General features: G+C 72.7%; 203 protein-coding genes, 10 tRNA genes, 2 pseudogenes and 1 riboswitch (2 of these 216 cut by a window edge). Of the genes and pseudogenes, 116 read left to right on the plus strand and 99 right to left on the minus strand.

Annotated elements, in window-relative coordinates; genetic code table 11:
* Positions 1-499: the 5' portion of a Stk1 family PASTA domain-containing Ser/Thr kinase gene (locus tag ACFZAU_RS10350; protein WP_500551800.1), read on the minus strand. It extends 1,265 nt beyond the left edge of the window; 499 of the gene's 1,764 nt are visible here — the first part of the coding sequence; its start codon is at positions 497-499; the stop codon falls past the left edge of the window.
* A gap of 247 nt (positions 500-746) precedes the next feature.
* Here ACFZAU_RS10350 and ACFZAU_RS10355 point away from each other — a divergent pair, with 247 nt between their 5' ends.
* Positions 747-2,315 carry a protein kinase domain-containing protein gene (locus ACFZAU_RS10355; RefSeq protein ID WP_500551801.1) on the plus strand — a complete coding sequence of 523 codons (1,569 nt, stop codon included), beginning with the start codon at positions 747-749 and terminating at the stop codon, positions 2,313-2,315.
* Positions 2,316-2,370: 55 nt separating this feature from the next.
* Here the strand turns inward: ACFZAU_RS10355 and ACFZAU_RS10360 are convergent, their stop codons facing one another.
* The 3 genes from ACFZAU_RS10360 to ACFZAU_RS10370 form a co-directional block, all read right to left on the minus strand.
* A complete protein-coding gene (locus tag ACFZAU_RS10360) occupies positions 2,371-3,399 on the minus strand; it encodes a phosphotransferase (RefSeq protein WP_500460878.1) in 1,029 nt (342 codons plus the stop codon).
* Positions 3,396-3,764: a pyridoxamine 5'-phosphate oxidase family protein gene (locus ACFZAU_RS10365; protein ID WP_500551802.1), complete on the minus strand. Its 369-nt coding sequence runs from the start codon at positions 3,762-3,764 to the stop codon at positions 3,396-3,398. The genes ACFZAU_RS10360 and ACFZAU_RS10365 overlap by 4 nt, the downstream gene beginning before the upstream one ends.
* Before the next feature lie 91 nt (positions 3,765-3,855).
* The gene (locus ACFZAU_RS10370) at positions 3,856-4,674 is read right to left on the minus strand and encodes a carbon-nitrogen family hydrolase (RefSeq protein WP_500552076.1); all 819 of its coding nucleotides are present in this window, start codon (positions 4,672-4,674) and stop codon (positions 3,856-3,858) included.
* A gap of 132 nt (positions 4,675-4,806) precedes the next feature.
* On the opposite strand from ACFZAU_RS10370, the gene ACFZAU_RS10375 reads away from it, so the two are divergent.
* Complete coding sequence (locus tag ACFZAU_RS10375; protein WP_500551803.1) at positions 4,807-5,637, plus strand: maleylpyruvate isomerase family mycothiol-dependent enzyme; 831 nt, start codon at positions 4,807-4,809, stop codon at positions 5,635-5,637.
* A gap of 15 nt (positions 5,638-5,652) precedes the next feature.
* Here the strand turns inward: ACFZAU_RS10375 and ACFZAU_RS10380 are convergent, their stop codons facing one another.
* The 3 genes from ACFZAU_RS10380 to ACFZAU_RS10390 all read right to left on the minus strand — a co-directional run bounded on the left by ACFZAU_RS10380 (position 5,653) and on the right by ACFZAU_RS10390 (position 8,453).
* Positions 5,653-6,957: an MFS transporter gene (locus tag ACFZAU_RS10380; protein ID WP_500551804.1), complete on the minus strand. Its 1,305-nt coding sequence runs from the start codon at positions 6,955-6,957 to the stop codon at positions 5,653-5,655.
* The gene (locus ACFZAU_RS10385; protein ID WP_500551805.1) at positions 6,957-7,637 is read right to left on the minus strand and encodes a GntR family transcriptional regulator; all 681 of its coding nucleotides are present in this window, start codon (positions 7,635-7,637) and stop codon (positions 6,957-6,959) included. The genes ACFZAU_RS10380 and ACFZAU_RS10385 overlap by 1 nt, the downstream gene beginning before the upstream one ends.
* Before the next feature lie 102 nt (positions 7,638-7,739).
* Positions 7,740-8,453: a response regulator gene (locus tag ACFZAU_RS10390; RefSeq protein WP_500551806.1), complete on the minus strand. Its 714-nt coding sequence runs from the start codon at positions 8,451-8,453 to the stop codon at positions 7,740-7,742.
* A 308-nt stretch (positions 8,454-8,761) separates the two neighbouring features.
* Between ACFZAU_RS10390 and pdhA the strand changes: the two genes are divergently transcribed.
* From pdhA to ACFZAU_RS10410, 4 genes are all read left to right on the plus strand, one after another.
* Positions 8,762-9,913 (plus strand): pyruvate dehydrogenase (acetyl-transferring) E1 component subunit alpha, encoded by a 1,152-nt coding sequence (gene pdhA, locus ACFZAU_RS10395; RefSeq protein WP_500551807.1) that lies wholly within the window; start codon positions 8,762-8,764, stop codon positions 9,911-9,913.
* Positions 9,914-9,915: 2 nt separating this feature from the next.
* Positions 9,916-10,890 (plus strand): alpha-ketoacid dehydrogenase subunit beta, encoded by a 975-nt coding sequence (locus tag ACFZAU_RS10400; RefSeq protein ID WP_499604504.1) that lies wholly within the window; start codon positions 9,916-9,918, stop codon positions 10,888-10,890.
* 52 nt (positions 10,891-10,942) lie between these two features.
* Positions 10,943-12,367 carry a dihydrolipoamide acetyltransferase family protein gene (locus ACFZAU_RS10405; RefSeq protein WP_500552077.1) on the plus strand — a complete coding sequence of 475 codons (1,425 nt, stop codon included), beginning with the start codon at positions 10,943-10,945 and terminating at the stop codon, positions 12,365-12,367.
* A gap of 106 nt (positions 12,368-12,473) precedes the next feature.
* Positions 12,474-12,668 carry a hypothetical protein gene (locus tag ACFZAU_RS10410; RefSeq protein WP_406266671.1) on the plus strand — a complete coding sequence of 65 codons (195 nt, stop codon included), beginning with the start codon at positions 12,474-12,476 and terminating at the stop codon, positions 12,666-12,668.
* Positions 12,669-12,906: 238 nt separating this feature from the next.
* Here the strand turns inward: ACFZAU_RS10410 and ACFZAU_RS10415 are convergent, their stop codons facing one another.
* Positions 12,907-13,623 (minus strand): hypothetical protein, encoded by a 717-nt coding sequence (locus ACFZAU_RS10415; RefSeq protein ID WP_500551808.1) that lies wholly within the window; start codon positions 13,621-13,623, stop codon positions 12,907-12,909.
* Positions 13,624-13,695: 72 nt separating this feature from the next.
* On the opposite strand from ACFZAU_RS10415, the gene ACFZAU_RS10420 reads away from it, so the two are divergent.
* Positions 13,696-15,513 (plus strand): NHL domain-containing thioredoxin family protein, encoded by a 1,818-nt coding sequence (locus tag ACFZAU_RS10420; RefSeq protein ID WP_500551809.1) that lies wholly within the window; start codon positions 13,696-13,698, stop codon positions 15,511-15,513.
* 16 nt (positions 15,514-15,529) lie between these two features.
* Here ACFZAU_RS10420 and ACFZAU_RS10425 read toward each other — a convergent pair whose 3' ends face one another.
* The 4 genes from ACFZAU_RS10425 to ACFZAU_RS10440 all read right to left on the minus strand — a co-directional run bounded on the left by ACFZAU_RS10425 (position 15,530) and on the right by ACFZAU_RS10440 (position 20,286).
* Positions 15,530-15,751 carry a hypothetical protein gene (locus tag ACFZAU_RS10425; RefSeq protein WP_018559143.1) on the minus strand — a complete coding sequence of 74 codons (222 nt, stop codon included), beginning with the start codon at positions 15,749-15,751 and terminating at the stop codon, positions 15,530-15,532.
* Between the two features lie 133 nt (positions 15,752-15,884).
* Entirely contained in the window at positions 15,885-17,174 is a 1,290-nt protein-coding gene (locus ACFZAU_RS10430) for a M18 family aminopeptidase (RefSeq protein ID WP_500551810.1), read from the minus strand.
* Positions 17,175-17,269: 95 nt separating this feature from the next.
* Entirely contained in the window at positions 17,270-19,099 is a 1,830-nt protein-coding gene (locus ACFZAU_RS10435) for an acyl-CoA dehydrogenase (protein WP_500551811.1), read from the minus strand.
* 110 nt (positions 19,100-19,209) lie between these two features.
* The gene (locus tag ACFZAU_RS10440; protein ID WP_500551812.1) at positions 19,210-20,286 is read right to left on the minus strand and encodes an AI-2E family transporter; all 1,077 of its coding nucleotides are present in this window, start codon (positions 20,284-20,286) and stop codon (positions 19,210-19,212) included.
* Positions 20,287-20,422: 136 nt separating this feature from the next.
* Between ACFZAU_RS10440 and metG the strand changes: the two genes are divergently transcribed.
* The 4 genes from metG to ACFZAU_RS10460 all read left to right on the plus strand — a co-directional run bounded on the left by metG (position 20,423) and on the right by ACFZAU_RS10460 (position 23,428).
* Positions 20,423-22,153, plus strand: a complete 1,731-nt coding sequence (gene metG, locus ACFZAU_RS10445; RefSeq protein ID WP_500551813.1) for a methionine--tRNA ligase — start codon at positions 20,423-20,425, stop codon at positions 22,151-22,153.
* Complete coding sequence (locus ACFZAU_RS10450; protein ID WP_500551814.1) at positions 22,153-22,698, plus strand: hypothetical protein; 546 nt, start codon at positions 22,153-22,155, stop codon at positions 22,696-22,698. Before metG ends, ACFZAU_RS10450 begins: the two co-directional genes overlap by 1 nt.
* A 71-nt stretch (positions 22,699-22,769) precedes the next feature.
* On the plus strand, positions 22,770-23,036 hold the full coding sequence (locus tag ACFZAU_RS10455) for a hypothetical protein (protein WP_500551815.1): 267 nt from the start codon (positions 22,770-22,772) through the stop codon (positions 23,034-23,036).
* Positions 23,033-23,428, plus strand: coding sequence for a type II toxin-antitoxin system VapC family toxin (locus ACFZAU_RS10460; protein WP_500551816.1), 396 nt, complete (start codon positions 23,033-23,035; stop codon positions 23,426-23,428). The genes ACFZAU_RS10455 and ACFZAU_RS10460 overlap by 4 nt, the downstream gene beginning before the upstream one ends.
* A gap of 102 nt (positions 23,429-23,530) precedes the next feature.
* Here ACFZAU_RS10460 and aspS read toward each other — a convergent pair whose 3' ends face one another.
* The gene (aspS, locus tag ACFZAU_RS10465; protein WP_500551817.1) at positions 23,531-25,300 is read right to left on the minus strand and encodes an aspartate--tRNA ligase; all 1,770 of its coding nucleotides are present in this window, start codon (positions 25,298-25,300) and stop codon (positions 23,531-23,533) included.
* Between the two features lie 109 nt (positions 25,301-25,409).
* Here aspS and ACFZAU_RS10470 point away from each other — a divergent pair, with 109 nt between their 5' ends.
* From ACFZAU_RS10470 to ACFZAU_RS10485, 4 genes are all read left to right on the plus strand, one after another.
* Positions 25,410-27,506, plus strand: a complete 2,097-nt coding sequence (locus tag ACFZAU_RS10470; RefSeq protein ID WP_500551818.1) for an ATP-binding SpoIIE family protein phosphatase — start codon at positions 25,410-25,412, stop codon at positions 27,504-27,506.
* A 21-nt stretch (positions 27,507-27,527) separates the two neighbouring features.
* Positions 27,528-27,971, plus strand: coding sequence for an SseB family protein (locus ACFZAU_RS10475; RefSeq protein ID WP_500551819.1), 444 nt, complete (start codon positions 27,528-27,530; stop codon positions 27,969-27,971).
* Between the two features lie 104 nt (positions 27,972-28,075).
* Positions 28,076-29,029: a pirin family protein gene (locus ACFZAU_RS10480; RefSeq protein WP_500551820.1), complete on the plus strand. Its 954-nt coding sequence runs from the start codon at positions 28,076-28,078 to the stop codon at positions 29,027-29,029.
* Positions 29,030-29,260: 231 nt separating this feature from the next.
* Complete coding sequence (locus tag ACFZAU_RS10485; protein ID WP_499599398.1) at positions 29,261-29,500, plus strand: DUF397 domain-containing protein; 240 nt, start codon at positions 29,261-29,263, stop codon at positions 29,498-29,500.
* A gap of 22 nt (positions 29,501-29,522) precedes the next feature.
* Here ACFZAU_RS10485 and ACFZAU_RS10490 read toward each other — a convergent pair whose 3' ends face one another.
* Positions 29,523-30,008 (minus strand): ATP-binding protein, encoded by a 486-nt coding sequence (locus ACFZAU_RS10490; RefSeq protein WP_499599399.1) that lies wholly within the window; start codon positions 30,006-30,008, stop codon positions 29,523-29,525.
* A 193-nt stretch (positions 30,009-30,201) separates the two neighbouring features.
* On the opposite strand from ACFZAU_RS10490, the gene ACFZAU_RS10495 reads away from it, so the two are divergent.
* Together ACFZAU_RS10495 and ACFZAU_RS10500 are read left to right on the plus strand one after the other, a co-directional pair.
* Positions 30,202-31,071 (plus strand): Sco1979 family transcriptional regulator, encoded by an 870-nt coding sequence (locus ACFZAU_RS10495; RefSeq protein WP_500551821.1) that lies wholly within the window; start codon positions 30,202-30,204, stop codon positions 31,069-31,071.
* A 140-nt stretch (positions 31,072-31,211) separates the two neighbouring features.
* Entirely contained in the window at positions 31,212-31,559 is a 348-nt protein-coding gene (locus ACFZAU_RS10500; protein ID WP_500551822.1) for an STAS domain-containing protein, read from the plus strand.
* Between the two features lie 24 nt (positions 31,560-31,583).
* Here ACFZAU_RS10500 and ACFZAU_RS10505 read toward each other — a convergent pair whose 3' ends face one another.
* Complete coding sequence (locus ACFZAU_RS10505) at positions 31,584-32,006, minus strand: CBS domain-containing protein (protein ID WP_499599403.1); 423 nt, start codon at positions 32,004-32,006, stop codon at positions 31,584-31,586.
* Positions 32,007-32,126: 120 nt separating this feature from the next.
* On the opposite strand from ACFZAU_RS10505, the gene ACFZAU_RS10510 reads away from it, so the two are divergent.
* Positions 32,127-32,396: a DUF1876 domain-containing protein gene (locus ACFZAU_RS10510; protein WP_018559126.1), complete on the plus strand. Its 270-nt coding sequence runs from the start codon at positions 32,127-32,129 to the stop codon at positions 32,394-32,396.
* Between the two features lie 40 nt (positions 32,397-32,436).
* Here the strand turns inward: ACFZAU_RS10510 and ACFZAU_RS10515 are convergent, their stop codons facing one another.
* A complete protein-coding gene (locus ACFZAU_RS10515) occupies positions 32,437-33,621 on the minus strand; it encodes a magnesium and cobalt transport protein CorA (protein ID WP_500460902.1) in 1,185 nt (394 codons plus the stop codon).
* 541 nt (positions 33,622-34,162) lie between these two features.
* Between ACFZAU_RS10515 and ACFZAU_RS10520 the strand changes: the two genes are divergently transcribed.
* On the plus strand, positions 34,163-36,703 hold the full coding sequence (locus tag ACFZAU_RS10520; RefSeq protein WP_500551823.1) for a SpoIIE family protein phosphatase: 2,541 nt from the start codon (positions 34,163-34,165) through the stop codon (positions 36,701-36,703).
* A 245-nt stretch (positions 36,704-36,948) separates the two neighbouring features.
* Positions 36,949-38,595, plus strand: a complete 1,647-nt coding sequence (locus tag ACFZAU_RS10525; RefSeq protein ID WP_499599411.1) for a glycosyl hydrolase family 18 protein — start codon at positions 36,949-36,951, stop codon at positions 38,593-38,595.
* 75 nt (positions 38,596-38,670) lie between these two features.
* On the opposite strand, the gene ACFZAU_RS10530 is transcribed toward ACFZAU_RS10525, so the two are convergent.
* Positions 38,671-40,170 (minus strand): cellulose binding domain-containing protein, encoded by a 1,500-nt coding sequence (locus tag ACFZAU_RS10530; RefSeq protein WP_500551824.1) that lies wholly within the window; start codon positions 40,168-40,170, stop codon positions 38,671-38,673.
* 172 nt (positions 40,171-40,342) lie between these two features.
* A complete protein-coding gene (locus ACFZAU_RS10535; protein WP_500551825.1) occupies positions 40,343-40,873 on the minus strand; it encodes a YceI family protein in 531 nt (176 codons plus the stop codon).
* Positions 40,874-40,972: 99 nt separating this feature from the next.
* Here ACFZAU_RS10535 and ACFZAU_RS10540 point away from each other — a divergent pair, with 99 nt between their 5' ends.
* Complete coding sequence (locus ACFZAU_RS10540) at positions 40,973-41,479, plus strand: MarR family winged helix-turn-helix transcriptional regulator (protein WP_499599415.1); 507 nt, start codon at positions 40,973-40,975, stop codon at positions 41,477-41,479.
* A gap of 130 nt (positions 41,480-41,609) precedes the next feature.
* The gene (locus tag ACFZAU_RS10545) at positions 41,610-41,981 is read left to right on the plus strand and encodes a hypothetical protein (RefSeq protein ID WP_500551826.1); all 372 of its coding nucleotides are present in this window, start codon (positions 41,610-41,612) and stop codon (positions 41,979-41,981) included.
* 18 nt (positions 41,982-41,999) lie between these two features.
* On the opposite strand, the gene ACFZAU_RS10550 is transcribed toward ACFZAU_RS10545, so the two are convergent.
* From ACFZAU_RS10550 to ACFZAU_RS10570, 5 genes and pseudogenes are all read right to left on the minus strand, one after another.
* Positions 42,000-42,368: a hypothetical protein gene (locus ACFZAU_RS10550; RefSeq protein WP_500551827.1), complete on the minus strand. Its 369-nt coding sequence runs from the start codon at positions 42,366-42,368 to the stop codon at positions 42,000-42,002.
* A 285-nt stretch (positions 42,369-42,653) separates the two neighbouring features.
* The gene (locus tag ACFZAU_RS10555; protein ID WP_500551828.1) at positions 42,654-43,415 is read right to left on the minus strand and encodes an energy-coupling factor ABC transporter ATP-binding protein; all 762 of its coding nucleotides are present in this window, start codon (positions 43,413-43,415) and stop codon (positions 42,654-42,656) included.
* Positions 43,403-44,164 carry a cobalt ECF transporter T component CbiQ gene (cbiQ, locus tag ACFZAU_RS10560; RefSeq protein ID WP_500551829.1) on the minus strand — a complete coding sequence of 254 codons (762 nt, stop codon included), beginning with the start codon at positions 44,162-44,164 and terminating at the stop codon, positions 43,403-43,405. The genes ACFZAU_RS10555 and cbiQ overlap by 13 nt, the downstream gene beginning before the upstream one ends.
* A 2-nt stretch (positions 44,165-44,166) precedes the next feature.
* Positions 44,167-45,182, minus strand: a pseudogene (locus ACFZAU_RS10565) (energy-coupling factor ABC transporter permease).
* A 156-nt stretch (positions 45,183-45,338) separates the two neighbouring features.
* Positions 45,339-45,908 carry a histidine phosphatase family protein gene (locus ACFZAU_RS10570; protein ID WP_500551830.1) on the minus strand — a complete coding sequence of 190 codons (570 nt, stop codon included), beginning with the start codon at positions 45,906-45,908 and terminating at the stop codon, positions 45,339-45,341.
* A gap of 297 nt (positions 45,909-46,205) precedes the next feature.
* Here ACFZAU_RS10570 and ACFZAU_RS10575 point away from each other — a divergent pair, with 297 nt between their 5' ends.
* Together ACFZAU_RS10575 and ACFZAU_RS10580 are read left to right on the plus strand one after the other, a co-directional pair.
* The gene (locus tag ACFZAU_RS10575; RefSeq protein ID WP_500551831.1) at positions 46,206-46,427 is read left to right on the plus strand and encodes a CbtB domain-containing protein; all 222 of its coding nucleotides are present in this window, start codon (positions 46,206-46,208) and stop codon (positions 46,425-46,427) included.
* A gap of 16 nt (positions 46,428-46,443) precedes the next feature.
* Positions 46,444-47,223, plus strand: a complete 780-nt coding sequence (locus ACFZAU_RS10580; RefSeq protein ID WP_500551832.1) for a CbtA family protein — start codon at positions 46,444-46,446, stop codon at positions 47,221-47,223.
* Between the two features lie 60 nt (positions 47,224-47,283).
* Here ACFZAU_RS10580 and ACFZAU_RS10585 read toward each other — a convergent pair whose 3' ends face one another.
* The 8 genes from ACFZAU_RS10585 to ACFZAU_RS10620 form a co-directional block, all read right to left on the minus strand.
* Complete coding sequence (locus ACFZAU_RS10585; RefSeq protein WP_500551833.1) at positions 47,284-48,564, minus strand: Tm-1-like ATP-binding domain-containing protein; 1,281 nt, start codon at positions 48,562-48,564, stop codon at positions 47,284-47,286.
* A gap of 40 nt (positions 48,565-48,604) precedes the next feature.
* Positions 48,605-50,722, minus strand: a complete 2,118-nt coding sequence (locus ACFZAU_RS10590; RefSeq protein WP_500551834.1) for a SpoIIE family protein phosphatase — start codon at positions 50,720-50,722, stop codon at positions 48,605-48,607.
* A 433-nt stretch (positions 50,723-51,155) separates the two neighbouring features.
* Positions 51,156-51,923 carry a DUF4118 domain-containing protein gene (locus ACFZAU_RS10595; protein WP_500551835.1) on the minus strand — a complete coding sequence of 256 codons (768 nt, stop codon included), beginning with the start codon at positions 51,921-51,923 and terminating at the stop codon, positions 51,156-51,158.
* 41 nt (positions 51,924-51,964) lie between these two features.
* Complete coding sequence (locus tag ACFZAU_RS10600) at positions 51,965-52,501, minus strand: universal stress protein (RefSeq protein ID WP_500551836.1); 537 nt, start codon at positions 52,499-52,501, stop codon at positions 51,965-51,967.
* Positions 52,502-52,646: 145 nt separating this feature from the next.
* Positions 52,647-53,732, minus strand: coding sequence for an ABC transporter ATP-binding protein (locus ACFZAU_RS10605; RefSeq protein ID WP_500551837.1), 1,086 nt, complete (start codon positions 53,730-53,732; stop codon positions 52,647-52,649).
* A complete protein-coding gene (modB, locus tag ACFZAU_RS10610; protein WP_500551838.1) occupies positions 53,729-54,583 on the minus strand; it encodes a molybdate ABC transporter permease subunit in 855 nt (284 codons plus the stop codon). Before modB ends, ACFZAU_RS10605 begins: the two co-directional genes overlap by 4 nt.
* A complete protein-coding gene (gene modA, locus ACFZAU_RS10615; RefSeq protein ID WP_500551839.1) occupies positions 54,580-55,407 on the minus strand; it encodes a molybdate ABC transporter substrate-binding protein in 828 nt (275 codons plus the stop codon). Before modA ends, modB begins: the two co-directional genes overlap by 4 nt.
* A 29-nt stretch (positions 55,408-55,436) precedes the next feature.
* Positions 55,437-55,823 carry a TOBE domain-containing protein gene (locus ACFZAU_RS10620; protein ID WP_499599434.1) on the minus strand — a complete coding sequence of 129 codons (387 nt, stop codon included), beginning with the start codon at positions 55,821-55,823 and terminating at the stop codon, positions 55,437-55,439.
* Positions 55,824-55,962: 139 nt separating this feature from the next.
* On the opposite strand from ACFZAU_RS10620, the gene ACFZAU_RS10625 reads away from it, so the two are divergent.
* The 5 genes from ACFZAU_RS10625 (at position 55,963) to ACFZAU_RS10645 (ending at position 60,257) form a co-directional block, all read left to right on the plus strand.
* Positions 55,963-56,502, plus strand: a complete 540-nt coding sequence (locus ACFZAU_RS10625; protein ID WP_500551840.1) for a molybdopterin-dependent oxidoreductase — start codon at positions 55,963-55,965, stop codon at positions 56,500-56,502.
* Entirely contained in the window at positions 56,471-56,875 is a 405-nt protein-coding gene (locus ACFZAU_RS10630) for a pyrophosphohydrolase domain-containing protein (protein WP_500551841.1), read from the plus strand. The genes ACFZAU_RS10625 and ACFZAU_RS10630 overlap by 32 nt, the downstream gene beginning before the upstream one ends.
* 214 nt (positions 56,876-57,089) lie before the next feature.
* Positions 57,090-58,250: an NAD-dependent formate dehydrogenase gene (locus tag ACFZAU_RS10635; RefSeq protein WP_500551842.1), complete on the plus strand. Its 1,161-nt coding sequence runs from the start codon at positions 57,090-57,092 to the stop codon at positions 58,248-58,250.
* A 111-nt stretch (positions 58,251-58,361) separates the two neighbouring features.
* Positions 58,362-58,760 (plus strand): DnaJ family domain-containing protein, encoded by a 399-nt coding sequence (locus tag ACFZAU_RS10640; protein ID WP_500551843.1) that lies wholly within the window; start codon positions 58,362-58,364, stop codon positions 58,758-58,760.
* A 600-nt stretch (positions 58,761-59,360) separates the two neighbouring features.
* The gene (locus ACFZAU_RS10645; RefSeq protein WP_500464979.1) at positions 59,361-60,257 is read left to right on the plus strand and encodes a YhjD/YihY/BrkB family envelope integrity protein; all 897 of its coding nucleotides are present in this window, start codon (positions 59,361-59,363) and stop codon (positions 60,255-60,257) included.
* Here ACFZAU_RS10645 and ACFZAU_RS10650 read toward each other — a convergent pair.
* Both ACFZAU_RS10650 and ACFZAU_RS10655 read right to left on the minus strand, forming a co-directional pair.
* The gene (locus ACFZAU_RS10650) at positions 60,227-60,655 is read right to left on the minus strand and encodes a DUF7144 family membrane protein (protein WP_499599445.1); all 429 of its coding nucleotides are present in this window, start codon (positions 60,653-60,655) and stop codon (positions 60,227-60,229) included. The two genes, ACFZAU_RS10645 and ACFZAU_RS10650, sit on opposite strands and share 31 nt — an antisense overlap.
* 25 nt (positions 60,656-60,680) lie before the next feature.
* A complete protein-coding gene (locus ACFZAU_RS10655) occupies positions 60,681-61,166 on the minus strand; it encodes a hypothetical protein (RefSeq protein ID WP_500551844.1) in 486 nt (161 codons plus the stop codon).
* Between the two features lie 95 nt (positions 61,167-61,261).
* Here ACFZAU_RS10655 and ACFZAU_RS10660 point away from each other — a divergent pair, with 95 nt between their 5' ends.
* The 8 genes from ACFZAU_RS10660 to cobM all read left to right on the plus strand — a co-directional run bounded on the left by ACFZAU_RS10660 (position 61,262) and on the right by cobM (position 69,641).
* Positions 61,262-62,557 carry a hypothetical protein gene (locus ACFZAU_RS10660; protein WP_500551845.1) on the plus strand — a complete coding sequence of 432 codons (1,296 nt, stop codon included), beginning with the start codon at positions 61,262-61,264 and terminating at the stop codon, positions 62,555-62,557.
* A 117-nt stretch (positions 62,558-62,674) separates the two neighbouring features.
* Positions 62,675-64,489 (plus strand): APC family permease, encoded by a 1,815-nt coding sequence (locus ACFZAU_RS10665; RefSeq protein ID WP_500551846.1) that lies wholly within the window; start codon positions 62,675-62,677, stop codon positions 64,487-64,489.
* Positions 64,490-64,595: 106 nt separating this feature from the next.
* Entirely contained in the window at positions 64,596-65,324 is a 729-nt protein-coding gene (locus tag ACFZAU_RS10670; RefSeq protein ID WP_500551847.1) for a response regulator transcription factor, read from the plus strand.
* Positions 65,321-66,826 carry a sensor histidine kinase gene (locus ACFZAU_RS10675; RefSeq protein ID WP_500551848.1) on the plus strand — a complete coding sequence of 502 codons (1,506 nt, stop codon included), beginning with the start codon at positions 65,321-65,323 and terminating at the stop codon, positions 66,824-66,826. The genes ACFZAU_RS10670 and ACFZAU_RS10675 overlap by 4 nt, the downstream gene beginning before the upstream one ends.
* A 50-nt stretch (positions 66,827-66,876) precedes the next feature.
* Entirely contained in the window at positions 66,877-67,275 is a 399-nt protein-coding gene (locus ACFZAU_RS10680) for a hypothetical protein (protein ID WP_500551849.1), read from the plus strand.
* On the plus strand, positions 67,272-67,484 hold the full coding sequence (locus tag ACFZAU_RS10685; protein WP_500551850.1) for a hypothetical protein: 213 nt from the start codon (positions 67,272-67,274) through the stop codon (positions 67,482-67,484). The genes ACFZAU_RS10680 and ACFZAU_RS10685 overlap by 4 nt, the downstream gene beginning before the upstream one ends.
* A 151-nt stretch (positions 67,485-67,635) precedes the next feature.
* Complete coding sequence (gene cbiE, locus ACFZAU_RS10690; protein ID WP_500551851.1) at positions 67,636-68,874, plus strand: precorrin-6y C5,15-methyltransferase (decarboxylating) subunit CbiE; 1,239 nt, start codon at positions 67,636-67,638, stop codon at positions 68,872-68,874.
* Positions 68,871-69,641, plus strand: a complete 771-nt coding sequence (cobM, locus tag ACFZAU_RS10695; RefSeq protein ID WP_500551852.1) for a precorrin-4 C(11)-methyltransferase — start codon at positions 68,871-68,873, stop codon at positions 69,639-69,641. The genes cbiE and cobM overlap by 4 nt, the downstream gene beginning before the upstream one ends.
* Before the next feature lie 36 nt (positions 69,642-69,677).
* On the opposite strand, the gene ACFZAU_RS10700 is transcribed toward cobM, so the two are convergent.
* Positions 69,678-70,085 (minus strand): DUF3224 domain-containing protein, encoded by a 408-nt coding sequence (locus ACFZAU_RS10700; protein ID WP_500551853.1) that lies wholly within the window; start codon positions 70,083-70,085, stop codon positions 69,678-69,680.
* Between the two features lie 40 nt (positions 70,086-70,125).
* Positions 70,126-71,268 (minus strand): cobalt-precorrin-5B (C(1))-methyltransferase, encoded by a 1,143-nt coding sequence (locus ACFZAU_RS10705; protein WP_500551854.1) that lies wholly within the window; start codon positions 71,266-71,268, stop codon positions 70,126-70,128.
* Here ACFZAU_RS10705 and ACFZAU_RS10710 point away from each other — a divergent pair.
* Positions 71,248-72,006, plus strand: a complete 759-nt coding sequence (locus ACFZAU_RS10710; RefSeq protein ID WP_500551855.1) for a cobalt-precorrin-6A reductase — start codon at positions 71,248-71,250, stop codon at positions 72,004-72,006. The genes ACFZAU_RS10705 and ACFZAU_RS10710 overlap by 21 nt on opposite strands.
* Positions 72,007-72,022: 16 nt before the next feature.
* Here ACFZAU_RS10710 and ACFZAU_RS10715 read toward each other — a convergent pair whose 3' ends face one another.
* The gene (locus ACFZAU_RS10715) at positions 72,023-73,519 is read right to left on the minus strand and encodes a precorrin-2 C(20)-methyltransferase (RefSeq protein WP_500551856.1); all 1,497 of its coding nucleotides are present in this window, start codon (positions 73,517-73,519) and stop codon (positions 72,023-72,025) included.
* A 149-nt stretch (positions 73,520-73,668) separates the two neighbouring features.
* On the opposite strand from ACFZAU_RS10715, the gene ACFZAU_RS10720 reads away from it, so the two are divergent.
* Entirely contained in the window at positions 73,669-74,865 is a 1,197-nt protein-coding gene (locus ACFZAU_RS10720) for an RNA-guided endonuclease InsQ/TnpB family protein (RefSeq protein ID WP_500551857.1), read from the plus strand.
* A gap of 30 nt (positions 74,866-74,895) precedes the next feature.
* Here the strand turns inward: ACFZAU_RS10720 and ACFZAU_RS10725 are convergent, their stop codons facing one another.
* Positions 74,896-75,528: a precorrin-8X methylmutase gene (locus ACFZAU_RS10725; RefSeq protein WP_500464994.1), complete on the minus strand. Its 633-nt coding sequence runs from the start codon at positions 75,526-75,528 to the stop codon at positions 74,896-74,898.
* Positions 75,525-76,859: a precorrin-3B synthase gene (gene cobG / locus ACFZAU_RS10730; protein ID WP_500551858.1), complete on the minus strand. Its 1,335-nt coding sequence runs from the start codon at positions 76,857-76,859 to the stop codon at positions 75,525-75,527. Before cobG ends, ACFZAU_RS10725 begins: the two co-directional genes overlap by 4 nt.
* A gap of 496 nt (positions 76,860-77,355) precedes the next feature.
* A riboswitch (cobalamin riboswitch) is annotated at positions 77,356-77,440 on the plus strand.
* Positions 77,441-77,492: 52 nt separating this feature from the next.
* On the opposite strand from cobG, the gene cobN reads away from it, so the two are divergent.
* Positions 77,493-81,104, plus strand: a complete 3,612-nt coding sequence (gene cobN / locus ACFZAU_RS10735) for a cobaltochelatase subunit CobN (protein ID WP_500551859.1) — start codon at positions 77,493-77,495, stop codon at positions 81,102-81,104.
* A gap of 4 nt (positions 81,105-81,108) precedes the next feature.
* On the opposite strand, the gene ACFZAU_RS10740 is transcribed toward cobN, so the two are convergent.
* Complete coding sequence (locus ACFZAU_RS10740) at positions 81,109-81,840, minus strand: DUF4142 domain-containing protein (protein WP_499599471.1); 732 nt, start codon at positions 81,838-81,840, stop codon at positions 81,109-81,111.
* Between the two features lie 256 nt (positions 81,841-82,096).
* On the opposite strand from ACFZAU_RS10740, the gene ACFZAU_RS10745 reads away from it, so the two are divergent.
* The gene (locus tag ACFZAU_RS10745) at positions 82,097-82,561 is read left to right on the plus strand and encodes a DUF4442 domain-containing protein (protein WP_500551860.1); all 465 of its coding nucleotides are present in this window, start codon (positions 82,097-82,099) and stop codon (positions 82,559-82,561) included.
* A 114-nt stretch (positions 82,562-82,675) separates the two neighbouring features.
* On the plus strand, positions 82,676-84,205 hold the full coding sequence (locus tag ACFZAU_RS10750) for a PstS family phosphate ABC transporter substrate-binding protein (protein WP_500551861.1): 1,530 nt from the start codon (positions 82,676-82,678) through the stop codon (positions 84,203-84,205).
* Positions 84,206-84,209: 4 nt separating this feature from the next.
* On the opposite strand, the gene ACFZAU_RS10755 is transcribed toward ACFZAU_RS10750, so the two are convergent.
* Together ACFZAU_RS10755 and ACFZAU_RS10760 are read right to left on the minus strand one after the other, a co-directional pair.
* A complete protein-coding gene (locus ACFZAU_RS10755) occupies positions 84,210-84,434 on the minus strand; it encodes a hypothetical protein (protein ID WP_500551862.1) in 225 nt (74 codons plus the stop codon).
* An 11-nt stretch (positions 84,435-84,445) separates the two neighbouring features.
* Positions 84,446-84,910, minus strand: a complete 465-nt coding sequence (locus ACFZAU_RS10760; protein WP_500551863.1) for a hypothetical protein — start codon at positions 84,908-84,910, stop codon at positions 84,446-84,448.
* A 237-nt stretch (positions 84,911-85,147) separates the two neighbouring features.
* Here ACFZAU_RS10760 and ppk2 point away from each other — a divergent pair, with 237 nt between their 5' ends.
* Positions 85,148-86,044: a polyphosphate kinase 2 gene (ppk2, locus tag ACFZAU_RS10765; RefSeq protein WP_500551864.1), complete on the plus strand. Its 897-nt coding sequence runs from the start codon at positions 85,148-85,150 to the stop codon at positions 86,042-86,044.
* Between the two features lie 207 nt (positions 86,045-86,251).
* Here the strand turns inward: ppk2 and ACFZAU_RS10770 are convergent, their stop codons facing one another.
* Complete coding sequence (locus ACFZAU_RS10770) at positions 86,252-87,946, minus strand: Ig-like domain repeat protein (protein WP_500551865.1); 1,695 nt, start codon at positions 87,944-87,946, stop codon at positions 86,252-86,254.
* A gap of 256 nt (positions 87,947-88,202) precedes the next feature.
* Positions 88,203-88,682: a hypothetical protein gene (locus ACFZAU_RS10775; protein WP_500551866.1), complete on the minus strand. Its 480-nt coding sequence runs from the start codon at positions 88,680-88,682 to the stop codon at positions 88,203-88,205.
* A 367-nt stretch (positions 88,683-89,049) separates the two neighbouring features.
* Here ACFZAU_RS10775 and ACFZAU_RS10780 point away from each other — a divergent pair, with 367 nt between their 5' ends.
* From ACFZAU_RS10780 to ACFZAU_RS10800, 5 genes are all read left to right on the plus strand, one after another.
* Positions 89,050-89,856, plus strand: coding sequence for a MerR family transcriptional regulator (locus ACFZAU_RS10780; RefSeq protein WP_500551867.1), 807 nt, complete (start codon positions 89,050-89,052; stop codon positions 89,854-89,856).
* Positions 89,853-90,695: a hypothetical protein gene (locus ACFZAU_RS10785; RefSeq protein WP_500551868.1), complete on the plus strand. Its 843-nt coding sequence runs from the start codon at positions 89,853-89,855 to the stop codon at positions 90,693-90,695. The genes ACFZAU_RS10780 and ACFZAU_RS10785 overlap by 4 nt, the downstream gene beginning before the upstream one ends.
* A 349-nt stretch (positions 90,696-91,044) precedes the next feature.
* Positions 91,045-91,818, plus strand: coding sequence for a putative protein N(5)-glutamine methyltransferase (locus ACFZAU_RS10790; protein WP_500551869.1), 774 nt, complete (start codon positions 91,045-91,047; stop codon positions 91,816-91,818).
* Between the two features lie 400 nt (positions 91,819-92,218).
* Positions 92,219-92,680 carry a transglycosylase SLT domain-containing protein gene (locus tag ACFZAU_RS10795; RefSeq protein ID WP_499599484.1) on the plus strand — a complete coding sequence of 154 codons (462 nt, stop codon included), beginning with the start codon at positions 92,219-92,221 and terminating at the stop codon, positions 92,678-92,680.
* Positions 92,681-92,855: 175 nt separating this feature from the next.
* Positions 92,856-93,656 (plus strand): maleylpyruvate isomerase family mycothiol-dependent enzyme, encoded by an 801-nt coding sequence (locus ACFZAU_RS10800; RefSeq protein WP_500551870.1) that lies wholly within the window; start codon positions 92,856-92,858, stop codon positions 93,654-93,656.
* A gap of 36 nt (positions 93,657-93,692) precedes the next feature.
* Here ACFZAU_RS10800 and ACFZAU_RS10805 read toward each other — a convergent pair whose 3' ends face one another.
* Complete coding sequence (locus ACFZAU_RS10805; protein ID WP_500551871.1) at positions 93,693-94,640, minus strand: GlxA family transcriptional regulator; 948 nt, start codon at positions 94,638-94,640, stop codon at positions 93,693-93,695.
* Positions 94,641-94,709: 69 nt separating this feature from the next.
* On the opposite strand from ACFZAU_RS10805, the gene ACFZAU_RS10810 reads away from it, so the two are divergent.
* The gene (locus tag ACFZAU_RS10810) at positions 94,710-95,666 is read left to right on the plus strand and encodes an NADP-dependent oxidoreductase (RefSeq protein WP_500551872.1); all 957 of its coding nucleotides are present in this window, start codon (positions 94,710-94,712) and stop codon (positions 95,664-95,666) included.
* 26 nt (positions 95,667-95,692) lie between these two features.
* Here the strand turns inward: ACFZAU_RS10810 and ACFZAU_RS10815 are convergent.
* The 3 genes from ACFZAU_RS10815 to ACFZAU_RS10825 all read right to left on the minus strand — a co-directional run bounded on the left by ACFZAU_RS10815 (position 95,693) and on the right by ACFZAU_RS10825 (position 97,267).
* Positions 95,693-95,766, minus strand: a tRNA-Pro gene (locus ACFZAU_RS10815).
* An 11-nt stretch (positions 95,767-95,777) separates the two neighbouring features.
* A tRNA-Lys gene (locus ACFZAU_RS10820) sits at positions 95,778-95,849 on the minus strand.
* Positions 95,850-95,884: 35 nt separating this feature from the next.
* Positions 95,885-97,267 carry a hypothetical protein gene (locus tag ACFZAU_RS10825; RefSeq protein ID WP_500551873.1) on the minus strand — a complete coding sequence of 461 codons (1,383 nt, stop codon included), beginning with the start codon at positions 97,265-97,267 and terminating at the stop codon, positions 95,885-95,887.
* A gap of 101 nt (positions 97,268-97,368) precedes the next feature.
* On the opposite strand from ACFZAU_RS10825, the gene ACFZAU_RS10830 reads away from it, so the two are divergent.
* From ACFZAU_RS10830 to ACFZAU_RS10840, 3 genes are all read left to right on the plus strand, one after another.
* Positions 97,369-98,091 carry a Clp protease N-terminal domain-containing protein gene (locus ACFZAU_RS10830; RefSeq protein ID WP_500551874.1) on the plus strand — a complete coding sequence of 241 codons (723 nt, stop codon included), beginning with the start codon at positions 97,369-97,371 and terminating at the stop codon, positions 98,089-98,091.
* 104 nt (positions 98,092-98,195) lie between these two features.
* Complete coding sequence (locus tag ACFZAU_RS10835; protein WP_500552078.1) at positions 98,196-99,452, plus strand: SLC13 family permease; 1,257 nt, start codon at positions 98,196-98,198, stop codon at positions 99,450-99,452.
* Positions 99,452-99,952 (plus strand): universal stress protein, encoded by a 501-nt coding sequence (locus tag ACFZAU_RS10840; protein WP_500551875.1) that lies wholly within the window; start codon positions 99,452-99,454, stop codon positions 99,950-99,952. Before ACFZAU_RS10835 ends, ACFZAU_RS10840 begins: the two co-directional genes overlap by 1 nt.
* Before the next feature lie 15 nt (positions 99,953-99,967).
* Here ACFZAU_RS10840 and ACFZAU_RS10845 read toward each other — a convergent pair whose 3' ends face one another.
* The 9 genes from ACFZAU_RS10845 to ACFZAU_RS10885 all read right to left on the minus strand — a co-directional run bounded on the left by ACFZAU_RS10845 (position 99,968) and on the right by ACFZAU_RS10885 (position 110,826).
* The gene (locus ACFZAU_RS10845; protein WP_500551876.1) at positions 99,968-101,065 is read right to left on the minus strand and encodes a CU044_5270 family protein; all 1,098 of its coding nucleotides are present in this window, start codon (positions 101,063-101,065) and stop codon (positions 99,968-99,970) included.
* The gene (locus ACFZAU_RS10850; protein WP_500465013.1) at positions 101,062-101,691 is read right to left on the minus strand and encodes an RNA polymerase sigma factor; all 630 of its coding nucleotides are present in this window, start codon (positions 101,689-101,691) and stop codon (positions 101,062-101,064) included. The genes ACFZAU_RS10845 and ACFZAU_RS10850 overlap by 4 nt, the downstream gene beginning before the upstream one ends.
* 46 nt (positions 101,692-101,737) lie before the next feature.
* Positions 101,738-102,586, minus strand: a complete 849-nt coding sequence (locus ACFZAU_RS10855) for a class II glutamine amidotransferase (protein ID WP_500552079.1) — start codon at positions 102,584-102,586, stop codon at positions 101,738-101,740.
* A gap of 85 nt (positions 102,587-102,671) precedes the next feature.
* Positions 102,672-105,092 carry a SpoIIE family protein phosphatase gene (locus ACFZAU_RS10860; protein WP_500551877.1) on the minus strand — a complete coding sequence of 807 codons (2,421 nt, stop codon included), beginning with the start codon at positions 105,090-105,092 and terminating at the stop codon, positions 102,672-102,674.
* Between the two features lie 117 nt (positions 105,093-105,209).
* Entirely contained in the window at positions 105,210-105,737 is a 528-nt protein-coding gene (locus ACFZAU_RS10865) for a hypothetical protein (protein WP_500551878.1), read from the minus strand.
* Positions 105,734-107,203, minus strand: coding sequence for an ATP-binding protein (locus ACFZAU_RS10870; protein WP_500551879.1), 1,470 nt, complete (start codon positions 107,201-107,203; stop codon positions 105,734-105,736). The genes ACFZAU_RS10865 and ACFZAU_RS10870 overlap by 4 nt, the downstream gene beginning before the upstream one ends.
* Before the next feature lie 7 nt (positions 107,204-107,210).
* Entirely contained in the window at positions 107,211-107,891 is a 681-nt protein-coding gene (locus ACFZAU_RS10875) for a response regulator (protein ID WP_500551880.1), read from the minus strand.
* Positions 107,892-107,908: 17 nt separating this feature from the next.
* Positions 107,909-109,495, minus strand: coding sequence for a murein biosynthesis integral membrane protein MurJ (murJ, locus tag ACFZAU_RS10880; RefSeq protein ID WP_500552080.1), 1,587 nt, complete (start codon positions 109,493-109,495; stop codon positions 107,909-107,911).
* 128 nt (positions 109,496-109,623) lie between these two features.
* The gene (locus tag ACFZAU_RS10885; protein ID WP_500551881.1) at positions 109,624-110,826 is read right to left on the minus strand and encodes a lipid II:glycine glycyltransferase FemX; all 1,203 of its coding nucleotides are present in this window, start codon (positions 110,824-110,826) and stop codon (positions 109,624-109,626) included.
* Positions 110,827-111,038: 212 nt separating this feature from the next.
* On the opposite strand from ACFZAU_RS10885, the gene ACFZAU_RS10890 reads away from it, so the two are divergent.
* Positions 111,039-112,250, plus strand: a complete 1,212-nt coding sequence (locus tag ACFZAU_RS10890; protein ID WP_500551882.1) for a L,D-transpeptidase — start codon at positions 111,039-111,041, stop codon at positions 112,248-112,250.
* 97 nt (positions 112,251-112,347) lie between these two features.
* A complete protein-coding gene (locus ACFZAU_RS10895; protein ID WP_500551883.1) occupies positions 112,348-113,280 on the plus strand; it encodes an SDR family NAD(P)-dependent oxidoreductase in 933 nt (310 codons plus the stop codon).
* Between the two features lie 69 nt (positions 113,281-113,349).
* Here ACFZAU_RS10895 and ACFZAU_RS10900 read toward each other — a convergent pair whose 3' ends face one another.
* Positions 113,350-114,315, minus strand: coding sequence for a DUF1152 domain-containing protein (locus tag ACFZAU_RS10900; RefSeq protein WP_500551884.1), 966 nt, complete (start codon positions 114,313-114,315; stop codon positions 113,350-113,352).
* Between the two features lie 118 nt (positions 114,316-114,433).
* Between ACFZAU_RS10900 and ACFZAU_RS10905 the strand changes: the two genes are divergently transcribed.
* The 3 genes from ACFZAU_RS10905 (at position 114,434) to ACFZAU_RS10915 (ending at position 117,774) form a co-directional block, all read left to right on the plus strand.
* Entirely contained in the window at positions 114,434-115,291 is an 858-nt protein-coding gene (locus tag ACFZAU_RS10905; protein WP_500551885.1) for an alpha/beta fold hydrolase, read from the plus strand.
* A gap of 303 nt (positions 115,292-115,594) precedes the next feature.
* Positions 115,595-117,271, plus strand: a complete 1,677-nt coding sequence (locus ACFZAU_RS10910) for an LCP family protein (protein WP_500551886.1) — start codon at positions 115,595-115,597, stop codon at positions 117,269-117,271.
* Between the two features lie 92 nt (positions 117,272-117,363).
* A complete protein-coding gene (locus ACFZAU_RS10915; RefSeq protein ID WP_499599515.1) occupies positions 117,364-117,774 on the plus strand; it encodes an ester cyclase in 411 nt (136 codons plus the stop codon).
* A 22-nt stretch (positions 117,775-117,796) separates the two neighbouring features.
* Here ACFZAU_RS10915 and ACFZAU_RS10920 read toward each other — a convergent pair whose 3' ends face one another.
* Both ACFZAU_RS10920 and ACFZAU_RS10925 read right to left on the minus strand, forming a co-directional pair.
* Positions 117,797-119,440 carry a sensor histidine kinase gene (locus ACFZAU_RS10920; protein ID WP_500551887.1) on the minus strand — a complete coding sequence of 548 codons (1,644 nt, stop codon included), beginning with the start codon at positions 119,438-119,440 and terminating at the stop codon, positions 117,797-117,799.
* Positions 119,437-120,099, minus strand: coding sequence for a response regulator transcription factor (locus ACFZAU_RS10925; RefSeq protein ID WP_500551888.1), 663 nt, complete (start codon positions 120,097-120,099; stop codon positions 119,437-119,439). Before ACFZAU_RS10925 ends, ACFZAU_RS10920 begins: the two co-directional genes overlap by 4 nt.
* Positions 120,100-120,232: 133 nt before the next feature.
* Here ACFZAU_RS10925 and ACFZAU_RS10930 point away from each other — a divergent pair, with 133 nt between their 5' ends.
* Positions 120,233-120,871, plus strand: coding sequence for a PepSY domain-containing protein (locus ACFZAU_RS10930; RefSeq protein ID WP_500551889.1), 639 nt, complete (start codon positions 120,233-120,235; stop codon positions 120,869-120,871).
* Between the two features lie 56 nt (positions 120,872-120,927).
* On the opposite strand, the gene ACFZAU_RS10935 is transcribed toward ACFZAU_RS10930, so the two are convergent.
* The gene (locus ACFZAU_RS10935; protein ID WP_500551890.1) at positions 120,928-121,980 is read right to left on the minus strand and encodes an alpha/beta fold hydrolase; all 1,053 of its coding nucleotides are present in this window, start codon (positions 121,978-121,980) and stop codon (positions 120,928-120,930) included.
* 227 nt (positions 121,981-122,207) lie between these two features.
* Between ACFZAU_RS10935 and ACFZAU_RS10940 the strand changes: the two genes are divergently transcribed.
* From ACFZAU_RS10940 to ACFZAU_RS10975, 8 genes are all read left to right on the plus strand, one after another.
* Positions 122,208-122,432, plus strand: a complete 225-nt coding sequence (locus ACFZAU_RS10940) for a hypothetical protein (protein ID WP_499599522.1) — start codon at positions 122,208-122,210, stop codon at positions 122,430-122,432.
* Between the two features lie 95 nt (positions 122,433-122,527).
* A complete protein-coding gene (locus ACFZAU_RS10945) occupies positions 122,528-123,445 on the plus strand; it encodes a DUF4232 domain-containing protein (RefSeq protein ID WP_500551891.1) in 918 nt (305 codons plus the stop codon).
* A 293-nt stretch (positions 123,446-123,738) separates the two neighbouring features.
* Positions 123,739-124,185: a GntR family transcriptional regulator gene (locus ACFZAU_RS10950; RefSeq protein ID WP_499599526.1), complete on the plus strand. Its 447-nt coding sequence runs from the start codon at positions 123,739-123,741 to the stop codon at positions 124,183-124,185.
* A 13-nt stretch (positions 124,186-124,198) separates the two neighbouring features.
* Positions 124,199-125,155, plus strand: a complete 957-nt coding sequence (locus ACFZAU_RS10955; protein ID WP_500552081.1) for an ABC transporter ATP-binding protein — start codon at positions 124,199-124,201, stop codon at positions 125,153-125,155.
* Entirely contained in the window at positions 125,152-126,168 is a 1,017-nt protein-coding gene (locus ACFZAU_RS10960; protein ID WP_500551892.1) for an ABC-2 membrane transporter-related protein, read from the plus strand. Before ACFZAU_RS10955 ends, ACFZAU_RS10960 begins: the two co-directional genes overlap by 4 nt.
* 277 nt (positions 126,169-126,445) lie before the next feature.
* A complete protein-coding gene (locus ACFZAU_RS10965) occupies positions 126,446-126,889 on the plus strand; it encodes a hypothetical protein (protein WP_500551893.1) in 444 nt (147 codons plus the stop codon).
* Positions 126,890-127,014: 125 nt separating this feature from the next.
* The gene (locus tag ACFZAU_RS10970) at positions 127,015-128,241 is read left to right on the plus strand and encodes an FG-GAP-like repeat-containing protein (RefSeq protein ID WP_500551894.1); all 1,227 of its coding nucleotides are present in this window, start codon (positions 127,015-127,017) and stop codon (positions 128,239-128,241) included.
* Positions 128,242-128,651: 410 nt separating this feature from the next.
* Positions 128,652-130,895: an FG-GAP repeat domain-containing protein gene (locus ACFZAU_RS10975; RefSeq protein ID WP_500551895.1), complete on the plus strand. Its 2,244-nt coding sequence runs from the start codon at positions 128,652-128,654 to the stop codon at positions 130,893-130,895.
* Between the two features lie 176 nt (positions 130,896-131,071).
* On the opposite strand, the gene ACFZAU_RS10980 is transcribed toward ACFZAU_RS10975, so the two are convergent.
* The 3 genes from ACFZAU_RS10980 to ACFZAU_RS10990 all read right to left on the minus strand — a co-directional run bounded on the left by ACFZAU_RS10980 (position 131,072) and on the right by ACFZAU_RS10990 (position 133,437).
* On the minus strand, positions 131,072-132,409 hold the full coding sequence (locus tag ACFZAU_RS10980) for a tetratricopeptide repeat protein (protein ID WP_500551896.1): 1,338 nt from the start codon (positions 132,407-132,409) through the stop codon (positions 131,072-131,074).
* An 80-nt stretch (positions 132,410-132,489) separates the two neighbouring features.
* On the minus strand, positions 132,490-132,714 hold the full coding sequence (locus tag ACFZAU_RS10985; protein WP_500551897.1) for a hypothetical protein: 225 nt from the start codon (positions 132,712-132,714) through the stop codon (positions 132,490-132,492).
* Between the two features lie 195 nt (positions 132,715-132,909).
* The gene (locus tag ACFZAU_RS10990; RefSeq protein WP_500551898.1) at positions 132,910-133,437 is read right to left on the minus strand and encodes a DUF3592 domain-containing protein; all 528 of its coding nucleotides are present in this window, start codon (positions 133,435-133,437) and stop codon (positions 132,910-132,912) included.
* A gap of 1,422 nt (positions 133,438-134,859) precedes the next feature.
* On the opposite strand from ACFZAU_RS10990, the gene ACFZAU_RS10995 reads away from it, so the two are divergent.
* Together ACFZAU_RS10995 and ACFZAU_RS11000 are read left to right on the plus strand one after the other, a co-directional pair.
* Entirely contained in the window at positions 134,860-137,850 is a 2,991-nt protein-coding gene (locus tag ACFZAU_RS10995) for an FG-GAP-like repeat-containing protein (protein WP_500551899.1), read from the plus strand.
* Positions 137,851-138,333: 483 nt separating this feature from the next.
* Complete coding sequence (locus tag ACFZAU_RS11000; RefSeq protein WP_500551900.1) at positions 138,334-138,642, plus strand: hypothetical protein; 309 nt, start codon at positions 138,334-138,336, stop codon at positions 138,640-138,642.
* A 191-nt stretch (positions 138,643-138,833) separates the two neighbouring features.
* On the opposite strand, the gene ACFZAU_RS11005 is transcribed toward ACFZAU_RS11000, so the two are convergent.
* Both ACFZAU_RS11005 and ACFZAU_RS11010 read right to left on the minus strand, forming a co-directional pair.
* Positions 138,834-139,301: an SUKH-3 domain-containing protein gene (locus ACFZAU_RS11005; protein ID WP_500551901.1), complete on the minus strand. Its 468-nt coding sequence runs from the start codon at positions 139,299-139,301 to the stop codon at positions 138,834-138,836.
* Between the two features lie 1,352 nt (positions 139,302-140,653).
* A pseudogene (locus tag ACFZAU_RS11010) lies at positions 140,654-141,289 on the minus strand (transposase); the annotation flags it as partial.
* Positions 141,290-141,546: 257 nt separating this feature from the next.
* On the opposite strand from ACFZAU_RS11010, the gene ACFZAU_RS11015 reads away from it, so the two are divergent.
* Positions 141,547-143,769 carry an FG-GAP repeat domain-containing protein gene (locus ACFZAU_RS11015; RefSeq protein WP_500551902.1) on the plus strand — a complete coding sequence of 741 codons (2,223 nt, stop codon included), beginning with the start codon at positions 141,547-141,549 and terminating at the stop codon, positions 143,767-143,769.
* Positions 143,770-144,444: 675 nt separating this feature from the next.
* On the opposite strand, the gene ACFZAU_RS11020 is transcribed toward ACFZAU_RS11015, so the two are convergent.
* The 3 genes from ACFZAU_RS11020 to ACFZAU_RS11030 form a co-directional block, all read right to left on the minus strand.
* Complete coding sequence (locus ACFZAU_RS11020) at positions 144,445-144,705, minus strand: hypothetical protein (protein WP_500551903.1); 261 nt, start codon at positions 144,703-144,705, stop codon at positions 144,445-144,447.
* 69 nt (positions 144,706-144,774) lie between these two features.
* Positions 144,775-145,017, minus strand: coding sequence for a DUF5302 domain-containing protein (locus ACFZAU_RS11025; protein WP_500551904.1), 243 nt, complete (start codon positions 145,015-145,017; stop codon positions 144,775-144,777).
* A gap of 221 nt (positions 145,018-145,238) precedes the next feature.
* Positions 145,239-145,312, minus strand: a tRNA-Gly gene (locus ACFZAU_RS11030).
* A 503-nt stretch (positions 145,313-145,815) separates the two neighbouring features.
* Here ACFZAU_RS11030 and dcd point away from each other — a divergent pair.
* Together dcd and ACFZAU_RS11040 are read left to right on the plus strand one after the other, a co-directional pair.
* On the plus strand, positions 145,816-146,391 hold the full coding sequence (dcd, locus tag ACFZAU_RS11035; RefSeq protein WP_499599546.1) for a dCTP deaminase: 576 nt from the start codon (positions 145,816-145,818) through the stop codon (positions 146,389-146,391).
* A gap of 4 nt (positions 146,392-146,395) precedes the next feature.
* The gene (locus ACFZAU_RS11040) at positions 146,396-146,908 is read left to right on the plus strand and encodes a phosphoribosyltransferase (RefSeq protein WP_500551905.1); all 513 of its coding nucleotides are present in this window, start codon (positions 146,396-146,398) and stop codon (positions 146,906-146,908) included.
* A gap of 104 nt (positions 146,909-147,012) precedes the next feature.
* Here the strand turns inward: ACFZAU_RS11040 and ACFZAU_RS11045 are convergent, their stop codons facing one another.
* On the minus strand, positions 147,013-147,873 hold the full coding sequence (locus tag ACFZAU_RS11045) for a Yip1 family protein (protein WP_500551906.1): 861 nt from the start codon (positions 147,871-147,873) through the stop codon (positions 147,013-147,015).
* A 316-nt stretch (positions 147,874-148,189) separates the two neighbouring features.
* Here ACFZAU_RS11045 and ACFZAU_RS11050 point away from each other — a divergent pair, with 316 nt between their 5' ends.
* Positions 148,190-149,002: a thioredoxin domain-containing protein gene (locus tag ACFZAU_RS11050; RefSeq protein WP_500551907.1), complete on the plus strand. Its 813-nt coding sequence runs from the start codon at positions 148,190-148,192 to the stop codon at positions 149,000-149,002.
* Between the two features lie 119 nt (positions 149,003-149,121).
* Here ACFZAU_RS11050 and ACFZAU_RS11055 read toward each other — a convergent pair whose 3' ends face one another.
* A complete protein-coding gene (locus ACFZAU_RS11055; protein ID WP_500551908.1) occupies positions 149,122-151,389 on the minus strand; it encodes a (Fe-S)-binding protein in 2,268 nt (755 codons plus the stop codon).
* A 334-nt stretch (positions 151,390-151,723) separates the two neighbouring features.
* Between ACFZAU_RS11055 and dnaK the strand changes: the two genes are divergently transcribed.
* Genes dnaK through ACFZAU_RS11075 form a run of 4 tightly spaced genes read left to right on the plus strand, consistent with a single transcriptional unit; the run spans position 151,724 to position 155,920 of the window.
* A complete protein-coding gene (gene dnaK / locus ACFZAU_RS11060; protein WP_499599553.1) occupies positions 151,724-153,568 on the plus strand; it encodes a molecular chaperone DnaK in 1,845 nt (614 codons plus the stop codon).
* Positions 153,565-154,236, plus strand: coding sequence for a nucleotide exchange factor GrpE (grpE, locus tag ACFZAU_RS11065; RefSeq protein WP_500551909.1), 672 nt, complete (start codon positions 153,565-153,567; stop codon positions 154,234-154,236). The genes dnaK and grpE (ACFZAU_RS11065) overlap by 4 nt, the downstream gene beginning before the upstream one ends.
* A gap of 33 nt (positions 154,237-154,269) precedes the next feature.
* Positions 154,270-155,451, plus strand: coding sequence for a molecular chaperone DnaJ (gene dnaJ, locus ACFZAU_RS11070; protein WP_500551910.1), 1,182 nt, complete (start codon positions 154,270-154,272; stop codon positions 155,449-155,451).
* A gap of 4 nt (positions 155,452-155,455) precedes the next feature.
* On the plus strand, positions 155,456-155,920 hold the full coding sequence (locus tag ACFZAU_RS11075; RefSeq protein WP_361789985.1) for a heat shock protein transcriptional repressor HspR: 465 nt from the start codon (positions 155,456-155,458) through the stop codon (positions 155,918-155,920).
* 7 nt (positions 155,921-155,927) lie between these two features.
* Here the strand turns inward: ACFZAU_RS11075 and ACFZAU_RS11080 are convergent, their stop codons facing one another.
* From ACFZAU_RS11080 to ACFZAU_RS11090, 3 genes are read right to left on the minus strand one after another with little or no spacing between them, the layout of a single operon-like run.
* Complete coding sequence (locus ACFZAU_RS11080) at positions 155,928-156,473, minus strand: PIN domain-containing protein (protein ID WP_500551911.1); 546 nt, start codon at positions 156,471-156,473, stop codon at positions 155,928-155,930.
* Positions 156,470-157,627 carry an ImmA/IrrE family metallo-endopeptidase gene (locus tag ACFZAU_RS11085; RefSeq protein ID WP_500551912.1) on the minus strand — a complete coding sequence of 386 codons (1,158 nt, stop codon included), beginning with the start codon at positions 157,625-157,627 and terminating at the stop codon, positions 156,470-156,472. Before ACFZAU_RS11085 ends, ACFZAU_RS11080 begins: the two co-directional genes overlap by 4 nt.
* 59 nt (positions 157,628-157,686) lie before the next feature.
* On the minus strand, positions 157,687-159,708 hold the full coding sequence (locus ACFZAU_RS11090; RefSeq protein ID WP_500551913.1) for a PA14 domain-containing protein: 2,022 nt from the start codon (positions 159,706-159,708) through the stop codon (positions 157,687-157,689).
* Between the two features lie 167 nt (positions 159,709-159,875).
* Here ACFZAU_RS11090 and ACFZAU_RS11095 point away from each other — a divergent pair, with 167 nt between their 5' ends.
* A complete protein-coding gene (locus ACFZAU_RS11095) occupies positions 159,876-160,340 on the plus strand; it encodes a hypothetical protein (RefSeq protein ID WP_500551914.1) in 465 nt (154 codons plus the stop codon).
* On the opposite strand, the gene ACFZAU_RS11100 is transcribed toward ACFZAU_RS11095, so the two are convergent.
* The 5 genes from ACFZAU_RS11100 to ACFZAU_RS11120 form a co-directional block, all read right to left on the minus strand.
* Positions 160,298-160,594 carry an NIPSNAP family protein gene (locus tag ACFZAU_RS11100; RefSeq protein ID WP_500463930.1) on the minus strand — a complete coding sequence of 99 codons (297 nt, stop codon included), beginning with the start codon at positions 160,592-160,594 and terminating at the stop codon, positions 160,298-160,300. The genes ACFZAU_RS11095 and ACFZAU_RS11100 overlap by 43 nt on opposite strands.
* Positions 160,595-160,610: 16 nt before the next feature.
* A complete protein-coding gene (gene grpE, locus ACFZAU_RS11105) occupies positions 160,611-161,234 on the minus strand; it encodes a nucleotide exchange factor GrpE (RefSeq protein ID WP_500551915.1) in 624 nt (207 codons plus the stop codon).
* Complete coding sequence (locus tag ACFZAU_RS11110; protein ID WP_500551916.1) at positions 161,231-162,370, minus strand: tetratricopeptide repeat protein; 1,140 nt, start codon at positions 162,368-162,370, stop codon at positions 161,231-161,233. Before ACFZAU_RS11110 ends, grpE (ACFZAU_RS11105) begins: the two co-directional genes overlap by 4 nt.
* Positions 162,371-162,392: 22 nt before the next feature.
* A complete protein-coding gene (locus ACFZAU_RS11115; protein WP_499599571.1) occupies positions 162,393-163,988 on the minus strand; it encodes an Hsp70 family protein in 1,596 nt (531 codons plus the stop codon).
* Positions 163,989-164,168: 180 nt separating this feature from the next.
* The gene (locus ACFZAU_RS11120; protein ID WP_500551917.1) at positions 164,169-164,573 is read right to left on the minus strand and encodes a pyridoxamine 5'-phosphate oxidase family protein; all 405 of its coding nucleotides are present in this window, start codon (positions 164,571-164,573) and stop codon (positions 164,169-164,171) included.
* A gap of 171 nt (positions 164,574-164,744) precedes the next feature.
* Here ACFZAU_RS11120 and clpB point away from each other — a divergent pair, with 171 nt between their 5' ends.
* Both clpB and ACFZAU_RS11130 read left to right on the plus strand, forming a co-directional pair.
* Positions 164,745-167,342 (plus strand): ATP-dependent chaperone ClpB, encoded by a 2,598-nt coding sequence (gene clpB, locus ACFZAU_RS11125; protein ID WP_500551918.1) that lies wholly within the window; start codon positions 164,745-164,747, stop codon positions 167,340-167,342.
* Positions 167,343-167,448: 106 nt separating this feature from the next.
* A complete protein-coding gene (locus tag ACFZAU_RS11130; RefSeq protein ID WP_089222722.1) occupies positions 167,449-167,979 on the plus strand; it encodes a type III secretion system chaperone family protein in 531 nt (176 codons plus the stop codon).
* Positions 167,980-168,096: 117 nt separating this feature from the next.
* On the opposite strand, the gene ACFZAU_RS11135 is transcribed toward ACFZAU_RS11130, so the two are convergent.
* The 3 genes from ACFZAU_RS11135 to ACFZAU_RS11145 form a co-directional block, all read right to left on the minus strand.
* Complete coding sequence (locus ACFZAU_RS11135) at positions 168,097-169,260, minus strand: pyridoxal phosphate-dependent aminotransferase (protein WP_499599578.1); 1,164 nt, start codon at positions 169,258-169,260, stop codon at positions 168,097-168,099.
* Positions 169,261-169,513: 253 nt separating this feature from the next.
* On the minus strand, positions 169,514-169,963 hold the full coding sequence (locus ACFZAU_RS11140; protein ID WP_500551919.1) for a hypothetical protein: 450 nt from the start codon (positions 169,961-169,963) through the stop codon (positions 169,514-169,516).
* Positions 169,964-170,897: 934 nt separating this feature from the next.
* Positions 170,898-171,341, minus strand: coding sequence for an SCO4402 family protein (locus ACFZAU_RS11145; RefSeq protein WP_500551920.1), 444 nt, complete (start codon positions 171,339-171,341; stop codon positions 170,898-170,900).
* 514 nt (positions 171,342-171,855) lie between these two features.
* On the opposite strand from ACFZAU_RS11145, the gene ACFZAU_RS11150 reads away from it, so the two are divergent.
* From ACFZAU_RS11150 to ACFZAU_RS11215, 14 genes are all read left to right on the plus strand, one after another.
* Complete coding sequence (locus ACFZAU_RS11150) at positions 171,856-172,263, plus strand: tyrosine-type recombinase/integrase (protein WP_500552082.1); 408 nt, start codon at positions 171,856-171,858, stop codon at positions 172,261-172,263.
* Between the two features lie 560 nt (positions 172,264-172,823).
* Positions 172,824-173,366: a DUF2617 family protein gene (locus ACFZAU_RS11155; protein WP_500551921.1), complete on the plus strand. Its 543-nt coding sequence runs from the start codon at positions 172,824-172,826 to the stop codon at positions 173,364-173,366.
* A 109-nt stretch (positions 173,367-173,475) separates the two neighbouring features.
* Positions 173,476-175,044 carry a polyamine aminopropyltransferase gene (locus tag ACFZAU_RS11160; protein ID WP_500551922.1) on the plus strand — a complete coding sequence of 523 codons (1,569 nt, stop codon included), beginning with the start codon at positions 173,476-173,478 and terminating at the stop codon, positions 175,042-175,044.
* A gap of 119 nt (positions 175,045-175,163) precedes the next feature.
* Positions 175,164-176,042 (plus strand): SRPBCC domain-containing protein, encoded by an 879-nt coding sequence (locus ACFZAU_RS11165; RefSeq protein ID WP_500551923.1) that lies wholly within the window; start codon positions 175,164-175,166, stop codon positions 176,040-176,042.
* A gap of 10 nt (positions 176,043-176,052) precedes the next feature.
* Positions 176,053-176,883: an aldose epimerase family protein gene (locus ACFZAU_RS11170; RefSeq protein WP_499599594.1), complete on the plus strand. Its 831-nt coding sequence runs from the start codon at positions 176,053-176,055 to the stop codon at positions 176,881-176,883.
* A 10-nt stretch (positions 176,884-176,893) separates the two neighbouring features.
* Positions 176,894-177,433, plus strand: a complete 540-nt coding sequence (pyrE, locus tag ACFZAU_RS11175) for an orotate phosphoribosyltransferase (RefSeq protein WP_499599595.1) — start codon at positions 176,894-176,896, stop codon at positions 177,431-177,433.
* Between the two features lie 190 nt (positions 177,434-177,623).
* A complete protein-coding gene (gene fbaA, locus ACFZAU_RS11180) occupies positions 177,624-178,646 on the plus strand; it encodes a class II fructose-bisphosphate aldolase (protein WP_500551924.1) in 1,023 nt (340 codons plus the stop codon).
* 74 nt (positions 178,647-178,720) lie between these two features.
* On the plus strand, positions 178,721-179,134 hold the full coding sequence (locus tag ACFZAU_RS11185) for a DUF3151 domain-containing protein (RefSeq protein WP_500551925.1): 414 nt from the start codon (positions 178,721-178,723) through the stop codon (positions 179,132-179,134).
* Between the two features lie 209 nt (positions 179,135-179,343).
* Positions 179,344-180,177: a tryptophan 2,3-dioxygenase family protein gene (locus ACFZAU_RS11190; RefSeq protein WP_499599598.1), complete on the plus strand. Its 834-nt coding sequence runs from the start codon at positions 179,344-179,346 to the stop codon at positions 180,175-180,177.
* Positions 180,170-181,396 carry a kynureninase gene (gene kynU, locus ACFZAU_RS11195; protein ID WP_500551926.1) on the plus strand — a complete coding sequence of 409 codons (1,227 nt, stop codon included), beginning with the start codon at positions 180,170-180,172 and terminating at the stop codon, positions 181,394-181,396. The genes ACFZAU_RS11190 and kynU overlap by 8 nt, the downstream gene beginning before the upstream one ends.
* Positions 181,397-181,399: 3 nt before the next feature.
* Complete coding sequence (locus ACFZAU_RS11200) at positions 181,400-182,404, plus strand: alpha/beta hydrolase family protein (RefSeq protein WP_500551927.1); 1,005 nt, start codon at positions 181,400-181,402, stop codon at positions 182,402-182,404.
* A gap of 34 nt (positions 182,405-182,438) precedes the next feature.
* The gene (locus ACFZAU_RS11205; RefSeq protein WP_500551928.1) at positions 182,439-183,731 is read left to right on the plus strand and encodes a sensor histidine kinase; all 1,293 of its coding nucleotides are present in this window, start codon (positions 182,439-182,441) and stop codon (positions 183,729-183,731) included.
* The gene (locus ACFZAU_RS11210) at positions 183,728-184,432 is read left to right on the plus strand and encodes a response regulator (protein WP_500551929.1); all 705 of its coding nucleotides are present in this window, start codon (positions 183,728-183,730) and stop codon (positions 184,430-184,432) included. Before ACFZAU_RS11205 ends, ACFZAU_RS11210 begins: the two co-directional genes overlap by 4 nt.
* Before the next feature lie 24 nt (positions 184,433-184,456).
* The gene (locus tag ACFZAU_RS11215; protein ID WP_500551930.1) at positions 184,457-185,674 is read left to right on the plus strand and encodes a cytochrome P450; all 1,218 of its coding nucleotides are present in this window, start codon (positions 184,457-184,459) and stop codon (positions 185,672-185,674) included.
* Between the two features lie 52 nt (positions 185,675-185,726).
* On the opposite strand, the gene ACFZAU_RS11220 is transcribed toward ACFZAU_RS11215, so the two are convergent.
* Both ACFZAU_RS11220 and ACFZAU_RS11225 read right to left on the minus strand, forming a co-directional pair.
* Positions 185,727-187,310, minus strand: coding sequence for an ABC transporter permease (locus ACFZAU_RS11220; protein ID WP_500551931.1), 1,584 nt, complete (start codon positions 187,308-187,310; stop codon positions 185,727-185,729).
* Positions 187,307-188,245 (minus strand): ABC transporter ATP-binding protein, encoded by a 939-nt coding sequence (locus tag ACFZAU_RS11225; RefSeq protein ID WP_500551932.1) that lies wholly within the window; start codon positions 188,243-188,245, stop codon positions 187,307-187,309. The genes ACFZAU_RS11220 and ACFZAU_RS11225 overlap by 4 nt, the downstream gene beginning before the upstream one ends.
* A 101-nt stretch (positions 188,246-188,346) precedes the next feature.
* Here ACFZAU_RS11225 and ACFZAU_RS11230 point away from each other — a divergent pair, with 101 nt between their 5' ends.
* Positions 188,347-188,808 (plus strand): GbsR/MarR family transcriptional regulator, encoded by a 462-nt coding sequence (locus ACFZAU_RS11230; protein ID WP_499599609.1) that lies wholly within the window; start codon positions 188,347-188,349, stop codon positions 188,806-188,808.
* Between the two features lie 14 nt (positions 188,809-188,822).
* On the opposite strand, the gene ACFZAU_RS11235 is transcribed toward ACFZAU_RS11230, so the two are convergent.
* Positions 188,823-189,647, minus strand: coding sequence for a diacylglycerol kinase family protein (locus tag ACFZAU_RS11235; protein WP_500463905.1), 825 nt, complete (start codon positions 189,645-189,647; stop codon positions 188,823-188,825).
* 152 nt (positions 189,648-189,799) lie between these two features.
* On the opposite strand from ACFZAU_RS11235, the gene ACFZAU_RS11240 reads away from it, so the two are divergent.
* The 5 genes from ACFZAU_RS11240 to ACFZAU_RS11260 all read left to right on the plus strand — a co-directional run bounded on the left by ACFZAU_RS11240 (position 189,800) and on the right by ACFZAU_RS11260 (position 194,582).
* Entirely contained in the window at positions 189,800-191,083 is a 1,284-nt protein-coding gene (locus ACFZAU_RS11240; RefSeq protein WP_500463904.1) for an adenylosuccinate synthase, read from the plus strand.
* A 101-nt stretch (positions 191,084-191,184) separates the two neighbouring features.
* Positions 191,185-192,564 (plus strand): aspartate aminotransferase family protein, encoded by a 1,380-nt coding sequence (locus ACFZAU_RS11245; protein WP_500551933.1) that lies wholly within the window; start codon positions 191,185-191,187, stop codon positions 192,562-192,564.
* A 69-nt stretch (positions 192,565-192,633) separates the two neighbouring features.
* Positions 192,634-193,056 carry a hypothetical protein gene (locus tag ACFZAU_RS11250; protein ID WP_500551934.1) on the plus strand — a complete coding sequence of 141 codons (423 nt, stop codon included), beginning with the start codon at positions 192,634-192,636 and terminating at the stop codon, positions 193,054-193,056.
* 128 nt (positions 193,057-193,184) lie between these two features.
* Positions 193,185-193,871: a GntR family transcriptional regulator gene (locus tag ACFZAU_RS11255; RefSeq protein WP_499599616.1), complete on the plus strand. Its 687-nt coding sequence runs from the start codon at positions 193,185-193,187 to the stop codon at positions 193,869-193,871.
* A 57-nt stretch (positions 193,872-193,928) separates the two neighbouring features.
* Entirely contained in the window at positions 193,929-194,582 is a 654-nt protein-coding gene (locus ACFZAU_RS11260) for a putative DNA-mimic protein (protein ID WP_499599617.1), read from the plus strand.
* A gap of 36 nt (positions 194,583-194,618) precedes the next feature.
* Here the strand turns inward: ACFZAU_RS11260 and ACFZAU_RS11265 are convergent, their stop codons facing one another.
* Entirely contained in the window at positions 194,619-195,368 is a 750-nt protein-coding gene (locus ACFZAU_RS11265; protein ID WP_500551935.1) for an SLATT domain-containing protein, read from the minus strand.
* A 203-nt stretch (positions 195,369-195,571) separates the two neighbouring features.
* Between ACFZAU_RS11265 and purD the strand changes: the two genes are divergently transcribed.
* The 4 genes from purD to ACFZAU_RS11285 all read left to right on the plus strand — a co-directional run bounded on the left by purD (position 195,572) and on the right by ACFZAU_RS11285 (position 201,307).
* A complete protein-coding gene (purD, locus tag ACFZAU_RS11270; RefSeq protein WP_500463898.1) occupies positions 195,572-196,822 on the plus strand; it encodes a phosphoribosylamine--glycine ligase in 1,251 nt (416 codons plus the stop codon).
* Positions 196,823-197,011: 189 nt separating this feature from the next.
* Positions 197,012-198,691: a hypothetical protein gene (locus ACFZAU_RS11275; protein ID WP_500551936.1), complete on the plus strand. Its 1,680-nt coding sequence runs from the start codon at positions 197,012-197,014 to the stop codon at positions 198,689-198,691.
* Between the two features lie 95 nt (positions 198,692-198,786).
* Positions 198,787-200,343, plus strand: coding sequence for a N,N-dimethylformamidase beta subunit family domain-containing protein (locus ACFZAU_RS11280; RefSeq protein WP_500551937.1), 1,557 nt, complete (start codon positions 198,787-198,789; stop codon positions 200,341-200,343).
* Between the two features lie 67 nt (positions 200,344-200,410).
* Positions 200,411-201,307, plus strand: a complete 897-nt coding sequence (locus ACFZAU_RS11285) for a phosphoribosylaminoimidazolesuccinocarboxamide synthase (protein ID WP_500551938.1) — start codon at positions 200,411-200,413, stop codon at positions 201,305-201,307.
* Positions 201,308-201,490: 183 nt separating this feature from the next.
* Here the strand turns inward: ACFZAU_RS11285 and ACFZAU_RS11290 are convergent.
* The 4 genes from ACFZAU_RS11290 to ACFZAU_RS11305 form a co-directional block, all read right to left on the minus strand.
* Positions 201,491-201,563 (minus strand) — tRNA-Gly (locus ACFZAU_RS11290).
* A gap of 407 nt (positions 201,564-201,970) precedes the next feature.
* A tRNA-Gly gene (locus tag ACFZAU_RS11295) sits at positions 201,971-202,043 on the minus strand.
* A gap of 45 nt (positions 202,044-202,088) precedes the next feature.
* Positions 202,089-202,160, minus strand: a tRNA-Gly gene (locus tag ACFZAU_RS11300).
* A gap of 183 nt (positions 202,161-202,343) precedes the next feature.
* Positions 202,344-202,661, minus strand: coding sequence for an Lsr2 dimerization domain-containing protein (locus ACFZAU_RS11305; RefSeq protein ID WP_319138710.1), 318 nt, complete (start codon positions 202,659-202,661; stop codon positions 202,344-202,346).
* Positions 202,662-202,922: 261 nt separating this feature from the next.
* Here ACFZAU_RS11305 and purS point away from each other — a divergent pair, with 261 nt between their 5' ends.
* From purS to purM, 9 genes are all read left to right on the plus strand, one after another.
* The gene (purS, locus tag ACFZAU_RS11310; protein WP_499599628.1) at positions 202,923-203,168 is read left to right on the plus strand and encodes a phosphoribosylformylglycinamidine synthase subunit PurS; all 246 of its coding nucleotides are present in this window, start codon (positions 202,923-202,925) and stop codon (positions 203,166-203,168) included.
* Positions 203,165-203,848 carry a phosphoribosylformylglycinamidine synthase subunit PurQ gene (purQ, locus tag ACFZAU_RS11315; RefSeq protein ID WP_499599630.1) on the plus strand — a complete coding sequence of 228 codons (684 nt, stop codon included), beginning with the start codon at positions 203,165-203,167 and terminating at the stop codon, positions 203,846-203,848. Before purS ends, purQ begins: the two co-directional genes overlap by 4 nt.
* Complete coding sequence (gene purL / locus ACFZAU_RS11320) at positions 203,845-206,094, plus strand: phosphoribosylformylglycinamidine synthase subunit PurL (protein ID WP_500551939.1); 2,250 nt, start codon at positions 203,845-203,847, stop codon at positions 206,092-206,094. Before purQ ends, purL begins: the two co-directional genes overlap by 4 nt.
* A 139-nt stretch (positions 206,095-206,233) precedes the next feature.
* A complete protein-coding gene (locus ACFZAU_RS11325) occupies positions 206,234-207,076 on the plus strand; it encodes a hypothetical protein (RefSeq protein WP_500551940.1) in 843 nt (280 codons plus the stop codon).
* A 55-nt stretch (positions 207,077-207,131) separates the two neighbouring features.
* Entirely contained in the window at positions 207,132-207,335 is a 204-nt protein-coding gene (locus ACFZAU_RS11330; protein ID WP_018558397.1) for a DUF4177 domain-containing protein, read from the plus strand.
* 47 nt (positions 207,336-207,382) lie between these two features.
* Positions 207,383-208,180 carry a maleylpyruvate isomerase family mycothiol-dependent enzyme gene (locus ACFZAU_RS11335; protein WP_500551941.1) on the plus strand — a complete coding sequence of 266 codons (798 nt, stop codon included), beginning with the start codon at positions 207,383-207,385 and terminating at the stop codon, positions 208,178-208,180.
* Positions 208,181-208,209: 29 nt separating this feature from the next.
* Positions 208,210-209,871, plus strand: a complete 1,662-nt coding sequence (locus ACFZAU_RS11340; RefSeq protein ID WP_500551942.1) for a hypothetical protein — start codon at positions 208,210-208,212, stop codon at positions 209,869-209,871.
* Positions 209,872-209,999: 128 nt separating this feature from the next.
* Complete coding sequence (purF, locus tag ACFZAU_RS11345) at positions 210,000-211,517, plus strand: amidophosphoribosyltransferase (protein ID WP_500551943.1); 1,518 nt, start codon at positions 210,000-210,002, stop codon at positions 211,515-211,517.
* Between the two features lie 28 nt (positions 211,518-211,545).
* Positions 211,546-212,613, plus strand: coding sequence for a phosphoribosylformylglycinamidine cyclo-ligase (gene purM / locus ACFZAU_RS11350; RefSeq protein ID WP_500463889.1), 1,068 nt, complete (start codon positions 211,546-211,548; stop codon positions 212,611-212,613).
* Positions 212,614-212,693: 80 nt separating this feature from the next.
* Here purM and ACFZAU_RS11355 read toward each other — a convergent pair whose 3' ends face one another.
* Positions 212,694-213,062, minus strand: a complete 369-nt coding sequence (locus ACFZAU_RS11355; protein ID WP_499599638.1) for a DUF3073 domain-containing protein — start codon at positions 213,060-213,062, stop codon at positions 212,694-212,696.
* A 330-nt stretch (positions 213,063-213,392) separates the two neighbouring features.
* Positions 213,393-214,499, minus strand: a complete 1,107-nt coding sequence (locus tag ACFZAU_RS11360) for a Leu/Phe/Val dehydrogenase (protein WP_499599639.1) — start codon at positions 214,497-214,499, stop codon at positions 213,393-213,395.
* 173 nt (positions 214,500-214,672) lie between these two features.
* On the opposite strand from ACFZAU_RS11360, the gene ACFZAU_RS11365 reads away from it, so the two are divergent.
* Both ACFZAU_RS11365 and bldC read left to right on the plus strand, forming a co-directional pair.
* Positions 214,673-215,527 (plus strand): DUF8083 family protein, encoded by an 855-nt coding sequence (locus ACFZAU_RS11365; protein WP_499599640.1) that lies wholly within the window; start codon positions 214,673-214,675, stop codon positions 215,525-215,527.
* A gap of 486 nt (positions 215,528-216,013) precedes the next feature.
* Positions 216,014-216,220 (plus strand): developmental transcriptional regulator BldC, encoded by a 207-nt coding sequence (gene bldC / locus ACFZAU_RS11370; protein ID WP_003949541.1) that lies wholly within the window; start codon positions 216,014-216,016, stop codon positions 216,218-216,220.
* A gap of 263 nt (positions 216,221-216,483) precedes the next feature.
* Here bldC and ACFZAU_RS11375 read toward each other — a convergent pair whose 3' ends face one another.
* From ACFZAU_RS11375 to ACFZAU_RS11410, 8 genes are all read right to left on the minus strand, one after another.
* Positions 216,484-216,693: a DUF6274 family protein gene (locus ACFZAU_RS11375; RefSeq protein ID WP_499599642.1), complete on the minus strand. Its 210-nt coding sequence runs from the start codon at positions 216,691-216,693 to the stop codon at positions 216,484-216,486.
* Between the two features lie 151 nt (positions 216,694-216,844).
* Positions 216,845-216,919, minus strand: a tRNA-Asp gene (locus ACFZAU_RS11380).
* Between the two features lie 72 nt (positions 216,920-216,991).
* Complete coding sequence (gene hrpA, locus ACFZAU_RS11385; RefSeq protein ID WP_500551944.1) at positions 216,992-220,909, minus strand: ATP-dependent RNA helicase HrpA; 3,918 nt, start codon at positions 220,907-220,909, stop codon at positions 216,992-216,994.
* Positions 220,910-221,185: 276 nt separating this feature from the next.
* A tRNA-Phe gene (locus ACFZAU_RS11390) sits at positions 221,186-221,262 on the minus strand.
* A 4-nt stretch (positions 221,263-221,266) separates the two neighbouring features.
* Positions 221,267-221,341 (minus strand) — tRNA-Asp (locus ACFZAU_RS11395).
* A gap of 331 nt (positions 221,342-221,672) precedes the next feature.
* Positions 221,673-221,745, minus strand: a tRNA-Glu gene (locus ACFZAU_RS11400).
* An 83-nt stretch (positions 221,746-221,828) separates the two neighbouring features.
* On the minus strand, positions 221,829-223,415 hold the full coding sequence (locus ACFZAU_RS11405) for a metallophosphoesterase (protein ID WP_500551945.1): 1,587 nt from the start codon (positions 223,413-223,415) through the stop codon (positions 221,829-221,831).
* An 81-nt stretch (positions 223,416-223,496) separates the two neighbouring features.
* On the minus strand, positions 223,497-223,847 hold the full coding sequence (locus ACFZAU_RS11410; protein ID WP_499599646.1) for a metallopeptidase family protein: 351 nt from the start codon (positions 223,845-223,847) through the stop codon (positions 223,497-223,499).
* A gap of 299 nt (positions 223,848-224,146) precedes the next feature.
* Here ACFZAU_RS11410 and ACFZAU_RS11415 point away from each other — a divergent pair, with 299 nt between their 5' ends.
* On the plus strand, positions 224,147-224,659 hold the full coding sequence (locus ACFZAU_RS11415) for a hypothetical protein (protein WP_500551946.1): 513 nt from the start codon (positions 224,147-224,149) through the stop codon (positions 224,657-224,659).
* Between the two features lie 199 nt (positions 224,660-224,858).
* Positions 224,859-226,750: the 5' portion of a DEAD/DEAH box helicase gene (locus ACFZAU_RS11420; protein ID WP_500551947.1), read on the plus strand. It continues 184 nt past the right edge of the window; only the first 1,892 of its 2,076 coding nucleotides appear in the window; its start codon is at positions 224,859-224,861; its stop codon lies beyond the right edge, outside the window.

Genomic DNA, 226,750 nt, shown 5'->3' on the forward strand with positions numbered 1-226,750 from the left:
CCTTCACCACGCCGCGCTTGGTGAGCATCACGTTGCCGGGCTTGATGTCCCGGTGGACCAGGCCCATGCTGTGGCTCTCGGAGAGTGCCGCGAGCACGTCCGCGGTGATCTTCAGGGCCTTCTCGGTGGGCATCGCGCCGAACCGCGCGATGTCCTCGTCGAGCACCTCGCGCAGCGGCTTGCCCTCGACGTACTCCATGACGATGTACGGCACGAGCGCGCCGTCCGCGGTGTCCTCGCCGGAGTCGAAGACCGAGACGATGTTGGTGTGGTTGAGCTTGGCGACGGCCTGCGCCTCGCGGCGGAACCGCTCGCGGAAGGACTGCTCCCGGCCGAGGTCCGTGTGCAGCGTCTTGACGGCCACCGGGCGGTCCAGCACTGTGTCGTGTGCCAGGTGGACGGCGGCCATGCCGCCCTGTCCCAGCAGGTCCCGGAGTACGTAGCGACCGTTGCCGACCGAGCGCCCGGAATGAGTGCCCCGTGTGCCGTCCCCGCTCATCCGTACCCGTCCCCTTGACGTTCCCCCTGGGCGCACCGCGCGTACGCACAAGACAGTTGCCCCGATCCTGCCCGCCCAGTCTGCCCGACGGCCTGGACAGGTCAAGTTCGTTGACCTGTTCGTCACCGGATGCGTATGAATCCCTTCGCGGGGGTGGCGAGGGCGGCACGGGAGCGCGTCCGTCGCCGAACGCGGTAGCGTGGTGCGCTGGAGGACCCTGTACGGCGACGATCGACGGCGAGGACTGATGGCACAGACGACAGCCGCCGGGGGCCCTGACGAGCCCTCTGCCGACGGCCGGGGCGTGCCCGACTCGCCTGAGCAGTGGGGCGCCGGAGGCCTGGTCGGAGACGGCCGCTACCGGCTGACCGGGCGTCTCGGACGCGGCGGCATGGCCGAGGTCTTCGCGGCCGAGGACGTGCGCCTGGGGCGGACGGTGGCCGTCAAGCTGCTCCGTTCCGACCTCGCCGAGGACCCGGTCTCCAAGGCCCGTTTCACGCGTGAGGCGCAGTCGGTCGCCGGGCTCAACCACCATGCGGTGGTGGCGGTGTACGACTCGGGCGAGGACGTCACGCCGGGCGGTACCGTGCCGTACATCGTGATGGAGCTCGTCGAGGGCCGCACGATCCGCGACCTGCTGCTGGGGTCCGACGAGCCGCCGCCGGTCGACCAGGCGCTCATCATCGTCTCGGGCGTGCTGGAGGCGCTGGCCTACAGCCACGCGCACGGCATCGTCCACCGGGACATCAAGCCGGCGAACGTGATCATCACCAACACCGGCGCGGTGAAGGTGATGGACTTCGGCATCGCGCGGGCGCTGCACGGCGCCTCGACCACGATGACGCAGACCGGCATGGTCATGGGCACCCCGCAGTACCTGTCGCCGGAGCAGGCGCTCGGCAAGACGGTCGACACCCGCTCCGACCTGTACGCGACGGGCTGCCTGCTCTACGAACTCCTCGCGCTGCGGCCGCCGTTCACCGGCGAGACCCCGCTGTCGGTGGTCTACCAGCACGTCCAGGACGAGCCGCGGCCGCCCTCCGAGCTCAGCGACCGGGTGCCGCCGGAGCTGGACGGGCTGGTGCTGCACGCGCTCGCCAAGCACCCGGACGACCGCTTCCAGACCGCCGAGGAGATGCGCGGCGTCGTCCAGTACGCGCTGGGCATGCTCAACGAGCGCGGCGGCCACACCGGCACCTGGAACACCGGCTACGTGCCCGCGCCGCAGGCCGCCCCGACCGCGCCGATGGGCGTCCCCCCGCAGTACGGGCAGCAGAACGCGCACCACACCTCGGAGTTGCAGCCGCCCCTGCTGCTCGGGCCGCCCGGCGGTGACGGCGGCGACCACGGCTACGGCGGCGGGCGGCCCCCGCACGGCGGCGGGCGCTGGGTCAAGCCGGTGCTCTTCGTGGTCGCGGCGGTGCTCGCGGTCGCCCTCGGCATCTACTTCGCCGTCGCCAACACAGGCGACAAGAAGCCCCCGGCGGAGAAGGTGACGCCGACGCAGTCGCAGCCGGAGAAGCCGACCTCGCAGCCGACCCAGGACGACACCACGGGCGGTACGCAGGAGGGCACCGGAGGCGTCACCGAGAAGCCGTCCTACAACTCGTCCCCCACCTACACACGGCCGACCTCGGAGGCCCCCGTGACCTCGCAGGCGCCGACGAAGGAGCCGAGCGCCCCGGCCAGCTCCGCGCCACCGACGCCGACGCCGACCCCGACCGAGACCGCGGGCGGCACCGAGGGCACCTCGGGTGAGGCGTCCGGCGGTACGGCCGGCACCGAGGGCGCGGACGGCGGCGTCACGGGTAACTGACCGGCGATGACCGATGGCCGCCGGCGGCCGGTGACCACACCGCCGGCAGCCCGGGTCAGCCGGTGAAGGCCTCCAGCACGGCCTCGTACGCCGCGGTCCACCAGACGACCAGGGCGGACGAGGCCGGGAAGAGGGGGTCGGTCCTGCGGTCGTCGAGGACGTAGCGCCAGCGCAGCATCCAGAAGTCGTTGAGCCGCTCCCACCACACCCGGTGCACGGCGGCGGCCAGTTCGTCCTCCGCCACGCCCGCGGCGCCGCGGTAGGCCCGGGCGTACGCGCGGATCTTGTCGAGGTCCAGGGCGCCGCCGGGCTGCACGAAGAAGATCACGGCGGCCCGTACCGCCTCCTCGGCGCGCGGCTGCACGCCGAGCCGGTCCCAGTCGACGATGGCGACGGGTTCGTCCTCGCGGTAGAGCAGGTTGAGCGGGTGGAAGTCGCCGTGCACCCAGCCGGACACCGGGCCGGCGGCGTCGGGCGGGCGGCGGTGGGCGTGACGTTCCAGCAGGGCGCGGCGCTCCAGCAGCCGGTGCTCGGCCAGTTCGTCGAAGGTCTCGCGCGGCGCGCGGTCGCGCACCCGGCGCAGCAGCGCGGTGATCAGCGCGTAGGTCAGTTCGGGGTCGGCGCTGGCGTGCCGGCCCGGCTCGGGGGCGGGCTGCACCTGGGCCAGCGTCGTGTGCACGAGACCGAGCAGCGCGCCCAGGCGGCGGGAGTCGCCGGTGGTGAGTTCGCCGCCTTCGCGGTGCCGTCCCTCCACCCAGGGGTAGAGCGCGAAGCAGCGGCCGCCGACCACGGCGACGGTGCGGCCGTCGGCGTCCGGCACCGGCGGGGCGACGGGCAGGCCCACCTCGTCCAGCCGCTGGGTCGCCCGGTGCTGGCGGGCGATGACGGCGGAGTCCGCGGTGGCGCTGTCGACGTACAGCTTGAGGAAGTAGCGGCCGCGGGTGGTGGCCAGCCGGAATCCCCGGTTCAGTAGGCCCTGGGCAACGGGTTCGCAGGACAGCGGGGCGCCGGCGTCCGTGTATCGGCGCAGCAGGGTGTCCAGTGTCCCGGCGGAGGGCGGCGCCGTCGCCGAACTCCCGATCACCAGGCAGATGCTAGATCATTCCGGTGGTGGACTCGCGGGTCGAGCCGTACGTACACATGGCCCGGCTCCCGGCTTGTATCGTTTTGATGATCTGTGCCGAAGAGCGCCCGTTGTGCCGTCGAAGGGCGGAACGCGCGGGCCGTGCCGAGGAACTGCACCGCCCAGCCCGCTTCGAGGTCGTCCGCCTGGTAGGCCACGACCCTGCCGTCCACGCCCCACGAGCGGTCGGTGCGGATCAGCACGGAGCCGTCGTCGACGACGTGCCGGGCCACGGCGATGTACGGCAGGGCCCCCCGCGTCAGCGCCAGCCGCCCGTACCGAACCCTTCCCAGCAGCGCCAGCGCAGCGCGCCCCTCGAATTCCATGGGAACCACCCTGCCGGGCGGGGCCCCCGGCGGCGCAGAGCACTCAGCCCCCACCTCCGGGGTCGATGGTCCCTGATGGGGCCATACGGTCTCAACCGGCCGAATCGGGCACCGGTGCCGAATCCGGCGCCGGCACGCCCAGCACGCGGTCGCGCAGTACCGGGAAGTCCGCCCGGGTCTTGCCCACCAGGCCCGGGTCGAGGTCGGCGGTGAGGACCTCCTCGCCCGGTCCGGCCTCGGCGACGACGGCGCCCCAGGGGTCGACGACGACGCTGTGCCCGGCCAGCTCCACCCCGGCGTGGGTGCCCGCGGTGCCGCAGGCCACCACGTAGGCCTGCGACTCGATCGCCCGGGCCCGGGCCAGCAGCGTCCAGTGCTCACGGCGTCGCGCGGGCCAGCCGGCCGGGAGGACGACCAGGGTGGCGCCCGCGTCGACGAGCAGCCGGAACATCTCGGGGAAGCGCAGGTCGTAGCAGGTGGCCAGGCCCACGGGGACGCCCTGGACGTCGCTGGTGACGACGCGGTCGCCGGCGCTCATGAGCACGGCCTCGCCCCGGTCGAAGCCGAAGCGGTGGATCTTGCGGTAGGTCGCGCGCAGTTCGCCGTCGGGGGAGAAGAGCAGGGAGGTGTTGTACAGCGCGCCGCCGCCGGCGCGTTCGACGATCGACCCGGCGTGCAGCCAGACGCCCGCGTCGAGCGCGGCGGCGCTCATGACCTCGGCGGTGGGGCCCCGCAGCGGTTCGGCCTCTGGCTGGAAAAGATCGGCCGCGAAGGCCCCGACGGGCCACAGTTCGGGCAGGACGACCAGGTCCGAACCGGCTTGTGCGCGGACGAGCGACGCGACCCGTTCGCGCCGGGCGTCCACCGCCTCGCCGTGGTCGACGTCGATCTGGAGCAGGGAAACGCGCACAGTACCACCGCCCATGAGTTCGGCACGTTGTTGCGGGCCTACGATCGTCACACGAAAGCACTCCCGTGGTGTCACTGCGCAGCGTAATTTAAGGCGCACACCACGACCGCGCACCGACCGTCGAGGGGTCCCGTGACCGGCACCGTCCACAGCCAGATCCAGCCGTACATCGACGCCTGGACCCACTCCATAGAATCCATAGCCGAGTTGGTCCGCCCCGTTCCGGCGGGTGCCTGGAACCGGCCGACCGAGTGCCCGTACTGGTCCGTGCGCGACGTCGTCTCGCACGTGATCGCGTTCGAGTGCGAGCTGCTGGGCGATCCGCGGCCCATCCACACGCTCCCCAGCGACCTGCGGCACATGACCACGGAGCACGCCCGCTACGTCGAGGTGCCGGTCGACAAGCGGCGGCACCACACCGCTCCCGAGGTGGTCGGCGAGCTCGACTACACCATCATCCGCCGGTCGCGGCAGCTGCGGAACGAGACCCGTGGCGCGCAGGACACCGTCCGCGGCCCCATGGGCCGGGAGATGACCCTCGGGGAGCTGCTGAAGTGGCGGGTCTTCGACGTGTGGGTGCACGAGCAGGACCTGCGCCGGGCGCTGGGCGAGCCCGGCAACCTGGACTCGGCGGGCGCCGCCGTGGCCCGGGACCACATCCTGTCCGAGCTGCCGAAGGTCGTCGCCGAGCGCGCGGGCGCCCCGGCGGGTTCCGCCGTGGTGTTCGACGTCCACGGTGAGCTGGAGTTCATGCGGACGGTCCGGGTCGACCCCGAAGGCCACGGTTCGATCGACGGCAGCGTCTCGCTCGGCCCGGCGGTCACGCTGACCCTGGACTGGGAGACCTTCGTCCGGCTGACCTGCGGTCGCACGCGTGCGCACGCGGTGGAGGACCGGCTGAAGACGGAGGGCGACCAGTCGCTGGCCGACGCGATCCTGGCGAACATCGCCGTCACACAGTGACGCCCGGGGGAGCGTTCATGTCCCGGCGGGGACGTGGACGCTCTCGACGCGGCTGACGGCGATGCGCTGCCGCTCCAGCCGCGCGGCCCGGCCGCGCAGCCGCAGGATCTGCACCAGGCCGAACGCCTGGAGCACGAAGACGCTGCTCCAGGCCACCCGGTAGTCGTCGCCGCTCGCGTCCAGCAGGACGCCGATGGCCAGCAGCGCGGCCATCGAGGCGGTGAAGCCGCCGATGTTGACGATGCCGGAGGCGGTGCCGAAGCGCTCGGGCGGGTTCGCCGGGCGGGCGAAGTCGAAGCCGATCATCGACGCCGGGCCGCAGGTGCCCAGCACGACGCAGAGCAGCACGAGCAGCCACAGGGGGGCGTGGTCCGCGGGCCAGACCAGGACCACCGCCCACATCACCGCCGTCGCCCCGACGACGCCGAGGGTGAGCGGCATCCGGGCGCCGTGGTGGCGGCCGATGATCTGCCCGAAGAGCATCCCGAAGACCATGTTGGCGATCACGACCACCGTCAGCAGGGTGCCCGCGGTCTCGCGCGACAGCCCCTGGTCCTCGACCAGGTACGGCAGTCCCCACAGCAGCAGGAAGACCATCCCGGAGAACTGGGTGGTGAAGTGCGTCCACATGCCCAGCCGGGTGCCGGGCTCGCGCCAGGCGGCGGCGATCTGCCGCTTCACGTAACCGCGCCCGGGGTGCTCGGGGGGCGCCGGCTCGAAGCCCTCGGGGTGGTCCTTCATGAAGAGCAGCACCAGGACGAGGACGAGCGCGCCGCCCAGGGCCGTCCCGACGAAGGTGGGGGTCCAGCCCGCGGAGTGCAGCAGCCGCGCCAGCAGCACGGTGCTCAGGAGGTTGCCCGCCACGCCGAACAGCGCGGCACCCTGCGCGATCATGGGTCCGCGCCGGGCCGGGAACCAGCGCGAGCCGAGCCGCAGCACGCTGACGAAGGTCATGGCGTCGCCGCAGCCCAGCACCGCGCGGGCGGCGAGCGCCGGTCCGTACGCGTGCGAGAGGGCGAAGCCGAGCTGGCCCGCGGTGAACAGGACGATGCCGATGCTCAGCACCTTCTTGGTGCCGAGTCGGTCGACCATCAGGCCCACGGGTATCTGCATGCCCGCGTAGACCAGCACCTGAAGGATCGAGAAGGTGGACAGCGCCGAGGCGCCGATGTGGAAACGCTCCGCGGCGTCGATGCCGGCGACGCCGAGGCTGGTGCGGTGCACGACCGCGACCGTGTAGACGAGGGTGCCGATGCTCCAGACGGCGACGGCCCTGGTGCCGCCGGGCGGTTCACCGGTGGTGGTGGCACTCGTCGCCATCACTCCCCCCGGGCCAGGTGGCTCACCCAGCTGACGTGCCGTTCGACCAGCGTGGCCGCCGCGGCGGTGTCCCCGGCGCGCAACGCAGCGAGGATCTCGGTGTGTTCGGCGACGTTCTTGGCGATGCGGCCCGGTTCGGCGTGCATCGTCGCCACCCCCATGCGCAGTTGACGGTCCCTCAGCTGGTCGTACAGATGGGACAGGATGCGGTTGCCCGCGGCGCGCACGATCTCGGCGTGGAAGCAGCGGTCGGCCGCCGCGAAGGCGGCCAGGTCGCCCGTGGCGGCGTGGCCGCGCTGCTCGTCCAGCAGCTCCTCCAGGCGGGTCAGCAGCCGCTCGGGCGCGGGCGCAACCTTCGTTACCGCGTGGCGTTCCACCAGCAGCCGGGTCTCCACGACGTCCGCGATCTCCTGGGCGGACACCGGCAGCACCAGCGCGCCCTTCTTCGGGTAGAGCTTCAGCAGGCCCTCGGCCTCCAGGCGCAGCAGGGCCTCGCGGACGGGGGTGCGCGAGACGCCCACCGCCTCGGCCAGTTCGCCCTCGCTCAGGAGCGTGCCGCCCTCGTAGCGGCGGTCGAGCACCGCCCGCTTGACGTGCGTGTAGACCCGCTCGGCGGCGGGTGGCTGCTTGGCGGACGGCTCGGCGGTGGCGCCGGCGGTCGCGAGGGGGCTCCGGGTCATGATGCGCACATCATAGATACAAGGCGTATGCACGGGCAGTCCTTGTCCGGCATACGGACTGGTACGTGGGTCGCCGGGCGGGCCTCGTGCGGGGCCGGACGGTCAGGGCCCGGGTGGCCGGGATCCGGACGGCCCGGGGCCCGTCCCCGTCCCCGTGCCCGCCGGACCGCCGCTGCGCAGCCGTGCGACGTAGGCGGCGGCCTGGGTGCGCCGCTGCATGCCGAGCTTGGCGAGCAGCGAGGAGACGTAGTTCTTGACGGTCTTCTCCGCCAGGTGCAGCCGGTCGCCGATCTGCCGGTTGGTGAGGCCCTCGCCGATCAGGTCGAGGATCCGCTTCTCCTGGTCGGTCAGGTCGGAGAGGCGGTCCTCCTGGCGCTCTCCGCCGCCGCGCAGCCGCTCCAGGACGCGCGCGGTGGCGACCGGGTCCAGCAGCGACCGGCCCGCGGCGACGTCCCGGACCGCGCCGACCAGGTCGCTGGCCCGGATGTCCTTGAGCACGTAGCCGGAGGCGCCCGCCATGATCGCGTCGAAGAGCGCCTCGTCGTCCGCGTAGGAGGTGAGCATCAGGCAGGCGATCCCGGGCTGGGAGGAGCGGATCTCGCGGCACACCTCGACGCCGCTGCCGTCCGGCAGGCGCACGTCCAGCACCGCCACGTCGGGACGTACCGCCGGGATCCGGGCCAGTGCCTCGGCGGCCGTGCCGGCCTCGCCGACGACCTCGATCCCGTCCTCGGCGGAGAGGAGCTCGTGCACCCCGCGCCGGACGACTTCGTGGTCGTCCAGTAGGAAAACCGTAATGCCCGACTTTTCGGTCACAAGTTCAGCGTTGCACACGCGACCCGCGCCGACCTCTTACGAAGAATCGATCCTCGGGATACCGTGCCGTTGTCCCGGTGGCCTGCGAGAACGTCCATTTACTAGGAAATCCAAACAAAACCGCAGGTAGAACACCCTTCGCGCGAAAGCGGAAGGTGTGGGTAACGTTCACTTCGCAGGGCCTCCTGCCGGGTCACCAACACTCCCGGCTCGGCCGTGCCGCACACACCCCGTGCGCCGCGACGAGTCGGGCAGAGCCGCACTGGCCGCCGGCGGATCCCGGGGGCCGGACAGACGGAGGAGCAAGCGTGAGCGTGAAAAGCACTGCCGCGAAGCCCCGTACGCCCCGTACGGGCGCGCGCGGTGGAGCGAAGCGCCGTGAGGGCGAGCCGGAGCTGGTACAGCTCCTTACCCCCGAGGGCGAGCGCGTCCAGCACAGTGAGTACTCCATCGACCTGAGCCCCGAAGAGCTGCGCGGTCTGTACCGGGACATGGTCCTGACCCGCCGGTTCGACGCGGAGGCCACGTCCCTGCAGCGGCAGGGCGAGCTGGGTCTGTGGGCGTCCCTGCTGGGCCAGGAGGCCGCACAGATCGGCTCGGGGCGGGCCACCAGGCCGGACGACTACGTCTTCCCCACCTACCGCGAGCACGGCGTCGCCTGGTGCCGCGGGGTGGACCCGGTCAACCTGCTCGGGATGTTCCGCGGGGTGAACCACGGCGGCTGGGACCCGAACGAGAACAACTTCCAGCTGTACACGATCGTGATCGGCTCCCAGACGCTGCACGCGACCGGCTACGCGATGGGCATCACCAAGGACGGCGCCGACTCCGCCGTCATCGCCTACTTCGGCGACGGTGCCTCCAGCCAGGGCGACGTCGCGGAGGCCTTCACCTTCGCCGCCGTCTACAACGCCCCCGTGGTCTTCTTCTGCCAGAACAACCAGTGGGCGATCTCCGAGCCCACCGAGAAGCAGAGCCGCGTGCCGATCTACCAGCGCGCCGCCGGCTTCGGCTTCCCCGGCGTACGGGTCGACGGCAACGACGTCCTCGCGGTCCTCGCGGTCACCCGCGCCGCCCTGGAGCACGCCCGCTCCGGCCAGGGCCCGATGCTCGTCGAGGCCTTCACGTACCGCATGGGCGCCCACACCACCTCCGACGACCCCACCCGCTACCGCCTCGACGAGGAGCGCGAGCAGTGGGAGCACAAGGACCCGATCCTGCGGCTGCGGGCCTACCTGGAGAAGCAGGGCATCGCCGACGAGGCCTTCCTGGCCGAGGTCGAGGCGGAGAGCGTCGCGCTCGGCAAGCGGGTCCGCGAGGCCGTGCGCGCCATGCCCGACCCCGACCCGATGGCGATCTTCGAGAACATCTACGCCGACGGCCACGCCCTCGTCGACGAGGAGCGCGCCCAGTTCGCCGCCTATCAGGCGTCGTTCGCGGACAGCACGGAGGGTCACTGACCATGGCAACGATGACCATCGCCAAGGCCCTCAACGAGGCGCTGCGCAAGTCCCTGGAGACCGACCCCAAGGTCGTGCTCATGGGTGAGGACATCGGCAAGCTCGGCGGTGTCTTCCGGATCACCGACGGCCTGCACAAGGACTTCGGCGAGGAGCGGGTGATCGACACCCCGCTCGCGGAGTCCGGCATCGTCGGCACCGCGATCGGCCTGGCCCTGCGTGGCTACCGCCCCGTCGTGGAGATCCAGTTCGACGGCTTCGTCTTCCCCGCGTACGACCAGATCGTCACCCAGCTCGCGAAGATGCACGCGCGCGCCCTGGGCAAGATCAAGCTGCCCGTCGTCATCCGCATCCCCTACGGCGGCGGCATCGGCGCCGTGGAGCACCACAGCGAGTCGCCCGAGGCGTACTTCTCGCACACCGCCGGTCTCAAGGTCGTCTCCCCGTCGACCCCGCAGGACGCCTACTGGATGCTGCAGCAGGCGATCGACTCCGACGACCCGGTGATCTTCTTCGAGCCCAAGCGCCGCTACTGGGACAAGGGCGAGGTCGACACCGACGGCATCCCCGCGCCGCTGCACAAGGCCCGGACCGCCCTGGAGGGCACCGACCTCACCCTGGCCGCCTACGGCCCGATGGTGAAGGTCTGCCTGGAGGCCGCCGCCGCGGCCGCCGAGGAGGGCCGTAGCCTGGAGGTCGTGGACCTGCGGTCGCTCTCCCCGCTGGACTTCGACGCCGTCCAGGCGTCGGTGGAGAAGACCCGCCGCCTGGTGGTCGTGCACGAGGCGCCGGTGCAGCTCGGCATGGGCGCGGAGATCGCCGCCCGCATCACCGAGCGCTGCTTCTACCACCTCGAGGCCCCGGTGCTGCGGGTCGGCGGCTTCCACGCCCCGTACCCGCCGGCCCGGGTCGAGGAGGAGTACCTGCCCGGTCTGGACCGGGTGCTGGACGCCGTCGACCGCTCGATGGCGTTCTGAGGAGAGGGTTGTGACGACAGTGGCAGCACCGCAGCGCTTCCGTGAGTTCAAGATGCCGGACGTCGGCGAGGGACTCACCGAGGCCGAGATCCTCAAGTGGTTCGTCCAGCCCGGCGACACCGTCACCGACGGCCAGGTCGTCTGCGAGGTCGAGACCGCCAAGGCCGCGGTCGAGCTCCCGATCCCGTTCGACGGGGTGGTGCACGAGCTGCGCTTCCCCGAGGGCGAGACCGTCGACGTCGGCACGGTGATCATCACCGTCGACACCGGTGAGGGCGAGGAGCCCGCCGCGGCCGCCCCCGAGCCGGCCGCCGGGACCGCGGCCGCCGGGACCGCCCAGGCGCCCGCCGCGGAGCCCGAGCAGAAGCGGCAGCCCGTGCTGGTCGGCTACGGCGTCGCCGTCTCGTCGACCAAGCGCCGGCCGCGCAAGCAGCCCGCCGTGCCGGCGCAGTCCGGTGCGCAGCAGGCCGTCCAGGGCGAGCTCAACGGCCACGCCCCGGCCCCGGTCGCCGTGGCCCCGGTCGCCCCGGCGGCGGCCGCCACGGCGTTCGCACCCGCCGAGGTGCGTCCGCTGGCGAAGCCGCCGGTGCGCAAGCTCGCCAAGGACCTGGGCGTGGACCTGGCCTCGGTCACCCCGACCGGGCCGCAGGGCACGATCACCCGCGAGGACGTCCAGAACGCGGTGGCCCCCGCCGCCGCGCCGGCCGCCCCCGCACGGGTCACCGCCGTCGCGGAGGCGGCACCGGTCGCCGCCGCCCCGGCTCCCGCCGCGGGCGTGCTGGAGACCCGGGTACCGATCAAGGGCGTCCGCAAGGCCACGGCCGCGGCCATGGTCGCCAGCGCCTTCACCGCGCCGCACGTCACCGAGTTCGTCACCTTCGACATCACCCGGACCATGCGGCTCGTCCAGGAGCTGAAGACCGACCCGGCCTTCGCCGGGCTCAAGGTCAGCCCGCTGCTGCTGGTCGCCAAGGCCCTGCTGGTCGCGATCCGCCGCAACCCGGAGATCAACGCCGCCTGGGACGAGGCCAACCAGGAGATCGTCCACAAGGGTTACGTCAACCTGGGCATCGCCGCGGCCACCCCGCGCGGCCTGATCGTCCCCAACATCAAGGACGCCCAGGCCAAGACCCTGCCCGAACTGGCGTCCGCCCTCGGTGAGCTGGTCGCCACGGCCCGTGAGGGCAAGACCTCGCCGGCCGCCATGCAGGGCGGCACGATCACCATCACCAACGTCGGCGTCTTCGGCGTCGACACCGGCACGCCCATCCTCAACCCCGGGGAGTCCGCGATCCTCGCCTTCGGCGCGGTCAAGGACCTGCCCTGGGTCCACAAGGGCAAGGTCAAGCCCCGCCAGGTCACCACGCTCGCGCTCTCCTTCGACCACCGCCTGGTCGACGGCGAGCTCGGCTCCAAGTTCCTCGCCGACGTCGCGGCGGTCCTGGAGTACCCCAAGCGCCTGATCACCTGGGCCTGATCCGCCCTCGGACACGGCGACGGGAAGGGCCCGGACATTTGTGCGTCCGGGCCCTTCCCGCGCGTGTCGCCCCCACCCGGGCGGCGATATGTGACGTCATACGGCCATGGCGGTATCCATCTCCGTGGTCCTGCTCCTGATCGTGATCACGCTCATCCTGCTCCGGGCGAAGTCGCTGAAGGTCTCCCACGCGATCCTCTGCGTCCTCCTCGGCTTCTGCCTCGCCAGTTCCAGCCTCGCCCCCACCATCCATTCCGGCCTCGTCGCCACCACGGACGCCGTGAGCGACCTGCGCCCCTGACCTGCGGCGGCGCCGGCGGACGAGAGGGCCCGGGCGAGCGGCCGCCCGGGCCCTTCCGTCGTCGAGCCGGACCCCGGCCCGGCTACTGCGGGAACGCGGCCCGCAGCGGGATCACCCGGGCGGAGGCCAGCGGTGATGCCCTTCGTGCCGCCGGGCAGCAGCACGCCCGACGGGAGGTAGGCGCCCTCGGAGGCCAGGAGGTCGGCGTCGCCGTCCCGGTCGAGGTCGCGCAGGGGCGTCAGTCGCCGACCTGGTGTTCCACGCGGTGCCGGAGGTAGGCGTCCGGATGGGACCGGGCCGTGGCGACCGCCACGTCCACCACGGCGTGCAGCTCCGGCGGGTAGGCCGACCTCCGCAGCGGCAGGAGCGGCAGGATGCAGCGCCGCACGTCGATGGCCTCGTTGGCCACGAACTCGCGCAGGGCGGCCTCGTTCCACTCGGCCACCAGGACGGCCCGGTCGTCGCCGGGCGCCGTCCCGTCGAGGGCGGTCGGGTCCGCGGCCCGTACGAGGGGCATCCGCAGGGGCAGGGCCGTCCAGTACCAGGCCCGTGCGGCGCCCGCGCGCTCGCGGTCCGTGCCCGTGCGCAGGTGGCCGAGCAGCGCGAGCCGCACGCGGCGGTACCCGAAGACGTTCAGGGCGGGTTCGACGAACTGGCGGTTGAAACTCGGGTCCGGATCGTGGACGGCCGCCCTGAGCAGCGCGTCGAAGGACTCCTCGGAGAGGACCGTGCCCCTGCGGCAGGCCTCGCGCAGGGCGGTCCGGGCGCGAGGCCGCCAGGTCCGCAGGGGGTCGCCGTCCGGTCCGGGGGCGACGATGAGCCCGAGGCACCTGACCACCTCCGCCAGGCAGGCCTCGAACGCCTCCAGTCCGGCTTCCGTGCGTCCCGGCAGTGCCATGAAGACCCGCGGCTCCGCCGCTGCCGCCCCGCTGCCCGTCGTCCCGTTCCCGTCCACCCGTCGCTCCCCCGTCGCCGGCCGTCCCATGGGTGTGCTCCGGGGTTCCCGTCCGGATGGCACCCTTGAAGCATGAACGATTCTGCCCCCGCGTCCTCCACCACGCCCCGCCGTGCCCGTGTCCGCGCCCCCGAGTTGGTCGGCAAGGGCGGCTGGCTCAACACCGGTGGCAGGCAGCTGACCCTCGCCGACCTGCGAGGTAAGTGCGTTATCGTTGATTTTTGGACCTTCTGCTGCATCAACTGCCTGCACGTCCTGGACGAGTTGCGCGAGCTGGAGGAGAAGCACCGCGACACCGTGGTGATCGTCGGCGTCCACTCGCCGAAGTTCGTGCACGAGGCGGAGCACCGGTCGGTCGTGGACGCGGTGGAGCGGTACGGGGTGCACCACCCGGTGCTGGACGACCCGGAGCTCACGACGTGGAAGCAGTACGCCGTGCGGGCCTGGCCCACGCTGACCGTGATCGACCCGGAGGGGTACGTCGTCGCCCAGCACTCCGGTGAGGGCCACGCGCACGCGCTGGAGACGCTGGTCACCGAGCTGGAGGCGGAGCACGCGGCGAAGGGGACGCTGCGCCGCGGCGACGGGCCGTACGTGCCGCCGGAGCCGGTGGCCACGGACCTGCGGTTCCCGGGGAAGGCGCTGCGGCTGCCGTCGGGGAACCTGCTGGTGTCCGACTCGACCCGGCACCAGCTGGTGGAGATGGAGCCGGACGGCGAGACCGTCGTACGCCGCATCGGCGGCCCCGGGGAGTTCAACGAGCCCCAGGGCCTGGCGCTCCTGCCGGACGGCACCGTGGTCGTCGCGGACACCGTGAACCACCGGCTGCGGACGTTCGACCCGGCGAGCGGCGCCCTGGAGACGGTGGCCGGCACCGGGAAGCAGTGGTGGCAGGGGTCGGCGACCTCGGGCCCGGCGCTCGGGACCGACCTGTCCTCGCCGTGGGACCTGGCGTGGTGGGACGGCAGGGTGTGGATCGCCATGGCGGGCGTCCACCAGCTGTGGACGTACGACCCGGCGGACGGGACGGTCGCGGTGGCGGCCGGGACGACCAACGAGGGGCTGGTCGACGGGCCGGCGGAACAGGCGTGGTTCGCCCAGCCGTCGGGGCTGGCGGCGGCCGGGGAGCGGCTGTGGGTCGCGGACTCCGAGACCAGCGCGCTGCGCTGGGTCGAGCGGGCCGCGGAGGGCCCGGGGTACGCGGTGCGGACCGCCGTGGGCACGGGGCTGTTCGACTTCGGCCACCGCGACGGCCCGGCGGAGCAGGCACTGCTGCAGCACCCGCTGGGGGTGACCGCGCTGCCCGACGGGTCGGTCGCGGTCAGCGACACGTACAACCACGCGCTGCGCCGCTTCGACCCGGCGACCGGTGAGGTCACCACGCTCGCCACCGACCTGCGGGAGCCGTCGGGAGCGGTGCTGGACGGCGCGGAGATCGTGGTGGTGGAGTCCGCCCGCCACCGGCTGACGCGGCTGCGCCTGCCGGAGGAGGCGGTGCGGGTCGAGGGCGCGGCGCACCGTACGCAGCGGCCCGCGACGGACGTGGCGCCGGGGCCGCTGCGGCTGGACGTGGTGTTCTCCGCCCCGGCCGGCCAGAAGCTCGACGAGCGCTACGGCCCGTCGACGCGACTGCTGGTCAGCGCGACGCCGCCGGAGCTGCTGCTGGAGGGCGCGGGCAAGGGCACGGACCTCTTCCGCGACGTCGTCCTGAACGGGGACGTCGGCGAGGGGGTGCTCCACGTGTCGGCCATGGCCGCGTCCTGCGACGACGACCCGGACAACGAGTACCCGGCCTGCCACGTGCACCAGCAGGACTGGGGTGTCCCCGTCCGCCTGACGGCCGACGGGGACACCCGGCTCGCCCTGGTGCTCGCCGGGATGGACGCCTGACGCATCCGCACGTCCGTCACACGTGCGGGTAGTTGCGGGCGCGTTCGTCCATCACCGGCATCGGCTCCACGACCCGGCGCTTCTTGAAGATGCTGATGTACGCGGCCAGGCCGATGACGCCGACCGCCATCATGATCAGGCCGACCAGGTCGAGGTTGACCCCGGCCATGTGCCAGTCGGTCGCGAAGGTGAGGATGGCCCCCACCGCGATCAGGCCGATGCAACCACCGATGCCCATGATGTCCGCCTCCGAACGGGGTTGGCGCTACGGACTCGTAGGACTCGGGTACCCCGGTGCGGGCGACTCATGACCGCCGGACGCCGGTGAAGTCCGCTTCTTGCGGGCGGACTTCGCCGGCGGGGGCGCGGGCTCAGCCCTCCAGGAACGCCTTCAGGGCGCTGGCCAGCAGGAACGGGTCGTCGGCGCCGCACAGTTCGCGTGCGGAGTGCATCGAGAGGATCGGCACGCCGACGTCCACGGTCGCGATGCCGTGCCGGGCGGCGGTGATGGGGCCGATGGTGGTGCCGCAGGGCATGGCGTTGTTGGAGACGAAGGCCTGCCAGGGCACGCCCGCCCGCTCGCAGGCGGCGGCGAAGACGCCGCGGCCGGTGCCGTCGGTGGCGTAGCGCTGGCTGACGTTGACCTTGAGGATGGGGCCGCCGTTGGGCATCGGGCGGTGCGTCGGGTCGTGCTTCTCCGCGTAGTTGGGGTGGACGGCGTGGCCGGTGTCGGCGGAGGCGCACACCGTGCCGGCGAAGGCGCGGGCGCGGTCCTCGTAGCTGCCGCCGCGGGCGAAGACGGAACGCTCCAGGACGTTGCCGAGCAGCGGGCCGAGGGCGCCGGTGTCGGACTCGCTGCCGGTCTCCTCGTGGTCGAAGGCGGCCAGCACGGGGATGTACGGCAGGTCGGCCCCGGCGACGGCGGCCAGGGCGGCGGTGCCGGCGTGCACGGAGAGCAGGTTGTCGAGCCGGCCCGCGGCCAGGAACTCGCGGTCGCGGCCGAGGTAGGCGGGCGGCTGGACGTCGTGGGTCATCAGGTCCCAGCCGACGATGTCGGCGGCGGCCACCCCGCCCTCCTCCGCGAGGAAGGCGATCAGGGCGCCCTCCTCGACCTCGCCGAGGCCCCAGACGGGCTGCATGTGGCGCTGCTTGTCGAGTTTGAGGCCGTTGTCGTTGACACCGCGGTCCAGGTGGACGGCGAGTTGCGGCACCCGCAGCAGCGGCCGGTCGACGTGGACCAGGGCCGTCGTACTGTCGCGCAGCACCAGCCGGCCGGACACCCCCAGGTCGCGGTCGAGCCAGGTGTTGAGGAGGGCGCCGCCGTAGATCTCGACGGCGATCTGGCGCCACCCGAAGGAGCCGGAATCGGGACGCGGCTTGACGCGCAGGTTGGTGGAGTCGGTGTGCGCGCCGACCACCCGGAAAGGGGTGGCGGGCCCGGCACCCTCGGGCACGTACCAGGCGATGATCGCCCCGCCCCGCAGCACGTACCTGCCGCCCGCCTCGGCGCCCCACGCCTCGGTCTCGGCCACCTGCTGGAATCCAGCCTTCTCCAGGCGCTCGGCGGCGCTCGCGACCGCGTGGTACTGCGACGGGCTGGCGGTGAGGAACGCTGCGAGGTCGTCGGTGTGGCCGCGGCCGAAGTGGGGCTGAGGGTTCATGCTTCAAGCATAAGGACGCGCGGCGGCCCGCTCCCCGAGGGAGGAGCGGGCCGCCGTTGCCGTATCGGTCCCGGCCGGAACCGGTCAGGACCGGGTCAGAACGCCTCTTCGGGCAGGTCCATGATGTCGAGGCTGACGCCGTCGGCGACGGACCGCGCGACGGAGACCTGGGGCAGGATCTCGGCGGCGAAGTGCCTGGCCGCGGCGATCTTGCCGGTGTAGAAGGCGGTGTCCTTGGCGCCGGCGCCGGCGGCCAGCTTCGCGGCGGCGACGGCGGCGCCCTTGAGCAGGAGGTAGCCGACGACGACGTCGCCGGAGGCGAGCAGCAGGCGGGTGGTGTTGAGGCCGACCTTGTAGATGTTCTTGACGTCCTGCTCGGTGGCGGCGAGGTCGGTGAGCATCTTGCCGACGATGGCCTCCAGGTCGACGGCGGCCTTGGCGAGGTGCTCGCGGGCGGCGGCGAGCTCCTCGCCGCCGGTGGCCTCGGCGAGGAAGGTCTTGATCTCCTCGGAGAGGGCGGTGAGGGCGGCGCCCTGGTTGCGGACGATCTTCCGGAAGAAGTAGTCCTGGCCCTGGATCGCGGTGGTGCCCTCGTAGAGGGTGTCAATCTTGGCGTCGCGGATGTACTGCTCGATCGGGTACTCCTGCAGGAAGCCGGAGCCGCCGAAGATCTGCAGGGACTGGGCGAGCTGCTCGTAGCCCTTCTCGGAGCCGTAGCCCTTGACGATGGGCAGGAGCAGGTCGTTGAGGGCCTCGAGGTCCTTGGCCTCCTCGCCGGTCTCCTCGGCGGCGGCGATCGCGTCCTGGACGGAGGCGGTGTAGAGGACCAGGGCGCGCATGCCCTCGGCGTAGGCCTTCTGCGTCAGCAGGGAGCGGCGCACGTCGGGGTGGTGGGTGATGGTGACCTTCGGCGCGGACTTGTCCGTGAACTGCGCGAGGTCCGGGCCCTGCACGCGCTCCTTGGCGTACTCCAGCGCGTTGAGGTAGCCGGTGGAGAGGGTGGAGATCGCCTTCGTGCCGACCATCATGCGGGCGAACTCGATGATGCGGAACATCTGGCGGATGCCGTCGTGCTTGTCGCCGATCAGCCAGCCCTTGGCGGGGTGCTTGTCGCCGAAGGTCATCTCGCAGGTGTTGGAGGCCTTCAGGCCCATCTTGTGCTCGACGTTCGTGGCGTAGACGCCGTTGCGCTCGCCCAGCTCGCCGGTCTCGAAGTCGAAGAGGTACTTCGGGACGAGGAAGAGGGACAGGCCCTTGGTGCCGGCGCCGGCGCCCTCGGGGCGGGCGAGGACGTAGTGGAGGATGTTCTCCTCCATGTCGTGCTCGCCGGAGGTGATGAAGCGCTTCACGCCCTCGATGTGCCAGGAGCCGTCCTCCTGCTCGACGGCCTTGGTGCGGCCGGCGCCCACGTCCGAGCCGGCGTCCGGCTCGGTGAGGACCATGGTGGAGCCCCAGGTCTTCTCGACGGCGATCGAGGCGATCTTCTTCTGGACCTCGTTGCCCTCCTCGAAGAGGATGCGGGCGAAGGCCGGGCCGGAGGAGTACATCCACAGGGCCGGGTTGGAGCCGAGGATCAGTTCCGCGTACGACCAGATCAGGGACGGCGGGGCGGTGGTGCCGCCGATGCCCTCGGGCAGGCCGAGGCGCCAGTACTCCGAGGCCATGAAGGCCTTGTAGCTCTTCTTGAAGGAGTCCGGCACCGGGGCGGTGCTGGTCGCCGGGTCGAAGACCGGCGGGTTGCGGTCGGCGTCCGCGAAGGAGTCGGCGAGCTCGTTCTCCGCGAGGCGCGCGACCTCGCCCAGGATGTCCTTGGCGGTCTCGACGTCCATCTCGGCGAACGGGCCGGTCCCGTACAGCTTGTCGCGTCCGAGGACCTCGAAGAGGTTGAACTCGATGTCGCGAAGGTTTGACTTGTAGTGGCCCATGGCGACGGCTCCGTCGGGGTCGGTCGGACGGCGGGAAGGGTGCGCAGTCCTCGCAGCTTTATCACTTACCAGTCGGTAATGATGCTACCCGCGGGTAATAAAAACAACCCCTATCCGGCCGGACGTGACGGAGGGCCTTCGACTTCTGGAGGAACGTCCGGCTCCTGGCGCCGTAGTTCGTCCAGGGCCCCTACGGCGGCCGCCGTGATCGGCACCGCCAGCAGCATCCCGAGGATGCCCGCGAGGCTCGCCCCCGCGGTGATCGCCAGCAGCACGACGGCCGGGTGCATCTGCACCGTGCGACTCTGCACCATCGGCTGCAGCACGTGCCCCTCCAGCACCTGCACCGCCAGCACCACCCCCAGCGCCCAGACGCCGATCACCCACCCCCGGTCGGCGAGGGCGACGAGCACCGCCACCGCGCCCGAGATGAACGCCCCCAGGTACGGGATGTAGGCGCCGACGAAGACCAGCGCGGCCAGCCCCACCGCCCCCGGCACCCCCAGGATCAGCAGGCCGATGCCGATCAGCGTGGCGTCGATCAGCGCGATGACCGTCGTCCCCCGCATGAAGCCCTCGACGGCCCCGAAGGAGCGGCGCGCGATCCGCTCCAGCAGCGGCCCGGTGCGGCCGGGTGCGGCGTCGCGCAGCAGGCGGGGGAAGCGGGCGCCGTCGCGCAGGAAGAAGAAGGTGAGCAGCAGCGCCAGCACCGCGGTCGCGATCACCTGGCCAACGATGCTGATCCCGGACACCACGCCGGAGGCCGCGCGGGCCCCGTACTTGGTGGCGAAGGACTTGAGGCTGTCGATGGTGTCGTTCAGCGAGGTCCCCGTGGCGCCCAGGCGCGGCAGCACCTTGCGGGCCACGTCCTTGAGCGAGGCCACGATCTCGTCGCCGGTGTCCAGCAGGCTGTGCACCACGACGTACCCCGCGCCGGCCACGAACAGCACCAGCACCACGCAGGTCAGCGCCGCGGCCAGCGACCGCTGCACCCGTGCGGCCCGCAGCCTCCGGTGGAGCGGGCCCAGCAGGGCGCTGCCCAGCAGGGCCAGCAGGACGGGCGTGACCACCGCCGCGAAGGTGACGACGAGCCAGACGGCGAGCGCGCCCACCCCGGCCACCAGGAGCACGACGCCGCACCACGCGGCCGTCCGTCGCGCGGAGGCCGGCAGAAGGGGCGCGTCCACCCGTCCAGCGGATCACGGGGGGTCCGCTGTCCGCATGCCGGAAAAGGCGAACGGGTGGACCGTCGCGGTCGGATACGATATTGACGGTCCGTAGAGGAAATCCTCACCCACAGTAGCGACTTGGGAGCAGCCGGCAATGGCTCGACACCTCATCACCAGCGCCCTTCCGTACATCAACGGGATCAAGCACCTGGGCAACATGGTGGGGTCCATGCTCCCGGCCGACGTGTACTCCCGGTACCTGCGCCAGCGCGGCCACGAGGTCCTCTACATCTGCGCCACCGACGAGCACGGCACCCCGGCCGAGCTCGCCGCGCAGGAGGCCGGGCTCCCGGTCGCCGAGTTCTGCGCCCAGCAGCACGACGCGCAGAAGGCGGTCTACGACGGCTTCGCACTCTCCTTCGACTACTTCGGCCGCAGCTCCTCGCCGCAGAACCGGGAGATCACCCAGGCCATCGCCCGGGAGCTCAAAGAGAACGGCTTCATCGAGGAGCGCGCCATCCGCCAGGTCTACTCCCTGGACGACGAGCGCTTCCTGCCCGACCGCTACATCGTCGGCACCTGCCCGCACTGCGGCTACGACAAGGCCCGCGGCGACCAGTGCGAGAACTGCACCCGCGTCCTGGACCCGACCGACCTGATCGAGCCGCGCTCCGCGATCAGCGGCAGCAGCCGGCTGGAGGTCCGCGAGACCAAGCACCTCTTCCTGCTCCAGTCCAAGCTCTCCCACGAGGTCGAGGCCTGGGTCGACGAGCACGGCAAGGACTGGCCGACGCTCGCCTCCTCCATCGCCCGCAAGTGGCTGACCGAGGGCCTCCAGGACCGCGCGATCACCCGCGACCTGGACTGGGGCGTGCCGGTGCCGGCCGACACCTGGCCGGACCTGGCGGCCGAGGGCAAGGTCTTCTACGTCTGGTTCGACGCGCCGATCGAGTACATCGGCGCCACCAAGGAGTGGTCGGACGCCGCCGCCGCCGACGGCGAGCCGCGCGACTGGCGCTCCTGGTGGTACGACGTCGACACCGAGGTCCGCTACACCGAGTTCATGGCCAAGGACAACGTCCCCTTCCACACCGTGATGTTCCCGGCCACCCTGCTGGGCACCCGCGACAAGTGGAAGAAGGTCGACTTCGTCAAGGCCTTCAACTGGCTCACCTACTACGGGGGCAAGTTCTCCACCTCGCAGCGGCGCGGCATCTTCACCGACGCGGCCCTCGGGATCCTGCCCGCCGACTACTGGCGCTACTTCCTGATCGCGAACGCGCCCGAGTCCGACGACACCTCCTTCACCTGGGAGCACTTCGCGGCCTCCGTCAACAAGGACCTCGCCGACACCCTCGGCAACTTCGTCAACCGGGTGCTGTCCTTCTCCCGCAAGCGCTTCGGCGACGAGGTGCCCGCGGGCAGGGAGGCGGGGGAGGCCGAGCGGCGCCTGGGCGAGCAGATCGCGGAGCTCCTCGCCGAGTACGAGCGGCACATGGAGGACCTGCAGTTCCGCAAGGCCGCGCAGGCCCTGCGCGCCCTGTGGAGCGCCGGCAACTCCTACCTGGAGGAGAAGGCCCCCTGGCTGGAGATCAAGACGGACGCCGACGGCGCCGCCCTGACCCTGCGCACGGCCATGAACCTGATCCACCTCTACGCGGTCGTCTCCGAGCCCTTCATCCCGGCCACGGCCGCCGCGATGCGCGGTGCCTTCGCCCTGGCGGACGACACCGCGGTCTGGGTCACCCCCGAGGAGGCCCGCGCCCTGGCCGCCGTCCCGGCCGGGACGTCCTTCACCGTCCCGCCGGTGCTCTTCGCGAAGATCACCGAGGAGGACCTGGAGTCCTACCGCGAGCGCTTCGGCGGGGAGCCGGAGGCCGCCTGATGCCCACCGAGGCCAGGGACAGGTCCCCACTGGTGCTGATCCTGGCGGTGGGCCTGACCCTGGTCCTGCTGGTGGCCGGGGTGATCCTCGCCGTCTCGCTGACCGGCTCGGGCGACCGCCGCTCCGGCGCGGCCCCGGACGCGGACGGCGCGTGCCGCGGCAGCAACGTCACGCTGGAGGCGGCCGCCCGGCGCTTCGGCCTGCGGCTGCCGGACGACCGGCGGGACGTGCACTACCTCGCGCAGGGCGGCGGGCTGTCCGGCGCGCACGAGCTCGAACTGAGCTTCCGTACGACGGCCGACGGCCTGGAGGGGTTCCTCTCCGGTTCCGGTTTCGGCGCGCTCGGCCCCGACGTCCAGGCGCTGCGCGTGGGCGAGCCCCCCGCCGACCCCTGCCGCCGCGCCGCCGGTGGCCTGGCGAACGCCCGCTACGCCGGCGACCACGTCCCCGCGGCGGCGGCGCACGGCGCCTACAGCCGCGGCGTCGCCGTCGACGACAGCGACCCCGCCCACCCGGTCGTCGCCCTCGTCGCCCTGGACGGCTGAGCGGGCGGCCGCCCGACGTTCCGCCGTGCGCCTGCATGCACATGTGCATGCAGGCGTGCGACACTGTCCGTATGGTTGCTCTCCAGATCCGTGACGTTCCCGAGGAACTTCGCGACCGCCTTGCGGCCATAGCGGAGGAACGCGGCCAGTCGCTTCAGGCATACCTGTTCGACCTCGTGCGCGACGAGGTGCGACGCAGGGACAACCTGGCCGTCCTCGAGCGGTTCTCGCGGTCCGCGTACGGCACCCGGCTCGCCGAAGGCGACGTCATGGACGTGTCGCGTACGGCGAGGGCCGAGCGGGACGCGCAACTCGGTGTGCCGGGAGGCGACGAGTGATCGTCGTCGATGCCTCGGTCTTCGCCTTTTCGCTCCTGGACGAAGGCACGACCGGTGAGCGTTGCCGAAGCGCCCTGGCTGAGGACGACCGGTGGATCGCGCCACAGCACTGGACGATCGAAGTGATGTCCGTGATCCGGGGCAATCTGCTCAGCGGAAAGATCACGGCAGGTCATGCCGCGGACGCGGTGGAGGCACTCTGCGGGCTCGACCCCGTTGTCCCGATGACCCGCGTTCTGCTGCCCCGCGTCTGGGAACTCCGAGGCAACCTCACGGCGTACGACGCGGCGTACGTGGCCGCTGCGGAGGCGTACGGCTGCCCGCTCCTCACGACCGACGGGCGGATGGCCCGGGCTTCCGGCATCCGCTGCGCGGTCGAGGTCGTCGGCTGACGGGGACCGGACCGGCGGGGCGGCACGGGACGCGGGCGGACGCCGAGGGGCCCGGAACCGCATGGTTCCGGGCCCCTCGGCGTCACGACGTGGTGCGGGCCGTCAGGCCTTCTTCTCCGGGGGGAGCCGCAGCGCGAGGTGCAGCTCCTTCAGGCGGGCCTCGTCGACCTGGCTCGGGGCGCCCATGAGCAGGTCCTGGGCGTTCTGGTTGAGCGGGAAGGCGATGGTCTCGCGGATGTTGGGCTCGTCCGCGAGCAGCATGACCATGCGGTCGACGCCCGGGGCGATGCCGCCGTGCGGCGGGGCGCCGAAGTGGAAGGCGCGGAGCATGCCGCCGAACTCGTGCTCGACGGTGTCCCGGTCGTAGCCGGCGATCTCGAAGGCCTTGTACATGATCGCGGGCTCGTGGTTCCGGATGGCGCCGGAGGACAGCTCCACGCCGTTGCAGACGATGTCGTACTGCCAGGCCAGGATGTCCAGCGGGTCCTTGGTCTCCAGCGCCTCCAGGCCGCCCTGCGGCATGGAGAACGGGTTGTGGGAGAACTCGACCTGACCGGTGTCCTCGTTCTTCTCGAACATCGGGAAGTCGACGATCCAGCAGAAGCGGAAGACGTCCTCCTCGAACTGGCCGGCCCGCTTCGCGGCCTCGACCCGGACGGCGCCCATGATCTTGGAGACCTCGTCGAACTCGCCCGCGCCGAAGAAGATCGCGTGGCCCGGCTTGGCGTCGACGGCCGCGAGCAGCGCCTTGACGTCGTCCTCGGTGAGGAACTTGGCGATCGGGCCGGTGAGGGTGAGGTCGTCGCCGACCCGGACCCAGGCCAGGCCCTTGGCGCCCTGCTCGACGGCGTAGTCGCCGAGGTTGTCGAAGAACTTGCGCGGCTGCTCGGCGGTGTCCGGCACCGGCAGGGCGCGGACGTGCTTGCCGGCGAAGGCCTTGAAGCCGGAGTCGGCGAAGACCGCGGAGACGTCCACCAGTTCCAGGCGGGCACGCAGGTCGGGCTTGTCGTTGCCGTACTTGACCATCGACTCGCGGAACGGGATCCGCGGGAACGGGGAGGTCACGTGGCGGCCGCCGCCGAACTCCTCGAAGAGGTCGGTCATGACCTTCTCGATGACCTGGAAGACGTCCTCCTGTTCGACGAAGCTCATCTCGACGTCGAGCTGGTAGAACTCGCCGGGCGAGCGGTCGGCGCGGCTGTCCTCGTCGCGGAAGCAGGGCGCGATCTGGAAGTAGCGGTCGAAGCCCGCGATCATCAGCAGCTGTTTGAACTGCTGCGGGGCCTGCGGGAGCGCGTAGAAGGTACCGGGGTGCACGCGGGAGGGCACCAGGAAGTCGCGCGCGCCCTCGGGCGAGGTCGCGGACAGGATCGGGGTGGCCAGCTCGTTGAAGCCGAGCGCCGTCATCTCGCGGCGCAGGAAGCTGATGACCTGGGTGCGCAGCATGATGTTGCGGTGCATGCGGGCGCGGCGCAGGTCGAGGAAGCGGTTGGTGAGCCGCATCTCCTCGTTGGCGTTGTCCTCCGGGAAGACCGGGAACGGCAGCTGGTCGGCGGCGCCGAGCACCTCCAGCTCGGTGACCTCGACCTCGACCGCGCCGGTGGGCAGGTCGGGGTTGACGTTCTCCTCCGAACGGGCGACGACGCGGCCGTCGACGCGCAGCACGGACTCCTTGGACTGGTGGCTCAGCGCCTCGTACGCGGGCGTGCCCGGCCGGGCGACCAGCTGGACCACCCCGTAGTGGTCCCGGAGATCGACGAACAGGATGCCGCCCAGATCCCGGCGATTGTGCAGCCAACCACTCAGGCGCACTTCCGCGTCTACGTCGGTGGCGCGCAGCTCACCGCAGGTGTGGGACCGGTACCGATGCATCGTTCATCCAAGTCGTCTGAAATTCGGGGATGAGGCCTCCCCAGTCTACGGGGGTACGCGCGCCCGACCCCATTCGGATGAAAGCCTCGAAAAACCATAAACTATGCGAATGCGCATCGAGGACGTGCTGGCCTCGCTCGGCACGGGCGTCTGGCGCTGGGACAGCGCCACGGACATGGTGGAGCTCGACGCCGTGTGCGCCGGGCTGCTCGGACTTCCGCCCCGGCCGCAGAGGGTCCACTCAGGGGTGACCCGGGCCTGTTACCACGCCTCCGACTACGTGGACATGTCGGCGGCGGTCGCCCTGGCGGTGGCCGAGGGCACCTCCACCGAGTCTTCGCTGCGCGTGGTCCGCGAGGACGGACGGGTCGTCCGCACGGTCGTGATGCGCACCTTCGGGCTCCCCTCCGCGGACGGCCGGCCGCAGGAGATCGTCGGGACGCTGCAGGAGGCGCCCGCGGTACGCGCGATCAGCGGCACCCGGCCCACCGGGACGGCACCCGCCGCGCCCGCGGACTGGCGGCGGTCCCGCGAGGCCTTCCTGCTGGACGCGGGCCGGGCGCTGGCGGAGGCGGACAGCACCGAGGAGGTGCTCCGCGTCGCCGCCCACCTGTCCATGCCGGGGTTCTCCCCCGACCGCCTCGCCGTCTTCGGCGTCCAGGGTGACCGGCTCCGCGCCATCGGGTTCCATGGGCAGCAGCCCGGCGACGAGGTGCCCTTCCTGGACATGCCGCTCGGCACGGAGTACCCGGCGGCGGTCGTGGTGCGCACCGGCCGTGCGGTCTACCTGCCGAGCCCGCGGGCGTACGAGGAGCGCTTCCCGGCCACGTGGCCAATGGTGCGGGATTTCGGGCGGTCGTCCTGGGCGTATCTGCCGCTGGTCGCCGCGGGCCGCACGATCGGCGCGTGGATGGCTGCCTTCCGGGAACGCGTCGCCTTCACCGCGGACGAGCGGTCGGTGCTGACCACCGTCGCCCGGATGCTCGCCCAGGCGCTGTCGAGGGCGCATCTGCACGAGTCCGAACGGGAGCTGTCCGCGGGCCTGCAGCGCGCGATGCTGCCGGGACGGCGGCCGGCCGTCGAGGGGATGGCGCTGACCGCCCGCTACGTGCCGACCGGCGGCGGGCTGCAGGTGGGCGGCGACTGGTACGACGTGATCGACCTGCCGTCCGGGCGCACCGCGCTGGTCGTCGGGGACGTGCAGGGCCACGACGTGCGGGCGGCGGGGCTGATGGGGCAGTTGCGCATAGCGCTGCGCGCGTACGCCGCCGAGGGGCACCGCCCGGACGCGGTGTTGTCCCGGACCTCCCGTTTCCTGGCCGGGCTCACCCACTGCTCCGAGGAGAGCGAGGACAGCCGTTTCGCCACCTGCCTCTACATGGAGCTCGATCCGGCGAGCGGCACCTTGGACGTGGTACGGGCCGGCCATCTGGACCCGGTCGTGCGGCTGGCGGACGGTACGACGATCGTCCGGCGGACGGCCGGCGGGCTCCCGCTGGGGGTCGTGCCCGACTCCGACTACCCGACCACGCGGCTCACCCTGGAGCCCGGCGAGACGATGCTGATCTGCACGGACGGCCTGATCGAGACCGGGGGCCACGACCTGGACACCGGCTTCGGGCGGGTGCGCTCGGTGCTGGAGGACACGGTCGACGACGGGCTGGAGGCACTCGCCGACACGCTCGTGGAGGCGGTGCACGGGCCGGCCTCGCACCATCTGACCGGCCCGCTCGCCGACCGCCGCGAGGACGACATCGCGCTGCTGCTGGTGCGCCGCGACCCCGTCGGGACGCGGGGCGAGGTCCCGGTGCGGCGCAGTGCGCTCACCGTCGCCCAGACCGACGCCCGGCAGCTGCGGGCGGCCAGGGAGGAGGTCCGCGCGCTGCTGCACGACTGGACGTCCGGGGAACAGGTGGACGCGGCCGTGCTGCTGGTGTCGGAACTGGTCACCAACGTGCTGCTGCACACCGACGACGACGCGGTGCTGGGCGCGCAGCTGCTCGGCTTTCCGGGTGTCCGGCGGCTGCGGGTCGACGTGACCGACCGCAGCGACGACATGCCGCACCGCCGCACCCCGGGCGAGCTGGCGGCCTCCGGGCGCGGACTGCTGCTCCTGCAGGAGATGTCGGACGCCTGGGGCGTGGATCCGCTGGGCGAGGGCAAGGCGATCTGGTTCGAACTCCATGAGGCTCCCGTCCGGGCCTAGCGGCCCGATACGCTGTGTGCCGTGTACGGCTACGACCAGAACGGGATGGCAGGGGCGGCGCCGCCGATGGGCGGGGCCGCGATGGGTGCGAGCTACCCCGAGCCGTCACCGCCCTCGCTGGCGGACGCGGTCCGCGCCTTCACGACGGGCTCGATGTCGGCGGAGGACTTCCAGGCGGTCTTCGCCACGTCCAAGGTCTACTGCCCGCGCGGCGACAACCCCGGTTTCCTGGCGCTGCACGACACGCAGCAGCCGGTGATCCCCATGTTCTCCTCGCTGAAGCAGCTGCGCCGCTACGCCGGCAAGGAGTCCAAGTACTTCGTGATCATGGGCGCCGAGGTGCTGGACCTGCTGCCGACCGGCTACGGCTTCGTGCTGGACATGGAGGGCGAGCACCGGATGGTGTTCGACGCCAAGGCGGTCGAGCAGATGGTGGAGTTCACCATGCGGCGGATGTACGGCTGATCCCGCCGCACCCCACGGAAACCGGACAAAGGCCGGGGAACGGTTGCGGGAAGTTCAGCGTTCAACTATGTTGAACGTTGAACAATACGAGGAGGATCCAGGCCATGCCCGCAGTGACCGTCGAGAACCCGTTGACCCTGCCGCGCGTCCACGCCCCCGCCGACGCGGTACGGCGGCGTGCACTGCAGGTGACCACCGCCCCCAGCGGCTTCGAGGGGGAGGGCTTCCCCGTCCGCCGTGCCTTCGCGGGCATCGACTACAAGAACCTCGACCCGTTCATCATGATGGACCAGATGGGTGAGGTGGAGTACGCGCCCGGAGAGCCCAAGGGCACGCCCTGGCACCCGCACCGCGGCTTCGAGACCGTCACCTACATCATGGACGGCGCGTTCATCCACCAGGACTCCCACGGCGGCGGCGGCACCATCACCGACGGCGACACGCAGTGGATGACGGCCGGCAGCGGGCTGCTCCACATCGAGACCCCGCCCGAGGCGCTGGTCATGAGCGGCGGCCTGTTCCACGGTCTGCAGCTGTGGGTCAACCTGCCCGCCAAGGACAAGATGATCGCGCCGAAGTACCAGGACATCCGCCGCGGCAGCGTCAAGCTGCTGGCGTCGGAGGACGGCGGCGCGCTCATCCGGATCATCGCCGGCGACATCGACGGCCACGAGGGCCCGGGCGCCACGCACACCCCGATCACCATGCTGCACGTCTCGGTGAACCCCGGCGCGGAGCTCACGCTCCCCTGGCGCGCGGACTTCAACGCCCTCGCGTACGGCCTGGCCGGCCGCGGCACCGCGGGCCCGGAGGGCCGGCCCTTCCGCATGGGGCAGGCCGTCGTCTTCGGGCGCGGCGACTCCCTCACGATCCGCGCCGACGAGTCCCAGGAAACGCGCAGCCCGAACTTCGAGGTCGTCCTTCTGGGCGGGCTGCCGATCCGTGAGCCGATGATGCAGTACGGCCCGTTCGTGATGAACACACACGCCGAACTCGCCCAGGCCTTCGACGACTTCAAGGCGGGCCGGCTCGGCACCGTTCCCGCCGGTCAGGAGTGACGGCGGCCGCCGCGGGCGGCTCCGCATTAAACGGCCCCGGCCGGGAATCCGATTCCCGGACGGGGCCGTCGCATACGGTGGGAGCAATTCCGTCGGGCGGTTCGTTGGCCCTTCATTGGCCGCTGCATTCACCCTGAGTGACTGCACGTGCACTTGCACGTGCAGATGCACGTGACTACGTCTCTGGCTATCATCTCCCGTGTCCTGCACGGCACTTACCTGGAGAGAAGCATGCGCCACACGTACAACGGCATGGCCGCGTCCGATCTCCGCGGAGTGGTGTGGCAGAAGAGCCGGCACAGCAATGCGAACGGTCAGTGCGTGGAACTGGCCGCGCTTCCGGACGGCGACGTGGCGGTGCGCAATTCGCGTTTTCCGGACGGACCGGCGCTGATATACACGAAGGACGAGATCGAATCCCTCATCGTGGGGATGAAGAACGGGGAGTTCGATCACTTCGTGGCGAACTGACCCCGGTCGTCCCCGGCACGGTTCAACGGGACGTGCCGTCGTCCTGTCCGGGCATGCGGAAGAGGGCCCAGACGACCTTTCCCGTGCCGGTCAGGGGATGCCAGCCCCAGGTCTCGCTGAAGGACTCCACCAGGTGCAGCCCGCGTCCGGACTCGGCGACGAAGTCGGGGGCCTTGGCGACGGGTCCGTGGTTGCTCGGGTCACGGACCGCGCAGACTACGCGCGTTGACCATCTGACCAGGCTGAGCCTGACGCACCCGTGGGCCGCGTCCTCGGGCAGTGCGTAGCGCAGGGCGTTGGTCACCAGTTCGGAGGCGACGAGTTCGATGCCGTCCTGGAGCTCCTCGAGCTGCCAGGCGTGCAGCGTCGTCCGCGCGAATCTTCGTGCGTCACCGACCGCTTCGTACCGGGGCGGCAGCGGGCAGGAGGTGGCGCTCGACGACGAAAGGCGCTCCGGAACCAGCCCGTCCCATAAGGGCTGCACCCCGGCCGAGCTCTCAGTCCACATGCGCACCACCCGGTATCGGCACGTACGTCATCGTCCCGTACGGCCGGTGGCCGATGCAAGGGGCGGATGCACGTGCATTTGCATGACACGGGGCGGGTGGTGCGGAAGTGACGATCGAGCGTGACCGATCGAGTACTGAACGCAGCGCGAAGATGGCAGACTGCTGGATGCCACGGGGAGAAGGTAGGCGCAAATGACCACAGTGCAGTCAGGAAGCGGATCCATGGTGCGCCGCATCCTCCTGGGCTCGCAGCTGCGCAGGCTGCGCGAGGCGCAGGGCATCACCCGTGAGGCAGCCGGCTACTCCATCCGCGCGTCCGAGTCGAAGATCAGCCGCATGGAGCTCGGGCGCGTGAGCTTCAAGGAGCGCGACGTGGCCGATCTGCTCACCCTCTACGGCATCACCGACGACGCCGAGCGCACGGGGCTGCTCGGGCTGGTGCGGGAGGCCAACGTCGCCGGCTGGTGGCACGGCTTCGGCGACGTCCTGCCGCAGTGGTTCCAGACCTACGTGGGCCTGGAGGAGTCCGCCTCGGTCATCCGGTCCTTCGAGACGCAGTTCGTGCACGGACTGCTGCAGGCCGACGAATACACCCGCGCCGTCATCGAGCTGGGCCACCCGGACGCCCCCGCCGACGAGGTGGAACGCCGGCTGGACCTGCGGCACAAGCGCCAGAAGCTGCTCGGCTCGGAACTCGCCCCGGAGATCGTGGCGGTGATGGACGAGGCCGTCGTGCTGCGCAGGTTCGGCGGGCGTGAGGTGATGCGGGCCCAGGTCGCGCACCTGGCCGAGGTCTCGGAGCACCCCCACGTGACGGTGCAGTTGCTGCCGCTGGAGTTCACCGGGTACTCCGCCGGGGCCAGCGGTACCTTCACCCAGCTGACCTTCCCGGAGTCCGACGTGCCGGACGTCGTCTACGTGGAGCAGCTCACCGGGGCGATGTACATCGACAAGCGCGAGGAGGTCGACCAGTACCGCGTCGTCATGGCGAAGCTCCGCGCCGACTGCCTCTCCCCGGAGGCCACCAGGGACCGGCTGAACGCCGTCCTCCGCGACATCTGAGCGTGCCCGGCGGCACCCACCGGGTGCCGCGGCGGCCCCTCTGAACAGGGGTTTTGCAGCTTTTCACAGATCTCACTCGATCGAGTGAAGTGGACCTTGACGCATTGGTCGGGTCATCGGCCCGGTGATCTCATGCTCCGGTGAGCCCGTACCTGCGGACCCGCACGACCGACGGGTGCGTCGTGGTCGAACTCAGCGGGGAGATCGACATCGTGGCGGCGATCGAGATCACTCCGCTGCTCGACGCGCTGACCCGCGCCCCCCGCACGGACCTCGTCGTCGACCTGGGGCCGGTCGACGTCATCGACTGTTCCGGACTCGCCGCGCTGTGCCGCGTACGGAGCCGGGTCCACGGCAACGGCGGGCGGGTGCAGTTCGTCTGCGCCCGGCCCCCGACCCTCAGGGTCCTGCACGCCACCGGGCTGCTGAAGGCCTTCCGGCCGGTGCCGAGCGTGGACGAGGCGCTCGCCCGGATCGGGCGGCCGTGACCGCCCCGTCCACACGGCCGTGGGTCAGTCCGAGCAGACGGCCGACACGAACTCGGCGACCCGTTCCTGCGGCAGGTGGCGGGCCACGTCGGCCTCGCTGATCATGCCGATGAGGCGGTGCGCGGGATGGTCGATCACCGGCAGCCGGCGCACCCGGTACTCCTCCATCAGTTCCAGCACCCGGTCGATCTGCTCGTCCCCCTCGATGATCTGCGGCCGGCCCATGGCCAGCTCGCCGCAGGTGACCTCGGCCGGGTCGCGTCCCTCGGCGACGCACTTCAGCACGATGTCCCGGTCGGTGACGATGCCGACCAGCACGTCGTCGTCCCCGCAGATCGGCAGCGAGCCGATGTCCTGCTCGCGCATGATCCGGGCCGCGTCGGTGAGGCTCTCGCGCTCCCCTACGCACATGGCGCCGGGGTGCATGATGTCCAGTGCGGTGGTCATGACGGCGCCTCCTTGTGGCGTGGACCGATTTCCTTTGGCTCCATCGTCACCCTGGTGGAGTACTTCCGCGATAGGGAGCACGCTGGAAGGAGACACCGGGACCGCTGGAGGTGTTCCGTCATGCAGACCCTCGTCGGATGGCACATAGAGATGGACTTCCGGGAGGACGGCGCGCGGACGAAGGCCGCCGCGCTGCTCCGCCTCCCGGACGGCACTGAGGTCCGGTCGCACGGCCACGCCAACCGGCATCCCTCCGACCCCGAGCAGGAACGGGTCGGCGAGGAACTCGCGGCGGCCAGGGCGCTCAACGACCTCGCCCGTCAGCTCCTCGGCAAGGCGGCGCACGAGATCGAGGAGGTCACCCGCGTGCCCGCGCACCCCAGGATCTGAGCCCCCGGGATCCGAGCGGGCCGGGCCCGGCCCGGCGCCCTCACAGCCAGCCGCGCCGCTTGAAGACCAGGTAGAGGCTGACGCAGACCACGCCCATCAGCAGGATCGCGAAGGGGTAGCCGAGCAGCCAGTGCAGCTCGGGGATGTGGTCGAAGTTCATGCCGTAGATCGTGCCGACGAGCGTGGGCGCGAAGAGGATGGCGGCCCAGGCGGAGATCTTCTTGATCTCCTCGTTCTGCTCGAAGCCGGCCTCCGCGAGCGCCCGCATCTCGGCGTTCTGCTGCTGCGCGACGAGGGTCGCGTTGAGGGTGAGCAGGTCGCCGAGCGCCTGCCGGAAGCCGTCCACCCGCTCGATGGTGTGCGTGACGTGGTCGGCCACGTCGCGCAGGTAGCGCTGCAGTTCCTCGTCGGTGCCGTACTTCACGAAGCCCGCCTGCAGCCCGTCCAGCATGGGGACGAGCGGGCGGGTCGCGCGCTGGAACTCCAGCACCTCCTGGGAGAGCTCGTAGATCCGGCGGGAGACCTGCGGGTCGCCGCCGAAGACCTGGATCTCGCTCTCCTCCATGTCCTTCTCGACCCCCGCGACGACCGGCGCGTAGCCGTCGACGACCGTGTCGAGTATCGCGTAGAGCACCGCCTCGGGCCCGAGCGTCAGCAGTTCGGGGTTGCTCTCCATGCGGCGCCGCACGGCGGACAGGTCGGGGGCCGCGCCGTGGCGGACGGTCAGCACGAAGCCGGGGCCGACGAAGATGTGCAGCTCGGCGAAGTCGACCTCCTCCGGGGCGTCCAGGTAGCGGGCGGCGCGCAGGACGACGAAGAGGGTCTCGCCGTAGCGCTCCAGCTTGGGGCGCTGGTGGGCCTGGATCGCGTCCTCCAGGGCCAGCGGGTGCAGGTCGAACTCCTTCGCCAGCGACACCAGCTCGGCCTCGCTCGGCCGGTAGAGCCCGATCCACGCCATCGCGCCCGGTTCCGCGCGCAACTGGGTGTACGCCTCGGCGAGCGAGGAGGGTGTGGCGATGCGCCGGCCGTCGCGGTACAGGGCCGCGTCCATCACGCTGCTCACGCCGGCGACCGCGGTCTCCGCGATCCGCGGCTCCAGGGAGGCGTCGCCCTCCCCGGCCGGGGGTGCGGACGGCCGTGCGGGGCGGGCCGTCCTCGCCGTCCTGGTCCTCTCCTTCGCCGAGTTCCTCAGTGCGCGCAGGGCTCGCAGTCGACGCCCGGACACCGGCAGCACCCCCTCCTTCGGGCCTTCCGAGCAGGGTAGCCCGAGCCCGCCGGGAAGGGCCGCACCTCACCCGCACCGGCACCCGGGCCCGCGTTCGCCGACGTACCGGCCGCGGCCTCGGTGGGCCGGCCGGCGCTGCTCGTGGTCTTCGTCCCGCCCGCGATACGGCGGTACGCACGCGGGGGGCGGTGACCGGGACCGACGAGTAACCTGATTCGCGAGGGACACGGGGGACACGGGGGGCGTACTCCGGAGGTCTTGATGGACGTCCCGGTGCTCTTCGGCCGGTTTCTCCTCGCGCCGCCCGCCCCTGCGGGGCCCGCCGTCCGCCCCGAGGACCCGTTCCCGCCGGGCGTGCTCCGCGGGCCGCTCCCCTCCGCCTTCCCCTCCCGCCCCGGCCACGGGCTCCGGCAGGCAGCCGGCCCGTTCTCCGACCCGCCCTCCCCGCTTCCCGTGACGCCGTGAGCGGCACCCCTCGGGCGGGAAGAACAAGAACGGTGAGCGGAGCGTAACGTTGCGGGCGGATACGGAGTGGCTGGCCATGGGGACTCCCGAGGAACGCGTGGACGCGGGCGTGGCGGACGCCGTCACGTTGCTGCTCGACGCCGAAGGGAAGCTGCTGACCTGGCCCCCCGCCGCCGAGCGGCTGCTCGGCCGCCGGGCGGCGGACGTCATCGGCACCCCCGCGGTGGGCCTGCTCGCCCCGGAGGACGCCGCACGGCCGCCGGAGATCACCGAGCGCTGCCGTACCGAGGGCGGCTGGACGGGCGCGCTGCGGCTGCGTCGCGACGACGGCCTGAGGGTCACGCTGGGCGTACGGGTGGCCGGGCTCCCGGAGGGCGTCGTCGGCTCGTCGGCCCGCTGGATGGTCCTGGCTGCGGAGTCCCGCAGCACCGCCCGGTCGTCGGCGTCCGGGATGACCCCGACGATGCTGGAGCGGATCGTGGGCCAGACGCCGATCGGGCTGGCCGTGGTCGACACCGAACTGCGCTGCGTCTGGTCGAACGCGGCACTGGAGCGCTTCGGCGGCGGCCCCTCCCAGGAGCGGCTGGGCCGCCGGCTCGCGGAGATCCAGCCGGGCCTGAACGCCACGGTCCTGGAGGCGCAGATGCGCCAGGTCCTGGAGACGGGCGTCCCGGTGATCGACTACGAGCACGTCGGACGGTTCCGAACCGACCCGCGCCGCGAGCAGGCGCACGCGATGTCCTTCGTGCGGCTGGAGGACGAGCGCGGCGTCCCCGTGGGCGTCTGCTACTCCGTGGTGGACATCAGCGACCGCTGGCGGGCCAGGAAGCGGCTGTCGCTGCTGGACCGGGCCAGCGAGCACATCGGCCGCACCCTGGACGTGATGCACACCGCGCAGGACCTGGCGGACGTGGTCGTGCCGGACCTCGCCGACTACGTGGCGGTCGAGTTGCTGGAGTCGGTCATCAAGGGCGCGGAGCCGCAGCCCGGCCCGCTGGGCGACGCGGTCACCGTGCCGCTGCGCCGCGGCGGGATGCGGTCGGCGCGGCAGGGCGAGCCCCAGCCGGCGTTCGGCATCGGGGCGGTCTCCACGTACCAGGAGGACACCCCGCCGATCCGCTGCCTGACCGACGGCACGTCCTTGCTCAGCTCGCGGCTGGACCCGCTGGAGCGGGAGTGGGCCGCAGGCCCGGCCGGCGACCGGGTGCTCCACTTCGGTGAACTCGGCCTGCACACGGCGATGGTGGTGCCGATCCGGGCCCGCGGGGTCACCCTCGGCGTGACCCTCTTCTTCCGGGTGCGCCGTGCCGACCCCTTCGACGGGGAGGACCTGCGGCTGGCGGAGGAGGTCGTCGCCAGGGCCGCGGTCTGCCTGGACAACGCGCGCCGCTACACCCGGGAACGGGACGCGGCCCTCGTGCTGCAGCGCAGCCTGCTGCCGCACACCTTCCCCCCGCAGGACGCGGTGGAGGTCGCCACCTACTACCGGCCGGCGGACGAGCTGTCGGGCGTGGGCGGCGACTGGTTCGACGTCATCCCGCTGTCCGGGGCGCGGGTCGCGCTGGTGGTGGGGGAGGTGGTGGGCCACGGCATCGAGGCGGCCGCGACGATGGGCCAGTTGCGTACGGCGGTGCGGACCCTGGCCGACCTCGACCTGCCGCCGGAGGAGCTGCTGGCGCACCTGGACGACCTGGTCGTCCAGGTGTCCCGGGGGGCCGGGGAGTCCGCGACCGTCGGGGTCGGCGGCAGCGCGCTCGGGTCGAGCTGCCTGTACGTGACGTACGACCCGGTCAGCAGGCACTGCGTCATGGCCAGTGCCGGCCATCTGCCGCCCGCCGTGCTCCGGCCCGCGGGCGAGCGGTGCGGGGCCGAGGGCGGGGAGGCCGTCCGCTTCCCCGAGCTGCCCATCGGCCCGGCGCTGGGCCTGGGCGGACTGCCCTTCGAGGCGACCGAGTTGCAGATGGAGGAGGGCAGCGTCCTCGCGCTGTACACCGACGGCCTGGTCGCGCCGGTGGAGGGCGCGGGGGACATGCCGGACAGCGGGCGGAGCCGGCTGCGGGCCGCCCTGGAGGCGGAGGACGTGCCGCTGGACGCGCTGTGCCGCGGTGTCGTCGACGAACTGGCTCCCGCCCGCCCGCACGACGACGTGGCGCTGCTGCTGGCCAGGACGCGCTGCCTGGACCTCGGCCGGGTGGCCTCCTGGGACCTGCCCGCCGACCCCGCGGTCGTGGGCCGGGCGCGTGCGCTGTCCACCCGGCAGCTGGAGGACTGGGGCCTGGGCGACCTCGCCTTCACCACCGAACTGGTCGTCAGCGAGCTGGTCACCAACGCGATCCGGCACGGTTCCGGTCCGATCCGCCTCCGGCTGATCCTGGAACGCGCGCTGATCTGCGAGGTCTCCGACGCCAGCAGCACCTCGCCGCACCTGCGGCACCCGCGCACCAGCGACGAGGGCGGTCGCGGGCTGTTCCTGATCTCGCAGTTCGCGCAGCGGTGGGGCACCCGCTACACGGACGAGGGGAAGATCATCTGGGCCGAGCAGTTCCTCGACGGCCACGGTCCCGACGTGGGCATCGACATCGGCATCGACACGGTGACGGTGGGCGGGCCGGCCTGACGCCGGGTTCCGCCGCGCGCGTACGCCCGTTCCCCCGTACGGCCGTTCAACCGCACGCCCGTACGCTCCGGCGCCTTTGCCGGGGCGTCGTGCTGCGGGCCGGGGGGACGGGGATGGTCCAGACCTATTGCCATCTGGTCCAGACCTTTCTACCCTGCGAGGGAACTGTGGTGGGCATGACATGGTGTCAACCGTCCACCAGGCGGCACTGGTTTCCCCGTCGGCCCCCCACTCGAGGAGCACCCTTGAGCACTGGAGACACCCCACGCACTCCACGCACCAGACGCATCAGGACCACAGCCGCCGCGGGACTCACCGCGCTGCTGCTCCCGCTCGCCGCACTCGTCGGCCTGGCCACGCCGGCCCATGCCGCGGGTACCACCGCCACGTACACCAAGACCCAGGACTGGGGCACGGGGTTCGAGGGCAAGTGGACGATCACCAACGGCGGTTCGTCGCCGATCAGCAGCTGGACCGTCGAGTGGGACTTCCCCGCCGGCACCTCGGTGACCTCGGCGTGGGACGCCGACGTGACCGGCTCCGGCACCCACTGGACCGCCAGGAACAAGAGCTGGAACGGCACCCTGGCCCCGGGCGCCAGCATCAGCTTCGGCTTCAACGGCGCCGGTAGCGGCAGCCCGAGCGGCTGCAAGCTGAGCGGCGGCTCCTGCACCGGCGGTGGTGGTGGCGACCCGACGCCCACCCCGACCCCGACGCCGACCCCCACCCCGACGCCCACGCCGACCCCGACGCCGACCCCCACCGGCCCCGCGGGGAGCAAGATCCGCCTGGGCTACTTCGCCGAGTGGGGCGTCTACGGCCGCAACTACCACGTCAAGAACCTGGTGACCTCGGGCTCGGCGAGCAAGCTGACCCACATCAACTACGCCTTCGGCAACGTCACCAACGGCCAGTGCGCCATCGGCGACTCCTACGCCGACTACGACAAGGCCTACACCGCCGACCAGAGCGTGGACGGCGTCGCCGACACCTGGGACACCGGGGCGCTGCGCGGCAGCTTCAACCAGCTGCGCAAGCTGAAGAAGCAGTACCCGAACATCAAGATCCTGTGGTCGTTCGGCGGCTGGACCTGGTCCGGCGGCTTCGGCCAGGCGGCCGCCAATCCGACCGCCTTCGCCAACTCCTGCTACAACCTGGTCGAGGACCCGCGCTGGGCCGACGTCTTCGACGGCATCGACATCGACTGGGAGTACCCGAACGCCTGCGGCCTGTCCTGCGACACCAGCGGGGCCTCGTCCTTCAAGACCCTGATGTCCGCGCTGCGCACCAGGTTCGGCTCCAACAACCTGGTCACCGCGGCCATCACCGCCGACGGCACCAACGGCGGCAAGATCGACGCCGCGGACTACGCGGGCGCCGCGCAGTACGTCAACTACTACAACGTGATGACGTACGACTACTTCGGCGCCTTCGACGCGGACGGCCCGACCGCCCCGCACTCCCCGCTCACCTCCTACAGCGGCATCCCGATCGCCGGGTTCTACTCCGACGCGGCGATCCAGAAGCTGAAGGGCAAGGGCATCCCGTCGAACAAGCTCAACCTGGGCATCGGCTTCTACGGCCGCGGCTGGACCGGCGTCACCCAGTCCGCCCCGGGAGGCTCGGCGACCGGCGCCGCCCCGGGCACCTACGAGGCGGGCAACGAGGACTACAAGGTCCTCAAGAACACCTGCCCGGCCACCGGTACCGTCGCGGGCACGGCGTACGCGCACTGCGGCAACAACTGGTGGAGCTACGACACCCCGTCGACCATCGCGGGCAAGATGGCCTACGTGAAGAACCAGGGCCTCGGTGGCGCGTTCTTCTGGGAGTTCAGCGGCGACACGGGCAACGGTGAGCTGATCACCGCGATCAACAACGGTCTGAGCTAGGCGTCGCGAGCTGGGCCGTACGGGCCGGAGGGGCGGGTTCGGGCCGCCCCTCCGGCCCGGTCGCGTTCGGGGCCGTCAGCCGGTGGCGCAGGACGCGCCGTCGAGGGTGAAGCCCGTGGGCGGGGAGGACGTGCCGGACCGGGTGCCGACCAGCCCGAAAGTGACCGAACCGCCCGCCCGGACGTCTCGGTTGTAGTCCTCGGCCCGGGCGGTGACCGTACCGCCGCGCTGGGAGAAGTCGGCGTCCCACATCTGGGTCACGCGCCGGCCGTCGGAGTACCGCCAGCCGACCGTCCAGCCGTGGAGGTCCTTCCGGGTCGTCAGGGTGACCTCGGCCTGGAAGCCGTCGTACCAGCGGTCGGTCACCTCGTAGGTGACCGTGCAGGACGGCGCCGGCGGCTTCGCCGGGGCCTCCTGGGCGGGCGGCGCGCTGGAGGACGGCGCGCGGTCGGCGGCGGGGATGGTGTGCTCGGCGGCGGAGGGCTCGATCTCCTCGGGGAACCGCGCGCTCCCGCCGGGTTCGGCCGCCCCGGAGGCGCCGGACGCGCCCGGGGACGGCAGCGGCGGGAAACCGGGACCGTCGGGGGCGGCGCCGTCGTTGCCGCCCTGGGCCGTCGGCGCGGCCTCGGCGGAGCGGGGGGCGGAGTCGTCGGCGGTGACCAGGGCCGTCAGGCAGACCACGGCGGCCAGCGCCGCGACCGCGCCGGCCACGGCGGCCCTGCCCCCGGGTATCCGGCGCCCGGCCCGCACGGCACGGGCGGTACGGGAGGCACGGGCGGTACGGGCCGCCCGTCGTGACGGCGGGGGCGGCACGGCGCCCCGCCCGGCCGCCCGGCGCCGGGCCTCCAGGTAGGCGGGACCCGCCCAGCCCAGCACCCCTTCGGCCAGCGCCTCTGCGGGGCCGCCGCCGAACGGGGTCAGGCAGACGGCGGCCCGCGCGCAGTCCGCGCAGCCGCGCAGGTGCCTGCGCAGGTCCTCGGGTGCCGCGTCGACGGGCATCCGGGTGGCCGCGTCCAGCAGCCGGGCGTAGCCCTGGCACTCGTCGGAGGGCGGTTCCTCCTGGTGGGCACGGAGGCAGCGGTCCCGGAAGTCCTGCCGGGCCCGGTCGGTCTCCCGCTCCGCGGCGACGACGTCGATGCCCAGCGCGCGGGCGGTGACGGCCGCGGGGCGGCACTCGACCTCGGCGAACCACAGCAGTGCCGCGTCCGCCTCCGCCATGTCCCGCAGCCCGCGCAGGGCCAGCGGCTCGGGGCGCGCCGCCCTGCCGCGGCGTGCGGCGCGTTCCGCGTTGAGCCAGATCCGGAACTCCGGGTGCAGGCTGTCCCCCTCGCCCCGGGCCTGCCAGTCCGCGGCGGTGTCCCGTACGGCGGTCAGGAGCAGCGGCAGCGGCGGCAGTCCCGGTCCGGGCGCGGGGTCCATGGCGTCGGACGTCAGGTCCAGGCCGCGTTCGAACGCGTCGGCGGCGAGCAGTCCGCCGTCCTCGGGGGAGAGTGTGCACAACTGGGCGAAGCACAGCGCTTCCGCCCAGAGCTCGGACAGCGGTACGGCCTCGGGGACCGGGGCTGCGGAAGTCATCGGGCGGGGGACCAACCCTTCGGCGTCGGGAGGCGGTTGCGCCTGCGCCTGGTGGTGCGGGGAGCCTTTCACGGTTCCCACACAAGTAGCAAGGCGCGACTTCGTTTGCCGACGGGGTGGTTGGGGCCTGAGCGAGGCTGTGCGGTTCTGCGCCCCCGGTGAGCGGTCCCGGTCAGTCGCGGTGGACGAAGCGGGCGACGACCGAGAGGGCCGCGGCGCCCTTGATCATGCCCATCCGGTTCCACGTGAGCCCGAAGTCGGCCCGGTCGACGAGTACGTCCACGGTGAGCACGACGGCGTCCGCGGAGGGGGACTCGACGCGGCCGGTGAGGGCGACCGGGCGGGTGGTGCCGCGGACGGTCAGCTCGCCGTCGGCGGAGAGGGTGCCGTCGGTGCCGGCGGTGACCCGGTGGGCGGTGAAGACGATCGCCGGGTGGGCGTCGGCGTCGAGGAATTCGGCGGAGCGCAGGTGGGTGTCGCGCTGCTTGTTGCCGGTGTCCAGGGAGGCGGCGCCCACGGTGAGGGTGCCCCGCGCGGTGCCGTCGGCGGCGAGTTCGCCCTCGCCGCCGACCTCGCCGAACGCCCCCTTCACGGTGGCCGCGCCCCACATCGTGCGGTGGCGGAGCCGTACGGCCGAGGCCGCGGGGTCGAGGGTCCAGGTGCCCGTGCGCAGGCCGGTGGGGGTGGTCGTCGAGTCGGTCATGGGTGCCGCACCCTTCGTAGCTCGGCCGGCCAACCGTGATAGCTAGCCAGATATTAAGTAGCCAGTTAGACAATAACCGGCGTTGGTACGCTGGGCAATGTGACGGCGGAGATCCACGCGGAGACGGACGGCCGGTGCCCGGGCACCGCCGACCTGCACCTGCTCGCGCGGTGGGACGCGCTCCAGTCCGGCTTCCGGCGGGTCACCGACCAGTTGCTGGCGGACGTCGAGGCACGGTCCGGGCTGGCCCCGTCCTCGTTCCAGGCGCTGTGGTTCCTGATGACCACCCCGGAGCGCTCCGCGCCCATGCACCGGCTCGCGGGCACGCTGGGCTTCACCACGGCGGGCACCACGAAGGTCGCCGACCGCCTCACGGAGGCGGGGCTCATCGAACGCCGCCCCTGCCGGGACGACCGGCGCGTCACCCTGGCGGTGCTGACCGAACAGGGCCTCCGGGTGGCCATGACGGCGGCGCTCACGCTGGCCGACGCGCTGCGCGAGCGCGTGGTCGGCCCCCTCGGCGGCCCGGAACGGTTCGAGGCCCTCACGGACGCGGTCACCGCCGTCGACCCCGATCCGCCGTCCGGGCCGCCCTGCGACGGCTGAGGAGCGGCGGGTCCCCCGCAGCGGGGGCCGCGGCCGGGGCGTCGGGCTGCCGTCGCGGCCGGTTCGTGGGCCCTGGTCTGAGATCCCCGCGCAGGCCGAGACGGCCCGGGAGACGATCGCCGAGCAGACCGTGCTGCTGGACGGGCTCGGCAGGGTCACCGAGGAGATCCGGATCACCCGCAGGACGCCGCTCGAGCTGCCCGATCCGCGGCCGCCCGCGCCGCCGACCGCGAAGCTGCCGGACCATCCGGCTTACCACCAGATCATGGCAGTGTTCGCCACAGCCGACGCCCCGTTGCGGGCGCGAGCGGTGTGCGAGGCGATAGACGTGGAGATCGCGCCCAACAACATCGACGACGTCCGCCTGAAGCTCAAGCGGCTGGTCGAACGCGGAATCCTGGTCGAGACCGAGCACCCAGCCGCGGCCATAGCTGCCCAGCGAACGAGCGGCCAGGCCGCTCGCCTCAAGCGAAAGGGCAACACGGGCACCAACTTCACATAGTGCCCTCTGCGTTGCCGATCAGTCGATGCGGTCGCTCAGGCCCAGCACCTTCGGGTCGTCGCTGGGGAAGTTCCTGGGCATGCCCGGCACGTCGATGGTGCGCCCGTACACGCCGGCCAGGAACTCGACGGCACCGACTGGGAACTCGATCCAGTCGGCGTTGTCCGTGCGGACGACCACCGGCCATGCGTCCGGGTCCGCAGGGCTCGTCCTCCAGTAGAAGGTGTCCCCCGAATTGGACGACGCCCAGGAGATCAGGCCCCCCGGCTGCGGGTAGGGAACGTAGTCCTCGGTGTCGCCCATCTCGTACAGATCCTGAAGGATCTCGTCGTCCCTGGAGTTGGACGCCCATGGCGCCTCGCCGCCGGGCGCCGGAAGGGACACCATAAGGAAATCATCGATGACAAGCACCGGGTACGCCTCCGCCAGAGAGCGAAAGTCCGAGGGCAGCGCCGTCCCGAGGCCCGCCTCGAGGGCGGCCCAGTCCACGCTGCGTCCGCCTGGCACACGCCACCGTGCCATCGCAGACAGCACGGCCTCCAGCTCTTCGACCCTCACCATGTCGTCAGCCAATCGCGGAGTTCTCGACCATGACGGTCTCGAACAATACTCCGTCCACAATGCGGACGGAGTGTGGCGACATGACTGCTCATAGAGTCATGAATCGCCCTCTCAGGCCTGGACGGTGACCGAGCGGGGGTCGAAGCCGTAGGGGAGTTCCAGGCGGTGGGCGCGCATCAGGGCGTCGTCGGAGAGGAGTTCCTGGGTGCGGCCGTCGGCGACGACGGTGCCGCCGCTGAGGACGACCGAGCGCGGGCACAGCTCCAGGGCGTACGGCAGGTCGTGGGTGACCATCAGGACCGTGACGTCCAGCGAGCGCAGGATGTCGGCCAGTTCGCGGCGGGAGGCCGGGTCGAGGTTGGAGGAGGGCTCGTCCAGGACGAGGATCTCCGGCTCCATGGCGAGGACGGTCGCCACCGCCACCCGGCGCCGCTGGCCGAAGGACAGGTGGTGCGGCGGCCGGTCGGCGAACTCCGCCATGCCGACCCGTTGCAGCGCCTTGCGGACGCAGGACTCCAGCTCGGCGCCGCGCAGACCGGCCGCGGCCGGGCCGAAGGCGACGTCCTCGCGGACGGTGGGCATGAAGAGCTGGTCGTCCGGGTCCTGGAAGACGATGCCGACCCGGCGCCTGACCTCCGCCACGTGCTTGCGGTCGCCGACCGGGAGCCCGGCGACGGTCACGGAGCCGGCGCCGGCCTCGAGGATGCCGTTGAGGTGCAGCACGAGGGTGGTCTTGCCCGCGCCGTTGGGGCCGAGGAGGGCGACCCGCTCGCCGCGGGCGATGGTCAGGTCGACGCCGAACAGGGCCTGGTGGCCGTCGGGGTAGGCGTAGGCGAGGCCCTTGACCTCGAGTGAAGCGGTCACAGGAACCATCCCATCAGGCAGACCGCCAGCGCGGCGGCCGGGAGCACGGCCGCGTACGACCACTGGGCGCGCGAGGCCGTGGCCTCGTCGATCACCGGCATGCTGCCGGCGTAGCCGCGGCTGACCATCGCCAGGTGGACGCGTTCGCCGCGCTCGTAGGAGCGGATGAACAGGGCACCCGCGGACTTGGCGAGCACGCCCCAGTGGCGCGGGCCGCGCGCCTCGAAGCCGCGCGAGGCGCGGGCGACGCGCATCCGGCGCATCTCGTCGGTGATGACGTCCCCGTACCGGATCATGAACGAGGCGATCTGCACCAGCAGCGCCGGCAGGCGCAACCGCTGCAGGCCCAGGAGGAGTTCGCGCAGCTCGGTGGTGGAGGCCAGCAGGACGGAGGCGGCGACGCCGAGGGTGCCCTTGACGAGGATGTTCCAGGCGCCCCACAGGCCCTGCACGCTCAGCGACAGGCCCAGCACCTCGGTGCGCGGGCCCTCGGCGACGAACGGCATGAGGAAGGCGAAGGCCACGAACGGCAGCTCGACCAGCAGCCGCCGCAGCAGGAACCCGGCGGGTACCCGCGCGACGACGGCGACCGTGGCCAGCAGCACCGCGTACAGGCCGAAGGCCCACATGGCGGTGCGCGGGGTGGAGACCACCACGAGCACGAAGCAGAAGACCGCGGCGATCTTGCACTGCGGGGGCAGCGCGTGCACCGGTGAGTGCCCGTGCCGGTAGAGCCGGTGGGCGTGCCCCGCGCCCACCGCTAGCCCTCGTCCGTCTGCGGGCGGCGGCGGACGACCCAGAAGACCCCGGTGCCGAGCACGAGGGTGGCGCCGACGCCGATCACACCGGCGAGGCCGCCGGAGAGCCGGGCGTCGCCGACGTCCTTGGTCTGGTAGTCCGCCAGCGGGGAGTCCTTGGCCGCGTGGTCCTCCGCCTTCTTGTCGATCCCGTGGTCCGCGGCGACCTTCTCCAGGCCGTCGGGGTTCGCCGAGGCGTAGTAGCTGACGAATCCGGCGAGCACCAGGGCGGCGATCAGGCCGGCGATCCACAGCGGCCGTATGCCGCCGCGCTTCGGGGTGTCGGTCACGGCCGCCATCAGACGGTCGCCTCCTTGAGCTCCAGCGGGCGGCGCAGGTCACGGGCGCCGTGGACGAGGTCGGGGCGGACGGCGACGACGGCGCCCACCGTCGCCGCGGTGATCACCGCCTCGCCGATGCCGATCAGGACGTGCACGCCGACCATGGCGGTGAAGACCTTGCCGAGCGAGACGTCGGTCGTCCCGCCCAGCGCGTAGATCCCGGTGAAGGCGACCGCCGCCGCGGGGACGGAGAGCAGGGCCGCGACGAAGGCCGCGCCCGTCACTCCGCCGCGTCCGCGCGGCAGCACCTTGACCAGTCCGCGGAAGACGGCGTACGCGACGACGACGGTGACGATCGCCATGTCGGTGATGTTCACCCCGAGCGCGGTGAGCCCGCCGTCGGCGAAGAGCACGCCCTGGATGAGCAGGACGACGGACACGCACAACACCCCTGTGTAGGGGCCGACGAGTATCGCCGCGAGCGCGCCGCCGAGGAGGTGGCCGCTGGTGCCCGCGGCCACCGGGAAGTTGAGCATCTGGACGGCGAAGATGAACGCCGAGACGAGCCCGGCCAGCGGCGCGGTGCGCTCGTCCAGTTCGCGTCGCGCACCGCGCAGGCTCACCGCCACGGCTGCGGCCGCGACGGCACCGGTCGCCACCGACACCGGGGCGTCGATGAATCCGTCGGGTACGTGCATGGGGAGCTCCGCTCCAGGGTCGTGTCGGAAGGCGAACGCTCAATCATAGAGTCCTATTGCGAGACGTTTGCAAGAGCCCGAACCCCGCTGGAGCGCATCCCGTGCGTGTATCCGTCCGTGCTTCGCCTCCGCTTCATCCCCGGTTCCCGTGACGGCTCAGAGCAGCGGGCGTCCCGCCCGCAGGTTCCAGCGCCCCGACCGCCCGCTGAATTCCGTCGCCGTCAGCGGCGGCACGTCGATCCGCCAGAAGGACGCCTCGGGGGCGCCCAGGGCCCGTACCGCGCAGGCCCGGACGATCTCCGGTTCGACGACGGCGAGCACCCGTCCCGCGGTCGCGGCGAGCCCGTCGAGCCAGCCGCCGACGCGGGCGCACAGCTCGCGCAGCGACTCGGCGTCGTGCGGCGCCGCGTCCGGGTCGGACAGCCAGGCGGCGACCGCCTCCGGCTCCTCGGCGCTCACCTCGGCCAGGGTGCGTCCCCGCCAGCGGCCCAGCGCCCATCCCGCGGGCGCGGTCTCCTCAGCGTCGAGGCCGAGCGCCTCCGCGGTCGCGCGGCAGCGCACCGTGGGCGAGACGGGCACCGGTCCCGCGCAGGACACCGGCGGCGAACCGGCCAACGCGCGGGCGGCGCCGAGCGCGTGCTCGTCCGGGGGCACGTCGTCGTCGAAACGGGCCTCGCGCAGCGCCGCGTTCACCACCGGTGAGATCAACGTCACCCGGGTCGTCATGCACCCTCCTCGTCCTCCGGCGACCCCGTGGAATCGCCGACTGCCGCCTCGGCCAGGGCCCGTGGGCCACCCGCGGACGGCTCCCGCGCATGCCGGGGCGCCCCCGCGCGCTCTTGGCCGGATCTCCGGATCGCGGTACCGTCACGACGACATTCACGACGACACGGCGGAAGTCCGGTGCAAATCCGGCACGGTCGCGCCACTGTAAGCCCAGCCCCGCGCCAGGCGAGTCAGACCCGCAGTCGTCCGACAGAGCTCCACCGACCGGGACGCGAGTTCCCACCAGGAGGTCATGCCATGGCGCAGTCCGCCGCCCCGCCGGCCGTAGTTCCTTCCGCCGCCCCCGTGACGCTGCCGATCAGGGCGATCCTGCCCTGGGCGGTCTTCTTCGGCGTCCTGATGCTGGTCCTGCTCTACTTCGTGGGCGCCGAGCAGGGGGCCACGTCCCTCATGTCCGGCGAGAACGTCCACGAGTGGCTGCACGACGGGCGCCACCTGCTCGGCTTCCCCTGCCACTGACAGGGGCGCCGCATCCATGAACCCCGTCAACTCCGTCACCGTCAGACGACTGCTCGTGCGGGGCATGCTGGCCGGCCTCGCCGCCGGCGTGCTCGCGCTGGTCGTCGCCTACCTGCTGGGCGAGTCCCGGGTCGACGCGGCCATCGCGTTCGAGGAGTCGCACGCGCACGAGCACGGCGGCGCCGAACCGGTCAGCCGTGCCCTGCAGTCCACCGCCGGTCTGGCCACCGGCATCCTCGTGTACGGCGTGGCGGTGGGCGGCATCGCCGCCCTCGCCTACTGCTTCGCCCTCGGGCGGATCGGGCGCTTCGGCGCCCGGCCCACGGCCGTGCTGCTCTCGACGGCGGCACTGGTCACGGTCTACGTCGTGCCCTTCCTGAAGTACCCCGCCAACCCGCCGGCCGTCGGCGACCCCGACACCATCGGGAAACGCACCACGCTGTACTTCCTGATGATGCTGCTCAGCGTGCTGCTCGCGATCGCCACCGTGATCCTCGGCCGGCGCCTCGCGCCGCGCCTGGGCAACTGGTACGCGACCGTGGCCGCCGGTGTCTTCTTCGTCGTGACCGTGGGACTCGCGTACGCGTTCCTGCCCGCGATCAACGAAGTGCCGGAGCACTTCCCGGCGGCGCTGCTGTGGCAGTTCCGTCTGGCGGCGCTGGCGATCCAGCTCACGCTGTGGACCTCCTTCGGGCTGCTCTTCGGCCACCTGGCCGGACGCCTGCTGGAACCGGCCCCGGCCGCCGCCCCCGAGGGGCGCGGCACCGTGGGCGCGGGCACGGCGGCGTCCGTCTAGGACGACACGGCCCGGCGCCTCGCCGGGCCCGCGGTGCCGACCGGACCGCCCGTACGACGCTCAGCGCGTCGTGCGGGCGTTCGTGTGCGCGTCCTTGGGAGCGTCCGTGTGTGTGTCCGTGTGTGCGGAGACGAGCGTGTGCAGCCGCTCCGCCGCGGCACGGCCGAAGGCCGGGTCGTTGAGGTGCGTGTCGTACTCGGCGACCTCCACCCGGCTGCCGCGCAGCTCCTCACGGAGGGTGCGGAAGAGCACCCCGTCCACGGCACGGTCATGGTACGGCCCGCCCGGCGCCCCGAGGGTGGACAGCCCGCGCAGCGGCAGCATGAGCGTGACCGGGCCGGTGGCCGCGCGCAGCTTCGCCGCGACCTGACGGCCGAGTTCGGCGCACTCGGCGGCGGAGGTGCGGATCACGGTCACCGAGGGGTTGTGGACGTGGACGTTGCGGGACCGGAAGCGGTCCGGCAGCGAGGCGAGCGGGCCGAACTTGACCATGTCCAGCGCCCCCGGGGCCACCACCTGCGGCAGCCCCGCGCGGCCCGCGGTGCGCAGCCGGTCGGGCCCCGCGCCGAAGGCACCGCCCACCAGCTCGTCGGCGAGCTCGCTGAGCGTCAGGTCCAGCACGCCGCTGAACATGCCCTCCCCGGCGAGCGACTCCAGGGAACGGCCGCCGGAGCCCACGGAGTGGAAGACCAGTACCTCGTAGCCGAGTTCCGTGAGCCGTGCCCGGGCGGCGTCGACGCCGGGGGTCGTCACGCCCGCCATGCTGGCCGCCACCAGCGGCCGGTCCCCGGCGGGCGGTGCGGACGCCGCGGCGAAGCCCCTGGCCATGCCGGCGATCGCGTCCGCCGCGTTGGCCAGGATCGGCGCCGACACCCGGTTGACGCCCGCGATGTCGACGACGCTGTACATCATGGCGATGTCGGTCGAGCCCACGTACGGGGAGACGTCGCCCGCGGCCATCGAGGACACCATCAGCTTCGGCACGCCGAGCGGCAGCGCCCGCATCGCGCGGGTGGCGATCGAGGTGCCGCCGCTGCCGCCGATGGCCAGGACGCCGTGCAGCCTGCCCTCGTCGTGCAGCCGGCGCACCACCCGCGCCGCTCCCTCGGCCATGACCGTCACCGCGGCGCCGCGGTCGCCCGCCCTGCGCAGCCGTTCGGAGTCCGCGCCCGCGGCGGCGGCCACGACGGTACGGGGGATGTCGGGGGTGACCAGGGGTTCGCCGGCCACGCCCGCGTCGATCAGCACGACCTCGACGGCGCCGCGCAACAGCCGGTCCCGCAGCCAGCCGTACTCCGTGCCCTTGGTGTCCAGCGTTCCCAGCAGCGCAACGACCGGCATGGTCACCAGTGTTGGGCCCGGTACCGGAAGTGACAAGGCCTCATGACGGGGGCACGGGGCGCAGCAGCAGGAGCGCGGTGTCGTCGGTGCGGTCGGTGGCCCGGCCGCTGTGGTGCACGAGGACCTCGGCGAGTTCGTCCAGCGGGAGCCCGCCCCGGGCGGACAGGGCCACGGCCAGGGCGGTGATGGCCTCGTCCAGGTCGCCGCCGGGGGTCTCGATGAGCCCGTCGGTGTAGAGCGCGAGGACGGCGCCGCGGGGCAGCGTCAGCGTGGTGGTGGGGTACTCGGCCCGGGGGTCGATGCCGAGCAGCAGCCCGGCGGGCCGGCTGAGGACGTCGGTGCGGCCGTCGGGGAGGCGCAGCAGGGCCGGCGGGTGGCCCGCGGAGGCCAGCCGCAGGATGCCCTCCGTGAGCCGGAGGTGGGCGTAGAGGCAGCTGGTGAACAGCCCGGTGTCGAGTTCGTCCAGCAGCCGGTTGGTGCGGGACAGCACCTGGTCGGGGGAGGCCCCGGCGGTGGCGTGCGCGTGCACCGCGGTGCGCACCTGGCCCATCAGGGCGGCGGCGTTGACGTTGTGGCCCTGGACGTCGCCGATGACCGCGGCGACGCAGGTGTCGTCCAGCCTGATCAGGTCGTAGAAGTCGCCGCCGACCTCCATGCCGCTGGTCGCCGGGAGGTAGCGGGCGGCGACCTCCAGGCCGGGCAGGGTCGGCAGGGTGTGCGGCAGCAGCCCCGACTGCAGGCTGTGCGCGAGGTGGTGCTTGGCGTCGTAGATCCGCGCCCGGTCCAGGGCCTGGGCGATCAGCCCGCTGAGCGAGGTCAGGGCGGCCCGTTCGTCGGCCGGGAAGGAACGCTCCTCGGCGAACGCCATGACGCAGGCGCCCACGGGGCGGCCGGACGCGATCAGCGGCAGGAAGGCCCAGGCCGCCATGTCCGACAGCAGCTCCAGGCCCTGGTACGCCCGGACGAGGTCCTCGCGCGAGCCGTAGAAGCTGGGGACGCCGGTGGTCAGCGCCCGGGTGGCCGGGAGGCGCGCGGTCAGCGCGGTGCCGTCCAGGGCCGCCATGACCTCGGGCCGGTAGCCGCGGTCGCCGATGATGTGGAGCCGGCCGCCCTCCGCGACGCACAGCACGAAGGCGTCCGCGCCGATCGCGGCCGGGAAGAGGTCGGCGACCAGCCGGACGACGTCGTCCACGCCGACGGCCTCGGTGAGGGCCGTCGCGAGGTGCATGAGGTGGTAGATCGCGCCGATCCGGATCGGCACCGCGGCCTCGTCGTAGGCCGCCGCGCGTCCGGCCGGGTCCACCGTGTCCGCGTCGGTCGGGGAGATCCGCACGCTGACCCCGGTCGCGTCCGGGAACAACTGCACGAGCAGCCAGTGGTCGGGCGGCCGCAGGGCGGTGAACGAGACCGGCCGCCCGCTGAGCACGGCGGCACGGTAGCGGTCCTCGTGGGCGGGGTCCCGCAGCCAGCGCAGGCTCTCCCACGGGAAGGTGCCCACCAGCCGCTCGACGGGCACGCCGACGAGCTCCGCCGCGCGGGCGCTGGCGTAGGTGATCCGTCCGTCGAAGTCGAGGGCGCAGGCCCCCTCGGGCAGCCGCCGGGCCCAGTCCGCCGCCGCCAGGGCCTCGTACGGGTCCACCGGGAGGGCCCGCGCGGTCCGCAGCACCCGCGGCTGGGGCCCCGGCAGGATCGGCTCCCCGTCGGCGCCGGCCCGTACGAGCTGGTCGGCAAGGCGCTCGCGGGCACGCTCCAGCAGCTCGCGCTCCGCGGGCGGCGCCTCGGCGGTGCGCGACCGGGACCAGATCAGCACGAGCGTGCCGAGCGCGGCGTCGCCGACGGTGAGCGGGGCGGCGACCATGGACAGGTCGTACGGCATGACCAGCGCCGTGCGCGGATAGCGGTCCGCCAGTTCCTCCCGGGAGCGGACCAGGATCGTCCGGCCCTCCCGTACGGCGTCGGCCACCGGGGTCGACCGCTCCATGGGCAACCGCGACCAGGGCATCGACAGCTCCCGGGGCGCCCCGGTGATGACCTCCATCCCGAGCGCCCGGCCCTCGGGCATCACCAGGAAGACCGCACCGATATGGGCGCCCGTCGCGCGCACCACTTCGGCGAGCACTTGGTCCAGCAGCTCCCGGGCGGGGGCAGTCACCACCATGCGTGGCTCCACCATCGGGCCGACACCACCTATAAGGGGGACGATACGCCCCCCTTCGCCCCGTCTCCTCCCCGTGGAACCCGGTGCCCCGGGGGCGAGGGCCCACCGGGTTGCCCGGGGCCCGCGCCTGGTCGGGAGGGCCAGCACGGCGGCCGTGTGCCGGCCTCGAACGGTTGCCTTGCCTGGCGGGGTTGGCGGGCCGGGGCGGGGCCGCCCGGGGCCGGATCGGAACCGGCGGGTGGTCGGGTGCGAAGGGAAGATCACCGCGAGGTCCCGTGCGGCGCCTGCCGGCCGCGTACCTGTACCGCACGCCGGGCGCCCTCAACGACGCGAGCGCCGGGCAGGCTCGCGGCACGCACCGCGGCGGACGGCGGCTGGCCGTTGTCGGCGCCTGCCGGTCGGTCGGGGCCGCCCGAGGGCGGGGGCGGGGCGGTCAGTGGGCCGGGGCGGACGGGATGGCGGCGATGGCGCTGCCGGCCTGGTCGGCGAGGGTGACCGCGACCAGGCGGGCCTGGCGGGAGGGGACGGTGCCGGGGGTGGGGAGCATCATGAAGCGGCCGTGGAAGCGCCCGTTGTGGAAGACCCGGAGTTCGACCTCCTGGTCCGGCAGGCCGTACGCGTCGGCGTCCCAGGGGCGGCGGCCCCGCACCACGGTGCCGTCCTGCTCCAGCCGCGGCGGGTGCCCGACGAGGGTGCCGTACTCGAACCGGCAGCCCCGCAGGTGCAGCAGGCTGACCAGCTGGTCGCGGACGTGGTCGACCACGACGTGCGGGGTGACCGCGGACTGGGCCAGCCGGGCCGTCTCGTGGATGCGGGCGAGGTGGTCGGCGTCGGTGATCGCGATCACCGCGAGCCGCCGGGTGCGGGCGGCGAGCTGCGAGACGGCCAGGCCGACGGCGAGCAGCAGGACCGCCGTCACCACGTCGCCCGGGCCGCTGATCGTGAACCGCTCGTAGGGCGGGGCGAAGAAGAAGTCGAACCAGGCCGCGGCCGACAGCGCGGCGAGCGCGCCGGCGCGGCGGCTGCCGAGGACGGCGACGGTCACCACCGCGACCACCAGCACCAGGGCGACGTGCGTGTTCGACACCTGGGTGCGGAACGGCACGAGGGCCAGGCACACCAGCGGCGGCAGGAGCAGCCCGGCCGGCAGGGCCAGCCGTGCCAGGTGGGGGAAGGGGGAGCGGAAGGAAGGACGCGTCATGGTCATCGCCTCCGTCAGGGGGCCCGCCGCGGCCCCGGGGTTCACCGCAGGGGCGTGGCGGTGTGCAGGGGCAGCCGCCAGGTGTTGCGGCGGTGCATGTCGTCGAGGACGTCGTGGAGCGGGGAACGGGGTACGGCTAGCACCGGGCAGCCCGCGTGGACGAGGCAGTGCCGCGCCACGGACGGCCTCAGCAGCCGGCGGAGCGGGCCGCGGCGTCCGGCGCCGACCACCAGCAGGTCGTCCGGGCGGTCCGCGACCTGGGTCAGCGCCCATCCCGCGGCCCCGCGGACGATCACCGCGCGCAGCGGGAGGCCCTCCGGGAGGCCGCCGAAGGCGGATCCGATGGCGTCGGCCAGTTGCCTGCGGGCCCGGTCCTGCCACTCGTGCAGCAGCGGCGGGAACGGGGAGCGCCGGTAGGCGAACTCCCCGCCCGGAGGTTCCCAGGCGAGCACGGTGACCAGCACCGCACCCGTGCGGCGCGCCTCGGCGGCGGCCCGGTGCAGTGCCGTGAGGCTGCCGAGGGAGCCGCTCACCCCCACGACCACGCGGTGGTTTCGGGCGTCGTCCATGCCGTCCATGGAAGACCCGGGCGGGGCGCCGCGGGGCCTTCTTGTCGCGCTCTTGTCGCCGGGCGGCGCTCTCCTGACGCCGCCCTGACCCCGTCCTGAACCCGCCCTGGTCCCGTTCCGACCCGCCCTGATCCTGTTCCGACCCCGACGGGGCTCAGGCCGGATAGGCGTGCGTCTGGGCCGCCTTGACCGTCGCCCACACCTCGGTGCCGGGGTGCAGGCCGAGTTCGGCGGTCGCCACCGTGGTGAGGTCGGCGGCGAGCGGGATTTCGCCCCGGACGTCGACGCGGATTTGGTCGCCGTGCGACTCCAGTCCCGCGACCGTGCCCCGCCACAGGTTTCTGGCGCTGGAGCCCGTGGGGCGGTCCCGGTGCAGGGTGACGGCGCCGGGCGGGAAGGCCACGAAGGCCGGGCCGGACAGTTCCTCGGTGGTGGTGATGTCCGGCCCGCCGTCGATCGTCACGGTGTGGCCGTCGGCGCGGCCCCGGTAGAGGTTGAGGCCGACGAGGTGCGCGATGTAGTCGGTGCGCGGGCGGCGGGCGATCTCGCCGGGGGTGCCCTCCTGCACGGAGCCGCCGTGCTCGATGACCACCAGCCGGTCGGCCAGCACCATGGCGTCCAGCGGGTCGTGGGTGACCAGGACGGCCACCGCCTCGAAGTCGGCGAGGTGCCGGCGGAGCTGGGAGCGGACCTCCAGGCGGGTGCGGGCGTCGAGGGCGGCCAGCGGTTCGTCCAGGAGCAGCAGCCGGGGCCGGGTGGCGAGCGCCCGGGCGAGGGCGACGCGCTGCGCCTGGCCGCCGGAGAGCCGGCGGGGCCGGGCGGCGGCGTGCTCGGCCAGGCCCATGCGCTCCAGCCACCCGGCGGCCTCGGCACGGGCCCGCGCCTTGGGGACGCCGTGGCAGCGCGGGCCGAAGGCCACGTTGTCCAGCGCCGACAGGTGCGGGAAGAGCAGGTAGTCCTGGAAGACGACGCCGACCGGGCGGGTCTCGGGGGGCGTGCCGTCCAGGGCGGCGCCGTCCAGCCGCAGGTGGCCGTCGGTGAGCGGGGTCAGCCCGGCCAGGGCCCGCAGCGCGGTGGTCTTGCCGGCGCCGTTGGGCCCCAGCAGGGCGAGCACCTCGCCGGGGGCGGCGGTGAGCGTCACGTCGAGGTGGAAGGCGCCGCGGTCGACGACCAGCCGGGCGTCCAGCCCCTGCGGGGCCGGGCCGCCGGCGGCGGCGGGGGCTTTGTCCGGGGAGGTCATGGCGTGGCCATCCAGCGGTCGCGCAGTCCGGCCAGGACGGCGATGGAGACGGCGAGCAGCACCAGGCTGAGCGCGATGGCGGCGGCCGGGTCGCTCTGCAGGGCGAGGTAGACGGCGAGCGGCATCGTCTGCGTGCGGCCGGGGAAGTTGCCCGCGAAGGTGATGGTGGCGCCGAACTCGCCGAGCGCCCGCGCCCAGGCCAGGACGGCACCGGCGGCGATGCCGGGGGCGATCAGCGGCAGCGTCACCCGGCGGAAGGCGGTGAAGCGGGAGGCGCCGAGGGTGGTGGCGGCCTCCTCGTAGCGCGGGTCGGCGGCCCGCAGGGTGCCCTCGACGCTGATGACCAGGAACGGCATCGCGACGAAGGCCTCCGCGATGACGACGCCCGTCGTGGTGAAGGGCAGCGTCACCCCGAACCACTGGTCCAGCCACCGTCCGGCGATGCCGTTGCGGCCCAGTGCCAGCAGCAGCGCCACACCGCCGACGACGGGCGGCAGCACCAGGGGCAGTGTCACCAGGGCGCGCACCAGCCGGCGCCCGGGGAACTCGGTGCGGGCCAGCAGCCAGGCCAGGGGCACGCCCAGCACGAGGGTCACCGCGGTCGCGAGGGTGGCGCAGATCAGGGAGAGCCGCAGCGCCTGCCACACCCCGGGGCTGGTGAGCTGCGCGGGCAGTTCGCTCCAGGGCGTGCGGACCAGCAGCCCGGCGAGCGGCAGCACGAGGAAGGCGAGCCCGAGCAGGGCGGGCAGCAGCAGCGGCAGGGGCACCGGGGAGCGGTGACCCTGCCGGCGGCCGGCGCGGCGCGGCCCGGACCGGGCGGTTCCGGGCGCGCCGCCGCTGTGGTCGGTCACGGGTTGAGGAAGCCGGCGTCGCTGAGGACCTTGCGGCCCTGGTCGGACTGGACGAGGGCGATGAAGGCCTCGGCGGTGGGGGCGTTGGGGGCGTCCTTGAGGAGGACGATGGGGTAGTCGTTGACGGCGCCGGCGGACTCGGGGAAGTCCACGCCCTCGACCTTGCCGGCGGCGGCCTTGACGTCGGTCTTGTAGACCACGGAGGCGTCGACCTCCTTCAGTTCCACCTTCGTCAGGGCGCTCTTGACGTCCTGTTCGTAGGAGACGGGGGTGAGCTTGAGGCCGGCGCCGTCCAGTGCCTTCTGCGCGGCGGCGCCGCAGGGGACTTCCTTGGCGCACAGGGCGACCTTGATGCCGGACTTGGTGAGGTCCTTGAGCGTGGCGACGTCCTTGGGGTTGCCGGGGACGACCGCGATCTCCAGCTGGTTGCGGACGAAGGTCGCGGGTTCGCCGGCGGCGTCCTTGGCGTCGGTGACGATCTGCATGGTCTTGGCGGAGGCGGCCGCGAAGACGTCGGCGGGGGCGCCGGAGGTGATGCTGGCGGCGAGGGCGTCGCTGCCGCCGAAGTTGAAGGTGACCTTGGTGCCGGGGTGGGCCGCCTCGAACTCCTTGCCCAGTTCGGTGAAGCTCTCCTTGAGCGAGGCCGCGGCGAAGACGGTGACCGTGCCCTTCGGTTCGTCCGCGGAGGACGCGCCCGCCGAGGGCGAGGACGACGCGGAGGCGCCGGCGGAGTCGTCCGAGGACGAGCAGGCGCTGAGGGCCAGCAGCACCGCGGTTCCTCCGACGGCCAGCTGAACGGTCCGGCGGTGCGTGGGACGGGTCATCACAGGGCTGCTCCTCCGAGTCTCGTTCTCTACGGTCTCTCGACGACCACGTTGGTCGACTTGATGACGGCGACCGCCGGTACGCCGGGCTCGAGCTTCAGCTCCTCGGCCGACTCCCGGCTGATCATGGACACCACGCGGAACGGGCCGGCCTGGATCTCGACCTGCGCGGACACGTCGCCGAGGATCACCTCGGTGACGATGCCCGAGAAGCGGTTGCGGGCCGAGGAGCCGGTGTGCTCGCGTTCGGTGCGGTTGAACTCCCGGGCGAACGCGGCCAGGTGGGGTCCCTCGATGATGCGCCGGCCCTGCTCGTCGCGCTCCGCCCGCAGCCGCCCGCTGTCGACCCAGCGCCTGAGGGTGTCCGCACTCACGCCCATCAATGCGGCCGCCTCGCCGATCCGGTAGGTGTGCATGACTCGATCATAGTGACGCAGATGCGAGCTGGAAGCCCCTTGTCGGATTGCACGAGCCGGATCCCTGAGCTTTGGGGGTCGCATGTGCGTTTCCACGACGGCCGGGCGCGGGTACGGTCACCGGGGGAGGTGGAAGCCCGTGACCGTGTCCGTTCCCGCGCCGCCGCCGGAGCTCGCCGGGTTCACCCTGAGCGGCGACCTGGCCCGCCCCGCCCCGCTCACCGTGCCGGACCTGCTCGCCTGGCCCCAGCACACGGCCCGGGTGAGCTTCGAGTGCCAGACCAGCGGTGTGCAGCACCACCGGTTCGAGGGCCCGTTGCTCCACGAGGTGCTCTGCTCGGCCGGTCCCGGCTTCGACCCCGGCCGCCGCAAGGACCGGTTGCGCTTCCTCATCGCCGTGACCGGGGCGGACGGCCACCACGCACTGCTGTCCTGGGCCGAGATCGACCCGGACTTCGGGCAGGCCCGCGTGCTGCTGGCCACCCGCGTCGACGGTACCCCGCTGGACGTCCAGGGCCCGCAACTGGTGCTGCCCCAGGACCGTTGCGGGGCCCGGCACATCAGCGGCATCACCGGCATCCGCGTCGACGGCGGGTACGGCGGCGGGGAGCGACGGGGGCCTCTGAGCGGGCACTACGATCGGCGGAATGCGACCCTCCCCCGCCGGCCTGGTCCGTGAGTTCCACACCGTCTTCGGCCTCGACGTCCGTCCCCGCCCGACCGAGATCCCGCCCGAGTACGCGGCGCACCGCCAGGACCTGCTGGCCGAGGAGGTGGCGGAGGTCGCCGAGGCCTCCGAGGCCGGGCCGCTGGACCACCTCGCGCACGAACTGGCCGACGTGGTCTACGTCGCGTACGGCACCGCGCTGGTGCACGGCATCGACCTCGACGAGGTCATCGCGGAGATCCACCGCGCCAACATGAGCAAGCTCGGCCCAGACGGACGGCCGGCCCTTCGGGCCGACGGCAAGGTCCTCAAGGGCGAGCACTACCGGGCCCCGGACGTCGCGGCGGTGCTGCGCGCCCAGGGCTGGACGCCCGCCGGGGAGTGACCCGGGGGCGCGGCGCCGACCCCTGCCGTCGCGACGCCCTCGACGCCCTGGTGGCCCTGGTGGACGCGTACCTGGGCCGGTGAGCGGCCCGGGGTGCGGTGATAGGAGCGGGCTATCCCGCCATAGCGACGTTCGCTTTGACCCCCGGGTGGCCGGGCCGCGAACGTGAAGTGACCTTCCGCAGCGTCCACTTCACGGATGAGGAGCCGCAGTCATGGCAAAGGTGCTGTGCGTCCTGTACGACGACCCGGCCGACGGTTACCCGACCACGTACGCCCGCGACGACCTGCCGCGCATCGACCAGTACCCCGGCGGCCAGACCACCCCCACGCCGCAGGCGACCGACTTCACCCCCGGCGCCCTCCTCGGCAGCGTCTCGGGCGAACTGGGCCTGCGCCGCTTCCTGGAGGAGCGCGGCCACAGCCTGGTCGTCACCTCGGACAAGGACGGCGACGGATCGGTCTTCGACCGTGAGCTGGCCGACGCCGACGTGGTCATCTCCCAGCCCTTCTGGCCGGCCTACCTGACGCCCGAGCGCATCGCCGCCGCCAAGAACCTGAAGCTGGCCGTCACGGCGGGCATCGGCTCGGACCACGTCGACCTGGGCGCGGCCGTCGCCCGCGGCATCACCGTCGCCGAGGTCACCTACTGCAACAGCATCAGCGTCGCCGAGCACGTGGTGATGATGACCCTGTCGCTGGTGCGCAACTACCTGCCCTCGCACCGGGTCGTCCTGGACGGCGGCTGGAACATCGCGGACTGCGTGGCCCGGTCGTACGACCTGGAGGGCATGCACGTCGGCACGGTCGCCGCGGGCCGCATCGGCCTGGCGGTCCTGCGCCGCCTGGCGCCCTTCGACGTGAAGCTGCACTACACCGACCGGCACCGGCTGCCGGAGGCCGTCGAGCAGGAGCTCGGGCTGACCTGGCACGAGAGCGCCGCCGACATGGTGCCGCACTGCGACGTCGTGACCGTCAACGCCCCGCTCCACCCGGAGACCGAGGGCCTCTTCGACGACAAGCTGATCGACACCATGAAGCGCGGCGCCTACCTCATCAACACCGCGCGGGCGCTGATCGTCGACCAGGACGCCGTGGGCCGGGCCCTGCGGGACGGACGGCTGGCGGGCTACGCGGGCGACGTCTGGTACCCGCAGCCGGCCCCCGCCGACCACCCCTGGCGCACCATGCCGCACCACGGCATGACGCCGCACATCTCCGGTTCCTCGCTGTCGGCCCAGGCCCGGTACGCGGCGGGAACCCGCGAGATCCTCGAGTGCTGGCTGGACGGCAGGCCGATCCGGGACGAGTACCTGATCGTCGCGGGCGGAGCGCTGGCGGGCACGGGCGCCCACTCGTACTCCATCACGGGCTGACCGGCCCCGGACCGGCCGCCGACCCGCAGGGCGCGCGGGTCGGCGCCGCCCGCTCCGTCCTCCCCTCCCCTCCCCTCCCCCGCCGGCGCGGCCGGGGGGAGAATCGAGGGCATGACGGAGCGCAAGCCACCGGGCGTCCCCTTCGAGTCCTGGGTCGACAAGCAGATCCGGGAAGCGACGGAGCGCGGCGCCTTCGACAACCTGCCCGGGGCGGGGAAGCCGCTGGCCTCCCTGGACCGGCCCTACGACGAGCTGTGGTGGATCAGGGAGAAGATGGCCCGCGAGGGGCTGTCCCACCTCCCGGCGAGCCTGCGGCTGCGCAAGGAGGTGGAGGACGCGATGGACGCGGCCTACCGAGCCCCCTCCGAACGCGAGGTGCGCCGCATCGTCGAAGAGGTCAACGAGACCATCCGCAAGGGCATCCGCACACCGATGGACGGCCCCCCGCTCGGCCTCGTCCCGTACGACGTCGACGCCGTCGTCGCCCGGTGGCACGCGAAGCGCGCCTGAACCCGCACGCCGAACGCGGTCCCGTGGGCCGGGCGTCGCGCCTCCAAGGGCCTCGCGGGCTTCGCCCGCACCGGCTTCCGCACTGCAGGGAAGCCGCCGCCCGCCGTGGGACGCCGCCCGCGGGTGCCGGAGGGGGACGCGGCTCAGGGGCTGTCGGCAACCCGCGGCGGTGCCGGGCTTCGCCCGTGCGCCGGACGTGGTCCGGTGCGGCAGCGTCCGGCGGTGCCGGCCCGGACCCGCCCGGGCAGTCCCTCTTTGTTGTGGGGGTGTGGCCGGGCGCGGCACCTACAAGGGTGTCGCTGGGTTCGTCCGCGCCGGCTCCCGCACCGCCGTTAAGGCGCCGCCCAGCCGTGGGACGCCGCCCGTAGGTTCCGGTAGGGATGCGGCTCGGCGTCCGCGGGCAACCTGCGGCGGTGCCGCTGGGCTTCGCCCGCGCCGGCTTCCGCACCGCCGGGGTGCCGTCGCCCGCCGGCAACCCGGGGCGGCCGCCGCCGGCACCCCGGTCCTTGCCGCAGGCCAGCGGTTGCGGGCCCCGGCGGGCTGAAAAATAGTCGGACTGTGAGAGGGCGGCCATGGGTCTCGATCCCGGAGGGGCTCCGTGTGCGGTTCGCGGACCTGCCGGTGCGGGCGCGCGCCCTGCGGGCGGAGGCGGAGCGGCGGTTCCCGATCATCACCCGGCTCGCCGCCCGGCTGCTGAGCGTCAACGTGCTGGACGCGGCCACCCGGTTGGCCGCCCAGGCCTTCCTGACCGCCGTGCCGCTGCTGTTCGTCATCTCGTCCTTCGCGCCGGAGAGTGTGCGCCAGGAACTGTTCGACTCGCTGGTGCGGGTGATGGGGCTCTCCGGCCCCTCCCGTGAACAGCTGCGCTCGGTCTACGAGTCCGACCCCGGGAGCCTGCGCCAGACGGTGGGGGTGGTCGGCACCCTGATGGCCCTGCTGTCGGCGACCGCCTGCAGCCGGGCGATGCAGCGGGTGTGCGAACGCGCCTGGCACATGCCGAAGTCGGCGGCGCGGATCGCGGCCTGGCGCTGGTTCGCCTGGGTGTGCGCGGCGCTGCTCTACCTGGCCGTCCAGGGGCCGCTGCGGCTGGGCTTCGGCGCGGGCCGATGGCTCGGCGTCCCGCTGGCCCTGGTGAGCGCGGTGGGGATCTGGTGGTGGACCCAGCACCTGCTGCTGGGCGGCCGGATCGGCTGGCGTCCGCTGCTGCCGGGGGCGCTGCTCACGGCGCTGTTCCTGGAGGCTGCGGTCTTCGCCGCTCCGCTGTACGTGCCGACGGCGCTCAACCGCAGCCTGCAGGCGTACGGCTCGCTGGGGTCGGTGTTCACCCTGCTGTCCGGGTTGATCGCGCTGTGCGTCGTGGCGACCGTGTGCCTCACCGTGGGCGCGGTGTTCCACGGCGACCAGCCGGGGGCCGGGGCCGGTCCGGCCGCGCCCGGTCCGCCGGGGGAGGGCCGGGCGGGCGGCGGTCAGGCGGCGGGCGAGCGGTCCGGCCTGTAGTGCGCGAGCGCCCAGATGACGAAGATGTCGAGCGCGATGAGGATGATCGACCAGAACGGCAGGTAGGGCAGGTAGAGGAAGTTCACGATGATGCCCAGGCCGGCCAGGACGATGCCCGTGATGCGTGACCAGAGCGCGGCGCCGCTGAGGAGTGCGGTGCCCGTGACCACCAGGAGCACGCCGAGGACGAGGTGGATCCAGCCCCACGCGGTCAGGTTGAACTTGTAGATGTAGTTGCCGATCTGCGCGTACACGTTGTCCGCTGCGATCCCCGAGATGCCCTGGAAGATGGCCAGGACGCCGTCGACGAGCAGCAGGACGCCGGCGAAGGTGACGCCGCCGCGTGCCCACCCGTCGCGGTGGTTCCCGGTCCGGGGTGTGGTGCCGGTGGCTGCCATGGCTGCCTCCTCGCGTGATGGTGCTTCAGTGCCGCAGCGCCCGTTCCACCTGGGCCTCGACCGTGCCCGTCAGGTCGCGGTTGCTGCGTACCGTGGCCTCGCCCGACTTCTGCGGGGCCACGTCGGCGACGTTGACCACGGCGGCGTCGAGGAGGTTTCCGCTGGTGTCGCGGAAGGTCACCTCGACGGTGTACGTGGCCTGTTTGTCGCCGCTGTTGGTGGCCGTGACCGTGGTGGTGGCCTTGCCGCCCTCCACGGTCACGGGGTCGAGCCTGACGTCGTCCTTCGCGTTGACGCCGTTCTTGATCTTCGCCAGCTGGGACTGCGCGGCGGCGGTCGCCGAGGCGACGGCCTCCGCACCCTCGGACACCAGCGAGGACGCGGCGGAAGCGGCCTTGGACGCCTTTTCGCCGGGGGTGCTCTCGGCGTCGGAACAGGCACTCGCGGCCAGCGCGGTGGCGGACAGGACGACCGCCGCGCACACCGCGCGGCCCCGATACGGCCTCGTCATTCCTACCTCCACGGACTCATGCGCCTCAAATGGCACATCAATCACCATACGTATTAAATTGCCGTGTCGCGTGGTGAAGGAGAGGCGGCGGTGGCATGGCGGGTGCAACGCCCGAGGGGCGTGACGATCTCGCCGAACTGCGCGCCCGGCTGTCGGCACTGGAGGCGCGGGAGACCGTTCCCGCGGGCGCCGGAGCGCAGGCCCCGCCGCCTCACCGGCGACGCCCCGTGCGGGCCTTCTTCTCGGCCCTGTTCATCGTCGTGGCCTGCGTGTTCGTGCCGCTGAGCGCGCTGGCCGTCTGGGTGGACTCCGAGGTCGGCGACACCGACCGCTACGTCGCCACCGTCGCGCCCCTGGCGAGCGACCCCGCCGTGCAGGACGCCGCCGCCAACCGGATCACGTCCGCCGTGATGCAGCGGATCGACGTGAAGAGCCTCCTGGACGAGGTCGCCCCGCAGGACCGCCCCCGCCTGGACCAGCTGCTCAGCCGGATTTCCGGGCCGCTGACCAGCGGCATCGAGAGCCTGGTGCACTCGACGGCGGAGAAGGTCGTGCGCAGCGAGGCCTTCGAAACGGTCTGGACCGACGCCAACCGCCGGATCCACGACTCGCTGGACAAGGCGCTGACCGGCCAGGGCGGCGGCGCGGTCAAGCTGACCAACGACACAGTGGCGATCGACCTCGCCCCCGTCATCGACCAGGTCAAGCAGCGGCTGGTCGAGGCGGGCCTGACCATCGCCGCCAAGATCCCCGAGGTCCACACCGACTTCACCGTCGTGCGCTCCGAGAAGGTCGGCAAGATCAGGACCGGCTTCCGGCTGCTGCAGCTCGCCGGCCTCTGGCTGCCGGTCGTCACCGTCGTCCTCGCGGCCGCGGGGGTGCTGCTCGCCGTCCGCCGGCGCCGCGCCCTGGTCGCCGCCGCGCTCGGCTTCGCCGCCGCGGCCCTCGTGCTCGGCGCGGCCCTGACCGTCTTCCGGGCGATCTACCTCGACGCGCTGCCCGCCGACGTCGACCAGCGGGCGGCCGGGACGGTCTACGACGCCCTCATCCGCTTCCTGCGCCAGACCGTCCGCGCGGTGTTCGTGCTCGGCGTCGTCGTCGCGCTGGGCGCCTGGCTGAGCGGGCCCGGGCGGTACGCCCGCCGGACCCGGGGGGTGTGGGAGTCCGTGCTGGGCGGCGCGGGCGACGCGGCGCACCGGGTGGGGATGCGGACCGGTCCCGTCGGGCCCTGGCTCGTCCGCCACAAACTGCCGGTCGCCTGGGTCGTCGTCGCGGCCGCGGCCCTCGCGCTCGCCTTCTGGTCCTACCCGACCGGCTGGGTCGTCCTCGGGCTGGCCCTCGCCGTCGTCCTCGTCCTCGCCGTCGTGGAGTTCCTGGCCCGGCCCGACTGAGCGCTCACCCGATCGGCCACCCCGCGCTGCGCCGGGCAGGCCCCCGCCGGAGGCTGACGGGAGGTCCCGCCGGCGGAGGAGAACAGCCATGAGCGACGCGCAGCCGGCGGGCCGGCGATGACCTTCGGGCTGGCCCGCCGCCAGGTGCGGCCGCGGGTGCCGCTGCGGCACGGCGAGGGCGACCGCTCCCTGCTCACCAGCGTGCAGGGGCTCGCCGCGCTGTCGCTGGACGCCCTCAGCTCGGTGGCGTACGGCCCCGAGGCCATCGTCCTCGTGCTGATCGCCGCCGGGACCGCGGCGCTGACCGTGACGCTGCCCGTCATGCTGGTCATCGCGGGGCTGCTGGTCGTGCTGGTCATCTCGTACGGGCAGGTCATCGCGGTGCACCCGGACGGCGGGGGCTCCTACGCGGTGGCCAAGAAGGACCTCGGGGCGCGGGTGAGCCTGCTGGCGGCGGCCAGCCTGGTCGTCGACTACGTGCTCACCGTCGCCGTCAGCCTGGCCGCCGGCGCCGCGAGCCTCGCCTCCGCGTTCCCCTCGCTCACCCCCTACCTGCTGGAGATCTGCCTCGGCGGGCTCGCCCTGCTCACCCTGGTGAACCTGCGCGGCGTCGCCGACAGCGCGCGGGTGCTGATGCTGCCCGCGGCGCTGTTCGTGCTGTGCATCGGCGGGGTCGTCGTCGCCGGCCTGCTGCGCGCCCACCCCGCGGCGGTCGTCGGCAGCCCGCAGCCCGTCCACGCGACGGAGGCGCTGAGCGTGCTGCTGGTGCTGAAGGCCTTCTCATCCGGCTGCTCCGCGCTGACCGGGGTGGAGGCCATTGCGAACTCCGTGCCCTCCTTCCGGCCGCCCAAGGTGCGCCGCGCCCAGCGCACGGAGCTGATGCTCGGCGCGCTGCTGGGGCTGATGCTGATCGGCCTCGCGTTCCTGATCCGCCGGGACGAGGTCGCCCCGCGCGGCGGGGTGACCCTGCTGGCCCAGCTGACCGCGGGCTCCTTCGGCACCGGGTGGCCGTACTACGTCAGCAACCTGCTGGTCACGCTCGTCCTCGGGCTGGCCGCCAACACCAGCTTCGGCGGCCTGCCCGTCCTGATGAGCCTGCTCGCCCGCGACAACCGGCTGCCCCACGTCTTCGGGCTGCGCGCCGAGCGGCCCGTCTACCGCTACGGCGTCGTCGCCCTCGCGGTCGTGGCGGCGGTGCTGCTCATCGCCGTCGACGCGCAGACGCAACGGCTCATCCCGCTCTACGCCATCGGTGTGTTCACCGGCTTCACCATCAGCCAGACCGGGCTCGTACGGCACTGGAGGGGGGCGCGCCCGCGCGGCTGGGTGCCGCGGGTGGTGGTCAACGGGGTGGGCGCCGTGCTGACCGCGCTGGCCGGGGTGATCCTGGTGACCACCAAGTTCACCGAGGGCGCGTGGATGGTCGTCGTGGTGGTGCCGCTGCTGATGCTGCTCTTCGCCCGCATCGAGCACTACTACGCGGAGGTCGGCAGGGAACTCGCCCTCGGCACCGTCCCCGAGCGGCCGCGGCGCACCGACAGCCTGGTCATCGTCCCCCTCGGCGGGGTCAGCCGGCTCGCCCGGCACGCGCTGACCGCGGCCATCGCCCTGGGCGACGAGGTCGTCGCGGTCACCGTCGAGCCCGACCAGGCCAAGGCGCGCGAACTGCTCGACACCTGGGCCCGCTGGCAGCCCGGAGTCCGCCTCGACGTCATCGAGAGCCCGCACCGCTCCCTGGTGCTGCCGATCCTCTCCTACGTCCGCCGCATGTCGCAGGACGGCCGGCAGATCGCCGTCCTCATCCCCGAGGTCCAGCCGCGGCACGCGCGTTACCGCATCCTGCAGAACCAGCGCGGCATCCTCCTCGCCACGATCCTGCGCTCCCGCACCGACGCCGTCGTGTGCCTCCTGCCGTACCGGCTGGACATCTGACGCGCGGCGGAGCGCCGGGGCTTTTCGCGAACGGGACTCTTCGCGAACGCAACTTTTCGCGAACGGGGTGCTTCGCCGCCCGGGCGCTGCGCCTACCATCACCGCCGTGAGAACCGATGCGCACACCGGCGGCCGGGTCCTGGTCGCCGACGACGACGCGGCGATACGCAGGTCCCTGCAACGGGGGCTGCGCCTGGACGGCTTCTCGGTGAGCCTGGCCGACGGCGGCCGGGCTGCGCTCGCCGCCGTACGCGAGGCGGCGCCGGACGTGGTGGTCCTGGACATCTCCATGCCCGACCTCAGCGGGATCGAGGTGTGCCGCACGCTGCGCGAGCAGGACGACGACGTCCCCGTCCTGATGCTCTCCGCGCTGGACGAGGCGGCCGACCGCGTCGCCGGCCTCCAGGCGGGCGCCGACGACTACCTGGTCAAACCGTTCGCGCTGCAGGAACTGGTCCTGCGGCTGCGGGCGCTGCTGCGCCGGCGTCCCCCCGCGGCGGGCGGGCGGGTGCGCGCCGGGGGGCTGCTGGTCGACCCCGCGGCGCGGGAGGCCCGGCTCGACGGCGAGCCGCTGGCGCTGACCCGGCGGGAGTTCGAGCTGCTGGAGGTCCTCGCCCGCAACGCCGGGCTCGTGCTCACCCGGGACCAGCTGCTCGACCGGGTCTGGGGCTACGACTTCGACGTGCGCACGGACGCCGTCGACACCTTCGTCAGCTATCTGCGGCGCAAGATGGAGGCGGGCGGCCGGCCGCGGATCCTGCACACGGTGCGCGGCGTCGGCTTCGTCCTGCGCGACGACCGGGACGAGCGCGACGACCGGGACGACCGGTCGTGAGGCTGTCCACGCGGGTCGCCCTCGCCGTGGGTGTGGTCGTCCCGCTGCTCGTCCTCGCCTCCGGAGCGCTGCTGATCCGGCTGGTCGCCGCCGACCTGCACGCCCAGCAGGACGCCCACCTGCGGGAGCGCGCCACGGCCGTCGCCGCGGACGCCAAGGCCCTGCTGCGGGCCACCGCCGCGGACCGCCCGGCGGCCGAACAGGCACGTACGCGCAGGCTGTTCAGCTCCGCCCTCGACGTGGGCATCCGGCTGACCGGCCCCGAGGGCACGGTGTCGGGCGGCCCCCAGCCGGACGCGTCCGCCGCGCTGCCCGCCCGTGCCCCCTCGCCGGTCACGGTCCTGGCCGGCGGCACCCGCTGGCGCGTGCTGTCGGTGCCGGTGAACGGCGGCCGCAAGGGCGTCCGGGGCACCCTGTGGCTGTTCTCGCCGGACGCCGCCACGCGGACCCAGCTGCAGCAGGTGCGCCGCCGCGTGGTGACGGTGGCGCTGCTGGCCGCCCCGGTGTCCGGACTGCTGGCCTGGGCCGCGGCGGGCCGCGCCGTCCGTCCGCTGCGCCGGCTCCAGCAGCGCGCGAGCGGGCTCGACCCGCGCGTCAGCGCCGTACGCCTGGAGCACACCCCCGCCCGGATCACCGAGGTCGACGACCTCGCGCACACCCTGCGGACCGTGCTCGCCCGCTACGACGAGCAGGCCGCCAGGACCGGTGAGGCGCTCGCCACCGCCCGCTCGTTCGCCGCGGTCGCCTCGCACGAACTGCGCAACCCGCTGATGAGCATGGGCACCAACCTCGACATCCTCGCCGCCCACCCCGGCCTGCCGGACACCGAGCGCCACGAGGTCGTGGACGACCTGCGTGCCGAACACGCCCGCGTGCTGGGGCTGCTGGTGATGCTGCGCGCCCTCGCCCAGGGCGACCTCGTCGAGGAGGACGCCTTCGGCCCCGTCGACGCGGCCGAACTCGTCGATGCCTCCGCCGCCGACCTGCGGCGCCGCCACCCCGAGGCACGGGTCGAGGTGACGGCGGCGCCCGGGCTCCTCGTCCACGGCTGGGAGCAGGGGCTGCGGTCCATGACGGACAACCTGCTGGCCAACGCCACCGTCCACGGGCGCGCTCCGGGCGGCCGGCCCCACATCGAGGTGACCCTGCGGCGAGGGCACGACGAGCGCGCCCCGGTCGCCGTCCTCACCGTCGATGACCACGGGCCCGGCATCCCGCCCGAGACGCGGGCCGCGGTCTTCGCCCGCTTCCACCGGCGTCCCGACAGCCCCGGCTCCGGGCTCGGACTGACCCTGGTCGCCCAGCAGATCGCGCTGCACCGGGGCACGGTCGCCGTATTGGACCGCCCCGACGGCGCGCCGGGCACCCGCTTCGAGGTGCGGCTGCCGCTCGGCGCCGTCCGCGACGGCGACCCGCCGACCCTGCCGCTCCAACTGCCGCGCCGAGACTGGCTTTCCGGGCGGGCCGGCGAACCACAGGGTTTCCACAAGGACGCTCCCTAACGTCCGTCGCGAAGGCGCTCCGCGCTCGCTTCCGACCGAAGGAGGACGTCATGCGACACCGCACCACCGCCGTGGCCCTGGCCACCGTCGTCACCCTGCTGGGCCTCGCCGGCCCCGCCACCGCCGACGCCGGCGCCGGCCGCACCCCGGCCGCCGCCCCCACCGGGGACGGTGCCAAGGGCCTGTGCAAGCGTGCCGGGAAGATCGACGCCCGCATCGACCGGGCACTGAAGCGGCTGAACGGGCCGGCCACGCGCCGCGGTTCGATCGAGCGGCTGGAGAAGCGGGTCGCCAACGCCAGGGCCGCCGGGCACGACGAGATCGCGACGTACCTGGACGACCGGCTGACCTTCCGCAAGTCCCTGCCGTCGACCCTGGACAAGCGCCGCACCGACCTGGCCCGGGTCCGCAACTGGTGCGCCTCCCACGACAACGGCGCCGCCTCGTGACCCGCCGCCTGGCGGCACTCGCCGCCGCCGCGGCGGCCTGCGCGGCACTGCTGACCGCCTGCGGCCCGTCCGCCGCCCCCACCTCGGCCCCGACCGCCCCCGCCACCGCCCCGGCCCCCTCGGCCCCCGCCGACTTCGCCCGCATCGTCGACGACGCGGAAAGCGCCGCCGCCGCGGCGGACGCGGACGCGGCCCGCAGCGACGACTGACACGGGACCGCCCGCCGCGGGCGGCGCCACCCCACCCGCACACGGCCGGCCCGCGGTGGGCGGCGGGCAAGGCCCCGGGCCCTGGGCTCACCTGGGACTTCACGTAGAGTGCGGTGCCCGCCCGTTCCCGCCGACTGCCGAGGTGACCGTGATGGACGACGACGCGTCCGCCCCCGTGGCCGTCGTCGGGATCGGCGCCGACGGCTGGGCCGGGCTGTCCGCCGTGTCGCGGGAGGCGCTCACCGGGGCCGGGGTCGTGATCGGCGGCCCGCGCCAACTGGAGCTGCTGCCCCCGGAGGTCACCGCCGAGCGGGTCGCCTGGCCGTCGCCGCTGCGGCCCGCCGTGCCGGGGCTGCTCGCCGCCCACGCCGGGCGGCGGATCGCGGTGCTGGCCAGCGGTGACCCCATGTTCCACGGCATCGGGCGGACGCTCACCGAGGTACTGGGCGCGGACCGCCTGCGGGTGCTCCCGCACCCCTCGTCGGTGTCGTACGCCTGCGCGCGGCTGGGCTGGACGGTGGAGGACACCGACGTGGTCAGCCTGGTCGGGCGGCCGCTGCCCGCGCTGGCGGGCGCGCTGCACGACGGGCGCCGGGTGCTGGTGCTGAGCCGGGACGCCGGGAGCCCGGCCGTGGTGGCCGGGCTGCTGCGCGAACGGGGCTTCGGCGCCAGCCGGTTGCGCGTGCTGGAGCAACTGGGCTCGGCCCGCGAACGGATCCTGGACGGTACGGCCGGCGACTGGCCGCACGCGCCCGGCGATGCGCTGAACGTCGTCGCGGTCGAGTGCGCCGCGGACCCCGGCGCGCCGCGGCTGGGCCTGGTCCCCGGGCTGCCCGACACCGCGTACGAGCACGACGGGCAGCTCACCAAGCGCCACGTACGGGCCGCGACGCTGGCCGCCCTCGCGCCCGCGCCCGGCGAACTGCTGTGGGACGTGGGCGGCGGCTCCGGCTCGATCGCCGTCGAGTGGATGCGGGCGCACCGGACCTGCCGCGCCGTCACCGTGGAGCGCGACCCCGTGCGCGCGGAGCGCATCACGCGTAATGCGGCCGCGCTCGGCGTCCCCGCGCTGCGCGTGGTGACCGGCGCCGCCCCGGCCGCGCTGGACGGACTGCCCGTCCCCGACGCCGTGTTCGTCGGCGGCGGGCTCACCGCGCCCGGCCTCCTGGAGGCCTGCTGGGCGGCCCTGCGGCCGGGCGGGCGGCTGGTCGCCAACACCGTCACGCTGGAGTCCGAGGCCCTGCTCGCCCGGTGGTACGCGCGGCACGGGGGCGAACTCGTCCGCCTCGCCGTCGCGCACGCCGTGCCGGTGGGCGGCTTCACGGGCTGGCGCCAGGCCATGCCCGTCACCCAGTGGTCCGCCGTCAAACCCACCGGAGGGCAGCCATGACCGTCCACTTCATCGGTGCCGGACCCGGCGCCCCCGACCTGATCACCCTGCGCGGCCTGCGGATCCTGGCGGCCAGCAAGGTGTGCCTGTACGCGGGGAGCCTCGTGCCCCGCGAACTGCTCGCCGAGTGCCCGCCGGACGCCCGGCTCGTGGACACTGCGCAGCTCACGCTCGACCGGATCACCGAGGAACTGGTCCGCGCCCACGAGGAGGGCCACGACGTGGCCCGGCTGCACTCGGGCGACCCGTCCGTCTTCAGCGCCGTCGCCGAGCAGATGCGCCGCCTCGACGCGGCCGGCGTCCCGTACGACGTCGTCCCCGGCGTCCCGGCGTTCGCGGCGGCCGCCGCCGCCCTGAAGCGGGAGCTGACGGTGCCGACCGTCGGCCAGACCGTCATCCTCACCCGGATCGCGCAGCAGGCCACGCCCATGCCGGAGGGGGAGGACCTGGCGACGCTGGGCCGCAGCGGCGCGCTGATGGTGCTGCACCTGGCGGCCCGCTACGTCGACCGCGTGGTGGCCGAACTCACCCCGCACTACGGGGCCGACTGCCCGGCGGCCGTCGTCGCGATGGCCTCGCGCCCCGACGAGCTGGTGCTGCGCGGGACGCTCGCGGACATCGCCGAGCAGGTGAAGGCGGCCGGCGTGGTCCGCACGGCGGTCATCATGGTCGGCCGCACGCTGGGCGCGGAGCAGTTCCGTGACAGCCACCTCTACTCGGCCGAGCGCGTCCACCGGCACGCGACGGAGTGCGGCACCTCCTCGTAGGGCTGACATCGGCTGTCCCGCCACCCCGCAGGGGCCTCAGCCGAGGTCGTAGTCGAACCAGATGCGGTGGGTGCCGTCCTCGTCGACCGCGAGGCCGCCCGTGCCGGTGATCCCGGCCAGCTCGCCGGTGCCGCTGGTGGGGACGACGACGAAGAACTCGGCGGCGCGGTCGCTGCCCGAGGTCGTCGCCGAGTGGGCGAAGTTGAAGGTGCCCTCGCGGCCGTTCAGCACACCCTCGAAGGACTCCATCGCCACATAGGTACCGATCCCGCTCGCCTGGTCGTAGGCCGCCGTGAAGAGGGTCGACGAGCGGCCGGTGACCTCGCCCTCGAAGGTCTTGTCGATCATGGCGACCCCCACCGGCGTCCCGGTGGCCACGGCCGGCTCCGGTACGAGCTCGGTCGGCACGAACGACGTGACGCTGAACGTTCCCGCGGCTCTCATGCCCCGAGCGTAGCGACGGGCCGGTTCCCGCGGGGGCGCCTCAGCCCGCTCGGCCGACGATCGTGCCGGCGCGGTCGATGCAGATGACGTCGACCGTGACGGGGGCCTCGCGCAGGACGCCCATGGCGGTGCGGCGGGCGGCCTCGGCGACGAGGTCGCCGAGGGGGACGCCGTGGGCCAGGCAGGACTGGACGGCCTGCAGACCGGTGTTGGCGGTGGCGACGGCCTCGGCCAGGGTCTCGTCGGCGCCGCCGCGCCGGGCCAGGTCCGCGAGGAACGCCTTGTCGACCTGGGAGCGCGAGGAGTGCAGGTCGAGGTGGCCCGCGGCCAGTTTGGAGAGCTTGGCGAAGCCGCCCGCGATCGTGAGTCGCGGCACCGGGTGGCGGCGCAGGTACTTCAGCACGGCGCCCGCGAAGTCCCCCATGTCCAGCAGCGCGTCCTCGGGCAGGCCGTGCACGGCGACGGCCACCTTCTCCGAGGTCGAACCGGTGCAGCCCGCGACGTGCGTGCGGCCCGCCGCGCGTGCCACGTCCACCCCGCGCCGGATGCTGTCGATCCAGGCCGAGCAGGAGTACGGCACCACGATGCCGGTGGTGCCCAGCACCGACAGCCCGCCGAGGATGCCGAGCCGCGGGTTCCAGGTGCGGCGGGCCAGTTCCTCGCCGCCGTCTATGGAGACGGTGATCTCGGCGTCGCAGACGGTGCCGTACCGCGCGGCGACCTCCGCCAGGTGGTCGCGCATCATCGTGCGCGGGACGGGGTTGACCGCGGGCTCGCCCACCGCGAGCGGGAGTCCGGGCCGGGTGACGGTGCCGACGCCGGGGCCGGCGCGGAAGACGACGCCGCTGCCGGGGGCGCCGTGGCGCACCGTGGCCCGGACGAGGGCGCCGTGGGTGACGTCGGGGTCGTCGCCCGCGTCCTTGACGACGCCGGCCATGGCCCAGCCGTCGCCGCGCTCCTCCACGGCGAGGGCGAAGGCGGGCCGCTGCCCCTTGGGCAGGGTGATCGTCACCGGGTCGGGGAACCCGCCGTCCAGCAGGGCGGTGTACGCGGCGGTGGCGGCCGCCGTGGCGCAGGCGCCGGTGGTCCAGCCGTGCCGCAGCCCGGTCCGTTCCAGCTGGGCGCTCCGGCCGCCGCTCACCGCGCACCGTAGGGTGCGGGGATGACCGGCAGACAGCGGCACGTCCTCGTCCTGGGCGGCACCACCGAGGGGCGCCGCCTCGCGGAGGCGCTGGCCGCCGACCCGGCGGCGTGGCGGGTGACCAGCTCGCTCGCGGGGCGGGTGGAACGGCCGCGGCTGCCGCCCGGGGAGGTGCGCACGGGCGGCTTCGGCGGCCCCGCGGGGCTCGCGGCGTGGCTGCGCGCGCACGCGGTCGACGGGGTCATCGACGCCACCCATCCTTTCGCCGGGACGATGTCCTTCAACGCCGCGGAGGCGGCCTCGGCCACCCATGTTCCCCTGCTCGCCCTGCGCCGCCCCGGCTGGGTCGCCGCCCCCGGCGACCGACGGCACCCGGTGGCGTCCCTGGCGGAGGCGGCGGCGCTGCTGCCGGGGCTCGGGCGGCGGGTCTTCCTCACCACGGGCCGTACGGGGCTGGCGGCCTTCGCCGGGCTCACGGACCTGTGGTTCCTGGTGCGTTCGGTGGACGCCCCGGAGCCGCCGCACCCCCCGCAAATGGAGGTGCTGCTGGACCGGGGCCCGTTCACCCTGGACGGGGAGCTGGAGCTGATGCGCCGGCACCGTGTCGACGTGCTGGTCACCAAGGACAGCGGCGGCACCGCCACCGCGCCCAAGCTCGCGGCCGCCCGCGAACTGGGGCTGCCCGTGGTGGCCGTGGAGCGCCCGCCGGTCCCGGAGGGGGTGCCCGTCGTCCCGGACGTGCCGGGCGCGCTGGAGTGGCTGCGCGCGCTGCCGGCCTGAGCGGGCGGCCCGGGCGTCAGGCCGGGTACCGCCGGGGCGTCCACACCACCGTGGTGCCGTCGCCGCGCCGTACCGTCCTGGTCTGCGAGGAGCCGACCAGCAGCACGCACCGCATGTCGACCGTCGCCGGGTCCAGGTCCTCCAGGGTGGTGACCCGTACGGCCTGCTCGGGTCCGCCGACGTCCCGGGCGACGACCACGGGCGTGCCCGGCACGCGGCCCTCGCGCAGCACCTTCAGCGCGTTCTCCAGCTGCGTCCTGCGGCTGTGGGAGGCCGGGTTGTAGAGCGCGAGGACGAGGTCGGCGGCCGTGGCGGCGCGCAGCCGCTCCTCGACGACGGTCCAGGGCTTGAGCCGGTCGGAGAGCGAGACGACCGCGTAGTCGTGGCCGAGGGGCGCGCCCGCGAGGGCCGCCGCCGACTGCGCGGCGGTGATGCCCGGCACGACCCGTACGCGGACACCGAGGTAGGGCTCGGCGGAGGCGGCCTCCAGCACGGCGGTGGCCATGGCGAAGACGCCCGGGTCGCCCGAGGACACCACGGCGACCTTGCGTCCGCGCCGGGCGAGGTCGAGGGCGAACTCGGCGCGTTCGGCCTCGACGCGGTTGTCGGAGGCGTGCCGCGACTGCCCGGGGCGGACCGGTACGCGGTCCATGTAGGTGGTGTACCCGACGAGTTCGTCCGCACCGGCGAGCGCGGACCTCGCCTCGGGCGTCAGCCACATGGGTCCGGCCGGGCCGAGTCCGACGACCACGACCTCGCCGTCCGCCGGTGCCGGGTCCGGGGCGGGCCGTTCGTCGACGCGGCTGGGGAGCACGGCGACGGCGAAGTAGGGCACCGACTCCGGGTCGACGTCGGCGATCATGTCCAGCCGCTCGGCCTCCATGGTGGCGCGTTCGACGTAGTGCGCGTCCTCCAGCCGTCCCGCCGTCTCCAGGGCGCGGCGCACGGCGGGGAAGGTGCGGCCGAGCTTCATCACGGCCGCCGCGTCGGCGGTCGCGAGCCGGGCCGCGAGCTCCTCCTCCGGCAGCGTGCCGGGCAGGATCGTCAGCACCTCCTCGCCCTCCACCAGGGGCCGCCCGATGCGGGCGGCGGCGGCGCTGACGGAGGTGACGCCGGGGATCACCTCGGCCGGGTAGCGGCCGGCGAGCCGCTTGTGCATGTGCATGTACGAGCCGTAGAAGAGCGGGTCGCCCTCCGCGAGGACGGCGACGGTGCGCCCGGCGTCCAGGTGCGCGGCGAGCAGTTCCGCCGACTCGGCGTAGAAGTCGTCCAGCGCGCCCCGGTAGCCGCCGGGGTGGTCGGTGGTCTCCGTCGTGATCGGGTACATCAGCCGCTCCTCGATCTGCTCGGGGCGGATGTGCGCCGCGGCGATGGAGCGGGCGATGCTGCGGCCGTGCCGGGCGCAGTGGTAGGCGATGACGTCGGCGGAGCGGATGACCTCCACGGCCCGCACGGTCATCAGGGAGGGGTCTCCGGGGCCGAGGCCCACTCCGTAGAGACGGCCGGTGGTCATCGAATCTCCTTCGAGGAAACCCCGCCGTTCAGGGAGGGGAGGAACTGAGCCCCTGCTGAGCAGCGCAAGGAAAACTGGTTCGCCGCCAGGGCGGGCCCTGGCCCATCCCCACTGGTTGGCTCACAAACTGACATAGTAGTGTGTGAGCAATGAAGGCCACCCATGTGAAGCGGGCGTTCAAGTACCGCTTCTATCCGACCGATGCGCAGGCAGCCGAGCTGTCGCGCACGTTCGGTTGCGTGCGGAAGGTCTACAACCTCGCCCTCGCAGCGCGCACCGAGGCGTGGACGCGGCGGGAGCGGGTGAACTACAACCAGACGTCGGCGATGCTGACGGCCTGGAAGAAGACTGAGGAACTGGCGTACCTCAACGACGTCTCCTCCGTCCCGCTCCAGCAGGCCCTGCGCCACCTTCAGACGGCGTTCACCAACTTCTTCGCCAAGCGGACCAAGTACCCGCGCTTGAAGTCGCGGAAGAGGTCGAGGAAGTCGGCGGAATACACCACCAGCGCGTTCCGGTTCCGGGACGGCCGGTTGACCCTGGCGAAGATGGCGCAGCCCCTCGACATCGTGTGGTCCCGGCCGCTGCCCGAGGGTGCGTCGCCGTCCACCGTGACCGTGTCGCAGGATGCGGGGGGCCGCTGGTACGTGTCCCTGCTGTGCGAGGACCCATCCGTTGCACTGCTGCCCGCGGGCGGCAACGCCGTGGGCGTTGATGTTGGCCTGGACCACCTGCTGACCCTGTCCACGGGGGAGAAGGTTTCCAACCCGCGGCACGAACGCCGCGACCGCGCCCGGCTCGCCCTGGCGCAGCGGCGTCTGGCGAAGAAGGCCAAGGGCGACGGGGCCAACCGTCGCAAGGCTCGGCTGAAGGTCGCCAAGATTCACGCCCGCATCGCCGACCGGCGCCGTGACGGGCTGCACAAGCTGACCACCCGACTCGTTCGTGAAAACCAAACGATCGTGATCGAGGATCTGGCCGTGCGCAGCATGGTCAAGAACCGGAGCCTGGCCCGCGCCATCAGTGATGCTTCGTGGGCCGAGTTCCGGAGCATGCTGGAGTACAAGGCCACATGGTACGGGCGGGAAGTGATCGCGGTGGATCGCTTCTTCCCCTCGTCCAGGCTGTGCTCCGTCTGCGGTGCCTTGCGGGACAAGATGCCGCTGCACGTCCGCACCTGGACGTGTGACTGCGGCACGACCCACGACCGGGACGTGAACGCCGCGAAGAACCTGCTGGCCGTCGGACTGACGGTGTCGGCCTGTGGAGCCGGTGTAAGACCTCAACGGAGAACTCCGGGCGGGCAGTTGGCGATGAAGCAGGAACCCCTACAGCGCGAGCCGTAGGAACCCCCTCCCTTCAAGGAGGGGAGAAAGTCAAACGATTTCGCTTTCGGTCGCGAGGGCGTTGAGGGCGGCGGCCGCCAGGGCGCTGCCGCCGCGCCGGCCCCGCACCACCAGGTGTTCCAGGCGGGAGGGGTGCGCGGCCAGGGCGTCCTTGGACTCGGCGGCGCCGACGAAGCCGACGGGCACGCCGATGACCGCGGCGGGGCGCGGTGCGCCCGCCTCGACCATCTCCAGCAGCCGGAACAGGGAGGTCGGGGCGTTGCCGACGGCGACGACGGCGCCTTCCAGGCGGTCCCGCCACAGCTCCATGGCGGCGGCGCTGCGGGTGGTGCCGAGTTCGGCGGCGAGGGCCGGGACGGCGGGGTCGGAGAGGGTGCAGACCACCTCGTTGTCCGCGGGCAGCCGTTTGCGGGTGACGCCACTGGCGACCATCTGCACGTCGCAGAGGATCGGCGCCCCGGCGCGCAGCGCGGCGCGGGCGTCCGCGACCACCGACGGGCTGTAGGCCAGGTCCCGTACGAGGTCGGTCATGCCGCAGGCGTGGATCATGCGGACGGCGACCTGCGCCACGTCCGGCGGCAGACCGTCGAGTTCCGCCTCGGCGCGGATGATGGCAAAGGACTGACGGTAGATCTCCGGTCCGTCCTTCTCGTACTCGATCACGTCGTCCTCGGGGGTGGTGGGGTGCTGGTGCGGCGGGCGGTGTCCAGGGCGGCGGGCAGGCCCGCGGCGGTGGTGGCGGCGGTGGTGGCGGAGGTGGTGCCCGCCGTGGCGACGCGGTAGCGGCCGTCGGCGCCGGCGACCACGTCGACCCACGAGCCGTCCGGGTGGCCGCAGCGGCGGTCGCAGCCGGAGAAGTGCACGGGCAGCAGGCGGTGTCCCGGCTCGGGGACGGCGTCGCGCAGTGCGGCCCCGGCGTCGGCGCGTACGTCCGCGAGCGACTTGGCGCATCCCGGGCGTCCCGCGCAGGCGGTGACGCCGCGCCACGGGGAGTCCTCCCCGGTCAGGAAGCCGGCCGCGGCCAGGCGGGCCGGCGCCTCCCGCGCGGCGGCGCGCGGCAGGCCCGGCAGGACGACACCGCGCCAGGGGGTGACCCGCAGTTCCCCGGTGCCGGACCGGGCGACGTCCGCGAGGAGCCGCCACGCCCCGGTGGTGAGACGGCCCAGGCGGACGCCCACGGACAGCGCGCAGGTGGTTCCGCCGGGGTGCGGGACGAGGCCGAGCGGGGGCGGTCCGCCCGCGACGGCCGCCGAGGGTCCGGCGGACGGGGCGCCTTCGGCGCGCAGCCGCGCCGCGATGGCGGTGCCGTCCGGGTCGATGTCGGCGATCCGCCAGGCACGGGCGCCGCGTTCGGCGGCGAGCGTGAGGAAGGTCTCGGCGGCGCGCACCGCCCAGTGGGGGGCGTCGCCGGCCGGCACCCGCGCGACGGGCCGCCCGGCGAGGCGGAGTTCGGCGGTGGCGTCGGGCCTGGCGGTCAATGTCACATCGGCGCCGAGTGCGGCGGTGTCGCCGCGGCCGTCGTCGAGGGCGAAGAGGAAGCGTCCGGAGAGTCCGGCGGCGGCCGGGCTCGCGCAGAGCAGGGCGTCCAACCGCCGTATCCAGCCGCGCAGGTCGCCGTGGCCGCGGCCGTCGAGTCCGGCGAGCGGCGAGGCGACGACGCTGCGGGCCCTCTCGTGGGCCCACGAGGGCAGCAGCCCGGCCTCGCCGAGCAGCGCCGCCAGCTCGGTCCCCGCGCCGGGGTCGCGCAGTCCGCGCACCTGGAGGTTGCCGCGGGAGGTGAGGTCGATGCGCCCGTCGCCGAGGCGGTCGGCGGCCTCCGCCGGCGCCTCGGCCTGACGTATCGTCAGTAGACCGCCGGGGATGCGGATGCGGGCCAGCCCGCCGTCGTCGGCGGCGTGCAGGCGCAGCGCGCCGGGGCAGGCGTCGTCACGTCCGCGCCCCGCCGTCGCTGCGGCGAAGGCGCCGCTCACGGGGGGATCGGAGGGCGACGGCATGGCCGCGAGCATACCCGCGGCCGTCAGCGGGGCCGTCCGGACCGTGGGCCCCCGGGACGGGCGCCGGCCCGTCCCGCGGACCTGGGCCGTGGCGTCGAACGCCCTCCCCGAACCCTCGGCTGGGGCTGCCACGCTGCGTTGTCGAAGCGTCCGAGCGCCACACTGCGAGGACACTTCTCCGCCCCGCCCCGCCCCGCCCCGCCCCGCACCGCGGGCACCTTCCAGCGCGGACCGGCGGAGCCCGTTCGACGACACCTGGGCCGCATCGCCCTGCCCGGTACGCGCGTCCGCCCGCGTCGCTGCGGTTCGCCGATGCCTGCCGCCGTCGCCGTCCGCCCGCGCGCTGTGCGGCGGGGCACCTCCCAGCACCCGGTGCGCCCGCACGCGTCCGGCAATGTTCCGTCCCCCACATCGATCCGAAAGAGACGCCGAAGCCCCTTACTATGCTGGGCGGGCAGGTCATCCAGCCGCGCCCACGCCATCGACGGCATCAGCGGAGGAAACCGGTGCGATTCCGGTGCGGTCCCGCCACTGTCACCGGGGCCGGCGCGTGAGCGCCGGGCCACGGGAGCCAGGAACTCCCGCCGTCCTCCACCGGCCCGGGGCGCGGACCCCGAGGAAGGCACGTCCGACGTGATCCTGCTGCTGTCGACCTCCGACACCGACCTGCTCAGCGCCCGCGCCGCGAACGCCGCCGGCGGCCCCGTCCCGATCCGCTTCGCCAACCCCGCCCGGCTGCGGCAGGACGAGCTGCCCGCTCTCCTCGACGGCGCCGACCTGGTCGTCGTACGGCTCCTCGGCGGCCGCCGCGCCTGGGAGGTGGGCCTGGACGCGCTGCTCGCGGGGCCGCGCCCGGTGGTGGTGCTCACCGGTGAACAGGCGCCGGACGCCCAGCTGATGGAGCTGTCCACGGTCCCCGTCGGGATCGCGGCCGAGGCCCACGCGTACCTCGCGCACGGCGGCCCCGCCAACCTGGCCCAGCTGGCCCGCTTCCTGTCCGACACGGTGCTGCTGACCGGCCACGGCTTCGAGCCCCCCACCTCGGCCCCCTCCTGGGGCCGGCTGGAGCGCCCCGCCGCCGCGACCGGCGGCCCGCTGGTCGCCGTCCTCTACTACCGGGCGCACCACATGAGCGGCAACACCGCCTTCGTGGAGGCCCTCTGCGCCGCGATCGAGCAGGCCGGCGCCCGGGCGCTCCCGCTGTACGTGGCCTCGCTGCGCGCCCCCGAGCCCGAACTGCTCGACGCCCTGCGGGACGTGGACGCCGTCGTCACCACCGTGCTCGCGGCCGGCGGCACCCGGCCGGCCGACGCCTCGGCGGGCGGCGACGAGGAGGCCTGGGACGCGGGCGCGATCGCCTCGCTGGACGTGCCGGTGCTGCAGGCGCTCTGCCTGACCTCCTCCCGCGAGACGTGGGAGGGCAGCGACGAGGGCCTGTCCCCGATGGACGCCGCGACGCAGGTCGCCGTCCCCGAGTTCGACGGCCGGCTGATCACCGTCCCGTTCTCGTTCAAGGAGATCGACGCGGACGGCCTGCCCGTCTACGCCCCCGACGCCGAGCGCGCCGCCCGCGTCGCGGGCATCGCCGTCCGCCACGCGCGGCTGCGGCACATCCCGGTCGCGGAGCGCCGGCTGGCGCTGGTGCTGTCCGCGTACCCGACGAAGCACTCCCGCATCGGCAACGCGGTGGGCCTCGACACCCCCGCCAGCGCGGTCGCGCTGCTGCGCCGGCTGCGCGCGGAGGGCTGGGACTTCGGGCCCGAGGAGGAGATCCCGGGCCTGGTCTCCGGGGACGGCGACGAGCTGATCCGGGCCCTGATCGACGCGGGCGGACACGACCAGGAGTGGCTGACCGAGGAACAACTGGCCGCCAACCCGGTTCGCGTCCCGGCCGCCGACTACCGCCGCTGGTTCGGCGCGCTGCCGCAGGAGCTGCGGGACGCGGTGACGGAGCGCTGGGGGCCGCCGCCCGGCGCGATGTTCGTCGACACCAGCACCAACCCCGAGGGCGACATCGTGCTGGCCGCGCTGCGCCGCGGCAACCTGCTGATCCTCATCCAGCCGCCGCGCGGCTTCGGCGAGAACCCGATCGCGATCTACCACGACCCCGATCTGCCGCCCTCCCACCACTACCTGGCCGCCTACCGCTGGATCGCCACGGCGCGGGCGGACGGCGGCTTCGGCGCCGACGCGATGATCCACCTGGGCAAGCACGGCAACTTGGAGTGGCTGCCCGGCAAGAACGCGGCCCTGTCCGCGGCCTGCGGCCCCGACGCCGCCCTCGGCGACCTGCCGCTGGTCTACCCGTTCCTCGTCAACGACCCCGGCGAGGGCACCCAGGCCAAGCGCCGCGCCCACGCCACCCTCGTCGACCACCTGGTGCCGCCGATGGCCCGCGCCGACTCCTACGGCGACATCGCGCGCCTGGAGCAACTGCTCGACGAGCACGCCGCGATCGCGTCCATGGACCCGGCCAAGCTGCCCGCCGTCCGCGCCCAGATCTGGACGCTCATCCAGGCCGCCAAGCTCGACCACGACCTGGGCCTGGAGGACCGGCCGCACGACGCCGAGTTCGACGACTTCCTGCTGCACGTCGACGGCTGGCTCTGCGAGATCAAGGACGCCCAGATCCGCGACGGCCTGCACGTGCTGGGCCAGGCCCCCACCGGCGCCGAGCGGGTCAACCTGGTGCTGGCCATCCTGCGGGCCCGGCAGATCTGGGGCGGTACGGCCGCGCTGCCGGGGCTGCGGGAGGCCCTCGGCCTGGACGAGTCGAAGGCCACCCGGCTCTCCGCGGACGCCGCCGAGGAGCAGGCCCGCGCACTGGTGCAGGCCATGGAGGACGCCGGCTGGGCGCCGGAGTCCGTCGCCGCGGTCGCGCAGGGCCTGCCCGGGGACGTCGCCCGGGTGCTGGACTTCGCCGCCCGGCAGGTTGTGCCGCGGCTGGCCCGTACGACGGACGAGACCGAGGCCGTCGTGCACGCGCTGAACGGCGGTGCCGTGCCCGCGGGTCCCTCGGGCTCGCCGCTGCGCGGGCTGGTCAACGTGCTGCCGACCGGCCGCAACTTCTACTCCGTCGACCCCAAGGCGGTGCCCAGCAGGCTCGCCTGGGAGACCGGCCAGGCCCTCGCCGACTCGCTGCTGGCCCGCTACCGCGAGGACGGCGACGGCAGCTGGCCGCAGTCGGTGGGCCTGTCGCTGTGGGGCACCAGCGCGATGCGCACCGCGGGCGACGACGTCGCCGAGGCGCTGGCGCTGCTGGGCGTGCGGCCGGTGTGGGACGACGCCTCCCGCCGCGTCACCGGCGTGGCGGCGGTACCGGCCGCGGAGCTGGGCCGTCCGCGCGTCGACGTCACCCTGCGCATCAGCGGCTTCTTCCGGGACGCGTTCCCGCACGTGGTGGGCCTGCTGGACGACGCGGTGCGGCTCGTCGCGGGCCTCGACGAGCCGGACGAGGTCAACTTCGTGCGCGCCCACACCCGCGCCGACCTCGCCGCGCACGGCGACGAACGCCGCGCCACCACCCGCATCTTCGGCTCCCGCCCGGGGACGTACGGCGCGGGCCTGCTGCAGCTGATCGACAGCCGCGACTGGCGCAGCGACGCCGACCTCGCCGAGGTCTACACCGTGTGGGGCGGTTACGCGTACGGGCGGGGCCTCGACGGGCGCCCGGCCCGGGAGGAGATGGAGACCGCCTACCGGCGGATCGCGGTGGCGGCGAAGAACACCGACACCCGCGAGCACGACATCGCCGACTCCGACGACTACTACCAGTACCACGGCGGCATGGTCGCCACCGTCCGCGCGCTGACCGGCCGTTCCCCCGAGGCGTACATCGGCGACTCCACCCGCCCGGAGACGGTGCGCACCCGCACCCTGACCGAGGAGACCTCCCGGGTCTTCCGCGCCCGGGTGGTCAACCCCCGCTGGATCGCGGCGATGCGCCGGCACGGCTACAAGGGCGCCTTCGAGCTGGCCGCCACCGTCGACTACCTCTTCGGCTACGACGCCACGACGGGCGTCGTAGCCGACTGGATGTACGACAAGCTGGCCCGCACCTACGTCCTGGACCCGGAGAACCGGGCCTTTCTCCAGGAGGCCAACCCCTGGGCGCTGCACGGCATGGCGGAGCGGCTGCTGGAGGCGGAGTCGCGCGGCATGTGGGCCGAGCCGGACCCGGAGGTCGTCGAGCAGCTCCGCCAGGCGTTCCTGGAGACGGAGGGCGACCTGGAGGGCGGCGAGTAGGCCGTCACCCGATGGTCGGCGCCGCCGAGGCCGTGGCCGGCGGCGCGGCCGACGGGTTGACCACGAGGGTCGGCTCGCCGGGGACGGGCGTCGGCGCGACCAGGTCCTTGGGGTCGGTGGTGGGGCTGGCGGTGGTCTGCGCGACGATCGTCGGGAAGTCCACCAGCCCGGTCCGCTCCATGACCGTGATGTGGTCCAGCACGGTGTCGTTGGCCTGGTCGGCCAGCTGCCGCACGAGGCTGTTCATGGTGGTGGAGCGGACCTTGGCGATCGTGTTGAAGATCTGGCCGTGGGTCAGCCGCAGGATGTTGGCGAGCTTGCTGTCGAAGTCGCCCCCGGAGGCGGAGGACAGGGTGCCGAGGAAGCCCATCTGCTGCGGGGTGGGCTGGTTGGGCAGCGGGATGCCGAGCTGGGCGGCCACCGTGCGGTCGGCGCTGTCCAGCGCGGTGTGCCCGTCGATGAGGTGCCGTCCGGCGGTCTTGACCGCCTGCGTCGTGCCCTTCTGCTCGGCCATCTGCCCGGCGGGGAACTCCCACAGCCCGGCGAGCCGCACCTTGACGACGAACTCCCGGTCGAGGGGGGTCAGCGGGCCGTACGGGGTGGTCACCGCCTGCGCCTCGGGGGAGGACGCCGCGACGTTCGCACCGGACATCGCCGGGTACACGAGCGCCGCGATCGTGCACACCAGCGCTCCGGCGACCAGGGCGGTCCCCGCCGTGAACCGGTTGGCCTTCATCGCGCCTCCAGGGTCGGGATTCGTACGCGCTTCCGGACCGTAGGGCCCGACGCGGCGTGACGGTACTCCTGCGCGATTTCCCTGAGCGCGGGCGGTGCTTGTTGGTACGGTGCAAACTTTCGCCTGTGCAACGGAACGGGCCGGGTAGGGGCGTTCCCCTCCTGTGCCGGGGCGCGGGGCGTGTCTCTCCCCGGTCTTGGGCGGGGCGACGGTTCCCCGTAACGCGGGCGTCGGCCGGGGGCGCGAGCCTGGGCGCATGGATGCCACCGAGCTGGCGCGTTCCCTCCTGGAGCCGGTCCCGGCGCACCGGACCGCCGGGATCCAGGTGCTGCGGGCCGGGGACTGCGCCGCCGAGGTGGCGCTGGACACCCCGTACGGGCTGACCAACGTGATCGGCAGCCTGCACTCCAGCGGGCTGATCGCGCTCCTCGACGCGGCGGGGCTGGCCGCGGTGATCGCCGCGGTCGAGGCCCCCGCAGAGTTCGACGGCGTGGTGCCGCTCGGTGCCGCGGCCACCGTCGAGTTCCTCGCACCGGCACGCGGCCGGCTGGTCGCCTCGTGCGCGCTGGACGGGTCCGCGCGGCGCGCGCTGCGGACCGTGCTGTCCGGGGACGGCGACCGGGCGCGGCTGGCGACGGCCGCGGAGATCAGGGACGCGAGCGGCGCCGTGGTGTGCCGCGGCGGCTTCGACTGGAGCGTCCGCCGGATCCGCCGCGCCTGACGGGAAACGCCCGGCGAACATCTGACGGCGGGACAGGGAAGGCGCCTCCGGCGCGCCGGAGGCGCCGTACGGTGACCGCACTGCAGGAGAGATCACCGGGGAGCGGGGCGAGAGGTGGGCGACTGGCTGAGCGCCGACAACGTGGTGGCGGTGCTGACCGCGCTGCTGGGTCTGGTCGTCTCCGTCGGGGTGGTCTGGTACGAACGCCGCGTCCCGCGCCGCCGGCGCATCGGTTACCGCGTCCAGATGGACACCCCCATCGGCAGCGACGACCCGGACGGCGGGGGCGGCGCCCCCAACGTACGGCTCGGGCTCTTCAACGACCTCCCCGACATGTCGGACGCCACGCTGGTCCTGATCCGCGTCGAGAACGACGGCGGCGAGGCCATCACCGACACCGACTACACCAACCGGGACCACGACCGCGCGCTCACCGTCGTCTTCGCGGGCCGCACGGTGCGCGGCGTCGCCGTCACCGAGGCCGACTCCGGTCTGCTGATGGACCACTTCGCCCCCGCCGGGGACACCGGCGGCGTACGCCACCAGGGCAACGTGATCCACCTGCCCCGGGTCCCCCTCAACCGGGGCCAGCACTTCAAGCTGCTCGTGCTCCTCACCGGCGGCCACGTCGGCGGCGGCGTCCGGGTCACCGGCGGCATCCGCGACGGCGTGGTGGTGCCCAACAAGGCCATGCCGGTCGACTCCAAACCGCCGCTGTTCAGCCGGGCCGCCCGGTGGCTGACGATCCTGCTCACCCTCTGCGTGACGGTCCTGGCCGCCATCATCGTCGTCCGCGAGGACCCGCCGCCGCCCGTCGGCTGCGCCACCGGACGGCTCACCGTCACCGGCTCCACGGCCTTCGCCCCGGTGATGCGCGAGCTCGCCCGCCGCTACGCCGAGGACTGCCCCGACGCGCGGATCACGGTCGACGCGCACGGCAGCAACGAGGGCGTCCGCGAACTGACCGACTCCCGGGCCCCCGGCGTCCTCGCCCTCTCCGACGGTCCCAAGCCGGAGGGCAACCCGCGCCTGGAGGAGAACCGGGTCGCCGTCTCCGCCTTCGCGCTGGTCGTCAACGACGACGTCCCCGTAAGGGACCTGACGGTCGGCCAGATACGGCGCATATACAACGGCTCCGTCGTCAACTGGAGCCAGCTGGGCGGCCCCGAGCTGCCCGTCCTCCTCGTCAGCCGCAACGCCGACTCCGGCACCCGCGACCTGTTCCGCCGCCACCTCCTCGGCGGCCACGGTGAGCCCGCGTTCACCTCACGCGACTGCCGCACCCGCAACTCCCCCGAGGACAAGGTCGTCCGCTGCGAACTGGACAGCACCGACCAGGTCCTGGCGACCGTCGCCCGCCTCCCCGGCGCCATCGGCTACGGCGAACTGCGCGCCGCCACCGCCTCCCGCGGCCTGCACCCCCTGGCCATCAACGGCCGCACCCCGACCCCGGCCGCCATCGGCGACAGCAGCTACCCCTTCACCGAGATCGAGTACGCCTACACCTACGACCGCCCCGCCACCGGATCCCTCGCCGCGAGCTTCCTCAATTACATGATCCGCGGCGCCGGCCAGGACGTCGTCCGATCCCACGGCCACCTCCCCTGCTACAGCCCCGAAGGCCTCCCCCGCTGCCACCCCTGAGGCCTTACCCGACGGTCCCGTCCGCTCGGGCTTCCCGTTTGCGCACCCACGCGCGTGCGACGTGCCGGGCCCCCGCACCCAGCCCGAGGGCCACGAGGACCGCGCCCCAGTCGACGACGTGGGGCAGACCCGGGAAGAAGGCGAAGAACGCGAGCGTGACGGCACTCGCCGAGGCGAAGGCCGCGATCCCCACTCGGCGGAGCCGTTGCCGCTGGTTCTCGTCGTCCATGGTGGGCCCGTTCACTTCGTGACGTAGTGGCACTGGGAGACGCGACGCGTGCCGTTGACGACCAGGTGGGCGCAGGCCTTGCCGTAGAGCGGCAGCGTCTGGGGTGCGTTGTTGCGCATGGGGTCGATCTTGCACTCGGCATGCGTCTTCCCCGGGGACGTCCGGTACGTCCGGTTGTTGGTGTCGGCGTACGTGAAGTCGATGCGCCAGTTGCAGAAGCCCCGGGTGAGGGCGGCCGCGAACGCACAGTCGACGCCCGCGTTCTGGTAGGTGATCCGGCGGCCGCTGCCGCGCACGATGTGCGTGAACGCGCAGCCGGTCGGGATCTTCACGGTGGCGCCGCCGATGCTGTACTCGAAGGTGGAGACGGGGGTGGTGCCCACGGCCGTGGCATGGGCCGGCTGGGGGCCCGCCAGGGTGAGTACGCAGGCCGCCGCTGTGGTGGCGGCGAGCCGCAGGGTGTGCGCAATGACCACGGCATTGCTCCTTCCGGGGGTGGGCCCGGATAAACCCGGAGGTCGCGGCTGTGGTTGTGGCCGGGGCACTGCTTCACCCCCATCGTGTGATCTTGAAGCACACCGGGGGCACGCCGGATGTACCGGGGGGCGTCACGCGGGGTTCGCCCGGGCGTGGGGCGGGGTGGCGGGGGGGGGCGGCGTTACCGTGGGGACAGACGTACGCGCGTTCGCGCGGACCCGGAGGTGAGAGGCGACATGACGACGCTCCCGCACCCCGCGGACCTGGATCTGCTCGCCGGGATGCAGGTCGACTACACCGACCAGGACGACCCCGTGCTGATCCGCCCGGACGGCAGTCCGGTCGAGACGTGGCGCGAGAACTACCCGTACGACTTCCGCATGGAGCGCAAGGAGTACGAGTGGCACAAGCGGCTCCAGCAGATAGAGCTGCTGAAGCTGCAGGGCTGGGTCAAGGAGACCGGCCGGCGGCTGGTGATCGTCTTCGAGGGGCGCGACGCGGCCGGCAAGGGCGGGACGATCAAGCGCTTCACCGAGCACCTGAACCCGCGCGGGGCGCGGGTGGTGGCGCTGGAGAAGCCCACCGAGCGTGAGCGCGGGCAGTGGTACTTCCAGCGGTACGTGGAGCACCTGCCGACCGCGGGGGAGATCGTGCTCTTCGACCGGTCCTGGTACAACCGGGCCGGCGTCGAGCGGGTCATGGGCTTCTGCACGGAGGACGAGTACCAGCGGTTCATGCGGCAGGCGCCCGCGTTCGAGCGGATGCTCGTGGACGACGGCATCGACCTGGTGAAGTTCTGGTTCTCCGTCTCGCGCGACGAGCAGCGCACCCGCTTCACCATCCGCCAGGTCGACCCGGTGCGGCAGTGGAAGCTCAGCCCGATGGACCTGGCCTCCCTCGACCGGTGGGACGACTACACCGAGGCCAAGGTCACGATGTTCCGGGAGACCGACACCGAGCAGGCGCCCTGGACGGTGGTGAAGAGCAACGACAAGAAGCGGGCCCGCGTGGAGGCGATGCGCGCCGTGCTGGGCCGCTTCGACTACGGCGACAAGGACGAGGAGGTCGTGGGCGTGCCCGACCCGCGGATCGTCGGCGCCGCGGCGAACCTGCTCGAGGCCGGCGAGGCCTGAGCGTTCCCCTGGGGGTGGACGGGGGTGGCGATCCGTCCACTGCCCGTTCCCGGCCCGGACGGCTCGTTCTCTGGTGGCGGCTCCCGCCCCATACACCCCGTACGCCCCGTGCGTCCCGCGTGCACCCGGTGCCCCGGCCCGTGACGCGGGCGAGGCCGCCCCGGAGGTTCCCGGGGCGGCCTCGCCCGTGTGCGGCGCCGGACGGCGTCACTTGGTGAAGTACATGTACTTCCAGGGGCCGTAGGTCGTGGTGTTCACGGAGTCGCCCGAGGAGCCCTTGACGTACGTGGACCGCATGCGGGCGCGGATGCCGGACTCACCGGGCGCGCCGAGCTGCACGGCCGACTTGCCGTTGGTGGCGAGCCAGAAGTACTGGCTGCCGCTCGAGTACCACTTGCCCTGGTAGTAGACCTGCAGCTCGAACCGCTGCTTGCGGTTCTTGTAGTAGCTCATGGTCGTGGTGAACACCGGGTCGGTGTTCTTGTGGAACCAGTAGTACGTGGTCGAGCCGATCTTGCCCGTCTTGTAGTACCGGGAGACGGACGTGGAGACCTTGACCTGGGTGCCGACCGAGCGGGACACCGACTTCGGCGCAGAGTAGAAGTCACCGCCGAACGACGCCCAGAAGGTGGTGTTCCGGTAGAGCTTGTAGGTCACCTTGAAGTCGCCGGAGCGGTTGACCGTGCCGGTCTTCACCAGCTTCTTCGTGCCGTCCGCCGCCTTGGCGTAGATCGACACCACGCGGCTCTTGCCGGTCTTGCCGAGGTGGCCGGTGACGGTGGCCGTCGAACCCCAGGCGTAGGTCGAGTGGTTGGTCTTGATGCTGACCGAGGTGGCCGCGCGGGAGACCGAGACCGTGTCCTTGCCCAGGGCGGCGGTGTGCGTGGTGTCGCCCGCGTAGTGCACGGAGTAGGTGACGCTGCCGCCCGTGTACGGGGTGTCCGTGAAGCTGAACGTCCCGTTGGAGGCGACCGTCTTGCTGCCGAGCGACTTGCCCTTGGGGGTGGTGAGGTCGATCCGGGTGACCGTGACCTTGGTGCCGGCCGGGAAGGACGCGGCGGCGTTGAGCTTGCCGGTGACCGTGAGCTTCGTGGCCCGCTTGGCGGTGGCGGGGGCGTTCACGGTGAGCGTGGTGGCGGCCCGGGTGACGTTGACGGTGCGACTGGCGCCGGCGGCGGCGTGGGTCGCGTCGCCCGCGTAGCCGACCGTGTAGGTGTTCACGCCCTGGACGGCGGGGGTGTCCTTGAGCTGGAAGGTGCCGTCCTCGGCGATGGCCGCGGTGCCCAGCGGGGTGCCGGTCCCGCCGCGGCTGTCGGTGCGGGTGACGGTGACCGCGGTACCCGCAGCGAAGGGCTCGGCCGAGCCGAGGGAGCCGCTGACCGTGACCTGCGCGCCGGGCAGGGCCGTCGCCGGGGCGGACAGGGTGAGGGTGGTCGAGGCCAGGGCCACGGTGACGTTGCCCGTCGCGGCGGCGGCCGCGTGGGTCGCGTCGCCCGCGTAGGCGACCCAGTAGGTGGTGACGCCCTGGACGGCGGGGGTGTCCTTGATCTGGAAGGTGCCGTCCTCGGCGATGGCCACGGTGCCCAGCGGGGTGCCGGCCGTGTCGGCCTCGTCCGTGCGGGTGACGGTGACCTCGGTGCCGGCCGCGAAGGGCTCGGCCGAGCCGAGGGTGCCGGTGACCGTGACCTCGGCGCCCGGCACGGCGGCCGCAGGGACGTTCACGCTGAGCGTGGTCGCGGCCTGGGCCGGGTCGTCCAGGGCGTGCGACGTGGGCTGCTCGGAGGAGGCGGCCGGCGGCGCGGCGTTGTCGGCCGCGGCCGGCGTCGCCGTGACCCCGAGCAGGGAAGCGGTGGCGAGCAGGACGGACAGAGCCGTCCCGCCCGCGAGGTGGCGGGTGCGCAAGCTGGTTCCCCCCAGGCAGGCGTGGGTGGCCGGACGTCTTCCGGCGAGAATGGGTGCGCGGCGGGGCGCGGACCCCGATAGTGGGTCCGGCGCGCCTTCGTCGGCGACCAGAGGGAACGCTACGTCATGCCTCTGACAGGGAGCCACCGCAATTGCGGCCGCTCCCGATCCGTTACCGCCGCTTCGCCCGCCGATGGGGATACCGTGCCCGATTCGATGCCTGGGGCACTACAACCTTCCTGCGGGGTGGGGCTGTTCAGCCGCTCGCGACCCGCACGGTGACCGTCCATTCCCGCAGTCCCAGGCAGGCCACCTGGTCCGGGGCGGTGGGTGAGGCGCACAGCGGCTGGGTGGCGGTGAGCCGTGCCGTGCCGGGGGCGGCGGCGCGGTAGGCGGCGATGGTGTCGCCGCGGGGGGCGCCGATGCCCGCGTTGGTGGGGACGAGGGCGGCGCCCTCGCCGGTGACGCGGGACCAGGGGCGGTCGGGCGTGCCGTCGAGGGTGACGCGGACCGTGCCGCCGGCGGTGACGCAGACGGTACGGCCGGTGTCCGCGGCGGTGAGCGCGACCTCGGCCGCGCAGGCCCCTGCCGTACCGGTCCCGGTCCCCGTGCCGGCGCTGCCGGTGCTGCTCGGGGAGCCGCTGGGGCTGCCGCCCGCGGGCCCGCCGGACTGCGCGCCGCAGCCGGTCAGCAGGAGTGCGGTCGCCGCGACGGCCGCGGCTGTCGTGAGTCGCATGGATGGCCTCCTTTCCGCTTTGACGTGTCACAGACGCAAATGGGTCCCTGGGGTGCCGGCGGTGCCGCCCGCGGTCGTTGTTGCGCAGGTGGCGGCACCGCCGGCACCCGCCAGGGCGTACCTACCCGCGGTACGGGACCTCGATCACGCCCGGCCCGGGCCGGGACCGGTTCGAGGGGCGGCGAGGGCTTGGTGCCGCGTTCCGGCCGCCGCTTCCGGCCGCTGCCAGGCGGGGGTGTCGGGGCGACCGTGTGCCCTGCGGCGCCGCCCCGATCCGGGGGAGGTCTCGCCCGTATTCCATGTGTATGCCCGGCCCGCGCCCGCCGGTCCTTGACCTTGTCGCAGCGTCAAGGTCTCTACTGGGCTCATGCGCATCGGAGAACTCGCCGCCCTCGCCGGGGTCACCACCCGCACCGTGCGGCATTACCACCGCATCGGGCTGCTGCCCGAGCCCGCGCGCCGGGTCAACGGCTACCGCGACTACGGTCTGCGCGCCGCCGTCGAGCTCACCCGCATCCGGCGCCTGACGGAACTCGGCCTCGGTCTGGACGAGGTCAGGGACGTGCTCGCCGACGACGCCGGCAAGGACCTGCACGAGGTGCTGGCGGAGCTCGACGCGGACCTCGCCCGGCAGGAGGAGGCCATCCGCTCGCGCCGGGCCCGCCTCGCCGAACTCCTCGCACAGGCCGAGGCCGGCGGCGGACTGCCCGCCGAGGCGCCGGTGTCCCCGGAACTGGCGACCCTCTTCGCCGAGATGGCCCGGACCTCCGCCGAACTCCCGGGTCCCGAGCCCGCGATGGCCGTGCGGGAGCGCGAACTGCTCGCGCTGCTGGACACGACGGGCACCCCCGAGGCCCGCAGCTGGCTCAGCGGTCTGCTGCAGTCCATGGCCGCCGACCCCGGGGCGATGCGCCGCGCCTACGAGGTCTACGCGCTGATGGACGAACTGGCCGGGGCGGCCGTGGACGACCCCCGGGTCGCCGAGGCGGCCCGGGCGATCGCCGACTCCGTCCCGGACGAGGTCGCCGCCTCGATCGACGTCTCCGGCGAGGACCTCGCGGCGGCGGGCGGCGCGGAGGGCGGCTTCATGGCGGCCTTCTTCGAGGACCACGCCCCCGCCCAGGCGGAGGCCGTGCGTCAGGCGATCCTGCTGATGCGGGAGCGTGCCCGGTGAGCCGCCGGGGAGCGTGGGCGCTGGGCGCCCTGGTACTGGCCGAAGCCGTGCTCGTCGCGTGCCTGGTGGCGGGCGTGCCGGTGCCGGAGCCGGTGCTCTGGGGCGCCGAGGGGTGCACGACCGCCGTGCTGCTGTGGCGGCTGCCGCGCGTGGTGCGGGCCCACCGGGACGCGCGGCGGCGTGGCCTGACCCGCCGCTCCGCGGCCTGGACCGCCCTGCGGGACACCGTCCCGGCGCCCGCGCGGCGGCTGATGCGCCACGAACTCAGCCTCTCGGTGAGCCTGGTGCGCTGGATCGCGCGCCGGCCGCACGGTGTGGGTGCGGGCGCCGTGGCCGTCCCGTACACCGGGGCGCAGACGGCGACGATGTACGGCTTCCTCTTCGTCTCCGTCGTCGAGACGGTGGTGCTGGCCCTCGTCATCCCCTGGCCCGCGGTGCACGCCGTCACCCTCGTCCTCGACGTCTGGGGCTGCTTCTTCGTACTGGCCATGCACGCGGCCTGCGTGGTGCGCCCGCACGTCGTCGGGGCGGACGGATCGCTGCGGCTGCGCTACGGCGCCCTCGTCGACGTCCGCGTACCCGCCGGGGGGATCGCCGCGGCCCGCGTCGACCGGCGCTTCCCCGACGGGCGGCTCGTGTCGGTCGCCGAGGACGGCACGGTCGACCTGGTCGTCGGGGGCCAGACCACGGTGACCGTCGAACTGACCGAGCCCGTCACGTTCCTGCGTCCCCTCGGGGCGCCCGTGCGGGCCCGCGTCCTGCGCTTCCACGCCGACGACCCGCGCGCTGCCGTCGCGGCCCTGGGGGTGGGCGCGGTACCGGGGGCTCGGGTAACGTAGCCGTCCCCAGCAGTGGACGTACCGAGGAGGTGAGACCCATTACCGCCATGTCAGGTTGGGTGCTCTCCTCCGGCGGCCCTGCGGTCCGGACGACCTAGGCCGTCGAGAGCGCCCCGCGGCGCCCCGAAAGGCCCCCATGTCCTCCGCTTCGCCCGCACCATCCGGACCCTCCTTCAGACCCTCTCCCTCGGGCCCGTCCTCCTCCGGAGCTTCTGCGCCCGGGCCGGCCGCTCCGGTTTCTGCTCCCCCGGGTCCCGCCCCCGCCGGGCCCTCTTCCTCCGGTCCGTCCTCGGGTTCGGCCGCCCCGGCCCCCTACGGCTCCGGCGCCGCGTCCTCCCTCGCCCCGGTCGTGTCCGTGCTCCGCGCCGCCGGCTGCGTGTTCGCGGAGGACGAGGCCCGGCTGCTGGCCTCCGCCGCCCGGACGCCCGAGGAGCTGGCCGCCATGGTGGAGCGCCGGGTGGCCGGGCTGCCGCTCGAACACGTCGTGGGCTGGGCCGAGTTCTGCGGTCTGCGCATCACGGTCGGCCCCGGGGTCTTCGTCCCGCGCCGCCGTACGGAGTTCCTCGCCCAGGAGGCCGCCGCGCTCGGGCGCGCCCTGGGCCGGCCCGGTGCCGTCGTGGTCGACCTGTGCTGCGGCTCCGGCGCGGTGGGCGCCTTCCTGGCGGCCGTGCTCGACCGGCCCGTACTGCACGCGGCCGACATCGACCCGGTGGCGGTCGCCTGTGCCCGCCGCAACCTCGCGGCCGCGGCCGGTGACGTCCACGTCCACGAGGGCGACCTCTACGACGCCCTCCCCGCGGAATTGCGCGGCCGCGTCGACGTCCTGGTCGCGAACGTGCCGTACGTCCCCAGCGGCGCCGTCTCCCTCCTCCCCCCGGAGGCCAGGGACCACGAGCCCCTGGTCGCCCTCGACGGCGGGGCGGACGGCCTCGACGTCCTCCGCAGGGTCGCCGCCGCGGCGCCCGCGTGGCTCGCGCCGGGCGGCCGGCTCCTCTTCGAGACCGGTGAGGAGCAGGCCCCGGCCGCCGTCGCCGCGGTCGCCCGGGCCGGGCTGGAGGCGCGGGTGGCCGTGTCGGAGGAGCTGTACGCGACGGTCGTGATCGCCTCGGCCCCGGTGGCGTAGCCCGGCCCGGCCCGGCTCGGCCCGGCTCGGATCCGGGGCGGCCGCCCCGTGCCCTCCGCGGCCCGCCGGTGGGTGACCCGGCGGGCCGGAATTCATCGCCGTGCGTGAATCCGTCGTTTCTCCGCGTCAATCCACGCCGTATCGAGTGACGCAGGCCACATGGCCCGCGTCACTCGATGGGCGATTTGTCCGGGTCTGCATGTGACGTAGCCGATATGGCGTGCGTCACTTTCGGGGTCCCTTAGTAGCCCGTCCCCCGGAATCCCCTTCCCACGCCTGAGCGGCGGGACTTTCGTCCCTGGTCCCACAACTAATCCCGTTAGTAAGAGGGGTGCATTGACCTCGGGATTTGCGTCGGCCAACAATTCATGGCGTACCCCACGGAAGAGGAATTACTCGAATGCAGATCTCCGCTATGTCGAAGCTCAACCGCGTCGCCAAGGCCAAGAAGATCTCCCTCGGCTGCGCTGCCGCGAGCGTCGCCGTCGTCGCCGGTGGCGTGGCCATGGCCCCCACCGCCTCCGCCGCCCCCATGGCGCAGTCGGGCTCCGTCAACACGTGGATCAACGAGTCCCTGAAGGTGATGCGCGCCAACGGCATCCCGGGCACTTACAACGGGATCTACAAGAACCTGATGCGTGAGTCCTCGGGCAACCCGAACGCCATCAACGGCTGGGACTCGAACGCGGCCAAGGGAATTCCCTCCAAGGGTCTGATGCAGGTGATCGACCCGACCTTCAAGGCCTACCACGTCGCCGGTACCTCGTGGAACATCTACGACCCGGTCGCCAACATCACCGCCGCCTGCAACTACGCGGCCCACGTCTACGGCACGATCGACAACGTCAACTCGGCGTACTGATCGCGCACGCAAAAGCTTTTCCTGGGGACGCCCCCGGCAGCCACGGCCGCCGGGGGCGTCCCCCTTTTCCCGTCCCGTCTTTCCACCGCCTTTTCCGGCGCGCCTGCTTTCCCGCCCGGCCGGTTTACTCCCCGGGCCTGGACAGGCGAACGGCGCTGGTCCACGCTGTCCGACCATGACCGTCGCCCCTGACCGCGCGGCCGAGGCCGAGGCCCTGCACGCCGCCTCCGAGGACATAGCCGCCCTGCTCCGCGCGTGCCCGGACACCTCGGCGCCGATACCCGGCGCCGAGTGGACGGTCGGCGAGGCCGCGGCGCACCTGGTGCTCGCGGGCGAACTCATGGCCGCGCTGGCCGAGGGCCGCGAGCAGCCGTACGGCGACGGCACCCCCGGCGGCCTCGCCGCGGCGAACGCCGCGTCCCTGGCCGCCTTCCCCGAGCGCGACGGCCGGATCCTGGCGGACGGCGTCGTGCGGCACACCCGCGCGTTCACCGACGCGGCCGCGACCCGACCGCCCGGCCTGCCGGTGCTCACCCCGCTCGGCCCCATGGACCTGGCCACGCTCGGCTCGTACCTGCTCACCCACCTGCTCGGGCACGGCTACGACATCGCGGTCGCCCTGCGCCGGCCCCACATGGTGGACCGCGAGCGGGTCGCCCGGTGCATGCCCTTCCTCAGGGCGGCCATGCCGCGGGTCGTGGATCCGCGGGCGGCGTCCGGCTTCTCCGCCTGCTACGTGCTGCGCGTCCCCGGGATCACCCGCTTCGCCGTGACCTTCACCGACGGTGCCGCCGACGTCACGGACGAGCCGCCGCGCCGTCCGGACTGCACCATCACCACCGAGCCGGTCACCTTCTTCCTGATCGCGCTCGGCCGCCGGGGGGCCACCGCAGCCATGGCCCGCGGCAGGATCGCCGCCTGGGGACGCCGTCCCTGGCTGGCCCCCCGCTTCCCCGCCCTCTTCACCGCGCCGTAAGTCACCCGCCGGGTTTCCGGCCCGGCCCCGGGCGCCTCAGCGGACGGCGGCGGTGGCCCGGAAGGTGCGCCGGTAGGCCAGCGGGGAGACGCCGATGGCGGCGTGGAGGTGCTGCCGCAGCGAGGTCGCGGTGGCGAAGCCCACCTCGCCCGCGATGCGGTCCACCGGGAGGTCGCTGGACTCCAGCAGGTGCCGGGCCCGGGCGACGCGCTGCTGGATCAGCCACTTCCCCGGGCTGGTGCCGACCTCGTCCCGGAAGCGCCGGGCGAAGGTCCGCAGGCTCATCCGCGCGTGGTCCGCGAGGTCGTTCAGGGTGAGCGGCAGGTCGAGGTGCTCCAGGGCCCACTGCCGTGTGGCCGCCGTGCCGGCGTCCGCGGCCTGCGGCACCGGCTGCTCGATGTACTGCGCCTGGCCGCCGTCCCGCCAGGGCGGTACGACGCAGCAGCGGGCCACGAAGTTGGCGACCGCGCTGCCGTGGTCCGCGCGCACCAGGTGCAGGCAGACGTCCACGCCGGAGGCGGCCCCGGCCGAGGTGAGGACGTCGCCGTCGTCCACGAACAGCACGTCCGCGTCGAGCGCCACGGCAGGGAACATCTGCCGGAAGCGGTCGGCCAGCGCCCAGTGGGTGGTGGCGGGGCGTCCGTCGAGGAGGCCCGCGGCGGCGAGCACGAAGGCGGCCGTGCAGATGGAGACGATCCGGGTGCCCGGCCGGATCGCCGCGAGCGCGGCGGCGACCGGGGCGGGGAGTTCGGCGGCGATCCGCGCCTGGTCGTACGGCGGGATCACGACGGTGTCGGCGGTGGCCAGCACCTCGGGACCGTTCTCGACGGCGACCGAGAAGTCGGAGTCCGTGCGCACGGGGCGTCCGTCGACGGTGCAGGTCAGCACCTCGTAGCGATCCTGGGCGGAGCCGAAGACGCGGTTGGGGATGCCCAGCTCGAAGGGATAGACGCCGTCGAGGGCGAGGACGACCACACGATGCATGGCACGATCTTATCGGATGATGGCAATCAGGCCATTTTCCCGGCGGCCGCCGGACCGCAGGCTGGACGCATGAACGACACGACCCCTCACACCATGCGCGCGATCACCCAGGACGTCCTCGGCGGCCCGGAGGTGCTGCGCGAGACGGAGTCGGCGCGCCCCACCGCCGGCATCGGGCAGGTGCTCGTCCGCGTCCACGCCGCCGGGCTCAACCCGACCGACACCAAGCACCGGCAGAGCGGGCTCTTCCTCGGCAACCCGCCGTTCGTCCTGGGCTGGGACGTCTCCGGCGTCGTGGAGGAGACCGGGCTGGGGGTGGCCCTCTTCCAGCCCGGCGACGAGGTCTTCGGCATGCTCCCCTACCCGTACGGGGCCGGCTCCCACGCCGAGTTCGTCACCGGGCCCGCCCGCGCCTTCGCGCGGAAGCCGTCCGCGATGAGCCATGTGGAGGCCGCCGCGGTCCCGCTGGTCGCGCTCACCGCCTGGCAGGCCATGGTCGACGTCGCCGGGCTCCGCCCCGGGCAGCGCGTGCTGATCCCCGCGGCCGCGGGCGGCGTCGGCCACGTCGCGGTCCAGATCGCCAAGTCCCGCGGCGCGTACGTCATCGGCACCGCCAGCGCCGCCAAGCACGACTTCCTGCGCGGCCTCGGCGCCGACGAGGTGGTCGACTACCGCGCGACCGACTACACCGAGGCCGTCCGCGACGTGGACGTCGTCCTCGACCCGCTCGGCGGCGCCGAGTCCGTCCGCGCCCTGCGCACCCTGCGCGAGGGCGGACTGCTCGTGACGCTCCTCCCGGTCGGCGTCGCCGAGCTGCGCGCGGAGGCCGAGCGCCGGGGGGTGCGCGCCACCGGCATGCTCGTCGAGGCCGACCACGCCGGCATGAACGCGGTCGCCCGCCTGATCGAGGAGGGTGCGCTGCGCGTCACCGTCGCCCAGACCTTCCCCCTGTCCGAGGCCGCGAAGGCGCACGCCGCGCTGGAGACCGGACGTACCACTGGGAAGCTGGTCCTCACCGTGCGCTGACGCCGGCGCGGCCGGTGAGCCGTACGGGCACCGGGGCAGGGCTCGAACCTGCGTCCACCCGGTCCCGAGCCGGGAGCTCCACCACTGAGCTTCCCGGTGCCCGTACGGCGGCGACGGGGGCAGGGCTCGAACCTGCGTCCAACCGGTGAAGAGCCGGCCGCTCCACCACTGAGCTTCCCCGTCGGTGCCCCGATCCTGACCGCGGCGGCAGCGGGGCGTCAACGCATTTCGGCGTCGAGCTCCGCCGCCGCCGGGCGGAGCGGGCGGCCCGAGAAGAAGCCCGCGGAGCGCAGCACTCCGGCCAGCACCGGGTCACCGACCTCCACCCCGTGCACGAGCTCCGGAGTGGGCCGGAAGGGCACCGCGCCCGCCGCCGGCAGCGGTTCGGTCCAGCCGCCCGCGACGGGATCGACGCCGTGCCGCCGGCACACCTCCTCCACCAGCGAGCGCGGGCACTCCGCCTCACCGCGCAGCACCTGCCAGGGCAGCGGAAGTTCGGCCCACACGCCGGTGTCCGGGTGCAGCCCCCCGCCGGTCTCCCGGTGCCAGGCGGCCACGTCCGCGGCGACGAGGAGCAGGACCTTGCCGGGGCAGTACCGGTCGGCGATCTCCTCGGCGGCCAGGGCCCGCAGCAGCGCGAACCAGTGGGCCCGGGCCTTGGTCCAGGCCCGGGCGGCCTGGTTCCAGGTGGTCGAGTCGTCGCCGCGGCGCACGATCATCGTCGTCCGGTCCAGAGGTTGCCGCCGCCATGCGGCTTCCAGGAGTTCGGCCACGTCCAGCAGGAAGCGGTACCAGATCCCGAGCAGCCGTCCCCGCTGCCCGTCGTCGAGGTGGCCGAGCACCTCGGCGGTGGGGTGGACGTGCGCGACGGCGTACCAGTTGGTGCGGTCCGGCCGCCGTCGCAGCTCCCCGAACAGGGCGTCCGCCACCTCGTCGTAAGCGCGTTGCTGGCCTGACACGGTGAACTCGCTGCGCAGGTTGGCGCGGGCGGTGAGGTAGGCCACGAAGGCGGCGGTCGGGGTGTCGGCCGCGAACTCCTCGTACGACAGCCGCGAGGCGAGACCGCTCTTGCCGATCAGCGTCAACTCCCGCTTGCGCTGCTCCACCAGGATGCGCGCCAGCTTGGCCTCCATGCGGCGCAGCAGCCGGAACCGCTTGTTGTACTGCCGCTTCGACATCTCGCCGAGCCCGGCGTCGGCGCGCCCGGCGCGGTCGAGGCGGTCGCTCAGGAAGTCGCTCGCCCCGAACCTCTTGGCGATCCGCTCACCGGCCGCCCGGACCGCCGCCTCCACCTGCGCCGGATCGTCCCCGGCCGACCCGGCCGCCTCCGGCAGCCCCGGGAACAGCTCGGCGGCGCGGGCCAGCTGGCGCTGCGCCCCGACGGGCCGCGCGAAATCCTCCAGCATCGAGGTGTAGCCGTGCCACAGCGTGCGCAGGGACCCGCCCGCCGCCCTCTCCAGTGCCAGCCGGGTACGGCGGGCGGGGCGTCGGCCGTCGCCGTCGAGCAGCAGCCGGAGGGCGAGGTGGGCGATGTCCTCGGGGCGCTTGCGCCGGTCGAGGGACGCGTGCAACTCCCGCAGGACCGCGGTGTTCCGGTACATGCGCCCAGGCTGGCGCACCCGGCGGCGGGCGCACCACCGGTTAATCGGGCCATCGTCAACTTCGGGTTGACGATGGCCGAGCGTCAACCTATCGTTGACGCATGACGCAGCAGATCCGGCTCGACGACCTGATCGAAGCCATCAAGCAGGCCCACCCCCACGCCCTCGACCAGCTCTCGGACGCCGTCATCGCCGCCGAGCACCTGGGCGAGGTCGCCGACCACCTCATCGGGCACTTCGTCGACCAGGCCCGGCGGTCCGGCGCCTCCTGGACCGACATCGGCAAGAGCATGGGCGTGACCAAGCAGGCCGCCCAGAAGCGCTTCGTCCCCAAGGACCTCGGCGCCCCCGACCTCGACCCCTCGCAGGGCTTCTCGCGCTTCACCCCGCGCGCCCGCAAGGTCGTCATGGCCGCCCACACCGAGGCCAGGAACGCCCGCAACCCCGAGGTCCGGCCCGAGCACCTCGCCCTCGGGCTGCTCAGCGAACCCCAGGCCCTCGCCGCCCTCGCGATGACGGCCCAGGGCGTCAGCCTCGACGCCGTTCGCACCGCCCTCACCGCGGCCCTCCCCGCGGCCGTGGACGAGGTCCCCGAACTCGTCCCGTACGACCTCGCCTCCCGCAAGGTCCTCGAACTCACCTTCCGCGAGGCCCTCCGCCTGGGCCACAACTACATCGGCACCGAGCACCTCCTGCTCGCCCTCCTCGAACTGGAGGCGGGCGACGGCCCGCTGACCTCCCTCGGCCTCGACAAGCCCACCACCGAACGCCACATCGCCGCGGCCCTCGCCGAGATCACGGGCGGCACGCCGGAGCCGAAGTAGCCCCCGGCGGCGGATCGCCGGGCGCCGTGGTGGCGTGGCGGGGTCGTGGCGGGTGGGGCGTGGTTCCATGAGGGGCCACGGTCCCAGCCGGGAGGAACGGAACCCTGAACACCACGATCGCGGAGGCGCTGTCCGTCGCGCTGCTGCTCCTCGTGCTCGCCGGGGCCGTGATCCGGCCGTTCGGGCTTCCGGAGGCGGTGGTCGCCGTGCCGGCGGCGGCGGTCGCCGTGGGGAGCGGGGCGATCCCGCTGGAGCACGCGCGGGAGGAGGCGGCGCGGCTGGGGCCGGTGATCGGGTTCCTGGCGGCGGTGCTGGTTCTGGCGCGGCTCTGCGACGAGGAGGGGCTGTTCCGGGTCGGCGGGGCGTGGATGGCCCGGGTGGCCGCGGGGCGGCCGCGGCGGTTGCTCGGGGCGGTGTTCGCACTCGCCTCGATGGTGACGGCGGTGCTCAGCCTGGACGCGACGGTGGTGCTGCTCACCCCGGTGGTGTTCGCGACCGCCGCCCGCCTGGGGGTGCGGCCCAAGCCGCACGTCTACGCCTGCACGCACCTGTCCAACACCGCCTCGCTGCTGCTGCCGGTCTCCAACCTGACGAACCTGCTGGCGTTCACGGCCAGCGGGCTGGGCTTCACCCGCTTCGCGGCGCTGATGCTGCTGCCCTGGCTGGTGGCCATCGCGGTGGAGTACCTCGTCTTCCGCCGCTGGTTCCGCGGCGACCTGGCGGCCGCCGTCCCCGTCCCGGACGGTGCCGGGACACCGCCGCTTCCGGTGTTCGCGCTGGTCACGGTGGTCTGCACGCTCGCGGGCTTCGTCGTCACCCCGGCGCTCGGGGTCGATCCCGCGTGGGCGGCCGCCGCCGGGGCGCTGGTGCTGGCCGTACGGGCGGTGGCACGGCGGCGGATGACGGTGCGCGCCGTGGCGGGGGCGGCCGGGGTGCCGTTCCTGGCGTTCGTGCTGGCGCTGGGTGTGGTGGTCCGGGCGGTGGTCGACAACGGGCTCGCCGACGCGCTGGGCCGGATCGTGCCCGAGGGCACCGGACTGGCCGCCCTGCTGGGCGTCGCGGCGCTCGCCGCCGTCCTGGCCAACCTGATCAACAACCTGCCCGCCGTGCTGGTGCTGCTGCCGCTGACCGCACCCGCCGGGCCCGGCGCGGTCCTCGCCGTCCTGCTCGGGGTGAACATCGGCCCCAACCTGACCTACGCCGGCTCCCTGGCGACCCTGCTGTGGCGGCGTATCGTGCACCAGCACGAACACGACGTGGACCTCAAGGAGTTCACCGTCCTCGGCCTGCTCACCGTGCCTGCGGCGCTGGGCCTGGCGGTGGTGGCACTGTGGGGTTCGCTGCACGTCCTCGGAGGGTGATGTCCGTGATCGTGACCGCCTGGATCGCCGAAGGGACCTGGCCCGCCTGCGTCGACGCCGTCCGCGTCCACGCGCCGGAGGCCGCCGACGTCGTGCTGCTGCACGTCAGCGGCCCCGACGTCCCCGGTCTCGCGCACGCCGCCTACGCCGGCCTGCTGGGCCGCGGGCACCCGGAGAACGATCCGGGCACCCGTCTGGAGGGCCTCGGCGCGGACTCCGCGGGGCGGCTGCTGGACGCCGCCGCCCGGCGGCTGGACCGGCCGTGCCGCCGGGAGGAGCGGTCGGGGCGGGTGGAGCGGGAGGTGGTCGCCGCGGCGGCCGGGACCGACCTGCTGGTGATGGCCCGCGACGGCGACCTCGCGCGGCTCGGGCCGCGGAGCCTGGGCCAGGCGGCGCGCTTCGTCGTCGACCACGCGCCCTGCCCGGTCCTGCTGGTGTGGCCCGCGGCCGCGCCGGACGTGGCGACGCTCCCGCCGCCGCCCCCGCACCCGCCCCACTGAGGCCCTGACCCGGGCTCAGCCCGTGGCGCCGGGCAGCTGCTTCACCGCGTCGACGACGGACCGGGTCATCACCGCGGTGGTGAAGACGACCGTGCCGCGCGGCATGACGCCCTCGGGGTCCCGCTCGGCCTGGACGCTGCGCTCGCCGAGGAAGACGTGGGTCTTCCGGTCGAAGATCCACTCGGTGCGCTGTCCGCTGGTCTCGTCCAGGCGGGCGACCGCGACCCCGTGCCGGCCGGCGGCGTCCACGGCGTCGTCCACGGCGACAACGCCGGGGATCTTGGCCGCGGCCCGGTAGAGGGCGGTGGTCAGCTCGGCCGGCGGGTAGCTCTCGCCCAGCAGGTCGCCGATGGTGGTGAAGGCCTCCTGGTCGGGGCCGTTGCCCATGCCCGCGGTCTCCTTGTAGATCTTGGCCAGAAGGACGTCGGGGTCGGTGGGCAGGGTGGTCAGGTAGTCGTAGCTCGGCGCGTTCAGGTACGGCTCGGGCGTCTTGCCCCGCTCGTCGGTGCCGGCCAGGGTCATGCCCTCGGGGCCGGTGTTGCCGGGCTCGATGAGCCAGCCGTCCCGGCCGTCGCGGGACTCCCAGACCTGGCGGCGGTGCAGCGGGGAGCCGGCCAGGCTGGTCGTGTCGCCCACGTGCCGCACGAAGGTGCCGGCGGACTTCGAGTCGACGTATACGTACTGGCCCTCGCCCACCGGCGCGGCGGGCGCCTCGGCGGCGGCCAGCGAGACGGTGTCCAGCAGACGGGCGGCGCCCCCCGGGTCCGCGGTGCCGAGGCGGGTGGTCAGGGCGGGGCCCGCGGCGGTGGTGCCGGAGCCGCCGCCCGCGCCGGTGCCCTCCGCTCCGCCGAACACGAACAGGCCGGTCGCCAGTGCCCCGGCCAGCACGCCCGCCGTCAGCGGGACGAGGACCACGCGGTGCAGGAAGGGGTTGCGGCGCGAGGCCGGGCGGGCGGCGGCGGTGGTCGAGGGCGCGGGGCCCGTGGCGAGGTCCTCGTGGATCCGGGTCATCAGACGCTCCTTGTGCAACTGGTGACGGTCCGCCGGCATATCCCGCTCCACGCGCGGCAGGAGACGGGCGGTCTCCTCCCATTCCGAGGGATGGGCGTTCATCGGATTCCTTCCTGTGCGGGCCGGACCGCGTTCGTGCGGTCCCCTTCTGTCTGTCGGCGGCGGACGACGGGTTCCCTCTCCGCGTCGGTGAGCTTGCGCAGTCGCGTACGGGCCCGGGACAGCCGGGACCGCACGGTGCCGACCGGGACGCCGAGGGCCTCGGCGGCCTCGGCGTACTCCAGGCCCTCCCACAGGCACAGCGTCAGCACCTCGCGTTCGGCGCGGCGCAGCCGGGCGAGGGCGGTGAGCACGGCGGCGAGGCGGCGCCGGTCGTCGACCCGGCCGGCCACGAGGTCGGCGTGGTCCGGCACTTCGAGCGCGGCGGCCCCCGCCTGGGCGCCGGCGGCGACCGCGGCCCGGTAACGGCGGTTGCTGCGGCAGTGGTTGCGCGCGATGTTGGTGGCGACGCCCAGCAGCCACGGCCGCAGCGAGCCCCCTTCGGGGTCGACGCGGTCCCGCAGCCGCCACGCCTCCAGGAAGGTGGCCGACATGACGTCCTCGGCCACCGACCAGTCGGCGGTCAGCCGGAAGGCGTGGTTGTAGACGGTGCGGGCGTACGCGTCGAACAGTTCCGCGAAGGCGGTGGGGTCCCCGTCCCGTACCCGGGTCCGTACATGAGTGGTCACTCCTGTCGGCTGTCCGCCGGTGCCCCGCGGGTTCCCGTGAGCCGCGTCACGCGGCGATCCCGTCGGGGGCCGCGGGCACGAAGGGCAGCAGCTCGTCCTGTCCGGGGCGCACCACCCCGAAGGTGCTCTCCGGGACCTCGTGCCAGGCGTCCGGCAGGTCGCCCAGGGGTTCGGACACCACGAGCCGGGTCTCCGCCGACACGCCCTGGAGGAACCACAGGTCCGGGTGGAGTTCGCGCAGCGAGTCCACCTTGCTGCTGTAGAACAGCGACCGCGAGAGGTGCTCGCTGGAGTAGCGGAAGGCCCACAGGCTCTCCCCGTCGGTGACCGCCACCGTCATCTGGACCGGGAACTCGACGCCGTGCTCGTGGCCGGTCCGCTCCACCAGCCCGGCCATCCGTGCCACGGCCGCCGGTACGTCCTGGTCGAGGCCGAAGGTGAGCGCGAGGAAGAACATCACCTCGGAGTCCGTCGAGCCCTCGATGGACGAGAACAGCGCGGGGTCGACGGCGAGCGAGAGGTCGCGGCGCAGCCGGTGGAAGTCGGTGATCGCGCCGTTGTGCATCCACAGCCAGCGGCCGTGCCGGAAGGGGTGGCAGTTGGTCTGCTGGACAGCGGTGCCCGTCGAGGCCCGTACGTGGGCGAAGAACAGCGGCGAGGTGACGTGGCGCGAGATCTCCCGCAGGTTGCGGTTGTTCCAGGCGGGCCCGATGTCGCGGATGATCGCCGGGGTGTCCATGTCGGCGGCGTACCAGCCGATGCCGAAGCCGTCCCCGTTGGTGGTCTCGACCCCCATCCGGGAGTGCAGGCTCTGGTCGATCAGGGAGTGCCGGGGTTTGTAGAGGATGTTGTCGAGCAGCATGGGCGTGCCCGAGTAGGCGAGCCACCGGCACATGTGCACCATTCCCTTCCTCTTCCGCTGTCCCCCGTCCGCCGGGCGCGGGCGCCGGTCGTCCGCCGGGCCCGGGCGGCGTCCGTCCTCAGGGCACGGCCAGGGCGACCTCCGCCCAGATCGTCTTGCCCTCCTGGGTGTGACGCGTCCCCCAGCGCTCGGTGACCTGCGCCACCAGCAGCAGTCCGCGGCCGCCCTCGTCGAAGACCCGCGCCCGGCGCAGGTGGGGTGCGGTGCCGCTGCCGTCGGAGACCTCGACGATGAGGGTGCAGTTGTGGATGACGCGCAGCCCTATGGGCGGGGTTCCGTAGCGGATGGCGTTCGTGACGAGTTCGCTGACCACCAGTTCGGCGGTGTACGTGAGGTCCTCCAGCCCCCATTCCGCCAGCCGGCGGGCGACCTCGGCGCGGACACCGGCCACCGCCGCGGGCTCGGCGGGCACCTCCCAGGTGACGACCTGGGACGCGTCCAGCACCTTGGCGCGGGCGACGACCAGGGCGACGTCGTCGTCCGGGGGGTCGGGGACGAGGCCCACCAGGCGCTCGCAGACGGACTCCAGGGCGTGGTCGGGCCGGGTGAGCGCCCGGCGCAGGCCGGCCATGCCGGTGTCGACGTCCCGGTCGTCGGTGGCGATGAGGCCGTTGGTGTAGAGCACCAGGAGGCTGTCCGGGTCGAGTGCGCACTCGATGGTCTCGAAGGGCAGCCCGCCCAGCCCGAGCGGCGGTCCGGGCGGCAGGTCGAGGAACTGCGCGCTGCCGTCCGGCGCCGTCAGCACCGGTGGGGGATGGCCCGCGCTGGCGGCGGTGCACAGCCGGGAGACCGGGTCGTAGACCAGGTAGAGGCAGGTGGCGACGAGGTCGGTGACGACGTTCTCGCCGTCGTCCTCGTCGACCTCCTCCCCGGCGAGGTGCACGACCAGGTCGTCGAGGTGGACGAGCAGCTCGTCGGGCGGCAGGTCGACGTCGGCGAGGGTGCGCACGGCCGTCCGCAGCCGCCCCATGGTGGCGGAGGCGCGCAGCCCGTGGCCGACGACGTCCCCGGCGACGAGCGCGACCCGCGCCCCGGACAGCGGGATCACGTCGAACCAGTCGCCGCCCACGCCCGCGCCGCTGCCCGCCGGCAGGTAGCGCGAGGCCACCTCCACCGCGTCCTGGCGGCCGAGCCGCTGCGGCAGCAGGCTGCGCTGGAGGGCCAGGGCGGTGGCGCGTTCGCGGGTGTAGCGGCGGGCGTTGTCGACGGCGACCGCGGCCCGGCTGCCGATCTCCTCGGCGACCAGCAGGTCGTCCTCGTCGAAGGGGTCGGGTCTGCGGTGCCGGGCGAGCACGGCGACGCCGAGGGTGATGCCGCGGGCCCGCAGCGGGATGACCATCACCGAGTGGATGCCGTGCAGGCGCAGCATGGCGGCCCGTCCGGCGTCGCCCGCCGCCCAGCCGTCGATGGCCTGGTCGACGGTGCCGTGCAGCGAGGCGCGGCCGGTGAGGAGGGAGCGGGTGGGCGGGGAGTCGTCCGGGTACCGGTCCAGCTCCCCGGTCGCGGTCACCGACTCGGGCAGGCCGGGCAGGACGGACTGCTGGGCGGCGCGGCGGAGGGCGACCCCTGGTTCGCCGGGCTTGGGCTCCACCCCGCGGAACAGCGGGTCGAGCAGGTCGACGGTGGCGAAGTCGGCGAGGGTGCCCACCACGACGTCGGCCATCTCCTGTGCGGTGCGGGTCACGTCCAGCGTGCTGCCGATCCGGGTGCTGACCTCGTTGAGCAGGGCGAGCCGCTCCCGTGCCAGGTACTGCTCGGTGGTGTCGACGGCGGTGAGCTGGACGCGGGGGGTGCTGCGCTGCGGGTCGGTGAGCGGGGAGAGCGTGATCGTCCAGGTGCGCGGGGCCGGCGCCCCCCGTGACCGGATGCGCAGGTGCAGGTCGTGGGACTCGCCGCTGGCCAGGACGTGCCGGACGCCCTCCTCGACGGCCTCGCCGGCGCTGCCGGCCAGGTACTCCGAGGGGAGCCTGCCGCGCATCTGCTCCTCGGTGCGTCCGGCCTCGCGTTGCATGCCCCTGCTGGTGCGCAGGGTCCGCAGCTCGTTGTCGAAGATCGCCATGGGCAGGATGGACTGGTCGAAGGCCTCCTCGACCACGCTGTCCACCGCGCCCCAGTGCCGCCGGTCCACCGGGGAGACCACGACGAGCCGCTGCGGCCGGCCGTAGCCGTCCAGCGACGGGTAGACGCGCACGGACACGTCCAGGTGGCGCCCGTCCCGTCGGCGCAGCACCGACCTGCCGCCCCAGCCGAAGGGCATCGCCAGGAACCACTCGGTGGAGCGGGCGGCGTCCGACCCGAGCAGGCGGCTGGCGGGCTGCCCCACGACCTCGTCGTGCCCGTAGCCGAGCAGCCGCTCGGCCTCGCTGCTCCAGCCCGTGACGACACCGTGGGCGTCGATGACGGCCGTGGCCGGAACGGTCGGATCGGGCCGGGGAGGGAGGCCGCCGTCGAAGTCGTCGTCGAGGCTGGAATCTCGCATCGCCATCCGTCGCCGTTGTCGCCCGTCCTCTTCCGGCCCCCTCCAGGACGCGGCTGCCTGGGCCCTCCTCCACTTCTACCGCTCCTGGCCCGTGGCCGCAGGTCGGGCCGTCCGCGGTCAGCGCGAGGCCGGGCCGGGCAGGGCGCCGCCGCAGTTCCCGGCGGGGAGGGCGCCGTCGGTGCCGGCCAGGACGACCACGCGGTCGTCCTCGTGGCCGTCGGCGTAGGCGGCGGTGCAGACCACCTGGCGCCTGGCGTTCTCGGCCAGGTCCCGCACGGGGAACGGCAGCGAGACCCGGACGGTGTCCCCGGAGGAGGTGACGTCCACCGGACCGGTGGTGGCGGGCAGCCCGGTGCCGAGTCCCGCCGCGCTCTCCTGGGGCTCCGGCCCGTCCAGCAGCACGGTGACGACCTTCGCGGTCGCCACCGGTGTGCCCGGTGCGGCGTCGCCCGTCCCGCGGAGGACGGGGGTGAGCCGGCCCTCGGGGGAGAGGAAGAAGAGCGTCAGCCGGTCCGGCGGCCCGGGGAAGACGTCGACGGTGGCGGGCCCGCCCGCCTCGACGACCCCGGATCCCTGGACCCCGCAGCCGGCCAGCAGGGCCGCCGCCGCCACGCAGAGGGCGGCCGGGAGGCGGCGGCGCTTCACGGCGCCGTCTCCCCGGCCGGGCCGGGAGCGGCCAGCGGCATCCGCACGGTGAGGACGGCACCGCCGTGCGGGCCGTTGGCGGCGCGGACGGTGCCGCCGTGCAGGCGGACGTTCTCCAGGGTGATGGCCAGGCCCAGGCCGCTGCCCGCGGAGCGGGTGCGGGCCGCGTCGGCCTTGTAGAAGCGGTCGAAGATGTGCGGCAGGACGTCCGGTGCGATGCCGGGGCCGCTGTCGGCGACCTCGACGGCGAACCGCTCCGGCCCGTCGCCGGACGGTTCGGCGCGCAGCCGCACGTGGACGGGGGCGGCGCCGTGGCGCAGCGCGTTCCCGACGAGGTTGGCGACGACGACGTCGAAGCGCCGCGGGTCGAGCCGGGCCCGGATGCCCGGGGGCAGTTCGGTGGCGACCTGATCGGGGTCGGTCCAGTGCCGGGTCGCCAGGGTCTTGCGGATGGTCTCGGCGACGTCGACCTCGTCGGCGTTGAGCTCGGCGGCCCGCGCGTCGAAGCGGGAGATCTCGATCAGGTCCTCGACCAGGACGGCCAGCTTGCCGGTCTCGGCGCTGATGAGGCGGACGGCGGCCGCGGTGTCCGGGGCGAGCCGCCCGGCGTCCTCGTCGAGGACCTCGGTGACTGCGAGCATCCCGGCCAGCGGGGTGCGCAGTTCGTGCGAGACGTCGGAGGCGAAGCGGCGGGCCCGGGCCTCGGCGCGGCGCAACTCGTCCACCGACCTCTCCAGTTCCAGTGCGGATTCGTTGAAGGTGTGCGCGAGGTCGGCGAGTTCGTCGCTGCCCTTCACCTGGATGCGGGTGTCGAGTTCGCCGCGGCCCATGCGCTGCGCCGCCGTGCGCAGTTCACGGACCGGGCGGAGCACGCTGCCGGCGGCGAGCAGGGCGGGGACCAGGGCGACGGCCAGCGCGGGCAGGGCTCCGTCGCGGGCGGCGGCGAGCAGTGCCCGGACGCCGTCGTCCTCCGTGGCCAGCGGCATCACGGCGTAGAGCACGAGGCCGGTGGGGCGGGCGGACAGCCCGGTCTTGAAGACGGTCGGCACGCCCACGGTCAGCCAGGGGGCGCCGTCCTTCTCGACCCGCTGGAAGACGCCCCGGGGACGTTCCGCCGCGGCGCGGCGCAGTTCGGGCGTGATGACCGTGGAGACGGGACTGGTGCCGGAGGAGACCCGGATCGAGCCGTACTCGGCGAACACCACCCAGGTGCGCGGCTTGCCCTTGCGGGCGATGTCGCGCAGCACCTCCTGGAGGGCGGTGGTGTCCATCGGGAGCGTGGTGCCGACGGTGGCCACCTGCTCGCGGAAGGAGGCGACGGCGGTGTCCTGGGCCTGTTCGAGGACCGCGTTGCGCGCCTCGCGGTAGGTGAGGGTCGCGGTGGTGCCCGCGCTGACCGCCGCGACGAGCAGGAACGCCAGCACCAGCCGGGTGCGCAGCCCGATCCGGGCCCTGCGGAGGATCACCGGCGGCTCACAGCGGCCCGAAGCGGTAGCCGAAGCCGCGCAGCGTCTGTATGTAGCGGGGGCTGCCGGGGACGTCCTCGATCTTGTTGCGCAGCCGCCGGACGCAGGCGTCGACCAGCCGGGCGTCCGCGTGGTAGCTGTGCTCCCACACGTGCTCCAGCAACTGCTGGCGGCTGAAGACCTGTTCGGGCGCCGCGGACAGGAACAGCAGCAGCTTCAGCTCGGAGGGCGCGAGTGCCAGCCGCCGCCCGGACTTGGCGACGCCGAGCCCGGCGCGGTCGACGGCGAGGTCGCCGTGCTGCTCGACGGCCGAGCGGCCCGCGGGTACCTCGATGCGCCGCAGTACGGCCCGGATGCGGGCCTCGATCACCTCGGTGCGGGCGGGTTTGACGATGTAGTCGTCGGCCCCGGCCTCCAGCCCGACGACGACGTCGAAGTCGTCGCCGCGGGCGGTGAGCATGATGATCGGCAGCTGGCTCGTCTCGCGCACCTGGCGGCACACCTGGACGCCGTTCATCCCGGGCAGCATCAGGTCCAGCAGCAGCAGATCGGGCCGGAACTCGGCGACGGCGGTGAGCCCGGCCTCGCCGGTGGCGGCCGTCCGTACCTCGTGACCGCGGCGGCGCAGGCCCAGTTCGACACCTTCGCGCACGGAAGGGTCGTCTTCGATCAGCAGGACGCGTGGCATGAGCGGAGTATCGCAAGTCATCGTGCACCGCGCCGCAGTTTGCCGAGCAGTGCCCGCCGGGCCGCCTCGACCTCGGTCAGCCGCAGCGGGCGGGCCGCGGCCGCGAAGACCAGCACGACGGCGGCGGCCCCGGCCGTCGCGGCGGCGAGCGGCCCGAGCGGCGCGGCGAGGTCCGCCGCGACCCGGCCCAGCGCGGCGGCGGGCACCGCGACGAGCAGCAGACGGGCCAGCGCCCCCGCGGTCGGCGAACGCCACGGCCCGCGGCCGCCGTCCGGCGCCGCCAGCCTGCGGTCCAGCACGTACGCGGTCACCGCCCAGCCCGCGAAGAGTGCCACCGAGTACCCCGCGGCCATGCCCGTGACCGCCCAGCGCGCGGGCAGCAGCAGGTAGGCGGCGACGGACAGGCCCGCGTTGAGCCCGGAGATCACCAGGTTCAGCAGGAACGGGGTGCGGGTGTCGCCGAGCGCGTAGAAGGTGCGCGACAGCACGTACTGCCCGGAGAAGGCGACCAGGCCCGGGGCGAAGGCCACCAGCGCTCTCGCCATGACCGTGACGTCGGCGGCGTCCGTCCTGCCGTGCTCGAAGACCAGCGCCATCGCCGGCCCGGCGAGCGCCAGCAGCGCGCACGCGGCGGGCACCACCAGCGCGGAGCTGCTGCGCAGCGCGTACGAGACGTCGCGGCGCACCCGCGCGGGGTCGCCGTCGGCCGCCGCCGCGCTCATCCGCGGCAGCAGGGCGGTGACCAGCGAGACCGTCACGATGCCGTGCGGCACGGCCCACAGCAGGTAGGCGTTGTTGTACGCGGTGAAGCCGGCGCCGCCGTCGATGCCCAGTGCCGCGGCGCGCTGCCCGGCGGAGGTGGCGAGCCGGGTCACCACCCAGTAGGCGACCTGGTTGGTGAGGACGAGCAGCACCAGCCACCCGGCGGAGCGCAGCGGCCGGGCCAGTCCGCTGCCCCGCCAGTCGAACCGCGGCCGCCAGCGGAAGCGCGCCGCCCGCAGCGACGGCACCAGCGCCAGCGCCTGCACCGCGATGCCGGCCGTGGTGCCCCAGCCGAGCAGCGCGGTCTCGCCCGGGGTCAGCCCGCCGCCGGTGCCGGCCGTCACGAGGTAGAGGCCGAAGACGGCGATGACGACCAGGTTGTTGAGGACCGGCGTCCACATCATCGCGCCGAACCGGCCGCGCGCGTTGAGCACCTGGCCGAGCAGCGTGAACAGCCCGAGGAAGAGGATCTGCGGCAGGCAGGAGCGCGCGAAGGCCACCGTCGTCGCCGCCTGCGCCCCGGTGTAGCCGGTGTACGCGGCCACGATCGCGGGCGCGGCGAGCACGGCCGCCGTCGTCATCAGCAGCAGCGCGGCGGTGCACACGGTCAGCAGCCGGTCGGTGTAGGCGGCGCCGCCGTCCGCGTGCTCCTTGGCGGCCCTGACCAGTTCGGGCACGAACACCGCGTTGAGGGCGCCGCCCAGCAGCAGCATGTAGACGATCGTGGGCACCGAGTTGCCGACCGAGTAGCCGTCGGCGGCCAGGCCGACGCCGAGCGCCGCGGCGACGGTCGCGGACCGTACGAAGCCGGTCGCGCGGGAGACGACGGAACCCGCCGCCATGAGGGCGCCGCTGCGCAGCACCGAGGCGCCGGCCGTCCTGTCCGCCGTCGCATCGGCCGTGGCGTCGGCCGTGGCATCGGCCGTGGCGTCCGCCGTCGCGTCGGCCGGTCGGGCCGCCGAGGGGGCGCTCACCGGCGCGCCATGTAGGCCTGGAACGCCCGGTAGAGCGTGTGGTTGGCGGTGCCGTCCAAGGCCGTCTCCCATTCCCCCAGGGTCTCGACGACCCGCCCGCCCGTGCCGAGCTTCCAGCGGGTGAGCCCGAACGCCCGGTCCTCCGGGTCGAGTGTGGAGGGTACCCCGCGCATGTCGTACTCCAGTGCGCCCTGTTCGCGGGCGTCCGTGAGCATGCGCCACTGCAGGGCGTTGGAGGGACGGACGTCACGGCGGTGGTCCGCCGAGGCCCCCGTCTGGTACCAGACCCTCCGGCCCACGGTGATCATGGTGTGGGCCGCGAGCACCTCGCCCTCGTGGCGGGCGAGGTAGAGCTTCATCCGCCCCGGTTGCTCGGCGTTGAGGGCCGCGTACTGGCGCTGGTAGTACTCCAGCGAGCGTCCCAGCCGGAAGCCGTCGCGCTCCTCGGTGACGCGCAGCAGCCGGAAGAACTCGGGGAGGTCGGCGGCCCCGCCCACGTCCACCTCGACGCCCGACCTCTGCGCCCGCCGTATGTTGCGGCGCCACTCCTGGTTGAGTCCCGCCCACAGGTCGTCGGCGCTGCGGCCGGCCAGCGGGACCCGGAAGACCTGGCGGGGCTGGGCGTCCGCGTCCCCGCCGCCGTCCGGCCCGTCGCCGTCCCCGCCGCAGCGCCGCCAGCCGCGGGCCCGCAGCCGCTCGGCCACGACCGTGCCGAGCGGGTCGACCTCGCAGGTCAGCACGTCGGACAGGCGCCGCCCGAGCCCGGTCGCGGACTTCAGGACCGCGGCGTCCCAGCGGCGGTGGGCGGGCGAGGGGCCGATGCGCACGGCGAAGGCGCCGAGGGCGCGCAGGTGGCGCAGGAGCGGCGACAGCCAGGCGTCGATGTCCGGGTCGGCCCAGTCGGCGACCGGCCCCTCGGGCAGGTAGGCGAAGGACTTCCGCGTACCGGGGAACTGCCGCAGCAGCACCAGGGCGACCCCGCGCAACTCACCGGGCCCCGCGCCGTCCGCGGGTCCCCAGCCGACCAGCCGGGCCCGCCATCCCGGCTTCACCTGCGCCCACGACGGGCACTGGAGGAAACCGGGACCGAGCGCCGAGCCGGTCCGGGACGCCAGGAACGCGCGGTACGTCTCCGCGCTGACCGGCCCGAGCCGGGCCTGCCGGGGGCCCGGGCCCGCCGTCACGAGCAGTGCCGACACTGCGCCTCCCTCGAGTGTGGTCGGTTGGGTACACAGGAAGGCTCACAGCCCTTCATGACGGCCCCGAGCGGCCAATGTGACCGGACCATGACTGTTCCGTCCCAGCTGCCGTCATACGGCTCCCAAGCCCTCCACCTGGGCTTCCGGCGGCCTAGAGTCCCCGGGGTCCGGCCGGTTCCGGCCGCTCTCCCCGTCCTTCACGGAGGTCTCCGTTGTCCAGGAAACGTGTGGGCCCCATAGGCCGGCCCCGCCCGCGTACCGCCGTTGTGACGGCCGCCGCGCTGTCCGCCGTGCTCACCGGCTGCTCGGGCGGCGCCCCGGCGGCGACGCACGCGGCCGGCGACGCGGAACAGCGCAAGGAGCGGCCCGCTACCGTCACCGTCACCCCGCACGGCGGGCGGGTCCAGGCCGGCGAGCCGGTACGGGTCACCGCCCGGGGCGGCACCCTCACGACGGTCACCGTCGCCGGGCCGCACGGCAAGGGGCTGACCGGCACCCTGTCCGCGGACCGCCGCACCTGGACCTCGGAGCGTAACGTCGTGCCCGGCGCCTCGTACACCGTGCGGGCCGGCACCCGCACCCCCGGCGGTACGACCGGCACGAGCGAGTCCAGCTTCAGCACGGCCGCCGCCGGCAAGGTCAACAAGGTGGACTGGCGGCCCGGCGACGCCACCACGGTCGGCGTCGCCCAGCCGATATCCCTGGTCTTCGACAACCCCGTGACCGACAAGGCCGCCGTGGAGCGGCAGCTCGAGGTGAAGACCTCGAACGGCACCGAGGGCTCCTGGGGCTGGCTGACCGACTACTCCGGCCGGGACCGGGTCGACTGGCGGCCCCGGGAGTACTGGCGGCCGGGCACCGAGGTCACCCTGGACGCCCACCTGGACGGCACCGACTCCGGCCGGGGCGGCTGGTTCGTCCGCGACTACCGGGCCTCCTTCACGGTCGGCGCCCGGCAGGTCGTCAAGGTCGACCTCGACCGCAAGCGGCTCACGCTGCAGCGCGACGGCCGGACGGTGCGCACCCTCCCGGTCTCCGGCGGCACGCCCGGCCCGGACACCGGCTCGTGGCGCGGCACGGCGGTGGTGCTGGCCAAGGAGGGCACCGTCCGGATGAGGTCCGAGACCGTCGGCCTCGGCGACGCCTACGACGAGACCGTCCACGACTCGATCCGGCTGACCTGGTCCGGGATGTACGCGCACGCCGCGCCCTGGAACGCCGCGTTCTTCGGCCGGGCCAACCGCAGCCACGGCTGCGTGGGGATGAGCGACGCCGACGCGGACTGGCTGTACTCCCGGGTCCGTGTCGGCGACCCCTTCGAGATCACGGGGTCCGAGGCCAAGGGCACGGTCGCGCCGAACAACGGCTTCGGCGACTGGAACGTGGACTGGGCCGGTTGGCGGGAGAAGAGCGCGCTGCGCTGACCCCGCGCCGCCCCCGTCCTGTGGTGGTTGTCTGGAAGGGGCGGCTCCACCGCCGGCAGGGGCGGTGCCGCCGCACCGCCGAGAGGAAGGCAGCGCCATGAGCGGCTCCGGCGACTTCACCGCACAGTCCACCGCCGCCGAGGTCGTCGGCGGCATCGACCTCACCGGCCGCCGTGCCGTCGTCACCGGCGCGGCCTCCGGCATCGGCCTGGAGACCGCCCGTGCCCTGGCCGGGGCCGGCGCCGAGGTCACCCTCGCGGTACGGGACACCGCGGCCGGCGAACGGGCCGCCGCCGGCCTCGCTGCCGGCGGCGCGCGGGTCCTGGTCGCCCCGCTCGACCTCGCGGACCAGCGCTCGGTGGCGGCCTTCACCGCCGCCTGGGACGGCCCCCTGGACATCCTCGTCAACAACGCCGGGGTGATGATGACGCCCGAGACGCGCACGCCCGAGGGCTGGGAGCTGCAGTTCGCGACCAACCACCTCGGGCACTTCGCGCTCGCCACCCGCCTGCACGCGGCCCTCGCCGCCGCGGGCCGCGCCCGGGTGGTCTCCCTCAGCTCGGTCGCCCACCTGCGCAGCCCGGTGCACTTCGACGACGTCCACTTCCGCGACCGGCCGTACGACGCGGGCCTGGCGTACGCCCAGTCCAAGACCGCCAACGTCCTGTTCGCGGTGGAGGCGAGCCGGCGCTGGGCCGCCGACGGCGTGAGCGTCAACGCCGTCCACCCCGGGGCGGTCCTGGGCACCGACCTCTCCCGGCACCTCACCCGCGAGGCCCTGGACGCCGCCGCCGCGTCCGGCGGCCACACCTTCAAGACCCCGCAACAGGGCGCCGCCACGGTCGTGTACGTGGCCACCGCGCCCGGGCTGGAGTGCGTCGCGGGCCGCTACTTCGAGGACTGCGCCGAGGCCCACCGCCACATCCCCGGGAGCTCCGGCGGCGTCGCCGACCACGCCCTCGACCCTGACGCGGCGGCACTGCTGTGGCAGGTGTCGCTGGACGCCCTCGCGACGGGCGTGCGCGGCTGACGGCCACTGGGGCTGTGGGGGCTGCGGGGCGGGAGGTCCCGGCGGGGGCGGCGGGTCCGGTGGCGGCGGTCAGTGCGGGAAGGTCCGCGGCGGCCGCTGGCGCGGCAGTTCGTCGCGGAACTCCTCGACGATCGAGCTGATCTGCCGGGTGAGCTGGGTCCGTTCCAGCCGGTCGAGGTAGAGGTTGCGGGCCGCCAGGCCCACCGCGTCCACGCAGAAGTAGAGCGCCATCAGCGGGTTCACGAACAGTTCGCTGTGCTTGGTGCGTTCCGTGAAGCGCACGTTCCCGAAGTCCCCGCGGACCGCGGCCGCGACCGAGCCGTGCACGATGCTCGGGTGGTCCGGGGTCGCCTCCTGGGCGTGCGCGACCGCGTCCAGGTAGAGCCGGCCCTCGCGGCTGTCGCGCGGCAGCGAGAACGCCCCGAGGTACGCCCCGTCCCGCTCCAGGGCGGCCAGGTTCTCCAGCACCAGGGAGTGGTTGACCCCGTGGTACGCGTCGACGCCGAAGCCGAGGCAGACCACCAGCCGTTGCGGGACGCCGGTGAGTCCGCCCACCGCGGCGAGGCTGGCCATGTCCTCCTCCGGGGTGCCGAGTCCGCTCTCGTCGCCGCGCATGAGGATGTCGGTGCCGCCGTCCACCAGCACGATCGCGTCGACCCCGCCGAGGTGGGCGATCAGCGCCCGGTAGGCGTCCCTCAGGGGTGCGACGCCGGCGCGGGACAGCGCGTACACGGTCGAGGGCAGGCCCTGCGACTCCAGCCAGCGGGCGAGGGTGCGCTCCGGGAAGTAGTCGCCGCGGGCGGCCGTCGAGGGTCGCACGGCGGCGACGTCGTGGTCCAGCCACACGTCGAGGTCCAGGCCGTACAGGTCGGCGAAGGAGAGGTTGGCGAGGTGCACCTCCTTGCCCGCCTCGCGCAGCGCCAGCGCGATCGGCAGTCCGGCGTAGACGTCGAAGCCGCCGCCGGCCCCGGCGACGAGGATCCGCCGCGTGTCGCGCAGGCGGGTGAACAGGGCGGGTTCGAGGAGGGAGAACACCGGGGGACGGTAACAGCGGGCGGCGGCCCGCGGCAGCGGATTTCCGTGCCCGCGCCGGTCGTTGGCGCGCCCCTTTCCCGGTGGGGTGTTGTCGGAGCCCGCGCCTAGACTCGGCCGGATGGTGACGGAGACGGATATCGCACTCGCCGACGGGCGGACGCTGCACGTGTACGACACCGGGCCGGCCGGCCGGGAGGAGGGCGCGGAACTGGCCGTCCTGTGGCACCACGGCACGCCCAACATCGGTACGCCCCCCGAGCCGCTGTTCGCGGCCGCCGCCGAGCGCGGCATCCGCTGGGTGGGCTACGACCGTCCCGGCTACGGCGGTTCGACGCCGCGCCCGGGCCGGGACGTCGCCTCCGCCGCCGGCGACGCGGCGGCCGTGGCCGACGCGCTGGGCATCGGCCGCTTCGCCGTCATGGGCCACTCCGGCGGCGGCCCGCACGCGCTGGCCTGCGCGGCCCTGCTTCCGGACCGTGTCCTGGCGGTGGTCTGCGGGTCCGGCCTGGCGCCGTACGGGGCGGAGGGGCTCGACTGGTTCGCCGGGATGGGGCCCGCGGGCGCGGCGGAACTGGCCGCGGCGGTCCGGGGGCGTGCGGCGCTCGAAGAGGCGCTGGCCTCCGGCGACTTCGACCCCGAACTCTTCACCCCCGCCGACCACGCGGCGCTGGCGGGCCCGTGGGCGTGGCTGGGCGGCGTGGCGGGCAAGGCGCTCGAGGGCGACCCGGGCGCGATGGTCGACGACGACCTCGCCTATGTGGCGCCGTGGGGCTTCGACCCGGCGGCGGCCGCCGTGCCCGTGCTGGTCCTGCACGGCGAGGCCGACCGCATGGTGCCCGCGGCCCACGGGGTGTGGCTGGCCCGGCGGTGCCCGGACGCGGAGCTGTGGTTGCGGCCCGGCGAGGGGCACGTCTCGGTTCTCGGCTCCGCCGTGGACGCGCTGGAGTGGCTCGCCGGACGGGCCCGGCGGGGCTGAGCGCGCGGCCGCGCCGTCCACAGGCTGTGGACGGCGCGGCGCGGGCGGGCGCCTCCCGGCCGGGGGAGTCCTCCCGCGTGCGGCGTGACGACCGCACGGCGCTTCAGTCGTACCGGAAACGCCCGTTTCCGCCCTTTCCCGCGCGGAAGTCGACCGCGTCGGGACAACCATGTGCCCTCCTCGGGTGTCTGGACGTCCGAAGATCCCCCGTGCCGGCCACGGGGTGGACCCAGAGGCAGAAACGTGACGACCGGGCGTCCCGCGGGGGGCGGGGCCCGGTCGTGGACGGAGGACCGTACGACCGTGGACAGGCACGACGGCAGCGACATCGACCCCGCGGACCAGTGGGTCCTCGACCCGGAGAGCGGCACCTACCGGCTGCGGCTGGACTCCGACGCCCCGCCGGCCCCCACGGTGCCCCGGCAGGGCGGGCGGCGGACGCACCGCGAGGAGCGGCGGCCCGACCCGGCTCCGGGCGGCCGCCGCCGCACCGGAGCCCCGGCACCGTCCCGCAAGGCGAAGCGGTCCACCCGGCGCAGGGTGCTGATGTGGACCGCGGGCACGCTCGGCTTCGTGCTGCTCGCGGGCAGCGCCGGCGCCTACCTCCTGTACCGGCACCTCGACGGCAACATCGCGACCGTCGACGTCGGCACGGCGGGCAGCAAGGAGGTGACCAGCAAGGACGCCGTGAACATCCTCGTCATCGGCACCGACAGCCGCGAAGGCCTCGGCGGCAAGTACGGGGACGCGGGCAGCGTCGGCCACGCCGACACCACGATCCTCTTCCACGTGGCGAAGGACCGGTCCAACGCGACCGCCATGAGCATCCCGCGCGACATGGTCACCGGCATCCCGGACTGCCCGACCAAGCAGAAGGACGGCTCCACCAAGACGATCCCCGGCACCCCCCAGGCCGACTTCGGCCCGCGCTTCAACGAGAGCCTGGGCCAAGCGGGACGCGACCCGGGCTGCACCATGCGGACCGTCACGAAGATCACGGGCATACCCGTCGACCACTTCGTCCTGGTCAACTTCGAGGCCGTGAAGACCCTGTCCACGGCGGTCGGCGGGGTGCCGGTCTGCCTCACCCACCCCATCAAGGACACCACCCCCGAGGGCGAGGGCTCCCACCTGGACCTGCCCGCAGGACCGAACAAGGTCCAGGGCGAGCAGGCCCTGGCCTTCGTCAGGACCCGCCACTCCCTGAAGAACGGCAGCGACCTGGACCGGATCGACCTGCAGAAGCAGTTCCTGGGCTCGATGATCCGCCAGATGAAGTCCGGTGACACCCTCAGCGATCCTCGGAAGCTCTTCAAACTGGCGAACGCGGCCACCAAGTCGCTCACCGTGGACACCGGCATCGGCGGCGTCGCCAAGCTCACCGACCTCGCCAAGGACCTGAGCCGGGTCGATGCCGAGCACATCACCTTCACGACGCTCCCGGTCAAGGACAACCCGGCCGAGGGCACGAAGCACGCGACGGTCGTCGTGGACGACTCGAGGGCGCCCGCCCTCTTCAAGGCGATCAAGAGCGACGTCTCGCTGACCAAGGCGAAGAAGAAGCCCGCCGCGGCCGACTCCAAGCTCCGCGGGGCCAAGGCGGATCCGTCGCAGGTCCGGGTGACCGTCTACAACGGCGGCGGTCCGCAGGGCGCGGCGCGGACGACGCAGGAGTGGCTGCAGAACACCGAGGGCGTCACCCACTCCACCAACGGTGGCAACGCCCCCGGGGGCAGCCAGGACCGCACGACCCTGGAGTACGCGCCCGACCAGGCCGACCAGGCCCGGGCCCTGGCCGCGATGATGGGCCTGCCCGCCGCCGCCCTCCGCCCCGGCACGGCGGACGCCGCACCCGGCGCGGACATGACCCTCACCCTCGGCGGCGACTTCCGGGGCCCCGGGACCGCGCTCGCCGACCCGGACCGGCTCCCGGACGACATCCCGCAGTCCCGCGCCGACAAGGAGCAGTGCGTCGGCTGAGCCCCGGCGGGCCGCCGGGCCGCGCCGCGCCTACGGTGGAGGTGAGGAAGGGGCGCCCCGCGCGCCCGGGATGCGACGGCAAGGAGCGCCCCATGTCCCGCAGCGACAACCTCTCCGTCCTCGAGGGCTTCGGAACGGCGGTGAACGACGGCCGGCTCGGCGAACTCGACGCGTACGTCGCGTCCGGCTCGGTGGACCACGACCCCGGCCCCGGCCAGGGCCCCGGTCCCGAGGGGTACGAGGAGATGTTCGGCGCGATGCGGCGGGCCTTCCCCGATCTGCACGTCGAGGTCGAGCACGTCATGGCCACCGACGACGAGGTCGCCTTCGCGTACACCATCACCGGTACGCACCTCGGCGAGCTGATGGGCCACGCCCCGACGGGGCGCACCGTCAGCTACCGGGGCATGCAGATCAGCCGGTTCGAGGACGGGAAGATGGTCGAGCGCTGGGGGAGCAGCGACCAGCTCGGGATGCTGCGCCAGCTCGGCCTCACCCCCTGACCGCCCCGCGCCGGGCCGGTGTTCAGTCCCCGGCGGCCGGCGGCAGGCGGAGTGCGAAGAGGGCCCCGCCCGCCGGGGCCGTGCCGACGGTGAGGGTGCCGTCGTGGCGGTGGGCGACGTCGCGGGCGATGGCCAGGCCGAGTCCCGCGCCGCCCTCGTCGCGGCTGCGGGCGTCGTCGAGCCGGACGAAGCGCTCGAAGATCCGCTCCCGTTCGGCGGGGGGCACGCCGGCGCCGTCGTCGCCGACCGTGAGGACGACCTGCCCGTTCCGCGGGTGCGCGGTCACTGTCACGGTCACCGCGGTGCGCGCGTGGCGCTGGGCGTTGTCGACCAGGTTGCCGAGCACCCGGGCCAACTGGCCGCGCGAGCCGGCGACGTCGAGCGACTGACCGGCGCCGGCGGCCGCGCCGGCGTCGACGGCCACCGGGACCCGGTCGGCGGGCCGTCTGCGGACCTCCTCGCGGACCAGTTCGCCCAGGTCGACCCGCCGCCGAGCGGGCCGTTCCCCCGCGTCGAGCCGGGCGAGCAGCAGCAGGTCGCCGGCGAGTTGCTGCAGCCGCTCGGTGTCCTTGACGGCGCCGGGGACGTCGAGCAGGTGCGGATGGGCCGTGCCGACCTCCAGTTGCGTGCGCAACGAGGCGATCGGGCTGCGCAGTTCGTGCGAGGCGTCGGCGACGAAGCGGCGCTGCCGCTCGACCGCGGCCTCCAGGGCGGTCAGGGTCTCGTTGGTGGTGCGCGCCAGCAGGGCCACCTCGTCGCGGGCGGCCGGTTCGGGCACGCGCCGGGAGAGGTCCTCGGACGCCGTGATGGCGGCCATCTCGCGCCGGATGCCCTCGACCGGGGCCAGCGCGCGCCGGGTGACCCGCCAGGTGGCGCCGCCGACCACCAGCAGGAGCAGCGGCAGTCCGGCCAGCATGGCCGCCGCCGCGGTGTTCAGGGCGCTCTCCCGGGCCGCCAGCGAGGCGCCCGCGTGGATGAGGACGGTCTGCCCCGCGAGGTCGGTCGCCTTGACGGTCGCGAAGCGGTAGCCGGCCGTCCGCCCGTCCAGCGTGGCCCGTCCCGCGCCGTGCGCCACCGTCGCGCCGATCGCGCCGACGACCGGGTCGTCCCCGGCGGCGGGGGAGGCCGTGCCGCCGCCGTGCCGGTCGTCGTCCTCGCCGCCGCGCGTCGCGTCGTCCCGTCCGCCGCGGCCCCGGCCGCGTCCGTGGCCGCCGTCGTCCCCGCCGCCGTGGCCGCCGTCGTCCCCGCCGCCGTGGCCGTCGTCCTCCGCGGTGCGTTCCGGCGCGGAGGGGGTGGGCGCGGGGGTGGGGGTCGCCGCCGCGTCGGGGAGGCGGACGGCCGTGACGGCGTCGACCCCCGTTCCGCTGATCCGTTCCAGGCCCCTGGTCACCGCGAGCGGCCGCCCGTCCTCGGTGACCACCTGCACCGGAGCGTCCTCGGGAAGGCGCAGCCGGGCGTACCGGTCCGTACCCGCCCCGCGGCTGGCGACGTCGAGGGCGATCCTGCGGGCCGTGTCGTCGGCCTGGCTCTGCGCCTGAGCGGTGAGGTTGGCGCGCAGCGACAGCAGCACGGCCACGCCGGCGGCGACCAGCGCCACCGCGACCACGGCCGTGGCGCCCAGCGACATCTTGGCCTGGACGGTGCCGAGCGGCCGGGGGCGCCTCATGACGACACCAGCCGGTAACCGGCGCCGCGCACCGTCTGGATGAGGTCCGCGCCGAGCTTGCGGCGCAACGTGCTGACGTAGACCTCGACGATGTTGGGGTCGCCGTCGTAGGCGAAGTCCCAGACGTGCTCCAGGATCCGGGACTTGCCGACCACCTGCCCGGCCCGTACCGCCAGTTGCTCCAGCACGGCGAACTCCTTGGCCGTCAGCGTCACTTCGGTGTCGTTGCGGAAGACCCGGCGAGCGGCGGTGTCCAGCACGAGGCCGCCCAGCCGCAGCACGGGCGAGGCGCCCGCGGAACCCCGGCGCCGCAGCAGCGCCTTGACCCGGGCGACGAGCACGACGTACGAGAACGGCTTGGTCAGGTAGTCGTCGGCGCCGGTGTCGAGGCCCTCGGCCTCGTCGTACTCGCCGTCCTTGGCGGTGAGCATCAGGATGGGGACCTCGTTGCCCGCGGCCCGCAGCGCGGCGCAGACGCGGTAGCCGTTCATGCCGGGCAGCATGATGTCCAGCACGACGAGGTCGTGGACGCCCTCCCCCGCCCGGTGCAGCCCCTCCAGCCCGTCGTGGACGACGTCCACGGCGAAGCCCTCGGCCGTCAGCCCCCTGGCCAGCGAGACCGCGAGCCGTCTCTCGTCCTCCACGATCAGCACGCGCACGGGCCCAGCCTCCCAAATCAACCTGAAGAGATCTTCAGCCGGTTTCAGGCTGCCTTCAGCCTGTACCGCCGACATTGGGGTCCCGGAACAGACCTGACACAGACCGGGTACGGCCCGGTCGGAAGGGCACCTCATGAAGCGCAACACGACCGTCGCGGCCATGGCGGCCGCGCTCCTCGTCGCCGGCGGCTACACGGCGTTCGCCACGGGCGGCCACGACGGCGGCAGCGGCGGTGGCCGCGACGACGCGCGCGGCACGGTCTCCTCGACAGCCACTCCCGGGGCGACCCCGGGGCACGACGCCGGCGACGACCACGGCCGCCACCGCGGCGCCGACGACCCCGGCGCCCGCGCCGGCGAAGGCTCCCCGGGCGTCACGGCGAGCCAGGCGGCGGCCGCCGCGGTCGCGCACACGCCGGGCACCGTCACGAAGATCGAGCCGGACGACCGGCACCGCGGCTCCTGGGAGGTGTACGTCGCCGGGGCGGACGGGGTCGTCCACGAACTGCACGTGGACGCCGTGACGGGCCGGGTCACGGAGGACGACCGCCCCCGCGGCCGCACGCGCACCGGGGACGCCTCCCGCACCGCCTCCCCCGCACCCGCGACCACGCGGCCCGGGTACGACGACCACGGCGGCGACCGCGCCGGCAGCGACGACCCCCCGGGTGACGACCACGGCGGCGACCGCGCCCGGGGCGGCGACCGTTCCGGCGACGACCACGGCGGGGGTCACGGCCGGGGCCGGGGCCGCGGCGGCGACGACCACTGACATCCCCCCGTGTGGCCGGGCCCCCCGCGCCCGGCCACAGGCGCCGCCTCCGCAGTTCAGAGCCGCCCGACGTCCACCACGGCCTGCGCGAACGCCGCGGGCGCCTCCTGCGGCACGTTGTGCCCGATGCCCTGCAGCGTGCGGTGCGCGTACTTCCCGGTGAACTTGGCCCGGTAGGCCGAGCCGTCGCCGGGCGGGGTGAACGGGTCGACCGCCCCGTCGAGGGTGATCGTGGGCACGGTGATGACCGGCCCGCGGGCGAGCCGTGCCTCGATGTCGTCGTGGGCCGGGTCGCCCTCCACCAGGCCCAGCCGCCAGCGGTAGTTGCCGATCACGATCGGCACGTAGTCCGGGTTGTCGAAGGCCGTCGCGGTGCGCTCGAAGGTGGCGTCGTCGAATCCCCAGGTCGGGGAGTTGAACTTCCACACCAGCCGGGCCAGGTCGTCCCGGTAGCGCTCCAGCCCCTTACGGCCCCGTTCCGTGGCGAAGTAGTACTGGTACCACCACGCCCACTCCGTCTTCGGCGGCAGGGGCTGCTTGTTCGCCTCGCGGTTGGTGATCAGGTAGCCGGTCACCGAGACCAGTCCCTTGACCCGCTCCGGCCACAGCGCCGCGATGATGTCCGCGGTCCGCGACCCCCAGTCGAAGCCGGCCAGGACCGCCTTCCTGATCCCCAGGGCGTCCATGAGCGCGACGATGTCCAGCGCGAACGCCGCCTGCTGGGGGTCGCGCGGCGTGGCACGCGACAGGAAGCGCGTCGTCCCGTGGCCGCGCAGGTAGGGCACGACCACCCGGTAGCCCTTCGCCGCCAGCAGGGGTGCGACGGCGACGTAGCTGTGGATGTCGTACGGCCAGCCGTGGAGCAGGATCACCGCCGGGCCGTCGGCCGGTCCGGCCTCGGCGTAGCCGACGTCCAGCACCCCGGCCTCCACCTGCTTCAGCGGGCCGAACGCCTGCGTGTCGCGGGGCCGTTCCTTGCCGGGGGCCATGGGCGGCGCCGGCTTGTTCTCGTCGGGCCCGGTCGTCGCGCACCCCGTGGCGAGCCCGGCCAGTGTGGCCGCGAACGCCCCGGTGCCGACGATCGTGCCGAAGGTCCGCCTGTCGATCATCCGAGGCCTTCCGTGGGATGCGGGCGCGGGCACTGCGATAGGCCATGCCCCGTCCGGCCCGGTCCGCGTCGCCCCACCGGCGAATGTCATCCCCATGGCACTGGCCCCGGGGGCCCGGTGAGGGCCGGACGGGTGAAGTCGCGGGCGCGGCGCAACCGGCGGGCGGAGCGGGGCTGTCCTGCACGGCGAGTCCGGTCGACACCGTCCGAGATCCGAGAGGAAACACCATGAGCCTTCTCGATACTCCGCAGCAGTCACTGGGTGGCGTCCCGCTGGGGGCCCACCTGGCCGCCGTCGACGCGCGCTGGGTGGAGGTCCACGCCGCGCTCATCGCGGCCGGGGTGCCCCCGCTGCCCGGGGACAGCGACGCCGTGCACACCATCGCCCGGCAGCTCGACGACGCCACGGTCAGCGCCGTCGTCGCCTGGATCGACAGCGCCGCCTCCCGCTGACCCCGGCCCGGGCACCGTGCTTTGTGACGGTCATGTGACCGGAATTGTGGCCTCCGCCACGGCCGGGAACGGGAGGGCCCTGATGGGGTCGCCGGATGCGCACCAACGCCCTCCTCCTCCCGGCCGTCCTCGCCGGTCCGCTGCTCCTGGTCACGGCCTGCGATGTCCCGCACGCGGACGACCGGGACACGTGCGCCGTCCGGGCCTCCCCGGTTCCCCCGGCGGGCGCGGGCGGTGCCACCGGGACCGGGGGCGGCGGGGACGTCGAGATCACCGCCGTGAGCGCGCCGCCCGCCCACTGCCCGGGCCCCGCCTCGTTCCACGTCGCGTTCCGCGTCACCAACCACTCCGGCGAACCGCTCACGTACACCGTCACCTTCGGGCTCACCACCGGTGCGGGAGAGGCCCTGGGGAACGTGCCGCACACCGTGCCCGCGGTGCCGCCCGGCCGGACCGTGCGGGGCGAGGCCGACCTGGACGCGCCTCCCACGCCGCGCTACACCGCGGAACGGGTGCGCGTCGTCAAGGTCCGGAGCGTCCCGGCGGACGAGGTCCCCGCCACGGGAGGCGCCTGCCCGTCCTCCGGACTGCGCCTGACCGCCGACGACGGCAACGCCGCCATGGGGCTGCGTGTGGTGGGCCTGCGCCTGGAGAACTGCTCGTCGCGCGTGCGGCGCGTCGAGGGCTATCCGCTGGTCCGGCTCCTCGACGAGGAGCGCCGGCCCGTCAGGGGCGTCGAGGTCTCCCGGGGCAGCGGGGGCGTCGCCCTCCTGCCCGGTTTCGACGACGCGCCCCGCCCGGTCACCCTCGCGCCGGGCCGGAGCGCGACCGCCGCCCTGATGTGGCGCAACACGGTCACCGACGGCACACCCGTCAACGCGCCCTACGCCCGGGTCCGGGCGACACCCGGCGTCGCTCCGGTGACGCTGACCCCGGAGTTCGACCTCGGCACGACGGGCAAGCTGGGCGTCAGCGCGTGGAAGCCCGACGAGACGACGCCGACCCGCCCGTGACACCGGCCCACCCGCCCACCCGGCCCACCCGACCCGGGCACCGCGCCCCGTCCACGCAGGTCCGCGTCGACCGGGGGAGCGCGGTCGCGGCCCCGTGAACCGCTGACGTCCCTTCCCGTCCGTACAGAAGGCCCCGGGCTGTCCGACCGGGGCCTTCGTGCTGTCCCGGGTCGCGTGGTTCGCCGCATCACGAATGTCACGGTTGTGTCCCGACGGACGCCGGGGCGGCCGCTTCGTTTGACACGGCTCGCGTCCCCCTCCCATCATCATTCCACTAATCGAGTAGCTAAAGGGTGTTGAAGCTCGTGGAGTTCCGCATCGACAGGCGCAGCGGGATCGCCGCCTACCAGCAGATCGTGCAGCAGACCAAACAGGCCCTCCGGCTGGGCGTCCTGATGCCGGGGGACCGGCTGCCCACCGCCAAGGAGGTCGCCGAGACCAGCGCCGTCAATCCGAACACCACGCTCAAGGCCTACCGCGAACTGGAACGCGAGGGGCTGGTCGAACCCAGGCCCGGCCTCGGCACCTTCATCCGCCGCTCGCTGGCCCGCCCCCAGGCGGGCGCCGACTCCCCGCTGCGCGGGGACCTCGAGGCGTGGATGACCCGGGCCCAGGCCGCGGGCCTGGACCGGGAGGACGTGGCGGCGCTGGTCGCGGCCGTCCTGGAGGAGCGGTACGCCGGAACCACGGCGGCCGACGGAACACCCGAAGGTCGGGAGAAGAGGATGACCAGTGCGTGACACCACGGATGCCATGGACAGGGGAGGCCCGGTCGAGGAGTCGGCGATCGAGGCCCACGGGGTCGGCCGCAAGTACCGGCGGGGCTGGGCCCTGCGTGACTGCTCCTTCCGCCTGCCGGCCGGCCGGATCTGCGGGCTGGTGGGCCCCAACGGTGCGGGCAAGACGACGCTGATGTCGATGACCGCCAACCTGCTGGAGCCGACGGAGGGCACCCTGACGGTGTTCGGCGCGGCGCCCCAGTCGGCGGAGGCGGGACGCCGCACGGCCTTCCTCGCCCAGGAGAAGCCGCTGTTCCGCCGCTTCACGGTGGCCGAGACCCTGCGCCTGGGCCGCGAGCTCAACCCCGGCTGGGACCAGCGGGCCGCCGAGCAGATCGTCCGCGCGGGCAACGTGCCGATGGAGGCGAAGGTCGGCACCCTCTCCGGCGGCCAGCGCACCCGGGTCGCCTTCGCCCTCGCCTTCGGCAAGCGGCCCGACCTGCTGCTGCTCGACGAGCCGATGTCCGACCTCGACCCGCTGGTGCGCCACGAGCTGATGAGCACGCTGATGGCCGAGGCCGCCGAGCACGGCACGACGGTGCTGATGTCCTCCCACATGCTCAGCGAGCTGGAGAGCGTCTGCGACTTCCTGCTGGTCATCTCCACCGGCGGGCTGCGCATGGCCGGTGACGTGGACGAGATCCGCAGCGCCCACGTACTGCTGCAGGGCGTGGCCGAGCGCGAGGGCGCGGGGCTGCCCGCGGAACTCGCCCGGCACACCGTCGTGGAGTACCGCACCAGCGGCCGGCAGGTCACCGCCCTCATCCGCCCGGACGGTCCGGTGAGCGGCCAGTGGCAGTCCCACACCCCGCAGTTGGAGGAACTCCTGCTCGCCTACCTGCGCTCGCCCGAGGCGCCACCACTGATCAGTCCGGTGGCCCAGATACCGGGCCGCCCGTACGGCGCGGGCGGCCGGGGGGCGGCGGCATGAGCAACCTCACCGCGAACCCGCCCGCACCGCCCGTGCCCCCCGTCGCCGCCGGCGGCACCCGCCGTCCCCGGCTCAGCGGCATGACCTGGCTCATCTGGCGCCAGCACCGCGCCGCCTTCTGGACCCTCCTGATCGCGACGGCCCTGGCTGTGGCGTGGATGCTCTACCAGCGCGCGGGCCTGCTGGACCACCTCACCGCCAGGGGCTGGCCCCACTCCCCCTCCGACAAGTGGATGGAGGACATCAACCCGCGGAGCGCGGCGCTCCTGAAGGCCGCCTTCGGCCTCGGTTTCGTCCCCGTCCTCCTCGGGGTCTTCCTCGGCGCCCCCCTGCTCGCCGGCGACCTGGAGAGCGGCACCGCCAAACTCGTCACCTCCCAGGCCCCCGGCCCCGCCCGCTGGCTCGCCGCCAAGCTCGGCATCAGCGCCCTGGTGGTCGTGGTCTGCACCGCCGCCCTCTCGTTCGCGTTCGGCCGGTGGTGGGCGCCGGTGAGCAAGCAGAACACCGTCATGGACTGGACGTCCGGCCAGGCGTTCGACAACACCGGGCCCGTGCCCGTCGCGCTCGCGCTGTTCACCGTGCTGGGCGGCGTCGCGATCGGCATGGTCCTGCGCCGCACCCTGATCTCCATGGTCGTGACCTTCTTCTTCGCGGCCGCCGTCCAGGTGGTCTGGGCCCACTTCCGGCTCGACCTCGGCAACGTGCTGAGGGCCACCAGCAACTCCGGTGTCAACGGCGAGGGCCCGCGCCTCCCCGACGCCGCCTTCCAGGTCGACCAGTCGTTCCTCACGTCGTCCGGGGAGACCCTCGGCTGGGGCACCTGCGTGCGCGCCGGATCGGAGAAGGCCGTCGCGGCCTGCCAGCAGCAGAAGGGCATCGTGGGCTGGGCGGTGGACTACATCCCCTTCTCCCAGATGAGCGGCATGCAGTGGTTCGGCGCCTCGATCCTCTTCGCCCTGACCGCCGCCGTCACGGCCTTCATCTTCCTCTGGGGCCGCAAGCGCGTCGTCTGACGCGGGCGAACCGGGTGCCACGGCACGGCCCCGGGCAGCGCACCGAGCGCCGCCCGGAGCCGTGCCGTCGGCGTCAGCGGCCGAACGCCCGGGCCGGACGGCGGCTTCGTCACCAGGACCCGGATCGGCGCCGGCCGGGACAGCTCACGGGGAGCTGTCCCGCAAGCGATCTCCGGGCTGCCGGCGGACGCGAGGAGCCGCCCGCTTCCCCCCGCACCCGCAAGCCGGGCCCCGATGGCAGGATGGCGCCCCGACGACCCTGTGGAGGGCACCGCACGTGCACACGCCTGCCGCGTACCTGGAACGGGCGCGGGCCGAGACCGACGCTTCGGTCCTGCACCGACTCGCGCACTGCCCGTACCCCTTCGTCTGGCAGGCGCTGGCCGCCAACCCCCACACGGCGCCCGGCACCTTGCTGGAACTGAGCGCGGCCCAGGACAGTTCCTGGAACGACAACGATCTCCTGCGCCTGCTGGCGGACCACCCCCGCGCGGACGGCACGGTCCTGCGGGCCGTCCACGCTGCCGTGGCGGCGAAGCTCGCCGAGGGCGAACGGCCCTACGCCGCCGTACTCGCGCTGGCGGGGCGGACGGAACTCGAGGCGGAAGAGGTACGGCGGTTGGGAGCCCTCCGCGGAGCTTCCGCCCGTCTGCGCCGCCGGCTCGGCACGTCCCTCGCGGCCCGGGGTCTGCCCGTGTCGCCGGCGCCCGAGGAGCGCTGACCCCACTCCCGACCAGCGGCGCCCGCGCCCCCGGGGCACCCCCCCCAGGTAATGGACGGCCAAGGCTGACGGAAAGGGCGGGCAAGGAGATATCGTGCCGACCGAATGGGAGGGGAAAACAGCACATGAGGAAACGTTTCATCAGGGGGGCGGCGACGCTGTCCGGTCTGGTGGTCGCCGGCACCGTCCTTTCCGCCGTGAGCGCGGTCCCGGCCGCCGCCAAGGACGTGTACGGCTGCACCGTGGGGTACTGGTGCGGTTGGACGGGCTCGGACGGTACCGGCACGCGCTACATGACCAACAAGGACGTCGCGGACCTGGGCACCTGGAGCAACAGGATCCACTCGCACGTCAACCGCACCAAGTCGATCGCCTGCACCTACGACGCGAAGAACTACGTGCCGTGGGACGGCTACTCCGCGGAGGAACCCGCCGATTCGTCGCTGGCATGGAGCGGGGACATCCCCGCGACGACCAGTTCGATCAAGTTCGTCCGCACCGAGCGCGAGTGCAGCCGGCCCGCCTACCCGTCCTGGGTCGCCGAGACCTCGCCCAAGGCGCTCCGCTTCGGTGACATGAACGGGGACCTCAAGGCCGACGTCATCACCCGGGACAAGGTCGGCCGGCTCTGGTTCACCCCGGGCGACGACACCGGCCGGCTCATCGGCAACGGCGGCTGGAACGGCATGAGCGCCCTCACCCGGCACGGCGACTTCAGCCGCGACGGCCGCGAGGACCTCATCGCCCGGGAGGCGTCCACCGGCAAGCTCTGGCTCTACCCGGGCACGGGCACCGGCTCCCTCGGCTCCCGCAAGCTGATCGGCGCGGGTGGCTGGAACGGCATGAGCAACGTCACCGCCTTCGGTGACCTCACCGGCGACGGCCGCTCCGACCTCATCGCGGTCCAGAAGTCCACGGGCAAGCTGTACCTGTACCCGGGCACCTCCACCGGCTCCCTCGGCTCCCGCAAGCTCATCGGCACCGGTGGCTGGAACTCGATGAACGCACTCGTCGGCGTGGGCGACATGAACGGCGACGGCCGCCCCGACCTCTACGCCCGCGAGGCGGCCACCGGCAAGCTGTGGCTCTACCCGGGCCGCGCCGGCGCCCTCGGCAGCCGCGTCCTGGCGGGTACGGGCGGCTGGAACGCCATGGCCAACCTCATCGCCCCCGGCGACTTCTCCGGCGACGGCCGCCCCGACCTCGTCGCCGTGACCAACGACAAGTACAAGATCGACGGCTTCGCGGGGAACCCCGGCTGGCTGGTCACCTACCGCGGGCGCGGCAACGGGCTCCTGCTCGGCGGCGAGCGGACCGACGGCGAGTGGTGGGGCCTCAACGGCTTCTGCTAGACCCGGCCCGGATTCCGCCGGCCCCGCTCGCACGCGACGCGAACGGGGACGGAAACGCGGACGCAGCCGTGCGCCCCGGTCCGCAGCGGTCCCCTCCGAGTGCACGCCACTCGGAGGGGACCGGGCGGACACGTCCCGCAGCGCCCGCCACGGCACCCCGTTATTCGCCGGGCGGGCGCGCTCCCGCCGGCTCATCGCCCGGGAGCCGCGCAAGGCTGGTCCGGCCACGTCCGCACCGGACTCGCCAGGGCCTCGACCCGGTGCCAGGTGAGGCACTTTCCGCGCTCCCGGTCCGCTCGTCGTCCCCCGAGAAACACGAGCAACTCGTACAACCCCACACCCCCTTCGCAGGTCCAACCGAGTGCCTCGCACGCATGTGCGGACAGCTCGGCTCATGAGGAAGGACTTCCTTGGCTTCCATACGCACCACCCGGCGCCGTCTCGCCGCCTCCGTCGCGACCGTTCTCGCCGTGACGATCGGCGCCGGCGCGCTGGGCTCGCCCGGGGCCGTGGCCGCTCCCGCCGCCGTGACCGGGACCGGCGCCGTGGCCGCCGTCACCAACGAGGCGCATCTGCCCCTCGACGCGGAGATCGTCAGCACCGGCGACACCGGATACCTCACGTCCCGGACGGACGGCTCCGGCAACAAGGTCCTGGAGTGGCACGCGTACGCCGACGGCTCGGTGCTGCCGATCAGCGCGGGCACCGTGGGCTACGACAGCAACTCCGACGTCGTCGTGACCAGCGACGGCGGCAGCACGGTCTTCCTCCGGGACATGAGCGAGGGCGCCGGCTGGTCCGCGTCCTACGACCTCGCGTCCGAGTTCAAGCCCGGCGCCGAACTCGTCGGCGTGGTCGGCGACGACCTCTTCGTGAAGGTTCCGACAGGCGACAGGGACTACCACGAGCTCTGGCAGCTCTCCCGGGCCGACGGCGTCACCAAGAAGACGAAGCGCTCGTCCAACTCCTACAGCATCGACTTCAAAGTCGTCGCCTCCGCGAGCAACGTCATGATCGTCCTCAGCAGCAACCGGGTCTTCCCGAACTCGGCCACCTACCGGACCGAGTACTGGCGGACGCGCACGACCGTCAACAGCGAAGACCCGATCGAGTGGGGCAGCGGGTGGAACATCGCCCCGTGGACCCAGGCCTCGACGGGCGCCTACACCGCCGACTACGAGGCGGCGGTCGAGTACCGGGGCGGCGTCACCGAACTCGTCGTGGACGGTATCCGCGACCACCAGAGGTTCGCCATGGACAGCTCCATGAGCGGTGCCGTCATCGCCGGCATCACCAGGGACTCGCTGCTCTACGGGGTCCCGGGCAAGGCGGCCGACGCGCAGCTGAGCCCGCTGTACGCCCGGAGCATCAAGGGCTCCTCCTCCGCGCCGTACAAGCTCCTGGAGCACTTCTCCAGCGTGGCCCACGCGCCCGACGGCGGCCTGCTCGTGCGCGGTTCGACGGGTGACACCGACGGGCTGTTCCGGATCTGGGAGGGGGACGACCACCTGCCGAGCGCCACGCTCGTGGCCCGTACGGACCGGGTCCTCGGGGTCAAGGTGACGGCGTCGCAGGCCCCCACCACGGTGAGCCTGGAGAAGCCGGGCACCACGGTCCCGATGGAGTGGACCCTGTCCCGCCCGGACGCCACCGTCGACCTCACGCTCACGCACACGGCCACCGGCAAGAAGCTCACCAAGCACCTGTCCCAGCCGGTCTCCGACAGCCGCTTCGCCTTCGTCTGGGACGGCGTCCTGGAGGGCATCAGCGCCCCGAACGGCGCCTACACCTGGCAGATCACCGCGGCCCCGGCCGACGGCGTCGGCGCGTCGGCGACCGCCGGCGGGAGCTTCCAGGTCTCACGCCAGGCCAACCCGCACGACTTCAACACCAACGGCTCGACGGACGTCCTCGCCCGGGACGCCTCGGGTGCGCTGTGGCGGGACGACCTCCTCGACTGGCCGTCGGGCAGCCAGGTGACCACGGCTCAGCGGTCGAAGATCGGCAACGGCTGGCAGGTCTACAACCAGATCGAGGCCGCCGGGAACCTCGCCGACACCCCGACGGGCGACCTCGTCGCCCGTGACGCCTCGGGCGTCCTGTGGATGTACCTGGGCAGGGGCGACGGCACCTTCGCGACCCGCGTCAAGGTCGGCCCGGGCTGGCAGATCTACAACCAGCTCACCGGTGGCAGCGACCTCGACGGCGACGGCCGGGCCGACCTCGTCGCCGCCGACACCTCCGGCGTCCTGTGGTTCTACAAGGGCACCGGCAGTTCGACGGCCCCCTTCGCCGGCCGCGTCAAGGTGGGCAAGGGGTGGCAGATCTACAACCAGCTCACCGCTGTCGGCAACATCGCGGGCACCGCGGCCGGCGACCTCGTCGCCCGTGACACCTCGGGCGTCCTCTGGCTCTACCAGGGCAACGGCAAGGGCAACTTCGCCGCACGCGTCAGGATCGGTTCCGGCTGGAACGCCTTCTCCCACCTCGTGGGCGCCGGCGACGTCACCGCCGACGGCCGCCCCGACCTGGTCGCCTACGGCCCGAAGGGCTCGTACGTCTACCACTCGACCGGATCGACGACGGCCCCCTTCACCCGGCTGACGACCGACCTCTACACGGGCGAAGGCACCAAGTTCAACAACATCTCCTAGCCGAACGCCGCCTTCGGCCCACACCCGGCCCGTAGGCACCGGCCAAGCCCGTGGGGGTGCCTCTCACCGAGAGGCACCCCCACTGGCACATCCCGGCCCCCGACTCCGGCGCCCCGCCCGAGGTCCGGGCCGTCCGTCATTCGTCGCACCCGTAGCCGGCGCCGGGAAGCCGCCTGCTACAACTCCGCCCGGAGGCGGCGTCTCTCCTCCCGTTGGGCGGCCACGCCGGGGATGACGGCAATGGCCTCGGTGAGGCGGCCCTGCCGGACCAGCAGTTCCGCCAGGTCGGTCGCGGCCTGTTCGCCGGGCAACGGGCGCAGGAGGGCGATGGCCTCCTCGACGCGGCCGTCCTGGGCGAGCAGCCAGGCGATGGTCTGCTCGCGGTCCTCGACCCTGTCGGCCGGCAACGCCTGGATCTCCGCGATCGCCGCCCTGGCGCGTCCCGACTCTCCCATCAGCCACCACCGGTTGGACCGGAGCCAGAACTCGTCGTTCTCCGCCAGGAATTCGGGGCTGCGCCCTTCCGTGAGTCCAATTGCTCTGTCGTGCAGCCCCCGGTCGGCGAGCACGATCAGGGTCGACTGGAGGAGGTTCCCGTCGTAGAGGTCGTCGAACGTGTGCTCCACCGCCTTGATCGCGTCGTCCACCCGGCCCTGACGGATGAGCAGTCCCATCAGCGTGCTCTCATGCCGGCCCGGACGCTCGGCGGCGATGAGGTCGCGCAGGTACGCCTCCGCTTCCGCGGCCCGGCCCAGGTCCTCCAGGACCGTCACGTACGGGCTCACGGCGGCGTACGCCTGGGTGTCGGCAAGGTGGCGAAGTTCCTCGACCCGACCGTGGCGGGCGAGCAGTTCGGCATAGAACGTGACGTTGTTCTGCGGCCGGTACCGGCGTGCGGCCATGTCCGCGCCGAGCAGCCGGATCGCCTGGTCCGCCCGGCCGGACCGCTCCAGGACCCGGGCCTGTGCGGGGAGGGCACCCCACAGGTGGTCGCACTGCTTCGGGTCGCGCCGGAACTCCTCGGCGATCGGGGCCAGCAGCTCCAACACCCGCTCGTCGCATCCCTGGCCCTCGGTCATCTCCACCAGGGCCCCCATCAGGCGCCCGCCGCGCAGGTGCGGGCCGAGTACGCCGAGCGCGTCGTCCACCCGCCCGGCACGGACCAGCGCCTCGGCGTAGTCCCGCCACGCGTCGACCGCGTTCTCCTGCTGCCCCTCGGGGCGCGTCAGCTCCAGCGCTTGGCCGACGCGGCCCCACCGCAACAGGACGTCGGCGCCCGCCCGCACCGCCGGCTGCCAACCGGTGGCCGCGAACGGCTCCACCACCGTCCAGGCCCGCCCGAACTCCCCCACCGCACACAGCCCTCGCACCGCGCCCGCGGCGCAGAACCAGTCCTCACGTTCCCGTGCCGCATGCACCAGGACCTCCAGGCCGCCGCGTTCGAGGATCTCGTCCACGATCCGCGGCGGGACGCCGCCGAGGTTGCCCAACTGCCACCGAAGATTCGTCCACATTCACAGGGGCACCCTAGGGTCAGCCGCCGAGGCAACGGCGACGTGTCCGGCATCTCGCGGCAAGTGAGCGGGAGCCAGGCCTACTGGAGGGCGTCCCTGATCACGATGCCGAGCCCTGTCGCTCCCGCGACGGCAACGAAGGCCCCGAAGGCACGTGCAAAGCGATGCGGAAGCACGTCGTTGGGCCGGCCCATGACGAGACTGCTCATGAAGTCGAGGAAACCGTCAGCTGCGCCTCTGTAGTCGGCGGCCACAAGGATGCCCCCCGCGGCGAAGACCGCACAAAGCGCTCCCTGGAAGAGCACGGCTTGCCCCCTGCTTTCGAATGACGGCACGTTGGTCCCTGCCGCGGCCGTGGGCCACGGATGACGCCACCCGGTTGGGCAGGGGATGGAGCACAGTCGGCGGTTCTCTGTTCGCCTTGATCCTCTACGCTCCCCGCACCCGGCGCGACTGACACCGTCCGGATCGCGGCCGGGGCAGGAGAAGCGGCCTGCACCTCAGCCGGACGCCCGGGACTGGTCGCGGTCATTTGTGGGTGTGGTGGTTGCCGCACCCCGTGGCTGTACGGGATGGCGACGGCGCAACCAGACGACGCCAGAGGTCACCAAGAAGACCAGCCCGAGCAGCAGTGTTCCTGAGGGTAGGAACAGACCGCGGAGACCGACATCACCTTCTCGCGCGACGTGCGACGGGTTGGCCGGGTTGTAGACGATCTCGATTCGATCGCCGTCGTCAAGCGATTTCTGGCCGAGGTTCTCCGGCAAGAGGCGGTGCGTCTCGGTCTTCCCAGCGACCTTGAAAGTGACCCACCACTCGGCGTCATCGTCTGTCCCGCCCTTGTGCGCGGTACCAGTGGTGTGGATCCCGTCTCGGAGTTCGACAGCGATGGGCGCCAGGGTAACCATGAACAACGTTCCCGCAGCCAAGATCAGCAAGGCGATCACCAGCATGGCGACGGGGTTCTTCCAGAACCACCCCTCGTCGTCGCGGCCGCTCTTCGGAAACTTCGACGGGTCCCAGTGCACGCGAGTCCGGGCAGGGCCTCCAGCGGCATCACCAGGTCGCATGGGAGAACCCTACGACGGAGACACGTGCTGGCAAGCCTGTAAGCGAACAGGCGTCGGCAGCAGTGCACTTGGGCAACTCCGGCTGCACCGCCCCGGCCACCGCAGTTCTGACCTCATGTCCCTCGCCCTGCGGAGCGTGGGCGACGCCGGGTGCCTTGATGAGATACCTGTAACAGGCCTGGTCAGGAGACCCGTTTCCTGTCTCGGGTTCATGACGAAGTCAGTATGCGACGGCGAGATCCCTGGTCGTGGGGGAGGAAGCTGCGACGTTGCGCCATGGCAGGATTCGGGCGTGCATTGCGACGTTTGCGCTCGCAGGATGGTCCGGTGGGACCGTACGTACAGAGTCACCACGGAATACTGGTCATGTCCATGGTGCTACGCCGTCACCAGCTTCGGTGATCCGGGGTTCAAGGAGTGCCGGCCCGGCTACATGCCGCAAGACCTTCGATGGGAGGCCGCTGCAACTGACGTGTTGCCGGATGCGATCCGCCATGCATACGGCTACCAGCAGCGGACGCTATGCGGTATCGAGAAGCCGGACATGCACGGCTCCCCGTTCGGTATGTGGGCAGGAGTTCCGGGTGATTGTCCGGCCTGCATCGTCGCTGCGGAGATCATCGACGCCCGGTGGCCCGCAGATCGACGTGACCACAGGTATCGCAGGAGCATCCGAGTAGACGGTGACGACGCACTCTGACCTACCGCGGCTTCCTCAAACGGTTCCTGAAGCGCTGAAGTCGGTAAGTGGAAGTCGCACCTGTCGTGGCCGGCCGACTCGTGAAGCCCTGTCCGGGTAGATCAGCAGCCTCTGAAGGGCTCCGGCCATCATGTCGATCACCAGGCGGGCGTGACCGGTGGATTCGACGCACGCGTTCGGCGTCATCGGCGTGGCCGGAGAACTTCGGCTTCTTCGAGCTGCGACACACCGGCCACACCCTCGCCACCCAATCGGGCGCCACGCTCAAGGACACGGTGGTCCGGGGGCCAGTCCTCCGAGCGGGCTGCGCTGCTCCGCCGGCACTCGACGTTGGAGCGGCGGCGGGAGGTTGCTGCGGCTCTCGACACACTGCCTGTTCCTGTTCGGGGCAGTCCCGTTCCGTGACCTGTGAGCCTGTTGTTAGGATCCGATCACTCGGGTGTGGGGGGCGGGGGACGCCGGGATTGACCGGCTTGCTTGCTGGGAGTGCCGAGGACCGAGCTGATTCCCCCGCCTGTTTCCAGGTCCGTTCGCGTCAGGGGTGGAATCAAGTGGCCAGACGTGTCCTCCTCCGCAGTGCCGTCACGACGGTCGTGTCGCTGTCGCTGGCTGTCGGTCCTGCCTCCTGGGTCGCGTCGGCCGATGCGGGAACGTTCACTGCGGCCACGATTCCCGCGACCATGCGCGTCATACCGGGCTCCGGCTCCGTGGTGAGCGTCGGGCCTTCCGGGTTCCTGCACCCCGCCACCACCACGAGCGGTCCCTCCGGATTGGAGTGGACGGGCGCGGACGGCTCGACCCGAGAGCTTGAAGGCACGCATCTGTACGACCCTGTGGAGTACTACGGAGCGGCATCGGACGTCGTGGCCCTGCCGCCCAGCCGTGGCACGGGTGACGTACTGCTGCGGAACATGGTCACCGACGAGACCACGACGGTCACAGTCCCCGCAGGTCAGGTGTACAGCAGGTCGATCGGGACCACGGTGGTGACCAAGGGCGGAGCCGCTGCCGACGGGAACTGGACCGAGTTCCATCTGCTGAGCGATGAGAACGGGACCACGGTGGACCGCCGGGTGACAGGCCTTCCGGAGGGTGCCTCCATCACCGTTGTCGGGCGGGCCGGCGTCCATGGGTTCCTCTCACTTCTGCACGTCCCCGGACAGGACGTCGACCAGTGCGCCTGGATCGATCTCCGCACCGCGGAAGCCACGTTTCTGCCGTACGGCACGGTTTATGGGAATTCCGTGGTGACCGCCCTTCACCTGGTAACCCTCCAGGCCGATGGCGTGCGGATCTATGAGCAGGGCCGGTTCGACACCCCCGTACGCGAGGTTCAGGTCGGTCTCAAGGACGCGAAGGTTCTCGGCGTCGTCGGCGACTCGCTGATCGTGGCCCGCTATGACGCTTCGCTCGGTCAGAAGGCGTCCGGAGCGTCCATCTGGAAGGTCGTGGCCGTCCCCTTCGACGGTTCCGGCGAGCGGACGCTTCTCGTCCGTGCGGTGGCGGACCGTGTTGCCGTCCGGCCGGACGGCGGCGTTCAACTCGTCGGCGGCCAGTCCGCGGAGGACTACGGCTACCAGGACATCACCGCCGGGGCGGACGGCGTACCGCACGCGGCTCGTGTGCTCGGCATCCCGCCGGTCCCGATGGCGCTCCAGCGGCTGACGCTGGACCACGGCATCGTCAGGACCTTGGAGTTCGGCGACGGGGCCACCTCCGTGTACGACCGCCCCCTCACCGAAACCGCACCCGGATACGGCGCGCGCGTGCGGATGGGCGGCCTGCCGGTCCCGTACACCAAGTGCAGCGTCGCCTGGGGACTGTGCCCCGAGCTGTATCCCACCGGGGACGGCCGGACCGTGTACCGCGGGACAGTGAGCGTGGACAGCGGCTGGCAGCCCAAGCTGTTCGTCGTGGGCAAGGGCGGGACGTTCCCCGGAACGCCGATCGAAACGGGCCTCCTGGATTCCTTCGACGATTCCCCGGACCAGATGAGGATCGTGGGGGCATCCGAGAACCTGGTGCTGGTCGAAGGGAGACCTGCCGGCGGCAGCCAGGAACTCCGGGTCGTGGACATCGACTCCGGCAAGGTCGTGCACACGGAGCCGGACCACAGGGGTGCGATCTGGGGGACCACCCTGTGGTCCTCGGCTCCGGGCGGCAAGGTCACGGCCAAGGACGCGCGCACCGGGGCCTTGCTGACGTCCTTCACGGTGAACGCCGGGTGCTCCTCCATGATCGACCTGCAGGCCGTCGGCCGGTGGCTGTACTGGACGTGCAATGTGAGCACCGCCCCGTACGCCGCGGGCGGCGTCTACGACCTCCAGTCCAGGAAGAACATTCCGCTTCCCTCCACCGCGCAGGCCTACCTCGGCGACGGTGTCGTCGCCGTCCGGGGCGGGCAGGGGCTGGCTGTCTACGGCCTGCAGACCGGGACGGCCGTCCAGCGGTGGTCGACCGACGCCGCGGGGCTCGTGGCGCTCGACCCTCGCAGCGGTGACCTCGCGTACTCCACGCCGGACCAGGCTGTCCACGTCCTGCACACCGGGCGGCCCGAGGCGGCCCTGGTCTCTCCCTACCGGAACGTCACCACGCGGGTGGAGACGGACGTGACCCCTGTCTCCTGGCGCGGTGAATGGTGGCTCTCCGAGCCGACGGCTTCCTGGAGGGTGGAGATACGCCACAAGGCCACGGGCCGCGTGGTGGCCACGCGCAGTGGCGGACCGGCCGAGTACTCGATCGCGACGACGTGGGACGGCCGTGGCACGACAGGCGGACTGCTCCCCAGCGGCTCGTACACCTGGACGCTGACGGCTCAGCCGGCGGACGGGAAGGGAGCGGCGTTGGTCCAGTCCGGCACGGTCCGGTTGACGGGTGGCACAGCGGTATGGCGGGACCACGTCGGCGACTCGGCGCTGCCCGACGGCATCGGCGACCTGCTCACCCTCAACTCCTCCGGCGCGCTGACGTTCCAGCAGGGCACGGGCCAGGGCACGTTCTCGGGGAAGGTCAGCGGCAGTGGCTGGGCGACGGGCACCCGCGCCGTGCCCGTCGGGGACCTCAGCGGTGACCGCTGCAACGACGTCCTGGTCCGGCTGAGCAGCGGCACCGGCACCCTCCGCCTGTACAGGCCGGCCTGTGGGGCGGCGCTCAAGCCGACGACCCCGTACACCACGGTGGGCACCGGCTGGAACCAGTACGACGTCCTCACCTCCCCCGGTGACGTCACCAAGGACGGCCGCCCCGATCTGATCGCCCGCAACGCCACCACCGGAGCGGTGTACCTGTACAAGGGGGCGAGCGGTGGCAAGCTGGCGGCGCGCGTGAAGCTGGTCGACAACTGGAAGACCTACAAGAAGGTCGTCGGGGCCGGGGACCTGAATGGTGACGGGATCGGCGATCTCGTCGCGCAGGACAAGTCGAACAACCTGTACCGGTACTTCGGCAAGGGCAATGGCGCCTTCGCCACGCGCGTGAAGATCGCCACCGGCTGGGGGGCCTCGTACAACGCGGTCGTCGGCGTCGGGGACATCAACAGCGACGGAAAGGCCGACCTGATCGCTCGGGACACCGCCGGGAACCTCTACCGGCAGACCGGCAACGGCAACGGGTCCTTCGCCGCACGGGTGAAGATCGCCACCGGCTGGCAGGGTTACAAGGGCATTTTCTAAAGCGCCAACGCAGACGCTGTGGACCAGGCGCCGTGAGATCGGCACACACGAGTGGACCGACGACGAGTACCTCCTTTATGCGAACGCCAGGGAGTGACCGTTGCCGTGCAGCGGAAAGCGGCGATCAGTTACTGTGTCCAGGCGTACGGGGACTGAAACTTCGGCTAATCCGACACTTTCGCCGGAATCGACTTCGCGCCGTTCGCGCGGCTGCACGAAGTAGGTCTAGCTAGAGGGTTTGTTGTGTACGGAACCACAGGACTGTTGACTTACGGTGGATAGCCGCGACAATCCGGACCTTCCTGGTCGTGTGATCCGCCGCCGGCCGGGAAATTTCTTAATCGTTGCCGGAATTCTCTCACTACTTCTCTGTGGAGGGCCGCTGGCCGCAGTCACCTACTTTTTCATGTCTCCATCGATTAGTTTCACACTAGGCCGTTTGATTTAATTCTGAAGGAATTCCAAGTAAATTTGGCGCCCGGAGTGAAGGATGTCTCGTATCGAGACTTCGGAAAATATCAGGGCGACGAGACGGCCTTGAAGTTTTCCACCGACGAAAGTGGGGCGGAGGGCTTCGTGGAGGACATCGAGTCGGGTCAGCACCTGGAAGTCGGCATGAATATGATCACTTCTGATCAAGCAGACAGGGCAGGTTGGAGCATTCCGGAATCTGCCGACTACCGGGGGGCGTTTCTCCATGGAAAGCCGGAGTGCGGTTGTGAATTCACAATTTTGGCAGCGAGTGAAGGGGAAAAGGTGACGGTGTACGTATACGCGCTCAAGGCAGGATAGGCGCGGCGAGTGCGCGGGTTTGGAGGACCAGTCCCGCGCTCAGAGCTTGGGAATCACTGGCCTGGATCGGCGTAATGAGGCTCCGAACTGGGAAGATTCCTCGCCCGGCTGCGGATGCGGCGTGCATTATGGACCCGGGGATGACCGTGGTTGACCGTCCGTTCTGGCATGGATCTGGCACGATGTTCTCTCTAGGGTCGTGTGAAACGCTGGACCTCTCCTGTCAGACAGATCAGCCGATCCAGCGCCTCTTCGAAGGATTCGGCGACCAGCCAGTGCTCCCATTGCGTGTGGCAGACCGTGGTACCGCGTGCTGACACGTAGAGGCCGTCGACGTGCATCAGCGCGACGGGGAAGAACCCCAAGGGGCCGAAGCGGTCATCCAACTCCGTGAGGATCTCCTGTTCGGTCGCCAGGTCGGGGTCGAAGCGGAGCGTGTCGACGTAGAAGTTGGCCCCGTCGAGGCCCACCGGTTCCACGGTGAGCCCGTGCAGCGCTTCAAGGACCGAACGGGCCAGCGGATGCATCGGCAGACCCCAGTCGGCGAACTCGCGAACCTTCCTCGCCATATCCACGTGACGCTCGGGCCACCAGCCGGCATGTTCCAGCATGGCCCGGGTCGCTGCATTCAACCGGTCCGGCTTGAAGACTTCGCCCATAGCTCTTCCCAAGGGGGCCGTCGCTCTGTTCCGCAGGCACCAAGTCATCTCGGTCGCGGGATGAATGCGAGCGTATCCGACAGCGCCTTCGTCCTGGCACAGTCCTTCAGGACCGGGTGTCCCGGACGCTGATCACCGCTTTACAAGTTCGGTCTCGGACCGGCTACGCCCAGGTGGGCGCTGTCGGACCGGCAGCGAGGCGCCCGCCCTTGAATGCCAAGTCCTGCTGTTGTCTGCTGTCGTTGATGTCAACGTTGGATGTCAGAAGCGGTTATGCCGAGTCATCGTTCTGGGACGCCCGTTCGTGCAGTGTCAGTCTGACTTGATGGTTGTGACTCGCATGCCAGATGACCTCGCCTGCGACTGAGGCACCGAGCGCCGGCAGGACAGCTCCGCGTGGCATGGCAGTGATCTCCGCCAGGCCCATGGCGTCAGGGAGCCCGTCCAGACGGATGAAGACACCGAAGGGTTGCCTGCCGACGACTCGTCCCCTCACCACGGTGCCGATTGGAAGCGCCGCGACGGTGGCAAGCCATGAGTCCCGTACGCGTTGCGCCCACTGCTCGTACGGTTCCTCAGGCCACGCATACTCGTCCACGCGGCCGATGATTCCAGACAACCGCTTTAGGAGCGAGGTGGGGCGACGCTTAGCCTGACCTGCGGTTCCTCGTCCGGGGTGGAGTGCGACGTCATGTCCCCTGAGCACCCCGGTTTCCCGTGAGTCCCCGTCCGTTCTGGCACGGGAGTGGCACGGGGCGTGCTGTACGGCAGCGGCTCAATCGATGATTTCGAGGGGGTGAGGCAGGGGTTCCCACACGGTAGCCAGTCGGTAGCAGCCTTCCCGGTCAGCGCAAGATAGAGCCAGTCGCTGAATCCGAGTTCCGTGTCGTGCCAGTCGCCCCAGCCTCGACGGAAGGCGGAGACGGTCCATTGGTCGTTCGCACGGGGCACGAGGAACAGTTGGTCTCCCTCGATCGTATTCCCCCAGAGCAAAGCGCCGTTCGACGTGGGGAGCACCGGGTGAGGCACTTTGGGATTCTCCGCTATGAGATGTCCCATCTGGCTGCTGTAGGGCTGCAGTGACCGTGACCCACAGAGAAGGATGAACTCCGAGATGACGACGTCCCCGTAGGCGCCTGCGATCTCCGTGAAGTCGTCCGGCAGCGTCACCGACCATGAGGATGCGATGTCCTCTATCAAGGGACGCTCTGCGTGTCGGATTGGCGCTCCGAGGACGGAAACGAAGTCCTTGATCGTCTTCAATGCAATCTCCGGATCTCATGACGACTTGGCGCACGCAAGCTACTGAGGTCGGCGTGGAGAGGCTTTGGGCGGGAGTTTCAATGACTGAGTCAAGCCGCTGCGAGCTCTGGTGGGGCTGGGGTGAAGAGCCTGTTGTCGCGTAGGAGTGCCCATAGGACGTCGACTCGTCGTCGGGCGAGGGCGATGATGGCTTGGACGTGTGTCAGTCCTTGGCCGCGCTTCTTGAGGTAGAAGTCCCGGTTGGGTCCCTCGCGCATGGTGCTGGTCTGGGCGGACAGGTAGAACACCCTTCGCAGGCGGCGGCTGTAGGGCTTGGGGCGGTGGAGGTTTCCGGTGCGGCGTCCGGAGTCTCGTGGGACGGGGACGAGGCCGGCGGCGGAAGCGAGATGTCCGGCGTCGGCGAACGAGGCGAGGTCCCCTGCGGCGACGACGAACTCGGCGCCGAGGATGGGTCCCATGCCTGGCAGTGATTCGATGATCTGGGCTTGTGGGTGTGCTCGGAAGGTGTCACGGATCTGTTTGCCGAGTCGCTTGATCCGGTCGTCCAGTGCGAGGATCTGTGCTGCCACGTCGGCAACGATCTGGGCAGCGACGTCCTGGCCGGGTAATGCGGTGTGCTGGGCCTGTGCGGCCTGCCAAGCCGCGGTGGCCACCGTGTCGGCATTGCGCACGCCGCGACCGGCCAGCCAGGTCGTCAGCCGGGGCCTGCCCCGCCGGCGAAGGGCCAGGCGGCCACTCCAGCCGAGTCACCAAGGACAAGCTGCCATCAGCCACATCTGGTTTCCCTGGGCCACCCAACAACTTACGGAGCCGCCATGGGCGATAAGAGAGCCTCCGCCGATTTACCAGCGGTTCGGTACAACCTCGCGGACCGGCCGAATGTCTCACAGCAGCGGCGCATGTTGCGCCTGGTGGCTGTGGGAGGGAACAGACTTTGATCCACGCACGTCCGGGGGCCCGTCGTCGGCTGACGGCGGCTGTCATGACCGTACTCGCCATCACGGCCGGCACTTCGGCTTCCGTACTACTTGCTCCGCCCATGGCGGCGGCAGCTTCCGGCACGACCGCCGACGGTGCCCGGCCCGGTGCCGTGACCTCCGGGCAGACCTCGATTGCCATGCCGTCTGATGGCGAGGTGCTCGGCGTGGGCATGACCGGCTTCCTCACCGTGGTTCGGGGCACCAACCCTCGGTGGACATGGACGCGATTTGCCGACGGCGCAACGACCGACATGAACGGCAAGACCTGGGGCTCATCCTCGGACCTCGTTCTTGTGGAGCAGGGAGACGCCTACGTCCTCCAGGACATGACCGGTGGCGCCGCCCCTGTACGGATCGACCGGAGTGCTCTGAACAGCAGCTACAGCCTGCGCCGGTTCGTCGGCGCTACGCTCGTCATGACGGCCCCCAACGCAGCCGGCGGGACCGATCTACATTTCGTCGACAAAACGGACGGCACACTGCGGGACCGAAAGCTGACGGGTCTGCCGGCGAATGCCACCTTCGCATCCGCCGGCATCGACGCTCCAGCAGGTACGCTGCTCGTCCGCTACACCGTCCCCACAGCCACAACGAGCCGTATTGCCCTGGTGGATGTCGCCACGGGAACCGTGATCGAGACGCGTGACACGCGCAACGACGAGCGTGTGGTGTCCCTTTCCGCATCGGCAACGCGCATTGCTTGGAACGAGTACAGCCGTGAGGCCGGCCGGACCGTCGTTGTCGCTCCACGCGGCGAGGGCGAGCCCGAGCGCATCGGGCTGGGAGGCGACGGCCTCCTCAGGGTCGACCTGCTCGGCGACTGGGTTCTGTACGCCCAGCCGGGGGGCCGCACGGCTGGACACGCTGACCCGCTGTACGCGTTGACCGCGCGCTCCTTGAAGACCGGTGCCACGGTCAAGCTGTTGGACCAGACTCTCCTCGGTGGCATGGCCGCACCCGATGGTTCGCTCGTTGCACAAGGTGGCACCGTGGCGCAGGGCGAAGGCCTGTACCGGATATCCCTCGGTTCCGACGGGATACCGGCCGCCACCATGGTCGCGAGCACCGGCGAGCCGATCGAGGTCACCATTCTGAAGCACACCATTCCCAACGTGATCGACCTCGACCGCGATCGCGGCGTCATCTCCCTGGACACGACGGTCAGCCGCCGCAATACGCGACTGGAGATCGAGCTGACCCACACAGCCTCCCAGCGGCGGTGGACGGCGACGAGGGCCGTCCAGCAGTCCTGGGAGCCCGGTGCCGAGACCATAAAGGTTCCATGGGAGGGCCGATTCAATCTGGTGTCGGGTGAGACGGGGAACTTCGCGGCCGCCTACAACGGCGCTTACACCTGGCGCATCAAGGTGACGCCGCTCAACGGCATCGGTCCCGTGGCGGAGGCCTCCGGGGCCTTCACCGTCGTCCGCAAGCAGGCACCCCACGACTTCAGCGACAACGGCTCTCCGGACCTGCTCGTCGTCGACCCCACGGGCCGCCTCAACCGCCACGACAGCGCCTTCCTCCTCGACATCGATTGGTACCAGTGGCCGTCGGTCTCGGCCGTCGGACCGGGCTGGCAGATCTACGACAGGTTCACGGCCCCCGGAAACCTGGGCGGCACCTCGCACGCCGACATCGTGGCCCGGGACAAGACGGGCGGCCTCTGGATCTACGAGGGCACCGGCACTCGCGACACACCCTTCGCACCGCGCAAGAAGGTCGGACCCGGCTGGCAGATCTACAACAAGATCACCGGGGGGAGTGACCTCAACGCCGACGGCAAGCCCGACCTGCTCGCCACCGACAACGCCGGGGTTCTGTGGCTCTACACGGGCACCGGCAACATCAACGCGCCGTTCTCCCCGCGCAAGAAGATCGGCGGTGGCTGGGGGACCTACAACGAGATCACCGCCGTCGGCAACATCGCCGGAGCGAGCGCCGGTGACCTCGTCGCCCGCGACAAGGACGGCGTTCTCTGGCTCTACCTGGGCAAGGGCGACGGCACTTTTGCGGCCCGGACCAGGATCGGCAGCGGCTGGAACGCGTACAGCCACCTCGTCTCGGTCGGTGACGCCAACCGCGACGGCCGCGCCGACCTCGTCGCCTACGGCGCCGGCCCCGCCTACGTGTACACGAGCACGGGCGACTGGCGGGCACCCTTCGCTCCTCGTCGTAAGACGATGGGAACCTGGCCCAGCGTCAAGAACATCGCTGTCTTCTGACACTCCGAGGCACTTCTCGATCAGCAGCCAGGGCGCCCGTGAGGTTCCCCCGCACAGCGGGGGAACCTCAGTCGGCCGCGAATCGGCCAGACCTCGGCACGGCGTCGTCCCGCGCCGACGGTTGATGATCCCAATTCGCCTCCTACGGACCGCTCCGCAGCGATGACGTCGACAGGGCCCCGTATGGGCGCGACGATGTGGCGCGTGACGGCCGTAGCGGCGCTTTTTGGGACGGGATCGCAGGGTGCGCCGGCGCCGAGCGGACCGCGTCAAGAGGGGCCGGAGGAGTACTGCCGTGCAAGCCAACCGTTGCTGTGGATCCCGAAGGTCCGAAATCGGGTGAGGTTGGTGGAGCGGCTTTGGGCTGGAGCTGCCTTGGCGATGCCCTTGCGGGGGCTGACCGCACGTCGGGCACGACGATGGCCCATCGGGCACAGGAGGGATAAAGAGGCCTGGACAACAAAGAAGCCCCGGGCGGCTCGCCTGGGGCTTTCTGCTGGAGCGGGTGACGGGAATCGAACCCGCGCTCTGAGCTTGGGAATCACCGCGCTTCTGGGTCTCGACTGCGGCCTGATCAGCGAGAACGGGTGCCAAGGTGTAGCGGTGGACTCTCCCCGTCGCCTGCTGTTGACCGTGGCTTACCGCTCCTTCGCGCACGGATCGGGCACGGGGCCCTCAGCCCCCGCAGCGGCTTCGTAGGTCCGTCGTGACCGGCGACATGATGCCCATTGCCCGCTGCGGAGGCGTATCCGCCAACGGCATCTCCAGTTGGGGATCACAGGCAGTCAGGCAAGTCTCCTTCTCCATGATCACGGAGAGAGCAAAGAGCTTGCCGAGCACCGTTGCAGCACCGTCGCCGACGTGCCAGTAGGGCACCGTGATGCTGACCTCGTGACCGAACGCTGACAGGTCGATACTGGTGCCGGAGTGGCTCACGGTCAGGTGGTGGGCGCCGGGTGAGCATCCAGTGGCTGAAGGCCGTGTAACGCCACCGAAAACGACCTCTCAGCCGCCGCTCTTGCGTCGGAACGACCGCTGGCTGGCAGTCGGGCCGTGCCCGCCGCGGACCTTCGACGCGTCGGTGTTCGCAGCGAGGGCCGTGGCTTCCGCCTGCATACCGCGTTTGCGCGCCAGGGCCTCCCGAAACTTGGCCTTCAGGTCATACTGGCCGTCCTCGTCAGGCGCCAGGGCAGGGCTCTCGGCGTTAGCCGGCTCGGAACCTTCTTGCGATGGAGACGCTGCAGTCATGGTGACCTCCTGGACTCGGGCAGTGGGAAGCACAGCTTGTCATGCGGGCCACCTTGCGGGGAGCCCCGCGGCCGGCTGGCGCAAGCTGTCATGCGTCAGCGGCTGTCGGCTTGGTTGAACACCATGGCGGCGGAGCGGGTTTGGCCGGTGGCCTGCCTGGGCTGGGGCCGCCATGTCCAGACAACCAAGAAGCCCCGGGCGGCTCGCCTGGGGCTTTCTGCTGGAGCGGGTGACGGGAATCGAACCCGCGCTCTGAGCTTGGGAAGCTCATGTTCTACCATTAAACTACACCCGCGTAAGACACCTGTTGAGGTATCTGACCTCGCACACTGTACCCCATGCCCGGCCCCGGAGGCATACCTCCGGGGCCTTCGTGTTGGCTCCGGAAAGGTGTGCGCGGGGAGGTGTGGGGGGCGTACGGTGAGGGCTGCCCGAGGTGCCGGAGTGGGCGGAGTGCCGCGTGAGGCGGGGGTGGGTTCATCCCCTAATGTGGCTTTCGTCGTTGAGGTACCGGGGAGAAGGGCAGCGATGGATCGCACCGTCGTTCGTTGTGCCGAAGGGCACGTATTCAGCACCGCTACGTTTCCGATGCAGAATCTGGGCGCCGGAAGGCTCGGCCCCGGGCGGTTGATCAGGTGTCCACGGTGTGCGCGGCTGCGGAGCGCCGTCCCCGTGGCGGCCGACATCGGCAAGTAGCGGTCGCGCAGGTCCGGACGCGCAGGTCGGACGTGACGTGGGGGCTCCGGGCCGGGTCGGCTCGATTCGGCCCGGAGCCCCGTCCCCGCGTAACCTGCTTGCGTGCTTCTCTCTGACAAGGACATCCGGACCGAGATCGACAACGGGCGGGTCGGCATCGACCCGTACGACCCGTCGATGGTGCAGCCGTCGAGCATCGACGTCCGGCTGGACCGCTTCTTCCGGGTGTTCGAGAACCACCGCTACCCGCACATCGACCCGGCCGTCGAGCAGCCGGACCTGACGCGGCTGGTGGAGCCGGAGGGGGATGACGCGTTCATCCTCCACCCCGGGGAGTTCGTGCTGGCCTCGACGTACGAGGTGATCTCCCTGCCGGACGACATCGCCTCCCGCCTGGAGGGCAAGTCGAGCCTCGGCCGGCTGGGGCTGCTGACGCACTCGACCGCGGGCTTCATCGACCCCGGTTTCTCCGGCCACGTGACGCTGGAGCTGTCGAACGTCGCCACGCTGCCGATCAAGCTCTGGCCGGGCATGAAGATCGGGCAGCTCTGCCTGTTCCGCCTGACCTCGGCGGCGGAGTTCCCGTACGGCTCGGACAAGTACGGCTCGCGGTACCAGGGGCAGCGGGGGCCGACGCCGTCGCGTTCCTACCTCAACTTCCACCGGACGCAGGTCTGAGCGTATGGCCGGGCCGGCGCGGGAGAACCTGACGTACGAGGCCTTCGGGCAGGCGGTGCGGGACCTGGCCCAGGCGGTCGCCGACGACGGCTTCGAGCCGGACGTGGTGCTGTCCATCGCCCGCGGCGGGGTTTTCGTGGCCGGCGGGCTCGCGTACGCCCTGGACTGCAAGAACATCCACCTGGTGAACGTCGAGTTCTACACCGGGGTGGGGACGACGCTCGAGATGCCGGTGATGCTGGCCCCGGTGCCGAACGTGATCGACTTCTCCGACAAGAAGGTCCTGATCGCGGACGACGTCGCCGACACGGGCAAGACGCTCAAGCTCGTCCGGGACTTCTGCGCCGACCACGTCGCGGAGGTGCGCAGCGCGGTGATCTACGAGAAGTCGCAGTCGCTCGTGAAGTGCGACTACGTCTGGCGGCGCACCGACGACTGGATCAACTTTCCCTGGAGCGTGCTGCCGCCGGTGCGCAAGGCAGGGGAGCCCCTCACGCCGTCCAAGGACGCGCTCTGAGTCATGGCACGCGGCTGACGCCGCAGCCGGCCGCGGGCACCGCACCACATATGTAAGGGGCGCCCCTCCAGGGGGGCGCCCCTTACGCGTGCGTGTCGCGGGCCTCAGATCACCGGCAGCTTGAAGAGCACCAGCAGCGCGATCAGCTGGATCGACGCCGCGCCCAGGGCCTTGGGCCACGGAAGGTCGTGGGACTTGGAGACCATGGAGGTCAGCAGGGCGGCGCAGCCGATCCAGGTGGCCCAGCCGAGGAACTGGACGAAGCTGTTGGCGCTGCCCAGGAAGACGGCGAAGGCCAGTCGGGGGGCGTCCGTCAGGGAGGTGATGAGCATCGCCATGCCGACGGTGGGCGCCCAGGCGCCGTCGCCGCCGAGCTGGCGGGCGAGCGCGTTGGTGACGGCACCGAGCATCAGGCCGCACAGGATGACGGCGATGGCCGTGCACACCACCCAGGGGACGCTGTTGGAGAGGGTGGCGTCGAGCACGTCCTCGCGGGCGGTGTCGAAGCCGAAGACGGCGAGCAGCCCGTAGAGGAAGGTGACGATGAGGGCGGGGACCCACACCTGGTAGTCGCGCATCTGCCAGAAGGTGGCGGACGGGCGCATGACGACACCGCTCAGCAGCTGCTTCCAGCCGAGCCGGGGGCCGGCCGGGGGCGCCGTGGTGTGGCCCGCGCGGTAGGTGGACACCTGGTCCGGCTGCGGGGACTGCTGCTCGTAGGGGTCGTAGGTGTCGGGCGCGTCGCCGATGGAGAAGGCGCGGGTGTGCCCGGGGTTGTCGTCGTACGAGGGTGCCGGCGCCGCGGAGCCGAAGTACTCGGGCTCACCCTCGGCGGCCGGCGCGAAGCCGTGGTGGGGCTGCTGCTGCCCGCCCGGCGAGGTGTTCTGCTGCGGGTAGCCGCCGTACTGCTGATGCGGGTGCTGCACGTCCCCGTCCCGTCCGCGTCCGTTCCTGAATCCAGCCACGGTTCGAACGTACCCGGTCCCGGGGGCGGAGGACGGTGCCCCCCGCCCCCGGAGGGGGTTTGCTGCCAAGCTGTGACAGATTCCACACCCGCGCGGGCGGGGGGTCGCCCTGGTGGGGAGGCGGGCCGCGGGCGTTCCGTTGCCGCGCTCGGCGCCGAACCGGAGGCTGCCGTCGCGGCCGCTGTCCGTGTCCTCACCGGTGGTGCGGGGCCGGGTACGCGGACGGATCGCGGGGCCCGGGCGCGCGGTTGGGCACGGGGGCCCGCGAAGCCCTACCGTTCGGGGCGGAACGGATCCGAAGGGACGGGAAGTGCCGATGGTTGTCAGGGCCGTACGGAATGCCGCGCGCGGGACCGCGCGCACCTCAGCGCGTGCGGCGGCGGCCGCGGCCGCCGCGGGGTTGCTGAGCCTGGCGGTGACCGGGTGCGGGCTGCTGACCACCGACTCCGGTTCCCCGGACGCGCCGGCCGCCGCGAGCTCGCCCGCCGCGTCCTCCTCCGCCGTGGGCGACGTGCCGGTCCAGCCGGACCCCGCGGTGCTGGCGGCGCTGCCCGCGCGTCTGGAGGCGGACGGGACGACGATCACGGTGGGCGACCCGGCGGCGCCGAAGACCGTCCACGTCTACGAGGACCCGCGCTGCCCGATCTGCAAGGCGTTCGAGGCGGCCGCCGGGCCGCAGCTGGCGGCGCTGGCGAAGTCCGGTGACGTGAAGGTGCAGTACACCCTGGCCTCGTTCCTGGACGGGAACCTCAAGGGCAGCGGTTCGAAGCGGGCCGCGGGCGCCCTGCGCGCGTCCGTGGAGGCGGGCCCGGGCGCCTTCGCGACCTACCACGAGCTGCTCTACGCCAACCAGCCGCAGGAGCAGGTGGACGGGTTCACGGACGCGTACCTGCTGGAACTCGCCGGCAAGGTGAAGGGCCTGCGCGGGGCGGCCTTCGACTCGGCGGTGCGGGAGCAGTCGTACGCGGACTTCGTGACCGCCTCCGAGGAGGCCTTCGTCAAGAGCGGCGCCACGGGTACGCCGTATGTGAAGATCGACGGCACGGCGGTGTCCCAGGCGGACCTGCAGAAGCTGTTCGACCCCGTCTCCTTCGCAGCGTTGCTGCGGCAGTCCGGCATCGGCGGCTGAGGGCGCCGGGAGCCGCACGGAACGCCGGTGGGCGCGTACGGGGTCCGTACGCGCCCACCGGCGTTCGGGCGTCCGTCCGCGGCCGGTCCGGGCGGGGCACCCGGACCGCACCGGGCGGGCTACTTCGCGGGCTCCGGCTGCGGCTCGCCGGCCGCCTCCGGCTCGCCGTCGGGGTCGAGCGGGGTCTTGACCGAGTCCAGCAGCAGCTGGGAGACGTCGACGACCTGCAGCGTCTCCTTGGCCTTGCCCTCGTTCTTCCTGCCGTTGACGGAGTCGGAGAGCATCACCAGGCAGAACGGGCAGGCGGTGGAGACGATGTCCGGGTTCAGCGACAGCGCCTCGTCCACGCGCTCGTTGTTGATGCGCTTGCCGATCCGCTCCTCCATCCACATGCGCGCGCCGCCGGCGCCGCAGCAGAAGCCGCGCTCCTTGTGGCGGTGCATCTCCTCGTTCCGCAGACCCGGCACCTTGGCGATGATCTCGCGCGGCGGCGTGTAGACCTTGTTGTGGCGGCCGAGGTAGCAGGGGTCGTGGTAGGTGATGATGCCCTCGACCGGGGTGACGGGGACGAGCTTGCCCTCGTCGACCAGGTGCTGCAGCAGCTGGGTGTGGTGGATGACCTCGTACTCGCCGCCGAGCTGCGGGTACTCGTTCGCCAGGGTGTTGAAGCAGTGCGGGCAGGTGGCGACGATCTTCTTCTGCGCCTTGGGCTTGCGGGTCGACTCGTCCTCGTCGTCCTCGCCGAAGGCCATGTTCAGCATGGCGACGTTCTCGGCGCCGAGCTGCTGGAACAGGAACTCGTTGCCCAGGCGGCGGGCGGAGTCACCGGTGCAGTTCTCCTCGCCGCCCATGATCGCGAACTTGACGCCCGCGATGTTCAGCAGTTCGGCGAAGGCCTTGGTGGTCTTCTTGGCGCGGTCCTCCAGGGAGCCGGCGCAGCCGACCCAGTAGAGGTACTCGACCTCGGTGAGGTCCTCGATGTCCTCGCCCACGACGGGGACCTCGAAGTCGACCTCCTTGACCCACGCCAGGCGCTGCTTCTTGGGCAGGCCCCAGGGGTTGCCCTTCTTCTCCAGGTTCTTGAGCATCGTGCCCGCCTCGGACGGGAACGCGGACTCGATCATCACCTGGTAGCGGCGCATGTCGACGATGTGGTCGATGTGCTCGATGTCCACCGGGCACTGCTCGACGCAGGCGCCGCAGGTGGTGCAGGACCACAGGACGTCCGGGTCGATGACGCCGTTCTCCTCGGCGGTGCCGATCAGCGGGCGCTCGGCCTCGGCGAGGGCCGCGGGAGGGACGGCTGCGAGTTGTTCATCGGATGCCTTCTCCTCGCCCTCCATGCTCTTGCCGCCGCCGGCCAGCAGGTAGGGCGCCTTAGCGTGCGCGTGGTCGCGCAGCGACATGATCAGCAGCTTGGGGGAGAGCGGCTTGCCGGTGTTCCAGGCGGGGCACTGCGACTGGCAGCGGCCGCACTCGGTGCAGGTGGAGAAGTCGAGGATGCCCTTCCAGGAGAACTGCTCCACCTGGCTGACGCCGAAGACGTCGTCCTCGCCCGGGTCCTCGAAGTCGATCGGCTTGCCGCCGGAGGCCATCGGCAGCAGGGCGCCGAGCGCCACGGCGCCGTCGGCGTTCCGCTTGAACCAGATGTTCGGGAAGGCCAGGAAGCGGTGCCAGGCGACGCCCATGTCGGTCCTGAGGCCGACCGTGATCATCCAGATGAACGAGGTCCCGATCTTGATCATCGCGGTCAGGTAGACCAGGTTCTGCAGCGTGCCGACGCCCAGCCCCCTGAAGGCCGCGACCAGCGGGTACGAGGCGAAGTAGGCGGCCTCGTAGCCGTGCACCTCCGCGAGGGCGCCCTCCAGGCCGCGCAGCGTCATGATGGCGAGGCCGATGATGAGGATGACGGACTCGACGAAGTAGGCCTGGCCGGTGTTGGAGCCCGCGAAGCGGGACTTGCGGCCGGCCCGGCCCGGCCGGGACAGCTGGCGGATCGTGATCAGGGTGAGGATGCCGAGCGTGGTCATCAGGCCGATGAACTCGACGAACACCTCGTACGGCAGCCAGTGGCCGATGACTGGCAGCGCCCAGTCGGCGACGAACAGCTGGCCGAAGGCGTTCACCAGGGTGAGCACGAGCGAGAAGAAGCCGATGGCGACGAACCAGTGGGCGACGCCGACCACGCCCCAGCGGTTCATGCGGGTGTGGCCGAGGAACTCCCGGACGACCGTGACGGTGCGTGCGCGCCAGTCGTCCGTGCGGGTGCCCGCGGGGACGTCCTGGCCGAGTCGTACGAACCGGTAGATCTGGGCGATGGCGCGGCTGAACAGCGCAACGCCGACCACGGCGAGTACCAGCGACACGATGATCGCGGCGAGTTGCATTTCGGGGCTCCTCGGACCTGCGAGAGCGGAGGCTCGGGGCTGATGCCCGGCTGAATACTAAGCAGTAACTTATTCGGTTCTCCTGAGACTACCCAGTATCGGCGTACGTGCGCAGCCGCGCCGCCGGTGATCTGTGTCGCTGAGGGGCGCCTTCCCCCGGCGTCCCGCGGCCCCCCGAGGGTCGGGCGCCGCCGCGGTCGCTCGCCGTGGCCGCCCGTGCGCGGAGGGCTGGCGCATAAGTTGAGTCGCCACGACTCAGGTCTGTTGACAGAGTGGGAGCTGTGCGGCACCCTTGAGCCAGTTCCACTCAAGTAGGCAGCTGGAGGAATCCACCATGGCACGTGCGGTCGGCATCGACCTGGGCACGACTAACTCCGTCGTCAGCGTTCTCGAAGGCGGCGAGCCCACCGTCATCACCAACGCCGAGGGTGCCAGGACCACGCCGTCCGTCGTCGCCTTCGCCAAGAACGGCGAGGTGCTCGTCGGCGAGGTCGCCAAGCGCCAGGCCGTCACCAACGTCGACAGGACCGTCCGGTCGGTCAAGCGCCACATGGGCACCGACTGGAAGATCAACCTGGACGGCAAGGACTTCAACCCGCAGCAGATGAGCGCCTTCATCCTGCAGAAGCTGAAGCGTGACGCCGAGGCCTACCTGGGCGAGAAGGTGACCGACGCGGTCATCACCGTCCCGGCGTACTTCAACGACTCGGAGCGCCAGGCCACCAAGGAGGCCGGCGAGATCGCGGGCCTGAACGTCCTGCGCATCGTCAACGAGCCCACGGCCGCCGCCCTGGCGTACGGCCTGGACAAGGACGACCAGACCATCCTCGTCTTCGACCTCGGTGGCGGCACCTTCGACGTCTCGCTGCTGGAGATCGGCGACGGCGTCGTCGAGGTGAAGGCCACCAACGGCGACAACCACCTCGGTGGTGACGACTGGGACCAGCGCATCGTCGACTACCTGGTGAAGCAGTTCGCCTCGGGTCACGGCGTGGACCTGTCCAAGGACAAGATGGCGCTGCAGCGTCTGCGCGAGGCCGCCGAGAAGGCGAAGATCGAGCTGTCCTCGTCCACCGAGACCTCGATCAACCTGCCCTACATCACGGCGTCCGCCGAGGGCCCGCTGCACCTGGACGAGAAGCTCACCCGCGCCCAGTTCCAGCAGCTCTCCTCGGACCTGCTGGAGCGCTGCAAGATCCCGTTCCACAACGTGATCAAGGACGCGGGCATCCAGCTCTCCGAGATCGACCACGTCGTCCTCGTCGGCGGCTCGACCCGCATGCCGGCCGTCGCCGAGCTCGTCAAGGAGCTGACCGGCGGTCAGGACGCCAACAAGGGCGTCAACCCGGACGAGGTCGTCGCCATCGGCGCCGCGCTCCAGGCCGGTGTCCTCAAGGGCGAGGTCAAGGACGTCCTGCTCCTCGACGTCACCCCGCTGTCCCTCGGCATCGAGACCAAGGGCGGCATCATGACCAAGCTGATCGAGCGCAACACCACGATCCCGACCAAGCGTTCGGAGATCTTCACCACGGCCGAGGACAACCAGCCGTCGGTGCAGATCCAGGTCTACCAGGGTGAGCGCGAGATCGCGGCGTACAACAAGAAGCTCGGCATGTTCGAGCTGACGGGCCTGCCGCCGGCCCCGCGCGGCATCCCGCAGATCGAGGTCGCCTTCGACATCGACGCCAACGGCATCATGCACGTCTCCGCCAAGGACCTCGGTACCGGCAAGGAGCAGCGCATGACCGTCACCGGTGGCTCCGCGCTGCCGAAGGACGACATCGACCGCATGATGCGCGAGGCCGAGCAGTACGCGGACGAGGACCACAAGCGCCGCGAGTCCGCCGAGACCCGCAACCAGGCCGAGGGGCTCGTCTACCAGACCGAGAAGTTCCTCAAGGACAACGAGGACAAGGTCCCCGGTGACGTCAAGACCGAGGTCGAGGCGGCTGTCGAGGACCTCAAGGAGAAGCTGAAGGGCGAGGACTCCGCCGCCATCCGTGAGGCCACCGAGAAGGTCGCCGCCACCTCGCAGAAGCTGGGCCAGGCGCTGTACGCCAACGCCCAGGCCGAGGGCGGCGCGGCCGGTGCCGCCGGTGCCGCGGGCGGGGCCCAGGCCGACGACGACGTCGTCGACGCCGAGATCGTCGACGAGGACAAGAAGGACGGTGCCGCGTGACGGAGGAGACCCCGGGCTTCGAAGAGGAGCCTGTCGTCCCCTCTGCCGAGGCCGGTTCCACCTCGCCGGGGGAGTCCCCCGGCGAGGCGGGGCCCGGCGCCGGGTCCGCCGACCAGGCGGGCCCGGCGGCCCCGGCCGGGGACGCGAACACAGGTGTCGCTCTGCAGGCGCAGCTGGACCAGGTACGTACGGCGCTCGGTGAGCGCACGGCGGACCTCCAGCGGCTCCAGGCGGAGTACCAGAACTACCGCCGCCGGGTGGAGCGGGACCGGGTCGCGGTCCGCGAGATCGCGATCGCGAACCTGCTCACCGAGCTGCTCCCGGTGCTCGACGACATCGGCCGGGCCCGGGACCACAAGGAGCTGGTCGGCGGGTTCAAGTCGGTCGGCGAGTCCCTGGAGACGGTCGCGGCCAAGTTGGGCCTGCAGCAGTTCGGCAAGGAGGGCGAGCCCTTCGACCCGCTGGTGCACGAGGCCCTGATGCACAGTTACTCGCCGGACGTCACTCAGACGACCTGCGTGCAGATCCTGCAGCCCGGGTATCGCATCGGTGAACGCACCATCCGCCCCGCGCGGGTGGCCGTCGCCGAGCCCCAGCCGGGCTCGCAGGGCACGCAGAAGGACGACGACACGGCGGACGAGGAGAACGGTGGCCCGGAGCAGGGCTGACGTGGGTGGCGGACGGAAGGAGGGACGCCGGGGATGAGCATCAGCAGGGACCTGTTCGAGAAGGACCTCTACAAGGTCCTCGGCGTCCCGAAGGACGCCACCGAGGCGGAGATCAAGAAGGCGTACCGGAAGCTCGCCCGCGAGTTCCACCCGGACGCCAACAAGGGCGACGCCAAGGCCGAGGAGCGCTTCAAGGAGATCTCCGAGGCCAATGACGTCCTGTCGGACCCCAAGCGCCGCAAGGAGTACGACGAGGGCCGCGCCCTCTTCGGCAACGGCGGCTTCCGCCCCGGCCCGGCCGGCGCGGGCGGGTTCGGCTTCGACCTCGGTGACCTCTTCGGCGGTGGCCCCGGCGGCACCGCCCCCCAGGGCGGCGGCTTCGGCGGCGGCCTCGGCGACGTGTTCGGCGGGCTGTTCAACCGCGGTGCGGGAGGCACGACCCGTACGCAGCCGCGGCGCGGCCAGGACATCGAGACCGAGGTGACGCTCAAGTTCACCGAGGCCGTCGACGGCGCCACGGTGCCGCTCAAGATGACCAGCCAGGCCCCCTGCAAGGCCTGCTCCGGCACCGGTGACAAGAACGGCACGCCCCGGGTGTGCCCGACCTGCGTCGGCACCGGCCAGGTCTCGCGCGGCGGCAGCGGCAGCTTCTCGCTCACCGACCCGTGCACGGACTGCAAGGGCCGCGGCCTGATCGCGCAGGACCCCTGCGAGGTCTGCGGCGGCAGCGGCCGGGCCCGGTCGGCGCGCACCATGCAGGTGCGCATCCCGGCCGGCGTCACCGACGGGCAGCGCATCCGGCTGCGCGGCAAGGGCGCGCCGGGCGAGCGCGGCGGCCCGGGCGGCGACCTGTACGTCACCGTGCACGTCGACGCGCACCCGGTGTTCGGGCGCAAGGCCGACAACCTCACCGTCACCGTGCCCGTCACCTTCGTGGAGGCGGCGCTGGGCGGGGAGATCAAGGTCCCGACGCTCGGCGGTCCCCCCGTGACCCTGAAGCTGCCCCCGGGGACGCCCAACGGGCGTACGCTGCGGGCCCGCGGCAAGGGCGCGGTCCGCAAGGACGGCACCCGCGGGGACCTGCTGGTCTCGATCGAGGTCGCCGTCCCGGCGGCCACCGAGGGCAAGGCGCTGGACGCCTTGGAGGCGTACCGGGAGGCGACCGCGGACACCGACCCGCGGGAAGAGCTGTTCAAGGCCGCGAGGGGAGTCTGAGCCGATGAACACGAGCGGCGGCATGCGTGGCGGACGGGGCCGCAACCCGTACGAGCTGACCGACGAATCACCCGTCTACGTCATCTCGGTGGCGGCCCAGCTCTCCGGGCTGCACCCCCAGACGCTGCGCCAGTACGACCGCCTCGGCCTGGTCTCGCCCGACCGCACGGCCGGGCGCGGCCGTCGTTATTCGGCTCGTGACATCGAACTCCTGCGCGAGGTCCAGCGGCTCTCCCAGGACGAGGGCATCAACCTGGCCGGCATCAAGCGCATCATCGAACTGGAGAACCAGGTGGCGGCCCTGCAGTCGCGGGTCGCCGAGCTCTCCGCGGCCCTCGAGGGCGCGGCGGCAGCCATGCAGCAGCGCGAGGCCGCCGTCCACGCCTCCTACCGGCGTGACCTGGTGCCCTACCAGGACGTCCAGCAGACCTCCGCGCTGGTGGTGTGGCGGCCCAAGCGGCCGGAATGAGCCGGGTCTAGGCCCCCGTCAGGTCCTCGGGACCCCGCGAGACGCGGTGCAGACGGCGCCCGGAGGCGACCATCGCCTCCAGCAGCCGGTGGCCCTCCGCCGCGGGGACGAGCCCCTCGGCGCAGGCCTGACGCATCAGGTCGAAGGTCTCCTTGGTGGTGATCCCGCCCCGCCGCGCGAAGTCGCGGGCCGAGCGGTCGTCGGTGATCCAGACCGAGCCCCGGAACTCGCGCCGCCGGGTGATCAGCACACAGGTCTCGGCCTCGCCGAGGTGCTTGGTCGGCAGGTGGGACGAGCCGCCGAAGACCGCCCGGCGCAGCCGGTCCACCTCCCGCAGTTCGGCGCCCTCGGTGATCTCCACGGGCTCGCCGAGCCACCCGGCCCCCGCCAGCCCGGCCAGCCGCGGCAGGAAGCGCGCGGAGCGGGCGGCCTCCCAGGCCACGGCCTGGGTCCAGCGTCCGCGGCCGTCCAGCACCTTCTCCAGCAGGAGCAGCCGGTCGACGGCGGCGAAGTTGCACAGCACGGTGTTGTCGGGGAACCACCACGTGGTCATGGCTGGAAGACCAGGTCCCCTTCTTCCGCGTCCTGGTGCTCGACGCCGTTGCCCGGCGGCGGTTCGGGCGCGAGGAGTCCGTGCAGCCGCTCCACGTCGGTGTCCAGCAGCGCGGCCAGCGGGCGCAGGGTCGTCTCCCCCGCCAGGTAGGCCTTGTACAACTCCGAGGCGACACGGGGCGGGAAGCGTTCCGCCGAGGCCCGCGAGGCCTGCTTCTGGTACGCGTCGCCGGCGCCCGCGAGCAGGTGGCAGGACTCCGTGGTGAGGGCGCGCAGCTGCTTGCGGCGTACGGCGTCGACCAGGCCGAGTTGGTGCAGCCGCGCGGCGAGCGCGCTCGGTGACACGCGGAAGCGGACGACCAGCCGCTCGAAGGACGGGTCCGTCAGCTCGCCCTCCGCGGCGGCGGCCTCGGTCAACTGCCGCGCGGGCATCAGCAGGTGCGAGGCGAAGACGTTGGCCCGCACCTCGGCCAGGTCCTTCTGCCGGCCCGGGGCGACGCGGGACTCGACCACGACACTGCGGGCGTCCCTGGCGAGGATGTGGCAGAGCTCGTGGGCCAGGGTGAAGCGCTGCCGCGTCCACAGGTCGGTGGGCGCGAGGAGGACGAGGCGGAAGGAGTCGGCCTGCCACGCGAGTCCGTCCACACCCTGGGGAAGACCGGTGATGGCGACGTCCACCCCGAAGAGGTCCTCCATCGCGGCGATCAGCTCGTCCGTGGCCAGCTCGGCGGCCGGCAGCCGCTCCAGCACCTGCCCGGCCAGCCGCTCGCCCTGCGCCGCGTACCGCTCCGCCGCCGCGTCCACCTGCGGCACGGCGGGCAGCTCCCTTGCGCGGCCCAGCAGCTCCAGCACCTCGTAGGCGCCGGCGAACCGCGCCGCGACCTCCTGCGCCCCGGCGGGGTCGGCGGCGGCGTCGCCCCGGGTACGGGCGGCGAGCGCGGGGCGCAGCGGCTCGTTGCCGGTCAGTAGCCAGTCCACGGTCGTGCCGCCCGCCTCCGCGATCAGCGCCAGGTCGAGCGAGGTGAGGCGGCGCACGCCGCTCAGGGACTTCGACAGCTTGTCGGGCGTGAGCCCGACCGTCCGGGCGAACGCGGCCTTGGTCATCGCGGCCGCGTCCATCACGGTGCGTACACGTTCGATGACATGCGGGTCCATGGAGAAAGGGTAGGCGGGCCTTGCGATAATCGCAAGGCCCGCCCGGTGTTGCGGAGGTGCTACGGCAGCAGGATGACGTGGTCGCCGCCCGGCTGCGACTCCGTGCCGTCCGCGTAGAGCGCGGTCACCCGGTAGAAGTGGGTGGTACCGCGGGTGGCGGTGGTGTCGGTCCAGGAGGTGCCGGTCACGGCCTCCGCGGTGAGCACCTGGTACTCGCCGGCCTCCCGGTTCCAGCGCTCGACGCGGTAACCGACGGCCGCCGTCACGGGCTCCCACGACAGATCGACCCCGCCGTCGGTGCCCTTGGCCTGCACGGTGACGGGCGAGTCGTCCGGGGTGGCGACGGACGGGGTGAGGTCGAGTTCGGTGAAGGTCACCACATCGGCCTCATGGGTGGACTTGAAGCGGGAGTTGCCCCACGTGTCCACGACGTCGACGAAGTAGCAGGCCGTTTCGCCGTCGGGCAGCCGGGCGCCGAGGTACTCGGTGGCGTCCGGTTCCAGCTCGGTCGACTCGACGCCGTAGCAGACCGGCTCCTCCAGGTCCTCGAGCAGTTCACCGCGGTAGACGATGTACCGGGCCAGGTCCGGCTCGGTGTTGGGGTTCCAGTCGAGCCGCACCCCGTACTCGGTCGCCTCGGCGGTGAGTCCGGTGACCGCGGCCGGGGGTTCCTCGTCGCCGGGGACGGTGAAGGTCACCTCGTCGGAGGGGAGCGAAGCGACGCCGTCGGCGGTCTGGGTGACGGCGTAGTGGTACGTCACGCCGCGGTGCAGGAACATGCCGTTGTCGGTACAGCTGTACCGGGCGGGGTCCGAGCCGAGGTTGCCCTCGCGGTCGACCGTGCAGCCGACGGGGGTCGCGGTGGCCGGGTTCACCGGCGAGGTGGTCGAGCGGTACACCGTGTACGTTCCGACGGCCTGCGCCCTGGGGAGGCTCCACGTCAACTCGACGCCGAGGAGGTCCTTGAGGGGCGTCGCCGCCACCTCACGGGGTGTGTCCGGCCGGAACACCAGCGGGGCGGGGCTCGCGTTCGCCGACCTGGCGGAAGCGTTGCCCGCGGCGTCCTGCGCCGTGACGGCGTAGACGTACGTCGTCTTGGCGGCTGCCGTGGTGTCCGTGTACGACGCGGTCGTCGGCGTGGCGATCTGCGTCCACGGGCCCGCCGCCGACGTCGACCGGTAGACCCGGTACTGCTTGGCGTCCGATACCGCGTTCCAGGTCAGGGCGTAGCCCTTGCCGTCGGCGGTGACCGCTGCCTTCAGGCCGGTCGGCACGGACGGGGCCTGCTCGTCGATCGAGGTGACCGTCACCGCGGACGACATCGCGGAGGCGTTGCCGGCCTTGTCGACGGAGGTGACCGCGTACCCGTACTTCGCCCCCGTGGCGGACGGCAGGTCGCGGAAGGACGTCGAGGTCACGAGCGCGGTGCCGCCGATCCGGGCCCAGGCGCCGGTGCCGGTGCGCCGGTAGACCCGGTACCCGGCGAGGTCCATCTCCGCGCCCTTGGTCCACGCGAGGACGAACGCGTGTCCGCTGGCCGGGGCCTTCAGCCCGGTCGGCGTCAACGGCTTGGTCTTGTCCACCGACGCCGACGTGCGGGGCGCGTACGTGAACTTGACGTTGGCGCTGCCCTTGAACGCGGCGAAGTCGACGCGGAGGCTGTGCCTGCCCTTGGGGATCGTGAGGTTGAGCGTCTTGGTCCGGGTGGTGGAGACGTCCTTCCACAGGTCGATCTTGCGGCTGCCGTCGAGGTAGACGCGGATGCCGTCGCGGGCGGCGGCGGTGAACGTGAAGGGGCCGCCGGAGCCGAAGTCCCGGGTGAGGTTCCAGCGGACGCCGAAGTTGTCCTTCGGCAAGGTGACGCCGGCGGGGTCGCCGGTGCCGTAGTTCTCGTTGATCGAGGTGTCGCAGGCGGTCTTCTTCGGAGTGCCCTTGAAGGTGGTGTTGCCGTAGTACGACGCGACCCACACCCCGGTGGAGCAGGTGGTGGCCGCGTGTGCGGCGCCGGCCGGCAGGGCGAGGCCCGCGGCGGTCGTGGCGAACGCGAGCGCGATGGCGCGGGCGCGTGTGGACGTGGTCAAAGATCCCTCCCTGGGGAGGAGCTTGACAGGCGTCGAACGGTTGTGCCAAGTCGTCGCGTGGCCCCGTGATCATGCTGTGCCGTTCGGCGGGGCCGCGGCCCCGCCGAAGGGGTGGTCCGCGGGGGCCGGGCGGGCGTGTGGGGCGCGTGGTGGGGAAGACGGTCCGTATGTCGCACAGGGGCGTCGGAGCCGGGATCGTGGTGGGGCTGGCCGTGGGAATGGTGGCCGGCGCGGTGCCGCTCGGGACGAACTGGGGCGCGGAGGGCCTGGACGTGGGCCTGGCGACCGTGGCGATGTGGGCCGGGCTGCGGCTGGCCGCGCGGCGCGAGGGGCCGTGGTGGATCGCCGGGCTGATGGCGCTGGCCCTGGTCAGCGTGGGCGTGGCGGCGTACGGGGACGTGGACGTGCCGCGGTACGCGGGGCTGGTCCCGGTCCCCGTGGTGGCGGCGCTGCTCGTGGTGGGCGGCGCCGGGTCGGTGTGGGCCCGGCGCCGGGAGATGGGCGTGGCGGGTGCGGCGGCCGGGGCGGGCGCCCTGGTGGCGGTCGTGTGGCTGCCGGTGTGGGTGGCGGCCGCGGTGTGGGCGGCGGCTCAGGCGGGTTCGACGTCGCGGACCTCGCTGCCGACGAGGTAGTCCTCGGGCTGCAGTGGCATCCGCTCGCGTTCGGGGCTGTTCCAGTAGCGGGCGTTGGCGGCGGCGAAGCCGTCCTCGCCGTCGTAGGCGATCAGCCAGACGAACTGGCCGCGCTCGCGGTCCACCCAGGCCAGGCCGATCTCGAACCCGTGGGCGCGGCGCAGCGGCACGATCTCCGTGTGCCACAGGCGGAGCCAGGCGTCGAGCATCTCCGGCTTGATGGTGTAGGTCCGCAGTTGGGTGGTCCTGGGCAATCCGGGGCTCCTCGGTTCAGGTGACGGCGTGCACGCGGACCTGCTGGGGGCGGACGACGCGGTCCGCCATGCGGTAGCCGTGGCGTACGACCTCGGCGACGTCGCCGGCGAGTTCCGGGCTGGGCGCGGGGACGGTGCCCACGGCCTCCTGGAGGGCGGGGTCGAAGCGCCCCGCGGTGACCGGGATGCGGGTCATGCCGTACTTCTCCAGGAGGGTCAGCAGCTCGGCGCCGACCGATGCGGCGAAGCCGCCGTCGTCGCGGGGGTGACGGTCGACGCGGTCCAGCAGGAGGACGAGGTCGTAGAGGAGCGGCTGCACCAGCCGGCCCTCGGCGGCCTTGCGGCTGTGGTCGAGCTCCGCGCGCAGTTCGTCCAGACCGCGCCGTCCCTCGCGGTCGTTGAGCAGCCGGCGGCGGAACTGGTCGCCGAGCGCGGCCATCTCCTCGCGCAGGCCGTCGACGGCGTCGGCCACCACGGCCAGGGGGTCGGGCGCGGGCTCCTCCACGGTCTGCGGGGCGGGGCCCTCCGTCGGCACCTGCGGCACCTGCGGCACCTGCGGCGGCACGGGGGGCTGCGGCGGCACCACCGGCACGGGCGGAACCTGCGGAGGCTGCGGTGGCAGCGGCGGCGGGGTGCTCATGCGCGGCTCCAGGACTGCGGCGGCGGGGTGAGGAGGTGCCGGGGGAGGGACGCGCGGGTGTGCCACCAGCGCGGCCTGAAGCCGATCCACGCGACGAGCGCGAGGGCGGCGACCACCACGAACACGGCGTACGCCTTGACCGGGGTGAGCAGCAGCACGACGGCCGGGACCACGACCCAGAGCATGCGCCGGTGCCACCGCCAGGTCTTGCCCAGGGACTCGGCCGCCAGCCCCCGGTAGAACTCCAGCCGCCCCACAAGGTCCGGGTCGACGGGACGTACGGCCAGGCCCTGCTCGACGCAGTGCAGGATGCGCCGGGCGCACTCCTCCGAGGCGACGACCAGCCGGCGGCTGACCGGGTGCGTGACCATCGCGCCCTCGGCGCGCAGCGACCAGATGCGGCTGATCTGGTCGCGCAGCCCGGTGTGACCCGGGCTGTGCGCGAGGGCCTTCTCGTACCAGGTCAGCGCCTCGTCGAAGCGCGAGGAGGCGTAGAGGCCGTCGCCGACGGCGAGTTCGGTCGCCAGGTCGCCCGGGGCGAGTTCGTCGGCCTTCATGTACCAGGTCAGCGCCGTGTGGTGGTCGCCTAGGGCGGTGTGGACGTTGCCGATCAACAGGTGGTTCGCGGCGTCGTCCGGGGCCAGCTGGAGCGCCCTGCGGTGCTCCTGGAGGGCGTCCTGGTACGCGCCGAGGTCCTGGTGGACGGCGCCCAGCAGCCGCCAGGCGTAGGCGTTGCGGTCGTCGTGGTGCACGGCCTGGCGCAGCTCGTACTCGGCGGCCTGGAGGTCGCCCTCCTCGATGTTCCGCTCGGCGATGCCCACCCAGTCGCGTACGGCGGGGCCGGGCGCGGGCCGGGGGACCCTCGGCTCCCGGGGCTCCGGTCCCTTCTTCCGCGAGCGGGCCAGCCGCTGGTCGTACAGGGCGCGCGCGGAGGGGTCGGTGAGCGCCCTGCGGGCCTCCAGTACGCGGCGCACCTTGTCCTCGGCCTCGCGGCGCTTGTCCGCGGTGGGGGCCTTGCTCGCCTTCCCCGCCCAGCTGCGGTGCTCGCGGTCGAGCTTCCTGCCGATCTCCTCGGCGCTGTCGCCGGTGCCGAGGCCGAACTCGGCGTAGTAGTCGGGCACGTCCGTCGTGGTCATGGTGTGTCGGCTCCCGCTCCGTTCAGAGGGCCGCGGTGCGGGCCACGCGGTCGCTGAGTTCCTCCAGTTCCTCGCCACCCAGGTTGTCCGGGCGCTCGACCTCGAACTCGCCGAGCCACTCCCCCGAGGTGAGGTCCTTGACCTCGACGTGGATGATGCCGTCCACGTCGTAGGCGTAGAACACCTCGAAGGGCGCGCCCTTGGGGTACGGCGGGATCTTCAGGGTGCTCTCGCCGACGACCTTCACGTAGTCCAGGTCCTCGCCCTCGCCCTCGGTGACCTGCACCCGCAGCGCGGTCTGGCGTTCCCGGATCGTGTGGAAGGTGTCGCTCTCCTTCGCGGGGACCGTGGTGTTGTGCGGGATGATCACCGCGTTGTACTCCGGCGAGCGGGGGGCGTCGTCGCGGACGGCGACCATGCCGAGGGACTGCGAGGTGACGTCCTTGATGGACTTCACGCGGCCCTTGGTGAGCCGGGCGAGGCCGTCGCCCGGGGCGGACTCCACGTGGGCGCCGCTGCCGATGTACTTCTTGCGCTCGGCGGCCTGTTCGGCGCGGACCTCGGCGTCCAGGGCGATCAGCGCGGCCCCCAGGGCGACCACCTCGTCCTGGTTGACGCCGCGTTCCGCGGTCTTCCCGGACAGCCGCTCGACCAGCGCCGGTACCTGCGGCATGCGCGTGGAGCCGCCGACGAGCAGCACCCTGTCGATGGCGCCCCAGCCGAGCCCGGACTCCTCCAGCACGCCCTCGGTGAGGATGCGGGTGCGGTCCAGCAGTTCGGCGGTGAGCTCGTCGAACTTCTCGCGGGTGACGCGGATCTGCTCGTGCCGGCCGCCGGCCGAGAGCATGACGACCGCCTGCGGGGCGTTGGACAGGGTCCGCTTGGCGATCTCGGCCTTGTCGCGCAGTTCGGCGAGGGTGGCGGTGTCGTCGGTGAGGTCGGGGCCGCCGGCCGCCATGAAGGCGCCGTTGAGGTGCTCCATCAGCGCCCCGTCCCAGTCGAAGCCGCCGAGGTTGCGGTCGCCGTCGGTGGCGACGACGTCGTACTCGCCGTCCTCGACCCTCATCACGGTGACGTCGAAGGTGCCGCCGCCCAGGTCGTAGACGAGGACGGTGCCGACCCGCTCGTCCTCGTCCTGGTCGAGGCCGTACGCGAGGGCGGCCGCGGTCGGCTCGTTGACGATCCGCAGCACCTCCAGTCCGGCGATCCGGCCGGCGTCCTGGGTGGCCCTGCGGCGGGCGTCGTCGAAGTAGGCGGGGACGGTGATCACGGCGCGCTCGACGGGCTCGCCGAGCATCATCTCGGCGTCCTCCTTGAGCCGCTTGAGGATCAGCGCGGAGATCTCCTCGGGGCGGAAGGGGGTGCCGGACTCCGAGGTGTAGACCGGGGTGGGCTCGCCCATGTAGCGCTTGACGAACTGCACCACGTGGTCCGGGGCGGTGGCCGCGGAGCGTTTGGCCTGCGAGCCGACGACGACGACGTCGCCCTGGAACATCACCACGGACGGGGTGATGTTCTCGCCCTCGCGGTTGCGGACGATGGACGCGGTGCCGGTCCGGTCCGCCACCGCGACCGCGGAGTACGTCGTGCCCAGATCGATTCCCACAACCCGTGCCACAGCCGGGCACCTCCCCGTAGCCGTACCTCGTCCGAATCTGCCGGAGCGTCAATCATGCAGCACGCAGGGGGGTTTGCGGGACGGGATCGACAGGGCCGCGGGGGCCCGGGCGGGCAGGGGCGGGACGGGCGGCGACGGGCGGGGAGGGGTCCGGCCGGCGGCGGGGCGGGGGCGGTGCGGTCAGGCGCGGCCCATGGCGCGGGTCAGCGCGATCTCGACGACGACCCGGTCCGGGTTGGGGGCGGGGGTGCGGCCGTACCGTTCGGCGTAGCGCCGTACCGCGTCGGCGACGGCGTCCGGGTCGGTGTTGATCCGGGCCACGCCCTCCAGCGTCGCCCACCGCCCCTTGTCGACCTGGCACACCGCGACCCGGGCGCCCTCCGCCCCGGCCGCCAGCACGTGGGCGACCTTGCGGCTCGCCTTGTTGGTGATCACCCGGGCCATCCCGGCCTCCGGGTCGTACGTCACGCCGACCGGCACGACGTGCGGGGTGCCGTCGGGGCGGTGGGTGGTGAGGGTGCTCATGAGGTACTCCCGCCAGAAGGCGAGGTAGCCGGGTCCGGGGTTGCGGGGGTCGATGGCCATGGACCGACCGTACCCGGCTGAGCGGGGGGCCCGGCGGGGCCGTACCCGGGGGCGACGCGCGTCACGCCGGGCCTTCTCCTTGGAAAGCAACCTTGAGTGGAATAGACTCAACTTGTCTTACGCTGGAAAAAGCAGCTTCGATGGTGGGCCGACAAGGAGGAGCACGCGGACGTGGACGCCGAGCTGACCAACAAGAGCCGGGAGGCCCTGAACGCCGCCAACACCGCGGCGGTCTCGGCCGGGCATGCGGACCTGACCCCCGCGCACCTGCTGCTGGCGCTGCTGGAGCAGCCCGGGAACGACAGCGTGCTGGACGTCCTCGCGGCCACCGGCGCGGACGCCGCGGCGGTGCGCTCGGGCGCCGAGCGGCTGCTGGCAGGGCTGCCCAGCGTGCAGGGCAGTACGGTGGCGCCGCCGCAGGCGAACCGTGAACTGCTCGCCGTGATCGCCGACGCGGCACGGCGGGCCGAGGAACTCGGGGACGCGTACGTGTCCACCGAACACCTGCTCATCGGCATCGCCCTCAAGGGCGGTGCGGCCGGTGAGCTGCTGGAGCGGTCCGGTGCGACCGGCAGTGGACTGCAGGACGCCTTCGAGCAGATCAGGGGAGGTCAGCGCGTGACGACACCCGACCCCGAGGGCACGTACAAGGCGCTGGAGAAGTACGGCACGGACTTCACCGCGGCGGCCCGCGAGGGCAAGCTCGACCCGGTGATCGGCCGGGACAACGAGATCCGGCGCGTGGTGCAGGTGCTCTCGCGGCGCACGAAGAACAACCCGGTGCTCATCGGTGAGCCCGGCGTCGGCAAGACCGCCGTCGTCGAGGGCCTGGCGCAGCGCATCGTCAAGGGCGACGTGCCCGAGAGCCTGCGCAACAAGCGGCTGGTCGCCCTGGACCTGGGCGCGATGGTCGCGGGCGCGAAGTACCGCGGTGAGTTCGAGGAGCGGCTGAAGGCCGTGCTGGCGGAGATCAAGGCCAGCGACGGCCGGATCATCACCTTCATCGACGAGCTGCACACCGTCGTCGGCGCGGGCGCCGGCGGCGACTCCGCCATGGACGCCGGCAACATGCTCAAGCCGATGCTGGCCCGCGGCGAGCTGCGCATGGTCGGCGCGACCACGCTCGACGAGTACCGCGAGCGGATCGAGAAGGACCCGGCCCTGGAGCGCCGCTTCCAGCAGGTGCTGGTGGCCGAGCCCAGCGTCGAGGACAGCATCGCGATCCTGCGCGGTCTGAAGGGACGCTACGAGGCGCACCACAAGGTGCAGATCTCCGACGCCGCCCTCGTCGCGGCCGCGACCCTCTCCGACCGCTACATCACCGCCCGCTTCCTGCCGGACAAGGCCATCGACCTGGTCGACGAGGCCGCCTCGCGGCTGCGCATGGAGATCGACTCCTCGCCGGTCGAGATCGACGAGCTGCAGCGCTCGGTCGACCGCCTGCGCATGGAGGAGATGGCGCTGGAGAAGGAGACCGACGAGGCCTCCAAGCAGCGCCTGGAGAAGCTGCGCAAGGACCTCGCCGACAAGGACGAGGAACTGCGCGGCCTGACCGCCCGCTGGCAGAAGGAGAAGGAGGGCCTGAACCGGGTCGGCGAGCTGAAGGAGCGCCTGGACGACCTGACCACCCGGATCGAGCGCGCCCAGCGCGACGGCGACTTCGAGGCCGCGTCCAAGCTGCTGTACGGCGAGAAGCCGAAGCTGGAGGCGGAGCTCGCCGAGGCCACCGAGGCCGAGGAGGTGGCCAAGCGGGGCACCATGGTCAAGGAGGAGGTCGGCCCGGACGACGTGGCCGACGTGGTCGCCGCCTGGACGGGCATCCCGGCCGGCCGCCTGATGGAGGGCGAGACCCAGAAGCTGCTGCGCATGGAGGAGGAGCTCGGCAAGCGCCTGATCGGCCAGACCGAGGCCGTGCGCTCGGTGGCCGACGCGGTGCGCCGCTCGCGCTCCGGCATCGCCGACCCCGACCGCCCCACGGGTTCCTTCCTCTTCCTCGGCCCGACCGGCGTCGGCAAGACCGAGCTGGCCAAGGCGCTGGCGGACTTCCTCTTCGACGACGAGCGGGCCATGGTCCGCATCGACATGAGCGAGTACGGGGAGAAGCACTCCGTCGCCCGCCTGGTCGGTGCCCCGCCCGGGTACGTCGGCTACGAGGAGGGCGGCCAGCTGACCGAAGCGGTGCGCCGCCGCCCGTACTCCGTGGTGCTGCTGGACGAGGTGGAGAAGGCGCACCCCGAGGTCTTCGACGTCCTGCTGCAGGTGCTGGACGACGGCCGGCTCACCGACGGCCAGGGCCGCACGGTCGACTTCCGCAACGCCATCCTCATCCTCACCTCCAACCTCGGCAGCCAGTACCTGGTCGACCCGGTGCTCAGTGCCGAGGAGAAGAAGGAGAGCGTGCTGGAGACGGTGCGGGCCTCCTTCAAGCCCGAGTTCCTCAACCGGCTCGACGACATCGTGGTCTTCAGCGCCCTGAACAAGGACGAGCTGCGCCGCATCGCCCGGCTGCAGACCGACCGCCTCGCGGTCCGGCTGCGCGACCGGCGGATCGCCCTCGACGTCACGGACGAGGCGCTGGACTGGCTCGCCGAGGAGGGCAACGACCCCGCGTACGGCGCCCGCCCGCTGCGCCGCCTGGTGCAGACCGCCATCGGCGACCAGCTGGCCAGGGAGATCCTGGCCGGAGAGGTCCGGGACGGCGACACGGTGCGGGTCGACCGGGTCGGCGACCGGCTGCTGGTCGGCGCGGTCACCGGCAAGACCCTCTGAGGTCCCCCGCGGGAATCCCACGCGAAAGGGGCACGGCGGGCCGCGCTTGCACGGAGCGGCCCGCCGTGAGGGAGGATGGGTGTATCCGTACGAAGGGAACTCCAAGGTGAGCATCGACCCGTCCTCGATTCCGAATTTCGGGGGCCAGCCGGACCCCCAGCCCGGCTCTGCCGGGAACGTGGTCATTCCTGACCAGGATCTGGTCAAGCAGCTGCTGGAGCAGATGGAGCTCAAGTACGTCGTCGACGAGGAGGGCGACCTCGCCGCGCCGTGGGAGGAGTTCCGCACCTACTTCATGTTCCGGGGTGAGGAGGACCAGCAGATCTTCGCGGTCCGCACCTTCTACGACCGTCCGTACAGCATCGAGGACAAGCCTCAGCTGCACGAGGCGCTCGACGACTGGAACCGCCGCACCCTGTGGCCGAAGGTCTACACCCACACCCACGACGACGGCACCGTCCGTCTGATCGGTGAGGCCCAGATGCTGATCGGCCTCGGCGTCGGCCTGGAGCACTTCGTCTCCAGCACCGTCAGCTGGGTCCGGGCCTCCATCGAGTTCGAGAAGTGGATCCTCGAGGCCCTCGGACTGGAGAAGGACGCGGAGTCCACGGACGACGACGGCGACGGCGAGGACTGAGCCCGCCCCCACGGGCGCACACGGACCGCACGGGAGCAGCCCGTCCGCCACGCGACCGCCGGTGAGCGGGCGTGCGCGGACGGGGTGCCGTGTTCCGCGCGGGGGGTCCGACGCGCCTCAGAGCCGGCGCAGCCGCTCCACGCTCTCCCGCAGCACCTCCTCGCGCTTGCAGAAGGCGAAGCGCACCAAGCTGCGACCTTCCTCCGCGTCGTCGTAGAAGATCACGTTGGGCACCGCCACGACCCCGCAGCGCTCCGGCAGCGCCCGGCAGAACGCCAGGCCGTCCTTCTCGTCGAGCGACCGGATGTCGGTGGTCACGAAGTACGTGCCCTCCGGGCGGAAGACCCGGAACCCGGCCTCCTCCAGGCCGTCCGAGAGCAGGTCCCGCTTGCGCCGCAGGTCCTCGCGGAAGTCCCGGTAGTAGGCGTCGGGCAGCCGGAGCGCCTCGGCCACGGCGTACTGGAACGGTCCCGCGCTCACGTACGTCAGGTACTGCTTGGCCGCGCGCACCGCGCTGACCAGGGCGGGGACGGCCGTCACCCAGCCGACCTTCCACCCGGTGAACGAGAAGGTCTTGCCCGCGCTGGAGATGGTGACCGTGCGGTCGCGCATCCCCGGGAAGGACGCGAGCGGGACGTGCTCCGTCCCGTACGTCAGGTGCTCGTACACCTCGTCGGTGACCACGAGCAGGTCGCGCTCGACGGCCAGCTCCGCGATGGCCGCCAGCTCCTCGCGGGTGAGGACCGTGCCGGTCGGGTTGTGCGGGCTGTTGAGCAGCAGCAGCCGGGTCCGCGGGGTGACCGCCGCGCGCAGGGCGTCCAGGTCCGGGCGGAAGGACGGCGCGCGCAGGGTGAGCGGGACGCGCCGGGCGCCGGCCATGGCGATGCAGGCGGCGTAGGAGTCGTAGAAGGGCTCGAAGGCGATCACCTCGTCGCCGGGTTCCAGCAGCCCCAGCATGGCGGCCGCGATGGCCTCGGTGGCGCCCGCGGTGACCAGCACCTCGGTGTCGGGGTCGAAGCCGAGCCCGTGGAAGCGCAGCTGGTGCTCGGCGACCGCCAGACGCAGTTCGGGCACACCCGGCCCGGGCGGGTACTGGTTGCCGCGGCCGTCGCGCAGCGCACGCACGGCGGCCTCGCGCACCTCCTCGGGTCCGTCGGTGTCCGGGAAGCCCTGACCCAGGTTGATGGCGCCGGTCCGGGCGGCGAGGGCGGACATCTCGGCGAAGATCGTGGTCCCGAACTCGGCGAGTGCGCGGTTGAGCGGGGGTCGCGAGGAGGTCATGCCCGCCATCCTCCGCCGAACCTCCGGACTTCCTCAACGTAGCTTTGTGCGTGAACACCTGCGGTGGTACCCAACGCGCCATCTCTGACCAGGGGGAAGGCCGTCGTCGTCTGGCGTCGTCTGTCGTCGTTGGCTGCCCTCGGACGGCCCACAGACGGCCCGAGCAATTCCGTAGTGACGGAAGCAGCTCAACTGAAAATGTTCGACGCGCGAGTGCACGCGGCGAGATCATGAACAGGTGCCATCCTCCGGATCAGCAGCTTTTCAGCATCGAGCCACTCTCTGGAGCATCGGGGAAATCGGCCCGTACGACGTGGTGAGTGCTGCTTGCGACGCACTCGTGGCCGGCCTCGACGGTCCCGCATTGCGGCGCCTGGCTGGGTGCACCCGGGCAGAAGCCGTTTATGACGTTCCCGACCTTCTGCCTCCGGCGCTGGAAGAGCTCGGGCTCACCTTCTATCCAGTCGGTAGCGTCGCTGGCAGGGAGGCTGCCGCGCGAGCGCTGGCGCGGCGAATGTTGGCGGGAGAGCTGACGCCACGAGAGCTCGCCTTCCTGATCCACCAGCACTTTGGGCACGAGCTGCCCCTGGCGGAGGCGCTCGCCCTGCTGGACGACGAGTACGACGTCCTTGAGTACGGCGACAGAACGCCAGAACAGATTGACGCTGAGGTAACCGCGGAAGCACGTCGGCTGACTCAGCACCTCGAACCTGCGACGGACACACGGACCTGAGCGGCAAAGTGTGTCGGTTGCCTGCCGCGGTCGGGACGTCCCCAGTTTGGAAGACTGAGGCTGCGGACCCGGGCTGAGCTGGGCTGACGCTGGCCTCGATGGACCGGCTTGGCGGCCCGAGGTTCCCCGTGATTCCCCGCTACACCTCGTGCATCTGGCACGTGTGTGGCACGTCAACCGTTGAGAACAGGGCACAGCTGGCCGTGCCAATCGAGCGGCTACGTAGGTGGCATCGTGGTCACGCACTGAGAAGATATGGCCATGCAATCCCTCCGTGCAGCGGGCTGTGTCGCGCTGCTCCTCACGATGGTCGGGTGCGGGGCCACCGTAAGTAAGTCGAGCGCTCCCGCCGCCGACACTACGAACTCAGCGGTGAGACCCTCCATGGACCCCAGCTCCATCTCCGTCCTAGTTACGTTCGTCGGGGGACCTGCTGATGGGCAGACCCAACAACTTCCCTTGAACCAGCTCGGCGACGGGATGACCGTCTCCGGCGTCACATACCGAACGGCCCTGGGTCTGGCGCCAGAGGTGAAGGACACTGACCAAGGGTTGGCTCAGGTCTTTCGCCCCGAGTAGGGACCGCTCAGCGACCTAGAGAGGCCGGCGTAGCGGCTTTGGGCGGGAGCTGCCATGGGGCGAGAGATCGAGGCCCGTACGCTGGCCGCGAATCGGGCTGGCTCCTGCCTGCCCGCAATAGCCCGATGTGGGCCCCGATCTTTGAGGCTCGCCCCATGGTGGCTGTGTAAAGCCGCGGAGCCGGCCGCCCCGGCCGCCCCGACGGTTCTGACCTCATGCCCTCGGCCTACCCATGTGGGCGCGGCCGGACGTCGGCTGCGCGCCCGGCGGAGCGTGAGCGACGCCGGGTGCCTTGATGAGGTAGAGAACTCCATAACAGTGCAGCTCAGTTGGTTGGGTGTCCGATCCCGGGGGATGCGCCCTGCTGAGACCGTTCCTCGTACAGCAGAACCGCAGCCTGGAGATCGTTGGTCACCATTACCTGAGCCAGCTTGGCCGCGATTGTGATCACCGGAGCCCAGTCCGGACTATCCAGATAGTCCTGGTCCGGCGCCATGTGGCCGACTTGGTCCTGCACGATGGAGTAGGCCTCGCCCAGTTCTTTCATGAGCGTGACTTCCTCCTCCGTACGCAGACTCTTGCCCAGCCACGGGGCGGGGTCGTCCGCGTTGCAGAAGTCGTCGAAGAGCACGTGGATCACGTAGTCCAGATCTTCGAGCCCCTCCGGCCGCAGCCACACATCGCGCTGCCAAGACGGGCTCGCGAGCGCCAGGACCGCTGGCACAACGTGGAGTCGGAAGACTGGGAACTCGATGCCGTGGTCTGTCACGTCGCGAGCCTAGTGACGTGCTGTATCGCCAGGAAGCCTTACGCGATCGCCATGCGGTCAGCGAGGCCAGCCAAGGGTTCGGGGACTCGGTGGCCGGAGAACTGGAGGAGGTCGCGGACTGCTTCGCGGGCCAGGTGGTGGGAGTGGACCTGTTGCGGGGCTAGGGTTTCGGCTTCGAGGAGTGCGGCGGTGGCCTCGCCGACTTGTCGCCGCTGCGTGTGCGCTCGCGCCACGTCAACCAGGAAACGTGCCTGGCGCTCCGCCGCTCCCCGACTCCGTGGCCTACGCCATGAAGGCGCACATGGACCTCTGCAAGCCGGTCGAGGTGTCCTTGCCGTGGGACTCTCCGGAAGGCCCGAAGGTGACTGCCCGCTTGCTGTTCACCAACCCCGGCGGGGGCATCGTGTGGCGGAGCAACTTCAACGCCCACGACTGGAAGCCGGCTCTCGCCTCGATTGGCCTGATCCCGGAGGCGGAGGAAGGGAAGCGCTACGTCTCCGCCCGTGAACACGGCATGCACGCTCTCCGGCACTTCTACGCTTCTGTTCTCCTGGACTCCGGGGAGAGTGTGAAGGCCGTGAGCGAGTACATGGGGCACGCTGACCCGGCGATGACCCTTCGCGTGTACGTGCACCTGATGCCCAACAGTCGCGAGCGATCCCGGCGTGCCGTAGACCGAGTCCTTGGGCCGTCTGACGTTGAAGATCACGGCCCCTGGACGGCCCAGTCGTCCGCCCTTGGCCCCTGGTTCTGGTTCCGACGCAGACCAGGGGCCTTCGCGTACCCGGAAACCTCTGGACTTCCTCAACTTTGCTTTCGGTCGCGGACGGCGGGGGCATCACCGTCGCACAACGGAAAGTACGGAAAACGGGGGTGGGAACGATGGGGGTCTTCATCATTCTGCTGGTCTTCGCCGCGATAGTGGCGCTCGTCCTGGTGGCGCGGAACAGCGGTCGCGGACACCGCCGGCGGCGCTCGCACGGCTCCGTCGCGACCGACGGCGGCGGCGGGATGAGCTGGTGGGCGGGGGACTCGGGCTCCTCCGACGGGGGAGGCGGTGGCCACCACGGGGGAGGCCACCACTCCTGCGGCGGGGGCGGGAGCTCCGACAGCGGGGGCGGCAGCTCGTGCGGCGGGGGCGGGAGCTCGTGCGGCGGGGGTGGCGGCTGCGGCGGCGGAAGCTGACGATACGAAATTGCGTATTGCCCGTGCCGAATCGCATATGCGCCCGGTGGGTTGTTCACCCGTCGGGCGCATTTGTAGTGAACACCTGAACCCGTCCGGGCCCTTGGGGATGTAAAGCGGGTGGAGATGGGTAAAAACGCTGAAGGCGACGCGCCATTCATGATTGCGTATTCACCGACCCCTCGTGGGCACGAGCAGACGGACGTCCTCCCCCACAGGCGCGGGTCGGCGCGTCCTCTCCCCCCATGCCCGTGACCTCCCCTCGCTTGCTCGCGATGTGCCTGCGGAGCCGACTTCATGCTCACCACGCTTCAGACCGCCTACACCGACACCCGCGCCGGCGACCTGGCCTGGTGTCTGGGGATGGACGAACTGCCGGCGCTCGCCGTGCTCGACCGCGAGCTGCCGGGCACCGCCGCCGGCGGCGCCGTGCCCGCGGCGCCCCGCGTGCGGGTGCAGCTGCGGCTGCTCGGCGCCTCCCACCAGGTCATCCTGGACTCGCCGCGCGGCCGCTGCTCGGAGACCGTCGCGTGCATGCCGGGCAGCAGCGCGCCGCTGCCGTTCGGGGTGGCGCGGCGGATCGCCGGCTGGGACTACGAGTTCGCGGCGCGGATCGAGACCCTCTCCCGGGGCTGCTTCGCCGGGCGGGCGCAGGAGCTGCTCGCCCTGGTGGCCGATCACCCCAACGGGCTGGCGGGGACCTTCCCGGGTGATCCGCTCGCCTTCACCGCGATGCTGGTGCAGCACCGCGGCGGCAGCGTCCTGTGGCGCACCTGGCACGCGTACCCGCAGGAAGGACGGCTGGTGGCGACGCGTTCGACGCTCAGCACGCAGCCGTGAGCCCGGTGGTACGGGCGTGCCCGGAACGGCGTCAACGCGCCGCCAAGTGCCACGAATTGCACCCCTGCGGGTGACGTGGACCGCCATATACCTGACATAGCGTGCAGGCATGATCGACCAGTCCACCTCCCCTACGGCCCGGGCCGCCCCGCGCGTCCGCAGGGCCCGGCTGCCCGTCCCGGTGGCCGCGGCCAGGGCACTGGTCCTGGCCGCGGTCTTCGTCTGCGCCGCCTGCGGCCTGGTGTACGAGCTCGAACTGGTCGCCCTCGCCTCGTACCTGGTCGGCGACTCCGTGACCCAGGCATCGATCGTGCTGTCCGTGATGGTCTTCGCCATGGGCGTCGGCTCGCTGCTGGCCAAGCGGCTCAGCTGCGCGCCGGCCATCGGCTTCGCCGCCGTCGAGATCGCGCTGGCGCTGGTCGGCGGCCTCTCGGTGATGGCGCTGTACGCCAGCTTCGCCTGGTGGGGCCAGTCCCGGCCCGCGATGGCGGTCTTCGCCTTCGCCATCGGCGTGCTCATCGGCGCCGAGATCCCGCTGCTGATGACGCTGATCCAGCGGATCCGGCGGCAGGACGCGGGCGGCGCCGTCGCCGACCTCTTCGCCGCGGACTACGTGGGCGCGCTGGTCGGCGGCCTCGCCTTCCCCTTCCTCCTGCTCCCCTGCTACGGCCAGCTGACCGGGGCGCTGGTCACCGGGGCCGTCAACGCCGTGGCGGGCGGGGCCATCGTGCTCTGGCTCTTCCGCAGTGACGTCACGCCCCGTGCCCGTGCCCGGCTGCTCGCGGCCAACGTCGTGGTCCTCGCGGTGCTCGCGGGCGCGGCCTGGGCCGCCGGGCCCTTCGAGCGGGCCGCCCGGCAGGCGGTGTACGGCGGTGACGTACGGCTGGCCGAGCAGACCGCCGTCCAGGAGGTCGTGCTCACCTCGGCGCCGCTGCAGCTCTTCCTCGACGGGCGGCTGCGGGTGCGCGGCCGGGACGAGTACCGCTACCACGAGGCGCTGGTGCACCCCGCCATGGCGGGCCCGCACGGCCGGGTGCTGATCCTCGGCGGCGGCGACGGGCTCGCGCTCCGCGAGGTGCTGCGCCACCGCGGGGTCGGCTCGGTGACCCTCGTCGACCCCGACGCCGAACTGGTCGCCCTGGCACGGGACGACCCCGCGCTGGCCCGGCTCAACCGGCACGCCTACCGCGACCCCCGGGTCCGGGTGACCGCCGCGGACGTCTTCGACTGGCTGCGGCAGGAGCACTCCCCGCGGCCGCCCGGCGGGTACGACGTCGTGCTCGCCGACCTCCCCGACCCGGCGGTCTCGCGCAGCGCGAAGCTGTACTCGCAGGAGTTCTACGGGCTGGTCCGGCGGGTGCTCGCCCCGGGCGGCCGGCTCGCGGTGCACGCGGGCGCACCCTGCGCCGCCCGGCGCGGCTTCTGGACGGTCGACGCGACGGTACGGGCGGCCGGGCTGCGCACCGCCGACTACTGGATCGGCACCGGCGACGGGGACGAGGACTGGGGCTTCGTGCTGGCCGCCCGCGGCCGTGTCCCGGTGTTGCGGCTCGCCCCGGACGCGCCCCCGTTGCGGTCGCTGTCCCCCGGCGAGCTCGCGTCGGCGGCCCGGCGTGCCGCGCGGGCGCCGCTGCGGGATCTGCCCCCGTCGACGCTGATGCATCCGCGTCCCGGGTGAGGGCGAGCGGACGATGAGTCGGCACCGGCGACGGGGATGCCCGCCGCACGCGTCCCGGGTGAGGGCGAACCGGCGGCGAATCAGCACCGAAGGGCCGCCCGGCGGATTAGGCTCGCGGCATGGAGCCGCATGAGGTGTTCGTTCCGTTTCCGGCCGAAACCATTCGCCGGTCCCTCGCTGACCTGGAGCGCGTGGCCCGCTGCGTGCCCGGCCTCCAGCGCGACGCCGGCGCCGAGGAGGGCCTCGCCGGCCGGCTGAGGCTGCGGATCGGCGGCTCGACCATCACCTACCGCGGCACGCTGCGGCTGGTCCCGCGCGGCGGCGGGCTGACCATCGAGGGCGAGGCCGTCGAGGCGCGCGGCGCGGGCACGGTCAAGGTGGCGCTGGAGCTCGGCGTGGACACCGTGTCGGGCGGCGCGCTGCTGACCTTCACCGGCGCCGTGCAGGCCGACGGCCGGCTCGCCGACCACGAGGAGACGGCGGTCACCGCCGCGGGCCACCGCCTGCTGGACCGCTTCGTCGCCGCGCTCACCTCCGACCTGGAGGAGGAGGCCCCGGCCGGGGCGCCCGGGCCCGCCGCGGGGGACACCGCCGCCGACGACCTCACCGACGACCTGCCCGCGCAGTTCGACGAGTTCGCCGGGCACGACGCCCAGGAACTGCAGGAGCTGCAGGAACTCCCCGAGCCGCAGGACGCCGACGACGAGGCCGCCGGCGAGCCGCTGCCCGGCGGGGAGGCGGTGGCCGGGGTCCCCGAGGACCCGGCCGGCATCGACCTGCCCGCCGAGGCCGCGCACGCGCGCCGCACCCTGATCGGCCGCAGCGCCGAGGAGGTCGACCACGCGCCGCCGCGCGGCCGCTACGCCCCGGTGCCCGCGCCGCAGAGCGGTGTCGCGACCGCCTCGCTGCGCCGCTACGCGCCGGCCGCGGCGGCGCTGCTGCTGTCGGCCGTGGTCGCGGGGCGGGTGCTGCGGCGGCGCAGGCGTTCGTTCCCGTAGGGTCTGTGCCGTGGCCACGGATGAGAACCCTGACGGGCGAGACGACGAGCACGCTGTCCAACTCGAAGCCGGACCGGCGCGGCTGACGATCCTTCCGGATCTCGGCTGCCGTGTCGGCTCGCTGACCGTCGGCGGTGTCGAGCTGCTGCGGCAGGGCCCCACCTTCGGGTCCTTCCCGATGGTCCCCTGGTGCGGCCGCACCCGGGACGGGCAGTTCCGCAACGGCGGGGTGCTGCACCAGATGCCGCGCGACGCGGGCCCGCACGCCATCCACGGCACCGGCCGGCACGTCGCCTGGCGGACGGCGCCCGGCACGACCGGCGACAGCGCCTGCTTCTACTACGACCTGGCCGAGCCGTGGCCGTACCAGGGCCGGGTCAGCCAGCGCTTCGAACTGTCCGAGGACCGCCTCGAGCTCACGATGAGCGTGGAGACCACGGACGACTCCTTCCCGGCCCAGGCCGGCTGGCACCCCTGGTTCCTGCGCAACCTCGGCCGCGGCGGGCAGGACGCGCTCATCGACTTCACCCCCGGCTGGATGGAGGAGCGCGGCGACGACCACCTGCCCACCGGCCACCGGGTGGACCCCAAGCCCCGTCCCTGGGACGACTGCTTCGGCATGCCGGACGGCGTGGACGTCACCCTGACCTGGCCGGACGAGCTGCGGCTGCGCATCACCAGCCCCGCCGAGTGGGTCGTGGTCTACGACGAACAGCCCCCCGCCATCTGCGTGGAGCCGCAGTCGGGCCCGCCGAACGGGCTGAACACCGCTCCGCGCCTGGTCACCCCCATCGATCCGCTGGAGGTCCGCGCGACCTGGGCCTGGGAGCCGCTGGGCTAGGCTCGTGGCCATGAGCGACGCGCGTGATGCCCTGCTGCAGCAGATCAAGGACAAGGCCGTGGTGCACGGCAAGGTGACCCTCTCCTCGGGTCTCGAGGCCGACTACTACATCGACCTGCGCCGGATCACGCTGGACGCCGAGGCCGCTCCGCTGGTGGGCCAGGTGATGCTCGACGCCACGGCCGACCTGGACTTCGACGCCGTCGGCGGGCTCACCCTGGGGGCCGACCCGGTCGCCACCTCGATGCTGCACGCCGCCGCGGCCCGCGGTCGCCGGCTGGACGCCTTCGTGGTGCGCAAGGCGCAGAAGGCGCACGGCATGCAGCGGCGCATCGAGGGTCCGGACATCAAGGGCCGACGGGTGCTGGTCGTCGAGGACACCTCGACCACGGGCGGTTCGCCGCTGACCGCGGTGGAGGCCGCGCGCGAGGCCGGCGCCGAGGTCGTGGCCGTCGCCGTGATCGTCGAGCGGGGTGCCGCTCCGGCCATCGCGGAGGCCGGGCTCCCGTACGTGCGCGCGTTCGGTCTGGACGATCTCGGTCTGGGCTGATTGGCCGTCTGACCTGCGCTTTCCCTCAGGGGTGGAAGGTTTCACGTGAAACCCTCCGCCCCTGAGGTATGTCCGTGGTGCGCAGTGTGTGGAGCTCTCGCGCGAGTCTGCCAAGATGGGGGCGACGATGACGTCGATCCCAGGTCAGGGTCACTCACCGAACAACCCGCACATCACAAGGAGCGGACACATGCCCATCGCAACCCCCGAGATCTACAACGAGATGCTCGACCGGGCGAAGGCCGGCAAGTTCGCCTACCCGGCCATCAACGTGACCTCGACCCAGACCCTGCACGCCGCGCTGCGCGGCTTCGCGGAGGCGGAGAGCGACGGCATCGTCCAGATCTCGACGGGCGGCGCCGAGTTCCTCGGTGGCCAGTACAAGAAGGACATGGTCACCGGTTCGGTGGCGCTGGCCGAGTTCGCGCACGTCGTCGCCGAGAAGTACCCCGTCAACATCGCGCTGCACACCGACCACTGCCCGAAGGACAAGCTGGACGGCTACGTGCGCCCGCTGCTGGCCATCTCGCAGGAGCGCGTGGCGGCCGGCCGCAACCCGCTGTTCCAGTCGCACATGTGGGACGGCTCGGCCGAGACCCTCGACCACAACCTCGCCATCGCGCAGGAGCTGCTGGCCGAGGCCGTCAAGGCGAAGATCATCCTCGAGGTGGAGATCACCCCCACCGGCGGCGAGGAGGACGGCGTCACCCACGAGATCAACGACAAGCTCTACACCACGGTCGAGGACGCGATCCGCACCGCCGAGGCGCTGGGCCTGGGCGAGAAGGGCCGCTACCTGCTCGCCGCCTCCTTCGGCAACGTCCACGGCGTCTACAAGCCGGGCAACGTCGTGCTCCGCCCCGAGCTGCTCAAGGAGCTCGCGGAGGGCGTCGCCGCCAAGTTCGGCAAGCAGGACCCGTTCAACTTCGTCTTCCACGGCGGCTCCGGTTCCACCAAGGAGGAGATCGCCATCGCGCTGGACAACGGCGTGGTCAAGATGAACATCGACACCGACACGCAGTACGCCTTCACCCGTCCCGTCGCGGACCACATGTTCCGCAACTACGACGGCGTGCTGAAGGTCGACGGCGAGGTCGGCGAGAAGAAGACCTACGACCCGCGCAGCTGGGGCAAGCTGGCCGAGGGCGGCATGGCCGCCCGTGTCCTCGAGGCCTGCCAGGACCTGCGCTCCGCGGGCACCAAGCTCAAGTAACCGCCCCGCACGGCGGTACGCACCGGGCCCGGCCCTTCCACGTGAAGGGCCGGGCCCCGGCCATACTGGAACCCATGGCCATTCACGAGAACCTGCTCGGGGGACCGCCCCCGACGAACCTGCCCGACGACCCCGAGCCGCGCGAGCTGCTCGCCTCGGGAGCGGCCCCCTCTGAGGTCGCCGCCAAGTACCCGGCGTCCTCCCTGGCCTGGGCGCAGCTCGCCGACGACGCCTACGAGGGCGGCCGGGTCGTGGAGTCGTACGCCTACGCCCGCACCGGCTACCACCGCGGCCTGGACGCGCTGCGCCGCAACGGGTGGAAGGGCCACGGCCCGGTGCCCTGGGAGCACGAGCCCAACCGTGGCTTCCTGCGGGCCCTGCACGCCCTGGCACGGGCCGCCCAGTCGATCGGTGAGCAGGAGGAGTACGAGCGCTGCAGCACCTTCCTGCGGGACTCCTCGCAGACCGCCGCCGACACGCTCGGCTGAGCCACCTCCCCCTCGCCGTGGACCACGGCACCCACCCCCGACCTGCCCGGCGCGCGCGCCGGGCAGGTCTTGCCGTACCGGGTCCTGACCACGCATGATTCCGGTTGGGCCCGGCGCCGGTAGAGCGCGGGTCCGAGGGGACCGGGGTCCCGCCGCGACGGCGTGCGGGACAGACCGCTACCTGGTAGCCCACATCCACGGAGACACCGATGTCCCACCGCCCCGACGTTTCCCAGGACGCCCCCGAGGCACCCAACCTGGACTTCGAAGGGACCACCCCGTACGAGGACTACGTCCAGGCCGACGTCCTCACCCATCTGCAGCACCCCCGCTCCGACGACCCCGGCGAGATGGTCTTCCTGGTGACCACCCAGGTCATGGAGCTGTGGTTCACCGTCATCGTGCACGAATGGGAGACCGCCTCCCGCGCGCTCGCGGCCGACGACGTTCCCACGGCGCTGGCCGCGCTCAAGCGCAGCACCTACGAGCTGCAGTCGCTCAACGCCTCCTGGGAGCCGATCGCGCACCTGACGCCGGCGCAGTTCAACGCCTACCGGGCCGCCCTCGGCGAGGGGTCCGGCTTCCAGTCGGCGATGTACCGGCGCATGGAGTTCCTGCTCGGCGAGAAGTCCGCGTCGATGCTGGTCCCGCACCGCGGCGCGCCGCGCGTGCACGACGAACTGCAGAAGGCGCTGCACGAGCCCAGCCTCTACGACGAGGTGGTGCGGCTGCTGGCCCGCCGCGGCCACGACGTCCCGCAGCGTGACGACCTCTCGCTGCGTTACGAGGCCGACCCGGCCGTCGAGCGGGCCTGGCAGGCCGTGTACTCCGGCGAGCAGGAGAGCGAACTCGTCCGGCTGGGCGAGGCGCTGACCGAGGTCGCCGAGCTGGTGTGGCGCTGGCGCAACGACCACCTGGTGGCGACCCGCCGCGCGATGGGCGCCAAGACCGGCACCGGAGGCTCCGCGGGGGTCTCCTGGCTGGAGAAGCGCGCGAGCAAGAACGTGTTCCCCGAGCTCTGGACGGCCCGCAGCCATGTCTGACGCGACGAAGCCCACCGAGTCCCCCGCGGCGAAGGCCGCCCGTCTCGACACCGCCGACGAGCTGGCGAAGCTCCGCGACCGCTTCGTCCTGGACGACGCCACCGTCTACCTGGACGGCAACTCCCTGGGCGCGCTGCCCGCGGGCGTGCAGGACCGCATGGCCGACGTCGTCGGGCGCGAGTGGGGGCAGTTGCGCATCCGCTCCTGGACCGAGAGCGGCTGGTGGACGGCACCGGAACGGATCGGCGACCGCATCGGCGCGCTGACGGGCGCCGCCCCCGGCCAGGTCGTGGTCGGCGACTCCACCAGCGTCAACGTCTTCAAGGCCGTCGTCGGCGCCGTCCGGATGGCCCGGGAGACCGACCCGGCCCGTGACGAGGTGCTGGTCGACGCCGCCACCTTCCCCACGGACGGGTACATCGCGGAGTCCGCGGCCCGGATGACCGGCTGCGCGATCCGCGCGGTCGACGCCGCGGACGTCGCCGCGGCGGCGGGCCCGCGCACCGCCGTCGCGCTGGTCAACCACGTGGACTACCGCACCGGCCGGCTGCACGACCTGCCGGCCACCACGGCCGCCGTGCACGCGGCGGGCGCGCTGGTGGTCTGGGACCTCTGCCACACGGCCGGGGCCCTGCCGGTCGGCCTGGACGAGCACGGCGTGGACCTGGCCGTCGGCTGCACGTACAAGTACCTCAACGGCGGCCCCGGCGCGCCCGCGTACCTGTACGTCCACCGCGACCTGCAGCCGCGCTTCGACTCCCCGCTGCCCGGGTGGAACTCCCACCGCGACCCGTTCGCGATGGAGGCCGCCTACCGGCCGGCCGACGGCAGCGTCCGCGGCCGGGTCGGCACCCCGGAGATCCTGTCGCTGCTGGCGCTGGACACGGCCCTCGACGTCTGGGACGGCGTGTCCCTGGACGCCGTGCGGGCCAAGAGCCTCGCCCTCACCGACTTCTTCCTGGAGTGCGTCGCGGCGTACGTGCCGGACGGCGTCGTACGGTCGGTCACCCCGGCCGCGCACGCCGAGCGCGGCAGCCAGGTCGCGCTGCGCTGTCCCGACGCGGGCGCGGTGATGGGGGAGCTGATCGCCAGGGGCGTCGTCGGCGACTTCCGCGAGCCGGATATCCTCCGCTTCGGATTCACCCCGCTGTACACGCGCTTCGCGGACGCGGAGCGGGCGGCGCGGGTGCTGGCCCAGGTCCTGGAAGGAACGCGGTAACGCATGTCCGACCCCACCTCGTCGAGCGACACCATTCCGGCAGGCGCCGAAGGCCGCGCCGACGCGGTGGGGCACCGGTCCGCTCCGCGTGACCCCGCGGAGCGGGCCGCGGCCGAGGAGGCGTCCGCGTTCTCCCACGCCGCCGTCCCGCCGGACGCCACCGCCGCCTACGGCGAGCACCCGGACCAGGTCGTCGACCTCTACCGCCCCCGGCCCGGGGCGGGCGTCACCCGGCCGGGGCCGCTGGTCGTACTGCTGCACGGCGGCGCCTGGCGGGCGGCGTACGACAGGACGCACGTCTCGCCGCTGGCCGGCCTGCTCGCCCGGCACGGCTTCGCGGTCGCCTCGGTCGAGTACCGCCGGGGCAACGGCGGTACGGCCGCGGGCCGCTGGCCGGACACCTTCGACGACGTGGCGGCCGCCGTCGACGCCGTTCCGGCGCTGGCCGAGGCAGCCCTGGGCGCGGACACCGTGGACGTCCGGCGGATCGTGCTCACCGGTCACTCGGCCGGCGGGCACCTCGCGCTGTGGGCGGCCGCCCGGCACGTGCTGCCGGCCGGGTCGCGCTGGTACCGCCCGGGCGCGCCCGCGCTGCGCGGGGTGGTGGCGCTCGCGCCGATCGCCGACCTCACCGCCGCCGTCGAGCGGGACGTGTGCTCCGGCGCGGTCGCCGAACTGCTCGGCGGGGCGGACCTGCTCGCCGGGCGCCGGGCGGAGACCGACCCGTCCGCGCTGCTGCCGACCGGCATCCCCGTGACCGTCGTGCACGGTGACCGCGACGAGGTCGTCCCGCCGCAGGTCGCGGAGGCCTTCGCGGCCGCCTCGGCGAAGGCGGGGGAAGAGGTCCAGCTCACGCTGCTGGAAGGCGTGGGCCACTTCCCGGTGATCGACCCGGCGGCGGCCGCGGCGGCCGTGGTCGCCGAGGAGATCGGGCAGCTCGCCCGGTGGGGCGTCCGTCCGGTGGGGTCCTCCTTGAGGATGACGCCGGTACATCGTCTTCGCAGGTGACGACGGCGACGTGCGCAGTCCCTACCGTGAGAGCGTGACCGAGACAAGCCAGACCTCGCTGCGGACCGAGCTCCGCATGGCCCGCGGCGCCCTCAGCGGACTGCGGCACGACCTGATCACCGATGCCTTCGCCTTCCGGCCGATGGCGCCGCTGCGCGACGGGCACCCGCTGCTCGCCGTGGTGCCGCGCCGGCTCCGGGGGTACGGGCGCTGGATGCCGCACGCGGCGCTTACCTGCTTCACGGTCTTCCTGATGTTCGTCTCGACGGAGAGCGAGGGCGGGCCGGTCGGCTTCGTGCTGGCCCTGCTGGTCGGGGTGCCGCTGCTCACCACGATGTTCCGGCCGATCGGCGCGTGGTGGCTGTCCGTCGGGGCCGCCGTGCTCACCGGGATGTTCAGCGCCGGCTGGTCCTCCACCTACCCGTGGACGGACGCCGGCTTCGTCTCGCATCTGACGGTGCTGGGCGTGGTGGCGGCGCGCACCCGGGCGCGGGTGGCCGCCGAGATGTGGCTGCTGACGGCCGCGCTGGCGCTGGCCTTCCAGCCGCTGTCGAACGGGTACGGCTCGGACCCGTTCATCGTGGTCTTCCTCTCCGCCGTCCTGCTGTCCGTCGTGTCGGCGGTGCGCGGGCTGCGCCAGTCCCGGCAGGAGGTCGCCGCCCAGGTCGCCGTGACCGAGGTCGAACGGACCCGGCGCACGCTGCTGGAGGAGCGCACGACCATCGCCCGCGAGCTGCACGACGTCGTCGCCCACCACATGTCCGTGATCGCGATCCAGGCGGAGGCCGCGCCGTACCGCGTGGAGAACCCGCCCGAGGAGCTGACCAAGAGCTTCGCGATCATCCGCGAGAACGCCGTCATCGCCCTGACCGAACTGCGCCGCGTCCTCGGGGTCGTACGCGCCGAGGACTACCAGGCCCCCGACGCGCCGCAGCCCACCCTCGCCGACCTCGACCGGCTCGTCGCCAACGTGCGCGAGGCGGGACTGGAGGTGGAGCGGACGGTGACCGGCGCGGTGCGCGAGCTCCCGCAGGGGGTCGAGCTGTCGGCGTACCGGATCATCCAGGAGGCGCTGAGCAACACGCTGCGGCACTCGCCGGGCGCCGCCGCCCGGGTCGAGGTCAGCTACGTCCTCGGCGGGCTCGGGCTGCGCGTCGTCAACGGCCCGCCGCGCGGCCTCGTGAAGCCCTCGCCGGGCGCCGGGCACGGGATAGCCGGCATGCGGGAGCGGGTGGCGATGCTCAGTGGCGAGATGACCGACGGGCCGACCGGCGACGGCGGCTACGAGGTCACCGTGTTCATCCCGGTCCCCGGGGAGCGGGCATGAGCGGGAACGCGGGAAGCGCGGGAAGCGCGCGGACCCCGGGGAGCACCATCAGGGTGCTGATCGCGGACGACCAGATGATGGTCCGCGAGGGCTTCTCGGTGCTGCTGGGCGCCCAGCCCGACATCGAGGTCGTCGGCGAGGCCGTCGACGGGCGGCAGGCGATCGAGCAGGTCGCGGCGCTGCGGCCGGACGTCGTGCTGATGGACATCCGCATGCCCGAGCTCAACGGCCTGGAGGCCACCCGCGAGATCGTCGCGGCGGACGCGGACGCCAAGGTGCTCGTGCTGACCACCTTCGACCTGGACGAGTACGTCTACCAGGCACTGCGCGCGGGCGCGTCCGGCTTCCTGCTCAAGGACGCCTCGGCCCGCCAGCTCGCGGACGGCGTACGCATCGTGGCGGCCGGCGACGCGCTGCTCGCCCCGGCGATCACCAAGCGCCTGATCACCGAGTTCAACCGGCTGGGCACGCCCCGGCCGCCCACCCAGGACCGGGTCGGCGAGCTCACGGAGCGCGAGACGGAGGTGCTGGTGCTGGTCGCGCAGGGGTTGTCCAACGCCGAGATCGCCGACCACCTGGTGGTCGCCGAGTCCACGGTCAAGACCCATGTGAGCCGGGTCCTGGTGAAGCTGGGGCTGCGCGACCGGACCCAGGCGGCGGTCTTCGCGTACGAGGCGCGGCTGGTCACCCCGGGCGGCTGAACGGGCGGGAGGTAGTCTCCGCACATGAGCAGCACTGCCACCGCCTTCGATCCCTGGTCGCCGCAGTTCGTCGCCGACCCCTACCCGGCCTACGCCCGGCTGCGGGCGGAGGGGCGCGCGCACTGGTTCGAACCGAGCGGGCAGTGGCTCATCCCGCACTTCGAGGACGTCAGCGCGCTGCTGCGGGACCGGCGGCTCGGGCGTACGTACCTGCACCGCTTCACCCATGAGGAGTTCGGCCGCACCGCGCCGCCGCCGGAGCACGAGCCCTTCACCACGCTCAACGGCAACGGCCTGCTCGACCTGGAGGCGCCCGACCACACCCGCATCCGGCGGCTGGTCTCCAAGGCGTTCACCCCGCGCACGGTCGAGCGGCTCACGCCGACCGTGCAGCGGCTGGCCGGGGAGCTGGTGGAGCGGCTGGTCGCGGAGGGCGGCGGCGACCTCATCGCCACGGTCGCGGAGCCGCTCCCGGTGGCCGTGATCGCCGAGATGCTGGGGATACCGGCCGCGGACCGGCACCTGCTGCGGCCCTGGTCGGCCGACATCGTCGGGATGTTCGAGCTCAACCCCTCGGAGGACGCCGCGCGCAGGGCGGTCCGCGCCAGCGAGGAGTTCTCCGCCTACCTGCGTGAGCTGATCGCCGAACGCCGCAAGGCGCCCGGGGAGGACCTGATCAGCGCGCTGATCGCGGCACACGACGAGGGCGACCGGCTCAGCGAGCAGGAGATGGTCTCCACCTGCGTCCTGCTGCTGAACGCGGGCCACGAGGCGACCGTCAACACGACCGGCAACGGCTGGTGGACGCTCTTCCGGCATCCCGAACAGCTGGCGGAACTGCGCCGGGCACCGGAGGAACTGCTGCCCACGGCGATCGAGGAACTGCTGCGCTTCGACACCCCGCTGCAGATGTTCGAGCGCTGGGTGCTGGACGACATCGAGGTCGGCGGCACCGTGATCCCGCGCGGCAGCGAGGTGGCGCTGCTCTTCGGCTCCGCCAACCGCGACCCGGAGCGCTTCGCCGACCCCGACCGGCTGGACCTCTCCCGCGCGGACAACCCGCACATCACCTTCGGCGCCGGCATCCACTACTGCCTCGGCGCCCCGCTGGCCCGCATCGAACTGGCCGCGTCCTTCACGGCGCTGCTGCGCCGCGCCCCGCGGCTGGAACTCGCGGCGGAACCCGCCTGGAACGAGGGCTACGTCATCCGGGGTCTGCGCGAACTGCGCGTCACCTGCTAGCACCCGGCCCGGTGCGGCTGCGGGACCCGGCCCGAGGGCCGGGTCCCCCCGCTCACGCCGTGATGTCCCGGCGGCGCAGCGCCGCGAGCCCCGTCGCGGCGAGCGCGAGGGCCAGCACGGTGAGCACCGCCAGCGGGGTCGCGGTGACGTCCGCCGAGGGCACCTTCGGCAGGTGCGTGAAGACGGACAGGTCCATCACCCAGGGCGAGAGCCCCAGCGCCGGTCCGTAGAGCCCGATGGCGAGCGTCAGTGACGCAACGGCCCAGCCGGCCCGTGCCGCCCTCGGCGCCGCGCCGTACAGCAGCAGCGCCGCCGCGGCCACGAACCAGACCGCGGGCAGCTGCACCAGGCCCGCACCCGTCAGCCGCCACATCTGGCCGACGGTGTCGCCGGCCGTAGCCCCGTAGCCGAGCCCCATGGTGAGGCCGGAGACGGCCATGAGGAGCACGGAACCGGCGAAGGCGAGCAGCGCGTGGCTCGCGGCCCAGCGGACCCGGCCCACAGCCGTGGCGAGGACGGGTTCGGCGCGGCCGGAGTTCTCCTCGCCCTGGAGCCGGAGCACGGCCTGGACGGCGTAGATCGCGGCGATCATCCCCATCACCCCGGTCATGGAGGCGAGGTAGGAGTCGACCAGCCCGGAGGCACCGCCCATGTCGCGCATGACGTCCGCGAGCTGCTCGTTGTCCCGGACGAGGTCGGCGGCCCCGTTGGCGAGGCCGCCCAGCGCGGCGCCGCCCACGGCGAAGCCCGCCGTCCACCCCCACAGCGAGCCGCGCTGCAGCCGCCAGGCCAGCCCCTGCGCGGTGCCCAGACGGGGACCGGCGGTGGCCGGTCCGGGCCGGGGCGGCAGCAGCGAGGCGTCGATGTCGCGCCGGGCCACCAGGGCGTATGCGACGGCGACGAGGCCGGCCGCCCAGGCCGCGAACAGGGCGGCCACCCACCAGCGTTCGTCCGCGAAGGGACGGACGTTCTCCGCCCAGCCCAGCGGCGAGAGCCAGGTCAGGGTGCCGCTCCCGGCGTCGCCGACGGCGCGTATCAGGAAGGCGAGGCCGAGGACCGCGCCCGCGATGCCGCGCGCCGCACGGGCGCTCTCCGTCAGCTGCGCCGCGACCGCCGCGACCGCGGCGAAGGAGCAGCCCGCGCCGGCGAAGGCCGTCCCGAAGGCGACCGCGCCCCGCGCGCCCTGCCCGAGCAGCGCCAGGGTGACCAGCAGCCCCAGGAGCAGCGAGGCCCCGAAACCGGTGACCAGGGCGGCGGCCAGCGGCGCCCGTCGTCCGACCGCGCCCGCGCCGACCAGCTCCAGCCGGCCGGCCTCCTCTTCCTCCCGGGTGTGCCGGACGACCAGGAGCATCGCCATCAGTCCGGCCAGCGCCGCGCCGAAGGCCATCATGCGCCAGGCCGTCAGGCCGCCGATGCCGGTGTCGAACACCGGCCCGTACAGGGCGCGCAGCGAGCCGTTGCCCGCCGTGCTCGCCGCGACCCCGGCGCGTTCCGCCGGGGTGTCGTAGAGGCCGCCGAAGGCCGAGGCCGTGGACGCGACCAGCAGGGCGATCGGCACGACCCACGCCGGGATCATGACGCGGTCCCTGCGCAGCGCGAGCCGGGTGAGGGTGCCCGTCCCGGTGAGGGCGTTCATCGCCGGGCCTCCGTGTCGGCCGCGAGGGCGCCGACGGCGACGGGGTCCGCGGGGCCGTCCTCGTAGTGCCGCAGGAACAGCTCCTCCAGCGTGGGCGGCGTGCTGGTGAGGCTGCGTACGCCCGTCTCGCTCAACTGCCGCAGCACCGCGTCGAGCCGGTCGGTGTCGACCTGGAGCCGGACGTGGTTGCCGCGTACGTCGAGGTCGTGCACGCCCGGCAGCCCGTCCAGGCCCTGCGGGGTGCCGGCCAGCTCAGCGGTGACCGAGGTGCGGGTGAGGTGCCGCAGCTCGCCGAGACTCCCGGTCTCCACCGTGCGCCCGCCCCGGATGATGCTGACCCGGTCGCACAGGGCCTCGACCTCGCTGAGGATGTGACTGGACAGCAGCACCGTCCGGCCGCGGTCGCGTTCCTCGCGGACGCACTCGCGGAAGACCTCCTCCATCAGCGGGTCCAGGCCGGAGGTGGGCTCGTCGAGTATCAGCAGGTCGACGTCGGAGGCGAACGCGGCCACGAGCGCGACCTTCTGGCGGTTGCCCTTGGAGTACGCGCGGCCCTTCTTCGTCGGGTCCAGCTCGAAGCGCTCCAGCAACTCCCGCCTGCGCGCCCCGTCCAGACCGCCGCGCAGCCTCCCCAGCAGGTCGATGACCTCGCCGCCGCTGAGGTTGCGCCAGAGGGTGACGTCACCCGGGACGTAGGCCAGCCGCCGGTGCAGGGCGACGGCGTCCCGCCACGGGTCGCCGCCGAGCAGTTGGGCGGCCCCCCGGTCCGCGCGCAGCAGCCCGAGCAGGATGCGGATGGTGGTCGACTTGCCGGCCCCGTTGGGCCCGAGGAAGCCGTGCACCTCGCCCTTCTCGACGGTCAGGTCGAGACCGTCCAGTGCGTGCGTGCGGCCGAAGCACTTGTGCAGTCCGGCCACACTGATTGCCATCGTCATGCTTCCGAACGTACAGTAGATTCACAAATTTGTGAAGTTAAAGAAGTGTATAAACTTCGGGACGGGAGGCGATGACGGTGGCGGAGGAGTCCTTGGAGCCCATGACGTTCGTCGAGCGCTTCGCGGCGGAACTGGTCGAGGCGGGCATGCAGCGCATGGCGGCACGGGTGTTCTCCGCGCTCCTCGCCTCGGAGACCGGTGTGCTGAGCGCCGCCGAGCTGTCCGAACGGCTCCAGGCGAGCCCCGCCGCCGTCTCCGGCGCCGTCCGCTACCTGGCGCAGGTCGGCATGCTCACCCGCGAGCGCGAGCCGGGCTCACGGCGCGAGCGCTACCGGGTGCACAGCGACCAGTGGTACGAGACCTTCACCCGCCGCGACCAGGTCCTCGCCCGCTGGGAGAACGCCCTGCGCTCCGGCATCGACACCCTCGGCCCCGAGACAGCGGCCGGCCGCCGGCTCGCGGAGACCGCCGCCTTCTTCGACTTCCTGCAGGACGAACTCGGCGACATGATGGACCGCTGGCGCGAGCGCAAGGCCGAACTGCGCCGGCAGGGCGCACTCTGACCCTCCGGCACGCCCTAGTACGCCGACCGCGGGACGGTCAGCCGCCAGGCCGCCGGCACCACCGTCCAGGTGCGGCGGCGCACCGGACCCGCCGGCGCGGTGTCCGCCGTGTAGCGGAAGTCCCGGCCCGAGACGGTGACGCTCCGGGCGTGCACCGGCCCCGTGTGCGCCACGCCCTCCCTGCGGACGAGCACTTCGGCGACGCCCGGCACCGCCGTCGACACCGACACCTCCTCGACGCAGTCGTCCAGGTCGGCCAGCACCACCCCGTCCGCCTCGATCCGCAGCCGGTGGCCGCCGCGCATCCCCAGCCCCAGGTGCGGGGAGTGGCCGTTCAGGCTCAGCGTGCGGGCCAGCGAGCGGGCCCGGCGCTCCACCGGCGTCCACCAGGCGGGGGTGGCCGAGCCGATGCGCAGCGCGCCCAGCACGATGCCGCCGCTGTCGTCGAGCAGCAGGTCCAGCTCGCGTTCCGCCCCGTCCAGCACCGCGCGCGCCGCGCTCACCGCCCCGCCCGGCACGCCGAGCGCCCGTGCCAGACCGGTCCGCCGTCCGACCGGCACCAGGCCGACGACGGCCTCGCCCAGCCCCCGTGCCGAGTGCAGCGTCCGTACCGTGCGCAGCAGTGCCGCGTCGTCGCCCACGACCACCGGGCGCCGCCGGCCGCGGTGCTCCAGCACCCGGACGGCCTCCTCCTCGGACTCCGGAAGGGCGATCTTCACGGAGGGGGCTCCCCCGCACAGCACGTCCTTCGCGATGCGTACCGATTCGCCGTCCATGACGCGGGCGGCGGGGTCGATGACCACGAGCAGGGGCTGCCCGGACGGTCGCTGAGCCGACACCTTGGTCCTTCCTCAGGTAACATCTCGGTGCAAGAGCCCCTTGCGCTGCCTTGCGCCAGGGGCTTCGTCTATTTCCGGGGCACCGGTCCGACGGCTCTCCCCGCCATGGGGAGCCACGTTGGACATGCCCCGCCCGGAAGGGGTGTACGCCTGTGCCCGCACTTGTGCTGCTCGGTGCTCAGTGGGGTGACGAGGGCAAGGGAAAGGCCACCGACCTGCTCGGTGGCTCCGTGGACTACGTGGTGCGCTACCAGGGCGGCAACAACGCCGGCCACACGGTCGTCGTCGGCGACCAGAAGTACGCGCTGCACCTCCTGCCTTCCGGGATCCTGTCACCGGGATGCACCCCGGTCATCGGCAACGGAGTCGTCGTCGACCCGGCGGTCCTGCTCTCCGAGCTGAGCGGGCTGAACGAGCGCGGCGTCGACACGTCCAAGCTCCTCATCAGCGGTAACGCGCACCTGATCACGCCGTACCACCAGACGATCGACAAGGTCACGGAGCGCTTCCTCGGCAAGCGCAAGATCGGCACCACCGGCCGCGGCATCGGCCCCGCCTACGCCGACAAGATCAACCGCGTGGGCATCCGGGTCCAGGACCTCTTCGACGAGTCGATCCTCCGTCAGAAGGTCGAGGCGGCCCTCCACGACAAGAACCAGGTCCTGATCAAGATCTTCAACCGCCGTGCCATCAGCACCGACCAGGTGGTCGAGGAGTACCTGGGCTACGCGGAGCAGATCAAGGACTACGTCGCCGACACGACCCTGCTCCTCAACACCGCGCTGGACGAGGGCAAGGTCGTCCTCCTCGAGGGCGGCCAGGGCACCCTGCTGGACGTGGACCACGGCACGTACCCCTTCGTGACCTCGTCCAACCCGACGGCCGGCGGCGCCTGCACGGGCTCGGGCATCGGCCCCACCAAGATCAACCGGGTGATCGGCATCCTCAAGGCCTACACCACCCGGGTCGGCGCCGGCCCGTTCCCGACCGAGCTGTTCGACGCGGACGGCGAGGCGCTGCGCCGCATCGGCGGCGAGCGGGGCGTCACCACCGGCCGCGACCGCCGCTGCGGCTGGTTCGACGCGGTGATCGCCCGCTACGCGACCCGGGTCAACGGCCTCACCGACTTCTTCCTCACCAAGCTCGACGTCCTCACCGGCTGGGAGCAGATCCCGGTCTGCGTCGCCTACGAGATCGACGGCAAGCGCTTCGAGGAACTGCCGTTCAGCCAGACGGACTTCCACCACGCCAAGCCGGTCTACGAGACCCTGCCCGGGTGGAGCGAGGACATCAGCAAGGCGAAGACCTTCTCCGACCTGCCGAAGAACGCCCAGGCGTACGTCAAGGCGCTGGAGGAGATGTCCGGCGCCCCGATCTCGGCCATCGGCGTCGGCCCCGGCCGCACCGAGACCATCGAGGTCAACTCCTTCCTCTGAGGGACGACGGCGGCGCGCGCCCTACAAGCTGTCGGCGCGCGTGGCCACCGTCATACAGGGTGCCAATGTCATGCGTCCGGGCCGTTGCTTAGCCTGGGCGCATGACCCCTCCCTCCGCCGACCCCGGGACCGGCGCCGCCGTCAAGGCCGCCGACCGCGCCCACGTCTTCCACTCCTGGTCCGCGCAAGGCCTGATCGACCCGCTGGCGGTCGCCGGGGCCGAGGGCGCGTACTTCTGGGACTACGACGGCAACCGCTACCTGGACTTCACCAGCGGGCTGGTCTTCACCAACATCGGTTACCAGCACCCCGAGGTCGTCGCCGCCATCCAGGAGCAGGCCGCGAAGCTCGTCACCTTCGCGCCCGCCTTCGCCGTGGAGCCGCGCTCCGAGGCCGCCCGGCTGATCGCCGAGCGCACCCCCGGCGACCTGGACAAGATCTTCTTCACCAACGGCGGCGCCGAGGCCGTGGAGAACGCCGTCCGGCTCGCGCGGCTGCACACCGGCCGTCACAAGGTGCTGTCCGCGTACCGCTCGTACCACGGCGGCACCTCGGCCGCGATCAACCTGACCGGTGACCCGCGCCGCTGGGCCTCCGACAACGGCTCGGCAGGCGTCGTCCGCTTCTGGGCGCCGTTCCTCTACCGTTCGCCGTTCCACTCGGAGACCGTGGAGCAGGAGCGCGACCGCGCGCTGCAGCACCTGGAGGACACCATCGTCTTCGAGGGCGCTCAGACCGTCGCCGCGATCGTCCTGGAGACGGTGCCCGGCACGGCGGGCATCATGGTGCCGCCGCCCGGCTACCTGGCCGGCGTCCGCGAGATCTGCGACCGGTACGGGATCGTCTTCGTCCTCGACGAGGTCATGGCCGGTTTCGGCCGCACCGGCAGCTGGTTCGCCGCGGAGCAGTTCGACGTCACCCCCGACCTGCTCACCTTCGCCAAGGGCGTCAACTCCGGTTACGTGCCGCTCGGCGGCGTCGCGATCAGCGAGGAGATCGCCGCGACCTTCGCCACCCGCCCCTACCCGGGCGGCCTGACCTACTCCGGACACCCGCTGGCCTGCGCCGCCGCCGTCGCCACGATCCGGGTGATGGAGGACGAGCGGATCGTCGAGCACGCCGCCGCGCTCGGCGAGAACGTGATCGGCCCGGGCCTGCGGGAGCTCGCCGAGCGCCACCCCTCGGTCGGCGAGGTGCGCGGCCTGGGCGCGTTCTGGGCGGTGGAGCTGGTGCGGGACCGGGAGACCCGCGAGCCGCTGGTCCCCTACAACGCGGCGGGCGAGGCGAACGCCCCCATGGCGGCTTTCGCGGCGGCCTGCAAGAAGAGCGGCCTGTGGCCCTTCGTCAACATGAACCGCACCCATGTGGTGCCCGCCTGCAACATCACCGAGGCCGAGGCCAAGGAGGGCCTGGCGCTCCTCGACGCGGCCCTGGCCGTCGCCGACGAGCACACCGTCGAGGGCGGCCGGCCCGCCTCCTGAGGAACCGTACCGGCCGCTGCGTGAGTCTCCCGGGCCGACGACGCGACGGCGTCGGCCCGGGGGGAGCGCATGACGGAGACCGGGACACGCGGCGCATCCACGGAGCCCGCGCCGGGGTGCGGCTGGTACCTGGCGGGCGGGGTCCTGTCCGCCGCGGGCGTGTTCGCCAGCACCGTGTGGGTCGCCGGGTCGTGGCAGAGCTGCCCGCTCGGCAACGACGCGAGCAACACCATCGGGCTGAAGCTGCTGATGCCCGTGGCCTGGCTCTGCATGCTCCTGCTGCTGGTGCCCCTCGGGCTCGCGCTGCGCGGGTGGCCGCCGCCCGGCGGGGGTGCCACCGCTGGGCTCGCGCTCGTCACGGCGGTCCTGGCCCTGACCCTGCTCTACCGGGTCGGGATGGAGTGGCCCTCCCACCCGCCGGACCGGCCGTGCATGGACGGCTACCCCCTCTTCCCGTTCACGGGGAAGACCGGCCCCTACAACGACGGTTGAGCGCGTCCCGGCGCGCGCCCGGGCCGCGGGTGAGCCGCACCACAGGTGTGGACCACCCGCGGCCCGCCCTCGCATAAGGTGTGGCGGAGCCGTAAGCGCACCGCCACATCTGTAGGGAGGCACCGGGCATGCCGGAAGGCCCAGCGGGTGGAACCGTCCGACGGAGCAGTCTGCGGCAGCAGATAGCCGACGCGCTCCGCGACGAGGTGCTCACCGGGCGCATGGCGGCCGGGCGGCACTTCACGGTCAAGGAGATCGCGGAGATGTACGGGGTGTCCGCCACCCCGGTCCGCGAGGCCCTGGTGGACCTCGCGGCGCAGGGGCTGCTCGACGTCGAGCACCACCGCGGCTTCCAGGTGCGGCGCTTCACCGACGCCGAGTTCCGCTCCATGGTCGAGGCGCGCACCCTCGTCGTCGAGGGGATCTTCCGCCGCATCGCCACGCGCGGCATGCGCGAGGTCGACCCCCAGGAGCTGGCCTCCGTACGCCGCCGGGCCGAGGCCGCGGCGCGCGCCTCGCGGGCCGGCGAGCTGGACGTCCTCATCGGCTACGACATCCGCTTCTGGCGCGAACTGACCGCCCTGGCGGGGAACGCCCACGTCGGCGAGTTCCTGGACCGGATCCGCACCCAGACCTGGGTGTACGCGGTGCCCTACCTGCGCGGCCGGCCGGACGTGGCGGGTCTGTGCTGGTCCGACCACGTCGCCTTGGTGACCGCGATCGAGAAGCGGGACACCGGGACCGCCCAGCGCGTCGTCGAGGAGTTCAACGACCATTCGCTCGAGCTCATGCGGCGTCTGGCCGCGGGCCGGTAGGAACGCCCGCCGCCCATTACGCTGGTCCGACCACGCACGGAAGGACTTGGAGCGCCTGTGGCCTGCGACTTGTGGCTGGTTCCCCTGGTGGACGTGCTCTGCCACAGCCCCGACAACCCGTTCGCCGAGGAGATCGCCCGCTATGACAAGGCGTTGAACGACGCCGGTCTCCCCCCGGTGCCCGTCTACTCCTACATGCCGGGCCTGTCCGGCGACGTGGCCCCGGTCGCGGGCTTCGACTACGACGCGCTGCACTTCCTGCGCCGCGCCTACCTGCTGCACATCCAGGGCCTCGCGGTCACGCCGGTCGACGAACTCGGCGGCGACTACGAGCAGTTGCTGGAGATGTTCGAGACCACCGCCCAGCAGTCGCACCTCGTCTGGCACTACGACCACGCGGGCGCGTACGTCCCCCTCGACTTCGCCCATCCGCTGGTCAACGACGAACTCCTCGACGCCGGCGGCCCGCTGGGCTCGGCCCACGGCCTGCTGCGCGAGCTCGCCTTCGTGGCACCGGTGATCGGCATCGACCCGCAGAACCCGCCGCCCGCCCCGGCGCCGCCGGCCGGTCCCACCGAGCTGGAGGAGCCGGCGGCGCCGCCCGCGCAGCAGGACGGCAGCCCCTTCGCGCGGGAGCGCCACGTGTGGCTGGGGCTGCACGCGGCGGCGACCCGTGCGCTGGGCCAGGGGTCGATGATCGTCTTCAGTTAGCGGCGGCCCGGGACCGGAGGGCGCCCCGGGCGGCGGTCAGCCGGCGCGGGGACCCTCCGGGGGGCGCTGCCGCGGCATGCTCGGCCGTCCGCCGGGCAGCAGCGGGAACCGCCCCCCGCCGCCGGGCGCGGCGCTCTCCGTGCCCCGGCCGCTCCCCGCCCAGGTGAGGGCCTGGGTCCGCAGCGGGGCGGCGCCGGCCCGGAAGTCGACCATCCAGTCGCCGGTCTCGCAGCGCACGAGCTCCGAGACGTCCTCGCAGAAGCGGCGCAGCACCGACAGGCAGCGCTCGGCGGCCTCGGCCGCCGTGCCCTCCGTCGGGCCCAGGACCTCGCGGACCGACTCGGACGCCCAGTCGAAGCGCAGCGCCTCCAGCCGGCGCTGCACGGCCTGGGCGGTCGCCATGTCGCGCATCCAGCCGGCCGTCAGCCCGAGGTAGCGGTCCAGGCCCACGCACACGACGGCCAGCACCAGGGCGGCGTACGCCCAGCGGATGCGGCCGCCCGCGCCCACGACGGCGAGGACGGCGCCGGACGTCGCGAAGAGGGCCGCGCCGAGCCGCAGCGCCCGGGCCCAGCGGCGCTTGCGCAGGCGGTCGGCGAGGTACCACTCGACGGTGCGCAGGGCGTCGGCCTCCACCCAGCGGTAGATCTCCTCCAGCCGCTCGGCCGGCTCCCCCCAGTCGCCCAGCGGGAAGGGCTGCGACCGCAGGTCCTCCTGCCTGTGCAGCGCGCGCCGCTTCGGCTTCTCCCGGGGGACCTCCTCGGGATACATGTCCGGCTGGCTCACCTGCACGCTCCCTCGCGACTTCCGATGACGAGGCACCTTCTTACCGCCGAACGGCTGACCGTGCGAGCGTCATCGGGTCATTTCCGCCCTTACGAGTCGCTTGATCAGGTATGGGGTCAGGCCTCGGCCACCCGAAAGAGTGAGCCGGGGGCCGGGGCGACCGGCCCGCGGGGCGGTCGCCGCCAGCCGATACCCTGGGCACCGTGAACGTGCTTGTGATCGGCGGCGGTGCCCGCGAACACGCCCTGTGCCGTGCTCTTTCCCTCGACCCCGACGTGGAGTCGCTGCACTGCGCGCCCGGGAACGCCGGCATCGCCGAGGTGGCGGAACTGCACCCGGTCGACGCCATGGACGGCGCGGCAGTGGCCGACCTCGCCGAGCGGCTCGGCGCCGACCTCGTCGTGGTGGGCCCGGAGGCCCCCCTCGTGGCGGGTGTGGCCGACGCCGTGCGCGCCCGTGGCATCGACTGCTTCGGCCCGTCCGGGCAGGCCGCGGCCCTGGAGGGCTCGAAGGCGTTCGCCAAGGACGTGATGGCCGCGGCCGGCGTGCCGACCGCCCGTTCCTACGTGTGCACCACCCCCGCCGAGGTGGACGACGCGCTGGACGCCTTCGGGGCACCGTACGTCGTCAAGGACGACGGCCTGGCCGCCGGCAAGGGCGTCGTGGTCACCGACGACCTGGAGGCCGCGCGGGCGCACGCCAACTCCTGCGAGCGCGTGGTCGTCGAGGAGTACCTGGACGGCCCGGAGGTCTCCCTGTTCGCCGTCACCGACGGCGAGACGGTGGTGCCGCTGCAGCCCGCTCAGGACTTCAAGCGCGCCCTCGACGCCGACGAGGGCCCCAACACCGGTGGCATGGGCGCGTACAGCCCGCTGCCGTGGGCCGATCCGCGGCTGGTCGAGGAGGTGGAGCGCACGGTGCTCCAGCCGACCGTCGACGAGCTGCGCCGCCGGGGCACCCCGTTCTCGGGCCTGCTGTACGCGGGCCTGGCGATCACCTCGCGCGGTGTGCGGGTGATCGAGTTCAACGCGCGCTTCGGCGACCCGGAGACCCAGGTCGTGCTCGCCCGGCTGAAGACCCCGCTGGCGGGCCTGCTGCGCGCCGCGGCGGCCGGCCGGCTGGCCGACTTCCCGCCGCTGCGCTGGAGCGACGGTGCCGCGGTGACGGTGGTCGTCGCCTCCGAGAACTACCCCGGCACCCCGCGCACGGGCGACCCGATCACGGGCCTGGACGAGGTCGCGGCGCAGGACGAGCACGCCTACGTGCTGCACGCGGGCACCAAGGCGGACGCGGAGGGCCGTGTGGTGAGCGCCGGCGGCCGCGTACTGTCCGTGACGGCCACCGGTGCGGATCTGGCCGAGGCCCGCGAGCGCGCCTACCGGGCGGTGGGACGGATCGGGCTGAAGGGCTCGCACCACCGTTCGGATATCGCAGAGAAGGCCGCCCAGGCCTGAATCAGCGGCAAGGCCACTCCAAGGGGTGATGCCTTCGCCATCCTGCTGACGTGAGCCCCGAGCCCAACTACTGTGCCCGGCAAGCGCACTGTGGAACCCCGCGAATACCGCACTATCGGACCTACCGACATTGCGGTGTCGGTGGGCGGTGCGACAGTGGGGGCATGCAGTCGCGTCAGCAGCTTGGGGGTGAGCACACCGTTGGCCGGGGAAGCAGGTGAGGGACACGCGCGGTCACGCGCGCTCGCCGTCCTGCGCATCCGCAGCGCCGCACTCACGGTGGCGCTGCTGCCCGCGGCGGTCGCGGTGGTGCTGCTGGTCGGCGGCGCGACGGGCCGCATCGTCGGTGACGCGTCCGAGGTGCTGCGCTGGGCGGTGGTCGCGGGCGCGCTGCTGGTGCTGCTGCTCGCGGCCGGTGTCGCGGCGGTGATCGTACGGGCCAGGCCGGCCGTGAGCCCGACCGTGGCCGTCTCCGAGGCGTCCGCGCCCGATCTGTACCGCATGGTGCGTGACCTGGCCGTTCGTCTGCAGGTGCCGGCCCCCTCCGCGATAGAACTGACCCCGGACTGCGACAGCTGGCTGGAGGACCGCACCCACCGGCGGCGCCGCAGCACGCCGTCCGAGGCGCCCGCGCTGGTGATCGGCTCGCCCTTCATGTGGTGGATGCGGGTCGCCGAGCTGCGCGCCCTGCTCGCACCGGTCGTGGCGGGCACGGGCCCGGCCGCCGATCCGGACATCGCGGCGGCCCGCCGCTTCGTGCGCGGCCTGGACGCCGCCGTCGGCGTGGCCACCGCCCCGCGGGAGCCCTCGGTGGTCGGCCTGGTGCGGGGGCCCGCGTACGGGTTCCTGGGCTGGGTCGCCAAGCTGCTGCTGCGCGGCTGCCGGGCGCACGCGGCGGAGATGGAGCGCGCGGTGGCCGCCTCCGCCTCCGAGCGGGCCCAGGCCGTCGACTACGGGCTGCGCATCGTGGCCCAGGAGCAGGTGGGCCTGGCCTACGCGGGCTGGGACCGGCTGCTGACCCGCGTGGCGCTGCCCGCCTGGCGCATGGGGCGCTGGCCGTCCCGTCTCGACGCGGGCGTGGTGGCGGCCCTGACCGAGCTGTCCCGGCGGGACCGGCTGGCGGAGGGCTTCGAGACCCGGCTGGGCGAGCGGCCCGCGTGCGACCTGCTGGAGGAGCCCGGCACGGTGGACGAGGCGGCCTCGCTGCTCGCCGCCCGGCTGTTCCACGGCAGCCCGCGGCGCTCGGGCGCCGAATGGGCCCCGGTCGGCTGGGACACCTATCCGCAGGAGGTCGTGGACCGCATCTGGCGCTCCGACGCCTCCCGCCTGGTCTCCGTCCTGGACGAGGTCCACGAGCCCGTGGGGGTCGCCGGGAGCCGGCGCATATCCGTGCCCTCCGGCGGCTCGCGGAGCGCGGTGGACGCCTGCGACGAGCCGGCCCGCGCGACCTTGGCCCGGGTGCTGGAACGGCTCTCCGCGGGCGGCGGCGAGGAGCTGGCGGCCCGCATCACCCGGCACGTCGCCCAGGAGGAGGCCGTACGCGAGGCGGCCGCCCGGGAGGACTCCGCCGCCCAGGTCCCGCCCGACGGCGCCTTCACGCCCGTCTACCATCTGCTCCCGCCCCGGACCGGCCGTGAGCTGCTCACCGACCACGTGACCGCGATGGTCTGCTGCGCCGCGGTGGACACCGCCGGCGCCGCCCCAGGCCTGGACTGGCTGGACGGGCCCGCCCTGCTGGTCGGCGGGGTGCGCCGGGGAGACCTGGCCTGGCCGGTGCTCCGGCTCGTGGAGAACGGCGACGCCGCCCCCCTGCGGTCCTGGCTCAGCGCCGTGGGCGTACGCCCCGAGAAGCCGATACGGCTCATCTGACGGAAAAATGGCGGGGTTTGTCCGCCCCGGCGTGAAATCCTGGCGACAATGCGCCACGAACAGTAACCAAGACAGCGCATTGTGTGATGTGCTGGATGTGCGCACACGCACACCACCTCGGGGGACACGAGGAGGGGACCATCGTGGTGAAGGAGCAGGTCCACCGCTGGCAGTCCGGGGCACTGGCGCACGGGGTCACCGACCCCTTCGGGCAGGGCCCGGTGCCGTGGCTGCGCGGTGCGGTGCAGTATCTGGACGACACCGGCCAGGTCGTGCCGTGGTACGTCGACCTGGCGGCCAGCCGCGGGGAGCCCGGGGGTTCCCCGGGCGACGCCGTGGGGCGCACGCCCCGCGTGCCCGGCCCCCGCGCGGCGGACGACGTGCGGTGCCAGATCAAGGGCTTCGCGCCGGGCGCCTCCGTGGCCCCCGGCGACGCCATCGACTTCCGGATCACCGTCGACCCGCCGCAGAGCTACGGCGTCGACGTCTACCGGATCGGGCACTACGGCGGGGACGGCGCCGCCCAGTTCACCTCCAGCCCCCGGCTGTCGGGGATCGTCCAGCCCACGCCGCTCGCCGCCGGGCGCACGGTCTCCTGCCACCACTGGTGGCAGTCCTGGCGGCTGCAGGTGCCCTCGTACTGGAAGCCCGGCGCCTACGTCGTCGTCCTCACCACGCAGGACGGCTACCGCAGCCACATCCCCTTCACCGTCCGCGACGACCGGCCGGCCGACCTGCTCCTGCTGATGCCGGACGTCACCTGGCAGGCGTACAACCTCTACCCCGAGGACGGCCGCACGGGCGCAAGCCTCTACCACGCCTGGGACGAGAAGGGCCGGCTGCTCGGCGAGGAGGAGGCCGCGGTCACCGTCTCCTTCGACCGCCCGTACGCGGGCGCCGGGCTCCCGCTGCACGTCGGCCACGCCTACGACTTCATCCGCTGGGCCGAGCGCTACGGCTACGACCTGGCCTACGCCGACGCCCGCGACCTGCACGCGGGGCGGATCGACCCCTCCCGCTACCGGGGCATGGTCTTCCCGGGCCACGACGAGTACTGGACGGTCCCCATGCGGCGCGCCGTCGAGGCGGCCAGGGACGGCGGCACCTCGCTGGTCTTCCTGTCCGCCAACACCATGTACTGGCAGACCGAGCTGGGCCCCTCCCCCTCCGGTGACCCCGACCGGCTGCTCAGCTGCCGCAAGCGGCGCGGCTCCCCGCCGGGCCGCAGCGCCCTGTGGCGGGACATGGGCGAGCCCGAACAGCTGCTGATCGGCGTGCAGTACGCCGGCCGGGTGCCCGAACCGTCCCCGCTGGTGGTGCGGAACGCCGGGCACTGGCTGTGGGAGGCCACCGGCGCCGAGGAGGGCGACGAGATCCCCGGCCTGGTCGCGGGCGAGGCGGACCGTTACTTCCCGCGCACACCGCTGCCCGACTACATGGAGCGGATCCTGCTCGCCCACTCCCCGTACGAGGACTCGGCGGGCCGCCGGGCGCACCAGGAGACCTCCCTGTACCGGGCGCCGGGCGGGGCCCTGGTGTTCGCCTCCGGCACCTTCGCCTGGTCCCCGGCGCTGGACCGCCCGGGCCACGTCGACCCCCGTGTCCAGCGCGCCACCGCCAACCTCCTGGACCACATCTGCAAGCACGGCTGACCTCGTCGCGCCCGCCGGGTACGGGTACGGGAGAATCGGGAACCGAACCGCCGATCGGGGAGGACCCATGTCCGTATTCGTCCACAAGCCCGAGCCCGCGCAAGTACCGGGCCTGGTGCACCTGCACACCGGCAAGGTGCGCGAGCTGTACCAGAACGAGGCAGGGGAGCTGGTGATGGTCGCCAGTGACCGGATCTCGGCGTACGACTGGGTGCTGCCCACCGAGATCCCGGACAAGGGCCGCGTCCTGACCCGGCTGTCGCTGTGGTGGTTCGACCAGATCGCCGACCTGGTGCCGCACCACGTGCTGTCCACCGAGCTCCCCGAGGGCGCCCCCGCCGACTGGGAGGGGCGGACGACGATCTGCAGGCCGCTGCAGATGATCCCCGTCGAGTGCGTGGCGCGCGGCTACCTGGCCGGCTCCGGACTGCTCGAGTACAACGCTGACCGCACGGTGTGCGGGGTGACCCTCCCCGAGGGCCTGGTGGACGGCTCCGAGCTGCCCGCGCCGATCTTCACCCCGGCCACCAAGGCCGAGGTCGGCGAGCACGACGAGAACGTCAGCTACGAGGAGGTCGCCCGCCAGGTCGGTGCCGACACCGCGGCGCAGCTGCGCCAGACCACCCTCGCGGTCTACGGCCGGGCCCGGGACATCGCCCGCGAGCGCGGCATCCTCCTGGCGGACACCAAGTTCGAGTTCGGCTTCGACGGTGACGTGCTGACCATCGCCGACGAGGTGCTGACCCCGGACTCGTCCCGCTTCTGGCCCGCCGAGCTGTGGGAGCCGGGCCACGCCCAGCCCTCCTACGACAAGCAGTTCGTGCGCGACTGGCTGACCTCCCCCGGGTCCGGCTGGGACCGCCGCGGCGAGCAGCCCCCGCCGGCCCTGCCGGAGCAGGTGGTGGCGCAGACCCGCGCCAAGTACGTCGAGGCGTACGAGCGGCTCACCGGCCTCAGCTGGTAGCCGCCACGGCCGGTACACCCGCACACCCGCCGCCGCCCGTCCGCCGGTCCTCCCGACCGGCGGGTGAGGCGGTGGTGGTGCGTACGGCCGCGGTACGCACGGCCTCGGTGCGCGTACGGGCGACGGCCCAGCCGCCCCAGGAACACCGAAGGCCCCGGTCGTCACGACCGGGGCCTTCCTCTGAGCGGACGACGAGGCTCGAACTCGCGACCTCAACCTTGGCAAGGTTGCGCTCTACCAACTGAGCTACGTCCGCCTGCTCCGCGCGTTCCCGTGCGGTGCGTCCTCCACTATAGCCAACCCTCGGGGCCTTGGGCACACACCCCGGCACGGCGGGTTCCCCGCGTCGTGTCCCGGAGGGCCCGCGGCGGGGGTGCGGGACGGGTGGGGACCGGCCCGCGCGCCTCCCGGAGGGTGCCCGGGGGTTCCCGGGCGAGGCGTCAACTCCACTCCGGCGACGCGGCGTAGAGCCCCTCGAGCCCGCAGCGGCGTTCCGTCGCCGGCCCGGGGCCGGAGCGCGGGAGGGATGCGGGGCGGCGGCGATCACGGCCTGCCGTCACGGGAGTTCGGGTGCCCGCCCTGTGGGCACGGTCACACCGCCGGTGCCGGCCGGGAACACGAAGAAGGCCCCGGTCGGAAATCCGACCGGGGCCTTCTCTCAAGAGCGGACGACGAGATTCGAACTCGCGACCCTCACCTTGGCAAGGTGATGCTCTACCAACTGAGCCACGTCCGCACGGCGACTACTCTACCCGATCCTCAGGACCGGTCGAGCAATCAGAGCGGGTGACAGGGATCGCACACTGCGCCTTCCTCCTGGAAGGAGGATGTTCTGCTACTGAACTACACCCGCGTGGCCTGGGAGCCCGGCCTTTCGGCCCTGCCCTCGGCGTGCTCCAGACTCTAGCGGATCAACGGGGGTGGCTGTCCAATCGCTTCTTCCGGGTGATTCCCGGGTGGCGCCCAGGTGGCACCCAAGCGGCCCCCGGCCGCCCCGGCCGCCCCGGCCGCTCGGGCCGGGGCGCCGGTGGCCGGATCAGCCGGCCTCGGCGTACGCCTCGTAGAGCTTCTTGGGGATGCGGCCGCGCGGCGGCACGTCGAAGCCCCGGGAGAGCGCCCAGGCGCGCACGGCGGCCGGGTCGGGGGCGAGCGAGGTGTGCTTGAAGGCCTTGCCGAGCCTGCTGCGGCGGCGGCCCGCCTCGACGTACGGCGCGAGGGCCTCGCGGAGCTGCTCGGCGTTCCCGGCGGACAGGTCGATCTCGTACGACTTCCCGTCGAGGCCGAAAGAGACCGTTTCCGCCGCTTCACCGCCGTCGAGGTCGTCGGAGAGCGTGACCACTACGCGCTGCGCCATGGATGCCGGTCCTTTCAATGGAGAAGGCCTGGGGCCTGCGTTGGCCCCGTTGTTGTACCGAAGCCGCGGGGCCGGGGTCAATGCTTTCCCAATTGCCGGCCGGATGTTTTTCGCCGGGACCGCCCGGCCAATTCCTGCGGGTCTCCCGGCGGCAATCCGTCCGAGGGATATTCCGTGACCATTCTGGAATATCTACCCGCGTAGATTTTTCGGCGGGGTACGGTGGGGACATCTCACCGCAGCACACCACCGGGAGTGACCGTGGCACGCGTCGTAGTCGACGTCATGCTCAAGCCGGAGATCCTCGACCCGCAGGGCCAGGCGGTGCAGCGCGCGCTGCCGCGGCTCGGGTTCGAGGGAATCGCCGACGTCCGCCAGGGCAAGCGTTTTGAGCTCGAACTGGAGGGTCCGGTCGACGACGCCGCCCTCACCCGTATCCGCGAGATGGCCGAGACCTTCCTCGCCAACACCGTGATCGAGGACTTCACCGTGAAGGTGGAGTCGTGACCGCACGTATCGGCGTGGTCACCTTCCCCGGGACGCTCGACGACCGGGACACCCAGCGCGCCGTCCGCGTCGCCGGCGCCGAGCCGGTGCCGCTGTGGCACCGTGACAAGGATCTCCACCAGGTGGACGCAGTCGTCCTGCCCGGCGGATTCAGTTACGGCGACTATCTCCGGGCCGGGGCGATTTCCCGCTTCTCGCCCGTGATGGAGTCGATCATCGCCGGCGCCAAGGACGGTCTTCCGGTCCTCGGTATCTGCAACGGCTTCCAGGTGCTCACCGAGACGCATCTGCTGCCGGGTGCGATGCTGCGCAACAATCACCTGCACTTCATCTGCAGGGACCAGAAGCTGCGCGTCGAGAACAACTCGACGTCCTGGACCGCCGATTACGAGCGGGACCAGGAGATCAGCATCCCGCTGAAGAACATCGACGGCCGCTACGTCGCCGACGAGCACGTCCTGGACGAGCTGGAGGCGGAGGGCCGCGTGGTGTTCCGCTACGCGGACTGGAACCCCAATGGCTCGCTCCGGGACATCGCCGGCATCACCAACGCCGCGGGCAATGTCGTCGGCCTCATGCCGCACCCCGAGCACGCCGTCGAGTCGCTGATCGGGACCGGCCGCACCGACGGCCTCGGATTCTTCACCTCGATCCTCAAGAAGCTGGTTCACGCGTCATGACACTCGATTCCGTGAAGCACGCCACCGAGACTCCGGACACCGAGCAGCCGTGGGCCGAACTCGGCCTCAAGCAGGACGAGTACGACCGCATCCGGGAGATCCTCGGCCGCCGTCCCACCGGTGCCGAGCTCGCCATGTACTCCGTCATGTGGTCCGAGCACTGCTCGTACAAGAGCAGCAAGATCCACCTGCGCCAGTTCGGCGAGAAGGCCCCCGCCAACGACGCCATGCTGGTCGGCATCGGCGAGAACGCCGGTGTCGTGGACGTCGGCCAGGGCTACGCGGTCACCTTCAAGGTCGAGTCGCACAACCACCCCTCGTACATCGAGCCCTACCAGGGCGCGGCCACCGGCGTCGGCGGCATCGTCCGCGACATCCTCGCCATGGGCGCCCGCCCGGTCGCCGTCATGGACCCGCTGCGCTTCGGCGCGCCGGACCACCCCGACACCAAGCGCGTCCTGCCGGGCGTCGTCGCGGGCGTCGGCGGCTACGGCAACTGCCTGGGCCTGCCCAACATCGGCGGCGAGGTCGTCTTCGACTCCTGCTACCAGGGCAACCCGCTGGTCAACGCCCTGTGCGTCGGTGTGATGAAGCACGAGGACATCCACCTGGCCAAGGCCTCCGGGGCCGGCAACAAGGTCATCCTCTACGGCGCCCGCACCGGCGGCGACGGCATCGGCGGCGTCTCCGTGCTCGCCTCGGAGACCTTCTCCGACACCGGCCCGGCCAAGCGCCCCGCCGTCCAGGTCGGCGACCCCTTCCAGGAGAAGCTGCTCATCGAGTGCACCCTGGAGATCTTCAAGGAGAAGCTGGTCGCCGGCATCCAGGACCTCGGCGGCGCCGGTCTGTCCTGCGCCACCTCCGAGCTGGCCTCGGCCGGCTCCGGCGGCATGCGGGTCGAGCTGGACACCGTGCCGCTGCGCGACGCGACGCTCTCGCCGGAGGAGATCCTCATGAGCGAGTCGCAGGAGCGCATGTGCGCGATCGTCGAGCCGCGGTACGTCGACCGCTTCCTGGAGATCTGCGAGAAGTGGGACGTGATCGCCACCGTCATCGGTGAGGTCACCGACGGCGACCGGCTGGAGATCTTCTGGCACGGCGAGCAGATCGTCGACGTCCCGCCGCGCACCGTCGCCCACGAGGGCCCGGTGTACGAGCGCCCCTACGCCCGCCCCGCGTGGCAGGACGCGCTCCAGGCGGACGACGCCAACAAGCTGCCGCGCCCGGGCTCCGGCGAGGAGCTGCGCGCCCAGGTCCTGACGATGGTCGCGCACCCGAACCAGGCCTCCAAGGCGTGGATCACCGACCAGTACGACCGCTTCGTACAGGGCAACACCGTGCTGGCGCAGCCGGAGGACTCCGGCATGATCCGCATCGACGAGGACACCAACCTCGGCGTCGCGGTCGCCACCGACGGCAACGGCCGCTACGCCAAGCTCGACCCGTACACGGGCGCGCAGCTGGCGCTCGCCGAGGCGTACCGCAACGTCGCCACGTCCGGTGCCAAGCCGCTGGCGGTCTCGGACTGCCTGAACTTCGGCTCGCCCGAGGACCCGGCCGCGATGTGGCAGTTCGCCGAGGCCTGCCGCGGCCTCGCCGACGGCTGCCTGGAGCTGGGCACCCCGGTCACCGGCGGCAACGTCTCGCTCTACAACCAGACCGGTGACGTCGCCATCCACCCGACGCCCGTCGTGGCGGTGCTCGGTGTGATCGACGACGTCACGCGCCGCACCCCGGTCGCGTTCAAGGACCAGGGCCAGCTGCTCTACCTGCTGGGCGAGACCAAGGAGGAGCTGGGCGGCTCCGCCTGGTCCCAGGCGGTCCACGACCACCTCGGCGGGCTGCCGCCGGCGGTGGACCTGGAGCGCGAGAAGCTGCTCGGCGAGATCCTCATCTCGGCCTCCCGGGACGGCATGGTCGACGCGGCCCACGACCTGTCGGACGGCGGGCTCGTGCAGGCGGTCGTCGAGTCCTGCCTGCGCGGCGGCAACGGCGCGCGGCTCGTCGTGCCGGACGGCCTCGACCCGTTCGTGTTCCTGTTCTCGGAGTCGGCGGGCCGGGCGGTCGTCTCGGTGCCGCGCAGCGAGGAGCTCCGCTTCACCGACATGTGCGGTGCGCGCGGTCTGCCCGCGACGCGGATCGGTGTCGTCGACGGCGACGCGGTCGAGCTCCAGGGCGAGTTCAGCATCGCGCTGGACGAGCTCCGCACGGCTCACGAGGGCACGATCCCGGCCCTGTTGGCCTGATCTGGGCCTGATCCGGGCCCGGTCGGTCCGGCCCGGTCCGGTCCGGTCCGCCCTCCGCATACGCCCCCGTGCCGCCAGGCGCGGGGGCGCTTTGCCGGGGGCGTGACCGCGCCGCGGCGGTTGGCCCCATACTCCAGGCGTGAGCGAGCGCGATACCCCCGGCGAACTTCCCCGGTGGCGCGGCCGTGACGCCGTGCGCTGGGCGGCGTGCCGCCCCGCGGCGTGGGCCCGTCCGCGCTGGGGCGCCCTGGCACTCGCGGCGGCCGCGGCCGTGGCGGCCGCAGCGGCCCCGGAGGCCCTCGGGGCGGCGCACTACGGGCTGGCCGCCGTCCAGTTGTACTGGCTGGCCAGACTGCCCGGGCTCACCCTGCTGACCGCGCCGGTGCTCGCCGGGCTCCTGGTCTGGCGGGTGGAACCGCAGGCCTCGGTCCCCGCCGTCGCCGCGCTGCTGCTGTGCTGGGCCGGTGCCCGGCACCGTACGGGGGTCCGCCGCCGGCAGCGGCTGCTCGCCGCCAACGCCGCCCTGGGCGTACGGCTTCCGCTCCCCGAGCCCCTCCCGCCGCTGCGCCGCGGCCTGGGCACCGCCGCGTCCGGCGTGCTGCTGTGCGCGGCCGCCGTCCCGCCGCAGACCCGCCTGCTCGCCCTGGCCGGCGCCGCGTTGCTCGCCGTGGGTGCGGCGGCGCGGGTGCGGGCGGGTGCCCTGCGGCGCGGCGGGCAGCCGGTGCTGCGCGTGCTGACCCGGGAGGACGAGGACGGCCGGACGTGGGTGTTCGCGGCCGACGACCACGCGGGCCGGGCACCGCTGTTCTCCTGCCCGGTGGAACCGGAGCCCGAGCCGCCGTCCGGCTCCCGTGGCGACGCGCTGCGGCCCTCCCTGCTGTTCGGGGCACCGTACGAGGGCGCCGAACTGGTGCTGCTGTCCGCCGACTCCGTGGGCGGCACCCTCGTCGACCGGGCGGCGGGACCGGTCCGGCCCGCGTAGTCCGGCGGTACTACTGTGCGTTCCGCAACCACCGGTACGACAAGGGGTGTCAACGATGCACGAGTACAAGGTCGTCAGCTTCCGCGAGTCGCTGATAGGCGACGCCATCGACGACGACAAGCTGGAGAAGACGCTCAACAAGCACGCCGAGGACGGCTGGCAGCTCAAGGCCATCACCTCGGCCGACGTCAAGGGCCGCATCGGCCCGGGCGCCGTGCAGGGGCTGCTGCTCACCTTCGAGCGCCCGCGCCAGGCCTGACCGCCGGGGTCGGGGTGCGGGCCGGGCCCGGCGCGTAGGCTGCGGGCATGCCGCCCACCGCCCGCAAGGCCCGCACCTACGACCCCGCCAGGACCCGGGCCGCGCTCACCGCGCAGGTCGGCCACGTCCTGAAGGCCGCCCGCGGCCTGACGGGCGATCAGCTGGCGGCGCCCTCCGGGCTGCCGGGGTGGGACGTGCACGCGTTGGTGGTGCACATCGCCCGGCAGGTGGAGGCCGTCGCACGGGTCGTGACCGCGCCCGCCCCGGCCCGGGCGGACCTCGACCTCACCACGTGGGCGCGCTCCACGGCGGGCATCGCCGGCCCGCTGGACGCCGACACCCGCGAGGCCGCCGCGGAGAGTGCCGACGCCGCCGCCCGCCTCGAGGAGGCCGCCCGCGGGCTCGCCGGGGTGCTGGACGAGGCGGTGGCGCCCGGGCGCCTGGTGGCGATCACGCTCGGCTCGATGCGGTCCACGGACTTCCTGGTGACCCGGCTCGTCGAGCTGGTCGTCCACAGCGACGACCTCGCCCGGGCGACGGGTGTGCCCGTCCCGCTGGAACGGCAGGTCGTCGCCGCCGCCGTACGGCTCCTCGCGGACACCCTCGCCGTCTCCGTGCCCGGCAACTCCGTCGAGGTCCGCGTCCCGCCGTACGCCGCCGTGCAGTGCGTGCCCGGGCCCCGCCACACCCGGGGCACCCCCACCAACGTCGTCGAGACGGACCCGCTGACCTGGATCCGCCTCGCCACCGGCCGTACGTCCTGGGCCGACGCCCTCGACTCCGCCGCGGTCTCCGCGAGCGGCGAGCGCGCCGACCTGGCCCCGTACCTGCCCCTGCTGGGATGAGACGGCCCCGGCGTCCGCATAATGCGCCGGTGACCCCGACGACCGCCCCGGCCGGCACACCGGCCCGCCCCTGGCTCTCCGCCGACGCCCACCGCTGGGCCGCGCTGCGGCTCCCCGGCTGGGCGGGCCCGCTGTGGTGCGCCCCGGTGCTGGTGGCGGCGGTGATCGCGGCGGTCGTCCTCGCGGCGGACGACCGGTGCACGACTGCCGCGCCCTGCGGACCGATGTGGCTGGACGCCATCGGCACCGTCGGCCTCCTCGTCCACACGCTGTGGATGTTCCTGCTGCCCGAGGCGGCGGCGCTGTCGGCGCCGCTGTTGCTGCTGTGGATGACCCGGCCGGACCTGTGGACCGGCGGCGCCGCCGAGCGCGGTGTGGACGTCGTGGTCGTGGCCGCGCTTTGCTGGAGCTGGGCCGCGGTCCTCGCGCGGCTGCGCTTGCGCCGCCGTCAGCGGGCGCTCGTCCTGGAGGCGGCGGGAGGAGTCTCGCTCCCGGTGCCGGAGCGGGTTGCGCCGGTGCGGCGCGGCCTGTTCCGGATCGTCGTCGGCCTGGCGGCCCTGGTGGCCGCCGCGGTGGCCGCGGTCGTCGCGGTGTCCGGGGACCGGGCCGACGAACGGCACGCCGCCGCCGCGGACCGCGTCGAGGCGGTCGTGGTGGCCAACGGGGAGTACGACCGTCTCGGCGTCCGCTTCGCGGACGGGACGCGCCACCACCTGCCGGCGGTGTTCCCGGAGGACTACGAGCGCGGTGCCGTGATCCCGGTCCTCGTCGACGGGGACTGGCGGCGGCCGGCCGCGGAGCCGTACGAGGACCGCACGGGCCTGCAGCTCCTGACGCTCACGGCGGGCGGCCTCGGGCTCTCCCTGCTGCTGTCGGGGGCGGTGCCGGCGCTCCGGGCCGCCTCGGTGCGCCGGGGACCCGTTCCCGTGCTCCGGGTGCTGGCGGGGCGCGAGGACTTCAGGACCGTCATCCGGCCGGTGGACGACGCCGCCGGCGCACCGGTGCTCACCTACGGCGCGGCCGGACCCGGTGCGTGGGCACGCGGCGAGGGCGTGCTGTTCGGTGTCCCGGCGGAAGGCGCCGAACTGGTACTGGCGGCCGTCACGGACTCCGGCGGCCTCCTGGTCGGCGCCTCGGAGTCGCCGGTGCGGCCGTGGGCGCCGCCGTCGTCCGGGAGCGGGGCGCCCTCCGCCCCCCGGCACCGCCTTGAGGCGGAGGCGAGGGTCGCCGAGGCGGCCGCGGCCCTGAAGCCCGGCACGGGCCCGGTCCGTTGGGACGGTGGTGCGGGCGGCCGCACGGCGGGCGCGCTGCTGCTGGTGGGCACGGTGGCCGTCCTGGGCTCCTCCTGCGTCGGCGGCCCCTGGTGGCGCGCGGTGATGTCGGTCCTGGGCAGCCTGTGGCTGACGGAGAAGGCGCTGTCCATGACCATGTGGCGGATCACCGCCGACGCCACCGGTCTGCGGGTCCGCCGCCACCTGCGTACCCGGCACGTGCCCTGGGCGGAGGTCACCCGGGTCGTCCGCACCGCGGACGGGGAGCTGATCGTCCGCCGCGTCGCGGGTGTGGAGGACCTCCGGGTCGGCGCGGTCGCCTTCCCGGGCTGGGAGCGGACGCGGCGCCGCCCGTCCGCCGCGACGCGCGCCGCCGCCGAGCTCACCGCCATGGTCCGCGACCCCGGGCTGCGCCCCTGAGCGGACCCCGGCCGGGACCACGACCAAGGTCACATGGCCAAGCGCCCCATGGGTTTACGCGCATAGAACGCGCTTTTGTCGGGTTCCCTCGTTCGGACGACGCCGGAACCTGCCCTAGACTCGATCCCGTGCCACGTGGTGACGGACGACTCAACCACGACCTGCTCCCCGGCGAGAAGGGCCCCCAGGACGCTTGCGGCGTCTTCGGTGTCTGGGCCCCCGGCGAAGAGGTCGCCAAACTCACCTACTTCGGGCTGTACGCCCTGCAGCACCGCGGACAGGAGTCCGCGGGCATCGCAGTGAGCAACGGCTCCCAGATCCTGGTCTTCAAGGACATGGGCCTCGTGTCCCAGGTCTTCGACGAGACCTCCCTCGGCTCCCTGCAGGGCCACATCGCGGTCGGGCATGCCCGTTACTCGACCACCGGCGCCTCGGTCTGGGAGAACGCCCAGCCCACCTTCCGCGCCACGGCCGGCGGCTCCATCGCCCTCGGCCACAACGGGAACCTGGTCAACACCGTCGAGCTGGCCGAGATGGTCGCCGCGCTGCCCCAGGGCAACGGCCGGGCGACCAGGGTCGCGGCGACCAACGACACCGACCTGGTGACGGCGCTGCTCGCCGGCCAGGTGGACGAGGACGGCAAGCCGCTCTCCGTCGAGGACGCCGCCCGCAAGGTGCTGCCCGAGGTCAAGGGCGCCTTCAGCCTGGTCTTCATGGACGAGCACACGCTCTACGCCGCCCGCGACCCGCAGGGCATCCGCCCGCTGGTGCTGGGCCGCCTGGAGCGCGGCTGGGTCGTCGCGTCGGAGACCGCCGCCCTGGACATCGTGGGCGCGAGCTTCATCCGCGAGATCGAGCCCGGCGAGCTGATCGCCATCGACGAGAACGGGCTGCGCGCCTCGCGCTTCGCCGACGCCCGCCCCAAGGGCTGCGTCTTCGAGTACGTGTACCTGGCGCGCCCCGACACCGACATCGCGGGCCGCAACGTCTACCTCTCCCGGGTCGAGATGGGCCGCCGACTGGCCAAGGAGGCCCCGGTCGACGCCGACCTGGTGATACCGACCCCGGAGTCCGGCACGCCGGCCGCGGTCGGCTACGCCGAGGAGAGCGGCATCCCGTACGGCTCGGGCCTGGTGAAGAACTCGTACGTGGGCCGGACCTTCATCCAGCCCTCGCAGACCATCCGGCAGCTGGGCATCCGCCTGAAGCTCAACCCGCTCAAGGAAGTCATCCGGGGCAAGCGCCTGGTGGTCGTGGACGACTCGATCGTCCGCGGCAACACGCAGCGCGCGCTGGTCCGGATGCTCCGTGAGGCCGGCGCCGCCGAGGTCCACATCCGGATCTCCTCGCCGCCGATCAAGTGGCCGTGCTTCTTCGGCATCGACTTCGCCACCCGCGCCGAGCTGATCGCCAACGGCCTGACGGTCGACGAGATCTGCAAGTCCCTGGACGCGGACTCGCTGTCGTTCATCTCGATCGACGCGATGGTCGAGGCGACCACGATCGCCAAGCCCAACCTCTGCCGGGCCTGCTTCGACGGCGAGTACCCGATGGAGCTGCCGGACCCCGAGCTGCTCGGCAAGCACCTTCTGGAGACCGAGCTGGCCGGCGGCCCTGACGCGGCCGACGCGCTCCGTCGCCCGTAAGCATTCGACGCAAGGACACAACACAGCCATGTCCGAGAACACCGGTGCCAGCTACGCCGCGGCGGGAGTCGACATCGAGGCGGGCGACCGCGCGGTCGAGCTGATGAAGGAATGGGTGGGGAAGGCCACCCGCCCGGAGGTCGTGGGCGGTCTCGGCGGCTTCGCCGGGCTCTTCGACGCCTCCGCCCTCAAGCGCTACGAGCGGCCGCTGCTGGCCTCCGCCACCGACGGCGTGGGCACCAAGGTCGACGTCGCCCGCCGTATGGGCGTCTACGACACGATCGGCCACGACCTCGTCGGCATGGTCGTCGACGACCTGGTCGTGTGCGGCGCCGAGCCGCTGTTCATGACCGACTACATCTGCGTCGGCAAGGTCTTCCCCGACCGCGTCGCGGCCATCGTCAAGGGCATCGCCGAGGGCTGCGTGCTCGCCGGCTGCGCCCTGGTCGGCGGCGAGACGGCGGAGCACCCGGGACTGCTCGGCGAGGACGAGTTCGACGTCGCCGGCGCCGGGACGGGCGTGGTCGAGGCCGACCGGCTGCTGGGCGCGGATCGCATCCGTAAGGGTGACGTGGTGATCGCCATGGCGTCCTCCGGTCTTCACTCCAACGGGTACTCGCTCGTCCGGCACGTGCTGTTCGACCGGGCCGGCTGGGCGCTGGACCGGGAGGTGCCGGAGTTCGGCCGCACCCTCGGCGAGGAGCTGCTGGAGCCGACCCGGATCTACTCCCTGGACTGCCTGGCGCTGACCCGTACGACCGAGGTGCACGGCTTCTCGCACGTCACCGGCGGCGGCCTCGCCAACAACCTGGCGCGGGTCGTCCCGGACCACCTGCACGCCACGGTGGACCGTTCGACGTGGACGCCGGGCGCGGTGTTCGACACCGTCGGCAGGCTCGGCGGGGTGGAGCGGCTGGAGCTGGAGAAGACGCTGAACATGGGCGTCGGCATGGTCGCCGTGGTGCCCGCGGACTCCGTGGACGTGGCGCTGACGACGCTGGCCGACCGGGGCCTGGACGCCTGGGTGGCCGGCGAGGTCGTGGAGCGCGGCGAGCACACCGAGGCCGTCGCGCTGACCGGGGACTACGCGGGCTGACCCGTGCGGGACAGCACAAAGCCCGGTCCGGACGATGCCCGGACCGGGTCAGTGGTCAAGCTGCAACGGAATGTGTTGCGTCAAGCACGACGGCGTTGTGATGAGGACTGGGACTCGTCGTCCTCGTCGTCGTCCTCGTCGTCGCCGTAGAGATCCACGTACCGTGCGTACGGGTCGTCTTCCAGCTCGTCGTCATCGTCGTCTTCCTGTACCTCCGGATTGACCGGCAGTGTCGACGATGCGCCCAGCTCTTCGGCCAGACGTGACAGGTCCGTACCGCCGCTGTTGTACTTCAGCTGGCGGGCGACCTTCGTCTGCTTGGCCTTGGCCCGGCCGCGCCCCATTGGCTCGACCCCCTCAACGGTGGGGCTCGACGGCCCCGAGTCTTGACACGCGTTCACGATGTGGAACGGGCCCTCGGATGAGAGACCCGGTCCGTAGGACTTCAACGGTACCTGCTTCCGAGGCCGCACGGTACGTCGCCCGCACGACGCGCGTCGGAGCAGGGGCCCGCGATGGCCCCGTCCTGGCTGGTCAGTCGCGATTTTACCTTCTTCCGCCACGGTCTGGCTGCCGGGGCGTGGTAACGGTCGGATGTCCGGCCCGCCGTCCTCGTCGCGGAGGCCCGCCGGGAGCCGCCCCGACACGCGAGGACGCGCGCACACCGTACGTCGGGGGCACCCCGCGGGTGTCCGCTTTGTGATGGAGGACACGCCCGCCGTCCGGACCCGGACGCCGGGCGTGCCGGAGGGGCCGCGGTCCTGCCGCGGCCCCGTGGGTCACGGACGCAGCCAGCTCTCCGCCGGGGTGCGCTCGGCCATGCGCTGCTCGGCCAGGCGGTCGGCGGCGGCGGCCGGCGGGATGCCGTCGGCCGCGGCGCGCTCGAAGATGGCGAGCGTGGTGTCGAAGATCTTCGTCGCCTTGGCGCGGGCCCGGTCGAAGTCGAAACCGTGCAGCTCGTCCGCGACCTGGATGACGCCGCCCGCGTTCACGACGTAGTCGGGCGCGTACAGGATGCCGCGGTCGGCCAGGTCCTTCTCGACGCCGGGGTGGGCGAGTTGGTTGTTGGCCGCGCCGCAGACGATCGAGGCGGTGAGGGCCGGCACCGAGTCGTCGTTCAGGGCACCGCCGAGCGCGCAGGGCGCGTACACGTCCAGCGGCGTCCGCACCAGGACGTCAGCGTCGGAGACGGCGGTGACCTGAGGGTGACGGGAGGTGATCCGGTCGACGGCCTCGCCGCGAACATCGGTGACCACGACCTCGGCGCCGTCCTTGAGCAGGTGCTCCACCAGGTGGTGGCCGACCTTGCCGACACCGGCCACGCCGACCCTGCGGCCGCGCAGCGTGGGGTCGCCCCACTGGGCCTGGGCGGAGGCGCGCATGCCCTGGAAGACGCCCCAGGCGGTCAGCACGGAGGAGTCGCCGGCGCCGCCGTTCTCGGGCGAGCGGCCGGTGGTCCACTGCGGCGCGGTGCGGGAGACCACGTCCATGTCGGCCACGTAGGTGCCGACGTCGCAGGCCGTGACGTAGCGGCCGCCGAGCGAGGCGACGAAGCGGCCGTAGGCCAGCAGCAGCTCCTCGGACTTGTCCATGTCCGGGTCGCCGATGATGACGGCCTTGCCGCCGCCGAGGTCGAGGCCGGCGAGCGCGTTCTTGTACGACATGCCGCGGGCGAGGTTGAGCGCGTCCTCGACGGCCGCCTCGTCGGAGGGGTACGCGTGGAAGCGGGTGCCGCCGAGGGCCGGGCCCAGGGCGGTGGAGTGGATCGCGATGACGGCCTTGAGGCCACTGGCGCGGTCCTGGCACAAGACGACCTGCTCGTGACCGCCCTGCTCCGATCGGAACAGCGTGGAGACGATGCCGGGTGTCTGACGTACGTCGGTCACTGTGGTGACTCCCGAATGTCCAGAGGTCGCCCTCCGGGTGGGTGGGGGAGGGCCGGTCGGCAGAAGACTAGAACCACCCGGCCCTGAACATCTTCCCAGTGTCGTGGATCACTCCCCGTGCCGGAAACGACGTGGGACGATGCCATGGCGGAAGCCGTCACGAGGGAGCGGGTGTGGGCTTGTCATCGGTGCTGGTCCCCTACGCGGCGTATCTGCGGGTGTACGAGCCGCTGGCGGCCTTCCCGGAGCCCGACCGCGGCTACTGGTACCGCTACGCCGCCCAGGGCCCGCAGCGGACCGCACAGGACGAGCTGCGGCAGTCGCTGGCCGGTCTGCTCTCCGTCCCGCCGCTGGCCGTTCCGGTCCGCGAGAGCGGTGAGGCCTTCGTCGCCGTCGTGGACGGCGTGACCCACGTCTGCCCCTGGCGCACCCGGTTGCGCGGCTGGCTGGCCCTGTCCGAACTGGTCGAGGAGTACCCGGCCCCCGTGGTGGAGGCGGTGCTGCCGAGGGTCGCGCTCGAGCAGGCGGAGGCCGACTTCGCGGCGTGGCGGGCGGAGAAGCCCGAGAACGCCGACGCCCGGCCCTGGATCCGCGGGGCGACGTGGCACGTCCCGGTGCGCTGGTTCGTGCTGTTCGACGACTCCGAGCGGGAGTACGAACCCGCGGGCGCGGGCGAGTCCAAGGGGCCGGTCATGCGCTACCGGACACCCATGGTGCAGGCCCGCCGGCGGACGGCCCGGGCGCTGCGGGTCCTCAAGGATTCACTCGAAGAGGGGCCTCTGATCGACGGTTTGGTGGACGTGGGGCGGTGGCTCGAGGAGTTCCACCCGCGTTCCCTGGTCGAACTCGACTACGGGGGGCTCGTGCACGCCATCGCGCCGGACTCCCTCGCGGGTGACCGTTCGGCCGCCGACGTGGCGGAGGCGCTGGCGGCGCTGCGGGACGACGACGGCACCCGGGCCGGTGAGGCGTACGAGCGGCTCACCGACCGCTGGAGGGCCGTCAGGGAGCTCCTGTACGCGAGTTGAGGGTCCGTCGGGAACCGGGGGCCGCGGGGGAGGGACTTTGGTCCTGAGTCCGGCCGACCGGTACCTTTGGCCTAAGGGTGACCTAAAGCACGTTTAGGGGTCTTGCCCTCATCCCCACCCCCCATGACAATATGGGACATCGGGTCCGGAAGGACCTCTTTCCACTCGCTCTGGGTGGAATGTCCGGGATTGCATCCCCTTGAGGTGGGGCTGTGGCTCGTGGGTTGGCTGTGACTGATCGTCACCCAGGTGTGACTGTCCGTTATGGCCCGGTCCATCGGCTTCCGTCGAGCTTAGACACCTCAGAGGGCAAATCCATCGGTTTGGCCGACACGGCTGGACAGATGGTGTAGTTGTAGTGCCAAGGACAAGCCGTTCGTCCTATTACCGACTCGGCCCGCGTCCGCCATTTCGGGCAACGCGGGTCAAGGTGCAGAATTTAGAGGAAAGAACCGTGTTGGTTCGGTTCTCTCGAGGAGGCCGCTCATGACCGCTCGCACCCCTGATGCCGAGCCGCTGCTGACCCCCGCTGAGGTCGCCACGATGTTCCGCGTGGACCCGAAGACGGTCACGCGCTGGGCCAAGGCTGGCAAGCTCACGTCCATCCGCACGCTCGGCGGGCACCGCCGCTACCGCGAGGCGGAGGTCCGTGCACTGCTCGCGGGCATTCCGCAGCAGCGCAGCGAGGCCTGACCTGAACAAACGGACGCCCGCGCGGGGCCCCCAACCCGCCACGGCGTCCGCTCCGAAGGGTCCCTGCCCCCATCAGGGAAGCCCGTAGGAACGTCGATCGCACCGGAGTCCGCCGGCTCCGGTGCGATCTTTTTTGTGCGTGTGATGTGTCCGTGTTGTGAGGACTGGGTCCTCTGTCGTGAGTGCAATTGCACATATTAAATTGACGGTCCCACAGGAGGCCCCAAGTTCCCCCAGGCGGGGAACTTTTCACGTGACTCCCGTCACATGCCGGAGTCCTGTTCCTCGCCCGGTTCGTGCGGTAGTGGGACGGCCGCGCGCCGTAGCGCCAGCCGCATCAGCCGGTGGCACACCGGGCAGTGCCGGGTGAGGTGCCGTCGCCCGCCCCCTGCCGCGGCCGCCAGGTGCGCGCGCAGCAGCGCCCGCGTCACGTCCCGGGGTGCCGGGCCCGGGTCCCTGGGCGTCGCGCTCATGTGCCAGGCGTACCACGCGGGAACGGACGGGACCAGGGGACCCGTCCCCTCCACAACCGCTACCGGCCACCGCGGCCGCGGCCGCGGCCGCGCCGCGCGCACAGCAAGAAGGCCCGCGTCCTTCGCTGGACGCGGGCCTTGCCTTCTACTGCGGTCCTGACGGGATTTGAACCCGCGGCCTCCACCTTGACAGGGTGGCGAGCACTCCAAACTGCTCCACAGGACCAGGTTTCGCGGCCGTCGTTCCTTGGCCGCGAGGAAGACTCTACAGCAGGTCAGAGGGTGATTGCGAACCCGATCAGCCCCAGGCTTCGTCGAGGGCCTTGAAGATGCGTTTGTCCGAGACCGGGAACGCCGTCCCGAGGGCGTGCGCGAAGTAGCTGACCCGCAGTTCCTCGATCATCCACCGGATGTCCCGCACCCGTTCGGGGACGGGCCGCCCGGCCGGCCGGGCGGCCAGCAGCTCGGCGTACTCGGTCTGGATCTCCCGGACCTTCTCCATGCGCGTGGTGTCCCGCTGCACGCCCGTGGGCATCTGCTGCAGCCGCCGGTCGACGGCCACCAGGTAGCGGAGCAGGTCCGGCAGCCGGCGCACCCCCGCGGCGGTCACGAAACCGGGCCCCACGAGGGCTCCCAGCTGCTCCTTGACGTCCGCCAGGTTGGCCACCAGGGCGAGGCTCTGGGTGGCCTTCAGACGGCGCTCACAGGCCTGCCAGGCGGCCAGCACCTGACGCACCTGCGCGACGGTCCTGACGGTCAGCTCGACGAGGTCGGCGCGCACCGAGTCGTACAGCTTCCGGAAGGACTCCTCGTCCCAGGCGGGGCCGCCGTGCTCGGCCATGAGCCGGTCGGCGGCCGCGGTGACGCAGTCGTCGAACAGGGCGTTCACCGAGCCGTGCGGGCTGCGCGACAGCGCGAGCTTGTCCTGGTTGGACAGCCGGTCCGCGGCGAACTTCGCAGGGTTGGTGGGGACGTTCAGCAGGATCAGCCGGCGGGTGCCGCGCCACATCGCCGCGGTCTGCTCGGCCTCGGTGTCGAAGAGCTGCACGCCCACGCTCTCGCCCTCGTCGACGAGCGCCGGGTACGCCTTGACCGGCTGCCCGGACCGCCGGGTCTCGAAGGTGCGCGGCAGGGCGCCCACCGTCCACTGCGTCAGCCCCGTGCGTCGCTCGATGCCGATGGCGCCGGCGTCGTCGAAGGCCTTGCTGATCGCGGCCTTGGTCTTCGGCCGCAGCTGCAGCCTCAGCGCCTCCAGGTCCTTGTCCTCGGCCAGCTTGCGGCGGCGCTCGTCGGTCACCCGGAAGGTGATCTTCAGATGCTCCGGGACCTTGGCGAGGTCGAAGTCCTCGGCGGTGACGGGCACGCCCACCATCCGCTGGAGTTCCCGCGCCAGCGTCTCGGGCAGCGGGTCCTGCACCGGGACGACGCGGTCGAGGAAGGCCTTCGCGTAGTTCGGCGCCGGTACGTAGTGGCGGCGGATCGCCTTGGGCAGCGAGCGGATCAGCTCGGTGACGACGTCCTCGCGCAGTCCCGGGATCTGCCAGTCGAAGCCGTCCGGGGTCACCTGGTTGAGCACCTGCAGCGGGATGTGGACGGTCACGCCGTCCGCGTCCGCGCCCGGCTCGAACTGGTACGTCACGCGGAACTTGAGCTTCCCCTGGCGCCAGGAGTCGGGGTAGTCGTCCTTGGTGACGGCCTCGGCGTTCTCGTTGATCAGCATGGAGTGCTCGAAGTTGAGCAGCTCCGGCTCCTCGCGGCGCCTGTGCTTCCACCACGAGTCGAAGTGCGCGCCGGACACGACGTGTTCGGGGACCAGGCGGTCGTAGAAGTCGAAGAGCGTCTCGTCGTCGACGAGGATGTCGCGGCGCCGCGCCCGGTGCTCCAGCTCCTCCACCTCGGCCAGCAGCTTCCGGTTGTCGTGGAAGAACTGGTGGTGGGTGCGCCAGTCGCCCTCGACGAGCGCGTTGCGGATGAACAGCTCGCGGCTGGTCTCCGGGTCGATCTTCCCGTAGTTGACCTTGCGGTCGGCCACGATCGGCACGCCGTACAGCGTCACCTTCTCCAGCGCGACGACCGCGGCCTGGTCCTTCTCCCAGTGCGGTTCGCTGTAGGACCGTTTCACCAGGTGCTGGGCGAGCGGTTCGATCCACTCCGGCTCGATGCGGGCGTTGACCCGCGCCCACAGCCGGGAGGTCTCCACCAGCTCGGCCGACATGATCCACCGCGGCGGCTTCTTGAAGAGCGAGGAACCGGGGAAGACCGCGAACTTGGCGCTGCGGGCACCCAGGTACTCGTTCTTGCTGTCGGTGTCCTTCAGGCCGACGTGCGAGAGCAGGCCCGCCAGCAGCGACTGGTGCACGTGCTGGAGGTTGACCTCGTGGTCGCCCTCGGAGAGGTGGATGCCCATCGTCTTGGCGACCGTGCGCAGCTGGCTGTAGATGTCCTGCCACTCGCGGATGCGCAGGTAGTTGAGGTACTCGGTGCGGCACATCCGGCGGAAGGCGGAGGAGGACAGCGCCTTCTGCTGGTCGCGCACGTACCGCCAGAGGTTGAGGAGCGCCATGAAGTCGCTGGTCTCGTCCGCGAAGCGGCGGTGCTTCTCGTCGGCCTGCTGCTGCTTGTCCTGGGGGCGTTCGCGCGGGTCCTGGATCGACAGGGCGGCCGCGATGACCATCACCTCGCGGACCACGCCGTTGCGCTCCGCCTCCAGCACCATGCGGGCCAGCCGCGGGTCCACCGGCAGCTGGGAGAGCTTGCGGCCGGTCTGCGTGAGCTTCTGCCCGTCGAGCGCACCGAGCTCCTGCAGCAGCTGGACGCCGTCCTTGACGTTCCGGGCGTCCGGCGGGTCGATGAAGGGGAAGCGCGAGACGTCGCCGAGGCCGGCCGCGGTCATCTGCAGGATGACGGAGGCCAGGTTGGTGCGGAGGATCTCGGCGTCGGTGAACTCCGGACGGGTCAGGAAGTCGTCCTCGGAGTACAGCCGGACGCAGATGCCGTCCGCGACACGGCCGCAGCGGCCCTTGCGCTGGTTGGCGCTGGCCTGGCTGATCGGCTCGATGGGCAGCCGCTGCACCTTGGTGCGGTGGCTGTAGCGGGAGATGCGGGCGAAGCCCGTGTCGATCACGTACCGGATGCCGGGGACGGTGAGCGAGGTCTCCGCGACGTTGGTGGCCAGCACGATGCGGCGGCCCGTGCCGCGCTGGAACACCTTGTGCTGCTCGGCGGAGGACAGCCGCGCGTACAGCGGCAGGACCTCGGTCAGGCGCAGCTGCCTCTTGTTCAGGGCGTCGGCCGTGTCGCGGATCTCCCGCTCGCCGGAGAGGAAGACCAGGATGTCGCCGGGGCCCTCGGCCTGGAGCTCGTCGACCGCGTCGCAGATCGCGGTGATCTGGTCGCGGTCGTCGTCGTCGGCCTCCTCCGCGAGCAGCGGCCGGTAGCGCACCTCGACCGGGTACGTACGCCCGCTGACCTCGACGATCGGGGCGTCGCCGAAGTGCCGGGAGAAGCGCTCCGGGTCGATCGTCGCGGAGGTGATCACGACCTTGAGGTCGGGGCGGCGGGGCAGCAGCTGGGCGAGGTAGCCCAGGATGAAGTCGATGTTGAGGCTGCGCTCGTGGGCCTCGTCGATGATGATCGTGTCGTACTGGCGCAGTTCCCGGTCGGTCTGGATCTCGGCCAGCATGATGCCGTCCGTCATCAGCTTGACCAGCGTGCCGTCGCCCACCTGGTCGGTGAACCGGACCTTCCAGCCGACCGCCCCGCCCAGCGGGGTGTGCAGCTCCTCCGCCACGCGCTCGGCCACCGTGCGGGCGGCGATCCGGCGCGGCTGGGTGTGGCCGATCAGGCCGCGGACGCCACGCCCAAGCTCCAGGCAGATCTTGGGGATCTGCGTCGTCTTCCCGGAGCCGGTCTCACCGGCGACGATCACGACCTGGTGGTCGCGGATCGCCTCCAGGATGTCGTCCTTCTTCCGGCTGACCGGCAGCTGCTCGGGGTAGCTGATCCGGGGTATGGCCGTGCGCCGCGCCTCGACCTTCAGCGCGGCCTGGTCGATCTCCGCCCCGATCTCGGTCAGCACGGCCGAGCGGGCCTCGGGCTTGCGGATGCGGCGTGCGCCGTCCAGGCGACGGCCGAGGCGGTGCGCGTCGCGCAGGGTGAGCTCGGCCAGCCGGGCGCCGAGCTCGCCGAATGCGGGGGAGGGGGGCTGCGTAGACATACGCGTTCCAGCATCGCATCCGCCGCGCCCCACGGGCGAACGCATTACGCCGGGTGTTCCGCCGTCCCGCGGGGCCCGGGCCGGGCCGTGGTGCGGGGCCCGCTGCGGGCGGGACGGTGGCGTTCGTCACGGCGCCGGCGCCGCGGTGCGACTGGGCGCCGGACGGCGTCAGTTGCCGCCGGCCACCGGGAGGGCCGACGGGGGGTGGCCGGCCGGGAGGAACGCGATCCTCACCGGCAACGCGAAACCCCCGCCGAGGATCTCGACGGGGGTTGCTGGTGGCTGGGGCCGGGGTCGAACCGGCGACCTATCGCTTTTCAGGCGATCGCTCGTACCAACTGAGCTACCCAGCCAGCGCGGTCCTGACGGGATTTGAACCCGCGGCCTCCACCTTGACAGGGTGGCGAGCACTCCAAACTGCTCCACAGGACCTTGCTTTGCGCTCTGCGCGAGAGACAGTCTCCCACACGTTTGTGCGTGCTCCCAACGGGATTCCGCCGCGCTGTGCGAGGGACGGATCGCCGGGAACGGGGCTACCGGTCGGTGATTCTCGGTGACCGGTCGGACACGCACTGGCGGGCCGATCTCGCTGGACCAGCGTATCAGACCCCGGGTGCCGCCACGCACGTGTGACCTGCGGGGCAGCGAGGACGGGACGCCGGGCCGGTCGCGCTGCCCGGCCCGGAAAACACAGAAGGCAGCGCCGCCGGTGAACCGGCCGCACTGCCAACGCGCATCGTCTGCGGGACGACGCAGACGTATGTGCCCCCAACGGGATTCGAACCCGTGCTACCGCCTTGAAAGGGCGGCGTCCTGGGCCACTAGACGATGAGGGCTGGGTGGCCCGCCGGGCGGATCTTCGGCACCGTCGGGACGCGTCAGCAGCATATGGGATGCGGCGGAGGATCGCCAAAACGGTTTACGGGCTGCTCGTCGCCGTGACGGAGGGACTGCCGGAGGGCGTTCCGGACGGCCTTCCGGCGGGGGAGAGGGAGGGGGCCGGGGCGCGGCCCGGCTCCACCTCCTCCGGGAGGTGGCGGGAGACCTCGGCGGTGGACAGGCCGAGCCCGCCGAGGGTGATCTCGTCCCAGGCCTGCAGTGCGTGGGTGTCCTGGTCCAGGTAGAGGACGGAGGCCTCCACCTTCTGGGGGGTGTCGCCCTCGACGGCGCGCAGCCCGCCGCCGCCGGTCGTGCCCTGCACCATCAGCCGGCTGCCCTCCTCGAGCACGTCGACGGCCCGGGTGTGGGTGTGCCCGGCGAGGATCAGCGGGACCAGGCCGTCGGTCTGGGCGGCGGCGATCGGGTTGTGGGCGATCGCGATGTCGACCTTGGCACCCGTGGTGTTCTGCGCGCGGACGGCGTCGGCCAGCTTCTGCCCGGCCAGCCGTTCCGAGGGGTCGCCGGCCGCCTCGACCGAGCGGTCCGGGGTGAACTGCGGGTCGCCGATGCCCGCGATGCGCAGTCCCTTGACCACCACCGAGCGGCCGTCGTCGACGACGTGGGCGTTGGCGCGCTCCGCGACCGCGCGCTGGCTGTCCATGGAGTCGTGGTTCCCGCGGACGAAGACGTAGGGCGCGCCGAGGTCGGGGATGGCGGAGGTGAAGCCGTTCTCGGCGGTGGTGCCGTGGTCCATCAGGTCGCCGGTGTCGACGATCACGTCGATCTTGTACTCGGCGACGACGGACTCGATGATCTGCCAGGCCACCGGGTTGAGGTGGATGTCCGAGACGTGCAGCACCCGCAGCGTGGTCGGGTCCGGGTTGTAGGCGGGCAGCGTGGACGTCGCGTCGTACAGCCGGGTCATGTTCGTCACCAGGCGGGCGAGTTCCTGCTGGTAGATGTCGAAGTCGCTGACGATGCTGCGCGCGTTGCCGACGACCGAGGGGGCGCTGCTCAGCAGGCCGGAGAAGCGGGGTTCCAGGACGCTGCGCGGGTTCCAGGTGCCGTACGCGGTGCCCGCGCAGGCCACCAGCACCGCGAGGGACAGCCCGCCGGCGGCGAGGGCCCGGCGGGGCCTGCGGTAGACGGCGAGGCCGAGGGCGGTGGCGCCGGTCAGCGCGGCCACCGAGGAGCGCAGCGCGAGTTCGGCCGTGCTGTGCCGCACGTCGGCGGTGACCTCGCTCTGCAGTCCGCTGATCCGCTCCGGGTGCCGTACGAGGGTCCGGGCCCGGTCGGGGTCGAGGGTGTCGACGTCCACGACCAGGCGCAGCGGGCCGTCGTGGCTGTCCAGCCGCAGGGCGCCCAGCGGGGAGACGTTGACCTGGGTGTCCCCGGTCCAGGACGGGTGCAGCGACATCCGGGTGTTCATCGGGCCGACCGGTTCCTCGATGCTGCCCAGCACCACCAGGCCGAGCCAGCCGCCCACCAGCGTCACCGCCAGCAGCCCGAGCGCGCCCAGGTACGGCCGGGCGGGAGGGACGGCGAGCGAGGGGGCGGGCGGTACGGCCGTGCGGCGGCGGCGCCACAGGTCACGGATACGGGGCACACGAGATCGAACGCGGACCATTGCCGACGTATGCCCCGGGCCGTCGCGAGACATGCGCCACCGGGGCGGAGTCCCCTGCCCGCCCGGCGGGGTGACCGCTGATCAGCCCCAGCCGAGTTCGTGCAGGCGCTCGTCCTCGATGCCGAAGTGGTGCGCCACCTCGTGGACGACGGTCGTGGCGACCTCCTCCACGATCTCCTCCTTCGTGGCGCACATGCGCAGGGTCGGGCCGCGGTAGATCGTGATCCGGTCCGGCAGGACGCCGGCGTACCACTCCCCGCGCTCGGTCAGCGGCGTCCCCTCGTACAGGCCCAGCAGTTCCGGATCGGCGGGGTCGGGTTCGTCCTCGACGAACACCGCCACGTTGTCCATGACGCGGGCCAGCTCCGGCGGGATCCGGTCCAGCGCGTCGCTGACCAGTTCCTCGAACGCTTCGCGTGACATCTCCAGCACACCGCCATTGTCCGCGACGGACGGCCGTTCGGGCAGCGTCCGACGCGGATCGCCTCGCCGGATCGTGCTGCCGGACCGCGCTGCCGGAGCCCGCCAAGGGCGCGCCGGGCGGGAGCCGTTCGGCGGCCCGTGCCGGGGCGGGCCGTGCGCGATGCGGCCGGGCTCGCGCCCGTACGGGCGTGTCCCCGAGGGCCGCGGGCCCGTTGGGCAGCGCGGAACCCGGTCCCGCGACGACCACCCGCCGGACCCACCGCACCGCCGGACCCATCCGTCCCGCCAGATCCACCAGAGGTGCTCCCGTGACCCCTGCCACCGCCCGTGCGCGTACGGCGGCCGTGCTGCTCCTGCCCGTGCTCGCCCTGGGCTCCGTGACCGGCTGCGTCAGCGTGGGCGGCGCGGGCGGCGACGCCCAGCCGAAGGGCGCCTCCTCCGGTGTCGCCGGGGAGGCCGGCGGGACCGGGGACAGCTGGCAGGACGGCGGGATGGTGCTGCCCGGCGGCGGCCCGGGCGGGGTGGAGGGCCGGCCCGGGGCGCTCGCGCCGGGTGCCGGTTCGCCCTCGGTGTCGGCACAGGAGTCGGTGCCGGGGCCGACCCAGGGCCCGGGCCGCTCCCACAGCGCGAAGCCCTCGGGGCGCCCTTCGTCCTCGGGGCGGCCCTCACAGTCCGCGCCGCCGTCGGACCGGCCGTCGGCGACGTCCTCGCCCGGCGACAGCTCCCCGCCGCCGTCCGGGGACGGCTCGCCCCAGCCGTCGCCGTCCAGCGCGCCCTCGGTGAACGGTGCCGCGGGGGGAGCGGGAGGGAGGGGAGCATGAGGGACCCGGGGGACCGAATTGGCCAAAGCGGTCTCGTATGCGTATGCTGGTAGATCGTTTGATCCCACTGCCCGGCGCCGAACCGAAGCGCGCCGCGTTGGCGCGTTCCTTTTCTCCTGTGGCTGACCGCATCGAGGCGGTTGTAAGCAACCTCCGGAGCTGGCGCGTGCCGAAATCTCCGAGAGGTTTTAGCTTCAGCATGTCTATTGACACTGCCGACCGTTCCGCCATGCCCATCGACACCGACGGCGCCGACGAGGCCGTCACCGAGGAGCAGACCGCTCCCGAGACCCCCAGCGTGACCTTCGGCGACCTGGGTCTGCCCGAGGCGATCGTCCGCAAGCTGGCGCAGAACGGGGTCACCACCCCCTTCCCGATCCAGGCGGCGACGATCCCCGACGCCCTGGCCGGCAGCGACATCCTCGGCCGCGGCCGCACCGGCTCCGGCAAGACCCTCTCCTTCGGTCTGCCGCTGCTCACCTCCCTGGCCGACGGCCACACCGAGCGGAAGCGCCCGCGCGGCGTGATCCTCACCCCGACCCGCGAGCTGGCGATGCAGGTCGCGGACGCGCTGCAGCCGTACGGCGACGTGCTCGGCCTGAAGATGAAGGTCGTCTGCGGCGGCACCTCCATGCAGAACCAGATCTACGCCCTGGAGCGCGGCGTCGACATCCTCGTCGCCACCCCGGGCCGGCTGCGCGACCTGATCGAGCGCGGCGCCTGCTCGCTGGACCAGGTGCGGATCGCCGTCCTCGACGAGGCCGACCAGATGGCCGACATGGGCTTCCTGCCCGAGGTCACCGAGATCCTCGACCTGATCCCGCAGGGCGGCCAGCGACTGCTGTTCTCCGCCACGCTGGAGAACGAGATCGACACCCTGGTCAAGCGGTACCTGAAGGACCCGATCACGCACGAGGTCGACCCCTCGGCGGGCGCGGTCACCACGATGACCCACCACGTCCTGGTCGTGAAGCCCAAGGACAAGGCCCCGGTCACCGCCGCCATCGCCGCCCGCAAGGGCCGCACCATCATCTTCGTCCGCACCCAGATGGGTGCCGACCGCGTCGCCGAGCAGCTGCGCGACGCGGGCGTCAAGGCCGACGCCCTGCACGGCGGCATGACCCAGGGCGCCCGCACCCGGACGCTGGCGGACTTCAAGGACGGTTACGTCAACGTCCTCGTCGCCACCGACGTCGCGGCGCGCGGCATCCACGTGGACGGCATCGACCTGGTCCTCAACGTGGACCCGGCCGGCGACCACAAGGACTACCTGCACCGTTCGGGCCGTACCGCCCGCGCCGGCCAGTCCGGCACGGTCGTCTCGCTCGCCCTGCCGCACCAGCGCAAGCAGATCTTCCGGCTGATGGAGGACGCGGGCGTCGACGCCTCGCGCCACGTCGTCGGCGGGGCCGGCGCGTTCGACGAGGACGTCGCCAAGATCACCGGCGCCCGGTCGCTGACCGAGGTGCAGGCGGACGCGGCCGGCAACGCGGCCCAGCAGGCCGAGCGCGAGGTCGCCGACCTCACCAAGTCCCTGGAGCGCGCGCAGCGCCGGGCCGCCGAGCTGCGCGAGGAGGCCGACCGCCTCACCGCGCGTGCCGCCCGTGAGCGCGGCGAGGACCCGGAGGCCGCCGTGGCCGCCGCCCAGGCCGAGGCCGCCGAGGCGGTCGCCGCCGCGGCGACCGTGCCCGCGCCGGCCGCGGAGGCGTCCGCGCCGGAGCAGCGCACCTTCCAGCGCCGCGACGACCGGGGCAACTACGAGCGCCGCCGTGACGACCGCCCGTCCTTCCGGGACCGTGGTGAGCGCGGTGACCGTGGCGACCGCGGGTACGAGCGCCGTGACGAGCGTCCGTCGTTCAACCGGGACCGCCGTGACGAGCGCCCCTCCTTCAACCGGGACCGCCGCGACGACCGCCCGTCGTACAACCGCGACCGCCGTGACGACCGCCCGGCGTTCAACCGGGACCGCCGTGACGAGCGCCCCTCGTTCAACCGCGACCGTGACCGTGACCGCGGCTTCGACCGTCGTGACGACCGCCCGGCGCGTTCCTACGACCGCCGCGACGACCGCCCGGCGCGCCCCCACGAGTC

Source organism: Streptomyces sp. NPDC008238, from assembly GCF_042956445.1.
Lineage (GTDB): Bacteria > Actinomycetota > Actinomycetes > Streptomycetales > Streptomycetaceae > Actinacidiphila.

Coding starts and splice junctions, on each gene's coding strand:
- ACFZAU_RS11200 (WP_500551927.1), top strand. CDS start 181,400: ATGTCCGACCCCACCTCGTCGAGCGACACCATTCCGGCAGGCGCCGAA.
- ACFZAU_RS10550 (WP_500551827.1), bottom strand. CDS start 42,368: ATGGTGTCCCTTCCGGCGCCCGGCGGCGAGGCGCCATGGGCGTCCAAC.
- ACFZAU_RS10605 (WP_500551837.1), bottom strand. CDS start 53,732: ATGACCTCCCCGGACAAAGCCCCCGCCGCCGCCGGCGGCCCGGCCCCG.
- cbiE (WP_500551851.1), top strand. CDS start 67,636: ATGGACGACGACGCGTCCGCCCCCGTGGCCGTCGTCGGGATCGGCGCC.
- fbaA (WP_500551924.1), top strand. CDS start 177,624: ATGCCCATCGCAACCCCCGAGATCTACAACGAGATGCTCGACCGGGCG.
- ACFZAU_RS11150 (WP_500552082.1), top strand. CDS start 171,856: ATGCACGCTCTCCGGCACTTCTACGCTTCTGTTCTCCTGGACTCCGGG.
- ACFZAU_RS10665 (WP_500551846.1), top strand. CDS start 62,675: ATGACCTTCGGGCTGGCCCGCCGCCAGGTGCGGCCGCGGGTGCCGCTG.
- ACFZAU_RS10650 (WP_499599445.1), bottom strand. CDS start 60,655: ATGGCAGCCACCGGCACCACACCCCGGACCGGGAACCACCGCGACGGG.
- ACFZAU_RS10845 (WP_500551876.1), bottom strand. CDS start 101,065: ATGAACGCCCATCCCTCGGAATGGGAGGAGACCGCCCGTCTCCTGCCG.
- cobM (WP_500551852.1), top strand. CDS start 68,871: ATGACCGTCCACTTCATCGGTGCCGGACCCGGCGCCCCCGACCTGATC.
- ACFZAU_RS11165 (WP_500551923.1), top strand. CDS start 175,164: ATGGAGCCGCATGAGGTGTTCGTTCCGTTTCCGGCCGAAACCATTCGC.
- ACFZAU_RS11255 (WP_499599616.1), top strand. CDS start 193,185: ATGCCGGAAGGCCCAGCGGGTGGAACCGTCCGACGGAGCAGTCTGCGG.
- modA (WP_500551839.1), bottom strand. CDS start 55,407: ATGACCCGTCCCACGCACCGCCGGACCGTTCAGCTGGCCGTCGGAGGA.
- ACFZAU_RS11210 (WP_500551929.1), top strand. CDS start 183,728: ATGAGCGGGAACGCGGGAAGCGCGGGAAGCGCGCGGACCCCGGGGAGC.
- ACFZAU_RS11055 (WP_500551908.1), bottom strand. CDS start 151,389: ATGCAACTCGCCGCGATCATCGTGTCGCTGGTACTCGCCGTGGTCGGC.
- ACFZAU_RS11025 (WP_500551904.1), bottom strand. CDS start 145,017: ATGACTGCAGCGTCTCCATCGCAAGAAGGTTCCGAGCCGGCTAACGCC.
- ACFZAU_RS10470 (WP_500551818.1), top strand. CDS start 25,410: ATGCGCATCGAGGACGTGCTGGCCTCGCTCGGCACGGGCGTCTGGCGC.
- ACFZAU_RS11230 (WP_499599609.1), top strand. CDS start 188,347: ATGACGTTCGTCGAGCGCTTCGCGGCGGAACTGGTCGAGGCGGGCATG.
- ACFZAU_RS11285 (WP_500551938.1), top strand. CDS start 200,411: ATGTCCGTATTCGTCCACAAGCCCGAGCCCGCGCAAGTACCGGGCCTG.
- murJ (WP_500552080.1), bottom strand. CDS start 109,495: ATGGCGGCGGGTTCCGTCGTCTCCCGCGCGACCGGCTTCGTACGGTCC.
- ACFZAU_RS10485 (WP_499599398.1), top strand. CDS start 29,261: ATGCGCCACACGTACAACGGCATGGCCGCGTCCGATCTCCGCGGAGTG.
- ACFZAU_RS11190 (WP_499599598.1), top strand. CDS start 179,344: ATGTCCCACCGCCCCGACGTTTCCCAGGACGCCCCCGAGGCACCCAAC.
- bldC (WP_003949541.1), top strand. CDS start 216,014: ATGACCGCTCGCACCCCTGATGCCGAGCCGCTGCTGACCCCCGCTGAG.
- ACFZAU_RS10630 (WP_500551841.1), top strand. CDS start 56,471: ATGCGACCCTCCCCCGCCGGCCTGGTCCGTGAGTTCCACACCGTCTTC.
- ACFZAU_RS10680 (WP_500551849.1), top strand. CDS start 66,877: ATGCGACACCGCACCACCGCCGTGGCCCTGGCCACCGTCGTCACCCTG.
- ACFZAU_RS10940 (WP_499599522.1), top strand. CDS start 122,208: ATGAGCCTTCTCGATACTCCGCAGCAGTCACTGGGTGGCGTCCCGCTG.
- ACFZAU_RS10380 (WP_500551804.1), bottom strand. CDS start 6,957: ATGGCGACGAGTGCCACCACCACCGGTGAACCGCCCGGCGGCACCAGG.
- ACFZAU_RS10505 (WP_499599403.1), bottom strand. CDS start 32,006: ATGACCACCGCACTGGACATCATGCACCCCGGCGCCATGTGCGTAGGG.
- ACFZAU_RS10660 (WP_500551845.1), top strand. CDS start 61,262: ATGGCGGGTGCAACGCCCGAGGGGCGTGACGATCTCGCCGAACTGCGC.
- metG (WP_500551813.1), top strand. CDS start 20,423: ATGGCTCGACACCTCATCACCAGCGCCCTTCCGTACATCAACGGGATC.
- ACFZAU_RS11220 (WP_500551931.1), bottom strand. CDS start 187,310: ATGAACGCCCTCACCGGGACGGGCACCCTCACCCGGCTCGCGCTGCGC.
- ACFZAU_RS10575 (WP_500551831.1), top strand. CDS start 46,206: ATGGCGCAGTCCGCCGCCCCGCCGGCCGTAGTTCCTTCCGCCGCCCCC.
- ACFZAU_RS11085 (WP_500551912.1), bottom strand. CDS start 157,627: ATGGACCCGCATGTCATCGAACGTGTACGCACCGTGATGGACGCGGCC.
- ACFZAU_RS10720 (WP_500551857.1), top strand. CDS start 73,669: ATGAAGGCCACCCATGTGAAGCGGGCGTTCAAGTACCGCTTCTATCCG.
- ACFZAU_RS10490 (WP_499599399.1), bottom strand. CDS start 30,008: ATGTGGACTGAGAGCTCGGCCGGGGTGCAGCCCTTATGGGACGGGCTG.
- ACFZAU_RS10435 (WP_500551811.1), bottom strand. CDS start 19,099: ATGGGCCACTACAAGTCAAACCTTCGCGACATCGAGTTCAACCTCTTC.
- ACFZAU_RS10555 (WP_500551828.1), bottom strand. CDS start 43,415: ATGGTTCCTGTGACCGCTTCACTCGAGGTCAAGGGCCTCGCCTACGCC.
- purM (WP_500463889.1), top strand. CDS start 211,546: ATGTCCGAGAACACCGGTGCCAGCTACGCCGCGGCGGGAGTCGACATC.
- ACFZAU_RS10570 (WP_500551830.1), bottom strand. CDS start 45,908: ATGACGACCCGGGTGACGTTGATCTCACCGGTGGTGAACGCGGCGCTG.
- ACFZAU_RS10930 (WP_500551889.1), top strand. CDS start 120,233: ATGAAGCGCAACACGACCGTCGCGGCCATGGCGGCCGCGCTCCTCGTC.
- ACFZAU_RS11160 (WP_500551922.1), top strand. CDS start 173,476: ATGATCGACCAGTCCACCTCCCCTACGGCCCGGGCCGCCCCGCGCGTC.
- ACFZAU_RS10510 (WP_018559126.1), top strand. CDS start 32,127: ATGCAGACCCTCGTCGGATGGCACATAGAGATGGACTTCCGGGAGGAC.
- ACFZAU_RS10580 (WP_500551832.1), top strand. CDS start 46,444: ATGAACCCCGTCAACTCCGTCACCGTCAGACGACTGCTCGTGCGGGGC.
- ACFZAU_RS10915 (WP_499599515.1), top strand. CDS start 117,364: ATGTCCCGCAGCGACAACCTCTCCGTCCTCGAGGGCTTCGGAACGGCG.
- ACFZAU_RS10970 (WP_500551894.1), top strand. CDS start 127,015: ATGAGGAAACGTTTCATCAGGGGGGCGGCGACGCTGTCCGGTCTGGTG.
- ACFZAU_RS10780 (WP_500551867.1), top strand. CDS start 89,050: ATGCGCATCGGAGAACTCGCCGCCCTCGCCGGGGTCACCACCCGCACC.
- ACFZAU_RS10355 (WP_500551801.1), top strand. CDS start 747: ATGGCACAGACGACAGCCGCCGGGGGCCCTGACGAGCCCTCTGCCGAC.
- ACFZAU_RS10855 (WP_500552079.1), bottom strand. CDS start 102,586: ATGTGCCGGTGGCTCGCCTACTCGGGCACGCCCATGCTGCTCGACAAC.
- ACFZAU_RS10430 (WP_500551810.1), bottom strand. CDS start 17,174: ATGAACCCTCAGCCCCACTTCGGCCGCGGCCACACCGACGACCTCGCA.
- ACFZAU_RS10450 (WP_500551814.1), top strand. CDS start 22,153: ATGCCCACCGAGGCCAGGGACAGGTCCCCACTGGTGCTGATCCTGGCG.
- ACFZAU_RS10455 (WP_500551815.1), top strand. CDS start 22,770: ATGGTTGCTCTCCAGATCCGTGACGTTCCCGAGGAACTTCGCGACCGC.
- ACFZAU_RS11335 (WP_500551941.1), top strand. CDS start 207,383: ATGCCGCCCACCGCCCGCAAGGCCCGCACCTACGACCCCGCCAGGACC.
- ACFZAU_RS10800 (WP_500551870.1), top strand. CDS start 92,856: ATGACCGTCGCCCCTGACCGCGCGGCCGAGGCCGAGGCCCTGCACGCC.
- pyrE (WP_499599595.1), top strand. CDS start 176,894: ATGAGCGACGCGCGTGATGCCCTGCTGCAGCAGATCAAGGACAAGGCC.
- ACFZAU_RS11405 (WP_500551945.1), bottom strand. CDS start 223,415: ATGGTCCGCGTTCGATCTCGTGTGCCCCGTATCCGTGACCTGTGGCGC.
- ACFZAU_RS10595 (WP_500551835.1), bottom strand. CDS start 51,923: ATGACGCGTCCTTCCTTCCGCTCCCCCTTCCCCCACCTGGCACGGCTG.
- ACFZAU_RS10945 (WP_500551891.1), top strand. CDS start 122,528: ATGCGCACCAACGCCCTCCTCCTCCCGGCCGTCCTCGCCGGTCCGCTG.
- ACFZAU_RS10385 (WP_500551805.1), bottom strand. CDS start 7,637: ATGACCCGGAGCCCCCTCGCGACCGCCGGCGCCACCGCCGAGCCGTCC.
- ACFZAU_RS10860 (WP_500551877.1), bottom strand. CDS start 105,092: ATGCGAGATTCCAGCCTCGACGACGACTTCGACGGCGGCCTCCCTCCC.
- grpE (WP_500551915.1), bottom strand. CDS start 161,234: ATGAGCACCCCGCCGCCGCTGCCACCGCAGCCTCCGCAGGTTCCGCCC.
- ACFZAU_RS11225 (WP_500551932.1), bottom strand. CDS start 188,245: ATGACGATGGCAATCAGTGTGGCCGGACTGCACAAGTGCTTCGGCCGC.
- ACFZAU_RS10640 (WP_500551843.1), top strand. CDS start 58,362: ATGACGGAGCGCAAGCCACCGGGCGTCCCCTTCGAGTCCTGGGTCGAC.
- ACFZAU_RS11120 (WP_500551917.1), bottom strand. CDS start 164,573: ATGGCCATCGACCCCCGCAACCCCGGACCCGGCTACCTCGCCTTCTGG.
- purL (WP_500551939.1), top strand. CDS start 203,845: ATGACACTCGATTCCGTGAAGCACGCCACCGAGACTCCGGACACCGAG.
- ACFZAU_RS10840 (WP_500551875.1), top strand. CDS start 99,452: ATGTCCGTGATCGTGACCGCCTGGATCGCCGAAGGGACCTGGCCCGCC.
- ACFZAU_RS11110 (WP_500551916.1), bottom strand. CDS start 162,370: ATGACCACGACGGACGTGCCCGACTACTACGCCGAGTTCGGCCTCGGC.
- ACFZAU_RS11015 (WP_500551902.1), top strand. CDS start 141,547: ATGACCGTACTCGCCATCACGGCCGGCACTTCGGCTTCCGTACTACTT.
- ACFZAU_RS10535 (WP_500551825.1), bottom strand. CDS start 40,873: ATGACCGACTCGACGACCACCCCCACCGGCCTGCGCACGGGCACCTGG.
- ACFZAU_RS10825 (WP_500551873.1), bottom strand. CDS start 97,267: ATGTACCGGAACACCGCGGTCCTGCGGGAGTTGCACGCGTCCCTCGAC.
- ACFZAU_RS10710 (WP_500551855.1), top strand. CDS start 71,248: ATGACCGGCAGACAGCGGCACGTCCTCGTCCTGGGCGGCACCACCGAG.
- ACFZAU_RS10795 (WP_499599484.1), top strand. CDS start 92,219: ATGCAGATCTCCGCTATGTCGAAGCTCAACCGCGTCGCCAAGGCCAAG.
- cobG (WP_500551858.1), bottom strand. CDS start 76,859: ATGCCGTCGCCCTCCGATCCCCCCGTGAGCGGCGCCTTCGCCGCAGCG.
- ACFZAU_RS11075 (WP_361789985.1), top strand. CDS start 155,456: ATGAACACGAGCGGCGGCATGCGTGGCGGACGGGGCCGCAACCCGTAC.
- ACFZAU_RS10830 (WP_500551874.1), top strand. CDS start 97,369: ATGACGCAGCAGATCCGGCTCGACGACCTGATCGAAGCCATCAAGCAG.
- ACFZAU_RS10905 (WP_500551885.1), top strand. CDS start 114,434: ATGGTGACGGAGACGGATATCGCACTCGCCGACGGGCGGACGCTGCAC.
- ACFZAU_RS10920 (WP_500551887.1), bottom strand. CDS start 119,440: ATGAGGCGCCCCCGGCCGCTCGGCACCGTCCAGGCCAAGATGTCGCTG.
- ACFZAU_RS10955 (WP_500552081.1), top strand. CDS start 124,199: ATGGACAGGGGAGGCCCGGTCGAGGAGTCGGCGATCGAGGCCCACGGG.
- ppk2 (WP_500551864.1), top strand. CDS start 85,148: ATGACGACGCTCCCGCACCCCGCGGACCTGGATCTGCTCGCCGGGATG.
- ACFZAU_RS10620 (WP_499599434.1), bottom strand. CDS start 55,823: ATGCACACCTACCGGATCGGCGAGGCGGCCGCATTGATGGGCGTGAGT.
- ACFZAU_RS11375 (WP_499599642.1), bottom strand. CDS start 216,693: ATGAGCGCGACGCCCAGGGACCCGGGCCCGGCACCCCGGGACGTGACG.
- ACFZAU_RS10590 (WP_500551834.1), bottom strand. CDS start 50,722: ATGGTGGTGACTGCCCCCGCCCGGGAGCTGCTGGACCAAGTGCTCGCC.
- kynU (WP_500551926.1), top strand. CDS start 180,170: ATGTCTGACGCGACGAAGCCCACCGAGTCCCCCGCGGCGAAGGCCGCC.
- aspS (WP_500551817.1), bottom strand. CDS start 25,300: ATGCATCGGTACCGGTCCCACACCTGCGGTGAGCTGCGCGCCACCGAC.
- ACFZAU_RS10875 (WP_500551880.1), bottom strand. CDS start 107,891: ATGCCACGCGTCCTGCTGATCGAAGACGACCCTTCCGTGCGCGAAGGT.
- ACFZAU_RS10520 (WP_500551823.1), top strand. CDS start 34,163: ATGGGGACTCCCGAGGAACGCGTGGACGCGGGCGTGGCGGACGCCGTC.
- ACFZAU_RS10980 (WP_500551896.1), bottom strand. CDS start 132,409: ATGTGGACGAATCTTCGGTGGCAGTTGGGCAACCTCGGCGGCGTCCCG.
- ACFZAU_RS10585 (WP_500551833.1), bottom strand. CDS start 48,564: ATGCCGGTCGTTGCGCTGCTGGGAACGCTGGACACCAAGGGCACGGAG.
- ACFZAU_RS11155 (WP_500551921.1), top strand. CDS start 172,824: ATGCTCACCACGCTTCAGACCGCCTACACCGACACCCGCGCCGGCGAC.
- ACFZAU_RS11005 (WP_500551901.1), bottom strand. CDS start 139,301: ATGGGCGAAGTCTTCAAGCCGGACCGGTTGAATGCAGCGACCCGGGCC.
- dnaJ (WP_500551910.1), top strand. CDS start 154,270: ATGAGCATCAGCAGGGACCTGTTCGAGAAGGACCTCTACAAGGTCCTC.
- dnaK (WP_499599553.1), top strand. CDS start 151,724: ATGGCACGTGCGGTCGGCATCGACCTGGGCACGACTAACTCCGTCGTC.
- ACFZAU_RS10995 (WP_500551899.1), top strand. CDS start 134,860: ATGCGCGTCATACCGGGCTCCGGCTCCGTGGTGAGCGTCGGGCCTTCC.
- hrpA (WP_500551944.1), bottom strand. CDS start 220,909: ATGTCTACGCAGCCCCCCTCCCCCGCATTCGGCGAGCTCGGCGCCCGG.
- ACFZAU_RS10420 (WP_500551809.1), top strand. CDS start 13,696: ATGAACGATTCTGCCCCCGCGTCCTCCACCACGCCCCGCCGTGCCCGT.
- ACFZAU_RS10715 (WP_500551856.1), bottom strand. CDS start 73,519: ATGACCACCGGCCGTCTCTACGGAGTGGGCCTCGGCCCCGGAGACCCC.
- ACFZAU_RS10365 (WP_500551802.1), bottom strand. CDS start 3,764: ATGGAATTCGAGGGGCGCGCTGCGCTGGCGCTGCTGGGAAGGGTTCGG.
- ACFZAU_RS11080 (WP_500551911.1), bottom strand. CDS start 156,473: ATGACCACGTGGTGGTTCCCCGACAACACCGTGCTGTGCAACTTCGCC.
- ACFZAU_RS10480 (WP_500551820.1), top strand. CDS start 28,076: ATGCCCGCAGTGACCGTCGAGAACCCGTTGACCCTGCCGCGCGTCCAC.
- ACFZAU_RS10700 (WP_500551853.1), bottom strand. CDS start 70,085: ATGAGAGCCGCGGGAACGTTCAGCGTCACGTCGTTCGTGCCGACCGAG.
- ACFZAU_RS11215 (WP_500551930.1), top strand. CDS start 184,457: ATGAGCAGCACTGCCACCGCCTTCGATCCCTGGTCGCCGCAGTTCGTC.
- ACFZAU_RS11040 (WP_500551905.1), top strand. CDS start 146,396: ATGGCCGGGCCGGCGCGGGAGAACCTGACGTACGAGGCCTTCGGGCAG.
- ACFZAU_RS10495 (WP_500551821.1), top strand. CDS start 30,202: ATGACCACAGTGCAGTCAGGAAGCGGATCCATGGTGCGCCGCATCCTC.
- ACFZAU_RS10775 (WP_500551866.1), bottom strand. CDS start 88,682: ATGCGACTCACGACAGCCGCGGCCGTCGCGGCGACCGCACTCCTGCTG.
- ACFZAU_RS10895 (WP_500551883.1), top strand. CDS start 112,348: ATGAGCGGCTCCGGCGACTTCACCGCACAGTCCACCGCCGCCGAGGTC.
- ACFZAU_RS10405 (WP_500552077.1), top strand. CDS start 10,943: ATGCCGGACGTCGGCGAGGGACTCACCGAGGCCGAGATCCTCAAGTGG.
- ACFZAU_RS10755 (WP_500551862.1), bottom strand. CDS start 84,434: ATGGACGACGAGAACCAGCGGCAACGGCTCCGCCGAGTGGGGATCGCG.
- ACFZAU_RS11095 (WP_500551914.1), top strand. CDS start 159,876: ATGTCGCACAGGGGCGTCGGAGCCGGGATCGTGGTGGGGCTGGCCGTG.
- ACFZAU_RS10635 (WP_500551842.1), top strand. CDS start 57,090: ATGGCAAAGGTGCTGTGCGTCCTGTACGACGACCCGGCCGACGGTTAC.
- ACFZAU_RS11135 (WP_499599578.1), bottom strand. CDS start 169,260: ATGACCTCCTCGCGACCCCCGCTCAACCGCGCACTCGCCGAGTTCGGG.
- ACFZAU_RS10810 (WP_500551872.1), top strand. CDS start 94,710: ATGAACGACACGACCCCTCACACCATGCGCGCGATCACCCAGGACGTC.
- ACFZAU_RS10530 (WP_500551824.1), bottom strand. CDS start 40,170: ATGACTTCCGCAGCCCCGGTCCCCGAGGCCGTACCGCTGTCCGAGCTC.
- ACFZAU_RS11330 (WP_018558397.1), top strand. CDS start 207,132: ATGCACGAGTACAAGGTCGTCAGCTTCCGCGAGTCGCTGATAGGCGAC.
- ACFZAU_RS10745 (WP_500551860.1), top strand. CDS start 82,097: ATGGATGCCACCGAGCTGGCGCGTTCCCTCCTGGAGCCGGTCCCGGCG.
- ACFZAU_RS11305 (WP_319138710.1), bottom strand. CDS start 202,661: ATGGCGCAGCGCGTAGTGGTCACGCTCTCCGACGACCTCGACGGCGGT.
- ACFZAU_RS10805 (WP_500551871.1), bottom strand. CDS start 94,640: ATGCATCGTGTGGTCGTCCTCGCCCTCGACGGCGTCTATCCCTTCGAG.
- ACFZAU_RS10600 (WP_500551836.1), bottom strand. CDS start 52,501: ATGGACGGCATGGACGACGCCCGAAACCACCGCGTGGTCGTGGGGGTG.
- ACFZAU_RS10410 (WP_406266671.1), top strand. CDS start 12,474: ATGGCGGTATCCATCTCCGTGGTCCTGCTCCTGATCGTGATCACGCTC.
- ACFZAU_RS10935 (WP_500551890.1), bottom strand. CDS start 121,980: ATGATCGACAGGCGGACCTTCGGCACGATCGTCGGCACCGGGGCGTTC.
- ACFZAU_RS10425 (WP_018559143.1), bottom strand. CDS start 15,751: ATGGGCATCGGTGGTTGCATCGGCCTGATCGCGGTGGGGGCCATCCTC.
- ACFZAU_RS10400 (WP_499604504.1), top strand. CDS start 9,916: ATGGCAACGATGACCATCGCCAAGGCCCTCAACGAGGCGCTGCGCAAG.
- ACFZAU_RS11185 (WP_500551925.1), top strand. CDS start 178,721: ATGGCCATTCACGAGAACCTGCTCGGGGGACCGCCCCCGACGAACCTG.
- ACFZAU_RS10960 (WP_500551892.1), top strand. CDS start 125,152: ATGAGCAACCTCACCGCGAACCCGCCCGCACCGCCCGTGCCCCCCGTC.
- ACFZAU_RS11050 (WP_500551907.1), top strand. CDS start 148,190: ATGGTTGTCAGGGCCGTACGGAATGCCGCGCGCGGGACCGCGCGCACC.
- ACFZAU_RS10740 (WP_499599471.1), bottom strand. CDS start 81,840: ATGAAGGCCAACCGGTTCACGGCGGGGACCGCCCTGGTCGCCGGAGCG.
- ACFZAU_RS11280 (WP_500551937.1), top strand. CDS start 198,787: ATGTGCGCACACGCACACCACCTCGGGGGACACGAGGAGGGGACCATC.
- ACFZAU_RS11245 (WP_500551933.1), top strand. CDS start 191,185: ATGACCCCTCCCTCCGCCGACCCCGGGACCGGCGCCGCCGTCAAGGCC.
- ACFZAU_RS10655 (WP_500551844.1), bottom strand. CDS start 61,166: ATGACGAGGCCGTATCGGGGCCGCGCGGTGTGCGCGGCGGTCGTCCTG.
- ACFZAU_RS11250 (WP_500551934.1), top strand. CDS start 192,634: ATGACGGAGACCGGGACACGCGGCGCATCCACGGAGCCCGCGCCGGGG.